This window comes from Pseudomonas sp. LPB0260 (assembly GCF_013388395.1).
On record NZ_CP058247.1, the window covers coordinates 114,458 to 345,143 of the forward strand.

General features: G+C 65.2%; 188 protein-coding genes, 3 tRNA genes and 7 pseudogenes (2 of these 198 cut by a window edge). 107 read left to right on the forward strand and 91 right to left on the reverse strand.

Annotated elements, in window-relative coordinates; all coding sequences use genetic code 11:
• The 6 genes from LPB260_RS00495 to LPB260_RS00520 all read right to left on the reverse strand — a co-directional run.
• A protein-coding gene (locus LPB260_RS00495) for an EAL domain-containing protein (RefSeq protein ID WP_208706701.1) crosses the window boundary here: on the reverse strand, positions 1-1,294 show its 5' end (the start). 1,937 nt of this gene lie to the left of the window's left edge; 1,294 of the gene's 3,231 nt are visible here — the first part of the coding sequence; its start codon is at positions 1,292-1,294; the stop codon falls past the left edge of the window.
• Entirely contained in the window at positions 1,291-1,755 is a 465-nt protein-coding gene (locus LPB260_RS00500; protein ID WP_208706702.1) for a response regulator, read from the reverse strand. Before LPB260_RS00500 ends, LPB260_RS00495 begins: the two co-directional genes overlap by 4 nt.
• A 6-nt stretch (positions 1,756-1,761) precedes the next feature.
• On the reverse strand, positions 1,762-6,405 hold the full coding sequence (locus LPB260_RS00505; RefSeq protein ID WP_256625429.1) for a PAS domain S-box protein: 4,644 nt from the start codon (positions 6,403-6,405) through the stop codon (positions 1,762-1,764).
• 118 nt (positions 6,406-6,523) lie between these two features.
• Complete coding sequence (locus LPB260_RS00510) at positions 6,524-7,054, reverse strand: response regulator (protein WP_208706703.1); 531 nt, start codon at positions 7,052-7,054, stop codon at positions 6,524-6,526.
• A gap of 10 nt (positions 7,055-7,064) precedes the next feature.
• On the reverse strand, positions 7,065-8,402 hold the full coding sequence (locus LPB260_RS00515; RefSeq protein WP_208706704.1) for an HD domain-containing phosphohydrolase: 1,338 nt from the start codon (positions 8,400-8,402) through the stop codon (positions 7,065-7,067).
• The gene (locus tag LPB260_RS00520; RefSeq protein WP_208706705.1) at positions 8,399-9,685 is read right to left on the reverse strand and encodes an ATP-binding protein; all 1,287 of its coding nucleotides are present in this window, start codon (positions 9,683-9,685) and stop codon (positions 8,399-8,401) included. The genes LPB260_RS00515 and LPB260_RS00520 overlap by 4 nt, the downstream gene beginning before the upstream one ends.
• Positions 9,686-9,850: 165 nt before the next feature.
• Here LPB260_RS00520 and LPB260_RS00525 point away from each other — a divergent pair, with 165 nt between their 5' ends.
• The gene (locus LPB260_RS00525) at positions 9,851-10,552 is read left to right on the forward strand and encodes a hypothetical protein (RefSeq protein ID WP_208706706.1); all 702 of its coding nucleotides are present in this window, start codon (positions 9,851-9,853) and stop codon (positions 10,550-10,552) included.
• A gap of 32 nt (positions 10,553-10,584) precedes the next feature.
• Here LPB260_RS00525 and LPB260_RS00530 read toward each other — a convergent pair whose 3' ends face one another.
• The 11 genes from LPB260_RS00530 to ccoN form a co-directional block, all read right to left on the reverse strand.
• On the reverse strand, positions 10,585-11,133 hold the full coding sequence (locus LPB260_RS00530) for an adenine phosphoribosyltransferase (protein WP_208706707.1): 549 nt from the start codon (positions 11,131-11,133) through the stop codon (positions 10,585-10,587).
• 54 nt (positions 11,134-11,187) lie between these two features.
• The gene (gene fnr, locus LPB260_RS00535) at positions 11,188-11,922 is read right to left on the reverse strand and encodes a fumarate/nitrate reduction transcriptional regulator Fnr (RefSeq protein ID WP_208706708.1); all 735 of its coding nucleotides are present in this window, start codon (positions 11,920-11,922) and stop codon (positions 11,188-11,190) included.
• A 217-nt stretch (positions 11,923-12,139) separates the two neighbouring features.
• Positions 12,140-12,823, reverse strand: a complete 684-nt coding sequence (locus LPB260_RS00540) for a sulfite exporter TauE/SafE family protein (protein ID WP_208706709.1) — start codon at positions 12,821-12,823, stop codon at positions 12,140-12,142.
• Positions 12,816-13,040 carry a cbb3-type cytochrome oxidase assembly protein CcoS gene (gene ccoS, locus LPB260_RS00545; RefSeq protein WP_208706710.1) on the reverse strand — a complete coding sequence of 75 codons (225 nt, stop codon included), beginning with the start codon at positions 13,038-13,040 and terminating at the stop codon, positions 12,816-12,818. The genes LPB260_RS00540 and ccoS overlap by 8 nt, the downstream gene beginning before the upstream one ends.
• A 12-nt stretch (positions 13,041-13,052) precedes the next feature.
• Positions 13,053-15,461 (reverse strand): heavy metal translocating P-type ATPase, encoded by a 2,409-nt coding sequence (locus LPB260_RS00550; protein ID WP_208706711.1) that lies wholly within the window; start codon positions 15,459-15,461, stop codon positions 13,053-13,055.
• Between the two features lie 21 nt (positions 15,462-15,482).
• Positions 15,483-15,989, reverse strand: a complete 507-nt coding sequence (locus LPB260_RS00555; RefSeq protein WP_208706712.1) for a FixH family protein — start codon at positions 15,987-15,989, stop codon at positions 15,483-15,485.
• Between the two features lie 18 nt (positions 15,990-16,007).
• The gene (gene ccoG / locus LPB260_RS00560) at positions 16,008-17,420 is read right to left on the reverse strand and encodes a cytochrome c oxidase accessory protein CcoG (RefSeq protein ID WP_208706713.1); all 1,413 of its coding nucleotides are present in this window, start codon (positions 17,418-17,420) and stop codon (positions 16,008-16,010) included.
• A gap of 146 nt (positions 17,421-17,566) precedes the next feature.
• Positions 17,567-18,553: a cytochrome-c oxidase, cbb3-type subunit III gene (ccoP, locus tag LPB260_RS00565; protein ID WP_208706714.1), complete on the reverse strand. Its 987-nt coding sequence runs from the start codon at positions 18,551-18,553 to the stop codon at positions 17,567-17,569.
• On the reverse strand, positions 18,550-18,750 hold the full coding sequence (locus LPB260_RS00570) for a cbb3-type cytochrome c oxidase subunit 3 (RefSeq protein ID WP_208706715.1): 201 nt from the start codon (positions 18,748-18,750) through the stop codon (positions 18,550-18,552). Before LPB260_RS00570 ends, ccoP begins: the two co-directional genes overlap by 4 nt.
• A 6-nt stretch (positions 18,751-18,756) precedes the next feature.
• A complete protein-coding gene (gene ccoO / locus LPB260_RS00575; protein WP_208706716.1) occupies positions 18,757-19,365 on the reverse strand; it encodes a cytochrome-c oxidase, cbb3-type subunit II in 609 nt (202 codons plus the stop codon).
• Positions 19,365-20,807: a cytochrome-c oxidase, cbb3-type subunit I gene (ccoN, locus tag LPB260_RS00580; RefSeq protein WP_208706717.1), complete on the reverse strand. Its 1,443-nt coding sequence runs from the start codon at positions 20,805-20,807 to the stop codon at positions 19,365-19,367. The genes ccoO and ccoN overlap by 1 nt, the downstream gene beginning before the upstream one ends.
• Before the next feature lie 553 nt (positions 20,808-21,360).
• Between ccoN and LPB260_RS00585 the strand changes: the two genes are divergently transcribed.
• On the forward strand, positions 21,361-22,041 hold the full coding sequence (locus tag LPB260_RS00585) for an alpha/beta family hydrolase (protein ID WP_208706718.1): 681 nt from the start codon (positions 21,361-21,363) through the stop codon (positions 22,039-22,041).
• A gap of 44 nt (positions 22,042-22,085) precedes the next feature.
• Here the strand turns inward: LPB260_RS00585 and LPB260_RS00590 are convergent, their stop codons facing one another.
• The 4 genes from LPB260_RS00590 to acnA form a co-directional block, all read right to left on the reverse strand.
• On the reverse strand, positions 22,086-22,529 hold the full coding sequence (locus LPB260_RS00590) for an N-acetyltransferase (RefSeq protein ID WP_208706719.1): 444 nt from the start codon (positions 22,527-22,529) through the stop codon (positions 22,086-22,088).
• A gap of 39 nt (positions 22,530-22,568) precedes the next feature.
• Positions 22,569-23,111 (reverse strand): DinB family protein, encoded by a 543-nt coding sequence (locus LPB260_RS00595; RefSeq protein ID WP_208706720.1) that lies wholly within the window; start codon positions 23,109-23,111, stop codon positions 22,569-22,571.
• Between the two features lie 232 nt (positions 23,112-23,343).
• Entirely contained in the window at positions 23,344-24,909 is a 1,566-nt protein-coding gene (locus tag LPB260_RS00600; protein ID WP_208706721.1) for a PAS domain-containing methyl-accepting chemotaxis protein, read from the reverse strand.
• Positions 24,910-25,061: 152 nt separating this feature from the next.
• On the reverse strand, positions 25,062-27,806 hold the full coding sequence (acnA, locus tag LPB260_RS00605; RefSeq protein ID WP_208706722.1) for an aconitate hydratase AcnA: 2,745 nt from the start codon (positions 27,804-27,806) through the stop codon (positions 25,062-25,064).
• 157 nt (positions 27,807-27,963) lie between these two features.
• Here acnA and rlmM point away from each other — a divergent pair, with 157 nt between their 5' ends.
• The gene (gene rlmM / locus LPB260_RS00610) at positions 27,964-29,019 is read left to right on the forward strand and encodes a 23S rRNA (cytidine(2498)-2'-O)-methyltransferase RlmM (protein WP_208706723.1); all 1,056 of its coding nucleotides are present in this window, start codon (positions 27,964-27,966) and stop codon (positions 29,017-29,019) included.
• A gap of 22 nt (positions 29,020-29,041) precedes the next feature.
• On the opposite strand, the gene LPB260_RS00615 is transcribed toward rlmM, so the two are convergent.
• Positions 29,042-29,227, reverse strand: a complete 186-nt coding sequence (locus tag LPB260_RS00615; RefSeq protein WP_208706724.1) for a hypothetical protein — start codon at positions 29,225-29,227, stop codon at positions 29,042-29,044.
• Positions 29,228-29,401: 174 nt separating this feature from the next.
• Here LPB260_RS00615 and tusA point away from each other — a divergent pair, with 174 nt between their 5' ends.
• Together tusA and LPB260_RS00625 are read left to right on the forward strand one after the other, a co-directional pair.
• Complete coding sequence (gene tusA, locus LPB260_RS00620; RefSeq protein WP_371926153.1) at positions 29,402-29,632, forward strand: sulfurtransferase TusA; 231 nt, start codon at positions 29,402-29,404, stop codon at positions 29,630-29,632.
• The gene (locus LPB260_RS00625; RefSeq protein WP_208706726.1) at positions 29,632-30,084 is read left to right on the forward strand and encodes a gamma-glutamylcyclotransferase family protein; all 453 of its coding nucleotides are present in this window, start codon (positions 29,632-29,634) and stop codon (positions 30,082-30,084) included. The genes tusA and LPB260_RS00625 overlap by 1 nt, the downstream gene beginning before the upstream one ends.
• Here LPB260_RS00625 and LPB260_RS00630 read toward each other — a convergent pair.
• A complete protein-coding gene (locus LPB260_RS00630) occupies positions 30,042-31,124 on the reverse strand; it encodes a DUF3080 family protein (RefSeq protein ID WP_208706727.1) in 1,083 nt (360 codons plus the stop codon). The genes LPB260_RS00625 and LPB260_RS00630 overlap by 43 nt on opposite strands.
• Positions 31,121-32,503, reverse strand: a complete 1,383-nt coding sequence (locus LPB260_RS00635; RefSeq protein WP_208706728.1) for an MATE family efflux transporter — start codon at positions 32,501-32,503, stop codon at positions 31,121-31,123. The genes LPB260_RS00630 and LPB260_RS00635 overlap by 4 nt, the downstream gene beginning before the upstream one ends.
• 156 nt (positions 32,504-32,659) lie before the next feature.
• On the opposite strand from LPB260_RS00635, the gene pdxB reads away from it, so the two are divergent.
• A complete protein-coding gene (gene pdxB / locus LPB260_RS00640) occupies positions 32,660-33,802 on the forward strand; it encodes a 4-phosphoerythronate dehydrogenase PdxB (RefSeq protein WP_208706729.1) in 1,143 nt (380 codons plus the stop codon).
• 63 nt (positions 33,803-33,865) lie between these two features.
• Here pdxB and LPB260_RS00645 read toward each other — a convergent pair whose 3' ends face one another.
• The gene (locus LPB260_RS00645; RefSeq protein WP_208706730.1) at positions 33,866-34,045 is read right to left on the reverse strand and encodes a PA1571 family protein; all 180 of its coding nucleotides are present in this window, start codon (positions 34,043-34,045) and stop codon (positions 33,866-33,868) included.
• Positions 34,046-34,226: 181 nt separating this feature from the next.
• Between LPB260_RS00645 and LPB260_RS00650 the strand changes: the two genes are divergently transcribed.
• From LPB260_RS00650 to LPB260_RS00665, 4 genes are read left to right on the forward strand one after another with little or no spacing between them, the layout of a single operon-like run.
• On the forward strand, positions 34,227-35,348 hold the full coding sequence (locus tag LPB260_RS00650; protein ID WP_208706731.1) for an ATP-NAD kinase family protein: 1,122 nt from the start codon (positions 34,227-34,229) through the stop codon (positions 35,346-35,348).
• 44 nt (positions 35,349-35,392) lie between these two features.
• A complete protein-coding gene (locus LPB260_RS00655) occupies positions 35,393-35,827 on the forward strand; it encodes a thiol-disulfide oxidoreductase DCC family protein (protein ID WP_208706732.1) in 435 nt (144 codons plus the stop codon).
• A complete protein-coding gene (locus tag LPB260_RS00660) occupies positions 35,820-36,236 on the forward strand; it encodes a DoxX-like family protein (RefSeq protein WP_208709987.1) in 417 nt (138 codons plus the stop codon). Before LPB260_RS00655 ends, LPB260_RS00660 begins: the two co-directional genes overlap by 8 nt.
• A 30-nt stretch (positions 36,237-36,266) precedes the next feature.
• A complete protein-coding gene (locus tag LPB260_RS00665) occupies positions 36,267-38,045 on the forward strand; it encodes an ABC transporter transmembrane domain-containing protein (RefSeq protein ID WP_208706733.1) in 1,779 nt (592 codons plus the stop codon).
• A 38-nt stretch (positions 38,046-38,083) separates the two neighbouring features.
• On the opposite strand, the gene rhtA is transcribed toward LPB260_RS00665, so the two are convergent.
• The 3 genes from rhtA to LPB260_RS00680 form a co-directional block, all read right to left on the reverse strand.
• Complete coding sequence (gene rhtA, locus LPB260_RS00670) at positions 38,084-38,971, reverse strand: threonine/homoserine exporter RhtA (protein ID WP_208706734.1); 888 nt, start codon at positions 38,969-38,971, stop codon at positions 38,084-38,086.
• Between the two features lie 75 nt (positions 38,972-39,046).
• On the reverse strand, positions 39,047-39,328 hold the full coding sequence (locus LPB260_RS00675) for a pyrimidine/purine nucleoside phosphorylase (protein ID WP_208706735.1): 282 nt from the start codon (positions 39,326-39,328) through the stop codon (positions 39,047-39,049).
• 81 nt (positions 39,329-39,409) lie between these two features.
• Positions 39,410-39,952 (reverse strand): exonuclease domain-containing protein, encoded by a 543-nt coding sequence (locus LPB260_RS00680; RefSeq protein WP_208706736.1) that lies wholly within the window; start codon positions 39,950-39,952, stop codon positions 39,410-39,412.
• Positions 39,953-40,045: 93 nt separating this feature from the next.
• Between LPB260_RS00680 and LPB260_RS00685 the strand changes: the two genes are divergently transcribed.
• Together LPB260_RS00685 and LPB260_RS00690 are read left to right on the forward strand one after the other, a co-directional pair.
• Complete coding sequence (locus LPB260_RS00685; protein ID WP_208706737.1) at positions 40,046-40,924, forward strand: NAD(P)-dependent oxidoreductase; 879 nt, start codon at positions 40,046-40,048, stop codon at positions 40,922-40,924.
• A 230-nt stretch (positions 40,925-41,154) separates the two neighbouring features.
• The gene (locus LPB260_RS00690) at positions 41,155-41,415 is read left to right on the forward strand and encodes a YkgJ family cysteine cluster protein (protein ID WP_208706738.1); all 261 of its coding nucleotides are present in this window, start codon (positions 41,155-41,157) and stop codon (positions 41,413-41,415) included.
• A 91-nt stretch (positions 41,416-41,506) separates the two neighbouring features.
• Here LPB260_RS00690 and gltA read toward each other — a convergent pair whose 3' ends face one another.
• A complete protein-coding gene (gene gltA / locus LPB260_RS00695) occupies positions 41,507-42,781 on the reverse strand; it encodes a citrate synthase (protein ID WP_208706739.1) in 1,275 nt (424 codons plus the stop codon).
• Between the two features lie 374 nt (positions 42,782-43,155).
• Between gltA and sdhC the strand changes: the two genes are divergently transcribed.
• From sdhC to brnQ, 12 genes and pseudogenes are all read left to right on the forward strand, one after another.
• The gene (sdhC, locus tag LPB260_RS00700) at positions 43,156-43,530 is read left to right on the forward strand and encodes a succinate dehydrogenase, cytochrome b556 subunit (protein WP_208706740.1); all 375 of its coding nucleotides are present in this window, start codon (positions 43,156-43,158) and stop codon (positions 43,528-43,530) included.
• Positions 43,524-43,892: a succinate dehydrogenase, hydrophobic membrane anchor protein gene (gene sdhD / locus LPB260_RS00705; protein ID WP_208706741.1), complete on the forward strand. Its 369-nt coding sequence runs from the start codon at positions 43,524-43,526 to the stop codon at positions 43,890-43,892. The genes sdhC and sdhD overlap by 7 nt, the downstream gene beginning before the upstream one ends.
• A 3-nt stretch (positions 43,893-43,895) precedes the next feature.
• Entirely contained in the window at positions 43,896-45,668 is a 1,773-nt protein-coding gene (sdhA, locus tag LPB260_RS00710; RefSeq protein WP_208706742.1) for a succinate dehydrogenase flavoprotein subunit, read from the forward strand.
• A gap of 11 nt (positions 45,669-45,679) precedes the next feature.
• Positions 45,680-46,387: a succinate dehydrogenase iron-sulfur subunit gene (locus LPB260_RS00715; protein WP_208706743.1), complete on the forward strand. Its 708-nt coding sequence runs from the start codon at positions 45,680-45,682 to the stop codon at positions 46,385-46,387.
• A 251-nt stretch (positions 46,388-46,638) separates the two neighbouring features.
• Complete coding sequence (locus LPB260_RS00720; protein ID WP_208706744.1) at positions 46,639-49,470, forward strand: 2-oxoglutarate dehydrogenase E1 component; 2,832 nt, start codon at positions 46,639-46,641, stop codon at positions 49,468-49,470.
• 72 nt (positions 49,471-49,542) lie between these two features.
• On the forward strand, positions 49,543-50,763 hold the full coding sequence (odhB, locus tag LPB260_RS00725) for a 2-oxoglutarate dehydrogenase complex dihydrolipoyllysine-residue succinyltransferase (protein ID WP_208706745.1): 1,221 nt from the start codon (positions 49,543-49,545) through the stop codon (positions 50,761-50,763).
• 66 nt (positions 50,764-50,829) lie between these two features.
• A complete protein-coding gene (gene lpdA, locus LPB260_RS00730; protein WP_208706746.1) occupies positions 50,830-52,266 on the forward strand; it encodes a dihydrolipoyl dehydrogenase in 1,437 nt (478 codons plus the stop codon).
• A gap of 217 nt (positions 52,267-52,483) precedes the next feature.
• Entirely contained in the window at positions 52,484-53,650 is a 1,167-nt protein-coding gene (gene sucC, locus LPB260_RS00735) for an ADP-forming succinate--CoA ligase subunit beta (RefSeq protein WP_208706747.1), read from the forward strand.
• Positions 53,650-54,537, forward strand: coding sequence for a succinate--CoA ligase subunit alpha (gene sucD / locus LPB260_RS00740; RefSeq protein WP_208706748.1), 888 nt, complete (start codon positions 53,650-53,652; stop codon positions 54,535-54,537). Before sucC ends, sucD begins: the two co-directional genes overlap by 1 nt.
• A gap of 191 nt (positions 54,538-54,728) precedes the next feature.
• Positions 54,729-55,835: pseudogene (locus LPB260_RS29210) on the forward strand (HAMP domain-containing protein); the annotation flags it as partial.
• A 261-nt stretch (positions 55,836-56,096) separates the two neighbouring features.
• A pseudogene (locus LPB260_RS29215) lies at positions 56,097-56,690 on the forward strand (methyl-accepting chemotaxis protein); the annotation flags it as partial.
• Positions 56,691-56,971: 281 nt separating this feature from the next.
• The gene (brnQ, locus tag LPB260_RS00750; protein WP_208706750.1) at positions 56,972-58,285 is read left to right on the forward strand and encodes a branched-chain amino acid transport system II carrier protein; all 1,314 of its coding nucleotides are present in this window, start codon (positions 56,972-56,974) and stop codon (positions 58,283-58,285) included.
• Between the two features lie 91 nt (positions 58,286-58,376).
• On the opposite strand, the gene LPB260_RS29220 is transcribed toward brnQ, so the two are convergent.
• Positions 58,377-59,255: a methyl-accepting chemotaxis protein gene (locus tag LPB260_RS29220; RefSeq protein WP_371926154.1), complete on the reverse strand. Its 879-nt coding sequence runs from the start codon at positions 59,253-59,255 to the stop codon at positions 58,377-58,379.
• Positions 59,247-60,221: pseudogene (locus LPB260_RS29225) on the reverse strand (HAMP domain-containing protein); the annotation flags it as partial. The pseudogene LPB260_RS29225 and the gene LPB260_RS29220, both read right to left, overlap by 9 nt.
• 182 nt (positions 60,222-60,403) lie before the next feature.
• On the opposite strand from LPB260_RS29225, the gene LPB260_RS00760 reads away from it, so the two are divergent.
• Positions 60,404-61,141, forward strand: coding sequence for a DUF599 domain-containing protein (locus LPB260_RS00760; RefSeq protein ID WP_208706752.1), 738 nt, complete (start codon positions 60,404-60,406; stop codon positions 61,139-61,141).
• The gene (locus LPB260_RS00765; protein WP_208706753.1) at positions 61,138-61,527 is read left to right on the forward strand and encodes an MAPEG family protein; all 390 of its coding nucleotides are present in this window, start codon (positions 61,138-61,140) and stop codon (positions 61,525-61,527) included. Before LPB260_RS00760 ends, LPB260_RS00765 begins: the two co-directional genes overlap by 4 nt.
• Before the next feature lie 62 nt (positions 61,528-61,589).
• On the opposite strand, the gene LPB260_RS00770 is transcribed toward LPB260_RS00765, so the two are convergent.
• Positions 61,590-61,859: a hypothetical protein gene (locus LPB260_RS00770; RefSeq protein WP_208706754.1), complete on the reverse strand. Its 270-nt coding sequence runs from the start codon at positions 61,857-61,859 to the stop codon at positions 61,590-61,592.
• Between the two features lie 281 nt (positions 61,860-62,140).
• Here LPB260_RS00770 and LPB260_RS00775 point away from each other — a divergent pair, with 281 nt between their 5' ends.
• The 3 genes from LPB260_RS00775 (at position 62,141) to LPB260_RS00785 (ending at position 66,289) form a co-directional block, all read left to right on the forward strand.
• On the forward strand, positions 62,141-63,397 hold the full coding sequence (locus tag LPB260_RS00775; RefSeq protein WP_208706755.1) for an MFS transporter: 1,257 nt from the start codon (positions 62,141-62,143) through the stop codon (positions 63,395-63,397).
• 99 nt (positions 63,398-63,496) lie between these two features.
• Entirely contained in the window at positions 63,497-65,401 is a 1,905-nt protein-coding gene (gene htpG / locus LPB260_RS00780; protein ID WP_208706756.1) for a molecular chaperone HtpG, read from the forward strand.
• A gap of 102 nt (positions 65,402-65,503) precedes the next feature.
• On the forward strand, positions 65,504-66,289 hold the full coding sequence (locus tag LPB260_RS00785; RefSeq protein WP_208706757.1) for a dienelactone hydrolase family protein: 786 nt from the start codon (positions 65,504-65,506) through the stop codon (positions 66,287-66,289).
• A gap of 57 nt (positions 66,290-66,346) precedes the next feature.
• Here the strand turns inward: LPB260_RS00785 and LPB260_RS00790 are convergent, their stop codons facing one another.
• Positions 66,347-67,207 (reverse strand): pirin family protein, encoded by an 861-nt coding sequence (locus LPB260_RS00790; protein ID WP_208706758.1) that lies wholly within the window; start codon positions 67,205-67,207, stop codon positions 66,347-66,349.
• 223 nt (positions 67,208-67,430) lie between these two features.
• Between LPB260_RS00790 and LPB260_RS00795 the strand changes: the two genes are divergently transcribed.
• The 3 genes from LPB260_RS00795 (at position 67,431) to LPB260_RS00805 (ending at position 70,981) form a co-directional block, all read left to right on the forward strand.
• Positions 67,431-68,453 (forward strand): amidohydrolase family protein, encoded by a 1,023-nt coding sequence (locus tag LPB260_RS00795; protein WP_208706759.1) that lies wholly within the window; start codon positions 67,431-67,433, stop codon positions 68,451-68,453.
• Positions 68,454-68,518: 65 nt separating this feature from the next.
• On the forward strand, positions 68,519-68,983 hold the full coding sequence (locus LPB260_RS00800; protein WP_208706760.1) for a DUF3859 domain-containing protein: 465 nt from the start codon (positions 68,519-68,521) through the stop codon (positions 68,981-68,983).
• A gap of 372 nt (positions 68,984-69,355) precedes the next feature.
• Positions 69,356-70,981: a methyl-accepting chemotaxis protein gene (locus LPB260_RS00805; protein ID WP_208706761.1), complete on the forward strand. Its 1,626-nt coding sequence runs from the start codon at positions 69,356-69,358 to the stop codon at positions 70,979-70,981.
• A 63-nt stretch (positions 70,982-71,044) separates the two neighbouring features.
• On the opposite strand, the gene fabB is transcribed toward LPB260_RS00805, so the two are convergent.
• The 3 genes from fabB to LPB260_RS00820 all read right to left on the reverse strand — a co-directional run bounded on the left by fabB (position 71,045) and on the right by LPB260_RS00820 (position 74,927).
• Positions 71,045-72,265 carry a beta-ketoacyl-ACP synthase I gene (gene fabB, locus LPB260_RS00810; protein ID WP_208706762.1) on the reverse strand — a complete coding sequence of 407 codons (1,221 nt, stop codon included), beginning with the start codon at positions 72,263-72,265 and terminating at the stop codon, positions 71,045-71,047.
• A 12-nt stretch (positions 72,266-72,277) separates the two neighbouring features.
• Positions 72,278-72,793, reverse strand: a complete 516-nt coding sequence (gene fabA, locus LPB260_RS00815; RefSeq protein ID WP_208706763.1) for a 3-hydroxyacyl-[acyl-carrier-protein] dehydratase FabA — start codon at positions 72,791-72,793, stop codon at positions 72,278-72,280.
• Between the two features lie 205 nt (positions 72,794-72,998).
• Positions 72,999-74,927, reverse strand: coding sequence for an ATP-binding protein (locus LPB260_RS00820; protein WP_208706764.1), 1,929 nt, complete (start codon positions 74,925-74,927; stop codon positions 72,999-73,001).
• Positions 74,928-75,328: 401 nt separating this feature from the next.
• On the opposite strand from LPB260_RS00820, the gene LPB260_RS00825 reads away from it, so the two are divergent.
• The 9 genes from LPB260_RS00825 (at position 75,329) to LPB260_RS00865 (ending at position 83,610) form a co-directional block, all read left to right on the forward strand.
• The gene (locus LPB260_RS00825) at positions 75,329-76,351 is read left to right on the forward strand and encodes an NAD(P)H-dependent glycerol-3-phosphate dehydrogenase (RefSeq protein WP_208706765.1); all 1,023 of its coding nucleotides are present in this window, start codon (positions 75,329-75,331) and stop codon (positions 76,349-76,351) included.
• Positions 76,352-76,376: 25 nt separating this feature from the next.
• Entirely contained in the window at positions 76,377-76,724 is a 348-nt protein-coding gene (locus LPB260_RS00830; protein WP_208706766.1) for a DUF4389 domain-containing protein, read from the forward strand.
• Between the two features lie 10 nt (positions 76,725-76,734).
• On the forward strand, positions 76,735-77,199 hold the full coding sequence (gene sixA / locus LPB260_RS00835) for a phosphohistidine phosphatase SixA (protein WP_208706767.1): 465 nt from the start codon (positions 76,735-76,737) through the stop codon (positions 77,197-77,199).
• Between the two features lie 111 nt (positions 77,200-77,310).
• On the forward strand, positions 77,311-78,978 hold the full coding sequence (locus LPB260_RS00840; RefSeq protein ID WP_208706768.1) for an AMP-binding protein: 1,668 nt from the start codon (positions 77,311-77,313) through the stop codon (positions 78,976-78,978).
• A gap of 236 nt (positions 78,979-79,214) precedes the next feature.
• Entirely contained in the window at positions 79,215-80,024 is an 810-nt protein-coding gene (locus LPB260_RS00845; RefSeq protein ID WP_208706769.1) for an alpha/beta fold hydrolase, read from the forward strand.
• The gene (locus LPB260_RS00850) at positions 80,021-80,884 is read left to right on the forward strand and encodes an alpha/beta fold hydrolase (RefSeq protein WP_208706770.1); all 864 of its coding nucleotides are present in this window, start codon (positions 80,021-80,023) and stop codon (positions 80,882-80,884) included. The genes LPB260_RS00845 and LPB260_RS00850 overlap by 4 nt, the downstream gene beginning before the upstream one ends.
• Positions 80,885-80,935: 51 nt before the next feature.
• Positions 80,936-81,598: a glutathione S-transferase family protein gene (locus LPB260_RS00855; protein WP_208706771.1), complete on the forward strand. Its 663-nt coding sequence runs from the start codon at positions 80,936-80,938 to the stop codon at positions 81,596-81,598.
• An 8-nt stretch (positions 81,599-81,606) separates the two neighbouring features.
• Positions 81,607-82,410, forward strand: coding sequence for a DUF4892 domain-containing protein (locus tag LPB260_RS00860; RefSeq protein ID WP_208706772.1), 804 nt, complete (start codon positions 81,607-81,609; stop codon positions 82,408-82,410).
• Positions 82,411-82,536: 126 nt separating this feature from the next.
• Positions 82,537-83,610 (forward strand): AI-2E family transporter, encoded by a 1,074-nt coding sequence (locus tag LPB260_RS00865; RefSeq protein ID WP_208706773.1) that lies wholly within the window; start codon positions 82,537-82,539, stop codon positions 83,608-83,610.
• Between the two features lie 48 nt (positions 83,611-83,658).
• On the opposite strand, the gene LPB260_RS00870 is transcribed toward LPB260_RS00865, so the two are convergent.
• Positions 83,659-84,681 carry a patatin-like phospholipase family protein gene (locus LPB260_RS00870; RefSeq protein WP_208706774.1) on the reverse strand — a complete coding sequence of 341 codons (1,023 nt, stop codon included), beginning with the start codon at positions 84,679-84,681 and terminating at the stop codon, positions 83,659-83,661.
• A gap of 110 nt (positions 84,682-84,791) precedes the next feature.
• Here LPB260_RS00870 and selD point away from each other — a divergent pair, with 110 nt between their 5' ends.
• From selD to LPB260_RS00890, 4 genes are all read left to right on the forward strand, one after another.
• Positions 84,792-85,826, forward strand: a complete 1,035-nt coding sequence (selD, locus tag LPB260_RS00875) for a selenide, water dikinase SelD (RefSeq protein WP_208706775.1) — start codon at positions 84,792-84,794, stop codon at positions 85,824-85,826.
• Positions 85,826-86,926 (forward strand): tRNA 2-selenouridine(34) synthase MnmH, encoded by a 1,101-nt coding sequence (gene mnmH / locus LPB260_RS00880; protein ID WP_208706776.1) that lies wholly within the window; start codon positions 85,826-85,828, stop codon positions 86,924-86,926. The genes selD and mnmH overlap by 1 nt, the downstream gene beginning before the upstream one ends.
• Positions 86,927-87,007: 81 nt before the next feature.
• Positions 87,008-87,286 (forward strand): hypothetical protein, encoded by a 279-nt coding sequence (locus tag LPB260_RS00885; protein ID WP_208706777.1) that lies wholly within the window; start codon positions 87,008-87,010, stop codon positions 87,284-87,286.
• On the forward strand, positions 87,286-87,894 hold the full coding sequence (locus LPB260_RS00890) for a flavin reductase family protein (protein WP_208706778.1): 609 nt from the start codon (positions 87,286-87,288) through the stop codon (positions 87,892-87,894). Before LPB260_RS00885 ends, LPB260_RS00890 begins: the two co-directional genes overlap by 1 nt.
• 14 nt (positions 87,895-87,908) lie before the next feature.
• On the opposite strand, the gene LPB260_RS00895 is transcribed toward LPB260_RS00890, so the two are convergent.
• On the reverse strand, positions 87,909-90,587 hold the full coding sequence (locus tag LPB260_RS00895; RefSeq protein ID WP_208706779.1) for an HAD-IC family P-type ATPase: 2,679 nt from the start codon (positions 90,585-90,587) through the stop codon (positions 87,909-87,911).
• Positions 90,588-91,753: 1,166 nt separating this feature from the next.
• Here LPB260_RS00895 and LPB260_RS29230 point away from each other — a divergent pair.
• From LPB260_RS29230 to LPB260_RS00925, 7 genes and pseudogenes are all read left to right on the forward strand, one after another.
• Positions 91,754-91,984 (forward strand): annotated as a pseudogene (locus LPB260_RS29230) (HAMP domain-containing protein); the annotation flags it as partial.
• 141 nt (positions 91,985-92,125) lie between these two features.
• Positions 92,126-92,839: a methyl-accepting chemotaxis protein gene (locus tag LPB260_RS29235; RefSeq protein WP_371926155.1), complete on the forward strand. Its 714-nt coding sequence runs from the start codon at positions 92,126-92,128 to the stop codon at positions 92,837-92,839.
• A gap of 102 nt (positions 92,840-92,941) precedes the next feature.
• Positions 92,942-93,859, forward strand: a complete 918-nt coding sequence (locus LPB260_RS00905; protein ID WP_208706781.1) for a MoxR family ATPase — start codon at positions 92,942-92,944, stop codon at positions 93,857-93,859.
• A 65-nt stretch (positions 93,860-93,924) separates the two neighbouring features.
• Positions 93,925-94,812 (forward strand): DUF58 domain-containing protein, encoded by an 888-nt coding sequence (locus LPB260_RS00910; protein ID WP_208709989.1) that lies wholly within the window; start codon positions 93,925-93,927, stop codon positions 94,810-94,812.
• Entirely contained in the window at positions 94,809-96,803 is a 1,995-nt protein-coding gene (locus LPB260_RS00915) for a DUF3488 and transglutaminase-like domain-containing protein (protein WP_208706782.1), read from the forward strand. Before LPB260_RS00910 ends, LPB260_RS00915 begins: the two co-directional genes overlap by 4 nt.
• Positions 96,804-96,870: 67 nt before the next feature.
• On the forward strand, positions 96,871-97,641 hold the full coding sequence (locus LPB260_RS00920) for a CHAD domain-containing protein (RefSeq protein ID WP_208706783.1): 771 nt from the start codon (positions 96,871-96,873) through the stop codon (positions 97,639-97,641).
• A 108-nt stretch (positions 97,642-97,749) separates the two neighbouring features.
• Positions 97,750-98,553 (forward strand): acyl-CoA thioesterase II, encoded by an 804-nt coding sequence (locus tag LPB260_RS00925; protein ID WP_208706784.1) that lies wholly within the window; start codon positions 97,750-97,752, stop codon positions 98,551-98,553.
• Between the two features lie 9 nt (positions 98,554-98,562).
• Here LPB260_RS00925 and LPB260_RS00930 read toward each other — a convergent pair whose 3' ends face one another.
• Positions 98,563-99,396, reverse strand: coding sequence for a TatD family hydrolase (locus LPB260_RS00930; RefSeq protein WP_208706785.1), 834 nt, complete (start codon positions 99,394-99,396; stop codon positions 98,563-98,565).
• Between the two features lie 233 nt (positions 99,397-99,629).
• Here LPB260_RS00930 and LPB260_RS00935 point away from each other — a divergent pair, with 233 nt between their 5' ends.
• Together LPB260_RS00935 and LPB260_RS00940 are read left to right on the forward strand one after the other, a co-directional pair.
• Positions 99,630-101,021, forward strand: a complete 1,392-nt coding sequence (locus tag LPB260_RS00935) for a transglycosylase SLT domain-containing protein (protein WP_208706786.1) — start codon at positions 99,630-99,632, stop codon at positions 101,019-101,021.
• 118 nt (positions 101,022-101,139) lie between these two features.
• Positions 101,140-101,574 (forward strand): DoxX family protein, encoded by a 435-nt coding sequence (locus LPB260_RS00940; protein ID WP_208706787.1) that lies wholly within the window; start codon positions 101,140-101,142, stop codon positions 101,572-101,574.
• Between the two features lie 45 nt (positions 101,575-101,619).
• On the opposite strand, the gene LPB260_RS00945 is transcribed toward LPB260_RS00940, so the two are convergent.
• The 3 genes from LPB260_RS00945 to thpR all read right to left on the reverse strand — a co-directional run bounded on the left by LPB260_RS00945 (position 101,620) and on the right by thpR (position 104,421).
• On the reverse strand, positions 101,620-102,654 hold the full coding sequence (locus LPB260_RS00945) for a lipase secretion chaperone (RefSeq protein ID WP_208706788.1): 1,035 nt from the start codon (positions 102,652-102,654) through the stop codon (positions 101,620-101,622).
• A 77-nt stretch (positions 102,655-102,731) separates the two neighbouring features.
• Complete coding sequence (locus LPB260_RS00950) at positions 102,732-103,676, reverse strand: triacylglycerol lipase (RefSeq protein ID WP_208706789.1); 945 nt, start codon at positions 103,674-103,676, stop codon at positions 102,732-102,734.
• 220 nt (positions 103,677-103,896) lie between these two features.
• Positions 103,897-104,421 (reverse strand): RNA 2',3'-cyclic phosphodiesterase, encoded by a 525-nt coding sequence (thpR, locus tag LPB260_RS00955; RefSeq protein WP_208706790.1) that lies wholly within the window; start codon positions 104,419-104,421, stop codon positions 103,897-103,899.
• A gap of 221 nt (positions 104,422-104,642) precedes the next feature.
• On the opposite strand from thpR, the gene LPB260_RS00960 reads away from it, so the two are divergent.
• Positions 104,643-104,951: a class I SAM-dependent methyltransferase gene (locus LPB260_RS00960; RefSeq protein ID WP_208706791.1), complete on the forward strand. Its 309-nt coding sequence runs from the start codon at positions 104,643-104,645 to the stop codon at positions 104,949-104,951.
• 9 nt (positions 104,952-104,960) lie between these two features.
• On the opposite strand, the gene greB is transcribed toward LPB260_RS00960, so the two are convergent.
• Genes greB through LPB260_RS00975 form a run of 3 tightly spaced genes read right to left on the reverse strand, consistent with a single transcriptional unit; the run spans position 104,961 to position 108,680 of the window.
• Positions 104,961-105,458, reverse strand: coding sequence for a transcription elongation factor GreB (gene greB, locus LPB260_RS00965; RefSeq protein ID WP_208706792.1), 498 nt, complete (start codon positions 105,456-105,458; stop codon positions 104,961-104,963).
• 34 nt (positions 105,459-105,492) lie between these two features.
• The gene (locus LPB260_RS00970) at positions 105,493-107,997 is read right to left on the reverse strand and encodes an ABC transporter permease (RefSeq protein WP_208706793.1); all 2,505 of its coding nucleotides are present in this window, start codon (positions 107,995-107,997) and stop codon (positions 105,493-105,495) included.
• Positions 107,997-108,680 carry an ABC transporter ATP-binding protein gene (locus LPB260_RS00975; protein ID WP_208706794.1) on the reverse strand — a complete coding sequence of 228 codons (684 nt, stop codon included), beginning with the start codon at positions 108,678-108,680 and terminating at the stop codon, positions 107,997-107,999. Before LPB260_RS00975 ends, LPB260_RS00970 begins: the two co-directional genes overlap by 1 nt.
• Before the next feature lie 10 nt (positions 108,681-108,690).
• Between LPB260_RS00975 and LPB260_RS00980 the strand changes: the two genes are divergently transcribed.
• The 3 genes from LPB260_RS00980 (at position 108,691) to LPB260_RS00990 (ending at position 110,668) form a co-directional block, all read left to right on the forward strand.
• Positions 108,691-109,296: an arylesterase gene (locus LPB260_RS00980; RefSeq protein ID WP_208706795.1), complete on the forward strand. Its 606-nt coding sequence runs from the start codon at positions 108,691-108,693 to the stop codon at positions 109,294-109,296.
• A 58-nt stretch (positions 109,297-109,354) separates the two neighbouring features.
• Positions 109,355-109,636 (forward strand): hypothetical protein, encoded by a 282-nt coding sequence (locus LPB260_RS00985; protein ID WP_208706796.1) that lies wholly within the window; start codon positions 109,355-109,357, stop codon positions 109,634-109,636.
• A 75-nt stretch (positions 109,637-109,711) separates the two neighbouring features.
• Positions 109,712-110,668: a L,D-transpeptidase family protein gene (locus LPB260_RS00990; protein ID WP_208706797.1), complete on the forward strand. Its 957-nt coding sequence runs from the start codon at positions 109,712-109,714 to the stop codon at positions 110,666-110,668.
• Positions 110,669-110,803: 135 nt separating this feature from the next.
• Here the strand turns inward: LPB260_RS00990 and oprI are convergent, their stop codons facing one another.
• Positions 110,804-111,055: an outer membrane lipoprotei OprI gene (oprI, locus tag LPB260_RS00995; protein WP_003239826.1), complete on the reverse strand. Its 252-nt coding sequence runs from the start codon at positions 111,053-111,055 to the stop codon at positions 110,804-110,806.
• A 577-nt stretch (positions 111,056-111,632) separates the two neighbouring features.
• On the opposite strand from oprI, the gene LPB260_RS01000 reads away from it, so the two are divergent.
• A complete protein-coding gene (locus LPB260_RS01000; protein ID WP_208706798.1) occupies positions 111,633-112,898 on the forward strand; it encodes a hypothetical protein in 1,266 nt (421 codons plus the stop codon).
• Between the two features lie 20 nt (positions 112,899-112,918).
• Positions 112,919-113,200 (forward strand): GNAT family N-acetyltransferase, encoded by a 282-nt coding sequence (locus LPB260_RS01005; protein ID WP_208706799.1) that lies wholly within the window; start codon positions 112,919-112,921, stop codon positions 113,198-113,200.
• A gap of 56 nt (positions 113,201-113,256) precedes the next feature.
• On the opposite strand, the gene LPB260_RS01010 is transcribed toward LPB260_RS01005, so the two are convergent.
• A complete protein-coding gene (locus LPB260_RS01010; protein WP_208706800.1) occupies positions 113,257-114,333 on the reverse strand; it encodes a 3-deoxy-7-phosphoheptulonate synthase in 1,077 nt (358 codons plus the stop codon).
• A 172-nt stretch (positions 114,334-114,505) separates the two neighbouring features.
• The gene (locus tag LPB260_RS01015; RefSeq protein ID WP_208706801.1) at positions 114,506-114,925 is read right to left on the reverse strand and encodes a PilZ domain-containing protein; all 420 of its coding nucleotides are present in this window, start codon (positions 114,923-114,925) and stop codon (positions 114,506-114,508) included.
• Here LPB260_RS01015 and LPB260_RS01020 point away from each other — a divergent pair.
• The 4 genes from LPB260_RS01020 to cysB all read left to right on the forward strand — a co-directional run bounded on the left by LPB260_RS01020 (position 114,924) and on the right by cysB (position 118,087).
• Complete coding sequence (locus LPB260_RS01020; protein WP_208706802.1) at positions 114,924-115,310, forward strand: thioredoxin family protein; 387 nt, start codon at positions 114,924-114,926, stop codon at positions 115,308-115,310. The two genes, LPB260_RS01015 and LPB260_RS01020, sit on opposite strands and share 2 nt — an antisense overlap.
• Before the next feature lie 164 nt (positions 115,311-115,474).
• Complete coding sequence (locus LPB260_RS01025) at positions 115,475-116,380, forward strand: 5'-nucleotidase (RefSeq protein ID WP_208706803.1); 906 nt, start codon at positions 115,475-115,477, stop codon at positions 116,378-116,380.
• Between the two features lie 113 nt (positions 116,381-116,493).
• The gene (locus LPB260_RS01030; protein ID WP_208706804.1) at positions 116,494-116,994 is read left to right on the forward strand and encodes a universal stress protein; all 501 of its coding nucleotides are present in this window, start codon (positions 116,494-116,496) and stop codon (positions 116,992-116,994) included.
• Positions 116,995-117,112: 118 nt separating this feature from the next.
• A complete protein-coding gene (cysB, locus tag LPB260_RS01035; RefSeq protein WP_208706805.1) occupies positions 117,113-118,087 on the forward strand; it encodes an HTH-type transcriptional regulator CysB in 975 nt (324 codons plus the stop codon).
• Between the two features lie 137 nt (positions 118,088-118,224).
• On the opposite strand, the gene LPB260_RS01040 is transcribed toward cysB, so the two are convergent.
• Both LPB260_RS01040 and LPB260_RS01045 read right to left on the reverse strand, forming a co-directional pair.
• Entirely contained in the window at positions 118,225-119,814 is a 1,590-nt protein-coding gene (locus tag LPB260_RS01040) for an ABC-F family ATPase (protein WP_208706806.1), read from the reverse strand.
• Between the two features lie 119 nt (positions 119,815-119,933).
• Entirely contained in the window at positions 119,934-120,212 is a 279-nt protein-coding gene (locus LPB260_RS01045) for a peptidylprolyl isomerase (protein ID WP_208706807.1), read from the reverse strand.
• Positions 120,213-120,376: 164 nt separating this feature from the next.
• Here LPB260_RS01045 and LPB260_RS01050 point away from each other — a divergent pair, with 164 nt between their 5' ends.
• Together LPB260_RS01050 and LPB260_RS01055 are read left to right on the forward strand one after the other, a co-directional pair.
• A complete protein-coding gene (locus LPB260_RS01050; protein WP_371926098.1) occupies positions 120,377-121,576 on the forward strand; it encodes a PilT/PilU family type 4a pilus ATPase in 1,200 nt (399 codons plus the stop codon).
• A gap of 128 nt (positions 121,577-121,704) precedes the next feature.
• Positions 121,705-122,307: a DJ-1/PfpI family protein gene (locus tag LPB260_RS01055; protein WP_208706809.1), complete on the forward strand. Its 603-nt coding sequence runs from the start codon at positions 121,705-121,707 to the stop codon at positions 122,305-122,307.
• An 89-nt stretch (positions 122,308-122,396) separates the two neighbouring features.
• On the opposite strand, the gene LPB260_RS01060 is transcribed toward LPB260_RS01055, so the two are convergent.
• From LPB260_RS01060 to LPB260_RS01110, 11 genes are all read right to left on the reverse strand, one after another.
• On the reverse strand, positions 122,397-122,699 hold the full coding sequence (locus LPB260_RS01060) for a chorismate mutase (RefSeq protein WP_208706810.1): 303 nt from the start codon (positions 122,697-122,699) through the stop codon (positions 122,397-122,399).
• Between the two features lie 77 nt (positions 122,700-122,776).
• Positions 122,777-123,628 carry a GNAT family N-acetyltransferase gene (locus LPB260_RS01065; RefSeq protein WP_208706811.1) on the reverse strand — a complete coding sequence of 284 codons (852 nt, stop codon included), beginning with the start codon at positions 123,626-123,628 and terminating at the stop codon, positions 122,777-122,779.
• 164 nt (positions 123,629-123,792) lie between these two features.
• Positions 123,793-125,748, reverse strand: a complete 1,956-nt coding sequence (locus LPB260_RS01070; RefSeq protein ID WP_208706812.1) for an acetoacetate--CoA ligase — start codon at positions 125,746-125,748, stop codon at positions 123,793-123,795.
• A 222-nt stretch (positions 125,749-125,970) separates the two neighbouring features.
• Positions 125,971-126,873: a hydroxymethylglutaryl-CoA lyase gene (locus LPB260_RS01075; RefSeq protein ID WP_208706813.1), complete on the reverse strand. Its 903-nt coding sequence runs from the start codon at positions 126,871-126,873 to the stop codon at positions 125,971-125,973.
• Positions 126,874-127,012: 139 nt separating this feature from the next.
• Positions 127,013-128,971: an acetyl/propionyl/methylcrotonyl-CoA carboxylase subunit alpha gene (locus LPB260_RS01080; RefSeq protein ID WP_208706814.1), complete on the reverse strand. Its 1,959-nt coding sequence runs from the start codon at positions 128,969-128,971 to the stop codon at positions 127,013-127,015.
• The gene (locus tag LPB260_RS01085; protein ID WP_208706815.1) at positions 128,968-129,768 is read right to left on the reverse strand and encodes a gamma-carboxygeranoyl-CoA hydratase; all 801 of its coding nucleotides are present in this window, start codon (positions 129,766-129,768) and stop codon (positions 128,968-128,970) included. The genes LPB260_RS01080 and LPB260_RS01085 overlap by 4 nt, the downstream gene beginning before the upstream one ends.
• A gap of 63 nt (positions 129,769-129,831) precedes the next feature.
• A complete protein-coding gene (locus LPB260_RS01090; RefSeq protein WP_208706816.1) occupies positions 129,832-131,439 on the reverse strand; it encodes a carboxyl transferase domain-containing protein in 1,608 nt (535 codons plus the stop codon).
• Positions 131,440-131,522: 83 nt separating this feature from the next.
• Complete coding sequence (locus LPB260_RS01095) at positions 131,523-132,686, reverse strand: isovaleryl-CoA dehydrogenase (RefSeq protein WP_208706817.1); 1,164 nt, start codon at positions 132,684-132,686, stop codon at positions 131,523-131,525.
• A gap of 29 nt (positions 132,687-132,715) precedes the next feature.
• Positions 132,716-133,114, reverse strand: a complete 399-nt coding sequence (locus LPB260_RS01100; protein ID WP_208706818.1) for a MerR family DNA-binding transcriptional regulator — start codon at positions 133,112-133,114, stop codon at positions 132,716-132,718.
• 275 nt (positions 133,115-133,389) lie between these two features.
• Positions 133,390-135,105 carry a S8 family peptidase gene (locus LPB260_RS01105; RefSeq protein WP_218281495.1) on the reverse strand — a complete coding sequence of 572 codons (1,716 nt, stop codon included), beginning with the start codon at positions 135,103-135,105 and terminating at the stop codon, positions 133,390-133,392.
• Between the two features lie 517 nt (positions 135,106-135,622).
• Positions 135,623-137,254, reverse strand: a complete 1,632-nt coding sequence (locus LPB260_RS01110) for a S8 family peptidase (RefSeq protein WP_218281496.1) — start codon at positions 137,252-137,254, stop codon at positions 135,623-135,625.
• 650 nt (positions 137,255-137,904) lie between these two features.
• Between LPB260_RS01110 and LPB260_RS01115 the strand changes: the two genes are divergently transcribed.
• The 10 genes from LPB260_RS01115 (at position 137,905) to LPB260_RS01160 (ending at position 150,525) form a co-directional block, all read left to right on the forward strand.
• On the forward strand, positions 137,905-139,584 hold the full coding sequence (locus tag LPB260_RS01115; RefSeq protein WP_208706820.1) for an AMP-binding protein: 1,680 nt from the start codon (positions 137,905-137,907) through the stop codon (positions 139,582-139,584).
• 22 nt (positions 139,585-139,606) lie between these two features.
• Positions 139,607-140,641 carry an AraC family transcriptional regulator gene (locus tag LPB260_RS01120; RefSeq protein ID WP_208706821.1) on the forward strand — a complete coding sequence of 345 codons (1,035 nt, stop codon included), beginning with the start codon at positions 139,607-139,609 and terminating at the stop codon, positions 140,639-140,641.
• 112 nt (positions 140,642-140,753) lie between these two features.
• Positions 140,754-142,403 (forward strand): acyl-CoA synthetase, encoded by a 1,650-nt coding sequence (locus LPB260_RS01125; RefSeq protein WP_208706822.1) that lies wholly within the window; start codon positions 140,754-140,756, stop codon positions 142,401-142,403.
• A 16-nt stretch (positions 142,404-142,419) separates the two neighbouring features.
• Entirely contained in the window at positions 142,420-143,187 is a 768-nt protein-coding gene (locus LPB260_RS01130) for a 3-hydroxyacyl-CoA dehydrogenase (RefSeq protein ID WP_208706823.1), read from the forward strand.
• A gap of 70 nt (positions 143,188-143,257) precedes the next feature.
• Complete coding sequence (locus LPB260_RS01135) at positions 143,258-144,451, forward strand: acetyl-CoA C-acyltransferase (protein WP_208706824.1); 1,194 nt, start codon at positions 143,258-143,260, stop codon at positions 144,449-144,451.
• Between the two features lie 14 nt (positions 144,452-144,465).
• Entirely contained in the window at positions 144,466-145,593 is a 1,128-nt protein-coding gene (locus tag LPB260_RS01140) for an acyl-CoA dehydrogenase family protein (RefSeq protein WP_208706825.1), read from the forward strand.
• A 279-nt stretch (positions 145,594-145,872) separates the two neighbouring features.
• Positions 145,873-146,958 (forward strand): gluconokinase, GntK/IdnK-type, encoded by a 1,086-nt coding sequence (locus LPB260_RS01145; protein WP_208709993.1) that lies wholly within the window; start codon positions 145,873-145,875, stop codon positions 146,956-146,958.
• A gap of 63 nt (positions 146,959-147,021) precedes the next feature.
• On the forward strand, positions 147,022-148,299 hold the full coding sequence (locus LPB260_RS01150) for a TRAP transporter large permease (RefSeq protein WP_208706826.1): 1,278 nt from the start codon (positions 147,022-147,024) through the stop codon (positions 148,297-148,299).
• Between the two features lie 74 nt (positions 148,300-148,373).
• Positions 148,374-149,387, forward strand: coding sequence for a TRAP transporter substrate-binding protein (locus LPB260_RS01155; RefSeq protein ID WP_208706827.1), 1,014 nt, complete (start codon positions 148,374-148,376; stop codon positions 149,385-149,387).
• Positions 149,388-149,505: 118 nt separating this feature from the next.
• Complete coding sequence (locus tag LPB260_RS01160; RefSeq protein ID WP_208706828.1) at positions 149,506-150,525, forward strand: LacI family DNA-binding transcriptional regulator; 1,020 nt, start codon at positions 149,506-149,508, stop codon at positions 150,523-150,525.
• A gap of 13 nt (positions 150,526-150,538) precedes the next feature.
• Here the strand turns inward: LPB260_RS01160 and LPB260_RS01165 are convergent, their stop codons facing one another.
• Both LPB260_RS01165 and LPB260_RS01170 read right to left on the reverse strand, forming a co-directional pair.
• Complete coding sequence (locus LPB260_RS01165; RefSeq protein WP_208706829.1) at positions 150,539-151,333, reverse strand: ABC transporter substrate-binding protein; 795 nt, start codon at positions 151,331-151,333, stop codon at positions 150,539-150,541.
• Positions 151,334-151,437: 104 nt separating this feature from the next.
• Positions 151,438-152,370, reverse strand: coding sequence for a LysR family transcriptional regulator (locus LPB260_RS01170; protein WP_208706830.1), 933 nt, complete (start codon positions 152,368-152,370; stop codon positions 151,438-151,440).
• Positions 152,371-152,527: 157 nt separating this feature from the next.
• On the opposite strand from LPB260_RS01170, the gene LPB260_RS01175 reads away from it, so the two are divergent.
• On the forward strand, positions 152,528-153,757 hold the full coding sequence (locus LPB260_RS01175) for an acyl-CoA dehydrogenase (protein ID WP_208706831.1): 1,230 nt from the start codon (positions 152,528-152,530) through the stop codon (positions 153,755-153,757).
• A gap of 70 nt (positions 153,758-153,827) precedes the next feature.
• Here the strand turns inward: LPB260_RS01175 and LPB260_RS01180 are convergent, their stop codons facing one another.
• The 3 genes from LPB260_RS01180 to xthA form a co-directional block, all read right to left on the reverse strand.
• Positions 153,828-154,835 (reverse strand): TerC family protein, encoded by a 1,008-nt coding sequence (locus tag LPB260_RS01180; protein WP_208706832.1) that lies wholly within the window; start codon positions 154,833-154,835, stop codon positions 153,828-153,830.
• A 150-nt stretch (positions 154,836-154,985) separates the two neighbouring features.
• Positions 154,986-156,368 carry a substrate-binding domain-containing protein gene (locus tag LPB260_RS01185; protein ID WP_208706833.1) on the reverse strand — a complete coding sequence of 461 codons (1,383 nt, stop codon included), beginning with the start codon at positions 156,366-156,368 and terminating at the stop codon, positions 154,986-154,988.
• 153 nt (positions 156,369-156,521) lie between these two features.
• A complete protein-coding gene (xthA, locus tag LPB260_RS01190; RefSeq protein ID WP_208706834.1) occupies positions 156,522-157,334 on the reverse strand; it encodes an exodeoxyribonuclease III in 813 nt (270 codons plus the stop codon).
• 147 nt (positions 157,335-157,481) lie between these two features.
• Between xthA and LPB260_RS01195 the strand changes: the two genes are divergently transcribed.
• The 17 genes from LPB260_RS01195 to LPB260_RS01275 all read left to right on the forward strand — a co-directional run bounded on the left by LPB260_RS01195 (position 157,482) and on the right by LPB260_RS01275 (position 187,377).
• Positions 157,482-158,123 carry a GNAT family N-acetyltransferase gene (locus tag LPB260_RS01195; RefSeq protein WP_208706835.1) on the forward strand — a complete coding sequence of 214 codons (642 nt, stop codon included), beginning with the start codon at positions 157,482-157,484 and terminating at the stop codon, positions 158,121-158,123.
• Between the two features lie 79 nt (positions 158,124-158,202).
• Positions 158,203-159,927, forward strand: coding sequence for an autotransporter assembly complex family protein (locus tag LPB260_RS01200; RefSeq protein ID WP_208709995.1), 1,725 nt, complete (start codon positions 158,203-158,205; stop codon positions 159,925-159,927).
• Positions 159,924-163,592, forward strand: coding sequence for a translocation/assembly module TamB domain-containing protein (locus tag LPB260_RS01205; protein ID WP_208706836.1), 3,669 nt, complete (start codon positions 159,924-159,926; stop codon positions 163,590-163,592). Before LPB260_RS01200 ends, LPB260_RS01205 begins: the two co-directional genes overlap by 4 nt.
• Before the next feature lie 134 nt (positions 163,593-163,726).
• Entirely contained in the window at positions 163,727-164,227 is a 501-nt protein-coding gene (gene tpx / locus LPB260_RS01210) for a thiol peroxidase (protein WP_208706837.1), read from the forward strand.
• Between the two features lie 160 nt (positions 164,228-164,387).
• Positions 164,388-165,599, forward strand: coding sequence for an MdtA/MuxA family multidrug efflux RND transporter periplasmic adaptor subunit (locus LPB260_RS01215; protein ID WP_208706838.1), 1,212 nt, complete (start codon positions 164,388-164,390; stop codon positions 165,597-165,599).
• Positions 165,596-168,694 carry an MdtB/MuxB family multidrug efflux RND transporter permease subunit gene (locus LPB260_RS01220; RefSeq protein WP_208706839.1) on the forward strand — a complete coding sequence of 1,033 codons (3,099 nt, stop codon included), beginning with the start codon at positions 165,596-165,598 and terminating at the stop codon, positions 168,692-168,694. Before LPB260_RS01215 ends, LPB260_RS01220 begins: the two co-directional genes overlap by 4 nt.
• A complete protein-coding gene (locus LPB260_RS01225; RefSeq protein ID WP_208706840.1) occupies positions 168,691-171,798 on the forward strand; it encodes an efflux RND transporter permease subunit in 3,108 nt (1,035 codons plus the stop codon). The genes LPB260_RS01220 and LPB260_RS01225 overlap by 4 nt, the downstream gene beginning before the upstream one ends.
• An 8-nt stretch (positions 171,799-171,806) precedes the next feature.
• Positions 171,807-173,267 carry an efflux transporter outer membrane subunit gene (locus tag LPB260_RS01230; protein WP_208706841.1) on the forward strand — a complete coding sequence of 487 codons (1,461 nt, stop codon included), beginning with the start codon at positions 171,807-171,809 and terminating at the stop codon, positions 173,265-173,267.
• Positions 173,268-173,366: 99 nt separating this feature from the next.
• Positions 173,367-173,846, forward strand: a complete 480-nt coding sequence (locus LPB260_RS01235; protein WP_208706842.1) for a chemotaxis protein CheW — start codon at positions 173,367-173,369, stop codon at positions 173,844-173,846.
• Positions 173,833-175,374, forward strand: coding sequence for a CheR family methyltransferase (locus LPB260_RS01240; protein ID WP_208706843.1), 1,542 nt, complete (start codon positions 173,833-173,835; stop codon positions 175,372-175,374). Before LPB260_RS01235 ends, LPB260_RS01240 begins: the two co-directional genes overlap by 14 nt.
• Entirely contained in the window at positions 175,359-175,967 is a 609-nt protein-coding gene (locus LPB260_RS01245) for a chemotaxis protein CheW (RefSeq protein WP_208706844.1), read from the forward strand. The genes LPB260_RS01240 and LPB260_RS01245 overlap by 16 nt, the downstream gene beginning before the upstream one ends.
• 16 nt (positions 175,968-175,983) lie before the next feature.
• Complete coding sequence (locus LPB260_RS01250; protein ID WP_218281497.1) at positions 175,984-177,618, forward strand: methyl-accepting chemotaxis protein; 1,635 nt, start codon at positions 175,984-175,986, stop codon at positions 177,616-177,618.
• 55 nt (positions 177,619-177,673) lie between these two features.
• Positions 177,674-179,440, forward strand: a complete 1,767-nt coding sequence (locus tag LPB260_RS01255; RefSeq protein ID WP_208706845.1) for a methyl-accepting chemotaxis protein — start codon at positions 177,674-177,676, stop codon at positions 179,438-179,440.
• Positions 179,441-179,447: 7 nt separating this feature from the next.
• On the forward strand, positions 179,448-181,646 hold the full coding sequence (locus LPB260_RS01260; RefSeq protein ID WP_208706846.1) for a response regulator: 2,199 nt from the start codon (positions 179,448-179,450) through the stop codon (positions 181,644-181,646).
• Between the two features lie 12 nt (positions 181,647-181,658).
• Positions 181,659-182,711, forward strand: a complete 1,053-nt coding sequence (locus LPB260_RS01265) for a chemotaxis protein CheB (RefSeq protein WP_208706847.1) — start codon at positions 181,659-181,661, stop codon at positions 182,709-182,711.
• 2 nt (positions 182,712-182,713) lie between these two features.
• Positions 182,714-186,289, forward strand: coding sequence for an EAL domain-containing protein (locus tag LPB260_RS01270; RefSeq protein WP_208706848.1), 3,576 nt, complete (start codon positions 182,714-182,716; stop codon positions 186,287-186,289).
• A 110-nt stretch (positions 186,290-186,399) separates the two neighbouring features.
• Positions 186,400-187,377 carry a cysteine synthase A gene (locus LPB260_RS01275; RefSeq protein ID WP_208706849.1) on the forward strand — a complete coding sequence of 326 codons (978 nt, stop codon included), beginning with the start codon at positions 186,400-186,402 and terminating at the stop codon, positions 187,375-187,377.
• A gap of 27 nt (positions 187,378-187,404) precedes the next feature.
• On the opposite strand, the gene LPB260_RS01280 is transcribed toward LPB260_RS01275, so the two are convergent.
• On the reverse strand, positions 187,405-188,166 hold the full coding sequence (locus LPB260_RS01280) for a Mut7-C RNAse domain-containing protein (protein WP_208706850.1): 762 nt from the start codon (positions 188,164-188,166) through the stop codon (positions 187,405-187,407).
• 327 nt (positions 188,167-188,493) lie between these two features.
• Between LPB260_RS01280 and LPB260_RS01285 the strand changes: the two genes are divergently transcribed.
• Entirely contained in the window at positions 188,494-190,572 is a 2,079-nt protein-coding gene (locus LPB260_RS01285) for a bifunctional diguanylate cyclase/phosphodiesterase (RefSeq protein WP_208706851.1), read from the forward strand.
• 165 nt (positions 190,573-190,737) lie between these two features.
• Positions 190,738-191,472: an SDR family oxidoreductase gene (locus LPB260_RS01290; protein ID WP_208706852.1), complete on the forward strand. Its 735-nt coding sequence runs from the start codon at positions 190,738-190,740 to the stop codon at positions 191,470-191,472.
• Positions 191,473-191,586: 114 nt separating this feature from the next.
• Here the strand turns inward: LPB260_RS01290 and LPB260_RS01295 are convergent, their stop codons facing one another.
• The 4 genes from LPB260_RS01295 to LPB260_RS01310 all read right to left on the reverse strand — a co-directional run bounded on the left by LPB260_RS01295 (position 191,587) and on the right by LPB260_RS01310 (position 198,550).
• Positions 191,587-192,975 carry an efflux transporter outer membrane subunit gene (locus tag LPB260_RS01295; RefSeq protein ID WP_208706853.1) on the reverse strand — a complete coding sequence of 463 codons (1,389 nt, stop codon included), beginning with the start codon at positions 192,973-192,975 and terminating at the stop codon, positions 191,587-191,589.
• Positions 192,972-196,145, reverse strand: coding sequence for an efflux RND transporter permease subunit (locus LPB260_RS01300; protein ID WP_208706854.1), 3,174 nt, complete (start codon positions 196,143-196,145; stop codon positions 192,972-192,974). Before LPB260_RS01300 ends, LPB260_RS01295 begins: the two co-directional genes overlap by 4 nt.
• Positions 196,146-196,236: 91 nt before the next feature.
• Positions 196,237-197,472: a multidrug efflux RND transporter periplasmic adaptor subunit MexE gene (gene mexE / locus LPB260_RS01305; RefSeq protein WP_208706855.1), complete on the reverse strand. Its 1,236-nt coding sequence runs from the start codon at positions 197,470-197,472 to the stop codon at positions 196,237-196,239.
• Between the two features lie 160 nt (positions 197,473-197,632).
• Entirely contained in the window at positions 197,633-198,550 is a 918-nt protein-coding gene (locus LPB260_RS01310) for a LysR family transcriptional regulator (RefSeq protein ID WP_256625431.1), read from the reverse strand.
• A 213-nt stretch (positions 198,551-198,763) separates the two neighbouring features.
• Between LPB260_RS01310 and LPB260_RS01315 the strand changes: the two genes are divergently transcribed.
• Positions 198,764-199,777: a zinc-dependent alcohol dehydrogenase family protein gene (locus LPB260_RS01315; protein WP_208706856.1), complete on the forward strand. Its 1,014-nt coding sequence runs from the start codon at positions 198,764-198,766 to the stop codon at positions 199,775-199,777.
• A 147-nt stretch (positions 199,778-199,924) separates the two neighbouring features.
• A complete protein-coding gene (locus LPB260_RS01320) occupies positions 199,925-200,608 on the forward strand; it encodes a phosphoribosyltransferase (protein ID WP_208706857.1) in 684 nt (227 codons plus the stop codon).
• 142 nt (positions 200,609-200,750) lie between these two features.
• On the opposite strand, the gene LPB260_RS01325 is transcribed toward LPB260_RS01320, so the two are convergent.
• Genes LPB260_RS01325 through gorA form a run of 3 tightly spaced genes read right to left on the reverse strand, consistent with a single transcriptional unit; the run spans position 200,751 to position 203,132 of the window.
• Positions 200,751-201,140 carry a VOC family protein gene (locus tag LPB260_RS01325; RefSeq protein ID WP_208709999.1) on the reverse strand — a complete coding sequence of 130 codons (390 nt, stop codon included), beginning with the start codon at positions 201,138-201,140 and terminating at the stop codon, positions 200,751-200,753.
• A gap of 2 nt (positions 201,141-201,142) precedes the next feature.
• A complete protein-coding gene (locus tag LPB260_RS01330) occupies positions 201,143-201,766 on the reverse strand; it encodes a trimeric intracellular cation channel family protein (RefSeq protein WP_208706858.1) in 624 nt (207 codons plus the stop codon).
• A gap of 7 nt (positions 201,767-201,773) precedes the next feature.
• The gene (gorA, locus tag LPB260_RS01335; RefSeq protein WP_208706859.1) at positions 201,774-203,132 is read right to left on the reverse strand and encodes a glutathione-disulfide reductase; all 1,359 of its coding nucleotides are present in this window, start codon (positions 203,130-203,132) and stop codon (positions 201,774-201,776) included.
• 96 nt (positions 203,133-203,228) lie between these two features.
• Between gorA and LPB260_RS01340 the strand changes: the two genes are divergently transcribed.
• On the forward strand, positions 203,229-203,651 hold the full coding sequence (locus LPB260_RS01340; RefSeq protein ID WP_208706860.1) for a VOC family protein: 423 nt from the start codon (positions 203,229-203,231) through the stop codon (positions 203,649-203,651).
• Between the two features lie 47 nt (positions 203,652-203,698).
• Here LPB260_RS01340 and galU read toward each other — a convergent pair whose 3' ends face one another.
• Positions 203,699-204,538, reverse strand: coding sequence for a UTP--glucose-1-phosphate uridylyltransferase GalU (galU, locus tag LPB260_RS01345; protein ID WP_208706861.1), 840 nt, complete (start codon positions 204,536-204,538; stop codon positions 203,699-203,701).
• 39 nt (positions 204,539-204,577) lie between these two features.
• Entirely contained in the window at positions 204,578-205,939 is a 1,362-nt protein-coding gene (locus tag LPB260_RS01350) for a UDP-glucose/GDP-mannose dehydrogenase family protein (RefSeq protein WP_208706862.1), read from the reverse strand.
• Between the two features lie 297 nt (positions 205,940-206,236).
• On the opposite strand from LPB260_RS01350, the gene LPB260_RS01355 reads away from it, so the two are divergent.
• Entirely contained in the window at positions 206,237-207,472 is a 1,236-nt protein-coding gene (locus LPB260_RS01355; RefSeq protein ID WP_208706863.1) for an HD-GYP domain-containing protein, read from the forward strand.
• Positions 207,473-207,590: 118 nt separating this feature from the next.
• On the opposite strand, the gene LPB260_RS01360 is transcribed toward LPB260_RS01355, so the two are convergent.
• The 6 genes from LPB260_RS01360 to uvrY all read right to left on the reverse strand — a co-directional run bounded on the left by LPB260_RS01360 (position 207,591) and on the right by uvrY (position 211,105).
• Positions 207,591-207,677: transfer RNA gene (locus LPB260_RS01360), tRNA-Leu, on the reverse strand.
• Positions 207,678-207,785: 108 nt separating this feature from the next.
• Positions 207,786-207,859, reverse strand: a tRNA-Cys gene (locus tag LPB260_RS01365).
• A gap of 39 nt (positions 207,860-207,898) precedes the next feature.
• Positions 207,899-207,974, reverse strand: a tRNA-Gly gene (locus LPB260_RS01370).
• Positions 207,975-208,041: 67 nt separating this feature from the next.
• Positions 208,042-208,602, reverse strand: a complete 561-nt coding sequence (gene pgsA / locus LPB260_RS01375) for a CDP-diacylglycerol--glycerol-3-phosphate 3-phosphatidyltransferase (RefSeq protein WP_208706864.1) — start codon at positions 208,600-208,602, stop codon at positions 208,042-208,044.
• Between the two features lie 33 nt (positions 208,603-208,635).
• Positions 208,636-210,459, reverse strand: coding sequence for an excinuclease ABC subunit UvrC (gene uvrC, locus LPB260_RS01380; protein WP_208710001.1), 1,824 nt, complete (start codon positions 210,457-210,459; stop codon positions 208,636-208,638).
• A 1-nt stretch (position 210,460) separates the two neighbouring features.
• The gene (uvrY, locus tag LPB260_RS01385; RefSeq protein ID WP_208706865.1) at positions 210,461-211,105 is read right to left on the reverse strand and encodes a UvrY/SirA/GacA family response regulator transcription factor; all 645 of its coding nucleotides are present in this window, start codon (positions 211,103-211,105) and stop codon (positions 210,461-210,463) included.
• A gap of 11 nt (positions 211,106-211,116) precedes the next feature.
• Between uvrY and LPB260_RS28940 the strand changes: the two genes are divergently transcribed.
• On the forward strand, positions 211,117-211,248 hold the full coding sequence (locus LPB260_RS28940) for a hypothetical protein (RefSeq protein ID WP_256625432.1): 132 nt from the start codon (positions 211,117-211,119) through the stop codon (positions 211,246-211,248).
• A 154-nt stretch (positions 211,249-211,402) separates the two neighbouring features.
• Here the strand turns inward: LPB260_RS28940 and LPB260_RS01390 are convergent, their stop codons facing one another.
• The 3 genes from LPB260_RS01390 to LPB260_RS01400 form a co-directional block, all read right to left on the reverse strand.
• Entirely contained in the window at positions 211,403-213,334 is a 1,932-nt protein-coding gene (locus LPB260_RS01390) for a multicopper oxidase family protein (RefSeq protein ID WP_371926101.1), read from the reverse strand.
• Positions 213,335-213,463: 129 nt separating this feature from the next.
• Positions 213,464-214,129, reverse strand: a complete 666-nt coding sequence (locus LPB260_RS01395) for an SCO family protein (protein WP_208706867.1) — start codon at positions 214,127-214,129, stop codon at positions 213,464-213,466.
• Between the two features lie 23 nt (positions 214,130-214,152).
• Positions 214,153-216,069 (reverse strand): multicopper oxidase family protein, encoded by a 1,917-nt coding sequence (locus LPB260_RS01400; protein WP_256625433.1) that lies wholly within the window; start codon positions 216,067-216,069, stop codon positions 214,153-214,155.
• A 1,343-nt stretch (positions 216,070-217,412) separates the two neighbouring features.
• Between LPB260_RS01400 and LPB260_RS01405 the strand changes: the two genes are divergently transcribed.
• The gene (locus LPB260_RS01405) at positions 217,413-218,621 is read left to right on the forward strand and encodes a site-specific integrase (RefSeq protein WP_208706868.1); all 1,209 of its coding nucleotides are present in this window, start codon (positions 217,413-217,415) and stop codon (positions 218,619-218,621) included.
• 164 nt (positions 218,622-218,785) lie between these two features.
• Here LPB260_RS01405 and LPB260_RS01410 read toward each other — a convergent pair whose 3' ends face one another.
• The gene (locus tag LPB260_RS01410; RefSeq protein ID WP_208706869.1) at positions 218,786-219,472 is read right to left on the reverse strand and encodes a hypothetical protein; all 687 of its coding nucleotides are present in this window, start codon (positions 219,470-219,472) and stop codon (positions 218,786-218,788) included.
• A 1,078-nt stretch (positions 219,473-220,550) separates the two neighbouring features.
• Here LPB260_RS01410 and LPB260_RS01415 point away from each other — a divergent pair.
• A pseudogene (locus tag LPB260_RS01415) lies at positions 220,551-221,186 on the forward strand (ISL3 family transposase); the annotation flags it as partial.
• 134 nt (positions 221,187-221,320) lie between these two features.
• Positions 221,321-222,313, forward strand: a complete 993-nt coding sequence (locus tag LPB260_RS01420) for a hypothetical protein (RefSeq protein ID WP_208706870.1) — start codon at positions 221,321-221,323, stop codon at positions 222,311-222,313.
• A 183-nt stretch (positions 222,314-222,496) separates the two neighbouring features.
• Here LPB260_RS01420 and LPB260_RS28945 read toward each other — a convergent pair whose 3' ends face one another.
• The 5 genes and pseudogenes from LPB260_RS28945 to LPB260_RS01440 all read right to left on the reverse strand — a co-directional run bounded on the left by LPB260_RS28945 (position 222,497) and on the right by LPB260_RS01440 (position 228,197).
• On the reverse strand, positions 222,497-222,688 hold the full coding sequence (locus LPB260_RS28945; protein ID WP_371926156.1) for a hypothetical protein: 192 nt from the start codon (positions 222,686-222,688) through the stop codon (positions 222,497-222,499).
• Positions 222,689-222,785: 97 nt separating this feature from the next.
• A pseudogene (locus LPB260_RS29240) lies at positions 222,786-222,881 on the reverse strand (hypothetical protein); the annotation flags it as partial.
• 60 nt (positions 222,882-222,941) lie between these two features.
• Positions 222,942-225,728 (reverse strand): annotated as a pseudogene (locus LPB260_RS28950) (tetratricopeptide repeat protein); the annotation flags it as partial.
• Complete coding sequence (locus tag LPB260_RS01435; protein WP_208706873.1) at positions 225,725-226,189, reverse strand: glycine zipper domain-containing protein; 465 nt, start codon at positions 226,187-226,189, stop codon at positions 225,725-225,727. The gene LPB260_RS01435 and the pseudogene LPB260_RS28950, both read right to left, overlap by 4 nt.
• Before the next feature lie 474 nt (positions 226,190-226,663).
• A protein-coding gene (locus LPB260_RS01440; protein ID WP_371926102.1) for an IS3 family transposase occupies positions 226,664-228,197 on the reverse strand; the annotation gives its coding sequence in 2 pieces (ribosomal slippage) (positions 226,664-227,711 and positions 227,710-228,197; 1,536 coding nt in all).
• Between the two features lie 287 nt (positions 228,198-228,484).
• On the opposite strand from LPB260_RS01440, the gene LPB260_RS01445 reads away from it, so the two are divergent.
• From LPB260_RS01445 to LPB260_RS01455, 3 genes are all read left to right on the forward strand, one after another.
• On the forward strand, positions 228,485-228,757 hold the full coding sequence (locus LPB260_RS01445; RefSeq protein ID WP_256625435.1) for a hypothetical protein: 273 nt from the start codon (positions 228,485-228,487) through the stop codon (positions 228,755-228,757).
• Positions 228,758-228,848: 91 nt separating this feature from the next.
• Positions 228,849-229,817, forward strand: coding sequence for a DUF932 domain-containing protein (locus tag LPB260_RS01450; RefSeq protein WP_208706874.1), 969 nt, complete (start codon positions 228,849-228,851; stop codon positions 229,815-229,817).
• A gap of 75 nt (positions 229,818-229,892) precedes the next feature.
• A protein-coding gene (locus LPB260_RS01455) for a YqaJ viral recombinase family protein (RefSeq protein WP_208706875.1) crosses the window boundary here: on the forward strand, positions 229,893-230,686 show its 5' portion. It continues 211 nt past the right edge of the window; 794 of the gene's 1,005 nt are visible here — the first part of the coding sequence; it begins with the start codon at positions 229,893-229,895; its stop codon lies beyond the right edge, outside the window.

The window sequence follows — 230,686 nt, forward strand, 5'->3', positions numbered from 1 at the left end:
TATCATCGATGACAGGCTGATCTCGCTCGCTGCCTTGCAGGAAACGGCAGTTCTGGCCAATCACCTCGGCTGCGCTATAGCCGGTGATGCGTTCGAACGCCGGGTTGGCATAGATGATCGGAAGATCGCTGGCCTGGGCATCGCAGATCAGTGCGCCGTTGTAGGTGGCCTCCAGGCTGCGTCGCAGGACCCGCAACTGTTTTTCCGACTCGATCCGCGCGCCGATGTCGCGCAGCGAAAGCAGACGCATCTGCTGACCGTCCCATTCCGATTGCGAGCACTGCACTTCGGCGTCCAGGGTCCTGCCGTCTGCCAGCGGCACGCGGCACTCGCGGAGCTGGCCGGGTGTCACGGCGAGATCGAGATGGTGTTCCTGTAGTTGGGCGAAACTCTCTCCGAGGAGTTGCTCGGCGGCCGGATTGGCGTAGCGCACGATGTTTCCAGCATCCACCACCAGCATGGCATCGCGGCTGTCGGTCAGCAGTTGGCGGAATGCCTGGTCCTTGCGCTGGGCCTGCTCTTGCGAACGGACCTGCTCGGTAACATCCTTCACCAGCGCCAGGTAGGCCGGCAGGCCATTGAAGTCGATCTCGCTCCAGGTGACTTCCACCAGTATCTGCCTGCCGCCCTTGAGGCTATGGACCCAGGGTCTGTCTTCGGCCAGCGGTGAAGCCTCTATGAGCTGTCCAGAGCCGGTGAGCAGGCGGCTGCGCTCATCCGCAGGGCGTATGTCCAGCACGGTCATGCCGGCAAACTCCTCCTGCGAATAGCCATAGACATCGAGCATCTTCTGGTTGACCGCCAGAAACGCCAGGCTTTCCCGGTGGAACACGTACATGGGCTGGGGGTTGGCATCGAACAGCAGCCGATAACGTGATTGGCTGTCGCTGAGCGCGCTGCGCGATTGCGCCCGGCTCAGGGCATAGCGAATGCTGCGGGCCAGGCTACGGCCATCGAACTGGCCCTTGACCAGATAATCCGAGGCGCCCATGTCGATGGCATAGGCATCGAGCTCATCATCGCCCTGGCCGGTGAGGAGAATGAAGGGCGTCTGCACGTTCTCCGCCTGGGCCGCGGCAATCAGGTCCAGGCCGCTCTCGGCGCCGAGGCGGTAATCAACCAGGTAGAGGTCGTGCTCCTGGCGCCGGATGGTGTCCAGCGCCTGCTCATAGTGGCTGACCCAGTCCAACTGGCAGCGCAGCTGCTTGGCATCGCCGAGCAGGTCGCGGGTGATCAGGTAGTCGTCCTCATCATCCTCGATCAGCAACAGGCGCAGGGAGCGTTGATTCGTCATCGGTTCTGATGCACCACCGGCAATTCCGCGAGCTCCAGCCAGTAACGGCCCAGGGTCTGGGCGACATCGCGCAGGCCGGAAAAGCTGGTGGGCTTGGTGAGGTAGGCGTTGGCGCCACTTTCGTAGCTTTCCAGAACATCCTCCCTGCTGCTGGAGGTGCTCAACACCACCACCGGTATGCTGTGCAGGCGTTGGTCCGACTTGATCTCCGCGAGGGCCTCGCGACCGTCCTTGCGTGGCATGTTCAGGTCGAGCAGGAGGAAGCCCGGCAAGGGATATTTCTGTGCGTCCTCATAGGGCGGGCGATGATGCAGGTAATCCATCAGCTGTTCGCCATCGTGAACGAAATGCACCTGATTGTTCACACTGCACTCGCGCAGCGCCTCGGTGAGGAGCAGGCAATCATCCGGGTCGTCGTCGGCGATCAGGATGTGGATGGGCTGCGAGGTCTTGTGGGTCATAAGTGCCTATTCGGTTGACGCAAAGGTGATGCGGAACGTTGTGCCGTGACCGGGCCTGCTGCTGGCGGTGACTGTGGCGCGATGGTGGTCGACGATCTTCTTGACGATCGCCAGGCCGATTCCCGTGCCTGCGTAGGATTGCCGGTCATGCAGGCGCTGGAACGGATTGAAGATCCGGTCCAGGTACTTCTCGTCGAAACCGATTCCTTGGTCTTCCACGCAGAGGGTCCACTCGTTTTTGCCCGATGCCTCGGAATATATACGAATTTTTGGAGGCTGACCGGGGGCGTGAAACTTGGCGGCGTTGCTCAGCAGATTCTGCAGCAACTGGCGAATGTGGGTGGGCTCGCCGATCAGGGCGGGAAGCGGTTTGCGTTCGACCTGGGCGCAGGCGCTGCTCAGGGTCACCTCCATGTCCTGCAGCACTTCATCGAGGATCTTGTCGACATCGAGCCGGACGAAAGGCTGGGCCCGCGAGGTTACCCGCGAATAGCTCAGCAGGTCCTTGATCAGCGCCTGCATGCGCCCGGCGGCTGAACTCATGCGGTGCAGGTAGTCCAGGCACTCGGGCTCGAGATTGGTCGCCCGCGCCTCGAGGCGCTCGGAGAATGCCTGAATCTTGCGCAGCGGTTCCTGCAGGTCGTGCGAGGCGACGAAGGCGAATTCCTGCAGCTCACCGTTGCTGCGTTCGAGCTCCTTCAGCGTGGCCTTGAGCTTCTTCTCCGCGGCCTTGCGCGCGTTGATGTTGCGGCCGGCGAAGTAGACCAGTCGATCATCGCCCAGGGCGGCGCTGAACTGCAGCCAATGCCGCTCACCCTGCAGGTCCTGCACGCGCACCTCCTGATTCTGCAGCGGTTCGCCGCGCGTCACCTGGCGCAGTGATTGCAAAGCCGCTTCGCGATCCTCGGTGACTATCACCTCCAGGCAGGAATGCCCGATCAGGCTCTCTTCCGGATAGCCGAGCATGGCGACGAATGCCGGGTTCAGCTGGATGATCCGCCCCTGCTGGTCGAGCATGCAGTAGAGCTCAGGCGACAGGTGGAAGAACTGGTCGCGCTCGCGCATGGCCTTTTCCGCCAGGGCCTGGGCGCTGATATCGCGGAACGCCATGACCCAGCCGGTGACGTTGGCGCCATCGGTCAGCGGCGCGCAGTCGTAGCGCATATGCGCGGCGCTATTGCCTTTGCCCGGGAGCATGAATTCGCCGTGCCGGGCTGCACTTGAAACGTTCACTTCGCTCAGTGCGTTCGGGTCGATGGGCAGCAGGGTGGTGAGCGCTTGTCCGCGCAGGTCAGCGTTGGCGCGACCCAGCAAGGTCGCCGCCGTAGGATTGGCATAGGTGAGCAGTCCGCGGGCGTCGAAGGCCAGCAGGCCTTCGCCGATGCTGTCGGTAATGGTTGCGGTAAAGTTCAGCTGCTCTTTCAGGCGCTGTTCGCCTGCGATTATCTCGCCCATCAGCCGCTTGTTCTCGAGGGCGACAACGGCCATCTGGGCGAACTGCTCGGCGATGGCCAGGTCGTCGGTATCGAACTCGCCGTGGTACTTGTCCGACAACTGGATAAAGCCCAGCTGCTGGCCGCTGGCACTCTGCAGCGACACCGCCAGCAGCCCGCGAAGCGGTGGGTGAGCCAGTGTCTCGGCAGGTCGTTCGCTCCAGCGGGGATCGGCCAGCAGTTGCGCGTGGCTGAGCTTGAGGGCGTGAGCGAACTCGATGAAGTCGCGCCCCTGGATAAGGGACCCGGGCACGATCGGCCGGTCGGCCCACTCGGCGTACTTGGATGAGACGGCAAGGATGGTCTGCGCTGGCGATACGGTGTCCGCGCCCAGGTTGAACAGCGCCTGATGAGCGCCGATCAGGCTGCGCAGGCGTTCACAGAGCAGGTCGAGCAGCTTTGGATTGTCGAACATGCCGTTGATCTGTACAGCGATGTCGCTGAGCCCGCGCAACAGCATGCCGCGGCGTTGGGAATGCAGCAACGCCGTGCGCAGGTCGCGCTCCAGCTGGTTGCGCGCGCGGACATCCTTGGCAACGGCGAATACGCCGACAATCTGTTCATCCACCCGGATCGGCAGGTAGGTGCATTCCAGCTCCAACGGAAGACCGCTGGGGGTGCGAAACTTGGCTTCGAAACGCTGTGCCTCGCCATTGCGTGCGGTGCGGAAATGCTCGTTCACCCGGTTCGCATCGTCGGGCTGCAGAAAGGCTGCGGCAGGCGTGCCGAGCAATTCCGCTTCCTGCGTGCCAAATAGCTGACAACCGGCGTCGTTTACGCTCTCGATCTGGCCTTGGCGATCGATCGAGAAAACCGCGCTCGGTGTGAGATCGTACAGGGAGCGAAACCTCTGCTCACTGCGCTCCAGGCTCTTGCGGTCTGCCGATCGTTCGCAGGCGATGGTAGCGAGTTGCGCTGCTGTCGAGATCAGCTGAAGGTGTTGGTCATCGGGGGCCATGGGCTGACGGTGGTATAGCGCCAGGCTGCCGAAGACCTGGCCGTTGTCGCCGATCAGCGGAATGGACCAGCAGGCGCGCAAACCGTGGCCGAGGGCGAGCTCGCGGTAGTCCTGCCAGAGCGGGTCGTTGGCGATGTCCTCGACCACCACCATCTGCTTGCGAAACATCGCCGTACCGCAGGAGCCGCAGGTTGGGCCTACCGTGACGCCAGCGGTGCCCTCCATATAGCTCGTAGGCAGGCTCGGGGCGATATTCATGAGCAACTGGCCGCTATCCGGGTCGAAGCGTTGCACCGAGCACAGGGCCGTCGGGTCGCGGCTTTCGCTCATGCGGCAGATGGCGTCGAAAATCTCGGGCAGCGGCTGGTTGGTGGAGATCATGCCGAGAATGTCGCGCTGGTCCTCCAGGTAGGCCTCTGCCTGCACCAGGTGAGTGATGTCGTGGCCCACGCAGAAGAAGCTGTCGGCGCCAGCCGACCAGCTGTGGGACCAGTCGATATAGACGGTATGGCCATCCTTGTGCCGGTACCTGTTGCGAATGCGGTGAATACTCTCGTCTTCCAAAGAGTCGGCAGTGTTCTGCCTGGACAGCGGGCGATCTTCCGGCAGCACCAAGTCCAGGTAGTTCCGGCCTATCAGCTCTTCGCGCGTGTAACCCAGCAGGGAGAACCAGGCTGGGTTGACCTCGGTGAAGTAGCCCTGGGCATCGTGGGAGCAGAGCAGGTCGGTGGAGTGCTGCATGATGCGCTGGTTGAGGCTCTGCAGGGATTCCTGGCGCTGCAGGCTCTTGCCGAGCGCCTGGTTGATCTGCCGCAGTTCCTTGTTGCGCTCACTGCTCAGGCTGGCCAGGCGCAGGCTGTACATCAGAAAAAAACTGATGCACAGGCCGAAAGAGATGATCGAGAGGGTCAGCCATTGACTGAGCGACAGGCTGCGCCTCGGGTTGTTCAGGTAGCTGCTCAGCTGCCATTGCACACCGGAGGGCAAGGTGACGATGCGGGAGCCGAGTGCTAGCGGGTTTGCGCCATCAGGTGCCGAGCGCGCCAGGCGCTGACCGGCTTCCGTAATGCGAAAGTTGAGTTCCTGGGTGCCTGCGCCTAGCAGGGCGTCGAGCTGCAACTCGGCAATCAGCAGCGAGTTCGGCTGTCCCTGAACCGGTAGAGGTCTTACCAGAAATACGGTGGTTCCTAGGGACACGAGCTGCGCGGCATTGACACCGAGGCGATGCTTGTGCAGCCAGGCTCGATGCTCAGGGTTTGCCAGTAGCCCGGCCAGTTGGCCAAGGGATGCAAGATTGCGCTCGAACAGCCATTGCGGTTGCAGCTGGTCGTTGAGCGTGCCGAGCAAAACCAGATAGGGGAAATCACGCAGATATCGGCGACCCTCTCGATCCAGCTCGGCGCGGCCCGGCGACCAGGAGGGCTCCTTCCAGCGGTCGGCAAAGCGCTGCAGCATGGTCCGGTAGTCTTCGAACTCGTTACTGACGCTGAGCTGCAGGTCATTGAGCGCCTGGTCACTTTTCTGCCTGAGGTCTCGGAGGATTTCCGCGCTGAGAAGAAACCACATCAGGCACGTGAGCAGAATGCCGACGCTGCCTGCGACCAGGCTGCGATTGTCCAGCAGTTGTTTGCGCTCGTCGGGCAGCAGGGGCAGCAGCAGCAGGTCCAGGCCCAGCAAGAGGCACAGTAGGCAGTAGAGGGTGTTGGTGTCCGGTTTGTGGCCGAGCCGCGGCCCCTCCAGCTGTGGCCACCACTCGGAGAGCTGTGCGGCGATTGCCAGCAGCATAGTGCCCAGGCCGACCGCGCGGCTGAGCCAGAGTCCTACCTGGCCACCTTTGAGGCTCAGCGGCAGTGCCAGCGCTGCAAGCACGAAAATCAAGGGCAACGCCGTTTGTGTGTTCAGCGCGGCGAGTTCGGTATACGCGGGCTCTGGTAGCAGAGTGTGCGAATAAAAATAGAGGCTGACCGCGATCACCAGGGTCGATGCGCCCAGGACAAGGCGAAAGTGCCCGTGGGTCGCAGCGAGCAGGCCCAGGCCTACTAGCGCCATTGGCAGGGCGCGGTCTGGCAGTAGCACGAGGCTATAGATGTTGAGCCGCTGTTGGCTCAGATAATCCAGGGCACCGCCGGCTCCAAGGAGCAAGAGGGCGATGGCCAGGGTATGCAGGAAAGCCTGGATGAACACATGGCGCGTCTGCATGAACGTTACGTCCGAGAGCCAGTGGCTGGGGTGCCCGCGCAATACCCACACTGATCGCCAGGCGGTCGCGCCGTGCCGATCTGCTGGGAGGAAGTGCCCATCGCCGGATGGGGCCTGATCACAGGTCCTGGTCGTCGATGATTATCGAACCGTCGGCATCGCGCACGACTCGGGTAAGGCCCGGGTTCTCCGTTTCCAGTCGCCACAGTTCCTGTCGCTGCAGGTCCAGGGAGCTCTGCTGCTGGCGCACCTGCTCCAGCAGGCGCTGGTTTTCCTCACGCAGCAGGTGGAGATCGATGGCGCTGCGCAGTGCCACCTCGACTTCGAAATCCTCCCAGGGCTTGGAAATGAAGCGGAAGACCTCCGCCTCGTTGATTGCCTGCATCATCGACTGGCGGTCGCCGAAGCCGGTCAGCATCAGACGCACGGCGTGGGGCTGACGCTGCTTGGCGAACTTCAGGTAGGTAATGCCGTCCAGATTCGGCATCTTGAAGTCGGAAACGATCACCGCGTAATCGTGTTCGGTGAGGGCATCCAGGGCCTCGTATACGTCGCTGAACGGGTGCAGTTCCCAGCCCTGCGGATTCAGCAGGCGTTGCAGCGACTTCAGAATCTGAGGTTCATCGTCCACCAGTTGGATTTTTATCACTATGTGTTTCCTATGCAGTGGCGCTGGCTTCTGGGGCGGGTCGGACGAACAGGGTATAGCGCGCGCCTTCGCTTTCCTCGAAGGCGATGAGTTTGCTGATCAACGGGCGGGTGAGTTGCTTGCCTTCGTTGAGCAGGAGGGTGCCGTTTTCCGAATTGAGGTTGCGTGCCAGGGTCATGCCTGGCTCCAGGCGCCGGGTGTCGAGGATCAGGATGCTGGGGTCGGCCAGCACCAGATCGGGCGCCAGCTCGGTGCACAGGCGAATGAATTCCTCGCACAGCTGCGGATCGTAGAGCTTGCCACTGTACTTCTGGATCAACAACAGCGCGTCATCGCGGCTCAGGCGGCGTTCCAGCATCAGGCCGCATTGCAGTTCGATGAAGTCCACGGCCAGTTTGATCAGACGCGAGCCGAAGGGGATGTCCTTGCCCTTGAGGCGATCGGGGAAGCCGCCGCCGTCCCAGCGCTCCTGATGATGGCGAATCAGCTTGGCGGCGTCCTGCAGCGGCTCGAGGCTCATCAGCAGGCTTTCGCCGAGGGCGGGATACTGCCGATAGCGCTCGCGCTCGTTCTTGTAGAGCAGGTCGGCGGGGCTGTTGAGCAGGCTGTCGCTCCAGGTCAGCTTGCCGACGTTGTAGAGGGCCGCGGCCATGGTCAGGTCACGGCTGAGTACATCGCCCAGGGAGTACTGCTCGGCGTAGGCGCGGACCAGGGCGATGACCTGGCAGTTGGACTGCTTGTCGCGGGGAATGCGCTGGGTCACCAGGCTGGAGAAGACCTCGGTAGCGGTCACGTAGCTACGCTTGAGTTCCTCGTAGGCCATGTCGAGCATGTCGGCGGTCTGCTGTAGTTCCGCGGTGCGGTTCTTGACCCGCTGCTCCAGGCTGGCATTGAGTTCCTGCAGGTGCTGGTTCTGTTCGTGGGTCAGTCGCTCCAGGCGCTCACGCTCGCGTTCGGAGTGCTGGAAGGCCAGCGCCTGGCGGATGATCATGCGCAGCTCATCGTCATCCCAGGGCTTGCTGATGTAGCGGTAGATCTGCCCCTCGTTGATCGCCTTGATCGTGGTGGCGATGTCGGCGTGTCCGGTCAGCAGGATGCGCTGGCAGCCTGGCCAGCGCTTCTGCACCTCGGTCAGCAGGGTGGCACCATCCATGCCTGGCATGCGCGCGTCGGATATCACCAGGTCGACGGGGTGCTGGGCGAGTATCTCCAGCGCCTGTTCGCCGCCGTTGGCGAGCAGCACTTCATAGGGTTCCTGACGCAGCAGGCGGCGCAGGCTCTTGAGGATGTTTTCCTCGTCATCGACGAGGAGCAGGGTGGCACTGCGCGGCGGTAGTGGGTCGGTCATAGGCTTGGATTACCGGAACTGCCTGCTTCGGGTTGACGGATGGGGAGCCAGATGCGGAACCGAGTACCCTGGCCCGGTTCGCTGCTGACCTCGATGCGCCCGTTGTGTTTCTGCAGGATGTTATAGGACAGCGACAAGCCCAGGCCAGTGCCTTTGCCCACCGGCTTGGTGGTGAAGAATGGCTCATAGATGCGATTGAGCAGATGGGGCTCGATGCCCTTGCCGGTGTCCTCCACCTCCAGCCAGACCCAGTCGCCTTCCTGCTGACTGCGCAGGGTGATACGGCCGAACTGTTCGATGGCGTGGGCAGCGTTGACCAACAGGTTCATCAGCACCTGATTGATCTGCGAGGGGATGCATTCGACCTGTGGCAACTCGCCGTATTCCCTGACGATGTCCGCCTTGTACTTCAGCTCGTTGTTGACCACGTTGAGCGTGGTGTCCAGGCCGCGGTGCAAGTCGGCGAGCTGGAACTCGTCCTCCTCGATATGGGAGAAATCCTTGAGCGCGGTGATGATCTTCTTGACCCTGTCGATGCCATCTTCCGACTCGGTGATCAACGCCTCGATATCGCTGCGGATGTAGTCGTATTCCAGGCTGCGCTTGAGTTGGCGCAGTTCATCGAGGCTGGCCGCCCCATCGACGGCGTCGCTGATACGCAGCAAGTCCTGGACGTAGCCGGCGAGGGTCTTGAGGTTGGAGAATACGTAGCCGATCGGGTTATTGATTTCATGGGCCACACCGGCGGCAAGCTGGCCGATGGCGGCGAGTTTCTCCGATTGCAGCAGCTGTGCGTTGGCTTTTTCCAGCTTCTTGATCAGGCGTTCCTGCTCGACCTGCTTGCTGCTAAGGGCGTCCAGGGCTGCGTCCAGCTGTTTGTTGGTGCGCGCGAACTCGGTGGTGTCGTAAAGCAGCAGGCCAAAGCACAGCTGTTCGTCCGAGTCGCGGAACGGGAACAGCAGCGTGCTCTGCAGCATGAGCACCTCCGCCTCCGTGGCGGGCTTGTACGGCAGCTTGATCAGGTAGGGGTTGTCGCGCCACTGGGTGTAGACGTGCTGTCCATGGTCCCGTGCCTGCACCACCATCTGGTCCAGATGAGGCGTGTTGGCCTCGGGGAACACTGCGGTCAGCGGCTGATTGAGTCCCTGTTCGAGCTGCTTGCCGCTACACTGGCTGATAAATGCGTTCCAGTACTGAATACGCAGCTTCGAATCGAGGATGATCACCCCGATCCCGATGTGTTCGACCAATACGCTGGCGAGGTACCGTTGCCTGCCGTCCATCGCAGACTCCCGATCTTGGTTGAGTTGATGTCGATTGATCACTGATTGTTATCTAGGTATCGGTAGGGAGGGGATGACTTGACATATAATTGGCGCCTAGATTATGGCGGCTCGAACGGAAGACCACCATACCTTTTTCATGCTCCCCGACGATCAGGTTAGACCATGGATTTAGAGGCCGCGGATGACTCCGTCATCCACTACCAGTTCCGCTTCGCCGACGGCCGTACCTGGTCGCACCAGGTTGTCCTGCGGCCAGATGACAGTCAGGCCCAGGTCGAGCAGGCGCCTGCATGGACCAAGCTGGAATTCCATCAGTGCAGACATTGCCCGCTGCGCCCCGAGGAGACGCCACACTGTCCATTCGCGCTGGCGTTGGTCGCTCCGGTAGAGCTGCTGGCCCAGTCGCCGTCCTATGAGCGGGTCGAGGTCGAAGTGCACTGGCGCGGCCGGGAAATTCGCCAGCGCACCAGCCTGCAGCGTGCCTTGGGATCGCTGCTCGGGGCCTTGGGGGCGACCTCCGGATGCCCGCATACGCGCATCCTCAAGGCGATGGCCTGGTTCCATCAGCCGTTCAGTGGCACGGACGAAACGCTTTATCGCGTGTTTGGTACCTACCTGCTCGGTCAGTACCTGCGGCAGCAGCGTGGATTGAGCGCGGATTGGTCGATGAGCCAGTTGCGTGAGGTCTATCGCAAGCTACGCCAGGTCAATCTGGGTATGACCGAACGGCTGCGCGCTGCCGCAGTCGAGGACTCGGGGCCCAACGGGATGATCCTGTTGGACCTGTTGGCGGCCGACACCCTGTATTCGCTGGACCAGTATGATGGCGAGCTGGATCGCTTCTTCTCGGCCTATTTCGAGTAACCCTGAAGGGCCCGCAACAGGCCCCATGGGCCTCAGCGCTCGTTCAGGGCGAACGCGGTCAGGGTGAAGGTCGGGATGCCGATATCCTGCAGCTTCTGCGAGCCGCCCAGCTCCGGCAAGTCGATGATCGCGGCCGCCTCATGGATCCTGGCGCCCATCCTGCGCACCAGTTGCGCGGCGGCCAGCAGGGTGCCACCGGTGGCGATCAGGTCGTCGAATATCAGGATGTTGTCGCCCTCGCACAGGCTGTCGGCCTGCACCTCGAGAAAGGCCTCGCCGTACTCGGTCTTGTAGGCTTCGCGCAGCACTTCGCCCGGCAGTTTGCCGTGCTTGCGGAACAGGATCAGCGGTTTGTTGAGCTCATAGGCGATGATCGAACCGATCAGGAAACCACGGGCATCCATGGCGGCGATATGGCTGAACTCGGCTTCGACATAGCGCTGGATGAAGCTGTCGGCGACCATGCGCAAGGCGCGTGGCGACTGGAACAGCGGGGTGATGTCGCGAAACGTCACCCCCGGTTTTGGAAAGTCGGCAACGGGGCGGATCAGGGTCTTGATGCTGAACTCGTCGAAGATCATCGTGGCACTCCTGTGGCGTTGTATGGCGGCCTGACTTGAAGTGTAAATGAACACTCAGCCGTCGAGATTACCGCCGGCAAGAGCACACAGTTCGATGGGGTCGAGAATATGCACTTCCTTGCCGTCGGCTTCGAGCAGCTTATTGCGCTGGAAGCGAGTGAATACCCGCGACACGGTCTCCACCGCCAGACCCAGGTAGTTGCCAATCTCGTTGCGCGACATGGCTAGGCGGAACTGCTGGGCGGAAAAACCGCGGGCGCGAAAGCGCGCTGACAGATTGACCAGGAAAGAGGCGATGCGCTCGTCAGCGGTCTTCTTCGACAGCAGGAGCATCATCTGCTGATCTTCGCGAATCTCCCGGCTCATCACCCTCATCAACTGGCGCCTGAGTTGGGGCAGTTGTGCGGCCAGTTCATCGAGGCGTTCGAAGGGGATCTCGCAGACCGAGGTGGTTTCCAGTGCCTGGGCGGAAACCGGGAAGCTTCCGGTGTCCATGCCGGACAGGCCGACCAGCTCACTGGGCAGGTGAAAGCCGGTTATCTGCTCTTCGCCGCTATTGCTCAGGCTGAAGGTCTTGAGGGCGCCGGAGCGTACGGCGAACACCGAGTCGAAGGCATCGCCCTGGCGGAACAGGAACTCGCCCTTCTTCAGAGGTCGCCCGCGCTTAACGATCTCATCCAGTGCGTCGAGGTCTTCCAGGTCCAGTGACAGAGGCAGGCAGAGGGGCGCCAGACTGCAGTCCTTGCAGTGGGCCTGATGAGCTGCACGGGGTGTGGCACATTGCGACATCGAGGTGGTCCCTGATTAAACACATACTCTATGTGAGGGTAACGCAGCGGGCGGCGATTCAGCCAGCAGTGGCGTGTTCTGGCCTGCCAGTTGAGGGGGTGGTGTGCCGCGCCTCTAAAGGAGCATAGACAGGCGCCGGCGATTCCCAGGACCTTGCCGATACTGAAGGGGAGCCGCTATCCAAGCGCTGTTGTGGTGCGCAGGGCAGCGATTCGATTCAGTGCCCCATCAGCCAGTGCTGGTGCGGGCCGGGCAGGGTCCACAGGCCGAAGAGGATCACCAGCACGCCGCCGGTGGTGCGCACACCCTGTTTGCGCAGCAGGGCAGTGAGGCGCTCCGCTGCCATGCCGGTGGCCAGCAGCACCGGCAGGGTGCCGAGGCCGAAGGTCAGCATCAGCGCCGCGCTGTCCAGGGCGTTGCCCTGGCTCGAGGCCCACAGCAGGGTGCTGTAGACCAGGCCGCAGGGCAGCCAGCCCCACAGCGACCCCAGCACCACGGCCTTGGCCGTGCTGTCGACCGGCATGAAGCGTCGGGTCAGCGGCTGGATATGCCGCCACAGGCCCCGGCCCACGGCTTCGATACGGGTCAATCCGCTCCACCAGCCCGCCAGGTACAGGCCCATGGCGATCAGCAGCAGCGCCGCCAGCACGCGCAGGGCGATGGCTGCCGGGCTGCTGGCCAGGGCCCAGCCGGCCAGGCCGAGCAGCAGGCCGGCGACGCCATAGCTGAGAATTCGTCCGAGGTTGTAGCTCAGCAGCAGGCGAAATCGCTGCGCCCGCCGCTCCGGCGGAATGGCCAGGGTCAATGCGCCCATCAGGCCGCCGCACATGCCCAGGCAATGACCGCCGCCGAGCAGACCGAGGATCAGGGCCGAGAGCAGCAGGGGCACCAGTTCAAGCATCGGGTTTGTCTACCGGGTCCTGCTTGGCCTCCGGCGCTTGTTCGCCTGCCTCCTGCACACCGGCCTGGTGCTTCGGGTCCTCGTCGTCGAACAGGATGCTGTGTGCCGGGCCGTCGAGGTCGTCGTACTGGCCGCTGTCGACCGCCCAGAAGAACAGCCAGATGGCGAACGCCACCAGCAGCAGGGCGACGGGGATGAGGATGTACAGCGCGGACATGAGAACTCCAGCCTACGGATTGGGCATGCGGGTGAGGCGCAGGGCGTTGAGCACCACCAGCAGCGAGCTCAGCGACATGCCGAGGGCCGCCCAGATCGGGGTGATCCAGCCTACGGCGGCGAACGGCAGCACCAGGCCATTGTACAGGCTGGCCCAGGCCAGGTTCTCGATGATGATCCGGCGGGTGCGCCGGGCCAGGGCGAAGGCCTGGACCAGGCTGGTCAGGCGATTGGACAACAGCACGGCGTCGGCGCTGGTCTTGGCCAGGTCGGTGGCGCTGCCCATGGCGATGCTGATGTCGGCGCCGGCCAGTACCGGCACGTCGTTGACGCCGTCGCCGAGCATCAGCACGCGGCGACCCTGCTGATGCAACTGCTTCAGCTCGGCCAGCTTGGCGTCCGGCGTCAGGCCGCCTCTGGCCTGTTCGATGCCCAGCTGCCGCGCCACTTCGCCGACCATTGGCGAGCTGTCGCCGGACAGCAGCAGCACCTGCCAGCCTTGGGCGCGGCAGGCTGCGATGAGTGCCGGCGAGTCGTCGCGCAGGCGGTCGTCGAGTACCAGCCAGGCCAGTGGACCCTGTTCGTCGCCGAGCAGCAGCCATTGCCCATGTCGGCCAGGAATGGCCGGCGCGTTCTGGCCGCTCAGGGCGCTGACGAAGTCCGGCTGGCCGATGCGCAGCTGGCGCCCGCCAACCCAGCCCTGCAGGCCCTGGCCGGGAACGCTGTCGACCCGTTCGGCAGCCTGCGGGGCGCGGCCGAAGGCGCGGGCGATGGGGTGTTCTGAGCGGTTTTCCAGGGCGGCCGCCAGGGCCAGGCAGGCGTCGCTGTCCAGCGTGCCGAGCGGATGGATGGCGCTGAGCGTCAGGCGGCCTTCGGTGAGGGTGCCGGTCTTGTCGAAGATCACCGTGTCGATCTGCTTCAGGCCTTCGAGCACGTGGCCACGGGTGAGCAGCAGGCCGAGCCTGTGCAGGCTGCCGGTGGCCGTGGTCAGTGCGGTCGGGGTGGCCAGGGCCAGGGCGCAGGGGCAGGTGGCGACCAGCAGGGCCAGCACCACCCAGAAGGCGCGCGACGGGTCGATCTGCCACCAGGCCAAACCAACGACAGCGGCGACGACCAGGACGATCAGCAGGAACCACTGCGCCACCCGATCGGCGACCTCTGCCAGGCGCGGCTTCTCGCTCTGGGCGCGCTCCAGCAGGCGGACGATGGCCGACAGCCGGGTGGCGTCGCCGAGCGCCTCGACCTCGACGGTCAGCGGCCCCTCGACATTGAGGGTGCCGGCGGTGACGCTGTCGCCCTCGCGTCGTGGTTGCGGCAGGTACTCGCCGGTCAGCAGCGACTCGTCGACGCTGGACTGGCCGCTGATGATGGTGCCATCGGCCGGCAGCAGGGCGCCGGGCGGTACCAGAACCCGCTCGCCGGTGCGCAGCTCGCTGAGCAGGATGCGCTGGCCGTGGCCCTCGGCGTCCAGGCGCAGGCAGGAGGCCGGCAGCAGGTTGACCAGCTGCGCGGTGGCCGCCGCCGTGCGCTCGCGGGCGCGCCGCTCCAGGTAGCGGCCGGCCAGCAGGAACAGGGCGAACATGCCCACCGCATCGAAGTAAAGCTCGCCCTGGCCGGTCACCGTCGACCAGATGCCGGCGACATAGGCGCCGCCAATGGCCAGGGATACCGAGACATCCATGGTCAGGTGGCGGGTGCGCAGGTCGCGCAGGGCGCCGCGGAAAAACTGGCCGCAGCAATAGAAGACGATCGGCGTGGTGAGGAACAGGCTGACCCAGCGCAGGATCTTGTCCAGTTCCGGGCTCAGGTCGATGTTGAACTCCGGCCAGGTGGCCATGGTGGCCATCATCACCTGAATCCACAGCAACCCGGCGACACCCAGTTGACGCATGGCCCGGCGGTTGTCGCGGGTCAGCTGCGCGGTGGCCGCGTCGGCCTGCCAGGGATGCCCGGCATAGCCGATCTTGCGCAGCTCCTTGAGCAGCGCACTGAGCGGCAGCTGGCTGTCGGCCCAGCGCACCTGCAGGCGCTGATTGGACAGATTGAGGTGCGCCTCGGCGACCGCGGGCAGGGCGCGCAGGTGCTTTTCGATCAGCCAGCCGCAGGCCGCGCAGCTGATGCCTTCGATCAGCAGGCAGGTTTCGCTGAGTTCGCCTTGATGCTCGACGAAGGGCGCCTGCACCTCGGCGCGGTCGTACAGCGCCAGCTCATCCGGCAGGGCCTGGGGCAGCGCCTGGGGATTGGCGGCCGTCTCGCTGCGGTGCTTGTAGTAGTGCTCCAGGCCGCCGGCGACTATGGCCTCGGCCACCGCCTGGCAGCCGGGGCAGCACAGCTCACGGGCTTCGCCCAGTACCTGGGCATGGAAGCGACTGCCTGCCGGTACCGGCAGGCCACAGTGGAAGCAGGGGATCGGGTTCGCCATCGAAGAGGGACGGGCCTGTTATTAGCGTGCGTCGCCGAGACGAATGGTCTTGCCGCTTTCCAGGGTCTCTTCCTCGAACAGGCGCCACTCCCGGCCCCCCTCCTGACCGATCAGCTCGACGAAGCGTCGGCCCTGCACCACGTCCTGCATCTGCCCGGTGTACAGGCCTTGGCCTCGCGGCTGCAGGACGATGCGGCGGTCGCGCTCGGGTTGCGTCGGCGAGATCAGGTTGAGCACCAGTTGCGCGGGGCCGCTGTTGCCCTGCAGTTGCAGCGAGGCGACGCCTGCGTCCTCGTCGATTTCGAGGTGGGCGCTCAGCTGCAGGCGCTGGGCGAACTGCTCGCGCTCCAGGGACTGATTGATGCCTTTGCCGACGTCGTAGTAATCGTCGGAAATAAGGCCCGGGGGATTCTGCGTGGCGATGGTCAGCAGGGCGAACCCCTGGATCACCGAGTAGCCCAGCAGGGCGAGGATGAACCAGGGCCAGAAATGCTTGTACCAGGGTTTGGCCGGGGTTTGTTCGGGCATGGGTGGTTTGCTCATGGGTCAGCGGACGCTCGGGCCGATGAAGCGGCTGTCGGCGTCATTGTGAATGCTTGGCTCGTCGGCGGACTGGATGCGGAAGCGGATCTCGTTGGCGCTGGACGGCAGTTTCTCCGGTTCGATCGACAGCTCGATCGGCAGCGACAGCACTTCCCCGGCCAGCGCCTTGACCTCGCGCTTGCCTTCGTAGACCAGGCCGTCGAGACCATCGGCTTCGATCAGGTAGGTCATGTCGTGTTGGGATTTGTTCATGATCTTCAGGGTGTAGACGTTCTCGATGCGCCCGGCCTCGTTCTCGCGGTACAGCACGCGATCCTTGATCACGTCCAGCTCCACCAGCGGGCGGCTGGACACGGCCCAGGCGAACAGGCCAATCATCGCCAGCAGGGCGACGGCGTAGCCGATCAGGCGCGGTCGGGCCAGCTGGGTCTGCTGGCCGGACAGGTTATGTTCGGTGGTGTAGCTGATCAGCCCCTTGGGGTAGTTCATCTTGTCCATGATGCTGTCGCAGGCGTCGATGCAGGCGGCGCAGCCGATGCATTCGATCTGCAGGCCGTCGCGGATGTCGATGCCGGTGGGGCAGACCTGCACGCACATCTTGCAGTCGATGCAGTCGCCGAGGCCCTCGGCCCTGTAGTCGGCGTCCTTCTTGCGCGGGCCGCGGTGTTCGCCACGGCGTGGGTCGTAGGAGACGATCAGGGTGTCCTGGTCGAACATCACGCTCTGGAAGCGCGCATAGGGGCACATGTAGATGCACACCTGCTCGCGCAGCCAGCCGGCGTTGCCATAGGTGGCGAGGGTGAAGAAACCGACCCAGAACACCGCCCAGCCGCCGGCCTGCAGGGTCAGCAGTTCGGGAATCAGCTCGCGGATCGGCGAGAAGTAGCCGACAAAGGTCAGCGCGGTGGCCAGCGATACTGCGACCCAGATGCCATGCTTGGCGGCCTTGCGCAGGAGCTTCTGGCCGCTCATGGGCGCCTTGTCCAGCTTCATGCGTTGGTTGCGATCACCTTCGGTGATCTTTTCCGCCCACATGAACACCCAGGTGAACACGCTCTGCGGGCAGGTGTAGCCACACCAGACCCGGCCGGCGAACACGGTGATGAAGAACAGGCCGAAGGCGGCGATGATCAGCAGCGCCGAGAGCAGAATGAAGTCCTGCGGCCAGTAGGTGGCGCCGAAGATATGGAACTTGCGCGCCGGCAGGTCCCACCAGACGGCTTGGCGGCCGTCCCAGCTGAGCCAGACGGTGCCGAAATAGAGGATGAACAGCAGGGCGCCACCGAGCATGCGCAGATTGCGGAAGAGGCCGGTGAAGGCGCGGGTGTAGATTTTCTCGCGACTGGCGTACAGATCGACGGATTCGACCTTGGCCGGGGTAGGGGTGACGTCTTTGAGCGGGATCTGTGAACTCATCGGTTGCTACCACAGCGGTGGATTGGCTGCCCCGGGCGGCTGACGCCAGCTGGGGTCATTTCACTCATACGCCATGGTACGCCTGACAAGGCCCTGTTTGGGTGCGACGGGGCGTCGCGCTCAAACAGGGCTTGCAGGGATCGGCTTTACTCCTGCGCAGGCTTCTGCGACAGGCTGTACACATAGGCCGCCAGCAGGTGGACCTTGTCGTTGCCGAGGAAGTCCTTCTGGGCTGGCATGCGGCCATTGCGGCCGTAACGCAGGGTCTGCTGCACCTGGGCGAAGCTGGAGCCGTAGAGCCAGGTCTTGTCGGTCAGGTTCGGCGCGCCCATGGCCTGCTGGCCCTTGCCCTCGGCGCCGTGGCAAACCGCGCAGCTGGCAGCAAAGATTTCCTTGCCGGCAACCGGGTCGGCCTCTATGCCTTCAGGGGTCTTCAGGCCGGACAGGCTGCGTACATACGCCGTGACGTGCTTGATGCCTTCCTCGCCGAGGCTGTCCTTCCACGCGGGCATCGCCGCCTGGCGACCTTCCATGATGGTGGTCTTGATGGTTTCCGGCTCACCGCCGTACAGCCAGTCGCTGTCGGTCAGGTTGGGGAAACCGTAGGCACCCTTGGCGTCAGAACCGTGGCAGACCGAGCAGTTGGAGGCGAACAGGCGGCCACCCATCTTCAGGGCCTGCTCATCCTGGGCGACCTGTTCGATCGGCATGGCCGCGTACTTGGCGAAGATCGGCCCGTACTGGGCGTCGGCCTTGGCCATTTCCTTCTCCCACTGGTGCACGCCAGTCCAGCCGCCGTTGCGCTCGCCGTCGGCGATCTGCACGTTGGCGGCGAACGGGGTCTTGGCCTCGTTGTCGAGGTAGTCGTAACCCGGCAGCAGGCCCTTCCAGTTGCCCAGGCCCGGGTAGAGCACCAGATAGCCGACGGCGAAGATGATGGTGGCCACGAACAGCATGAACCACCACTTGGGCATCGGGTTGTCGAACTCCTCGACGCCGTCGAACACATGGCCGACGGTTTGATCGGTGGATTCCTTGCGCTGGCCCTTGCGGGTGCCGAAGATCAGCAAGGTCATGGCCAAGATGGTGCCGAGTACGAGAATTGTTACGTACCAATTCCAGAACGTGGTCATTGGTTATTGCTCCTGGAAGATTGCTCGTCACGTTCGTCGGGTTTCGGGTCGTCGGCAAAGGGCAGGTTGGCGGCTTCGTCGAAACTCGACTTGCGCTTGCTGCTGTAAGCCCAGAGCACCACGCCGATGAAGGCGATGAACACCACTGCTGTGCCTATGCCGCGGATGGTCCCGATGTCCGTGAGAAAAGAGGGCATCGTGAGTTACCGCTTGCTGCTGATCGAAGTGCCGAGAACCTGCAGGTACGCGATCAGCGCGTCCATCTCGGTCTTGCCCTTCACCGCGTCCTTGGCACCGGCGATGTCTTCGTCGGTGTAGGGGATGCCGAAGCCACGCATGACTTCCATCTTCTTGGCGGTGTCCTTGCCATCGAGCTTGTGCTCGACCAGCCAGGGGTAGGACGGCATCTTCGACTCAGGCACGACGTTGCGCGGGTTGTACAGGTGCGCGCGGTGCCATTCGTCGGAGTAGCGGCCGCCGACTCGGGCAAGGTCCGGGCCGGTACGCTTGGAGCCCCACAGGAAGGGGTGGTCCCAGACGCTCTCACCGGCCACCGAGTAGTGGCCGTAGCGCTCGGTCTCGGCGCGGAACGGACGGATCATCTGCGAGTGGCAGCCGACGCAGCCGTTGGAGATGTACACATCGCGACCTTCCAGCTGCAGCGCGGTGTAGGGCTTGAGGCCCTCGACCGGCTCGTTGGTGACGTCCTGGAAAAACAGCGGGACGATCTGGGTCAGGCCACCGATGCTGACGGCGATGACCATCAGCAGCGCCATCAGACCGATATTCTTCTCGATGATTTCGTGTTTCATCAGTGAGCTACTCCGGCGGGAATCTGCGCGGCCGCTTCGTATTCAGCCGGCTTGGCGGCACGCACGGTGCGGTAGGTGTTGTAGGCCATCAACAGCATGCCGGTGACGAAGAAGGCGCCGCCGATCATGCGAACCACGTAGCCATCGTGGCTGGCAACCACGGACTCGACGAAGGAATAGGTGAGGGTGCCGTCTTCGTTGACCGCACGCCACATCAGGCCCTGGGTGATGCCGTTGACCCACATCGAGGCGATGTACAGCACGGTGCCGATGGTGGCCAGCCAGAAGTGCGCGTTGATCAGGGCGACGCTGTGCATCTGTTCGCGACCGAAGACCTTCGGGATCAGGTGATACAGCGAGCCGATGGAGATCATCGCCACCCAGCCGAGGGCGCCGGCGTGTACGTGGCCGATGGTCCAGTCGGTGTAGTGGGACAGCGCGTTGACGGTCTTGATCGCCATCATCGGGCCTTCGAAGGTGGACATGCCGTAGAACGCCAGGGACACCACCAAAAAGCGCAGGATCGGGTCGGTGCGCAGCTTATGCCAGGCGCCGGACAGGCTCATCATGCCGTTGATCATGCCGCCCCAGCTCGGGGCCAGGAGGATGATCGACATGGCCATGCCGAGGGACTGCGCCCAGTCCGGCAGGGCGGTGTAGTGCAGGTGGTGCGGGCCGGCCCAGATGTACAGGGTGATCAGCGCCCAGAAGTGCACGATGGACAGGCGATAGGAGTAGATCGGACGCTCGGCCTGCTTCGGCACGAAGTAGTACATCATTCCCAGGAAGCCGGTGGTCAGGAAGAAACCAACGGCGTTGTGGCCGTACCACCACTGGATCATCGCGTCGGTCGCACCCGAGTACATCGAGTAGGACTTGAACAGGCTGACCGGCATTTCCATGCTGTTGACGATGTGCAGCATGGCGGTCACCAGGATGAACGCGCCGAAGAACCAGTTGCCGACGTAGATGTGCTTGGTCTTGCGCTTGATGATGGTGCCGAAGAACACCGCCACGTAGCACAGCCATACCACACCCAGGAGGATGTCGATCGGCCACTCCAGCTCAGCGTATTCCTTGGAGCTGGTGTAACCCATGGGCAGGGTGATGACCGCCAGCACGATCACCGCTTGCCAGCCCCAGAAGGTGAATGCGGCCAGACCGTCCGAGACCAGGCGCACTTGGCAGGTACGCTGCACCACGTAGTAGGACGTGGCGAACAGGGCGCAACCGCCGAAGGCGAAGATCACCGCGTTGGTGTGCAGGGGACGCAGACGGCCGAAGCTCGTCCATTCCATGCCCAGGTTGAGTTCCGGCCACACGAGTTGTGCGGCAATGAACACGCCTAGACCCATGCCGATGACCCCCCAGATCACCGTCATAACGGCGAACTGGCGGACCACCTTGTAGTTATAAGCAGTCTGACTGATTGCTGTGCTCATGCTGGGGTTCCACGGTTAATGGAGTTTTTAGGGGACAAAAATCGGCGGCAAGTATGGAGAAAGCAGGTAGCCATTGCAACGACGCAAACCTTTGAGAAATGGGCATTTCGGGCTTTCTGGCGGCATTCGGATGCCGTCTGCCGGTGCCTTGCTTGGGCTTTGAGCGCCTGTCAAGGCAAGGCGCTTGGAAGGGGGTCGCCTAGGCCCATGGCTGCTGGCGACCGGTGCAAGGTTAGTTCAGGGTGGCGCCTTGGCGAGCCCATCTGACGCGCGGTGCGACACAGCGTCGCATTGGCGGTTTTGTCGCGCTGCGGCCGCCGGCACGGGGCGATTCGAGCCTGCGCTGGGTCGCTGTGCTGTCGCGCCAACTATTCGCCGGTGACGCGGGCCGACCGAAGCGGGCGCGGCGGGCATAATGGTCGGCAGATCGGCGATCCGAAGGTGATTGCTGCAATAAATCGTGGCGCTCATGGCTGGGCGTTCATTCACTCTTGGGACATTACGCCGGACCGCAGCTGAGGCTCGGACCGGCGGATAGCGAAGCGAGGCAAGCATGGGCATTGGGCAGGGAACGGGTATTGACGCGGATCAACTGGCTGGGCAAATGGATCGACAGCAGTGGCTGTGGAACCGGCCGGCCGGGCCGAGCAGGGCGACCCTGATTCTCGCCCATGGCGCCGGTGCGCCGATGGACAGTGCCTTCATGGCGACTATGGCCGAGCTGCTGGCGCAACGGGGTGTCGCGGTGCTGCGCTTCGAGTTCGCCTACATGGCGGCGCGCCGGGTCGATGGCAAGCGGCGACCGCCCAATCCCCAGGCCAAGCTGCTGGAACAGTGGCGGGCGGTATACGCCGAGGTGCGGCAACAGCTCGCGGGTCCCTTGGCGATCGGCGGCAAGTCCATGGGCGGGCGCATGGCCAGCCTGTTGGCCGACGAACTCGGCGCCGACGCCCTGGTATGCCTGGGCTATCCCTTCCATGCCATCGGCAAGGCCGACAAGCCGCGGGTCGCCCATCTCGCCGAGCTGCGGACGCCGACCCTGATCGTCCAGGGCGAGCGCGACCCAATGGGTGACGCGCCAACCGTGGCCGGCTATCGATTGGCCGATGCGATCGGCGTCCACTGGCTGGAGTCGGCCGATCACGACCTCAAGCCGCTGAAGCGCTCGGGCTTCAGTCATGAGCAGCATCTACAGGCGGCGGCGGACGCGGTGGCGAAGTTTCTGCTGCCTTGAGGCCTGCAGCGGCTCGCCCCTGGCCGGGATGCAGACGCAGAGGGTCAAGGCGTAGGCGAGGCCAACGGGCGTTCCATCTTGAGCAGATGGCCGTCGCTGCCGACGACGGTGAAACCCAGTCGTTCGTACAAGGTTCTTGCCGGGTTATCCATGAACACCTTCAAACGGACCGTGCACAGCGCGCGAGCACGCGCGATCGCCAGCACCTGTGCCAGGGTCCAGGTGCCGATACCTCTGCCCGTGGACTGCGCGGCTAGCTGGATATCGCGAATGTACAGGTGCGGGCCGTCGCGACTCAGGCTCAGAAAGCCGATGCTCTGGTCCGCCTCGACAATCAGGTAGCTCTCCAGCGTTGGCCAGGATTGGAGGAACCCCGGCTGACTCCACTGAAGGGCGTAACGCCGGTAGTAGCCCTGCATATTGAAGCTTGCCAGGCGCTCGGCGTTTTCGGCGTCCTGGGGGCTAGCCGGCGATAGCCGAAGATTCATCAAGGCACCATGGGACAGGTTGCACAAGGCGCTGAGCCGCTAGGCCTCGGCTTCGTCGGGTATCAGGGCCAGAAGGTCGGTAACCCCGACGTCGAGCCCAGCCTGGAACAGCAGGGTCGTCGCCTGGCCGCGATGATGGGTCTGATGGTTGAAGAAATGCAGCAGCAAGCTGGAGAGCCGTCGCTGCGCCGGTTGTCCCTTCATGTTCTGGTAGCTCAGCACATGGTCCAGGTCGCGCTCCTGCAGGGACGAGACCCACTGGCAGATCAGCGCGTCCAGCCATTGGCGATGCGCACAGAGCTGGTCGAAGTCGTTGAACAGCAGTTGCTCGAGGGAGGCGGGCCGCGGCAGCTCGCAGGCAGGTTGTAGGCTGCGCGCTGATTCGGGATGGCAGGCGAAGCGTTGCAACCAGACCGTGTCGGCCACGACGAGGTGATTCAGCGTGCCCAGAATGGAGCGGAAGAACGCGCCTCTGTCCTGCGCCAACGCCTCGGGCGAGAGTTTCTCGGCAGCTGCATAGAGTTGGCCATTCATCCACTGGTTGTAACGGGCGAGCAGATCGAAGTGCTGTTGCAGGCTCATTGGCGTCCATTCCTCTCGGTGCGCGGATCAGTCAGCCTCCTGGCCGGTCATGCCCGGCGTGCAGGCAGCGGCTCAGTCCTCGGCAGCGGGCAGGGCGAAGTTATACCTGTGTAATGCTCCAGGGAAACAGCCCGATTGCTCGGGCTGCGTAGGCAGGTCAGTCACCACGCGCGGGGAGCGGGTGGGCCCGATTCGCAATGGGCGCGCCGGCGGGAACCGGCGCACCCCGTGCTCAGCGGTTGAAGCGCTCCACCAGGGAGTACTGGCCCTGCGCCGTGGCCGTCAGTTCGCCGCTGAGCTGCACGGTGCTCTGGGCTTCGCCGGCGGTCTGGTCGGCTAGCTGGGCGATGGTGGTGATGTTCTGGTTGATTTCGTCGGCCACGGCGCTCTGCTCCTCGGCCGCCGCGGCGATCTGGTTGGCCATGTCGGCGATATTGGCCACGGCATCGCTGATCCCGGCGAGTGCCTGGTCGGCCTGTCGCACGCGCTCGACGCCATCGTCGGCCTGCTTGCGGCCGATCTCCATGGTCATCACCGCTTCTTCGGCGGTGCGCTGCAGCTTGGCGATCAACTGATGGATCTGCCCGGTGGACTCGGCGGTACGCTGGGCCAGCGAGCGCACCTCGTCCGCCACCACGGCGAAGCCGCGGCCCATCTCGCCGGCACGCGCCGCCTCGATGGCGGCGTTGAGGGCGAGCAGGTTGGTCTGGTCGGCGATGCCCTTGATCACGTCGACCACGCCACCGATCTCGTTGCTGTCCTGGGCCAGGCGGGTGACGGTCTCGCCGGTCTCGCCGACGGACACCGAGAGGCGCTGGATGGCTTCGCGGGTTTCCGCGGCAATGTTGCGTCCCTCGCTGGTCAGGCGGTTGGCTTCCTGGGTGGCGATCGCGGTGCGTGCCACGTTGCTCGCCACTTCCAGGGTGGTGGCGGCCATTTCGTTGATCGCGGTGGCGACCTGCTCGGTCTCCTGGCGCTGGCGATCGAGCCCGGAGGAGCTGTTGCGCGCGAGGGTGTCGGCGCGCCTGGCCTGTTGGGTCAGGTACTCGGCGCTGTCCTGCAGGCGGGTCAGGCAGGTCTTCAGCCTGGCCTCCTGGCTGAGAATGGACATCTCCAGGCGGCCTTGGACGCCGCGGCTGTCGGTGTACATCTGCGCGATCAGCGGGTCGTTGGTGGTCTGTTCGGCTTGTTGCAGCAGGCGCTTCAGGCCGCGCCGCTGCCAGCTGAGGCCAGCCAGGCCGAGTGGTACGGCGAGCAGGGCGGCGAGCAGAAAGCCCCAGCCGGAGTCGAGCCAGGCGCCGAGCAGAAAGCCGAGCTGGCTGATCAGAATGAACGGCAGCCAGTCCTGCAGCACCGGCAGCCAGCTGTCGCTGCCCGACACCGCCGACTTGCCGGCATTGAGCCGCTGGTACAGGGCCTCGGCGCGGCGCACCTGCTCGCTGCTCGGCTTGACCCGCACCGACTCGTAGCCGCTTACCTTGCCGTTCTCCAGGACCGGCGTGACGTAGGCGTTGACCCAGTAGTGGTCGCCGTTCTTGCAGCGGTTCTTGACGATGCCCATCCACGGCCGCCCCTGCTTCAGGGTGTTCCACATGTGCTCGAACACGGCCGCCGGTACATCGGGGTGGCGCACCAGGTTGTGCGGCGCGCGCAGCAGCTCGTCACGGCTGAAGCCGCTGATCTCGACGAAGGCGTCGTTGCAGTAGGTGATCTGGCCCTTGAGGTCAGTGGTGGAAATCAGCCGTTGCTGGGCCGGAAAGCTGCGTTCACGCTGGGTGATCGGTTGATTGTTGCGCATGGCTGATGAGTCCCTGGGGGCGATACCGAATTGTCGGCTGCCGCGAGCGAAAGTTGAGGGCAAGGATACTGGCTGCGCGGCACACCGTTTTGACCTGGATCAGCCATCTGGCGCCCGCGCTGTGGCAGGGCGGGTGCCCTGCCACAGAGGCCTCAGCTAGCGGCGATGAGTTGACGCAGCACGTAGTGCAGAATGCCGCCGGCCTTGAAATACTCGACCTCGTTGACCGTGTCGATGCGGCACAGCACCTCGAAGCGTTCGGCCGATCCATCCTCGCGCTTTATTTCCACCGTGAGGTTCATGTGCGGGTGCAGCTCCACCCCGTCCAGGCCACAGATACTTAGGGTCTCCTTGCCGCTCAGTTGCAGCGTCTTGCGGTCCTGGCCGGCCTTGAACTGCAGGGGCAGCACGCCCATGCCGACCAGGTTGGAGCGGTGAATGCGCTCGAAGCTCTCGGCAATCACCGCCTTGACCCCGAGCAGGTTGGTGCCCTTGGCCGCCCAGTCGCGGGAAGAACCGGTACCGTACTCCTTGCCGGCGACCACCAGAAGCGGCGTACCGGCTTCCTGGTAGCGCATCGCCGCGTCGAAGATCGCCAGCTTTTCGCCACTTGGCACATGCAGAGTGTTGCCACCTTCCTCGCCGCCGAGCATCTCGTTCCTGATGCGGATGTTGGCGAAGGTGCCGCGCATCATCACCTCATGATTCCCGCGCCGCGAACCGTAGGAGTTGAAGTCCCTGGGTTCGACGCCCTGCTCGCGCAGGTAGTGCCCGGCCGGGCTGTCGGCCTTGATGTTGCCGGCCGGGGAGATGTGGTCGGTGGTCACCGAGTCGCCCAGCAGGGCGAGAATCCGCGCCTGATGGATGTCACCGATATGGGGCGGGGAGCCGGCGATGTTCTCGAAGAAGGGCGGATGCTGGATATAGGTGGAGTCGGCCTTCCAGGCGTAGGTGTCGGCGTCGGGCACCTGGATGGCCTGCCACTGCTCATCACCGGCGAAGACTTCGGCGTACTCCTTGTGAAACATGGCCGTATCGACCTTCTGGATGGCCTCGGCGATTTCCTTCTGGCTCGGCCAGATGTCTTTCAGGTACACCGGCTTGCCGTCCTTGCCGTGGCCCAGCGGCTCCTCGCCGATGTGCATGCGCACGCTGCCGGCCAGGGCATAGGCCACCACCAGCGGTGGCGAGGCCAGCCAGTTGGTCTTCACCAGCGGATGCACGCGGCCCTCGAAGTTGCGGTTGCCGGAGAGCACCGACGCCACAGTCAGGTCATTTTCCTGGATGGCCTTCTCGATGGGTTCGAGCAGCGGACCGGAGTTGCCGATGCAGGTGGTGCAGCCATAGCCAACGAGGTCGAAGCCCAGTTCATCCAGGTAGCGGGTGAGGCCCGCTGCCTTGAAGTAATCGGTCACCACCTTGGAGCCAGGGGCCAGCGAGCTTTTGACCCAAGGCTTGCGTTTGAGGCCTTTCTCCACGGCTTTCTTGGCCAGCAGGCCGGCGGCCATCATCACGCTGGGGTTGGAGGTATTGGTGCAGGAGGTGATTGCCGCGATCACCACGGCGCCGTCCTTGAGCTTGTGGGTCTGGCCATCGTGCTGGTAGTCGGCCTCGCCGGCCTGCTCCGCGGCGCCGACCGCGGTACCGCCGCCGCCCTCGTTGAGCAGGCGGTTTTCTTCCTTGGGGCTGGGTTTCATCTGCAGGCCCATGAACTCATCGAAGGCCCGGCTGACCTGGGACAAGGCGACCCGGTCCTGGGGACGCTTGGGCCCGGCCAGGCAAGCCTCGACGCTATCGAGTTCGAGGGCCATGGTGTCGCTGAATACCGGCTCGTGACCGGCCTCGCGCCACAGTCCCTGGGCCTTGCAATAGGCCTCGACCAGTTTGACGCTCTGCTCCGGCCGCCCCGATAGGCGCAGATAGCCCAGGGTGATCTCATCGACCGGGAAGAATCCGCAGGTCGCGCCGTATTCCGGCGCCATGTTGGCGATGGTCGCGCGGTCGGCCAGCGGCAGGTCGGCCAGGCCGTCGCCGTAGAACTCGACGAATTTGCCGACCACGCCCTTGCTGCGCAGCATCTGGGTGACGGTGAGCACCAGGTCGGTGGCGGTAATGCCTTCCTTTAGCTTGCCGGTGAGCTTGAAGCCTATGACCTCCGGGATCAGCATCGACACCGGCTGGCCGAGCATCGCCGCTTCCGCCTCGATGCCGCCGACGCCCCAGCCGAGCACGCCGAGGCCGTTGATCATGGTGGTGTGCGAGTCGGTGCCGACCAGGGTGTCCGGGTAGGCGAAGACCTGGCCGTCCTCTTCCCTGGTCCACACGGTGCGGCCGAGGTATTCCAGGTTGACCTGGTGGCAGATGCCGGTGCCCGGCGGTACCACGCTGAAATTATCGAAGGCGTGCTGGCCCCAGCGCAGGAAGGCGTAGCGCTCGCCATTGCGCTGCATCTCGATGGCCACGTTCTGCTCGAAGGCGGCCTTGGTGGCGAACTTGTCGACCATCACCGAGTGGTCGATGACCAGGTCGACCGGCGACAGCGGGTTGATCTTCTGCGGGTCGCCGCCGGCCTTGGCCATGGCATCGCGCATGGCGGCCAGATCGACCACCGCCGGCACGCCGGTGAAGTCCTGCATCAGCACGCGCGCCGGGCGGTACTGGATTTCGCGCTCCGAGCCGCGGCGCTTGAGCCAGTCGCTCATGGCCTGCAGGTCGTCGCCGCACACGGTAGTGCCGTCCTCCCAGCGCAACAGGTTCTCCAGCAGCACCTTCAGCGACATCGGCAGTTTGTCGATGTTGCCGAGGGACTTGGCGGCCTCCGGCAGGCTGAAGTACTGGTAGGTCTCGCTGCCGACTACGAGGCTGCGGCGACTGTTCAGACTATCTAGGGAAGGCATTGTGCATCTCCTTGGGACTCGCACGGCGCGAGCCGGATTTAACGCAACAGAGTCTTCAAACTAGCTCTGCTTGGCGGGTCTTGCCATCTATCAGGACAGACCGTTGCCACCTGGGGTTCCCGACTCCGTTAGAATGCGCGCCTCGAGGAGAACCCCAATGAATACTTTGTTACTGCACTGCCGTCCCGGTTTCGAGAGCGAGGTCTGCGCGGAAATTTCCGAGCAGGCCGCCGGCCTGCAGGTGGCCGGCTACGCCAAGGCCAGGCCCAGCTCGGCCTATGCCGAGTTCATCTGCAATGACGCCGAAGGGGCCGAGAGGCTGATGCGCGGGGTGCGCTTCAATCAGTTGATCTTCCCGCGCCAGTGGGCGCGCGGGGCCTTCGTCGAGTTGCCGGAGACCGACCGCATCAGTGTCCTGCTGGACCATCTGAGCGAGGCCTCGGTGTTTGGCAGCCTGTGGCTGGAAGTGCTGGATACCAACGAGGGCAAGGAGCTGTCGAATTTCTGCAAGAAGTTCGAGGCGCCGCTGCGCAAGGCCCTGGGCAAGGCCGGCAAGCTGGTCGAAGACCCGCACAAACCGCGCTTGCTGCTGACCTTTCTCAGCGGTCGCCAGGTGTTCCTCGGCCTGGCCGAGGCGCGCAACTCGGCGCAGTGGCCCATGGGCATTCCACGGCTGAAATTCCCCCGCGAGGCGCCGAGCCGTTCGACGCTCAAGCTGGAGGAGGCCTGGCACACCTTTATTCCCCGTGAGCAGTGGGACGAGCGCCTGTCCGGCGACATGACCGGCGTCGACCTCGGCGCCGCCCCGGGGGGCTGGACCTATCAGCTGGTCCGGCGCGGCATGCTGGTGACCGCCATCGACAACGGCCCGATGGCCGAGAGCCTGATGGACACCGGCCTGGTCCAGCACCTGATGGTCGACGGCTTCACCTACAAGCCGCGCCAGACCGTGGACTGGATGGTCTGCGACATCGTCGAGAAGCCCGCGCGTAGCGCCGCCTTGCTGGAGACCTGGGTAGGCGAAGGGCTGTGCCGCGAGGCGGTGGTCAACCTCAAGCTGCCGATGAAGCAGCGCTATGCCGAGGTGCGTCGCCTGCTGCAGCGCCTCGAGGACGCCTTCGCCGCACGCAAGATCAAGGTGTCGATCGCCTGCAAGCAGCTCTACCACGACCGCGAGGAAGTGACCTGCCACCTGCGCCGTCTGGGCAAGTAGAGGATTTTGCTCCGCCGCCGCTTCAGCGGCTCTCTGGTTCGCTTGGCTGTCGCCTGACCCAGTAGCTCTGCTTGTGGCCGTGGGCCTCGAACTCGCGGGCCAAGGCCTCGGCTTCGGCGCGGGTCAGGCTGCGGCGCACGACGAACTCGTTGCCGTTGTCGTCCAGGCGTATCAGGCACCAGATGTGCTGAAGCTCAGGCGTGGGCATGTTCGTGACCTGCGCGGCGGCTCGGGTGAAGGGGCGGAGCCGATCGCCCATGTCACCTGCTGCGCGTCTCCCCGCTAGCGTCGATTTGCACGGCAAAGGTGACCTGGGGGTCAGCTTTGCGCCAGAATAGCAGCCTGTCTCTGGAGTCTGCCGATGTCCCTGCAAACCGATGCCATGCACGATGATCTTCTCGACGCCACGGGCCTGAATTGCCCGGAGCCGGTCATGCTCCTGCACAACAAGGTGCGCGACCTGCCCGCCGGCGGCCTGCTCAAGGTGATCGCCACCGACCCCTCGACCCGTCGCGACATCCCCAAGTTCTGCGTGTTCCTCGGCCACGAGCTGTTGGAACAGGCCGAAGACGCCGGCACCTACCTGTACTGGATTCGCAAGAAGGTCGACTGATGGGCTGGTACTTCGCCTACGGCTCGAACATGAACCCGGCGCGCATGCAGGCACGTGGCCTGAGCGTGCGCGAGGCCATGCCGGGGCGACTGCCGGGCTATGCGCTGTGCTTCAACAAGCGCGCGGTGGACCGCCCCGGTTGCGCCTATGCCAACATCCGTCACCAGCGCGACGGCGTGGTGGAGGGTGTGCTCTATCGCCTGGCCGAGCTGAACGAGATCGCCAAGCTCGAGCCATTCGAGGGCACGCCCATCTACTACAGCCGCGAACGCCTGCCGATCCTCACCGCCCGGGGCGTGCAGCCGGCCTGGGTGTATATCGCCAATCCGGCCTTTCGCCAGGACGGACTGCTACCGGCCAGGGATTACCTGGAACACCTGCTGGCAGGCCGTGAGTACCTTTCGGCGTCCTACTGGTCGCTGCTCGCGGCCTGGCCATCCCAGCCGGCCTGACCCGGGGCCAGGCCGCAGCTCTTCAGTATCTGCTGCCAGGCGCGCACATGGCGCTCGTTGGCCTGTTGGAACCCCTCCCAGAGTGACGCTTCGGGGCCTGCCAGGCTGAGCAGATAACGCCGTGTCGCCGGCGGCGCCTGGGGCGCTGCGCTCAGCCGGCGCAGGCTCTCGCTCCAGCGCTGGCCGCGCTGATGCACCTGGGCCAGGTAGGGTTGCAGGCCACCGGCATAGAACTTGACGAAGATGTTCTGCAAGATGCGTCCGCGCGGCGTCGGCCTCTCCTGCGGGCAGGGCGGTCGGCGCTGTAGGCGGCTTTGCAGCAGCTCGCTGGCCTGGTCCAGGGTGTGCGTGAGACTGGACAGACTGGTGATCAACTGGCCTCCCTGGTCGCTGCTGTGCAGGGCGAAGAACAGCGGGTCGAGTTGCGCCGCCGGCGGCGGCAGGCGCTGCGGCAGCGCTTCGCCGATGGCGGCCAACTGCGTCAGGGCGTCCAGCGCGGCGTCGTCCTCCTGGGGGGATGTGGGCAAGGCCTGGTCGGCAAAACGCAGGTAGCGCTCGACCTCCGAACTGGCGTTCAGCGCGTTCCAGAATACCGCCGGCAGTTGCCGACGTTTCTGCTCGGCCAGGCTCTCCAGGTTGGTGCGCAGTTCGGCGTCTGCGCCTCGCTGTAGCGCGTCGCTGCAGGTCTCCAGGGCCCGCAGCAGGTCGCCCTCGTAGGCCAGGCGACTGCTTGCCTGCAGCTGCTTGCCGAGACTGCTGTTGCGCAGGCTGATCTGCTGCTGCAGGGCGGGGCAACGGCGTACGTCGATCAGCAGGTCGAGCAGGCCGATGCGAATCTCGGGGATGTCGATCAGTCGTTCGCGCCGAGGCGGCATGCGGTAACGCAGCAGTTGCTCGTGCTGAAAGTCTTCGCCGCCGTCGCCCTCGACGGCGTTGTTCAGGCGTTGCAGGTAGTCGGCCTGCAGGGCCAGGCCATCGTCGGCCGGGGCGCAGGCCGCAAGCAACAGTGCGGACAGCACGACCAAGTAGTTGGGGCTCATTGCGCCAGCTTAGTCGCGCGGATGTGTCTGCGCGCGCTGCTTCTCAGGCGGATCGCCAGCATGATCGCCGCGCAGGTCAAGCCGACCACCAGGCCCTGCCAGAGTCCGTGCGGGCCGCTGGGCTCGCCGAGCCAGTCGGTCAGCCCCAGGCTGTAGCCCACCGGCAGGCCGATGCCCCAGTAGGCGAACAGGGTCAGCAGCATGGTCACCCGGGTGTCCTGGTAGCCGCGCAAAGCGCCGGCGGCGGTGACCTGCACCGCGTCGGAAAGCTGGAACAGCGCGGCGTAGACGATCAGCGTGGCGGCCAGGGCGATCACCGCCGGGTCGGGGCTGTAGATCTGCACGATCTGCTCGCGCAGCAGCAGGATCAGGCTGGCGGACAGGCAGGCATAGGCCAGCGCGCTGGCCATGCCGACGCCGGCGGCGAAACGGGCGTCGCGCGGGTCGCGCCGGCCCAGGGCCTGGCCGACTCGCACCGTGACCGCCATGCCCAGGGAGTAGGGGATCATGAACACCATGGAGCTGAAGTTCAGGGCGATCTGGTGGCCCGCCACCACGGTGGCGCCGAGGCCACCGATCAGCAGGGCGATCACCGCGAAGATGCTCGACTCGGCGAACACCGCGATGCCCATCGGCAGGCCGAGCGCCAACAGGCCGCGGATCACCGGCCAGTTGGGGCGCTCGAAGCGTTCGAACAGTAGGCTCGGCTGGTAATAGGGTGCCCACTTCACCCACCAGAGCATGCCCAGCAGCATGAAGACCATCACCAGCGCGGTGGCCCAGCCGCAGCCGACGCCGCCCATGGCGGGCAGGCCCAGCTTGCCGTAGATGAAGATGTAGTTCAGCGGGATGTTCAGCAGCAGGCCGATGAGGCCCAGCACCATGGTCGGACGGGTATGGCCGAGGCCGTCGCTGAAACAGCGCAGCACGTGGAACAGGGCCACCGCGGGAAAGCCGCAGGCCACTGCGCGCAGGTAGCCCATCGAAGGGCCGATCAGGTCCGGGTCGATGTCCATCAGCCGCAGAATGCCCTCGGCGTTCCACAGCAGCGCGGCGGCGCCCATCCCGACGGCCAGCGCCAGCCACAGCGCCTGGCGTACCAGTGGGCCGACGCTGGGCTGCTCACCGGCGCCGAAGCGCTGGGCGACCTTGGGCGTGGTGGCCAGGAGGATGCCGGTCATCAGCAGGAACACCGGTACCCAGATCGAGTTGCCCAGCGCCACCGCGGCCAGGTCGCGCGGGCCGACCCGGCCGGCCATCACGGTATCGACGAAGCCCATCGCGGTATGCGCCAGTTGGGCGATGATGATCGGCGTGGCCAGCAACAGCAGGCTGCGCAGTTCGGTGCGCACGCGCCGCAGGCGCGATTGGGCAGGCATAGGGGGATCCATCGAGGTGCTGGGAAAACCGCGCAGTCTACCCGTTGACGCTTGGGTCAGGAAACGCAGTGACGGCCTGATTCGACGGAACAGTCGCGGGGCGACGCTGGCGGCCCGGCTGCCTTAGAATGAGGGCCTGAACTGTGGAGCCCTGCCATGCGAATTGTCGCGGACGAGAACATTCCCCTGCTCGATGAGTTCTTCGCCGGTTTCGGCGAGATCCATCGCTTCCCTGGCCGCGCCATCGACCGCGCCGCCCTGGCCGATGCCGAGTTGCTGCTGGTGCGTTCGGTTACCCGGGTCGACCGGGCCCTGGTCGAAGGCAGCGCGTTGCGCTTCGTCGGCACCTGCACCATCGGCACCGACCACCTCGATCTGGACTACCTGCAGCAGGCCGGTATCGGCTGGGCCAGCGCGCCGGGCTGCAACGCGCGCGGGGTGGTCGACTACGTGCTCGGCAGCCTGCTGGCGTTGGCCGAGCGCCAGGGCGCGGACCTCTCCGCGCGCACCTATGGGGTGGTTGGCGCCGGCCAGGTCGGCGCGCGCCTGATCGAGGTGCTGCGTGGGCTGGGCTGGCGTGTGCTGGTCTGCGACCCGCCAAGGCAGGCCGCCGAAGGCGGCGACTACGTCGACCTGGACCAACTGATCCAAGCGTGCGACGTCATCAGCCTGCATACGCCATTGGCGCGCGAGGGTGAGCATCCGACCCATCACCTGTTCGATGCAGCGCGGCTGGCGAACCTCAAATCCGGCTGCTGGTTGATCAACGCCAGTCGGGGGGCGGTGGTGGACAACGCGGCGCTGCGCCAACTGCTGCCGGGGCGCGGCGATCTGCAGGTGGTGCTGGATGTCTGGGAGGGGGAGCCGCAGGTGGATGTCGAGCTGGCCGCGTTGTGCCAGATCGCCACTCCGCACATTGCCGGCTACAGCCTGGACGGCAAGCTGCGCGGCACTGCGCAGGTCTATCAGGCCGTCTGCCGGTATCTGGGGCGTGCGCCGGAACAGGCGCTGGATGAGCTGATGCCGGCGCCCTGGCTCTCGGAATTGCATCTGGACGGCGCGGCTGAACCTGCCTGGGCGTTGGCCAGCCTGTGTCGTGCGGTGTACGACCCACGTCGCGACGATGCCGACTTTCGCCGCAGCCTGGAGGGCGACCAAGCCAGTCGGCGGGCGGCGTTCGATGCCTTGCGCAAGTACTATCCGATGCGTCGGGAGATCGACGGCCTGCGGGTCGCCGTGCAGGGCGAGGCGCCGCGTCTGGTGCAACTGGTCAAGGCCCTGGGCGCCACCTTGTGCTAGTGGCCGCCCATCCGCGGGAAAGAAAAAGCCCAGGCGGGGCCTGGGCTTTGGAAGAGGGGCGGATTACTTCGCCGGGCCGTCGGGTACCACGAATTCCTTGTCCAGCTCTTCGCAGGCCTGCTGGATCATGCCTTCGGTGATCGGTACTTCATGGCCTTCGGCATCAATGATCGCACCGCCGACCGGCTGTTGCGCTTCGGCCTGATCGTTCGGGTGCTCGGAGCTCTGCTTGGGCGAATTCATGTCGTGTCTCCTCATCGGTGGGTGCATGCAGTCTAAGCGATCAACGTGAACGCGCAGTGACAGGCTGGGACGACGGTAATCCGTCGCGAGTTACAATTGTGCAATGAGCAAGCACCTGCTGTGCCAGAAAAAACATAAGCAGTTTACCCCTTCGCCGCAGCGAAGGTCTAACGAGGTGGTTATGTCACGGTTTCACCTGGGATTGATCATCAACCCGCTGGCCGGACTCGGCGGCCCCGCAGGGCTCAAGGGCAGCGACGGCGTCGCCGAACAGGCCCTGGCCCTGGGCAGCGAGCCGAAGGCGGCGCAGCGTACGCGCACGGCACTGGAGTTCCTGTTGCCGGTGCGCGAGCGTCTGGAGTTCCTGACCTTTCCCGGCGCTATGGGCGCCGATCTGCTGGCCGAGATGGGTTTCATCCATCATGTACTTGGCGAGCCGGGCGCCGGGGCGACCAGCGCGGATGACACGCGGCGGGCGGTCGCGGCCCTGCAGGATGCCGGGGTTGCCTTGATCCTCTTCGCCGGAGGCGACGGCACGGCCCGCGACGTCTGCGCCGCGGTGCGCGAAGGCCAACCGGTGCTGGGCATTCCGGCCGGGGTGAAGATCCACTCCGGGGTCTATGCGATCAGCCCGCGGGCGGCCGGCGAACTGACCCGGCGCCTGGTCGAGGGCGGCCTGGTCCGCCTGGCCAGCGGCGAGGTGCGCGATATCGACGAGGCGGCGCTGCGCGACGGGCGGGTGGCGGCACGCTGGTATGGCGAGCTGTGCGTGCCGGAGGAGGGTGGCTTCGTGCAGCAGGTCAAGCAAGCCGGGATGGAGTCCGAGGAGCTGGTCCTGAGCGACCTGGCGGCCTGGCTGGAGGACAGCTGGGAGCCCGGCGTGCGCTACGTGTTCGGCCCCGGCTCGACCCTGCACGGCCTGGCGCAGAACCTGGGCTTGCAGACCACGCTGCTGGGCGTCGACGTAATAGAGGATGGCCAGGTGGTGGCCCGGGATGTCAGCGAGGCGCAGCTCCATGAGCTGGTGGCCGGGCATCCGGCGCGCCTGCTGGTCACCGCCATCGGCGGCCAGGGGCATATCCTCGGCCGCGGCAACCAGCAGATCAGCCCACGGGTGCTGCGCGCCGTCGGTCTGGAGCACCTGCGTGTGGTGGCGACCAAGCGCAAGCTCGGCACCCTGCAGGGGCGGCCGTTGCTGGTCGACACCGGTGATGTCGAGCTGGACGATGCCTTTCCCGACGTGGTGCGGGTCTGGGCGGGCTACAAGGAAGAGCTGCTGTATCCGCTGAGCAGCGGGGTTTAAGCTGAACTGCATGCGGGGCAAGAATGGCCAGCCGGAGGGCTCCGATGGGTGTTGATAAGCTTCCTCCTTTTATTCAGCCGGGCGAACGCGTGGTGCTGTTCGATGGGGTGTGCAGGCTGTGCAATGCCTGGGCGAAGTTCCTGATTCGCCATGATCGGCGACGGCTGTTCCGCCTGGCCTCGGTGCAGTCGGCCGAGGGCCAGGCAATTCTCGCCTGGTTCGCGCTGCCGCTTGAGCGCTTCGACACCATGGCCTATGTCGAAGGCGACGCGTTGTTCGTGCGCTCCGGCGCGGTATTGCGCATCCTGGCTCAGCTCGATTGGCCCTGGCGCGGCTTCGGCCTGCTGCGTATCTGTCCGCGACCTGTTCGCGACTGGTTGTACGACCGCATCGCCCTGAACCGCTACCGCCTATTTGGCCGCTACGACAGCTGCCTGCTGCCAGACCCCGACCATGCGCGGCGCTTCCTCGATGGTTGAGCGGCGGCTGCAGTCGATCGCCCTGGTGTCGCGCCTGGCCCTGGGGTTGGTGTTTATCTGGCATGGCCTGGTGCCGAAAATCCTCTGGCTGAGCGTGGACGAGGTGGCGATGATCCAGGCCCACGGGCTGCCGGCTGCCGAATGGGTGGCGCAGGCAGCAGGGCTGGCCGAGATTCTGCTAGGGCTCTTGTTGGTGCTGCTGCGGGGCCATCGCTGGCCGCTGCTCCTGGCCGGATTGCTATTGATCGGCCTGCTGGTCGATGTGGCGCTGTTCAGTCCCCATCTTCTGTTGCAGGCCTTCAACCCGGTCTCTACCAACCTTGCCGCCCTGGCGCTGTGCCTGTCGGCCTGGCTGGCCGAAGCCAAGCCAGCCGAGGTCAGGCCGCCCAGTAGAATGCAATCCCATTGACCCGGGCCTGGCGCCCTTGTGCGAGCCGTCATGATCGCGATCCTCTCTTCCCGCCAGCGTGATGCCCTGCGCATGGCCTGGCGCTTCGTCGCGCCCTATCGCTGGCGAGTAGCGGGCGCGCTGCTGGCGTTGCTGTTCACTGCCGCCATCACCCTGTCGATGGGGCAGGGCATCAAGCTGCTGGTGGACCAGGGTCTGGCGACTCAATCGCCGCAGGCCCTGGGGCGCTCGATCGGCTTGTTCTTCGTGCTGGTGGTGGCTCTGGCGATCGGCACCTTCACCCGCTTCTATCTGGTGTCCTGGATTGGCGAGCGCTTCGTCGCCGATATCCGCAAGCGCGTGTTCAATCACCTGATCGGCCTGCATCCAGGCTTCTACGAAAGCAACCGCAGCTCGGAGATCCAGTCGCGCCTGACTGCCGATACCACCCTGCTGCAGTCGGTGATCGGTTCTTCCCTGTCCATGGCCCTGCGCAACGCGATCATGCTGGTCGGCGGCGTGGCCCTGCTGATCGTCACCAATCCCAAGCTCAGCGGCATCGTCCTGCTGGCCCTGCCACTGGTGGTGGCGCCCATCCTGATCTTCGGTCGGCGCGTGCGCCAGCTGTCGCGCCAGAGCCAGGACCGGGTGGCCGATGTCGGCAGCTATGTCGGCGAGGTGCTCGGGCAGATCAAGACCGTGCAGGCCTATAACCACCAGGCCGAGGATCGCCGCCGCTTCGCGATTGCGGCGGAGGCCGCCTTCGATACGGCGCGCCGGCGCATCGCCCAGCGCGCCTGGCTGGTGACCCTGGTCATAGTGCTAGTGCTCGGCGCCGTCGGGGTGATGCTCTGGGTCGGCGGCATGGACGTGATCGCCGGGCGCATTTCCGGCGGCGAGCTGGCGGCCTTCGTCTTCTACAGCCTGATCGTCGGCTCGGCCTTCGGCACACTCAGCGAGGTGATCGGTGAGTTGCAGCGCGCAGCCGGGGCGGCCGAGCGCATCGCCGAGCTGCTGCAGGCCCGCAACGAGATCAGCGCACCGGCAACCGGCGGCATGCCGTTGACGCAGCCCGTGCAGGGGCGGATCGAGCTGCAGGGGCTGCGCTTCGCCTACCCGTCGCGGCCAGCCAGCTTTGCCGTCGATGGCATCAGCCTGAGTATTGCGCCTGGCGAGACCCTGGCCCTGGTCGGGCCGTCCGGTGCCGGCAAGTCGACCATGTTCGACCTGCTGCTGCGTTTCTTCGACCCCCAGGAGGGGCGCATCCTCATCGACGGACAGGCCATCGAGCGGCTCGACCCCGCTGAGCTGCGCCGCTGCTTCGCCCTGGTGTCGCAGAATCCGGCGCTGTTCTACGGCACGGTCGAGGACAACATCCGCTACGGCAAGGCCGACGCCGGCCATGGCGAGGTGGAGGCCGCTGCGCGGGCTGCCAATGCCCATGAATTCATCATGAAGCTGCCGGGCGGCTACCAGACCCATCTGGGCGACGCGGGTCTGGGGTTGTCTGGCGGCCAGCGCCAACGCCTGGCGATCGCCAGGGCGCTATTGGTCGACGCACCGATCCTGCTGCTGGATGAGGCCACCAGCGCCCTCGACGCCGAGAGCGAGCACCTGGTCCAGCAGGCCTTGCCGCGCCTGATGGCCGGGCGTACCACCCTGGTGATCGCCCACCGCCTGGCGACGGTCACGAGTGCCGATCGCATCGCGGTGATCGACCAGGGCAGGCTGGTGGCTGTCGGTCGGCACGCGGAGCTGGTGGCCAGTGACCCGTTGTATGCGCGGCTGGCGGCGCTGCAGTTCAATGAGGGTAGTGTCGAGTCGCACTGACTCGACAGGCTCCGCTGTCTCCTCGCCGGCCAGCCGGCTCAAGGCGCCGGGTTTTCGATGGGCTTGGTGTGGGGCTTGATCGTCGCGGAGGCGCCAGCCGAGGCCAGGATGATGGCGCCGACGGCCAGCCACTGGGTCGTGGTCAGTTGCTCGTTGAGGATCAACAGCGCAGAGAGCGCGGCGATGGCCGGCTCCATGCTCATCAGGGTGCTGAAGGTGCGCACCGGGAGTCGGGTCAGGGCGAACATCTCCAGGCTGTAGGGCAGGGCGGATGACATCACCGCCACGGCAAGGGCCAGAGGCAGCAGCTGCACGGAGAACAGGCTGCTGCCGGCCTGCCACACACCCACGGGCAATATCAGCAAGGCAGCGATCAGGGTGCCGAGGGCCACGGTTTGTGAGCCGTGCTCGGCGCCGGCTTTCTTGCCGAAGACGATGTACAGGGCCCAGCACAGCCCGGCCGCCAATGCCAGGGCCATCCCCATGGGGTCCAGGCGCGAATCACTCTGATGGCTTGGCAGGAGTAGCCAGAGGCCGAAGATCGCCAGGGCGACCCAGGCGAAATCGAGCAGGCGCCGCGAGGACAGCAAGGCCAGAGCCAGTGGGCCGGTGAACTCGAGCGCCACTGCAACGCCCAGGGGGATGCTGTTCAGCGATTTATAGAACAGCAGGTTCATGCAACCCAGCGAGAGCCCATAGGCCAGCAGTGAGCGGCACGAGCGCCAGGTCAAGCGTGCGCGCCAAGGACGCATGAACAGGCAGAGGATCAGCGCCGCAAAACCGAGGCGAAGTGCAGTAGTGCCTTCGGCGCCGACCAGGGGAAACAGTCCCTTGGCCAGGGAGGCGCCACTCTGCAGGGAAGTCATCGCCAGCAGTAGCAGCGCGATGGGCAGAAGGACCGAGGCGGCGTGAGACGAGCGAGGCATTGCGAGCATCCTGGCGGGAACTATATGGCAATAAAAAACCGGCCACCTGGGCCGGTTTCTTTCGGGCCGCGGAGCTTAGCGATATTCGCAGAGGTAGGCCGTCTCAATAGCGACCTGCAACTGGAACTTGCTGTTGGCCGGCACGGTGAACTGGCTACCGGCGGCGAAGGTTTCCCAGCTGTCGCTGCCCGGAAGCTTGACCGTCAGGGCGCCGCTGATCACGTGCATGACCTCCAGCTGGTTGGTGCCGAATTCGTACTCCCCCGGCGCCATCACGCCAATCGAGGCAGGGCCTTCGGCCATGTCGAAAGCGATGGATTTGACGGTGCCGTCGAAGTATTCGTTGACCTTGAACATCTGCAGTTCCTCGTAAAGGGGTGGAAAAAAGGCCGCCAGTATGCCCAACGCCCGGCGGGGCGTCACCCGCTTTGCGCCGGTCTACGACGGCAGGATCAGCGGCAGCAGGCGGGCGGTATTGCGCGCATCGTTGAGGGCCCGATGTTGCTGGCCGCTGAACTGCAGGCCGGCCAGCTGCAGGGCGCGGTTAAGCCCTACCGGCCTGGGCAGCTGGCGGGCTTCGGCAAAGTGGCGCTTGAGGTTGAGGTGGGGGATCTGGGTCAGCAGGCTGGTCAGTTGCAGGCGTTGCCAGTCCTGTTCCAGCTGGCGCCGGTCGTACTCGCCCCAGCTGGCCCAGCCGCGAAGATGCGCCTGGTGCCCGCTCAGCCAGCGTTCGAACTGTGGCCAGACGGCGCTCAGCGTTGAGGCCGCACTGACCTTGTCCTGATCGATATGGGTGAGGTCGCAACAGAAGGCGGTGAGCTGGGGGCGGCGCAGCGGTCGCACGAAACGTTGAAAATGGTCCACTTCATGGCCGCTGGCGCTGACCAGGCTGGCGCCGATCTCGATGATTTCCATTTCTTCCAGTGGCCAGCCACCCTCTTCGGTGGTGGCCTCCAGGTCGATTACCAGCCAGTGTCCCATAAGCCCTCCTTTGCGTTAGGGGCAGTATGCAAGGCTTTCCTGGCCTGGCAAGCCCCGTGATAGGCTTGCCGCTCCTGTGTTTCGGAGGTGTTTATGGCGAAGGTTGCCTTTATCGGCTTGGGCGTAATGGGCTACCCGATGGCGGGACATCTGGCGCGCGCTGGGCATCAGGTGTGCGTGTATAACCGCACCGCGGCCAAGGCGGCCCAGTGGCTGAGCGAGTTTACCGGCAGTAGCGCCGCGACCCCGCGTGAGGCGGCGCAGGGAGCGGACTTCGTGATGGTTTGCGTGGGCAACGACGATGACCTGCGCGGCGTGGCGCTAGGGGGCGACGGTGCCTTCGCCGGCATGTCGGCAGGCGCCGTGCTGGTCGATCACACCACCGCGTCGGCCAACGTCGCCCGTGAACTGGCGGCTGAGGCGCTCGAGCGCGGGCTGGGTTTCCTCGATGCGCCGGTGTCCGGGGGGCAGGCGGGTGCGCAGAACGGCGTGTTGACGGTGATGGTCGGTGGCGACGAGCAGGTCTACGCGCGCGCCGAGCCTGTGCTCCAGGCCTATGCGCGCATGGTGCGCTTGATGGGCGCCGCCGGTAGCGGCCAGTTGACCAAGATGGTCAACCAGATCTGCATCGGCGGGCTGGTCCAGGGGTTGTCCGAAGCCCTGCACTTCGCCCAGCGCGCCGGCCTCGACGCGCACGGCGCGATGGAGGTGATCAGCAAGGGCGCCGCGCAATCCTGGCAACTGGAAAACCGGCACAAGACCATGCTGGCCGGCGAGTTCGACTTCGGTTTCGCCGTCGACTGGATGCGCAAGGACCTGTCGATCCTGCTCGAAGAGGCCCGCCGCAATGGGGCGCAGCTGCCGGTCACTGCGCTGGTCGATCAGTTCTACGCCGACGTCCAGGCGATGGGTGGCGGTCGCTGGGACACCTCCAGCCTGATCGCTCGCCTGCAGACGCCCAAGCGTCCTTGAGCCAGGGACCGGCTGCTGCGCGGTGAGCCTGGTGGCCGGCTTGCCGGCTCTCTTCTGTGTCGGCCATTACCCCCAGGGACTGCCCGAACGCCGGGCGCATGACCGATCGCCGCTGCCGATGGTCGGCGCAGCGGGCGCAATGCCCTTCGAGGGTGCTGCTAAGTCGGATGGGAATTGGCTAGAATCCGCGACCTTTCCGACTTCCTGAGTTAACCGAGGATCATGTCGTCATGAATTGCCGTCCTGGCTGTGGCGCCTGTTGCATCGCCCCTTCGATCAGTTCCCCCATACCCGGCATGCCGAAAGGCAAGGCAGCTGGAGAGCGCTGCGTGCAGCTCTCGCTCGACAATTATTGCGGTTTGTTCGGCAAGCCGGAGCGACCGGCCGTGTGCTCGGCGTTCCAGGCGGATGTCGAGGTCTGCGGAGCGACGCGCGAGGAGGCCATTCGGCTGCTTGGCTGGCTAGAGCAGAGCACGGCCCTGGCCGGCTGATCGGAGCGAGGCGGTCAGGTCGCGGTACGTGGACGCGGAATGCAAAAAAGGCTGCCAGTGGCAGCCTTTTTCGTAGGACGAGCCGACGCGCTTAGCGCGGCAGGTCGCGCTGCGGGTGGCCGGTGTACAGCTGGCGCGGGCGGCCGATCTTGTACGGGCTGGAGAGCATTTCCTTCCAGTGCGAGATCCAGCCGACGGTCCGCGCCAGGGCGAAGATCACGGTGAACATGCTGGTCGGAATGCCGATGGCCTTGAGGATGATGCCCGAGTAGAAGTCGACGTTCGGGTAGAGGTTACGCTCCTTGAAGTAAGGATCGTTACGCGCAATTTCCTCCAGCTTCATCGCCAGCTCCAGCTGCGGATCATTGTTGATCCCCAGTTCGGCCAGGACTTCGTCGCAGGTCTGCTTCATCACCTTGGCGCGCGGGTCGAAGTTCTTGTACACGCGATGGCCGAAGCCCATCAGCTTGAACGGATCGTTCTTATCCTTGGCCTTGGCGATATAGGCATCGATGTTTTCCACGCTGCCGATCTCGTCCAGCATGCTCAGCACCGCCTCGTTGGCGCCGCCGTGTGCCGGGCCCCACAGCGCGGCGATGCCGGCGGCGATACAGGCGAACGGGTTGGCGCCGGAAGAGCCGGCGAGGCGAACGGTGGAGGTCGAGGCGTTCTGCTCATGGTCGGCATGGAGGATGAAGATCTTGTCCATCGCCTTGGCCAACACCGGGCTGATCGGTTTGATCTCGCACGGGGTGTTGAACATCATGTGCAGGAAGTTTTCCGCATAGTTCAGGTCGTTGCGCGGGTACATCATGGGCTGGCCCATGGAGTACTTGTAGACCATCGCCGCCAGGGTCGGCATCTTGGCGATCAGGCGCATCGCGGAGATGTCGCGATGCTGCGGGTTATTGATGTCCAGGGAGTCGTGGTAGAAGGCCGAGAGCGCGCCCACCACGCCGCACATGATGGCCATCGGGTGAGCATCGCGACGGAAACCGTTGAAGAAGGTCTTCAGCTGCTCGTGAACCATGGTGTGGTTCTTGATGGAGCTGACGAAGCTGGCCTTCTGCTCGGCGTTCGGCAGCTCGCCGTTGAGCAGCAGGTAGCAGGTTTCCAGGTAGTCGGAGTTGTCGGCCAGTTGCTCGATGGGGTAGCCGCGGTGCAGCAGAACGCCCTGATCGCCGTCGATATAGGTGATCTTCGACTCGCACGAGGCGGTGGACATAAAGCCAGGATCAAAAGTGAAACGGCCCGTGGCGGTTAAGCCCCGTACGTCAATTACATCGGGACCAACGGTGCCGGTTAAAACGGGCAGCTCGACGGGGGCAGCGCCCTCGATGATCAACTGCGCTTTTTTGTCAGCCATGGGTGGCCTCCTAGTTATGCTTGAAATCATCTGACAGCCCCCCACGCAGGGCCCGCACCACTATAGTGAGATAAATCCGAAAGTCAATTTGGGTAAACCCACGCGCCAGAAGGGTTTTCCGGCGGTTTTCTGGGTCGGGGAGCGGCTCTTCGCATCCTCTATATAAGGTGCGCAAAAGGTTCGCAATCGGCTCTTCGTTCAAGGCCTTCACGTTGTCATTAGTAACCTAACTGTCTATACTCTGCGCCCGACCGCCGGGGGCTTCGCGCCCTGTCTGAAGTGGTCGTCACTCCTTGGGTGATGGGTACCTGACCAGTGCACTTCCCGACAACTTTGCCCTGCTAGTTAGGGGCTCTCAGTGTGATAAAAAAGCCGTGAATAGCCAACGACCTGTAAACCTAGACCTTAGGACTATCAAACTCCCAGTCACCGCTTACACGTCCATTCTCCACCGTATCTCCGGTGTCATCCTCTTCGTCGGTATCGCCGTACTGCTGTTCGGCCTCGACAAGTCGCTGGCTTCCGAAGAGGGCTTCGCCCAGGTGAAGGAATGCCTGACCAGTCCGCTGGCCAAGTTCGTGATTTGGGGATTGTTGTCCGCTCTGCTGTACCACCTGGTGGCCGGCGTACGCCACTTGATCATGGACATGGGCATCGGTGAGACGCTGGAAGGCGGCAAGCTGGGCTCGCAAATCGTCATCGCCGTTTCGGTGATCGTGATCCTGCTGCTGGGGGTGTGGATATGGTAACTAATGTCACTAGTTTTGCTCGTTCGGGCCTTGCCGATTGGATGGTTCAACGAGTTTCTGCGGTCGTTCTCGCGGCTTACACGCTGTTTTTGCTGGGTTATGTAGTGCTTAACCCAGGCATGGGCTACGCCGAATGGCAGGGCCTGTTCTCCAATGACGCTGTACGCATCTTCAGTCTGCTGGCGCTGGTTGCGCTCTGCGCCCATGCATGGGTCGGCATGTGGACGATCTCCACTGACTACCTGACGCCGATGGCGCTGGGCAAGTCGGCGACTGCCGTGCGTTTTCTCTTCCAGGCCGCGTGTGGCATTGCCATCTTCGTGTTTCTCGCCTGGGGCGTGCAGATTCTTTGGGGTATCTGATTCATGACTAGCATTCGTACTCTTTCTTATGACGCCATCATCGTAGGTGGCGGCGGCGCGGGCATGCGCGCGGCCCTGCAGCTGGCCCAGGGTGGTCACAAGACCGCCGTGGTCACCAAGGTGTTCCCGACTCGTTCGCACACCGTCTCCGCCCAGGGTGGCATCACCTGCGCCATCGCCTCCGCCGACCCGAATGACGATTGGCGCTGGCACATGTACGACACCGTCAAGGGCTCCGACTATATCGGTGACCAAGACGCCATCGAGTACATGTGTTCCGTCGGCCCGGAAGCCGTGTTCGAGCTGGAGCACATGGGCCTGCCGTTCTCCCGTACCGAGCAGGGTCGCATCTATCAGCGCCCGTTCGGCGGTCAGTCCAAGGGTCCAGACAATCCGACCCAGGCTGCGCGTACCTGCGCTGCTGCCGACCGTACCGGTCATGCGCTGCTGCACACCCTGTACCAGGCCAACCTTAAGGCTGGCACCTCGTTCCTCAACGAGTGGTACGCGGTCGACCTGGTAAAGAACCAGGATGGCGCCGTGGTTGGCGTCATTGCCATCTGCCTGGAAACCGGCGAAACCGTCTATATCCGCTCCAAGGCCGTGGTTCTGGCCACTGGCGGTGCCGGTCGCATCTACGCCTCGACCACCAACGCCCTGATCAACACCGGTGACGGTATCGGCATGGCCCTGCGTGCCGGTGTACCGGTGCAGGACATCGAGATGTGGCAGTTCCACCCGACCGGTATCGCCGGCGCCGGCGTGCTGGTAACCGAGGGTTGCCGTGGTGAAGGTGGCTACCTGATCAACAAGCACGGCGAGCGCTTCATGGAGCGCTATGCACCGAACGCCAAGGACCTCGCCGGTCGCGACGTGGTCGCGCGCTCGATGGTCAAGGAAATCATCGCCGGTAACGGCTGTGGTCCGGAAGGCGATCATGTGATGCTGAAGCTCGATCACCTGGGCGAGGAGGTGCTGCACAGCCGCCTGCCGGGTATCTGTGAGCTGTCGAAGACCTTCGCCCATGTCGATCCGGTCGTCGCGCCGGTTCCGGTCGTGCCGACCTGCCACTACATGATGGGTGGCGTGGCCACCAATATTCATGGTCAGGCCATCACCCAGGATGCCAACGGCAACGACAAGATCATCGACGGTCTGTTCGCCGTGGGCGAAGTGGCTTGCGTATCTGTGCATGGCGCCAACCGCCTGGGCGGCAACTCGCTGCTCGACCTGGTGGTGTTTGGTCGGGCCGCCGGCCTGCACCTGGAGAAAGCGCTGAAAGAAGGTGTCGAAGTTCGTGGCGCCTCGCAGACCGACATCGAGCAATCGCTCAAGCGTCTGTCCGGGGTCAACGAGCGTACCACCGGCGAAGACGTGGCCCCGCTGCGTAAAGAGCTGCAGAACTGCATGCAGAACTACTTCGGTGTATTCCGTACCGGCGAATACATGCAGAAGGGCATCCAGCAGCTGGCCGACCTGCGCGAGCGCATCGCCAACGTCAAGATCGCGGACAAGAGCCAGGCGTTCAACACTGCACGTATCGAGGCCCTGGAGCTGCAAAACCTGCTCGAGGTGGCCGAGGCGACTGCGGTGGCTGCCGAGACCCGTAAGGAATCTCGTGGCGCCCATGCCCGCGAAGACTTCGAAGAGCGCGATGACGAGAACTGGCTGTGCCACTCCCTGTACTTCCCGGGAGAGAAGCGCGTGAGCAAGCGCGCCGTCAACTTCGCGCCGAAGACCGTGCCGGCGTTTGAACCCAAGGTTCGGACTTATTAAGGGTGGCTGATATGTTGCAAGTCAGTGTTTATCGCTACAACCCGGAGCAGGACGCTGCGCCGTTCATGCAGGACTTCCAGGTCGACACCGGCGGCAAGGACATCATGGTCCTCGACGTGTTGGCGTTGATCAAGGAGCAGGACGAGGGCTTTTCCTATCGTCGTTCCTGCCGTGAGGGCGTGTGCGGCTCCGATGGTATGAACATCAACGGCAAGAACGGTCTGGCCTGTATCACGCCGATTTCGGCCGCCGGCCTCAAGGGCGGCAAGCTGGTGATTCGCCCCTTGCCTGGCCTGCCGGTCATCCGTGACCTGGTCGTCGATATGAGCATCTTCTACAAGCAGTACGAGAAGGTGCAGCCGTTCCTGCAGAACGACACGCCGGCGCCGGCGATCGAGCGCCTGCAGTCGCCGGAAGAGCGCGAGAAGCTCGATGGTCTGTACGAGTGCATCCTCTGTGCCTGCTGCTCGACCAGCTGCCCGTCGTTCTGGTGGAACCCGGACAAGTTCCTCGGCCCTGCCGCGCTGCTGCAAGCCTATCGCTTCCTGGCTGACAGCCGCGACACCAAGACCGAAGAGCGTCTGGCTTCGCTGGACGATCCGTTCAGCGTGTTCCGTTGCCGCGGCATCATGAACTGCGTGAACGTCTGCCCGAAGGGTCTCAACCCGACCAAGGCGATCGGCCACGTACGCAATATGCTGCTGCAGAGCGGTACCTGATTCTCAGTTGTTCGCAAGACCCGTTACACCTGCGGCGCCGGCCTCAACCCGGCGCTGCAGTTTGAGCCAGAGCCACAGCTCACAAAGCCGTGGTTCTTATTTGAAAAAATGACGACCAGCAGGGGCATCCGGGCTGGTACCCGGACTATCTGCGGGATCCGTGGTGGCTTTACCGAAGTCGCTGCTTCAGGACTTCAAAAGCCAATGCGGTTTCCACGCCGGTGGTGTCCCCTTACTGAGGGTGACCAAGCATGCAAGAAAGCGTGATGCAGCGCATGTGGGACAGTGCCCACCTATCTGGTGGCAACGCTGCCTATGTGGAAGAGCTCTACGAGCTCTACCTGCACGATCCCAACGCTGTGCCAGAAGAGTGGCGCACCTACTTCCAGAAGTTGCCTAGCGACGGCAGCGCCGCTACAGACGTATCGCACTCGACGATTCGCGACCATTTCGTCCTGCTCGCCAAGAATCAGCGTCGCGCCCAACCGGTTTCCGCCGGCAGCGTGAGCAGCGAGCACGAAAAGAAGCAGGTCGAAGTGCTGCGGATGATTCAGGCCTACCGCATGCGTGGCCACCAGGCCGCCAAGCTGGACCCGCTTGGGCTCTGGCAGCGTCCGGTACCCGCTGATCTGGCGATCACTCACTATGGCCTGACCGACGCCGACCTGGACACCACCTTCCGCACCGGTGGTCTGTTCATCGGCAAGGAAGAGGCTACTCTGCGCGAAATTCGCGATGCTTTGCAGCAGACATATTGCCGCACCATCGGCGCCGAGTTCACCCACATCGTCGATTCCGAGCAGCGCAGCTGGTTCCAGCAGCGCCTGGAAAGCGTGCGCGGCCGTCCGCAGTTCTCCGCCGAGGTGCAGAGCCACCTGCTCGAGCGTCTGACTGCGGCCGAAGGTTTGGAGAAGTACCTGGGCACCAAGTACCCGGGCACCAAGCGTTTCGGCCTGGAAGGTGGCGAGAGCCTGATCCCGTTGCTCGATGAAGTGATCCAGCGTTCCGGCTCCTATGGCACCAAGGAAATCGTCATCGGCATGGCCCACCGTGGCCGCCTGAACGTACTGGTCAATACCTTTGGCAAGAACCCGCGCGAACTGTTCGACGAGTTCGAAGGCAAGAAGGTCGAGGGTCTCAGCTCGGGCGACGTGAAGTACCACCAGGGCTTCTCCTCCAACGTCATGACCGCCGGTGGCGAAGTCCACCTGGCGCTGGCGTTCAACCCGTCGCACCTGGAGATCGTCTCCCCGGTGGTCGAGGGCTCGGTGCGGGCGCGCCAGGACCGTCGTAGCGACGTGTCCGGCGACAAGGTACTGCCGATCTCGATCCACGGCGACGCCGCGTTCGCCGGTCAGGGCGTGGTCATGGAAACCTTCCAGATGTCGCAGACCCGCGGCTTCAAGACGGGCGGTACCATCCATATCGTGATCAACAACCAGGTCGGCTTCACCACCAGCCGTGCAGAAGACTCGCGCTCCACCGAGTACTGCACCGACGTGGCGAAGATGATCCAGGCGCCGATCTTCCATGTGAATGGCGATGACCCGGAGGCCGTGCTGTTCGTCACCCAGCTGGCCGTCGACTATCGCATGCAGTATAAGCGCGACGTGGTCATCGACCTGGTCTGCTACCGCCGCCGCGGCCACAACGAGGCCGACGAGCCGAGTGGCACCCAGCCGCTGATGTACCAGCAGATCTCCAAGCAGCGGACCACCCGCGAGCTGTACGCCGAGTCGCTGACCAACGCGGTCAGTCATTCCGCGGACGAGGTGCAGGCCAAGATCGATGACTACCGTACTGCGCTGGACAATGGCCAGCACGTGGTCAAGAGCCTGGTCAAGGAGCCGAACAAGGAGCTGTTCGTCGACTGGCGTCCGTACCTGGGCCATGCCTGGACCGCGCGTCACGACACGCGCTTCGACCTGAAGACCCTGCAGGACCTGTCCAACAAGCTGCTGGAAATCCCGGAAGGCTTCGTGGTCCAGCGTCAGGTCGCGAAGATTCTCGAGGATCGCCAGAAGATGGGCGCCGGTGCGCTGCCGATCAACTGGGGCTACGCCGAAACCATGGCTTACGCCACCCTGTTGTTCGAAGGCCATCCGATTCGCATGACCGGCCAGGACATCGGTCGCGGCACCTTCTCGCACCGCCACGCGGCGCTGCACAACCAGAAGGACGCCAGCACCTACCTGCCGCTGCAGAACCTCTACCAGGGTCAGCCGCGCTTCGACCTGTACGACTCCTTCCTCTCGGAAGAAGCGGTGCTGGCCTTCGAATACGGCTATGCCACCACCCAGCCCAACGCCTTGGTGATCTGGGAAGCGCAGTTCGGCGATTTCGCCAACGGTGCCCAGGTGGTATTCGACCAGTTCATTTCCAGTGGCGAGCACAAGTGGGGCCGACTCTGCGGCCTGACCATGCTGCTGCCGCACGGTTATGAAGGGCAGGGGCCGGAGCACTCGTCCGCGCGCCTGGAGCGCTTCCTGCAGTTGAGCGCCGAGCACAACATGCAAGTCTGCGTGCCGACCACTCCGGCGCAGATCTACCATCTGCTGCGCCGTCAGGTGATCCGCCCGCTGCGCAAGCCGTTGGTCGTATTGACGCCGAAGTCGCTGCTGCGCCACAAATTGGCCATCTCGACCTTGGAAGACCTGGCCGAAGGTTCGTTCCAGACGGTGATTCCGGAACTCGACACGCTGGATCCGAAGAAAGTCGAGCGCATGATCCTGTGCAGCGGCAAGGTCTACTACGACTTGCTGGAGAAGCGCCGGGCCGAAGAGCGCCAGGACATCGCCATCGTGCGTATCGAGCAGCTCTATCCGTTCCCGGAAGACGATCTGGCCGAGGTGCTGGCGCCGTACAAGAACCTCAAGCACATCGTCTGGTGTCAGGAAGAGCCGATGAACCAGGGCGCTTGGTACTGCAGTCAGCATCACATGCGCCGTGTCGCCACCGCGCACAAGAAGACGCTGTTCCTTGAGTACGCCGGTCGCGATGCCTCTGCTGCGCCGGCTTGCGGTTACGCCTCGATGCACGCCGAGCAGCAGGCAAAACTGCTGCAAGACGCTTTTACCGTTTAACGCCTTCGCCCGAAAGAGGCGGCCCACCACGGCCGCCTCGCTGAAGAAACCGAATTAAAGGAACCACACATAATGGCTATCGAGATCAAAGCGCCTACCTTTCCGGAGTCGGTTGCCGACGGCACCGTTGCGACCTGGCACAAGAAGCCTGGGGACGCGGTCAAGCGCGATGAGCTGATCGTTGACATCGAAACCGACAAGGTTGTGATGGAAGTGCTGGCCGAGGCCGATGGTGTCCTCGCCGAAATCGTCAAGAACGAAGGCGACACCGTGCTCAGCGGTGAGCTGCTGGGTAAATTGAACGAAGGCGCTGCCGCCGCGGCCCCGAGCAAGTCGGCCGCCGAAGCGCCGACCGCCCAGGAGTCCGCCCCGGCCGCCGGCGGCGACGAGCAGATCCTGTCCCCGGCCGCGCGCAAGCTGGCCGAAGAGAACGGCATCGACCCGAACAGCATCAGCGGTTCGGGCAAGGGTGGCCGGGTGACCAAGGAAGACGTGGTCGCCGCAGTCGAAGCGAAGAAGAAGGCCCCGGTTGCAGCGCCGGCCGCCAAGCCTGCCGCCCAGGCCGCCGCGCCGAAGCTGGAAGCCGGCGACCGCGTCGAGAAGCGCGTGCCGATGACTCGCCTGCGCGCCAAGGTCGCCGAGCGTCTGGTCGAGGCGCAGTCCTCCATGGCCATGCTGACCACGTTCAACGAAGTCAACATGAAGCCGATCATGGAGCTGCGCTCCAAGTACAAGGACCTGTTCGAGAAGAAGCACGACGGCGTGCGCCTGGGCTTCATGTCCTTCTTCGTCAAGGCCGCCACCGAGGCGCTGAAGCGTCAGCCGGGCGTGAACGCCTCGATCGACGGCAGCGACATCGTCTACCACGGCTACCAGGATATCGGCGTGGCCGTGTCCAGCGACCGTGGCCTGGTGGTTCCGGTGCTGCGCAACGCCGAGCACATGAGCCTGGCCGAGATCGAAGGCACCATCGCCGCGTTCGGCAAGAAGGCCAAAGACGGCAAGCTGACCATCGAAGACATGACCGGCGGCACCTTCACCATTTCCAACGGTGGGGTGTTCGGCTCGCTGCTGTCGACGCCGATCGTCAACCCGCCACAGACCGCGATCCTGGGCATGCACAAGATCCAGGAGCGGCCGATGGCGGTCAATGGCCAGGTGGTGATCCTGCCGATGATGTACCTGGCGCTGTCCTACGACCACCGCCTGATCGATGGTAAGGAAGCCGTGACCTTCCTGGTTACCATGAAAGACCTGCTGGAAGACCCGGCTCGTCTGTTGTTGGATATCTAATCCGTTTGTCCTGAGCGCGACGGCCCCCACAAGGGGCCGTTGTCTTCATCCGAGAAGGAATGAGTTATGACCCAGAAATTCGACGTGGTAGTCATCGGTGCCGGCCCTGGTGGCTATGTTGCAGCCATCAAAGCAGCCCAGCTCGGTCTGAAGACCGCCTGCATCGAGAAGTACCAGGATAAAGAGGGCAAGATCGCCCTCGGCGGTACTTGCCTGAACGTCGGTTGCATTCCGTCCAAGGCCCTGCTGGACAGCTCCTGGAAGTACCACGAGGCGAAGGAAGGCTTCGCCGTCCACGGCATCGAGGCCAAGGGCGTGAGCATCGACGTACCGGCGATGATCGGTCGTAAGAGCAACATCGTTAAGAATCTCACCGGCGGCGTCAGCACCCTGTTCAAGGCCAACGGTGTGACCCTGCTGGAAGGCCACGGCAAGCTGCTGGCCGGCAAGCAGGTCGAAGTCACCGCGCTGGACGGCACCACCCAGGTGGTCGAGGCGGCGAACGTGATCCTGGCTTCCGGCTCCAAGCCGGTAGACATCCCGCCGGCCCCAGTCGATCAGGACGTGATCGTCGACTCCACCGGCGCCCTGGAATTCCAGAGCGTACCGAAGAAGCTGGGCGTGATTGGCGCCGGCGTGATCGGCCTGGAGCTGGGCTCGGTATGGGCGCGTCTGGGCGCGGAAGTCACCGTGATCGAGGCGCTGGACAAGTTCCTCCCGGCGGCCGATGAGCAGATCGCCAAGGAAGCCATGAAGACCCTGACCAAGCAGGGTCTGAAGATCCGCCTGGGCGCTCGTGTGACTGGCTCCGAAGTGAAGAAGAAGCAGGTCACCGTGACCTTCACCGACGCCGACGGCGAGCAGCAGATGACCTTCGACAAGCTGATCGTCGCGGTCGGCCGTCGTCCGGTGACCACCGACCTGTTGGCTGCCGACAGCGGCGTCGACATGGACGAGCGTGGCTTCATCTACGTCGACGACCAGTGCGCCACCAGCGTGCCGGGCGTCTACGCCATCGGTGACGTGGTGCGCGGCGCGATGCTGGCGCACAAGGCCTCGGAAGAGGGCGTGATGGTCGCCGAGCGCATCGCCGGCCACAAGGCGCAGATGAACTATGATCTGATTCCGTCGGTCATCTATACCCACCCGGAGATCGCGTGGGTCGGCAAGACCGAGCAGCAGCTCAAGGGTGAGGGTGTTGAAGTCAAGGTCGGCACCTTCCCGTTCGCAGCCAGCGGCCGGGCCATGGCGGCCAACGACACCGGCGGTATGGTCAAGGTCATTGCCGACGCCAAGAGCGACCGCGTGCTGGGCGTCCACGTGATCGGCCCAAGCGCTGCCGAGCTGGTTCAGCAGGGCGCGATCGGCATGGAGTTCGGCACCAGTGCCGAAGACCTGGGCATGATGGTGTTCTCGCACCCGACCCTGTCCGAGGCGCTGCATGAAGCAGCCCTGGCAGTGAACGGCGGCGCCATTCACATCGCCAACCGCAAGAAGCGCTGAGTCACGGGCGTATCGTCGCCGCGTCAGCTGGCCCCCTCAAGGGTGGGCAGTCGACGCCGGCGACAGCAGGACAATAAGAACCACGGCGATCTGCCCGCGTCGGCCCAGGTTTGGCGCGGAACGTACGTCGGACTGCTCTCGATGGCAGTCACAGGTGGCGCGGCACCATAAGTGCAGCGCCGAATGCGCAATACCCAAACGAAGACGGTAGACAAGCATGAATCTCCATGAGTATCAGGGTAAGCAGCTGTTCGCTGAATACGGCCTGCCCGTATCCAAGGGCTTCGCCGTAGACACCCCGGAAGAAGCGGCAGCAGCCTGCGAGAAAATTGGTGGCAGTGAGTGGGTCGTTAAGGCTCAAGTGCATGCCGGTGGCCGCGGTAAAGCGGGCGGCGTGAAGCTGGTCAAGAGCAAGGAAGACGCCAAGGCCTTCGCCGCCAACTGGCTGGGCAAGCGCCTGGTGACCTACCAGACTGACGCCAACGGTCAGCCGGTCAGCAAGATCCTGGTCGAGTCCTGCACCGACATCGCCAAGGAACTATACCTGGGCGCGGTCGTCGATCGCTCCAGCCGTCGTATCGTGTTCATGGCTTCCACCGAAGGCGGCGTGGACATCGAGAAAGTGGCCCACGACACCCCTGAGAAGATCCTCAAGGCCACCATCGACCCGCTGGTCGGCGCTCAGCCGTTCCAGGGCCGCGAGCTGGCCTTCCAGCTGGGCCTGCAGGGCGACCAGATCAAGCAGTTCACCCACATCTTCGTTGGCCTGGCCAAGCTGTTCCAGGACTACGACCTGGCCCTGCTGGAAGTCAACCCGCTGGTGATCAAGGCCGATGGCAACCTGCATTGCCTGGACGCCAAGATCAACATCGACAGCAACGCCATGTACCGTCAGCCGAAGCTGCGCGCCATGCACGATCCGTCCCAGGACGATCCGCGTGAAGCCCACGCCGCCAAGTTCGAACTGAACTACGTGGCCCTGGAAGGCAACATCGGTTGCATGGTCAACGGCGCTGGCCTGGCCATGGGCACCATGGACATCGTCAACCTGCACGGCGGTCAGCCGGCCAACTTCCTCGACGTAGGCGGCGGCGCGACCAAAGAGCGCGTGACCGAAGCGTTCAAGATCATCCTCTCCGACGACAACGTCAAAGCTGTTCTGGTGAACATCTTCGGCGGCATCGTGCGCTGCGACATGATTGCCGAAGGCATCATCGGTGCAGTCAAAGAAGTCGGCGTCAAGATCCCGGTAGTGGTTCGCCTCGAAGGCAACAACGCCGAGCTGGGCGCCAAGGTCCTGGCGGAAAGTGGCCTGAACATCATCGCGGCAACCAGCCTGACCGACGCTGCTCAGCAAGTCGTCAAAGCTGCGGAGGGCAAGTAATGAGCGTCCTGATCAATAAAGACACCAAAGTAATCTGCCAGGGCTTCACTGGTTCGCAGGGTACTTTCCACTCCGAACAGGCCATCGCCTACGGCACCCAGATGGTTGGCGGCGTGACTCCGGGCAAGGGCGGCACCACCCACCTCGGCCTGCCGGTGTTCAACACCGTCAAGGAAGCGGTCGCCCAGACTGGCGCCACCGCCAGCGTGATCTACGTACCGGCTCCGTTCTGCAAGGACTCGATCCTCGAAGCGGCCATGGGCGGCATCAAGCTGATCGTCTGCATCACCGAAGGCATCGCGACCATCGACATGCTGGAAGCCAAGGTCAAGTGCGACGAACTGGGCGTGGTCCTGATCGGCCCGAACTGCCCAGGCGTGATCACTCCGGGCGAGTGCAAGATCGGCATCATGCCGGGTCACATCCACCTGCCGGGCAAGGTCGGTATCGTCTCGCGTTCCGGCACCCTGACCTATGAAGCCGTGAAGCAGACCACCGACGCCGGCTTCGGCCAGTCGACCTGCGTGGGCATCGGTGGCGACCCGATCCCGGGCTCGAACTTCATCGATATCCTCAAGCTGTTCCAGGAAGACCCGAAGACCGAAGCGATCGTGATGATCGGTGAAATCGGCGGTTCGGCCGAGGAAGAAGCCGCGGCCTTCATCAAGGCCAACGTGACCAAGCCGGTGGTGTCCTACATCGCTGGTGTTACCGCTCCGGCGGGCAAGCGCATGGGCCACGCCGGTGCGATCATCTCCGGCGGCAAGGGCACTGCGGACGAGAAGTTCGCCGCCCTGCAGGACGCGGGTGTGAAGACCGTGCGTTCGCTGGCCGATATCGGCAAGGCCCTGGCCGAGCTGACCGGTTGGGAAGTCAAGAAGGCCTGAGGCTGACTTGATCGACAAAAGGCCACCTTCGGGTGGCCTTTTGTTTTTTAGGCTCCTGCAGGTCGTTCTGCAGAAATCCGCCAGGCGGCAGGCGCTATAGACTCAAGCGATGGGCTACTGCAGCCGATAAGCCGCATAGGCGCGGATGTGGCGCCCATGGCCCTACTCCTGTCGCCTGAGGATGCCTGCTTATGCGTTGGTTTGCCGATCTGCGGATTGCCTACAAGATGGCCATAGTGCCGGCCGTGCTCTGCATCTTGCTGGTTGTGCTCGGCGTCGTTTCGTCGCTGTCGCTGCGCAGCATTGCCGATCGGGTCGGGGTGGTCACCCGCGACCTGGGGCCAAGCATGGACCAGGTGGCTCAGGTCACCGACAGCATGGCGCGCCTGCAACTGGCGCTGAGCCAATATGCCCGCAGCGGCGAGGCAAGCGCCGCACAGCAGTTCAACCAGCTCGATGCGCACCTCGCGCAGGCTCTGCAGCACGCCGGCGAGCGTCTGCAGGACCCGGCGCAGAGCCAATTGCTGGCGCAGATCGAAAGCCTGCGCGAGCAGTACAGCCGGTTGTTTCGTGAGCAACTGGTTCCCCTCAGCCAGCAGCGTCAGGCCCTGGTCAGCGGCGAGCTGAGTCAGCATGGGCCGGCGATCGAGAAGGTCCTGTCGGCGGTACTCGCCGATGCCCAGATGAGCTTCAATCTGGATGCAGTGTTCTATTCCAGCGCCGGCATGCGCAACCTGCTGCTCGGTAGCCAGTACCTGTACCAGTTCCTCCAGGAGAATCAGGCCGAGCAGGCCAAGGCCTTCGCCCGCGAGCTGGCCAATGCGCAGAGCATGATTGGGGTGCTGCGTGACCGCGGCGGCAGCGAGCGCCTGACCGCGCAGTTGAATCAGGCCCTGGCCAGCCTGGAGCTGTACAAGGCCGCCGCCGGCAAGGTCGTCGAGCTGATCGATGCGCGCAACGCGACCCTGGCGCAGATGGACCGTATCGACCCGCAGATCGCCGACCTGGCCAAGCGCTTGCAACAAAGCCTGATGGATGCCATGCAGCAAGCGGGTAGCGCCGCCGACAGCACCGTGTCGCAGGTCAGCCGCCTGCTCTGGGTGGTGGTACTGGCGGCGGTGATGTTCGGGGTGCTGGTGGCCTACGGCGTGGCATCCGCTTTGCTGCGCACGCTGCGCCAGATCAACCTGATGCTGCAGGATATGGCGGAAGGCGAGGGCGACCTGACCAAGCGCCTGCCCGTCCTCGGCAGGGATGACCTCGGTCAGCTGGCTGTCAGCTTCAATACCTTCGTCGAGAAGATTCGCGCTACCGTGGCCGAGGTCGCCCAGGCTGCCCGTACCCTGGAGGGCGCCGGCGAGGATCTGCAGGTAGCGGCGCAGCGGGCCCATCAGAACGTCGAGCTGCAGCGTCTGGAGAGTGCCCAGGTGGCCTCGGCCATGACCGAGATGGCCGCAAGCGCCCAGCAGATGGCGCACAGCGCCGCTCACGGGCAACGGTTGTCGGATGAAGCGCGTCGCGCCGCCGACGAGGGACTCGACCGGGTGCAGGGCAATCGGCAGGCCATGCACAGCCTGACGGACAAGGTCGGGCGGTTGGCCGAGGTGATCGAGGCGCTGAGCACCGACAGTGAGCGGATCGGCTCGGTGCTCGCGGTGATTCGCGCCATTGCCGAACAGACCAATCTGCTGGCCCTCAACGCCGCCATCGAGGCCGCGCGGGCCGGTGATCAGGGCCGCGGCTTCGCCGTGGTCGCCGACGAGGTGCGCAGCCTGGCGCAGCGCACCCAGGTCTCCACCGAAGAGATTCAGGTCATCATCCAGTCCCTGCAGAGTCGCAGCCAGTCGTCCATCGAGATGATGGGGGAGAGCCGACATGCGGTCGACCTGGCCCGCGACAGTGTCGAACAGGCCAGCACTTCGCTGCAGCGTATCACCGGGGCCGTGGACACCATCGACCAGAATATCCAGCAGATGGCCGAGGCGGCGACCGAGCAGGCCAGCGTGGCGGAGCAGGTGGGCGCAGGCGTGGTGCGTACCAACGGCATCAGCGAGGATACCCATGCCACGGTGGAGCAGACCCGCGCGGCGGCGCAGAGCATTCGCACGCTGGAGAATCGACTGAGCCGCCTGATCGAGCAGTTCCAGACCTGATCCCCCCAGCGCTGGCAACGCTGCTCGCTGGCAGGGTGCTTGCTCTTGGCGCACCCAAGACCAAAGCCTTATAGGAATGCGACATTGGCTTGCGACGGATCGACTTCGCGATCGGCGTCGGTCGCGTGCCCGTGGCCGTTGCATTAGGGTGCGCCGCCCCCCGGCCTCACAAGGGCCGGGTGGCGCGTCACAGCCCACGTCGACCAGACAGGCATCCTTCCCTTCACCACGGGGAACCTTTGCACCCCCTCAAGAATTCCTGCTTTGGTATTGCTTCTTCCATGAATGCGTTGAAAACACCCGATATTCTCGCTCTCGGCTTCATGACCTTTGCGCTGTTCCTCGGCGCGGGCAACATCATCTTCCCGCCCAGCGCCGGCATGGCCGCGGGAGAGAATCTCCACTCGGCCGCCCTCGGCTTTCTCCTCACCGCTGTGGGCTTGCCACTGCTGACCATCGTGGCCCTGGCCCGGGTCGGTGGGGGCATGGCCGAGCTGACGGCACCGTTGGGCCGCCGCGCCGGCGCCTGCTTCGCCGTTGCCGTGTACCTGGCCATTGGCCCGCTGTTCGCCACGCCACGCACCGCCGTGGTGTCGTTCGAAATGGGCGTAGCCCCGTTCACCGGTAACGACGGCACGCCGCTGCTGCTTTACACCCTGGCGTACTTCGCCGCCGTGCTGTTCCTCGCGCTGAACCCCGGACGCCTGGTGGACCGCATCGGCAAGTTCATCACCCCGGTACTGCTGGCGGGGCTGTTGGTGCTCGGCGGGGCGGCGCTCTTCGCCCCGGCCGGCGCTGTGGGGGAAACGACCGAGGCCTACCAGGCCGCGCCCTTCGTCCAGGGTTTCCTGCAGGGTTACCTGACCATGGATACCCTCGGCGCCCTGGTCTTCGGTATCGTCATCGCCATGGCGATCCGTGACCGCGGCGTGAGCGAGCGCGGGCTGATCACCCGCTACTCGGTGATCGCCGGCCTGATTGCCGCCCTGGGGCTGTCGCTGGTTTACCTGGCTCTGTTCTACCTCGGTGCGACCAGCCAGGGCATCGCCGGCGAGGCGCAGAACGGCGTGCAGATACTCACGGCCTACGTGCAGCACACATTCGGAACCACCGGCAGTCTGTTGCTCGCGCTGGTTATCACCCTGGCGTGCCTGACCACGGCGGTCGGTCTGCTGGCGGCCTGTGGCGAGTTCTTCAGCGAGCTGCTGCCGGTTTCCTACCGTGTGGTCGTGGTGACCTTCGGGCTGTTCAGCCTGGTGGTGGCCAACCAGGGGCTGACCCAGCTGATCAGCGTCTCGGTGCCGGTGCTGGTCGGTCTCTACCCGCTGGCCATCGTCCTGGTCGCCCTGAGCCTGCTCGATAGCCTGTGGTTGTCGTCGCGGCGGGTCTTCGTTCCGGTCATGTCGGTGACCCTGGTACTGGGTCTGTTCGACGGTATCGCCGCGGCAGGCTTCAAGCAGTGGGTGCCGGCGCTGATCGGCGAGCTGCCATTGGCCGAGCACGGGCTGGGCTGGCTGGTTCCAGTCCTCGTGACGCTGTTGCTGGTCACAGTGCTCGACCGCACGCTGGGGGCGCCACAGCGCGTCCCGGCCTGAGGCCAGGCGCCGATCTGTCGCGGGCCGCTTGCGGACCTGGGTAGGAATGAAAGACCCGGCCACTGCGCCGGGTCTGCCAAGTCGTCCCCCGTCAGCGGCCGCTTCCCCCGAGGTTGAAGTGGCGGACCTGCTGGCTCAGTTGTTCGGCGAGTTGCGCCAGGCTCTGGCTGGCTTCGGTGACCTGGGTCGAGCCTTCGGCATTGCCGCTGGCCAGGTCGCGGATCATCTGCACGCGCTGGCTGATGTCCTGGGCCACCGCAGCCTGCTGCTCGGCTGCGCTGGCGATCTGTACGGCCATTTCGTTGATCTCGCGATTGGCATCGCTGATGGTTTCCAGGGCATCTCCGGCCGCTAGTACCCGATTCGCCCCGGATTCGGCCTGCCCCTGGCTCTGGCTCATCGCCCCCGCCGCCTTCTGGGCACCGAGCTGTAGGCGTTCGATCATTTCCTGGATCTCCATGGTGGAGTCCTGGGTGCGCTTGGCCAGCGAGCGCACCTCGTCGGCGACCACGGCGAAGCCGCGGCCCTGATCGCCGGCCCGCGCCGCCTCAATGGCGGCATTGAGGGCGAGCAGGTTGGTCTGATCGGCGATGCTGCGAATCACATCGAGGATGCTACCGATGTCCGCCGTGTCCTGCGCCAGCGCCTGCACGGCCGCCGCCGCGGCGCCGATATCCCGGGACAGGGTCTGGCTCGACTCGACCATCTGCCCGACCAGTTGATGGCCGACATTGGCCGCCTGATCGGCGCGCTTCGCCGCTTCCGCGGTCTGGCTCGAGTGCCGGGCGACTTCCTGCACCGTGGCCGCCATCTCGGTCATGGCGGCGGCCACTTCGATGGTGTGCAGTTCCTGCTGCTTGAGGTTGTGCTGGGTCGAGGCGGTGGTGCTGGTCAGCTGCGAGGCGGACACGCTGAGCTGGCTGCTTGAGCTCAGTACATTGCTGACGATCTCCCGTAGTTTGCTCACCATCTGCCCGAACGAATGCGACAGAACGCCGAACTCTCCGCCGCCTTGGCCTTCGAGGTCGGTACCCAGCTCGCCGGCGGCGACTTTGCGGGCTTCGTCGCTCAGGCGCTGCAGGGCCGCGCCGACCTTGCGCCGTATCGCCAGGATGCCGACTGCGGAGATCAGGATCAGCAGGGCAACGACCAGGCTGACGGCCATCATGTAGCGCTCGCTGATATCACTGTACTTCGCCACGGCATCGCCGGTGCGGCGGTCGAGCAGGGCGTAGAAGGCATCGACCGGCTGCATGATCTTGGCCTTTTCCCGGTGATAGTCCGGGTCGTGCATCAGCCGACTGGCCAGTGCCAGATCGGGCTCACCTTGCCGCGTGAAGCCGCCCTGGCCATCGGCGAAGCGGCCCTTCACCGCGTTCATCGCTTGCGTCTCGATCAGTACCAGGGTGTCCGAATTGGCCTGGGCTTCTTCCAGCTTGTCCAGTTCGGCCTCGGTGAAACCCTGGCGCTGCATCAGCTCGAGCAACGGAACCCGCTGGCCATCTGGCCTCGGCGCGGGCTGGCCGGCGGCGATGAAGTCCCAGTACAGGCGCTCGTATTGCTGCGGGCGGGGCAGTTTGCCGTTGCGAATGTCCAGCACCTGCCAGTACTGCCGTTCGTAGGCCGGATCGCCGCTTACCGCATAGGTACGCGCCAGGCGGGTAAGGTCATCGGAACTCTGCCTCAGCTCGTCCGCCAGCAGGTAGGACTGATAGCGGTTGGCCTGGCTCGCGGTGAGTCGCGCCTGATTGCTGATCATCAGGTACACCAGAATCGCCAGCAGACCTGTGCAGAGGATGATGGCGGAGAAAATAAGGGAAAACAGGCGCTGTACGGACATGACGGCTCTCCTTAGCAGTCGAGGACTTGGACTTCCTGTCAGAGCGAGGCTGATATCGCTGGACGAAGCGGGGCTGGTCGCGGAATAAAAGCGCATCTCGCCAGTTCAACGACCCTTAGAGACTTGTTCAGGAATGGAGACTTTGCAAACCGTGCCGCACATTTCTGCCGTGCTCGACGGCCTGGGAGTGCCGTTGCAGAGACCTTACTTCGAAATAAGCATAAAGAGGCGATACTAATATTGGCTGGCTATAATCGCGGTTCCAAGTGGGGGACTTAATGAGCATTATCGATAACAACGCCTGGCAGCAGTTCCTGGCGATCATCTGGTTTTTGCTGTGCTGGGGGGGCTACACCCGTTATGCCCAGGCCAAAGGGCTGACCACACCCTGCCTGGCGAGCGTCCTGCACCTGTACCGGGAGGACTGGATGCGCCGTATGTTGCTACGCGACAACCGCATCGCCGATGCCAATGTGATCGGCAATCTGGAGCGCAATGCCTCGTTCTTCGCTTCCAGCACCCTGATCATTCTCGCCGGCATTCTGACTGTACTCGGTGCGTCCGACCGCGCGGTTTCGCTGCTTGCCGATCTGCCTTTCGTACAAACGCCCAGCCGGGAGATGTCCGAGGTCAAGTTGCTGTGCCTGGCCGTGGTGTTCGTCTATGCCTTCTTCACCTTCAGCTGGTGCATGCGTCAGTACAACTTCGGCGCGGTGTTGGTGGGCTCGGCACCGATGGTCGGCGAGCGTCACGTCACCGAGCAGGAGCGCAACGCCTTCGCCGTGCGCACTGCGCGGGTGATTTCGATGGCAGCGAACCAGTTCAACCAGGGACTGCGCGCCTATTACTTCGGCATGGCGATCCTCGCCTGGTTCATCAACCCCTGGTTCTTCATGCTGGTGACCGGCGGGGTAGTAGTGGTGCTGTATCGTCGGGAGTTTCACTCTGACGTGCTGGAGGTGATGGTCTACACACAGACGCCGACACTCGAGTCGGCCAAGGAGAAAAGTGAATGAGTTTGCCCTTCTGGTGCGTCTTCATCAGTGCGCTGCTGATCTTCCTGGCCAAGGCGCCCGTCGCCAGGGCCATGCAGCAGGAGAGCGGCACCTATGACAACCGCCACCCACGCAGCCAGCAGGCGCGCCTCAAGGGATTCGGCGCGCGCGCCCTGGCCGCGCACCTGAACAGCTTCGAGGCGTTTCCGCTGTTTGCCGTCGGTGTGCTCATGGCCCATGTCACCGGCAGCCACGGCGTTCTGGTCGATGGCCTGGCGGTGACCTTCGTGGTCGCGCGGGTCCTGTACCTGCTGTGCTACTGGGCCGATCTTCACTGGCAGCGCAGCGTGGTATGGGCGGTGGGACTGCTCTGCAGCCTGATGCTGATGCTGACCCCGGCACTTTGAGGCCACCAGCACGAAAAAGGCCCGCAGATAGCGGGCCTTTGCGTGGCGTCACGGCGAACGGCTTACTGGCCGTCGACCGCTTCCTTGGCGGCTTCGCCTGCCTCCTTCATCGCCTCGGCGGCATCATCGGCGGCTTCCTCGATTTTCTCGCCGGTGGTTGGCTCGGTACCCATGATTTCGTCGGCCTTCTGTTCGGCCGCCTCGCTCATGGACTCGGCCGCGTCGGACAACGACTCCTTGGCGCTCTCCATCTTGCTTTCGGGGCTGTCCTCGCAGGCGGCGAGGGCGAGGGCGGCAGCGAGCAGCAGGGCGTAAGTAAAGGTCTTCTGCACGGTCGGTACTCCTTGTGGTGTTCGTGGTTGCAGGATTCAGCCTGGCATGGGCTGTTTGAACAACTGAACGCCAGCAAAGTTCCCCGGGGCGGCGGCAGGGTCCCACTCTTGCCTCGAGCGGCCCGGCTGCTTGGCACGCCATTAGGCGAAAATCATCGACTTCTCGATGGATTAGTCGAGTGTCGAGCATTATCGTGACGCCTATGTTTTCCGCCGGCCAGAGCGGGTGCGCTTCGTCACCCCCGTCGGCTGCGACTGCCCAGTAATCTAAGGACGTTTGAATGGATGCGTTGCTGATCCTCGGTGGCCTCTTGTTGATCCTGGCCGGCCTGGTCTGGCTGGTGATGCGCGCCTTCGGCACTAGCCTGCTGTGGGGCTGCGCCGCCTTGTTGCCGCCGCTGACCCTGTTGTTCGTGCTGCGCCATTGGCGACGCGCGCGCCAAGCCCTGGGCCTCAGCGCCCTGGGGTTCATTCCGCTGGTGGTCGGCCTGACGCTGCTCGCCAGTCAGGACAGTGAACGCATGGCGGCCATTCTCAGTCTGCGCTGGCTGGAGTCCGAGTCACGCCCCGCAAGCGAACTCAGTATCGAGCTGAATGGCGTGCTGAACGGTCAGCCATTCGCACCCCAGCACGGCGAACTGATCGATGGCGTGCTCAGGCTTCGCGAGGGCCAGGACTTTTTCGCCCACCGCGAGTTGTCGATTCGCCTGGTGCAGCGGGTTGGGGATGGGCTGCGCGTCGATGTGTTGCCCACGGACGAAGGTGTGTTGCCCGAGGTCGAACTCAGCTGGCTGCTGCCGGAGCAGGAGCTGCCCGAGGCCCGTCGCCTGAACCGTGGCTACAGCCTGCATCTGGACCTGCAACCGCAGCCGCCGAACAAGCTGGTCGGCGACTTCCACCTGGTACTGCCGGCGCGTTTCAAGACCACGCTGAGCGGCAAGGTAGAACTGTTCAGCGATGGCCTGCGTTACCGCGATGGCAAGGTCGACCGCCAAGTGGATTCCAGCGACACCCTGGCCTTCGTCATCGAGGACTATCTGCAGCGGCGCTTCGCCACTCGCCAGGTGCAGTTGCAGCCGCTGCCGCCCCAGGTATTGCCGGCGCAGAGCCTGGAACTGACGGTCGAGGCACGCATCGATGGCCAGGAGCAGCGTCTGCCCATCCTGTTGAGAAAAACCGATGTGCGCGGCTGGGCGGTGCAGGCGGATCAGTTTCCGCCTCTGCCGGAAGTGGCCCGCGAGCCGACCGACCTTCAGGCCAGTGCGCCTGCGGCGGCGCCTCAGCCCGAGAAGAAGGTCAGTCGCCCGCTGGATCGCCGCCTGCGCTTCAGCCTCGAGGGTTTGCTGCGCAGCCCCAGTCGCTACCAGAACCTGGCGATGCGCGTGGCCACCGAGCGTGGCAACACGGCAGAAGGGCGCTTCCAGGGCATCGATCAGCAGGGGCGCATCGTCCTGCAGCAGCGTCTCGGTGGCACCGGCCAGGCCAGTTTCCGCCTGCGCCCGGAGGAGGTCAGCCGTATCGAATTGCTCGAACCCTGATCGAGCAATCGGCTAAACACTTGAAATCCAAGTCGAAGCCCCCATCTGCATGACATCCGCCGCGCTGCGGCTTAGTCATCAATGTGGAGTTAGACGACCATGAGTGTGGAAACTCAAAAAGAAACCCTGGGCTTCCAGACCGAGGTGAAGCAACTGCTTCACCTGATGATCCATTCGCTGTATTCGAACAAGGAGATCTTCCTGCGTGAGCTGATCTCCAATGCGTCGGATGCGGTCGACAAGCTGCGGTTCGAGGCGCTGGCCAAGCCGGAGCTGCTCGAGGGCGGCGCCGAACTGAAGATCCGCGTCAGCTTCGACAAGGACGCCAGGACCGTCACCCTGGAAGACAACGGCATCGGCATGAGCCGCGACGAGGCGGTGACCCACCTCGGCACCATCGCCAAGTCCGGCACCTCCGACTTTCTGAAGAACCTGTCCGGTGACCAGAAGAAGGATTCGCACCTGATCGGCCAGTTCGGCGTCGGCTTCTACTCGGCCTTCATCGTCGCCGACAAGGTCGAGGTATTCACCCGTCGCGCCGGCCTGTCGGCCGCCGAAGGGGTGCACTGGGAATCCCATGGCGAGGGCGAGTTCAGCGTCGCCAGCATCGACAAGGCCGAGCGCGGCACCCGTATCGTCCTGCACCTGAAGAAGGGCGAGGAAGAGTTCGCCGACGGCTGGCGCCTGCGCAACATCATCAAGAAGTATTCCGACCACATCGCCCTGCCGATCGAGCTGCCGAAGGAGTTCCACGGCGAGGAGAAGGACAAGCCGGCCGAGCCTGAGTGGGAAACCGTCAACCGTGCCAGCGCCCTGTGGACCCGTCCGCGCACCGAGGTCAAGGATGAGGAATACCAGGAGTTCTACAAGCACGTCGCCCACGATTTCGAGAACCCGCTGTCCTGGAGCCACAACAAGGTCGAGGGCAAGCTGGAGTACACCTCGCTGCTCTACGTGCCGGGCCGTGCACCCTTCGACCTGTACCAGCGCGACGCCTCCAAGGGGCTCAAGCTCTACGTTCAGCGTGTGTTCATCATGGACCAGGCCGACGAGTTCCTGCCGCTGTACCTGCGCTTCATCAAGGGCGTGGTCGACTCCAATGACCTGTCGCTGAACATCTCCCGGGAGATCCTGCAGAAGGATCCGATCATCGATTCGATGAAGTCGGCGCTGACCAAACGTGTGCTGGACATGCTCGAGAAGCTGGCGAAGAACGAACCCGAGCAGTACAAGGCGTTCTGGAAGAACTTCGGCCAGGTGCTCAAGGAAGGCCCGGCGGAAGACTTCGCCAACAAGGAGAAGATCGCCGGCCTGCTGCGCTTCGCCTCCACCCATGAGGCCGGCGGCGAGCAGAGCGTATCCCTGGCCGATTACCTGGGCCGCATGAAGGAGGGCCAGGACAAGTTCTACTACCTGACCGGCGAATCCTACGCTCAGGTGAAGAACAGCCCGCACCTGGAAGTCTTCCGCAAGAAGGGTATCGAGGTGCTGCTGCTCACCGACCGCATCGACGAGTGGCTGATGAGCTACCTGACCGAGTTCGACGGCAAGCACTTCGTCGACGTGGCCCGCGGCAACCTGGACCTGGGCAAGCTGGACTCCGAAGAGGACAAGAAGGCCCAGGAAGAAGTCGCCAAGGCCAAGGAAGGACTGGTCGAGCGACTCAAGGCGGCCCTGGGCGAGCAGGTGGCCGAGGTGCGGGTGTCCCATCGCCTCACCGATTCGCCGGCGATCCTGGCGATCGGCGAGCAGGACCTGGGCCTGCAGATGCGCCAGATCCTCGAGGCCAGCGGGCAGAAGGTGCCGGAGTCCAAGCCGATCTTCGAGTTTAACCCGGGTCATCCGCTGATCGAGCGTCTGGATGCCGAGCCGGACGAGGACCGCTTCGGCGACCTCTCGCACATCCTCTTCGACCAGGCCGCGCTGGCGGCCGGCGACAGCCTGAAGGATCCGGCGGCCTATGTGCAGCGCCTGAACAAGCTGTTGGTCGAACTTTCGGCCTGACCAGCCTGCTGACGAAAGGAGCCCGCGCAAGCGGGCTTTTTTCTGGGCCGCGCTGCGCGACGCGCTACTGTTGATAGAGAGTCATGCAACAGGAGCAGGATCATGAGCAGATCACTGATGGCCCTTGGCTTGTGCGCGCTGGTGGGGGCGGTGCAGGCTGAAGTGGTGGTCAAACCGGTGCCCTACGAAATCGATGGGGTCGCCTTCGAGGGCCGCCTGGTCTATGACGATACGGTCAGCGGCACACGCCCGGGCTTGCTGATGGTGCCGGACTGGCTGGGTATGACGGCAAACTCGGAGAAACAGGCGGCGCTGGTTGCCGGCGACAAGTACGTGGTGTTCATGGCCGACATGTACGGCAAGGCGGTGCGTCCAAGCAATGCCGAGGAGGCCGGAGCCGCCGCTGGAGCGGTGCGCGCCGACCGGGCGCTGATGCGCAAGCGCGCTCAGGCGGCGCTCGAGGTTTTCAGGACCCAGGGTCGCGATACCGGGCTGGATACGGGCAGGCTGGGCGCCATCGGTTTCTGTTTCGGCGGCGGCACAGTGCTGGAACTGGCGCGCTCAGGGGCGCCGTTGCAGGGATTCGTGTCCTTCCACGGCAACCTGGATACGCCCAATCCGGCCGATGCGCAGAACATCAAGGCGCCGGTGCTGGTGCTGCACGGGGCCGAGGATCCCTCGGTGCCACCGGCCCAGGTCGGCGGCTTCATGGCCGAAATGAAGGCGGCGCAGGTCGACTGGCAACTGATCAGCTATGGCGGCGCGGTGCATTCGTTCACCAATCCCCAGGCCAACAATCCGGGGCGTAACCAATACCACCCGCAGGTAGCGGCACGGGCCTATCGCGCCATGAACGATCTGTTCGATGAGGTATTTGCCGCACCCTGAGCATGCCCGCCCTTCGCACTCTTGCTGGCCAACTGCTGGCCGCTCTCGGGGCGCTGCTCAGCCGGGCAGCTCGATGCGCGTAGTTTCCCCGGGAACCCGGGGCCAGTCGTGGTTCTTCCAGCGCTCGCGCGCGGCGTCGATCAGTGCCGGGTCGCTGGCGACGAAGTTCCAGACCATGCGCCGAGGGCCCAGTGGCGCGCCGCCAATCAGCACCAGGTGGCATTCGCTGCAGGCACTGAGGGTGAAAGGCGCGCCCTCGGGCAGCACCGCCATGCCGCGCAATGGCAGCGGCTGATCATCCAGCAGGGCTTCGCCGTCGATCAGGTAGAGTGCGCGTTCGCGGTGCTCGACCGGAATAGCCAGGCTGGCCCCGGCGGTCAGCTTCAGCTCGGCGTACAGGGTCGGCGAGCGCACCGGCACCGGCGATTCCAGGCAGAAGCCGCTGCCGGCGATCAGGCAGATATCCACCCCCAGGGCGCTGCTACGTGGCAGATGCTCGGCGATGTAATGGCCATAGCTCGCCGGCCCCTGCTCGTCGGCGCTGGGCAGCGCCAGCCACACTTGCAGACCGTGCAGGCGCGAGCCGCGCCGGCGCAGTGGCGGCGGAGTACGCTCGACGTGCGCGACCCCCTGTCCCGCATTCATCCAGCTAACCTCTCCCGGCATCACCAGCTGGTCCGAGCCGAGGCTGTCTTTGTGCTGCAGCTGCCCCTCGAGCAGGTAGGTGAGGGTGCAGAGGCCGATGTGCGGGTGTTGCCTGATGTCCAGGCCACTGCCGGCCGGATAGTCATGTTCCAGTATGTGGTCGAAGAATACGAAGGGGCCGACGCTACGGCACTGGGCCGAAGGCAGTGGGCGGAGGATCGGCTGGCCCTCGATCACCTCCTGGCGCGGGCGCAGCAGCAGCACTCGGCTCATTGCTGGGCCTCCGACATATCGCCGTGCAGCCTGTGCGGGCCGATGCCGACACGTTGCAGCTGGGTCTCTTCGTTGCTGATGCTGTTCATGCGTACTCCCGGTTCCGCAACCCCTTGGGCCTTACAGACCAGCAGCCTAGCCCATGTCGTCGGCGTCGGGATGCTGCTGAACTTGCCGGGCGCTGCGGCAGTCTATCTGCCCATAACAGGATGAGGATGCCGTATTGATCTTGCTGCGACTGACGCTCGCGCTGCTGTTGGGGGCGACCACGGCATGCGCCTTGGCCCGTGACTACCGCTACAGCGATGCACACCTGCACTACGTCGACTTCTTCCAGGAAAGCGCCGGAATGGACAAGTTGCTGGCGGCGATGGCCGCTGCCCAGGTTGAGCATGTCATGCTCGCCGGCATTCCGGTGGCGAAAAAGTGGCATGAAGACGAACCCAAGCGCCCGCGCTACTACGCCGGGGACGATGCCGGTGTGTACTGGTACAGCGCTACCGATACGCTGATTGCCCATGCCTACAAACAGTTGCCGGCTGAACAGCGCGAGCGGTTTCATCCGTTTCTGTCGGGCTTCAATCCCAACGACAAGAACGCCGATGCGCATATCCGCCGCATGCTCGAGCTGGACCCCGGCCTGTGGCAAGGCATCGGCGAGGTGTTCACCCGCCACGATGACCTTACCGCGCTGATGCAGGGCGATGTGCCGCGGGCCAACAACGAGGCGATGGCGCGGGTCTATCACCTGGCCGCCGAATACGATCTGCCGGTGTTGCTGCATGCCAACATCACTTCCAAACGCGAGCGTAACCCGCTGTATCTGGCGGAAATCGAAGAGCCGCTGCGCAACCACCCCCATGTACGTTTCATCTGGGCCCATGCCGGCACCAGCGCGGAAATTCACCGTCATCAAACCAAGCTGGATTTCCTCTTGCCGACTGTGCGGCGCATGCTGGAGGAGTACCCCAACCTGTATATCGACCTGTCTTGGAGCGTGCTCAAGCCGTACCTGCTGGATAAGCAGGGCAGGCCCGACCCCGAATGGGTGCAATTGGTCAGCCGCTATCCCGCGCGCTTCATGCTCGGCTCCGATGTGGTGGGCCGGTTCGACAGCCTGGGCGACTTTCTCCGCGGCTTCGACCCCTTTCTCGACGCCTTGCCGGAGGATGTGGCGCAGCGGGTGGCGCGCGACAACTTTCTGGCCGTGCTGCCGCGGCGAGTCAAGGCGGCAGCGCGCCGGTAGAGCCGTCATCAAGCTGTCACTCGGCTGTCATAGGCTCGCGCCATCTCGAACAAGGAGCGCGCGTTATGCAATACCCCCGATTCAGTGCACTGATCGCACTCATGCTGCTGGCAGGCTGGGTTCAGGCCGAGGTTCGCGTCGAAGGCGAGGTGGAACATGGCATCTTCGTCAGCGAGTATGAGGATTTCCAACCAGGCGAGCGGGTGCTGACTCGCCACCGGCAACCGATCGAGCGCAGCGAAGTGATACCGGCGAAGCTCGGTACCAAATTCGGCCTGCGCTACAGCCTCGCCGGCAAGACTGCAGGGGGCGCGCCATTGACCCTGTTGTATCTCACTCCTGGAGTGACGACCCCGGATGGAGCCCGCCACGACAAGTTCGTGGTGGTGCAGAAGCTGGTTCCGGAGGCCGCTCAGGACACCATGGCCTTCGAGTTCAGCGAGCCCTATGAGGTTGTCCCTGGAGAGTGGCATTTCCTGGTGTTCCAGGATGACCGCAAACTCGCCGAACAGCGATTTGTGGTGCGCTAGATACCAGGTTTATGAAAAGGCCGGCCTTTGCGTCGGCTTTTTTGTTGCTGGCATTGCTCGCTGTCCGGAAAAGCATGGTTGGTGCCATCGTTTCGCGCTCGGGAGCCGATGCTGGCGAAGCGGTAGGCAGGCGAGGGGGCGATTCGGGTCTTCTGGTTGCATCGCGGCGGATCGCCCCGGGAATTCTGGGCAGACCTACTAGACTGCACGGTTTCGGACCCCGACTACGCACGGAAATACCGATAAACGAGCGGAGCGCGGGCTTAAGGTTCTTTTCAGTGGGCCGATAAACAGCATGCGGTGGGCCAGTGCCCGCCAGGCAAGCATGATCGATCCTTGGCCCGCAGACGGCCATGCTATAGGAATACTCGAATGTCCCTGAGAAATCTCAATATCGCGCCGCGCTCTGCGCTGGGTTTCGGCTTGATTGGCCTGATTGTGCTGCTGTTGGGGGTGTTTGCCCTTGGTCAGATGTCCGCCATGCGCAAGGAAGCCAACGAGGTAGATCGAAACTGGCTGCCGAGCATTATTGCCCTGAGTGAGCTGAACCAGACCATCTTGCGTGTGCGGGTGCTGACTTACCGCCTGGCGGTGGTGACCGACAGCGGTTTGCTGCAGGAAACCCAGGCAAAGCTGGCTCAACTGCTGGACGATGTACGCACCCTGGATAACACCTTCGCCAAGTACCTGACCACGGCCGAAGAACGGGCCGCCTACCAGCGCTTCAAGGCGGAGCAGTCACAGTACCTGCAGTACCAGGGCGAAGTGGCTCGGCTGGTGTCGCAGGGCCAGCGCGAACAGGCCATGGTGGCGCTCAACGGTAATATCAACCTGCATGCCGACGGCATGACCAAGGCATTGGTCGAGCTGATGGGGATCAATCGCGACGAGGCGGGTGAAGCAGCCCAGCGCGCCGAATCGGCCTACGACCAGGCCTTCGACTGGGTGGTCATTACCATCATCGCCGCGGGCCTGCTGACTGCATTGCTGGCCACGCTGTTTACCCGCAGCATCGTCGCCCCTCTGGAACTTGCGGTCCGCGCGGCGGAGTACGTGGCTGCAGGCGATCTGACCAAGCCGATCGAGATCGAGGGAAGCGATGAGCCCGCGCGGTTGCTGCAGGCCTTGAAACGCATGCAGGGCAGCCTGCGCGACACCATTCAGCGTATCGCCGACTCCTCGAATCAACTGGCATCCGCGGCCGAAGAACTGAACGCGGTGACCGAAGACTCCACCCGTGGCCTGCACGCCCAGAGCAATGAAATCGAACAGGCCGCGACCGCGGTAAACGAAATGACCGTGGCGGTCGAGGAAGTGGCGCAGAACGCCGTGAGTACCTCCCAGGCGTCCGGCGAGTCCGACAAGACGGCCCGGCTCGGTCGCCAGCAGGTTCTGCAAACCGTCGACTCGATCAGCCAGTTGGCCGGCGATGTTACCCATACCGCCAGCCAGGTCGAACAGCTGGCAGGTAAAGTCCGGGGCATCAGCCAGGTACTGGATGTGATTCGATCGATTGCCGAGCAGACCAACCTGCTGGCGCTCAACGCGGCGATCGAGGCCGCCCGGGCGGGTGATGCCGGTCGCGGTTTCGCGGTGGTGGCCGATGAGGTGCGTGCCTTGGCCCATCGCACCCAGCAGTCGACCCAGGAGATCGAGCAGATGATCGGCGGCATTCAGCAGGGCACCGATCAGGCGGTCGATGCCATGCAGCAGAGCAATCAACGCGCGCGCTCGACCCTGGAGGTCGCTCAGTCGGCCGGCGAGGCGCTGGATCGGATTACCTCGTCGATTACCCAGATCAACGAGCGAAACCTGGTCATAGCCAGTGCCGCCGAAGAGCAGGCGCAGGTCGCGCGCGAAGTCGATCGCAACCTGGTGAACATTCGTGACCTGGCGCTGCAGACCTCAGCCGGCGCCAACCAGACCAGCGCGGCGAGCCAGGAGCTCTCGCGGCTGGCCGTCGACCTCAATGGCATGGTCGCACGCTTCACCGTATGAAGTGATGAACCATGAAAAACGGCGCCCTAGGGCGCCGTTTTCAATTGCGAGCAAGCAAGCTGCTTACTTGCCGGTCCAGCGCTTGAGCACCAGGGTGGCATTGGTGCCGCCGAAGCCGAAGCTGTTGCTCATGACGGTGTCGATCTTGGCGTTCTCCACGGTCTTGAGTTGAACCGGCAGGTCGGCGATCTCGGGATCAAGCTCCTCGATATTGGCCGAGCCGGCGATGAAGTTGCCTTCCATCATCAGCATGCAGTAGATCGCTTCCTGGACGCCGGCAGCACCCAGGGAGTGGCCGCTGAGGCTCTTGGTCGAGCTGATGGCCGGTGCCTTGTCGCCGAACACTTCACGTACGGCGCGGCTTTCCGCGACGTCGCCGACCGGAGTCGAGGTGCCGTGGGTGTTCAGGTAGTCGATCGGCGTGTCGACGGTGGCCAGGGCCTGCTGCATGCAACGTACCGCGCCTTCACCACTCGGCGCGACCATGTCGTAGCCGTCGGAGGTGGCGCCGTAGCCAACGATTTCCGCGTAGATCTTGGCGCCGCGCTTGAGCGCATGCTCCAGCTCCTCGACCACCACCATGCCGCCGCCGCCGGCGATGACGAAACCGTCACGCTTGGCGTCGTAGGCGCGAGAGGCCTTCTCCGGGCTCTCGTTGTACTGGGTGGAGAGGGCGCCCATGGCGTCGAACAGGAAGCTCTGGCTCCAGTGCTCTTCTTCGCCGCCGCCGGCGAAGACCATGTCCTGCTTGCCCAACTGGATCTGCTCCATGGCGGTGCCGATGCAATGGGCGCTGGTGGCGCAGGCCGAGGAGATCGAGTAGTTCACGCCCTTGATCTTGAAGGGGGTCGCCAGGCAGGCGGAAACGGTGCTGCCCATGGTACGCGGCACGCGATACGGGCCGACGCGCTTGACGCCCTTTTCGCGCAGGATGTCCATGGCTTCCATCTGGTTGAAGGTGGAGGCACCGCCGGAGCCGGCGACCAGGCCGACGCGCGGGTCGGAAATTTCTTCGGCGCTGAGGCCCGCGTCGGCGATGGCCTGCTGCATCGACAGGTAGGCGAATGCGGCAGCGTCGCCCATGAAGCGGTAGACCTTGCGGTCGATCAGCTCTTCCAGGTTCAGGTCGACGGAGCCGGACACCTGGCTGCGCAGGCCCTTCTCGGCGTATTCCGGATTGAAACGAATACCGCCACGGCCTGCACGCAGGTTGGCGGAGACGGTTTCTTTGTCATTGCCCAGGCAGGAAACGATGCCCAGACCGGTAATCACGACGCGACGCATGGAGAGAATCCTTTAGAAACTGTCGGTAGAGGTGAACAGGCCGACGCGCAAGCCTTCGGCACTGTAGATCTCGCGGCCATCGACACTGACGCTGCCATCGGCGATGGCCAGGATCAGCGAGCGGGTGATGGTGCGTTTGATCTGAATGTTATAGGTGACCTTCTTGGCGGTCGGCAGGACCTGGCCGAAGAACTTCACTTCGCCCGAGCCGAGGGCGCGGCCACGGCCGGGGTTGCCCTGCCAGCCGAGGAAGAAGCCGACCAGCTGCCACATGGCGTCGAGGCCCAGGCAGCCCGGCATCACCGGGTCGCCTTCGAAATGGCAACCGAAGAACCACAGGTCCGGGGTGATATCGAGCTCGGCGACGATTTCGCCCTTGCCGTACTTACCGCCCGTGTCGCTGATGTGAGTGATGCGATCGATCATCAGCATGTTCGGCGCGGGCAGTTGCGCATTACCTGGGCCGAACAGTTCGCCGCGGCTGCAGCGCAACAGATCTTCCCGGGTGAAGGCGTTTTGTTTGGTCATGCGAGCTCCTCAATAATCCCCACGCGCCAAGGCTGGGCAAGTCGTCCTGGCTGGCCGCGCACCGGTGTGCGCCTGCCAGCAGCCTAGTCATAGACTGTTGCGATGTGCGGAAAGTCACAGCGCGTCGAGTACAGTTGTACTCTGCTCCTGACTCCTTGTCACAGACGCCAAGCCTGCGCGCCGGTGACCGGGAGCCAATCGCAGTTTAACAGCCCTGGCCTGAGGCCGAAGCCTGAGCGGGCAGCCAGCGCTGCAAAATTCGCTGCAGGTCGGCCCGTTTGAAGGGTTTTGCCAGGTAATCGTCCATGCCACAGTCGAGGCATGCATCCCGGTCGCCCTGCAGGGCATTGGCGGTGAGGGCGATGATCGGCATGCTGCCGTGCCCGTCGAGCCGGCGAATCTGCCGAGTGGCTTCGTAGCCGTCCATGATCGGCAGGCGGCAGTCCATCAGAATCGCCGCGTAGCATTGTTGCTCGGCGCTGTGCACGGCCCGGGCGCCATCGCCGACCAGGTCGACCTCGTAGCCAAGGCTGCGCAGCATGGCTTCGATCACCGTCTGATTGACCGGGTTGTCCTCGACCAGCAGCACTTTCTGCCCCTGGCCATGCTGGCCCTCGAGCTCTGCGCTCGAGGTACGGGGCCGGGACTGCAGCGAGAAGGGCAGTGGCACCTCCAGAATGAAGGTCGAGCCCTGGCCCTCACGGCTTTCCGCGCGCAGGATGCCGCCCATGCGCTCGGCCAGGGTGCGCGCGATCGGCAGGCCGAGCCCGGTGCCGCCATAGCGTCGGGAAATGGAGCTGTCGGCTTGCTGGAAGGCGTCGAACATCTGTTCCAGGCGTTCTGCCGAGATGCCGATGCCACTGTCGTGCACCGCGCAGCTGAACCAGAGCACCTGGTTGTCCAGGGCCTGCCAGCGGGTTTCCAGGCGCACGCTGCCTTGTTCGGTGAACTTCAGCGCGTTGCCGATGAGGTTGACCAGGATCTGCCGGATGCGCGTCGGATCGCCCTGGACCTCGAGTTGCTCCAGTCCGTCCTGGGTATCCAGTTCGAGGCTCAGGCCGCGCTGCTGAGCGCCATGCTGGAACACCAGCGCCGAGCCCTGGATCAGTTCCAGCAGGTTGAAGGAAATGCACTCAAGCTCCAGGGCGCCGCGCTCGATGCGCGAGAAGTCGAGGATGTCGTTGATGACCTTGAGCAGGTGCTCGGTGGATTCGCTGGCCAGCGCGGCGTATTCCGCCTGTTCCCCCGTCAGCTCGGTGGTCTCCAGTAGCTGCAGCATGCCCAGCACGCCATTCATCGGGGTGCGCAGCTCATGGCTCATCATGGCCAGGAAGTCGGACTTGGCACGGTTGGCCAGCTCCGCCTCCTCGCGTGCCTTGACCAGCAGGGCCATGGCCTGCTCTTGCTCCTGGCTGGCGAGTTGCAGTTCGCCGGCCAGGTTGTTGATGTGCTGGGCCAGTACCCCCAGTTCGCCTGTCTCCAGTTCTGGCAGGCGGGTTTGATATTCGCCCGCCTGAATCGCCGTGACCGCCTTGCCCATGGCGCCCAGGGGCTTGGAAATGCGCCTCGCCAGTCGGCGCGCGAGAAGGAAGGTCAGCAGCAGGGCAAACAGCGCCAGGACCGCGGCCTTGAGCAGCAGAGCCTGCTGACGGTCATTGAGCGCATCGCCCGACATGCCCACCACGACGTAGCCGAGCTGGTTGTCGGGCAAGGTAGCCGTGAGCCCGGGGGGCTGCTGCGGGGCGGTGTCAGCCAGGCCGGCCTGTTGTAGCCGAATCGGCGCCTGGAAGACCTCCACCCGGGCGCTGGATTGCTCGAGGCCGCTGGGTTGTTCCACATAGACCAGGATGTTGTCGTCGCGGTCGCGCACCTCGAGGAAACGCACATGCGGAGTGCTGAGGGTGGCTTGCAGCAGCGTATCCAGTACCTGCAGATTGCCCGAAGCCACGCCGTACTCACTGGCTGGCGCCAGCTGATTGGCGATCAGCTGGCCGGTGTGGTTGAGCTCCAGGCGCAGGTCCTGGAGGCGCTCGAACGTAAAAAAGCCGGTCAGTAGCAGGGTCAGCAATAACGCCGGACCCACGCTGATCAATTGTGTGCGGGTATGAATGTCCCAGCCGCGACCCTTGCTCACGGGCTGTCTCCTTCAACCAATGAATGCTTAGGGCGGCGAGCTTCGGCGGCGCTTCTGGCCTGCGCGCCGGGCACTTGAGATTTCGTTGCCAGGCTGCCACTTGCCGAGCCACACCAGGCGCGCAGCCGGACGAGTCGGCTCGATCCGGCGCGCTTAGCGGCTGAATCATGCGCCCGAGGGCAGGAAACGCTTGGGAATCGGGCTGCCACGCAACGGCCTTGTTCGCGTCGAAAGTGCGCATGTTAACCGAGCTGAACGCCTTTGCCAGTCGCCTGGTGCATGTCGAACGAGATTTTTGGGGCACGGCGCATTGACCGTAAACGCGGCGAAAAGCTGGCCGGCCAACCTGTGCCCCGTATAATGCCTGCAGATTGCCACCCATGACCCACTACGGACTCGTTATGACTGAGCAGCACCCCATTGCCGTGCTCGGCGGCGGCAGCTTCGGCACCGCGCTGGCAAACCTGCTGGCGGAGAACGGCCGGCACGTCTTGCATTGGATGCGTGACCCAGAGCAGGTCGAGGCCATCCTGACCACCCGGGAGAACCCGCGTTACCTCAAAGGGGTCACGATTCACCCCGAGGTAGAGCCTCTCTGCGACCTCGCCGCGGCGCTCGGCGCCTGCCAGCTGGTCTTCGTGGCGCTGCCCTCCAGCGCCTTGCGTCAGGCCTTGCAGCCGGTGGCCGAGCAACTGGCCGGCAAGCTGTTGATCAGCACCACCAAGGGCATCGAAGCGCGCAGCTTCAAATTGATGAGCCAGATTCTCGAAGAGATCGCCCCACAGGCACGCATCGGCGTGCTGTCCGGGCCGAACCTGGCCAAGGAAGTGGCCGAGCACGCACTGACCGCGACGGTAATCGCCAGCGAGGACGAGGCGCTCTGCCAGCAGGTGCAGGCCGCCCTGCATGGCCGCACCTTCCGCGTCTACGCCAGCGGCGATCGTTTCGGCGTGGAGCTTGGCGGCGCCTTGAAGAATGTCTACGCCATCATGGCCGGCATGGCAGCGGCCCTGGGCATGGGCGAGAACACCAGGAGCATGCTGATCACCCGCGCCCTGGCGGAAATGACTCGTTTCGCCGTGCACCTGGGGGCCAACCCGATGACTTTCCTTGGCCTGGCCGGGGTGGGCGATCTGATCGTGACTTGCTCCTCGCCGAAGAGCCGCAACTACCAGGTCGGTTTCGCCCTGGGCGAAGGCCTCAGCCTGGACGATGCGGTTGAGCGCCTCGGCGAGGTGGCCGAGGGCGTCAACACGATCAAGGTGCTCAAGGCCAAGGCCGAGGAGTTGCAGGTGTACATGCCGCTGGTTGCCGGTCTGCATGCCATCCTGTTCGAGGGGCGTACGCTGGGGCAGGTGATCGAGCTGCTGATGCTGGCCGAGCCGAAGACCGACGTCGATTTCATTTCCACCACGGGCTTCTAGGCCCGCATTTCTCAGGGAGATTGCCATGAGCGAAGAGAGTAAAGAGCTGGAGCGCGAGTCCATCCTGTTGCGGATTCTCTGGATGGTGTTGTTCACCATTGTCTGGCAACTGGCCGAACTGGTGCTCGGGGCCGTGGTCCTGCTGCAGCTGGGCTACCGGCTGTTCTACGGCGCGCCGAGTGCCAGCCTGCTCGGCTTCGGCGACAGCCTCAGCCAGTATCTGGCGCAGATCGGCCGCTTCGGCACCTTCAACAGCGATGACAAGCCGTGGCCGTTCTCCGATTGGCCGACCCCGCGCGCCCCGCAGGGTGAGGCGCCGCATTCGGTGCCGCCGGCGCCACACCCGGCGCGCGACGAAGAACCGAAGCTGTGAGCGCGCGCCGATGAGGCTGTGGCTGCTGCGCCATGGCGAGGCCCAGCCCCAGGCCGCCAGCGATGCCGAGCGCGCCCTGACCGCCCGTGGCCGTGACGAGGTCACCCAGGTGGCGGTGCAGTTGCAGGCGCGCCCGCTGACGATGATCCTCGTCAGCCCATACGTGCGCGCCCAGCAGACGGCCGCCCTGGTGGTCGAAGCGCTGGCGTTCGGCGGGCCCGTACAAACGGTGCCGTGGCTGACCCCCGAAAGCGACCCTCGCGAGGTGCTGCGGCGCCTGGACAGGTACGAGAGCGGCGAACTGCTGCTGGTCAGCCATCAGCCGCTGGTCGGCGCACTGGCGGGGTTGATGATCCACGGTCATCGGCAGCAGCCGCTGGCCATGCACACCGCCAGCCTGGCCGAGCTGGACGGCGATCTGCTGGCTGCCGGAACCATGAGCCTGCTGGCGCTGGTGCACCCGCGGCACGGCTGAAGGCGCGCCGCGGCGATACATTTCTTAACTTGCGACTCCCGTTTTTGCGTGGAATAGTCCAACCAAGCAATTGCTTGGTTGGCTCCACAACAACAACGAAGGAGTGGCCCCATGGACGATGCGATCCGCTTGCCCCTCGCGCGGTTCTACCAGCGCGAGGCCCGTCATCCGCACAAGCCCTATCTGGTGCAGCCTCTGCCGGGCGGCCGGTTGCAGGAGCTGAGCTGGGCGGAGGTGGGCGAGCAGGCGCGGCGGGCCGCCAGCTGGCTGCGCAGTCGCGAGCTCGCTCAAGGCAGTCGTATCGCCATCCTCTCGAAGAACTGCGCGCACTGGATCGTCTGCGACCTGGCGATCTGGATGGCCGGGCACGTCTCGGTGCCGCTCTATCCCAATCTCACCGCCGACTCGGTGCGCCAGGTGCTGGCGCATGCCGAGGCGGCGCTGCTGTTCGTCGGCAAGCTGGACGACTGGCCGGGCATGGCGCCTGGCGTGCCGGAGGGGCTGGTCACGGTAGCGCTGCCGCTGCACGCCGAAGGCGAGTTCGCCTACCAGTGGGATGACCTGCAGCGTTGCGCGCCGATCCGTGACGACCCGCAGCCGGCAGCCGCTCGGCTCGCCACCATCATCTACACATCGGGCACCACCGGGGCGCCGAAGGGCGTGATGCACAGCTTCGGCAATCTCGGTTTCGCCGCCAGCCACGCGATCGAACTGTTCGCCGTCGGCGAGGCGGACCGGCTGCTGTCCTATCTGCCACTCAGTCATGTGGCCGAGCGCATGTTTGTCGAGCTGGCCTCTCTCTATGCCGGGCAGACGGTGTATTTCGCAGAGAGCCTGGATACCTTTCTCGTCGATATCCGGCGCGCCCGGCCCACGGTGATATTCGGTGTGCCGCGCATCTGGACCAAGTTGCAGATGGGGGTCTTCAACAGGACCTCGGCGAAACGGCTCGATCTGCTGCTGAAGCTGCCGCTGATCGGTCCTATGGTCGGCCGCAAGGTGCGCGCGGGGCTCGGGCTGGATGCGGTGCGCTACGCGCTGTCCGGCGCCGCGCCGGTGCCCGAGGCCTTGCTCGCCTGGTACCAGCGCCTGGGGCTGGAGGTCCTGGAAGTCTATGGCATGACCGAAAACTGCGGCTATTCCCATGTCTGTCGCCCCGGCTGCTACCGCGCAGGCTGGATCGGCCAGAGCAACCCCGGTGTCGAGGTGCGCGTGGCCGCGGAGGGTGAAGTGCAGGTGCGCAGCGGCGCCACCATGCAGGGCTATTACAAGGAGCCGGAGAAGACCGCCGAGGTGCTGACTGCCGACGGTTTTCTGCGCACCGGCGACAAGGGCGAGCAGGATGCGTACGGCAACCTGCGCCTGACCGGGCGGATCAAGGAGATCTTCAAGACCAGCAAGGGTAAGTACGTCGCCCCGGCGCCCATCGAGAACCGCCTGGCCGTGCACTCGCGCATCGAGCAGGTGTGCGTGGTGGGCGATGGCCTGCCCCAGCCGTTGGCCCTGTGCGTGCTCTCCGAGGCTGGCCGCCAGGAGGCGGCCAACGGCGCCAGGGGCACCCTGGAGAACAGCCTCCAGGCGCTGCTCGAGGAGGTCAATGGCAGCCTCGACCAGCATGAGCGGCTGCAGGGACTGGTGCTGGTCAAGGACGCCTGGTCCGTGGACAACGGCTTTCTCACGCCGACCTTGAAGATAAAGCGCGGCGCCGTCGAGGGCGCCTATGCGACGCAATTTGTCGAGTGGGGTGGGCGCGACGAGCGGGTAGTGTGGCAGCAGTGAGGCACACCCGGCAGGTAGCGCCGGAAGCGTCCGCAGGGTTCGTCCCGGGCGCGCTTCAGTTCCCTGTGGTGAACAATTGAGCACGCGCCGGCGCGGGGAGGGCGCTGTCGCCGAGCGCGGTGGCCGGCCTCCCTTGAAGTTTGACCGGAGTGTCGCCGTTCACTGGCTGATTTGTCGTTGCCGTTACCGCCGCGCTGCCGGACAATTTCCCCGTCTACCTGCAGAAGCCTGCCGCCATGCCCCAACCCGTATTCTTCGCCCATGCCAACGGTTTCCCTTCGGCCACCTACGGCAAGCTGTTCGCCGCACTCGCGCCGGACTACGAGGTCCGGCACCTGGAGCAGCACGGGCATGACCCACGCTTCCCGGTCAATGACAACTGGAGCAACCTGGTCGACGAGTTGATCCATCACCTCGAGGCGAGCGGTTCGCCGGCCTGGGGCGTGGGCCATTCGCTCGGCGGGGTGCTGCATTACCACGCCGCGCTGCAGCGTCCGGATCTCTATCGCGGGGTGGTGATGCTCGATTCGCCGTTGCTGACTCGCGCCGACCAGGTCGTCATTCGCGCGGCCAAGCGCTTCGGCTTCATCGATCGCATCACCCCGGCCGGACGAACCCTGGGGCGCCGCGAAGAGTTCGCCGACCTCGACGAGGCGCGCGGCTACTTCGCCGGAAAGTCGCTGTTTCGCAGCTTCGATCCGGAATGCCTGGATGCCTATGTGCGCCATGGCCTGCACGGCAACGGCGACAAGCTGCGCCTGCGCTTCGATCCAGCCACCGAGATCAGCATCTATCGCAGCGTGCCGCACACCAGCCCTGGGCGAGCGCAGCAGATGCAGGTACCGCTGGCGATGGTGCGCGGCCGTCACAGTCGCGTAGTGCTGCCGCATCACGCGCGGCTGGTGCGGCGGATGCCAAAGGGCGAGCAACTGACCCTGCCCGGCGGGCATATGTTTCCCCTGGAGCGCCCCCAGGAGACAGCAGCGTTGCTCAGGTCACTGTTCGCACGCTGGGCCGGCGAGACTTGCCGGGAGCAGTCGGCATGAGCCCGGCATTCGAGGAAGTGCGCCTGCGCCTGCCGCATATCGAACTCGCCGCGCACCTGTACGGCCCCGCGGACGGTCTGCCGGTCATCGCCCTGCATGGCTGGTTGGACAACGCCGCCAGCTTTGCCCGCCTGGCGCCCAAACTGTCGGGGCTGCGCATCGTCGCCCTGGACTTCGCCGGGCACGGCCACTCCGATCATCGTCCCGCAGGCGCCAGCTACGCGATCTGGGACTACGTGCAGGATGTCCTGGAGGTTGCCGAGCAGTTCGGCTGGCAGCGCTTCTCCCTGCTCGGCCACTCCATGGGGGCGATCGTCTCGGTGCTGCTGGCTGGTGCATTGCCGGAGCGGGTCGAGCGTCTGGCCTTGATCGACGGCCTGATTCCCTACACCGGCGAGGCCGAGGACGCGCCCCAGCGCCTGGGAGAGGCGCTCAAGGCGCAGATGGCCCTGACCGGAAAGCGCAAGCCGGTCTATGCCGAGTTCTCCCGCGCGGTGGAGGCGCGCATGCGCGGGGTGGGCGCGGTCAGTCGTGAGGCCGCCGAGCTGCTGGCGCAACGTGGCTTGATGCCGGTGCCCGGTGGCTATACTTGGCGTACCGATAGCCGCCTGACCTTGCCCTCGCCGCTGCGCCTGACTCGAGCCCACGTCATGGCGTTCATCCAGCGCCTGCAGTGCCCGGTCAATCTGGTGCTGGCGGAGCAGGGCCTGTTGGCGGCACATCCGCAGCTCGCCGAGCTGCTGGGCGAACGGCCCATCACCCTGAGCCGGTTGCCGGGTGGACATCACTTGCACCTGGATGACGAGGAGGGCGCAGCCCTCGTAGCAGACTGTTTCAAAGGATTCTTGCGCTCGCCTTGACTTGCCGAAGGCAACTGGGGAAAGGTGTGGCCGATTGCCATGGAGATTCGCATGATCGACCTTTACACCGCTGCCACCCCCAATGGCCACAAAGTGTCCATCGCCCTGGAGGAGCTGCAGCTGCCCTACAGTGTGCACACACTGAGTTTCGACAAGCGGGAACAGAAAGCCCCCGAGTTTCTCAAGATCAACCCCAATGGCCGCATCCCGGCCATCGTCGACCGTGGCAATGACGATTTCGCCGTATTCGAGTCCGGGGCGATCCTCGTCTACCTGGCCGAGCGCAGCGGACAGCTGCTACCCCAGGACGCCAAGGGACGCTCCGTCGTACTGCAGTGGCTGATGTTCCAGATGGGCGGCATCGGCCCGATGCAAGGGCAGGCGAACGTGTTCTTCCGTTATTTTCCTGAGAAGCTGCGAGGCGCCATCGACCGCTATCAACACGAGACCCGGCGACTCTACGAGGTGCTCGATGGCCGCCTGGGCGAGGCCGAGTTCTTGGCCGGCGACTACAGCATCGCCGACATCGCCAGCTTTCCCTGGGTGCGTAGCCATGAGTGGTCGGGGGTATCGGTCGAAGGCCTGCCCCACCTGCAGCGCTGGCTCACGGCGCTGGAAAACCGGCCGGCGGTGCAGCGCGGCCTGCTGGTGCCGCGCCGCGACCTCGATGAGGCCGCCACCGTGAAATCCGCCCAGTCGATGCTGATCCGATGAGGGCGGCCATGCGCAGTCTCAGTTTGCTCGCCGCGCTCTTGGTCAGCATGCCGGCTTGGGCGGCAGATCCGCCCGGCAGTCGTGATCTGGAGGTCCTGCCGCGCTTTCCCGGCGCGCGGATCGTCGCCTTCGCCGAGACCGGCGAGGAGGAACGGGTCTACCCGCAAGGGGCAATCCGTCGCATCAGTGGCAAGTTGCGCTACGAGCAGGAGGTACAGGCCAAGGGCCAGCTCACCTCGGTGACCTACGAGCTGCCCCGCACCCATACCGCCGACGAGGTGTTCACCGCCGCCCGTGAAGCCCTGCAGGCTCAGGACGCCGAATTGCTCTACTGGTGCCAGGGGCGCGAGTGCGGTGCGAGCAACCTCTGGGCCAATGCGGTGTTCGGTCGCGCCAAGCTGTATGGCTCCGACGATCAGCAGGCCTATGTGCTGATGCGCCTGGCCGAACCGCGTCAGGACAGTCTTGTCGCGCTCTACAGCATTACTCGGGGCAATCGCCGTGCCTACCTGCACGCCGAGTTGCTGAGCGCGGATGCAGGGCTGGCCGAGGTGCTCCCAACCCCCGCGACCCTGTTGCGTCAGTTGCGCAGCAGCGGCGAGCTGCGCCTGGCCCGGCAGGCCGAGCCGAGCCCGGCCTGGTCCCGTCTGCTGGCGCGCAGCCTCAACCTCGACAGCACCTTGCGGGTCAGCCTGAGCGGCGCCCAGGCCGAAGCCTGGCGCGAGGCCCTGGTCGAGCAGCGGGTGCGCGCGGCGCGCCTGGAACTCGGCGACGGCGAGGTGCCCGGGCTGCGCATCACCGTGCTGCGCTAGGGCGCAGGCTTGAGCGCGCCGGCTTGCCGGCGCCCGAGCCTGCCGGCATGCTCTCTCCTTTAGCCGTCCAGCGCTGCCTAGGCCCGCGTCGGGCGGCGTCCTTCGATTGCTTGCGGAGCCTCGCGAATGCTCAATAACGACCGCCTGCTGGTGCAGATCCTGCTCCTCGGGCTTCTCGGCGCCAGCCTGTGGGTGCTCGCCCCGTTCTGGTCGGCGCTGTTCTGGGCGGCGGTGCTGGCCTTTGCCAGTTGGCCGCTGATGCGCCTGCTGACCCACTGGCTGAAAGGCCGGCAGGCCGCGGCGGCCGGCTTGCTGACGTTCGGCTGGGTGGTCCTGGTGGCCGTGCCTCTGATACTGCTGGGTTTCAACCTGGCCGACCACGTGCGTGACGCCACCGCCCTGATCAAGGGGCTGCAGGTCGAAGGCCTGCCGCCGCCTCCCGGCTGGCTGGGCGGCTTGCCGCTGGTGGGGGAGGCGCTGCTGTCGGCCTGGCAGACCGTCGATCAGCAGGGCTCGGCGTTCTTCGCCACCCTGCGGCCTTACCTCGGCCAGGTCGGCAACTGGCTGCTGGCGCGCAGCGCGCAGATCGGCGCTGGCGTGCTGGAGCTGGCCCTGAGCCTGCTGCTGGTGTTCTTCTTCTACCGCGATGGCCCGCGCCTGGCGGCCTTCGTCCACAGCCTGCTCGACCGCCTGATCGGTGTGCGCGCGGATCACTACCTGGAGCTGGTCGCGGGAACGGTGCAGCGGGTGGTCAACGGGGTCATCGGCACCGCGGCCGCCCAGAGCCTGCTGGCGATGATCGGCTTCTACATCGCCGGCGTGCCCGGGGCGCTGCTGCTGGGCATCGTCACCTTCGTCCTCAGCCTGATCCCGATGGGCCCGCCGCTGGTCTGGGTGCCCGCAACGGCCTGGCTGGCCAGCCAGGGCGACTATGGTTTCGCGATTTTCCTCGGCATCTGGGGCTTCTTCGTGATCAGCGGCGTGGACAATATCCTCAAACCCTACCTGATCAGCCGCGGCGGCAATCTGCCGCTGGTGGTGGTGCTGCTGGGCGTGTTCGGCGGCATCCTCGCCTTCGGCTTCATGGGCCTGTTTCTCGGCCCGACGGTGCTGGCCGTGGCCTACAGCCTGCTCAGCGACTGGGTGGCGAACAAGGCGCCGCCGCCTGGCGAGGGGCCGCCGGCCGGTCTCAACCTCTAGCGCCAGTGCATGGCGCGCGGCGCATCCGTTCGACGGTGCGCCGCGCCCTCAGTTGTCGCCGCGTTCGTACTTGTCCAGCGCCTCGCGGGCGATCATCTGCCCGAGCATGACCAGCTCCGGGGCCTTGTAGAACTCGAAGAAGCGGCAGGCGCGGCGGGGTACGTTGATCAGGATGTCCGGCGGGTAGCCGGCGATCTTGTACTGCGCCAGGGAGGTCTGCATCACCTCGAAACTCTGGTTGATCAACTCCAGCAGGGACGCCGGTCCGCTCATGTCGGCGACCCGCGAGCCGCTGGCGGACTTGGTCGCGGCGGCGCTTTCCGGCTCTTCGGCGGGTTTCCGGGGCGCGTCCGGACTGACGGCCGCGGCGCTCTGCGGGTCGTCCAGCAGCAGCAGCTCATCGCCGTCCTCGCCATCCTTGCGGCGGAAGGAGGGCAGGCGTGAGCCCAGCGAGGTCATCATCTGGTCGAAGCGGCCCTTGAGCGCCAGTGGCCGTTCGATGACCGGCAGTTCGTAGTGCTTCTGGTTGGTCGAGTTGAGGTTGACCGCGACGATCAGGTCGCAATGGCTGGACACCACCGGCACGATCGGCAGCGGGTTGAGCAGGCCGCCGTCGACCAGCATGCGCTTGCCCTGGACCACCGGAGTGAAGAGGCTGGGAATCGCCGCCGAGGCACGCATAGCCTGGTGCAGGCAGCCCTCCTGGAACCAGATCTCCTGCTGATTGGTCAGGTCGGTGGCCACCGCGGTGAAGGGGATCGGCAATTCCTCGATATTGATCTCGCCGACGATATCCCGGATCTGGCCGAAGACCCTTTCGCCGCGAATCGCGCCGAGGCGGAAGCTGACATCGAGCAGGCGCAGCACGTCCAGGTAGTCCAGGCTCTGGGTCCATTCGCGATATTCCTTGAGCTTGCCGGCCGCGTAGATGCCGCCGACCACGGCGCCCATGGAGCAGCCGGCGATGCAGGCGATCTCGTAGCCGCGCGCTTCCAGTTCCTCGATCACCCCGATGTGCGCGTAACCCCGCGCACCACCGGCCCCCAACACCAGCGCTACTCGCTTAGTCATCTCGCTCCCCCCGTAACGCTTTGTTTTATCAACATACTCGCGCCAATCGTCGCCGCCAAGGTGGCATTTGCTAGAATGCCGCCGCCTGTCGACCCGATTAGTGAGATGTGATGAGCGCGCCCATTCGTTTGACCCAGTACAGCCACGGTGCCGGCTGCGGCTGCAAGATTTCCCCCAAGGTCCTGGAAGTGATACTCGCCGGCAGCGGCGCGCAGAACCTCGATCCGCGCCTCTGGGTCGGCAATGCCTCGCGTGACGATGCCGCGGTGTACGCCATCGACGAGGAGCGCGGCGTGGTCTCCACCACCGACTTCTTCATGCCGATCGTCGACGATCCCTATGATTTCGGCCGGATCGCCGCGACCAACGCGATCAGCGACATCTATGCCATGGGCGGCGACCCGCTGATGGCCATCGCCATCCTCGGCTGGCCGGTCAACGTGCTGGCCCCGGAAGTGGCCCGTGAGGTGATCCGCGGCGGGCGCGCGGTGTGCGACGAGGCGGGCATCCCCCTGGCCGGCGGCCATTCGATCGATGCGCCGGAGCCGATCTTCGGCCTGGCGGTCACCGGCCTGGTGCAGAAGGCGCACATGAAGCGCAACGACACCGCCCGCGCCGGCTGCAAGTTGTACCTGAGCAAGCCGCTGGGCATCGGCATCCTCACCACGGCGGAGAAGAAGGCCAAGCTGCGCGCCGAGGACGTCGGCCTGGCGCGCGACTGGATGTGCACCCTGAACAAGCCAGGCAGCCGGTTCGGCAAGCTCGTCGGCGTCAGCGCCATGACCGACGTCACCGGCTTTGGCCTGCTCGGCCACCTGGTCGAGATGGCCGACGGCAGTGGCCTGACCGCGCGCATCGAGTTCGCCAAGGTGCCGCGCCTGGAGGGCGTCGACTACTACCTGGAGCAAGGCTGCGTGCCCGGCGGCACCCTGCGCAACTTCGACAGCTACGGCGACAAGATCGCGCCGATGGCCGAGCCGCACAAACTGCTGCTGTGCGACCCGCAGACCAGTGGCGGCCTGCTGATCGCGGTCACGCCCGAGGGCGAGGCGGAGTTTCGCGCGGTCGCCGCAGAGCTGGGCCTGGCGCTGGAGCCGATCGGCGAGTTGCTCGAGCGCCAGCAGCACGCGGTCGAGGTGCTGTGATGCGTGACAATACCAGCGACTATCGCCAGCTGTTTCTCGATGGGACGCCGATGATGGACGCCCGGGCGCCGGTGGAGTTCGCCAAGGGCGCGTTCCCCGGGGTGGTCAATCTGCCGCTGATGGACGATGTCGAGCGGCAGAAGGTCGGTACCTGCTACAAGCAGCAGGGCCAGAATGCGGCCATCGAACTGGGCCACCAGCTGGTCAGCGGCTCGCTCAAGGCCGAGCGCGTCGCCGCCTGGGCGGCCTTCGCCACGGCCAATCCGAACGGCTATCTGTACTGCTTTCGTGGCGGCCTGCGCTCGCAGATCGTCCAGCAATGGCTCAAGAGCGAGGCGGGCATCGACTACCCGCGGGTAATCGGCGGCTACAAGGCGATGCGCAGTTTTCTCATCGGTACCACCGAACAGGCGCTGGCCGAGTGCCAGTTCGTCCTGGTCGGCGGCATGACCGGCACCGGCAAGACCGAGGTGATCGCCCAGCTGGACAACAGCCTCGATCTGGAAGGCCACGCCAACCACCGGGGCTCAAGTTTCGGCAAGCGCGCCACCGGGCAGCCGGGGCAGATCGATTTCGAGAACGCGCTGGCCATCGACATCCTGCGCAAGCGCGCGGCGGGCCGGCAGCAGTTCGTCCTCGAGGACGAGGGACGGCTGATCGGCCGTTGCTCGCTGCCGCTGGAGCTGTACCAGGGCATGCAGGACTTTCCGCTGGTGTGGCTGGAGGACAGCCTGGCCGGGCGTACCGAACGCATCCTCAAGGACTACGTGACCGACCTGTGCGCCGAGTTCGTCGCCCAGTTAGGCCCTGAGGCCGGCTTCACGGCCTTCGCCGAGCGCCTGCAGCAGAGCCTGGCGAATATCCTCAAGCGTCTGGGCGGCGAGCGTTACCAGCGTCTGGCGGCGATCATGGATCAGGCCCTGGTGGAGCAGCAGCGCAGTGGCGCGGTCGACCTGCACCGTGGCTGGATCGAGGCGCTGCTGGTGGAGTACTACGACCCGATGTATGCATACCAGCGTGAAAACAAGGCCGGGCGCATCGAGTTCGTCGGCGAGCAGGCGGCGGTGCTGGAGTATCTGCGGCAACGGGCCAATCCGTAGGGCAGGGCACTTTTGCCGCAGCTTGCCGTCATAATCGAATCAATTGCGTCGTGATCGTTTTCGTCTAAGGGAGTCTGCGAAATGAAAGCCTGGATCTGTTTACCGATGATTGCCCTGGTACTGGCCGGTTGCGCCGGCAAGACCGCCTATCGCGACAGCTGCGCCAGTCAGCTGGACGCCGCCTGGCGTGAGCTGGACCTGGCCAAGGCCGAAGGCTTTGCCGGGACCGTCAGTTACTCCAAGGCCCTGTCGCTGCTGACCGCGGCCAAGACCCAGCAGCAGTTCGAGGCCTACGAAGGCTGTACCAGCAAGTCGGAACGGGCGCGCTTCTATATCCGCGAGTCGCGGGCGGGACGCTGATGCTCATCGATTTCGCCGACCTGACGCCGCTGGAGGCCTACCGCTGGCTGGCCTCGACCGTGACGCCACGGCCGATCGCCTGGGTCTCCAGCCTGTCCGCCGAGGGCGTCAGCAACCTGGCCCCCTTCAGTTTCTTCCAGGTGATCAGCGACCAGCCGCCGACCCTGATGGTCAACGTCGGCAGTCGTGACGACGGCAGCCTGAAGGACACCCTGCGCAACGTGCAGGCCACCGGCGAGCTGGTCATCCAGCTGGTGTCCTTCGCCCAGGCCGAGGCGATGAACGCCAGCGCGGCGATGCTGGCCCACGGGGTCAGCGAGTTCGAGCATTGCGGCATCGCCAGCGAGCCTTCGCTGAAGGTCAGGCCGCCGCGGGTGGCCGGCGCGGTGGTGACCTTCGAATGCGCCCTGGCCGAGGCCATGCCGTATCCGCGCGAGCGGCCCAACTGCCACCTGGTCTTCGCCCGGGTGTTGCTGGCGCACGTCGATGACGCCGTGCTCAACAGCCAGGGGCGGGTGGATGCGGGCAAGCTGGACCTGGTCGGCCGCCTCGGCGGCGCGTCCTACACCCGCACGCGCGAGTTGTTCGAGCTGCAGCGCCCTTCCTGAACGTTTGCATCGGCTCAGTTGGCGAGCCGGCGCAGCAGCTTCTTTTCCAGTTCGACCAACCCGCAGACCAGCATCGCCACCAGCAGACAGGCGGCCCAGGCCAGCGGCGGCAGCGCCGCAGTGGCGAACAGCTGTTGCAGGCCGGACCAGTAGGTGAAGGCCAGCTGCAGGCCGATCAGCAGCAGCACCATGCTCCAGATCATCGGGTTGTCTCGCAGGCCGAAGCGCGGCGGGCCCAGCAGTCGGCGGCTGCTGAACAGATAGCCGATCTCGCAGGCCACCAGGCCGTTGACCGCCAGGGTACGGCTGGCCTCGAGGCCCAGACCCAGCTGCCCGGCGCTGAAGAACAGGCCCAGGCAGGCGAAAGTCATCAACAGGGCGATGAACAGTACCCGCCAGAGCAGCCGACGACTCAGCAGGGGCGCGCGCGGGTCCCGCGGCGCACGCCGCATCAGGTCCTCCTCGGCCGGCTCGAAGGCCAGCGCCAGGGCCAGGGTGACGGCGGTGATCATGTTGACCCAGAGGATCTGCAAGGGCGTGATGGGCAGGGTCAGGCCCATGGCGATGGCGCTGAGCAGCACCAGGGCCTCGCCGCCGTTGGTGGGCAGGATGAACAGGATGGTCTTCTTCAGGTTGTCGTAAACGGTGCGACCTTCCTCGATGGCGTGGGTGATGGTGGCGAAGTTGTCATCGGCCAGCACCATCTGCGCGGCTTCCTTGGCCGCCTCGGTGCCCTTGATGCCCATGGCCACGCCGATATCGGCGCGCTTGAGCGCGGGCGCGTCATTGACCCCGTCGCCGGTCATCGCCACCCGCGCCCCACCGGCTTGCAGGCGCTGCACCAGGCGCAGCTTGTGTGCCGGGCTGGTACGGGCGAACACCGTGGTCTGCGCCAGTCGTGCGTCCAGTTCGGCATCGCTCAAGCGATCGAGTTCGGCACCGGTCAGCGGGGCGCCGCCGCCCAGGCCGAGTTTCTCGGCGATGGCGCGGGCGGTGCCGGCATGGTCACCGGTGATCATCTTCACCGCGATGCCGGCGCGCCGGCATTCGGCGACGGCCTCGATGGCCTCCTCGCGGGGCGGATCGAGCATGCCGACCAGGCCCAGCAGGATGAAATCGCCTTCCAGGTCCGCATAGGTCAGTTCCTGCTGGGGGCCCGGCAGGGTACGCAGGGCCAGGCCAAGCATGCGCAGCCCTTCGCCTGCGCCTTGTTCGAGTACCGCGTGCCAGTGGCGCTGGTCCAGGGGTTGGTCGCGACCCTCGAGCCACTGTCGGTTGCACACTTCCAGCAGGCGTTCCGGCGCTCCCACCAGGTAGATCAGCCCGTGCCCGCCATGGTCATGGTGCAGGCTGGCGGTGCAGCGTCGCTCGCTGTTGAAGGGGATCATGTCGGCCCGCGGCAGGTTGCCCAGTTCCTCGTCACGCTGCAGGCCCAGCTTGCCGGCCAGGGTCAGCAAGGCCGCCTCGGTCGGGTCGCCGCTGATCTGCCAGCTGTGCTCGCGCAGAGCGAGGCTGGCGTCATTGGCCAGCAGGCCGGCGCGCGCCAGCTCGCGCAGGTCGGCGCTATCCGCTGCCTGGCCGTTGCCGTCGACCCGGACGCTGCCCTCGGGGGCGTAGCCGAGGCCGCCGACGCGATAGTGGTGGCTGCTGGTGAATACCTGCTGCACGGTCATTTCGTTGCGGGTCAGGGTGCCGGTCTTGTCCGAGCAGATCACGCTCACCGAGCCGAGACTCTCCACCGCCGGCAGGTGGCGAATGATGGCCTGGCGTCCGGCCATGCGTCGCATGCCGAGGGCCAGGATGATCGTCAGCACCGCGGGCAGGCCCTCCGGGATGGCCGCCACCGCCAGGCCGACCGCGGCCATCAGCATGTCTCTGGGGCTGTAGCCGTGCAGTTGAACGCCGAAGGCGAAGGTGACGAGCGCCAGCAGGAGGATGAGCAGGGTCAGGTGCCGGGCGAAGCGCGCCATGTCGGCCAGCAAGGGCGTCTGCAGCCTGATGACCGCGCCGAGCATGCGGCTGATCTTGCCCAGTTCGGTGCGCCCGGCGGTCGCCACCACCACGCCGCAGCCGTTGCCGGCGATGACCAGCGTGCCGGAATAGGCCATGCAGCGCCTGTCGCCCAGGCTGGCGTCTGGCTTGACCGCTTCGATCTGCTTGTGCGTCGGCACGGATTCACCGGTCAGCGCCGCTTCATCGATGCGCAGGTCGCGCGCCGCCAGCAGGCGCAAGTCGGCCGGCACGCGGTCGCCCGCCTCCAGCAGCACCAGATCGCCGGCGACCAGTTGCGCCGCCGGCAGCTGTTGCATCACCCCGTCGCGGCGCACGCGGCTCTGCAGGCTGACCAGTGCGGAAATCGCCCGCATGGCCTGCTGCGCCTTGCCTTCCTGGATGAAGCCGACGATTGCGTTGACCAGCACCACGGCGAAGATCACCGCGCTGTCGAGCCATTCGCCGATCACCAGGGTCAGCAGCGCGGCCAGCAGCAGCACATAGATCAGCAGGTTGTGGAACTGCATGGCCAGGCGCTTCAGTGGCCCGTCCAGGGCCGGCTCGGGAAGGCTGTTGGGGCCATTGGCGTCCAGCCGCCGTTGCGCCTCGGCGGCACTGAGCCCGTCGTCGCCGACCTCCAGTTGCTGCAGGCTGTACTCTGTCGGGCGTGCGTGCCAGTCCCGGTCGCGCGATGGCGTCATGGCAATCTCCTGATCGTGCCCTTAAGCCTAGGCCGTCGTGCGACGGCAAGCCTTGGCCTGGATCAAGGCCCGCCGCATTCCGCGCATTCCGGCGTATCTTCGGTGGCCTGCCGACGGGCGCCGCGTCAATCGAACAGCGGTACGCAAAGCGACCAGGGCATAACAAAAGCGACCGGGGTTGAAGAGCACTGCTTGTTGTCGCTAATGCTTGCTCCTATGTTGCCGACACAGAGCCAAACGACCCGAGATCGTTAAACCGTCATCCTGTTGGAAAGAAGGGGAAAACTATGTGGACTGCCCTGCAGCGGCGCGTTGCCAGTCTGAGCACGGCGAAGAAACTGGCCCTGGGCTTCGGCGTGGTGCTCTCGCTCACCCTGTTGGTCGCGGCGACCGGGTTCTCCGCGCTGCGCGATGTCTCGATGCGCTCGGATCTGCTCGAGCGCATGAGCACCATCGGCACCGAAGTGCAGCGCATGCGTCGCAGCGAACAGCAATTCGCCCTGACCGGCGATGTGCAGCACGCCACGCGCCTGCATGAGCAGGCCCAGGCGATCCTCGCCAGCAGTACGGCCCTGCAGCCCGAGCTGCCGTTGGAGGAGCGCCAGCTGCTGGCAGAGGCCGACGGCGCCATCGGCGAGTACGAGGCGGCCTTCAAGCGCTATGTCGAACTGACCGACAACATGCGCCTGTCCCTCGACGGCGCCAACTGGCTGGTGGTCAGCGCAGCCAACAGCCTGGACCTGCTCAAGGACGGCCTGGCCGAGGACGGTATCGACCTGCTCAAGAGCAGCCAGGGTCTGGAGGGCGACGAGTCGGTGGTGCAGGCCGGGCAGATCAGCAAGATTCACCAACTGCTGCTGCAGGCACTCGACCAGGCGCGGGTGCGCCTGGAAGAAAGCCGCAGCTCCGGCGAGGCGGCGCAGACCGCCATCCAGGAGGCCCTGGACGCGCAATCCCTGGCCGGCGAGCTGCGCGACGCCATGGCCGACCCGGGCTACGCGGCGGTGCTGGCCGAGGTCATCGGCAACGTCAACTCCTTCAATGACCGGCTCAAGGAGTACACCGGCCATCTGCAGGCGCAGAAGCAGGAGTATGCACGCCTGGTGGAGCAGGCCGAGCGCATCCTCGCGCTGGTCGATCAGGCCCATGACCATCAGAAGGAAGGCATGCAGACGCAGTTGCAGGCCAGCACTTGGCTGATCTTCGTGGCGGCGGCGGCGGCGCTGCTGATCGGCCTGGTGGCGACCTTCGTCATCAGCCTGTTGATCGTTCGCCCGCTCAAGCAGGTGATACTGCAGGCCCAGCAGATCGCCGGGGGGGATCTGCGCGCGCGCATCGAGGTGACCCGCAGCGACGAGGTCGGCCAGCTGCTCGGCGCCATGCAGGGCATGTCGAACAACCTGCGCGAGATGGTCGGCCGGCTGCAGGACGGGGTGACGCAGATTTCCACATCGGCCCAGTCGCTGTCGGCGAGCACCGAGCAGACCCGCCGCGGGGTGAATGGGCAGAAGGAAGAAACCGACCAGGTGGCCACTGCCATGAGCGAGATGACCGCCACGGTGCATGAGGTGGCGCGCAATGCCGAGGCCGCCGCGGCGTCCACTGCCCAGGCCGACACCCGGGTCAATAGCGGGGTCCAGGTGGTGCACCAGACCCTGAAGCGCATCGAGGAGCTGGCCGCGGCGATGAACACCACCACCCAGAGCATCGAGCGCCTCAGCCAGGACACCCAGAGCATCGACTCGATGCTGGACGTGATCAAGAGCGTCGCCGAGCAGACCAACCTGCTCGCCCTCAACGCCGCCATCGAGGCCGCACGCGCAGGCGAGCAGGGGCGTGGCTTCGCCGTGGTGGCCGACGAGGTGCGCGCCCTGGCGCGGCGTACCCAGGAGTCGACCACGGAAATCGAAGGGCTGATCGCCACCCTGCGCGAAGGCACCCGGCGCACTGTCACGGACATGCGCCAAAGCGGTGCGCTGGTGGAGCAGGTGGTGCAGGATGCCAACCAGACCGAGGGGGCGTTGGCCGCGATCGCCGAAGCGGTGACGCAGATCTTCGAGATGAACCAGCAGATCGCCGCGGCGGCCGAGGAGCAGACCGCGGTGGCCGAGGAGATCAATCGCAGCGTCACCTCCATTCGCGATATCGCCGACCAGTCCGCCGCGGCCATGGACGAGTCGGCCAACTCGAGCATCCAGCTGGCCGAACTGGGGCTTGAACTGCAGGGCATGGCGGGGCACTTCCGCCTGTAACGAGGCGCGATTCGCGCACAGATTGGTGAGCAAAGGTTACAAGGCGCTTTGCCCAGGACGCGCCGGCCAGTAGCATCGAAGCACTTGCCTGGGGAGTGATGGATGCGTACGAAACTGGATGCCTGCCTGCACGCGGTGAATCAGGTGGTATTGGGCAAGGAGACCCAGGTGCGCCTGGCGCTGGCCTGCCTGCTGGCTCGCGGCCACCTGCTGATCGAAGACCTGCCGGGGATGGGCAAGACCACCCTCAGCCATGCCCTGGCCAAGGTGTTGGGCCTGAGCTTCCAGCGCATCCAGTTCACCTCGGACCTGCTGCCCGGCGACATCCTCGGCACCTCGGTGTTCGACCGCGACACCGGGCAGTTCGTCTTCCATCCCGGGCCGATCTTTGCCGAGCTGCTGCTCGCCGACGAAATCAACCGCGCCACGCCGAAGAGCCAGAGCGCGCTGCTGGAAGCCATGGAGGAGGGCCAGGTGACCATCGAGGGCGCCACGCGGCCATTGCCCGAGCCCTTTTTCGTCATCGCCACGCAGAACCCGGTGAGCCAGGGCGGCACCTTCGCCCTGCCGGAATCCCAGCTCGACCGCTTCCTCATGCGCCTGTCGCTCGGTTACCCGGCCAAGGCCGCCGAGAAGGTCCTGCTCCTGGGCGATCCACGGCGCGCGCTGTTGCCGCGCCTGCAACCGTTGCTCGATCACGCCGGCCTGGCGGCGATCCAAGCCGAGGTGCCGAACGTGCGGGCCAGCGATGCCCTGGTCGATTACGTCTTGCGCCTGGTCGAGGCCACCCGCAGCCAGCCGCAGTTCGCCTGGGGCCTGTCACCACGCGCCAGCCTGGCCCTGCTGGCGGCGGCCCGCGCCTGGGCCCTGCTGGATGGCCGTGACTATGTGATCCCCGAGGACGTGCAGGCGGTGTTGCCCTCGGTGGTGGGGCACCGCTTGCGCGAGCGCGCCGACCCGACCGGGCACGGCGGAGGTGCCCTGGTGCAGTGGCTGCTGCGTGAGGTGCCGGCACTTTGATCGGGCTGTTCAAGCCCTACTGGAGCCGCTGGCTGGCGCGGCGCATCCCGGCGGCCAGCAGCGTCATGCTCGATCAGCAGAAGATCTTCATCCTGCCGACACGTATCGGTGTCACCTATGTGCTGGTCCTGGTGTTGATGCTGCTGGCGGCGATCAACTACCAGAACAGCCTGGCCTACGGCCTGACCTTCCTGCTTGCGGCGGTGTTCTTCGTCGCCATCCTGCATACCTACCGCAACCTCGCCGGGCTGGTCGTCAACGCCGGCGGGGCCGCTGCGGTATTCGTCGGCGAGCAGGCGGGCTTTCGCGTGCGCCTGGAGAGCCGGCGCCGGGCGCACCAGGCCATCGGCCTGGGCTGGGGCAAGCACGACCTGCAACTGCTCGACGTGCCGGCCCAGGGCAGTAGCGAATGCGAGCTGAGCCTGGCGACGCAGCGGCGCGGTTGGCTGCGGCCTGAGCGCCTGCGGGTCGAGAGCCGTTTCCCGCTGGGCATCCTGGTGGCCTGGAGCTGGCTCGACCTGGATCAGGCGTCGCTGGTCTACCCGCGCCCGTTGCAAGGCGAGCTGCCGCTCTCGCCCGACGGCGCCGACGAGCAGCAGGAACAGGGCCGGCACGCGCAGGGCTATGGCTGCGACGATTTCCAGGGGCTGAAGGACTATCAGCCCGGCGATTCCAAGCAGCGCCTGCACTGGAAGGCCTATTCGCGCGGCCTGGGCCTGCTGGTCAAGGATTTCTCGACCCTGAGCGGGCGCGACCCGCAGCTCGATTTCCAGGCCCTGGACGGGGACGTCGAGTCGCGCCTGTCGTTGCTCTGCCATTGGGTGCTGGAGCTGTCCGCTCGGCAGCAACCCTTTGCCCTGCGCCTGCCGGGCCGGGCCCTTGCTCCCGACAGCGGCGAGCCCCATCGCGAGGCCTGCCTGCGGGCCCTGGCGCTGTTCGGAGCGCCGCGGTGAGCGCGCAACCGGCCATCCCGCGCGTCAGCCTGAGCTGGCTGCTGGTCGCCCAGGTGTTGGTGATCGTGCCGCACCTGGGCCATCTGCCGCTGTGGGTCAGCGTTCTGTGGCTCGGCTGCGCCGCCTGGCGCATCCAGATCTTCCGCATGCGCGCGGGGTATCCCAACGCCTGGGTCAAGGCACTGCTGATGCTGCTGGTGGCCGCCGGCGTGTGGTTCTCCCGGGGCAGCCTGGTCGGCCTGGATGCCGCGGTGGTGTTGCTGATTGCCGCCTTCATCCTCAAGCTGCTGGAGATGCGCACGCGGCGCGACGCCCTGGTGCTGATCTTCCTCGGCTTCTTCGCCGTGGTCACCGCCTACCTGTTCGATGACGGCATGCTCGCCGCGCTGTTCAGCCTGCTGCCGGTCACCGCCTTGCTCGCCGCCCTGATCGGCTTGCAGCAGAGCGCCCTGGCCACCCAGCCCTGGCCGACCGCCCGGCTGGCGGCGAGCCTGCTGCTGCAGGCGCTGCCGCTGATGCTGCTGCTGTTCATCTTCTTCCCCAGGCTGGGGCCGCTATGGTCCCTGCCGATGCCTAGCGACAAGAGCGTCAGCGGCCTGTCCGACAGCATGGCGCCGGCGGATATCGCCGAGCTGAGTCGTTCGGGCGCCCTGGCCTTTCGCGCCAGCTTCGAGGGCGAGGTGCCGCCACGCAGTCAGCTGTACTGGCGTGCGCTGACCTTCGAACGCTTCGACGGCCGCCGCTGGTCGCAGTCCGCTGCGCTGCCGCCCGCTGCACCGGCATGGGAGAAACGCGGCGAGCCACTGCGCTACGAGATCGTCATGCAGCCCAGCGCCCAGTCCTGGCTGTTCGCCCTGGATGTTGCCGAGACCACCCTGCAAGATACGCGGCAGCTGGCCGACTTCCGCCTGCAACGCCAGCAACCGGTCGAGCGCAGCCTGCTGTACAGGGTGACCTCCTGGCCGGAGGCCTTGCGCGAGCCGGACGGCCTCGGCAGCGAGATGAGCCTGGCTCGCGCCCTGCAACTGCCCCCGGACGGGGACCCGCGCAGCCGCGCCTGGGCCCTCCAGCTCAAACGCGATCATCCTCAGCCCGAGCGCCTGGTACAGGCGTTGCTCGCCCACTTCAATCGGCAGCCCTATGTCTACACCCTGCGGCCGCCGACACTGGGCGCCAACAGCGTCGATGAGTTTATCTTCGACAGTCGCCGTGGCTTCTGCGCCCACTACGCGGGCGCCATGACCTTCGTCCTGCGGGCGGCCGGCATCCCGGCGCGGGTGGTGGCCGGTTACCAGGGCGGTGAGTACAACCCGAGCGGGCGCTACGTGCAGGTGCGCCAGTTCGATGCCCATGCCTGGGTCGAATACTGGCGTCCGGGGGCTGGCTGGGCGAGCGTCGATCCGACCTTCCAGGTGGCGCCGGAGCGCATCGAGCAGGGGCTGGAGGCGGCGCTGGCCGAGGAGCAGAGCTTTCTCGAGGGTTCGCCATTCTCGCCGCTGCGCTATCGCCAGTTGGCCTGGCTGAACAAGTTGCGCCTGGGCTGGGACGGCCTCAACTATGGCTGGCAACGCTGGGTCCTCGGCTACCAGGGCGCCCAACAGCTGCAACTGCTGCAGCGCTGGTTCGGCAACCTCGACAGTGGGCTGTTGGCGCTGAGCCTGGGTGGCGGCGGGGGCCTGTTGCTGGGGCTGCTGGCGCTTGGGCTGTTCAAGCCCTGGCGCCGCGAGCGTGACCCCCAACGCCTCGCCTTCCTGCGCTTCGAACGCCTGCTGGCCCGCCATGGCGTGCAGCGGCAGGCGGGCGAGGGGCCTCGCGCTTACGCCCAGCGCGCGGCGCAGGCCTTGCCCCGACAGGCTGGGGCCATCGACGCCTTTGCCTGCGCCTTCGAGGCGCAGCGTTATGGCCGTGAGGATGGGTCGCCGGCGTTGCTGCGTCGGCGCCTGAGCGAGCTCAGGCGCGCATTGCCTTGGCGTTTCACGCGCCGGCGCTGAGCGTGGCGACGTCGGGTGAGGGCGGGAAGCGCGCTACTCTGCAGGCAGGGCAGAGCGAGGAGTGTTGATGGCAGCCGTTGTCGATAAGGTACTCGAGCAGGTGCTGACGCAGCAGGTCAGGCTCTATGCATGCCGCGAGCGCCTGGTCGCCGCCACCGACCCCGAGGCGCTGCACGACCTGCGCATCGCCCTGCGCCGGTTGCGCAGCCTGTTGCGTCCGCTGCGCGGCCTGTCGGCCATCGATAGATTGCAGGCAAGCGCGGTGGCGCTCGCTCGCCTGAGTGGGCCGCTGCGCGATCTGGAAGTGCTGCTCGGGCATCTGCGAGACCTCGAAAAGGCGGACGCCCTGGCGCGCCGCCTGCCGCAGCTGCGGCGGGGCTACGTGGCGTTGCTGGAAAGCCGTGAGCTGCAGGCGCTGTTCGATGCCCTGGACGACTGGCCGCAGCAATGGCACCGGGCCCAGGCCGACAAGCAGCTCAAGGGCGTCGAACGGCAGGTACGGCGCCGCCTGACCAAGCAGCGGCGCTTGCTCGGCGCCACCCTGGCGGATGTACGGCATGATCGTCATCGCCTGCGCCTGCTGATCAAGCAGGTGCGCTACGCTGCCGAGGCCTATCCCGGGCTGGGTGGCGTATCGGCCGAAGCCCGCGCGCACCTGAAACAGGCACAGGCGGCCCTGGGCGACTGGCACGATCGCCTGCAGTGGCTGCTGCGGGCCGAGCAGGAGCCAGATCTGGCGCCTTGCGTGGCCATCTGGCGCGCCGAACTGGACAGGGCCGAACGCTCCGCGGATCAGGCGCTGCTGCAATTGCAGGCGGACTTCCCCGCGCCCGCCTAGGGCTCGCGCATATCCCGCGGTATTTGGCCGAAGCGCCCTAGCGCTGCCCTATCAGCCGGGCCAGGCTATCCCCTAAGATCACCCCAGTATCGTTATCCCGAGGTGGTCATGACCTTTTCCGAGTTGCTCCAGGCCGTTCGTACCAACCCCGAAACGCTGCAGATTCCCGCAGCCTGGGCTCAAGGGCGGGCCAGTTTTGGCGGCCTGGTGGCGGCGCTGGTGTATGAGGCCATGCGTGCCCGGGTACCGGACGGACGGCCGGTGCGCTCCCTGGCCGTCACCTTCGTCGGTCCGGTGGAGCCCGAGGTGCCGGTCAGTTTTCAGGTCGAGGTGCTGCGCGGAGGCAAGGCGGTCAGCCAGGTGCTGGGGCGTGCGGTGCAGAACGGCCAGGTGGTCACCCTGATCCAGGGCAGCTTCGGCGCCGCGCGGGAGTCGGCCGTCGCCGTCACCGCCGAGGCGGCGCCACAGATCAAGCCGGTAGAGGAATGCCAGGAGCTGCCCTATATCCGCAACGTGACCCCGGAGTTCACCCGTTTCCTGGCCATGCGCTGGGGCATCGGTGGTATGCCGTTCACCAATAATCCGTCGCGGCAGATGGGCGGCTGGGTCCGCCTGCGCCCAGCGGTCGAGGGTGAGGTGCAGGCGCTGGACGAGGCGCACCTACTGGCCTTGGTCGACGCCTGGCCTCCGGCCGTACTGTCGCACCTGCGGGCGCCAGCGCCGGGTAGTTCACTGACCTGGACCATCGAGTTCATCCAGCCGCTGGCGGCGCTGACAACTCTCGACTGGTGTCGCTACCGCGCGCACATCGAGCACGCCCGCGACGGCTACGGCCACATAGCCGCGGGCCTGTGGGGGCCCGACGGCGAGTTGCTGGCGATCAGCCGGCAGACCGTGACGGTATTCGGCTAGTCGCCCGGTTCACCAGGCAGGCTGATCCGCGCCGACCTCGGCAACGCTCGGCAGGTTGAAGAAGTGCCGGGCGCAGGCGGTGCTGTGGGCCGCGAGGCTCTCCAGCGTTTCGCCCCGGTGCAGAGCCACCTCACGCAGCACTTCGACCAGCAGGGCCGGCTCGTTGCGCCCGCTCTTGGGCTTGGGCCGCAGGCTGCGTGGCAGCAGGAAGGGCGAGTCGCTTTCCAGCATCAGCCGGCCGACCGGGATCTCCCGCACCAGTGGGTGCAGGTGGCTGCCGCGGCGTTCATCGCAGATCCACCCGGTGATGCCGATATGCAGGTCCAGGTCCAGGTAGTTGAACAGCGCACGCTTCTCCCCCGTGAAGCAGTGCACCACCGCGGCCGGCAGGCGATCCCGGTAGTCGCGCAGGATCTCCAGCAGGCGCTGGTCGGCATCGCGCTCATGCAGGAAGACCGGCATCTGCAGGGCGGCGGCCAGGGCCAGCTGTTCTTCCAGGGCCTTCTCCTGCTGCGGGCGCGGCGAGAAGTCGCGATTGAAATCGAGCCCGCATTCGCCAACCGCGCGCACCCGTGGCTCGGCCAGCAGGGCCTTCAGCCGCGCGGCGCTGTCGCTGTTCCAGCTCTTGGCGTCGTGGGGATGGACGCCGGCAGTGCTGAACAGGCGCTCGCCGGAATCGTCCAGCTCATGGCACAGCTCGGCGGCCTGCTCGCTCTCGTCCAGGCTGGTGCCGGTCACCAGCATCTGGCAAACGCCGGCGGCGAATGCGCGCTCGAGCAGGGCTTGGTGCTGGTCTGCAAAGCTTGGGTGGGTCAGATTGACGCCGATGTCGATGAGCTGCATGGTGCTACCTGGCGGCCGGAGGGGCCAGCATAGCAGAGCTTTTTGCCTAACCATAAATTGATCAAATTCAAATACTTGGGCGGCTATCTTGAGACTGGGTGACAGGCTGCTCTGGCTTCCAGGCGCGCGCTGTGCGAACCTCCGCGCGCCGCGCACTCCGGGAACTTGCACGGCACTGCCGCACTCTCACTCGGCCTGCTCTTGCAGCGAGTCGACCCTGTCTTGGAGCCGCGATGTCGCGAGTGTTACTGGTGCTTTGCCTCCTGCTAGTGCTACCGCTGGCGGCGATGGCGCGTGTGGCGGGTCCGCAGGAAGTGGTGCGCCCGGCACTCACGCGCGATCTGGCGGGCATCCGCAGCAGTGGCGAGCTGCGCGTGCTGGTCAACCAGAGCCGCAACAGCTCGGGGGAGATCAAGGGACAGAGCATCGGCGTGGAGTACCATCGCCTGCGCGCCTTCGAGCAGTATCTCAACAGGACGGGGCGCACCGGTGCGGCGCTCAAGCTGAAGATAATTCCCAAGGCCAAGGACCAGCTGCTCGCCGCCCTGCGGCGCGGAGAGGGCGATCTGGTGGCGCCCGGCGAACTGCTCGGCATGGGCGCCGGTCGCGATATCCGCGCCAGTACCGCCATTCGCAGCGACGTCCCGCTGATCATCGTGGCCCGGCAGGGCGATCGCCGCTACCAGAGCCTGGAACAGATGTCCGGCCGCAGCCTGGCGCTGCCGGCCGGCAGCGCCGCAGGCGAGGCGATACGGCGGCTCAACAAGCAGCTGCTGCAGGACAAACGGCCGCCGATCATCATCGAGTGGGTCGATCCGAGCCTGGCCGTCGAGGACGTGCTGGAGATGGTCCAGGCCGGCATCTTCAGCGTCACCGCGGTCGAACAGCCGATTGCCGAGCGCTGGGCCAAGGTCCTGCCGAAGTTGCGCCTGGAGCGCCATCTGGTGCTGGCCAGCGACGGTGACCTGCGCTGGTTCATGCGCAGGGACGCACCCGCGCTGGCGGCGAGCATCGACCGCTTCCTCAAGAGCTATCGCAGTCCCGACGACCAAGACGCCTCCTTTCAGCGCATCTACCGACGCCTGTACAAGGTGCATTACCCCCTGGGGCGCGCCGAACGCCAACGCCTGGAGAAGTTGCGTCCGGTGCTCCAGCGCCATGCCGGCGAACAGAAGTTCGACTGGCTGGCGCTCGCCGCACTGGCATTCAAGGAGTCGACCCTCAACCCGAACGCGCGCGGTGCGGGCGGCGCCACCGGCCTGATGCAGATCACCCCGGCCGCGGCCCGCAGCGTCGGGGTCGGTAATATCGTGGCGCTGGAGAATAACGTGCAGGCCAGCGCGCGCTACCTGGCGATGATCCGCCGCAACTACTTCGCCAGTGCCCAGCTCAACGAGCGCGAACGTATGGCCTTCGTGTTGGCCGGCTACAACCTGGGGCCGCAGCGGGTGCAGAGCATGCGCGCCGAGGCGCGGCGGCGTGGCCTCAACCCCAATCAGTGGTTCTTCCAGGTCGAGCGAATCGCCATGGAGCAGGTCGGCATGGGCGTGGTCAGCTACGTCAACAGCGTCAACAAGTACTACCTAGCCTATGACCGCGAGCGTTATCTGCTTGAGCCGCACTAGCTAGTATTGAGCACATACATCCAAATATATGATGATTTCTAGCGAATAAATCCGCTTTTTATATCTATAAATTAGTTTAGTCTGTGCGCATCACCACCCTACAACAGGAATGCTGCACATGAACGCTCTGATCAAATCTGTGGTTGCTACGCAAGCGGGCTATGGCCTGACCGTTTTGCGCGTCATCGCCGGGCTGACCTTCGCCGCCCACGGTGCGCAGAAGCTGTTCGGCTGGTTTGGCGGCTACGGCCTGGACGGTGTCGCACAGTGGATGGAAAGCATTGGCCTGGCGCCGGGTTATCTGATGGCTCTGCTGGCCGGCAGCGCCGAGTTCTTCGGCGGCCTGGCGCTGATCTTCGGGCTGTTGGCCCGGCCGGCGGCGGCCGTGCTGGCGGTGACCATGCTGGTGGCGATCGTCAGCGTGCATCTGGCCAACGGCTTCTTCATGGCCAACAACGGTTATGAATTCGGCTTGGCGCTGCTGGCGATCAGCGTGGCGGTATTGGTCGAAGGCGCAGGCAAGCTGTCTTTGGACAAGCGCCTCGCCAACTAGAACCGAGCACCCCGGAAGGCCCGCCAAGCGCGGGCCTTCCGCGTTTCAGGGGGCTGCCTGGCTGCGCACCTGGGCCAGCTGCTCGGCGGCGTCCAGGCGCAGGCGTTCGCGTTCATCGAAGCGCTCGCCGGCCAGGCGCTCGATGGCCGCAGCCTTGTCGGCGGGGCTGAGGCCGCGACTGGCTTCGATCCTGGCTTTGGCCTGCTGGTAGTCGGCCAGCCGCCGCCCCCAGGCCTGGCGCTGCTGATCTAGGGCTTCGAGGCGCTGGGTCGCTTCGGCGCCAACCATCTGCAGGCGCAACTGGCGCACCTGCTCGGGGCTGGCACCGTCGGCCTGCAGCTTGGTCGTTCGCCGGCGCAGCTCGTGCTGCAGTTGTGGCAGGAGGCTGGCCTGCAGCTCAGGCGGCAGGCTTTCGCGCAACTGATCGACCGCGCGGGCCTTGGCGTCGTCGTCCAGATCGCTGTCCTGTTGGATCGCCAAGCGTTGCAGGCTAAAGCGGTTGTAGGCCTCTTCGTCGGCAAAGAATGCCTGGCGTGCGTCACCGCTGAACAGGCGGGCGCGCAACGCCTGAACGGCCGCCTCGCGCTGGCGCAGGGCATCGAGATTGGCCAGCTGCGGCCAGTCGCGCTCCAGCAACACCAGTACGCGCTTGTAGTCCAGGTATTGGGTGAGCAGCGCCAGCGCCTGCCCCCGCGCTGGTTCCTGCAGCTGGCTGCGGATGTGGGCCTGTAGGCGTTCGACGCTGACCCGCACGGGTTCCTCGCCTATAGCGGCGAGGAAATAATCGAATATTCGCCGGATGTCCTGGCTGACGATCAGCTGGCCCGTCTCGTCGACACGAAACAGGCCGTCCACCTGGGTGCCGGCGAAGGAGCCGGGCAGCGCGATCATCCTGTCGTGCTTGGCGCTGGCGTCGACTGCCGGGACGGGGCGTGAAGGCTCGCTGGGGGCCTCCGGCGTGATGCTCTGGCTTGCCGCCTGGGGGGCGAGTTGGGCAGGCGTATGCGCCAGGTCCAGGTAAAGAAAGGCGGCGAAACAGGTCAGGACAACCAGGGGTGAGAACAACAACAGTTTTTTCACGGATTGATTCACCGGACAGCGTTGATCAGGCGCTCTAGGGAGCGCAGAGGTGGGGCCCTGCGGGCCCCGGTAGAGGGTCAGAGTCCGTCGTTTTTCAGGCGATTGGCATGCTGCCGATAGACAGTCACCGGATCGGTTTCGAACCAGCTGGTCAGGCCGAAGGTCTGGTTGACCTCGTCGAGGTGGTTCATCCGGTAGTTGTCACGGATCACCTTGCCCAGGTGCGAGCTGCAGCGCCCGACCAGCCCGTCGTTGGCTTCGCCGTTGAACGTCAGGGAGGTGGCACCGAGCAGCGCGTCGCTCGGATCGAGCAAGTGGGTCAGCGGGCTGGTGCCGCTCCAGGAGTAGTAGCGCACGCCATTGACGCTATAAGCGCCTTCGCCGCAGGCCGTGGTCGGCAACCCTTGCGGGTACTTGGCGTTGAAGCGAGCCGCACCTGCACTATTGAGCGACTCGAGGGCGCCAAGGGCATTCTGCGGATTGCTGCTGGAACTGCCGGAGAGGAAGTTGATCAGGCTGCCGAGGCCGTTGACGATGCCGGCCAGCAGCGTTTCGCCGGCCGAGCCCGGGGGAACCTGGCGGATGAAGTCGGCGGTGGCCGATCCCTTGTGGGGAGCGCCGACACTGGTCGCGGAGGCAACCAGCTGGGGGCGGACGGCGGCGACATAGCGGATGGTCGGGCCGCCGTGGCTGTGGCCGATCAGGTTGACCTTGGGTTTGCCGCTGATGGCGACTATTTCCTCCACCTGGGCCAGCAGCTCTTCGCCGCGGGCCTCGGTGGTGTTCAGTTGGCTGACTTCGGCCACGTAGACCTTGGCGCCATCGCTGCGCAGGGCGCTGGGAATGCCGTACCAGTAATCGACACCGAGGATGCTGTCGAAACCGAGCATGCCATGGGCCAGGACGATGGGGTATTTGGTCTGGGTGTAGCCGGTGGAGCCGAACCAACCGGCGTGGGTTTGCGCGGAGGCCAGGAGTCCGGCACCGAGGCAGAGGGCTAGCAGGGTCTTATTGTTATTCATGGGCGCTCTCGTAATGGGTTGTATCGGGTGTCAGGCGCGTTTCTGGCGCTGCTGGCGCCCATCCACGGCCCCTGCAACGCGGCACTGACAGGCGCAGGAAGCGTGCCAGCTTCGCCTTGAAGGGGACCGGGCGGCTCTGGAGTAGGTACTGGCGTGCTATTTGTGTTGAGGGATGCCGTTCTGCCCGGCACTGTCGCTGTTACGGGGCGAAACGCCTTTATTAGTCGTTTCGCAACAGTGGCCACTGCTGGAGCTGCTGGTAGACGCTGCCGCTCGGCCCCGTTTCGGAGGCGAACAGGGCGAAATGATCGACCGGCCAATCGAAAGTTGGGCGAGCCTTCGGCCGACGGGTGCTGCAGCGGCGCAGCAGGGTCAGGTGGGCGAGAAAGGGTCGAGCCTCCAAGCCGAATCCGCCCCCAAGCAGCGCTTCGTGCAGCTGCTCGACCAGCTCCAGCAGGGCGGCAGGCGGTTGACTTGGGGCCAGGTAGAGCAAACCGTTGCGCCGGTGCACCAGTCGGTCCAGTTGCAACTCGAAAGCCCTACTCTGCACGGTCGCGGCGAGGCCTTTCAGCTCCGCCAAACGACTGCCGGGCTGCTGGCCGAGGAAGGCCAGGGTCAGGTGCAGGTTGGCCGGGGGCACCGGCCGGCCCGGCAGGTGGAGCCCGTCGTGCCAGAGGCCAATGCGCTCGGCCAGGCCCGGTGGGCAGGACAGGGCGAAGAATAGGCGCAGGGTATCGTCGTGCATGGCGTGGCTTCGGCTGCGAGGTGGCAGTTGACAGTATTGCGCAGGCTTCTCTAGGATGCCGACTGCGCCGATTTAAACAGCTACTTGCGGGGCGCCGAGTTACCTGCCGAAGGCCGGGCTCTGAGAGGGTTTCTACGAAGCTCTCGAAATACCGCTAAAGCGCTGGTTCGGTGTCGCCTCTCACCGCTGCCCAGCGGGATTCCTGAGGCGGAGACGCGAGCATGACCTGTCCCCAACCGCTGATTCGATTGGCCCCGATAACCACGGGCCTGACCTTGCGCAACGCCAAGATCCTCCTTGGCGGCAGCCATCAGCCGACCCTGTTGCGCTACCTCGACGGCTGGCCGAAACGCTGGGGCGGATCGCCGACCTTCCTGATCCAGTTCACTCACGATGGGGAATCCCTGGCGCGATTTGCCAGCGACAGCTTCGATCTGGCGGTAGTGCAGGCGCCGAGCGCCGCTCAGCTGGAGGACGCGGTGCGCGAGCTGACCCGGGTCGCCCGCCAAGGCTTGATCACACGGCGTTAAGACCCCGACTCAGGGGTAGTCGATGGCGACCACATACCAGGTCTTTTCCCCGGTCGGCGTCTGTACCCGTACTTCGGCATCCAGGCTCTTGCCAATCAGGGCGCGGGCCAGGGGCGAGTCGATGCTGATCAGGTTCAGCTTCAGATCGAGCTCGTCCGGCCCGACGATGCGGTAGCGAGCCTCCTGGCCATCCTCATCCTCGAGGGTGACCCAGGCGCCGAAGTAGACCTTGTCCGGATCGCTGGGGCGTACGCTGACCACCTTGAGGCTTTCCAGGCGCTTGGTGAGAAAGCGCACGCGGCTGTCGATCTCACGCAGCATCTTCTTGCCGTAGGTGTATTCGGCGTTTTCCGAGCGATCGCCCTGGGCGGCCGCCTCGCTGACAGATTGAGTGACCTGGGGCCGGCGCACGTGCCACAGCTCATGCAGTTCGGCGCGCAGGCGCGCTTCGCCTTCGGGGGTGATCAGTGGGGTGCCGGCGGAACGGGGTGGACGATAACGACTCATGGGACTGCTTTGGCGATGGCAAGCCGCGATCTTATCAGCCCTCGCGCAGCACCGTCAGCGGGCTGACGTTCAACGCCCGGCGAGTGCCGATAACGCCGGCGCCGCCCACCAGCAGGGCGCCGATCAGCGGCAGGATCAGCAGCCAGGGGTGCGGCTGCCAGTTCAGGTCGAAGGCGTAGCGATACAGCAGGAAACTGATCAGCTCGCAGCCGAGCGCGGCCAGCAGGCCGCTGGCCGTCCCGAGCAGGGCGAACTCGCTGCGCCGGGCGCTGACCAGCAGGCGGCGCTCGGCGCCCAGGGCGCGCAGCAGTGCGCCCTGGCGAATGCGCTCGTCCAGCGTCGCCTGCAGGCCGGCGAACAGGACTGCGAGCCCGGCGGCGAGGACGAACAACAGCACATACTCGACGGCCAGGGTGACCTGGGCGACGATGCTGCGCAGCTGCGCCAGCAGGGCGTCGACCTGCAGCAGGGTGACGGCGGGGAAGGCGCGCGCGAGCTCGACCAGTTGGCGTTCCTGCCGCGGCGGCAGGTAGAAGCTGGTGAGGTAGGTGACCGGCAGATCCTGCAGGGTGTCGGGCTCGAAGATCATGTAGAAGTTGGGGCGGAAATTGTTCCAGTCCACTTCCCGTAGGCTGCTGACGCGGGCGTCGCGGCTGAGTCCGCCGACACTGAAGCTCAGGCGATCGCCGAGTTTGATCTGCAGACTCTCGGCCAGCTTTGATTCCACCGAGACGCCAGGTAGTTCGCCATCCTTGGTGGTGCTCCACCAGCTGCCGGCCAGCAGCTGATTGTCCGCGGGCAGCTCGCTGGCCCAGGTCAGGCTCAGGTCGCGGCGGATGGCGCGCTCGCCCTGACTGTCCTTGCTGACGACCTGACGCACCGGCTCGCCATTGATCTTGACCAGGCGCCCAGGAACGACCGGGTAGAGCGGCACGGGTTCCGGCGACAGTTTGGCCAGGCGGGCGGCGAAGGCGTCCTTTTCGGCAGGCAGCACGTTCAGGGCGAAATGATTGGGTGCCTTGGCGGGTAATTGTTCCTGCCAGGTGTCGAGCAGCTCGCCGCGCAACAGGGCGATCAGCGCCATGGCCAGGATGATCAGGCCGAAGGCCAGGGACTGTCCGACTGCGGCCAGCGGGTGGCGCAACAGCTGGCCGAGGCCGAGGCGCCAGGGCAGGGCGGCGCGCGACAGCAGTCGGCGCAGCGCCTGCAGGCCGAACAGCAGCAGGGCGCCAAGCAGCAGGGTGGCCAGCAGGCCGCCACCGAGCAGGGCCAGGGTCAACTTCAGGTCCAGGCTCAGGCGCCACATGATCAGTCCCAGTGCCAGCAGCGCGGCTCCATAGACCAGCCAGGAGCTGAGTGGAACCGGCAACAGGTCACGGCGCAGCACCCGTAACGGCGGTACCCGCCCGAGTGCGGCCAGCGGCGGCAAGGCAAAGCCGGCGAGGGCGACCAGTCCCGTGGCCATGCCGGCCAGGGCGGGGCCTGGCCCACCTGCGGGCAGATCGGCGGGAAGCAGACCCTGCAACAGATAGAACAGGCCATGCTGACCGAGCCAGCCCAGCAGGGCGCCGCTCAGGCTGGCGGCCAGACCCAGCATCGCCAGCTGCAGGCTGAACAGTCCCAGCGCCTGCCGGCGTGACAGGCCGAGGCAGCGCAGCAGGGCACTGGCATCGAAACGCCGGGCAGCGAAGCGCGCGGCTGACAGCGCTACCGCGACACCGGCCAGGAGAACCGCAGCCAAACTGGCCAGGTTCAGGTAGCGCTCGGCGCGCTCCAGGGCACCGCCGACCTGGCGGCTGCCGTCACGCGCATCCTCCAGGCGCTGGTTGGCGGCCAGGCTGGCCTCGACCGCCTGCCGGTAGGCGCTGAGCGCCTCGGGCGAGCCGCGCCACTGCTCGCGGTACCTGACCCGGCTGCCCGGCTGCACCACTTCGGTGGCTGCCAGATCGTCCAGGTGCATCAACACGTGCGGGGTCAGGCTATAGAAATCTCCGGCCTCATCCGGCAGGTAGGTCAGCACACGGCTCAGGCGCAGGCTGGTCGAGCCGAGCTCGATACGCTCGCCGACCTGCAGGTTGAGGGCCGTCAGCACCCGCGCCTCGGCCCAGGCCTCGCCAGGCCCCGGCCCGGCGCCGGGCTGCTCCGCGCCATAGGCGGCCGCCGCGCTCCTCAATTGACCGCGCAGCGGGTAATTGCCGTCGACCGCCTTGACGCTGACCAGCTGGATCGCTTCGTCGCTGGCGATCACGCTGGAAAACTCGACCAGCCGGGCGTGCTCCAGGCCCAGGCGTTTGCCCGCCTCGATCTGCGCGGGGGCGGCCGGCGAGCTGCCGGTCAGCAAGAGATCGGCGCCGAGGAACTCACTGGCGCGGCGCAGCATGCCGTCGTTCAGTCGTGCGCTGAAATAACCGATCGCCGTGCTGGCCGTGACAGCCACCAGCAGGGCAAAGAACAGCACGCGCAGCTCACCGGCGCGGGCATCGCGCACAAGCTGGCGAGTTGCCAGCCCCAGCAGGCGGGCGAAAGGCAGTCCAGTCATCAGGGTTCCACGTGATCGATCAGCCGACCGCCTTCCAGGCGGATAAGGCGCTGACATCGGTGGGCCAGGCGCTCGTCATGGGTGACCAGCACCAGGGTCGCGCCGCGTTCCCGGTTCAACTCGAACAGCAGCTCGCTGATGCGCTCGCCGGTGTGGCTGTCGAGGTTGCCGGTCGGCTCGTCGGCGAATAGCACCGCCGGCTCGGCGACGAAGGCGCGGGCGATGGCGACGCGCTGTTGTTCGCCACCGGACAGCTGGCGCGGGTAGTGGGTAAGGCGCTGGCCCAGGCCGACTCGGTCGAGCAGGGCGCGGGCGCGCTCGCGGGCATCGTGCCGGCCTTCAAGCTCCAGCGGCAGCATCACATTCTCCAGGGCGTTGAGGCTGTCGAGCAGCTGGAACGACTGGAAGACGAAACCGACGTGTTCGGCACGCACGCGCGCGCGCTGGTCTTCATCGAGGCGGCCGAGGTCGTTGCCCGCGAGGGTGACCTCGCCATCGCTCGGCAAGTCCAGGCCAGCGAGCAGGCCGAGCAGGGTCGACTTGCCTGAGCCGGAGCTGCCGACGATGGCCAGGCTGTCGCCCGAATTCAATTCGAGGGAAAGACCGTGGAGTATGGTCAACTCGCCTTCCGTGCTGGGAACCACTTTGCTAAGGTTCCGCGCGGTGAGAATGCTCGAGGTCATGGAGAATCCGATGCGTAGAGGGTTGGTTGTCGCCGTTTTCGCTCTGCTGCTATCGGTGCAGACCGCCGTGGCCGATACCGTGCTGGTGGTCGGCGATAGTATCAGCGCAGCTTTCGGCCTGGATACCCGCCAGGGCTGGGTCGCACTCCTCGAGCAACGCCTGGCCGCACAGGGCTACCCGCACCGGGTGGTGAACGCCTCGATCAGCGGCGACACCAGCGCAGGCGGCGCCGCTCGGCTTCCTGCGCTGCTTGCCGAGCATCGACCGAGCCTGGTGGTACTCGAACTGGGGGGCAATGATGGCCTGCGCGGACAGCCCCTGGCGCAACTGCAACAGAATCTTTCGGCGATGGTCGATCAGGCGCGGGGTAGCGGCGCTCGGGTGCTGCTCTTGGGTATGCGCCTGCCTCCTAATTACGGTGCGCGCTACACCCGGGGGTTTGCCGAGGTGTTCACCGCGCTGGCCGAGGAGAAGCAGGTCGCCCTGGTGCCGTTCTTCCTCGAGGGCGTTGGTGGCGCCCCAGGCATGATGCAGGACGACGGTATCCACCCCACGGCCGCCGCCCAGCCGGTCCTTCTGGAAAATATCTGGCCGCGCCTGCAGCCGCTGTTGTGACAGGCTTTTCTGCACTCAACCTTTCGGCTAATGTGGCGCCCCCGCCCTGGAGCCCTCGATGCCGCGTCCTGCCTGGTCATTGCATGCCTATCAACTGATCGAGCCGGACGAACAGCTGGATCTGTTCGCCTGTCGGGAGGTACGCCTGCACCTGGTCGCGCGCCAGCTGGAGCTGGGCGAGTACGCCGATCGAACCCTGTGCGGCGGCCTGCTGCCCGCGCAACCGCGCTGGCGCGGGCTGGCCAAGCAGATGCTGCGCGACGCGCGCCTGTGCCCGGGATGCCGCGCCACCTTCGAGGCACAGCGCCGTGGCCTTAGACCCGATTGGCCGCTACGTTGAGTACTCCCGGATAGCCTGCGGGCGGTGTACAATCGCCTATTGAACTTGTCAGCCATTCTCGCCAAGGATTACCGGATGTTGTCGCGCATTCCTGCCGTCGCCCGCTCCCTGCCTCTCGCCGCATTGTTTGCCGCGGGCTCCGTCTTTGCCCTGGAGTTGCCTTTGCCGCCGCCCGGCGAGGACATCATTGGCCAGGTACAGGTGGTCAAAGCCAAATACGAAGACACCTTCGCCGATCTCGGTGTGGCCAACGACCTGGGCTACCTGGAGATGATCGCCGCCAACCCGGGCGTGGATGCCTGGCTGCCGGGCGAGGGGACCGAGATCATCCTGCCCACACGCTTTATCCTGCCGCCGGGTCCGCGCGAGGGCATAGTGATCAACCTGGCGGAGTACCGCATGTACTACTTCCCGAAGGGGCAGAACGTCGTGCATACCTATCCGCTTGGGATCGGGCGCGAGGGCTGGAGTTCGCCAGTGACCGACACCAAGATCACGGGCAAGACCCCGAATCCGGGCTGGACCCCACCCAAGTCGATTCTCGAGGAGCATGCCGCCAACGGCGATCCATTGCCGTCCTATGTACCGCCGGGCCCCAACAACCCGCTGGGTCCGTACAAAATGACATTGTCCGTGCCGGGTTACCTGATCCATGGCACCAACAAGAAATTCGGCATCGGCATGCGTGTCAGCCATGGCTGCTTCCGCATGCTCAACCAGAATGTGCTGCAGCTGGCCGATATGGTGCCGGTCGGAACGCCGGTGCGCATCCTCAACGAGCCGTACAAGTTCGGCCGCAGCAACGGCAAGATTTACCTCGAGGCGCATACGCCTCTTGAGGATGCGGGTGCAACGTCGGTGGTCGATAAGCACACTGCCGTGATCAACGCACTGCTCAAGCGCGAAGAGCTGGGCGATCTGCGCCTGGACTGGAAGATGGTGCGCGAAGTAGTTGCGGCCGAAGATGGTCTGCCGGTGGAAATAGCCGAGCCCGATACGACGCTGGTCAGCAGCGCTAGTTTGGCGTACTGAGTCGCCGACTGATGATAGAACCCGCCCTGCGCGAGCAGCGGCGGGTTTTTTATTGCCATTTGAATGACACTTTCCGCAGGCAATAAAAAAGCCGACTCAGAAACCTGAGTCGGCTCTAACAGCCGTTGCGGGCTATTACTTGCGGCTGGCTTTTTCCAGCATGCGCAGAGCGCGCTCATTGGCTTCGTCAGCGGTCTGCTGAGCCTTCTGAGCAGCGGCCAGAGCCTCGTCAGCCTTGCGATAGGCTTCGTCGGCACGGGCTTGAGCGCGAGCGGCTGCGTCTTCGGTAGCGGTCAGGCGCGCTTCAGTTTCTTTGGACATGCTGCTGCAACCGGTAGCCAGAACTGCGGCCAGGGCCAGAGCAGAGAATTTCAGAACGTTGTTCATCGTGTTCCCCTTAAGGTGGAGTTTTCCATAAAAGCAATTTCCCAATGGTGGGAAATTAGCCGGCGTACATACTACCTATAACCGGCAGTAAGTAAACGGAGCGCAGGTGGGCGCAGCGCATTTTTTTCACCATCTTGTGGCGTGCGACTATAAGTGGTGCCGTTTTGTATAAAAAACATACAGCTCGTCGAGGCTCTCCCTGTACTGCCCGGTAATCGCAAGAAGTCAGGATCGCGCAGCCGGCGCGGCCAAGTAACCGCAATTTAAGTTTCCCGCCTGCCGGCGTTTCCGGGCAGACCGCGGCGCGCCGGGGACAGCAGGCATGAAGGTTTATTGGTGCGGATCATCCGTTAGCGACGCGCTGGCATCACTGGTGCTTCTTGCAAGCGGCAGGCCGGTAGGGTGTGTTGCGTCTATTGTTTCCGGAGCGCCGCACTGATCTGCCAGGGAGCACGTGTCGCGGGGCCAGTCCTGAGGAGGCTAAGCCATTGATTCAGCATGGCCGATCCCGAGGTGGCCTGATAAGCTCCGGCAATCTGTAATTCGGAGTTACCTGTCTCGGGCCAAGGATGCATGCATGTCGAAGTTGATTAAATGGAGTTTGTTGGCGGTACTGGCGATTGCAGTGCTGATCAAGCTGTCCCTGTGGTTGTCGGTGCGTTCGGTCATGGACGATTTCGCCCAACGACTCTCGCCAGTCATGGATATTCGCTACGGCGGAATTACCTCGTCCTTCGATGGACGGGTAGGCTTGAGCAACGTGCAGATTCGCGTGCCTGCAATGGGCGATAGCCTGCAGGTGGCTCATGCCGAGCTCAAGTTCGAGGGGCTAGGCGAGCTGCTGCGCTTCAAGGAGCGCCTGGCCGAAGGCAAGTTTCCCGAGCAGATGGCCGTAAACCTCGAGCGCTTGAGTCTGAATGTGCACGGCCCGTTCATGCGCCAGCTCTATGCGGCGCCGGCCGAGCGCAGCCTGTTCACGGCAATGAGCGAGGTCGCTTGCGGCAAGGTTCGTAACATAGGTGCGGACGAGTTGCTGGATATGGGCTATCGCACCTTCGAGACCGACGGCCAGTTTTCCTACCGATTTCAGCCTGGCGCGCAGACGCTCAGTTTCAGCCTGACTTCCGATACCCGCGACATGGGCGAGTTGCGTGTTGCCTTGTCGGTCATGAATATGCCGGACAATCCTGGGGATCTGCGCGTCAATCCACCCCGCGTACAGCGGGTGAGTGTCGAGTTCAACGACAACCAGTACCAGCGCAAGGTACAGGACTATTGCGCCGCCAAGCTCGGGATGGATAGAGAGGCCTATTTGACGGCCTCAGTCGAGCAATTCCAGAGAGTGCTGCGTAGCCAGCGCATTGCGCTTGACCAGCCGCTACTGGATGCCTATGCCGACTACCTGGACGATCCGCAGTCGCTGCGGGTCGAGCTCGAGCCCACCGAAGGCATGGTCTGGGATGGCCTGCAGTTCTTCGATCCCAAGGATGTATTGGCGATGCTGCGACCGGTGGTCCTGGTCAATCGCCGGGCGGTGCAGCCGCTTGGGTTTTCCTGGGTCGATCCTGCTTCGCGACCTGCACCCGCTGCGCAAGAGCCAGAGGCCGAGCAGCGAGTCGGCTCTGTGGCGGACGGCGCGCGCACCGGCTTCGTCAGCGTGTCCAGTCTGGCCAATCATGTTGGTAAGCGTTTGCGTTTTGTTACCTACGATGGCATGTATTATCAGGGTATCCTGACGCGGGTTGCCAACAACAAGGCCTATCTCCGCCTGCAGGCGGGCAACGGTACGGCACAAATGTCGCTACGCCTGGAAAAAATCGATAAGGTTCGGGTGCAGTTCTAGGGTCCACGAGAGGAGTAGCAATGAGCGAGGCGTTGTCCATTCACCATGACCAGAGAGGTCATCAATTCGAGACCATAGTGGATGGGGATCGTGCCTACCTGGCGTATATGGACCTGGGCAAGCAAACCTTGGACATTTACCGGACCTTCGTGCCGAACTCGCTGCGAGGTCGCGGCATCGCCGCGGCACTGACAGAGCACGCCCTGCAGTACGCCGAGCGCACTGGCTATACGGTGATTCCCTCGTGCTCCTATGTCGAGCGCTATATCGAGCGACGCCAGCGCCTCACCGCCAAGAGTTGAGGGGGCGGGGCAAATAAAAAAAGCCGGGCAATGCCCGGCTTTTTAGTGCCGCCTGATCAGGCGCGATGCCGCTTTGGCAGCACATCCTTGAGCTTGGCATGCATGCCGCGCAGGGTCTTTTCGGTGCTGTCCCAATCGATGCACGCATCGGTAATGGAGACGCCGTACTTGAGCTGGGCCAGGTCCTTGGGGATCGACTGGTTGCCCCAGCCCAGGTGACTTTCCACCATCAGGCCGACGATCGATTGGTTGCCCTCGAGGATCTGATTGGCCACGTTGTCCATTACCAGGGGTTGCAGCGCCGGATCCTTGTTGGAGTTGGCGTGGCTGCAGTCGACCATGATATTCGGGCGGATGCCGGCCTTGGTCAACTCCTGCTCACACACGGCGACACTGACCGAATCGTAGTTCGGCTTGCCGTTGCCGCCGCGCAGTACCACGTGGCCATAGGCGTTGCCCTTGGTGGTGACGATGGATACGCCCCCTTCCTGATTGATACCGAGGAAGCGGTGCGGGCTGGAAACCGACTGCAGGGCGTTGATCGCGACGGTCAGGCCACCATCGGTGCCGTTCTTGAAGCCCACAGCGGAGGACAGGCCGGAGGCCATTTCCCGATGGGTCTGGGACTCGGTGGTACGAGCGCCGATGGCCGACCAGCTGATCAAGTCCTGAAGATACTGCGGGGAGATCGGGTCGAGCGCTTCGGTAGCGGTCGGCAGGCCCATCTCGGCCAGATCGCGCAACAGTTGACGGCCGATATGCAAGCCATCCTGAATCTTGAACGAGTCGTCCAGGTAAGGGTCGTTGATCAGCCCCTTCCAGCCGACGGTGGTGCGTGGCTTCTCGAAATACACGCGCATCACCAAATAGAGACTGTCCGACACTTCGGCGGCCAGCACCTTCAGCCGCTCGGCATATTCATGGGCGGCCTTGATGTCATGGATCGAGCAGGGGCCCACCACCACGAACAGGCGATGATCCTTGCCGTCGAGGATATCGCGAATCACCTGGCGACCCTTCGCGACAGTGCGCAGCGCGGAATCGGTCAGGGGAATTTCCCGCTTGAGCTGCGCAGGGGTGATCAGGGTCTCGTTGGAGGCAACGTTAAGGTCGTCGATCGGTAAATCAGCCATCGTGCTTTTCATCAGGTCAGGGTCGTCAGGTCACGGGTGCCGGCCGCCAGCGATCCCCGTGTGGCGGAGCACAGCAGTATGAGCACAGCGGGGAAGCTGAACCTTAGCGCGATAAGGGTCGGCGAGACAATGGGGCGAAGGGCGTTACTCGGCTCGCAGAGGGTAGGAATGGCTAAGTGAGGCTGGCGTCGGAGAATTCGCCGGCATGCTGGGCGATCCATTCCCCGGCGACGCTCTCGATCTGCAATTGCTGGCCGAGCTCCCGCTCACGTTGCCGGCGATAGTGCTCGATCTGGCAGACCTGCTCGACCATGCGGGCACGGAACAGCGTGTCCTCATCGGTAAATGCGATACCCACCAGATAGTCTTCGTCGAGCTTGTGACACCAGGCCACCACGCCCTCGTAGCGCGCCTGCTCGCCAAGTAGTGGGATACGCAGCTCAACTGCCGTGCCGCGGCGAAAACCGCGGCTGGAGTTGCACGCCACGCCGCCCAGGCTGATATTGTTCAGGCGCTGGCCGGGCAAGGCTTTCTGTTTGCGGAGCACGAGCTCCACGGGCATATCACTGGGATGACGCAAGAAACGACGCATGACTACCGACCCCCAATGCCATCAAATTGACATCGTTAATCACAGTATAGTGAACGAACTGCAATTGACCGATTTAGATGCGGATCGCCAACTGCTCGATCTGCCCGGTACCTCGTTGCTCATATTCACAAGCACGGGTTGTGCCAGCTGCCGCTGGGCGCGTCGGGAGTTGCCGCTGCAGCCGCTGCCTGTGGCGCGCCTGGCCTGGATTGATGCCGCCGACAATGCAGGATTGGTGGCGCGCTACGAGGTCTTCCACCTGCCGGCCCTGTTCGTGGTGCGCGATGGTCAATTTTTCGGCGCGCTGCAGAGCCGTCTGCGCACCGACGATCTACTCGACGCCCTGGCTGAGGCCCTCAGGCGTCCCGCGGACGATCTTCCTTGACTACAGCCCGCCAGGGTCCGCGTATATGCTGACAGTCGCGCATCGAGCCAGGTGTTGTCCCTGGCCGCCGCCGGGAGAGCGGGCGTCCACCGCCGCGGCTTCGCACCCCGTACCAAGTCCTGTGCTTTCTCGCTCAGGCCGACCACTAGAACGTTGAGGTGTGCATGAGCAAGGGAATGGGCGACAAACTGGTGCTGGCGATCTCCTCGAGCGCGCTGTTCGACTTGCGCGAGAGTCACCAGGTGTACGAAAGCCAGGGCGTGGAAGCCTATCGCCAGTACCAGATCGAGCACGAGGACGAGATCCTGCTCCCCGGCGATGCCTTTCCCCTGGTCGAGAAATTACTCGGCTTGAATCTCGCCCTGGGGCAGTCCCGGGTCGAGGTGATCCTGGTCTCGCGCAACAGCGCCGATACCGGCTTGCGTGCATTCAACTCGATCCAGCACTACGGACTGGGCATCTCCCGCGCCGCCTTCGTCGGCGGGCGCAGTCCCGACCCGTACCTGGCGGCCTTTGGCTGTCAGCTGTTCCTCTCGACCCACGCCGAGGACGTACGCAACGCGCTACGCTCGGGGTTTGGCGCGGCGACCATCCTCTCCGGTGGCGCCCGCCGGGCGGCGAGCAACGAGTTGCGCATCGCCTTCGACGGCGATGCCGTGCTGTTTTCTGACGAGTCGGAGCGGGTCTACCAGCAAGGCGGGCTGGAAGCCTTCCAGAGCCATGAACGCGACGCCGCGCGCCGGCTATTGGGCGGCGGCCCCTTCAAACCCTTCCTCGCCGCGCTGCATCTCTTGCAGCAAGAGTTTCCCGAGGAGTCCTGCCCGATTCGTACGGCGCTGGTTACCGCCCGTTCGGCGCCGGCCCATGAGCGAGTCATTCGCACCCTGCGCGAGTGGAACATCCGCCTGGATGAGTCCTACTTCCTGGGTGGGCTGGAGAAGGCGGCGATCCTCGAGGCTTTCGCCGCCGACGTGTTCTTCGACGACCAGCCCGGCCACTGCGAGAAGGCCCGTGAGGTGGTAGCCACAGGCCATGTCCCCCATGGCGTGAGCAACGAGCTGCAGCCCTAGTCGATCCCCCGTGCATATATCCATTCGTCCTAAATGGCCCCGCCTTAGTTGACTTGCGGAGCGCGCTGCTAAGCTCAGAAAAGGCCCGCCGCGCCGGCAGTCGAGGAGGCCGCATGATTCGCTCGATTCTTTATGCCACCGATCTTGGTCTTTACGCCCCATATGTCCTCCAGCACGCACTGGCGCTGACGCGTGCCTTCAACGCCGGTCTTTATGTGGTGCATGCGGTAGAGCCGTTGGGGCTATTTGCCGAGTCGGTGCTGCAGACCTATCTGGATGAGGATCGGCTCAAGGAGTTGCGCAGCAAGGGTCTGGACACGGTAATGGCGAGTATCGAGCAGCGTGTGCTGGAAGGATTTCGCGACGAACTCGGCGAGGCCCAGCATGAGCTTGACGTTATTCGCGCCGTGCGGGTGGTGCAGGGCGACCCACCGTTGGTCATTCTCGAGGAGGCGCAGAGGCTCGGCGTCGACCTGCTGGTGGTCGGCAGTCACAGCCATGGCACCGAGTTGGAAATACCGCTGGGGCGCACGGCTGCGCGCCTGCTGCAGTTGTCGGAAGTGCCGGTGTATCTGGTGCCGATGCTGCAGCACCGCGGACGGGGCGAAGCATGAAACGAAGAATCGGCAGCAGTTAAAAATAAACAGTCTAGATTTAACGTCTAAGCCACTAATATGGTTATATAAAGTTGCCGGCAAGTGCACGGCTGCCTACCTGCTCTGAGGGTTTTCTATGAAGCTTCAGCAATTGCGCTACATCTGGGAAGTCGCGCATCACGACCTCAACGTTTCGGCCACAGCGCAGAGCCTCTATACCTCCCAGCCGGGGATCAGCAAGCAGATCCGTCTGCTCGAAGACGAACTCGGCGTGGAAGTGTTCGCCCGCAGCGGCAAGCACCTGACCCGCGTCACCCCGGCCGGCGAGCGGATCATCACCACCGCCGGTGAAATTCTGCGCAAGGTCGAGAGCATCAAGCAGATCGCCCAGGAGTTCTCCAACGAGAAGAAGGGCACGCTGTCCATCGCCACCACCCACACGCAGGCACGCTACGCCTTGCCCACGGTGATCAGCAGTTTCATCAAGCAGTATCCCGACGTCGCCTTGCACATGCACCAGGGCACACCGATGCAGATTGCCGAGATGGCGGCCGATGGCACCGTGGACTTCGCCATCGCCACCGAGGGCCTGGAGCTGTTCAACGACCTGGTGATGATGCCTTGCTACCGCTGGAATCGCTGTGTGGTGGTGCCCCAGGGGCATCCGCTGGCCAAGCTGCCGAAGCTGACCCTGGAGGCCCTGGCCGAGCATTCGATCGTCACCTACGTGTTCGGCTTCACCGGCCGCTCCAAGCTGGACGAGGCGTTCAGCCACCGCGGTCTGACGCCGAAGGTGGTGTTCACCGCGGCCGATGCCGACGTGATCAAGACCTACGTGCGCCTCGGCCTGGGCGTGGGCATCCTGGCCAAGATGGCGGTGGACCCCAAACTCGACCCGGACCTGGTGGTGCTCGATGCCAGCGACCTGTTCGAGGCCAGCGTGACCAAGATCGGCTTCCGCCGCGGCACCTTCCTGCGTGGGTTCATGTGCGACTTCATCGAGACATTCGCCCCGCACCTGACGCGCGACGTGCTGGCCAAGGCCGTGCACTGTCATAACAAGTCCGAGCTGGAGGAACTGTTCCACGATGTCGAACTGCCGACCTACTAATCAAGGCGAATGACTGGTCGGCCGCGTGCCTGAGTTCATTCAGCTGGATTCATCGGCGACATAACAAATGCCCGTATCTTGCGATACGGGCATTTTCTTGAGCGGGGGGCTTGCCCCCAGGGGGGCACCAGCCGCGATCAGACCAGCACGCCCTGGCTGCGCAGGTAGTCGTCGTAGGTGCCGCTGAAGTCGACCACACCGCTGTCGCTCAGTTCGATGATGCGGGTGGCCAGGGAGGAAACGAACTCGCGGTCGTGGCTGACGAAGATCAGCGTGCCGGGATAGTTCTCCAGGGCCAGGTTGAGCGCCTCGATGGACTCCATGTCGAGGTGGTTGGTCGGTTCGTCCATCACCAGCACGTTGGGCTTCTGCAGGATCAGCTTGCCGAACAGCATGCGGCCCTGCTCGCCACCGGAAATCACCTTCACCGACTTGAGAATCTCATCGTTGGAGAACAGCATGCGGCCAAGGGTACCGCGCACCAGCTGCTCGCCGCCCTGGGTCCACTGACCCATCCAGTCGAACAGGTTGCAGTCGTCGGCGAATTCATGGGCATGGTCCTGGGCGTAGTAGCCCAGCTCGGCGCTGTCGGTCCATTTCACGGTGCCGGCATCCGGGGTCAGCTCGCCGACCAGGGTGCGCAGCAGGGTGGTCTTGCCGATACCGTTGGGGCCGATGATGGCCACGCGCTCGCCGGCCTCGACCTGGAAGCTGAAGCCCTTGAACAGCGGCTTGCCGTCGAAGCCCTTGGCCATGTTTTCCACGGTCACGGCCTGGCGGTGCAGCTTCTTGGTCTGCTCGAAGCGGATGAACGGGCTGACCCGGCTGGACGGTTTGACTTCGGCCAGCTGAATCTTGTCGATCTGCTTGGCCCGCGAGGTGGCCTGCTTGGCCTTGGAGGCGTTGGCCGAGAAGCGGCTGACGAAGGTCTGCAGCTCGGCGATCTGTGCCTTCTTCTTGGCGTTATCGGCCAGCAGCTGCTCGCGCGACTGGGTCGCCGCGGTCATGTACTCGTCATAGTTGCCCGGGAACAGGCGCAGTTCGCCGTAGTCCAGGTCGGCCATGTGGGTGCACACGCTGTTGAGGAAGTGACGATCGTGGGAAATGATGATCATGGTGCTGTTGCGCGCGGTCAGCACGTTTTCCAGCCAGCGGATGGTGTTGATGTCCAGGTGGTTGGTCGGCTCGTCGAGCAGCAGCACGTCCGGGTCGGAAAACAGCGCCTGGGCCAGCAGCACGCGCAGCTTCCAGCCGGGCGCTACCTCGCTCATCGGGCCGAAGTGCTGGTGCAGCGGGATACCCAGGCCGAGTAGCAACTCGCCGGCGCGGGATTCGGCCGTGTAGCCGTCCAGCTCGGCGAATTCGGTTTCCAGCTCGGCCACCGCCATGCCTTCTTCTTCCGTCATTTCCGCCAGCGAGTAGATGCGGTCGCGCTCGGCCTTGATGCGCCACAGCTCGTGGTGGCCCATGATCACCGTGTCGATCACGTTGAACTCTTCGTAGGCGAACTGATCCTGGCGCAGCTTGCCGAGGCGCACATTGGGCTCGAGCATCACCTGGCCGGCCGACGGCTCGAGGTCGCCGCCGAGGATCTTCATGAAGGTCGACTTACCGCAGCCATTGGCGCCGATCAGGCCGTAGCGGTTGCCGTTGCCGAACTTGACGGAAACGTTCTCGAACAGCGGCTTGGCGCCGAACTGCATGGTGATATTGGCGGTAGAAATCACGAATCTTGATCCAGAAAGCGGGCGCACGTGCGCGAAAGGGGCGCGATTGTAGCGGTTTAGCCCGCACAAGGGCAGGGCCAGGGATGGGCGGCGCGGTGTTCGCGGCGACGGCGGTACGCTCAGTCGCGGAAGAACACCTGCACCAGGTGATAGCCGAACTGGCTTTTCACCGGCCCATGGACCTCGCGCAATGGCTTCTTGAAGATGACCTGATCGATCACCCGCACCATCTGCCCCGGGCGTACTTCGCCAAGGTCGCCGCCACGCTTGCCGGACGGGCAGGTGGAGTGCTTGCGCGCCAGCACATCGAAAGCCTCGCCGGCGGCAATGCGCTTCTTCAGGGAGGCCGCCTCCGCTTCGGTCTTGACCAGGATGTGGCGGGCCATTGCCTTTGCCATGACGGGTTCCTCATTTTGGCTGGCCGTGTATTGTGCCAGTAATTGCCGCGCCAGCAGAATGACGTCAGCTTCAAGACTTCTGTTTCGCCGGGAGTGATGGCCGAATTTGGCCTAACGTATTAATTCCATCCAACGGAAGCCCCGCCCCCATGGATCTTCACTCGATGCTCAAAGTCCTGGCCAGCCAGGATGGTTCCGACCTCTATCTGTCGACCGGCGCGCCGCCCTGCGCCAAGTTCAACGGCGTGCTCAAGGCCCTCAGCCAGGAGCCGCTGAAGGCCGGGGAGGTGGCGCAGATCGCCCAGTCGATCATGGATGTGGCGCAGCGCGAAGACTTCGAGCGCGAGCTGGAGATGAACCTGGCCATCTCCCTGGGCGGCATCGGTCGCTTCCGGATCAACATCTTCAAGCAGCGTAACGAGGTGTCCATCGTCGCCCGTAACATCAAGATGGAGATCCCCAAGTTCGAGGACCTGAAGCTGCCCGAGGTGCTGCTCAAGACGGTGATGGAGAAGCGAGGCCTGGTGCTGTTCGTCGGCGGCACCGGCTCGGGCAAGTCGACCTCCCTGGCGGCGCTCATCGACTACCGCAACCGCAACAGCGGCGGCCACATCATCACCATCGAGGACCCGGTGGAATACGTGCACCGGCACAAGAAGTCGATCATCAACCAGCGTGAAGTCGGCGTGGACACCCGCAGCTTCCACGCGGCCCTGAAGAACACCCTGCGCCAGGCGCCGGACGTGATCCTGATCGGCGAGATCCGCGATCGCGAGACCATGGAGCACGCCCTGGCCTTTGCCGATACCGGCCACCTGGCGATCTCCACCCTGCACGCCAACAACGCCAACCAGGCGCTGGATCGGATCATCAACTTCTTCCCCGAGGAGCGCCGCCCGCAGTTGCTCAATGATCTGGGCAACAACCTCAAGGCCTTCGTTTCCCAGCGCCTGGTGAAGACCAGCGACGGCAAGCGCCGCGCGGCCGTGGAAGTGCTGCTGGGCACGCCGACCGTGCGCGACCTGATCAAGCGTAACGAGCTTTCCGAGATCAAGGAGATCATGGAAAAGTCGAAGAACCTCGGCATGCAGACCTTCGATCAGGCGCTGATCGACTTGGTCCATGAGGGTGCCATCGACGAGGATGAGGCGGTGAAGAACGCCGACTCGGCGAACAACGTGCGCCTCAAACTGAAGCTCTACCGTGACAGTCCTGAGGCAGCGGCCCCGGCGCCCGCCGTTGCCGAAGCAGCGGCCGCCGCGGAGACCAAGGCGGCAGAGGCGGGCGACTGGGCGCTCGAGTTGAAGCTGGAAGAGATCGAAGAGGAACAGCCGTCAGAAGACCCGGGGCGCTCGGGCATCTAGTACCACGCCGCTGCCCGGGACCCTGCTGTGCGGGGAAAATTCAGCGCAACTGTAGGTAACGCCGGGCGCCGCGACGGCTTATGTTGCATTTCCGCGCCGATGGCGCTGTGCCGAACGGGAGCGATGATATGCAGATTGCCGTACTTACATTCGAGGGCTTCAACGAACTGGACTCCTTTATCGCTGCGGGTCTGCTCAATCGCTTGAGTGCGCGCGGCTGGCAGGCGCAGATCACCTGTCCAGGCGAGCAGGCCACCTCGATGAACGGGGTGCAGGTGCGGGCCCAGCAGGCCCTGGAGTTCGCCAACCAGGCGGATGTCGTGCTGTTTGGCAGCGGCATCCAGACCCGGGCGATTGCCGAGGACCGGACGATTCTCGAGCGCTTGCAACTCGACCCCAGCCGCCAGTTGATCGGTGCGCAGTGCTCGGGCGCCTTGCTGATGGCCAAGCTGGGGCTGCTGGATAACCTGCCGGCCTGCACCGACCTGACCAGCAAACCCTGGGTGGTGGAGGCGGGCGTACAGGTGCTGGATCAACCCTTCTTTGCCCAGGGGCATCTGGCGACCGCTGGCGGCTGCCTGTCGGCGCCCTATCTGGCCGCCTGGGTCATTGCCAAGCTGGCCGGCGAAGAAGCTTGTGCCGAGGCGCTGCATTACGTAGCGCCAGTCGGCGAGAAACAGCGCTTCGTCGAGCGGGCGCTGGCGGTGGTGCGTCCGTATCTGCAGGGGTAGCTGACGGTGCTGCTGCGAACTGGATTCGCGGCAACCCTTGTGAGTGAAGTCCTGCTCCGTCGTTTGTTGCCGGGCACGACCGGGTTGGCTCAGGGACGCTGAGCGGTCAGCGCCGAATGCTCGGAGAGTTCAAGCTGGATAAAGGCGTTGATCATCGCCCGGTATACCGCTTCACTGACGTCCGGGTTGGCGCCCAGTTCCTCGGCCAGCCTGCGTACGCCAGCGATGACCTGTTCGACCCGCTGCCCATCACGGACCTCTTCGGTATTGCGCTTGAAGCCCGCGGCATGGCTGACGAATCTGCCGCGCTCGGCCAGCAGGGTGACCAGTTGGCGGTCGATTCGGTCGATATTGGCCCGCACTTGGGCGAGCGATTGGCATTGAGCGTCCATGTTCCGGTGTTCTCCTGATGGTGATTCGCCTGGCGATCCGGCCCACGGCACGCAAGACGGATCGGCCGCCGCCCAGCCTAGCCGAGCTCAAAGGTGGTAACGCCGAACAAGCGCTCCAATGGCAAGGCGGGGGCCTGGCCTCGATACATGCGCGCGGTCTCGAATACGACGCTCATGGCGTGGCGCTGCGCCATGTCGAGGGCGGGGCGATTGACCGCCGGAACATCCAGGAAGATGGGTTCACCCGCTGGGGCCGCGCCCTTGAGCGCGACGAACAGGCACTCGGCCAGGGCCGGGCTATCGGCGAACAGCGGGCCTACCTTGTAGCCCTCGCGGCAGGGGCGCAGCACGCCGTAGCCGGCCAGTCTGTCGTCCTGGCGAATAGCCAATGCCTGGTGCTCGGGTTGACTGATCCAGCAGCGAAGAAAGGCCGCGCGCCCCTCGGGAAAGTAGGGCTGATCATAGGCGAGCAACTCGTCGAAGGGCAGGGCGGCCAAGAGCACGGTCGGCGCTGCTGGCTGCCGGTCACCAGCAGCGTGGCCGCGGAAGCGGATATTGCGATGGGCCAGGGTGAATCCCGACTTGGCATAGTTGCCCTGCTGCGCAACGACGCCGTCCAGGCCGATGGTGCGCCCCGCGAGATAGGCCAGGCCGGCATTCCAGATCTGCATTCCGTAGCCGCGGCCGCGGTATTCGGGCTTGACGATGTAGAAGCCGAGGAAACCGAAGCGTTCGCCGTATTTCACCACCGAAAGCACCGAGATCGGTTGATCATCGAGCAAGCCGATCAGGAAACCGCCCGGGTCGGCGGCGTGGAAGCAATCTGCATCGTGGCGGCCGGGGTTCCAGCCTTCCGCCGCGGCCCAGGCGACGGCGATGTCCAGTTCCGCTCGGCGCATGGTCCTGATGAGGTAGCGAGGCTTCTGCATGCGTCTGGCCCAGCAATCAGCGGCAAAGCTGCCTGTAGCTCGACGCTAGGCGATCTTTGCAACGCTGTCTATTGCTGGGCCTGGGCAGCGGACTGGCGGCATGACCTCGGCGTCGACGACAACAAGCACGGGCGAGCCGGGCTCCCTGTCGCAGGCCGGGTCGCTCAGCCGCGCAGTTCGGGCAGGTCCCGGTACAGTTCCAGCGCCTGCGGGTTGGCCAGGGCATCGGTGTTCTTCACCGGCTTGCCGTGCACCACGTTGCGCACCGCCAGTTCGACGATCTTGCCGCTGATGGTGCGCGGTATGTCGGCCACGGCGATGATCTTGGCCGGCACATGACGTGGCGTGGTGTTGGCGCGGATCACCTGGCGGATGCGTGCCTGCAGCTCGTCGCTCAGCGACACGCCTTCACGCAGGCGCACGAACAGCACCACGCGCACGTCGTCGTCCCATTCCTGGCCGATGGCGATGGATTCCAGCACCTCTTCGACCTTCTCCACCTGGCGGTAGATCTCGGCCGTGCCGATGCGCACGCCGCCCGGATTGAGCACCGCGTCGGAGCGGCCGTGGATCACCAGGCCACCGTGCTCGGTCTCCTCTGCGTAGTCGCCGTGGGCCCAGATGCCGGGGAAGGTCTCGAAGTAGGCGGCGCGGAACTTGGCGCCGTCTGCGTCGTTCCAGAAGCCCACCGGCATGGAGGTGAAGTGCCGGGCGCAGACCAGCTCGCCCTTTTCACCGAGGATCGGCTGGCCGGCGTCGTTCCACACCTGCACATCCATGCCCAGGCCCTTGCACTGCAACTCGCCGCGCCACACCGGCAATACCGGGTTGCCGAGGGCGAAGCAGGAGACGATGTCGGTGCCGCCGGAGATCGATGACAGGCACAGGTCCTGTTTGATCTCGCGGTAGACGTACTCGAAGCTCTCGTGGGACAGCGGCGAGCCGGTCGAGAGGATGGCCTTGAGGCGGCGCAGCCGGTGGCTGCTGCCCGGCCGGGCGCCGGCCTTCTCCAGGGCCGCGAGGTACTTGGCGCTGGTGCCGAAGATGCTGATGTCCTCCGCGTCGATCAGGTCGATCAGGCGTTCGGCGCCCGGGTGGAAGGGCGAGCCGTCGAACAGCACCAGGGTGGCGCCCAGGGCCAGGCCGGAAACCAGCCAGTTCCACATCATCCAGCCGCAGGTGGTGTAGTAGAACAGGCAGTCATCGTCGTGCAGGTCGGTGTGCAGCCCCAGCTCCTTGACGTGCTGCAGCAGCACGCCGCCGGTGCCGTGGACGATGCACTTGGGCACGCCGGTGGTGCCGCTGGAGTAGAGGATGTACAGCGGATGATCGAAGGGCACCGGGGTGAAGCGCGGCTCGCCGCCGGCCTGGTAGAAGTCGTCCCACAGGGCCACCTTGGCGCCGGTGGTGAAGTCCTCGACCTTGGCCTGCTGCCGCGAGTAGGGCACGACGATCAGCTGCTGCAGCGACGGCAGGCGCTCGAGTATCTCGTTGAGCTTGCCGGTCAGGTCGAGGTTCTTGCCGGCGTAACGGTAGCCGGCGGCGGCGATCAGCACCTTGGGCTCGATCTGGCCGAAGCGGTCGATCACCCCCTGGGTGCCAAAGTCCGGCGAACAGCTCGACCAGGTAGCGCCCAGGCTGGTGGCGGCGAGCATGCCGACCACCGTCTGCCAGGTGTTGGGCATAAAGGCCGCGACCCGGTCGCCGACGCCAACCCCGGCGGCCTCGAGGCTTCGCTGCAGGCCGGCGACATGGGCGGCCAACTCAAGGTAGCTCAGTTGCTCGCGGGAGCCGTCCTCGCCGATGGCGACCAGCGCCGGCTGGGCATCGCGGCGACGCAGCAGGTGCTCGGCGAAGTTCAGCGTGGCTCCGGGAAACCAGTGGGCGCTGGGCATGGCCGGGCCTTCCTGCAGCACGGCGTGGGGCTGCTGGCTGAAGCGAATCTCGAAGAAGTCGACGATGGCCTGCCAGAAGGCTTCGCGCTGCTCGACGCTCCAGGCATGCAGCGCCGGGTAGTCGGCGAGCTCGAGGCCGTGGCGCTGGTTGACGAAGCGGCGGAAGGCGTCCATCCGGGTGGCGGCAATGCGCTCGGCCGAAGGGGCCCACAGGGGTTGTTGCATGACGACTCCTCATCTTCATTCGTGTTGTGCCAGGCCATCGAACCTGACCGATGGCACGCTAGCCTAGCGCTCGCCGCGGGCCTTGAACGGCAGCGACCCTTTTTGCGAGGCTGCCGACCTGGGCCCCGCTGTAGAGCCTTTGCACCGGGCGGATTGCCTCTGCGCCGTGTCAGGCGCTGGCGCTTTACAGTCCGTAAAGCATGGCTGACACCTCTGGCCTGATCAGGCGCCGCCCAGGCGTGCCCTGGCCACCCGTGAACCGTTTTCCCTTCCGAGTACCGTGCAGATGCGCTGGCCGGCGGCGATCAGCCTGTCCAGATCGACGTCGGTGGCGATGCCCAGGCCGTCGAGCAGGTAGAGCACATCCTCGCTGGCGACATTGCCGCTGGCGCCCTTGGCGTAGGGGCAACCGCCGAGACCCGCGACCGAGCTGTCGAACACGCTGACGCCCTCCAGCAGGCTGGCATAGATGTTCGCCAGGGCCTGGCCGTAGGTGTCGTGGAAGTGACCGGCCAGGCGGTCACGGGGAATATCCCGGCCAACCACCTCGATCAGGCGGCGGGTATCGCCGGCGGTACCGGTGCCGATGGTGTCGCCCAAGGACACCTCGTAGCAGCCCATGGCAAACAGATCACTGGCCACGCGGGCGACCTGCTCGGGGGCGATGAAACCGTCATAGGGGCAGCCGAGCACGCAGGAGACATAGCCACGCACGCGGACGCCGTGCTGCTGGGCCGCCTCCAGCAGCGGCAGGAAGCGCTGCAGACTCTCGCCGATCGAGCAGTTGATGTTCTTCTGCGAGAAGGACTCGCTCGCCGCGGCGAACACCGCCACCTCCTTGACCCCGGCCTCCAGGGCCGCTTCGAAGCCCTTCATGTTGGGCGTCAGCGCGGCATAGGTGACACCCGGGCGCTGCTGGATGCCGGCGAACACCTCTCGGCTTCCGGCCATCTGCGGCACCCACTTGGGCGAGACGAAGCTTCCGACCTCGATATAACCCAGGCCGGCGGCGGACAGGTCGTCGACCAGGCGCACCTTGTCGGCGATGCTGATCGGCTGCTTCTCGTTCTGCAGACCGTCGCGGGGGCCGACTTCGACCAGGCGGACGTGGGTAGGCAGACTCATCGGGATTCCTCCGTGGGGTGCGCTACGCGCACCGCTTCTTTCCTCATGGTGCGCATGGCGCACCCTACAGGCTCAAGGGAGCCCCCGTAGGGTGCGCTACGCGCACCGCTTTCTTTCCTCATGGTGCGCATGGCGCACCCTACGGGCTCTGTTCTTCCAACTCCACCAGCAGGGTGCCTTCGGCTACCATCTGGCCTTCGCCGCAATACAACGCCTTGACCGTACCGGCGTGGGGCGCGCGGATGCTGTGCTCCATCTTCATGGCCTCCAGTACCACCAGGGCCGCACCGGCCTCGACGACCTGGCCGGCCTCGACCAGCACCCGCACGATGCTGCCGTTCATCGGTGCGGTCAGGCCACCATGCTGGCTGTGGCTGGCTTCGACTTCGGCGATCGGATCGACGCGGCTGACGGTGCGCAGCTCGCCATGAAATTCCAGGTACAGGGTGTCGCCACGACGAATTGCCAGGTGACTGCGGCGCTGGCCATCCCGTTCGACCACCAGCTGCTCGCCGCGCAGTTGCGCCGCAGACGGCGCGCTGTGGCGCAGGCGCACCACCTGGCGTTCGCCGCCGCAGGCCAGGTGCAGGTCGGTTTCCGCCGGCAGGCCGGCGCGCCAGCCACTGGTGGCGCTCCAGGGCGAGTGATAGTCCTCGTGCTTGCGCCGCACCGGCTCGCTTTGGCTGAAGGCTTCGGCCGCCAGTTGCCAGAATTCGGCGGGCAGGGCGCCGGCCTCGGGTAGCAGCTGCTGCTGGTGGCGGGGGATAAAGCCGGTATCCAGCTCGGCGTCGGCGAAGGCCGGATGGGCCAACACGCGGCGCAGGAAGGCCAGGTTGGTCCTGACCCCGCCGACGGCGGTCTCGTCGAGCATCGCCAGCAGGCGCAGGCGCGCCTCCTCGCGGTTGTCGCCCCAGGCGATCAGCTTGCCGAGCATGGGGTCGTAGAAGGGCGACACCTCATCGCCTTCGGCCACGCCGCTGTCGACCCTGCGGCCCTCGCCGGCACTGGCTTCACGGTACAGCGCCAGGGTGCCGGTGGAGGGCAGGAAGTCGTGGTCCGGGTCCTCGGCGTACAGGCGCACCTCGATGGCGTGACCGATCAGCGGCACCTGCTCCTGGCTCAGCGGCAGCGCTTCGCCGCGGGCCACGCGGATCTGCCAGGCGACCAGATCGAGGCCGGTGATGGCCTCGGTCACCGGGTGCTCCACTTGGAGTCTTGTATTCATCTCCATGAAGAAGAAATCGCCGCGCTCGTCCAGCAGGAACTCCACGGTGCCGGCGCCGACATAGCCGATGGCCTGGGCGGCCTTGACCGCCGCCTCGCCCATTGCGCGGCGCAGCTCGGGTGACAGCCCCGGGGCCGGGGCCTCCTCGACCACCTTCTGGTGGCGGCGCTGGATCGAGCAGTCGCGCTCGTTGAGGTACAGGCAGTGGCCGTGCCGGTCGGCGAACACCTGGATCTCCACGTGGCGCGGCTTGAGCACGTACTTCTCCACCAGCATGCGCGCGTCGCCGAACGACGATTGTGCCTCGCGCTGGGCGCTGGCCAGGGCCTCGGCCAAATCGGCCTCGCGCTCGACCACCTTCATGCCCTTGCCGCCACCGCCGGCGGCGGCCTTGAGCAGCACCGGATAGCCGATCACCTCGGCGGCGGCGCGGAAGGTCTCCAGGTCCTGGGCCTCGCCGTGGTAGCCGGGCACCAGCGGCACGCCGGCGGCCTCCATCAGGGCCTTGGCGGCGGACTTGCTGCCCATGGCGTCGATGGCGGAGGCGGGCGGGCCGAGGAAGAGCAGGCCGGCCTGCTCGATGGCGCGGGCGAAGCCGGCGTTCTCCGAGAGGAAGCCGTAGCCCGGGTGGATGGCCTGGGCGCCGCTGGCCTTGGCCGCCGCTATCAGGGCGTCGATGCGCAGGTAGCTGTCGGCGGGCTTGGCGCCGCCCAGGTCGATGGCGATGTCCGCCTCGCGCACGTGGCGGGCTTCACGGTCGATGGCGCTGTGCACCGCCACGGTCTTGATGCCCATGGCTTTGGCGGTGCGCATCACCCGGCAGGCGATCTCGCCGCGGTTGGCCACCAGCAGGGTGTCGATATGGCTGCTCATGCTTGTTGCTCCTGCCAGCTGGGTTGGCGTTTGTCGAGGAAGGCACGCAGCCCCTCCTGGCCCTCGGCGCTGACGCGGATGCGGGCGATGGCGTTCTCGGTGTAGCGGCGCAGTGCCGGGGTCAGCGTGCCGCTGCCCACTTCGCGCAGCAGGCCCTTGGTCGCCTGCATGGCCTGGGGGCTGTTCTGCAGCAGGTTGCCGACCCAGTCGGCGCAGGCCTGCTCCAGTTCCCCGGCCGCATAGCACTCGGCCAGCAGCCCCAGCTCGCGGGCCCGCTCGCCGCCGAAACGCTCGGCGGTCAGGGCGTAGCGCCGCGCGGCGCGTTCGCCGATGGCCTGTACCACGAAGGGGCTGATCACCGCCGGGGCCAGGCCGATGCGCACCTCGGACAGGCTGAACAGCGCGTCCGTGGCGCCGATGGCCATGTCGCAGCAACTCACCAGGCCGACGGCACCGCCGAAGGCCGCGCCCTGGACCACCGCCAGGGTGGGGATGGGTAGCTTGTGCAGGTTGTACATCAGCTCGGCCAGTTCGCGGGCATCATTGAGGTTGGCGTTATAGTCGAGCGCTGCCGACTCCTGCATCCAGGCCAGGTCGGCACCAGCGGAGAAGTGCTTGCCGCGGCCGCGCAGCAGCAGAAAGCGCAGGCTCTTGTCGGCCTGCACCGCATCCAGGGCGAGGATCAGTTCGCGGATCATCTGCGCGTTGAAGGCGTTGTTCTTCTCCGGGCGGTTGAGCCACAGGGTGGCGACGCCGCGCGGGTCTGTTTCCAGTTGTACGGTAGTGAAATCGGTCATGGTCGGCTCGGTAGGGTGCGCCATGCGCACCGATACGTTGATCACTGGTGCGCACGGCGCACCCTACATACGAAACACGCCGAACTGGCTCGGCTCGATCGGCGCGTTGAGCGCGGCGGACAACGCCAGGCCGAGCACCTCGCGGGTCTGCGCCGGGTCGATGACGCCGTCGTCCCACAGCCGCGCGCTGGAGTAGTAGGGGTGGCCCTGGCGCTCGTACTGCTCGAGGATCGGCTGCTTGAGCTTGGCCTCGTCCTCGGCGGAGAAGGCGTGGCCGGCGCGCGCTGCCTGTTCGTGCTTGACCTGCACCAGCACGCCGGCGGCCTGTTCGGCGCCCATCACGCCGATTCGCGCATTCGGCCACATCCACAGGAAGCGCGGGTCGTAGGCGCGCCCGCACATGCCGTAGTTACCGGCGCCGAAGCTGCCGCCGATGATCACGGTGAACTTCGGCACCTTGGCGCAGGCCACCGCGTTGACCAGCTTGGCGCCATGTTTCGCAATCCCTCCCGCTTCATATTTCTGCCCGACCATAAAACCGGTGATGTTCTGCAGGAACAGCAGGGGAATGCCGCGCTGGCAGGCCAACTCGATGAAATGCGCGCCTTTTTGCGCCGATTCGGCGAACAAAATCCCATTGTTGGCGAGGATCGCCACCGGGTAGCCGTGCAGGTGGGCGAAGCCGCAGACCAGGGTGGCGCCGAACAGCGCCTTGAACTCGTCGAACAGCGAGCCGTCGACCAGCCGCGCGATCACCTCGCGCACGTCGAAGGGCTGCTTGGCGTCCGCCGGAATGATTCCGTACAGCTCCTCGGCGTCGTACAGCGGGGCGATCGGCTCGCGGTTGTTGAGCACGCCCTGCTTGCGCCAGTTGAGGTTGGCGATGCTGCGCCGGGCCAGGGCCAGGGCGTGCTCGTCGTTGTCGGCATAGTGGTCGGCCACACCGCTGGTCTTGCAGTGCACGTCGGCGCCGCCGAGGTCCTCGGCGCTGACCACCTCGCCGGTGGCGGCCTTCACCAACGGCGGGCCGGCGAGGAAGATGGTGGCCTGGTTGCGCACCATGATGGCCTCGTCGGCCATGGCCGGCACGTAGGCGCCGCCGGCGGTGCAGGAGCCCATGACCACGGCGATCTGCGGGATGCCCATGGCGGACATGTTGGCCTGGTTGAAGAAGATCCGCCCGAAGTGCTCGCGGTCGGGGAACACCTCGTCCTGACGCGGCAGGTTGGCGCCGCCGGAGTCCACCAGGTAGATGCAGGGCAGGCGGTTCTGCTGGGCGATGGCCTGGGCGCGCAGGTGCTTCTTCACGGTCAGCGGGTAGTAGCTGCCGCCCTTCACCGTGGCGTCGTTGGCCACGATCATGCACTCGACGCCTTCGACCCGGCCGATGCCGGCGATCACGCCGGCGGCCGGCACGTCCTCGCCGTACACCTCGTGGGCGGCCAGTTGGCCGATCTCGAGGAAGGGCGAACCGAGGTCGAGCAGGCGGTTGATGCGCTCGCGCGGCAGCAACTTGCCGCGCGAGGTATGGCGGTGCTGGGCCTTCTCGCCGCCGCCTTCGTGGATGCGCGCCAGCAGGCTGCGCAGGGCGCTCACCTGCTCGAGCATCGCCGCGCTGTTGGCGGCGAACTCCGGTGAACGGGTATTGATCTGGCTATGCAGGATGGTCATGTGCGCTTCCTGTAGGGTGCGCCGTGCGCACCGTTGCCCTGGTTGCGGTGCGCGCGGCCTCGCGGCCGCGCACACCCTACGGGTCACTTGGTCTCGTTGAACAGCTCGCGGCCGATCAGCATGCGGCGGATCTCGCTGGTGCCGGCGCCGATCTCGTAGAGCTTGGCGTCGCGCAGCAGGCGGCCGGTGGGGAACTCGTTGATGTAGCCGTTGCCGCCGAGGATCTGGATCGCCTCCAGGGCCATCTGGGTGGCGCGCTCGGCGCTGTAGAGGATCACCCCGGCGGCATCCTTGCGGGTGGTCTCGCCGCGGTCGCAGGCCTGGGCCACGGCATAGAGGTAGGCGCGGCTGGCGTTGAGCTGGGTGTACATGTCGGCGACCTTGCCCTGGATCAGCTGGAACTCGCCGATGCTCTGGCCGAACTGCTTGCGGTCGTGGATATAGGGCACCACCACGTCCAGGCAGGCCTGCATGATGCCGATCGGACCGCCGGCCAGGACCACGCGCTCGTAGTCCAGGCCGCTCATCAGCACCTTCACGCCGCCATTCTCCACGCCGAGGATGTTCTCCTCCGGCACCTCGACGTCATCGAAGAACAGCTCGCAGGTGTTGGAGCCGCGCATGCCCAGCTTGTCGAACTTGTTGCCGCGGGAAAAACCCTTCCAGTCGCGCTCGACGATGAAGGCGGTGATGCCGTGGGCGCCCTTGTCCAGGTCGGTCTTGGCGTAGATCACGTAGGTGTTGGCGTCCGGACCGTTGGTGATCCAGGTCTTGCTGCCGTTGAGCACGAAGCGGTCACCACGGCGCTCGGCGCGCAGTTTCATCGACACCACGTCGGAACCGGCGTTGGGTTCGCTCATGGCCAGGGCGCCGACGTGCTCGCCGCTGATCAGCTTGGGCAGGTATTTCGCCTTCTGCTCGGCGCTGCCATTGCGGTTGATCTGGTTGACGCACAGGTTGGAGTGGGCGCCGTAGGACAGGCCGACCGAGGCCGAGGCGCGGCTGATCTCCTCGATTGCCACCACGTGAGCCAGGTACCCCAGCCCCGCGCCACCGTACTCCTCGGACACGGTGACGCCGAGCAGGCCCATGTCACCGAACTTCTTCCACATGTCCGCGGGGAACAGGTTGTCGCTGTCGATGGCGGCGGCGCGCGGCGCCAGTTCGGCGGCGACGAAGGCCTGGACCTGCTCGCGCAGCATGTCGATGGTTTCGCCGAGGGCGAAGTTGAGGGACGGATAGCTCATGGTTCCACCTGTAATTGTTAGCTTTAAGTTCAGGAGTTAACGCTTTGTTTTTTATCTGTTTCAGCCAGCGCGATAAGACAGCGCTCCTCGGCTGTATCCAATTCCAGCTGCATTTGTTGAATATCCAGCAGCTGCTGCTGCAGCTGGGCACGGCGCTCGGCGATCTTGTCCATGAAGGTCTCCAGCTGCTTGCGATTGCCGTGGCTCGGGTCGTACAGCTCGATCAGTTCCTTGCACTCGGCCAGGGAGAAACCGATGCGCTTGCCACGCAGGATCAGCTTGAGGGTGACCTTGTCCTTGGCACTGTAGATGCGCTCCTGGCCACGCCGCTCGGGGCTGAGCATGCCTTGCTCCTCGTAGAAGCGAATGGCGCGGGTGGTGATGTCCAGCTCGCGGGCCAGGTCGGAGATGCTGTAGGGCGCTGCCATGACGGGGTCTCGGTGTTTTACCTTTACGTTAACGTAAAGCTGGCGGCGAATTTAGTCAACGGCGAGATCGACGAAAGACCGTCTTTGTTCTGCGCACGCTTGCAGTGGGGAGAAATGGCGGCGGATCGAGCCGGTGCCGGCGCGCGGCTGGCCGGCTGCGCTCACCACACGGGGCAGTCAAGCGCCGCCGAGAGGAGATAGACAAAACCAGGGCAAAGGCCCTGGTTCTGGCCGAGGTCCGTCCAGCATATGCGACGGAGAAATGCGCGGTTGTATCAGTAACTCGCCTTCAGGCTGACGCCGGAGTAGCTCGCGGAGCCGCTCACCACCACGTAGTAAGTGCCGGCCTGCGGGTTATTGAACGTGCAGCTTTCGTTGTTGTTGCTGCGCCGTGGGCGGCAGTCGTAGCTGGTTGCGGTCGGTTCGGCGCCGAATCGCACGTAGAGGTCGGCATTGCCGGAACCGCCGTACATGGAAACCAGCAGACGACTGACCCCGGCCGGTACCGTGATGCGGTAGCTCTTCATCGAGCGCCTGCTGCCCGACAAGCCCGTGATCGGCGTGCCGTTGAACAGGGTGTCCTGGTTGACGACAGGTGGGCCGGCCTGCCTATCAAGGGCCGCCCGCGCATCCACCAGTCCACTGCCGCAGCCTTCGGCGCAGGCGACCGGCAATGCCCGGGCGCTACTCTTGAGGTTGCTTTCCACCTGCGCCGGCAACTGCGGTGACGCCGCTTGCATCAGCGCGACCACCCCGGCGACATGGGGCGCGGCCATGGAGGTGCCGCTGTAGTACGCATAAGAGGCGCTGCCCGGCGTGGTGGTGCCGCTATTGAGGGTGGAGAGGATGCTCGAGCCGGGGGCGGCGATATCCACCACCGCACCGTAGTTGGAGAAGCTCGCCCGTGCTCCGCTGCGGGTGGTCGCGGCCACGGTGATGACGTTGTTGCAGTTGGCGGGGGTAAAGTTGGCCGCATCCAGATTGCTGTTGCCTGCCGCCACCACCACCGTGGTGCCGCGGCCGACCGCGCTGTTGATGGCGTTCTGCGTGGTCAGGCTGCAGCTGCCTGTGCCGCCGAGGCTCATGTTGATGACCTGGGCCGGGGTGCTGGTGATAGGAATGCCGCTGACGCTGCCGCCGGAGGCCCAGATGATGCCGTCGGCGATATCCGAGGTGTAGCCACCGCAGGTGCCGAGCACCCGTACCGGCATGATCTTGGCGTTATAGGCCACACCGGCTACGCCTTCCGTGTTGTTGGTGAGGGCCGCTACCGTGCCGGCGACGTGGGTGCCATGCCAGCTGGAGTTGCGCGGAGTACCGCACTGGCCGCTGGTCCAGTCGCCCGGATCGCTGGGGTCGGCATCCCGGCCGTTGCCGTCGTTGGCGACAGCGGGGTCGGCGATCATGTCGTAGCCGGCGACCAGGTTACCGATCAGGTCCGGGTGACCGGTGATACCGGTGTCCAGCACGGCGACCACCGCGCCACTGCCGGTGGAGCGATCCCAGGCGGTCGGCAGGTTGATGCCGCCGGTGGGCTCGTAATAGTGCCACTGCTCGTTGTAGCGCGAATCGTTCGGGGTGAAGACCGGCTGCAGCAGCGCATCCACTTCGACGTATTCGACGTTGGGGTTGGCTGCCAGCTCCTGCAGCAGTGCGGCGGCCTCCGCGCGAGCGAGCTTGCGCGCCGACCTGATGACATCGGCACCAACCGCGGTGCGCCGCACATGGGCGACAGTCACGCCGCGCCGCTGACCGGCCTGACTCAGCGCCTGGGCGCGCAGGCTGCTGTTGGCCAGTTCGCTGCTGCCGCTGCGGTACTTGACGATGAAACGGTCGTAGCTCTTGCCTTCCTTGAGCATGCTGGTGTTGATGCGCGCGCCGCCAGTATCCGGCGCGGAGTAGGCCATGGGCGCGGCGATGGCCAGCGCGCAGGCGACTGCCAGCGCATGGGCACGCAGCGGCCGATTGGTACGAGTATGAGTAGAAGACACGTTTGCAACCCCCGATGATATGGGAACCGGGCCGCCAAGCACGGCCCAGCTAAAGGGAACTACTGCAGAGTGCTTCCAGCGCTTGCAGGCCTGCCCGGCTCGCGGTTGGGCGATACCGGACGCTGGCGAAATCCAGGGTCCAGCTCCTTGCTGGCGGACTGCTCGTCCTTGTGCGGGCATGACGGTTTCCGGCCGTCACGATCCTTCCACCTCCGGTCCTGCGCCCATCATCAGGGCGCGGCCGCTCGGCGCCGTCTACTCGACCGGGTGTGTGCCCGGACAAGCAATCGCGGATGCGGCGAACTATGGAAGTGCTCGGGCTATCGGCATAGCGGCGGATATCTGGACTGCGATTGCCTTCACATTGCGACGAACGGCCGCTGACCAACGGTATCGGCGCGTGGCGGGCCCATGCGAACCGCCGTTGGCACATGAACAAGCGGGAGCTGGCAGGCGGCCGGACGTGCTGAAAAAAGCCCCCGCGCTGGGCGGGGGCAAAGCTCGCCGTCGAAGGGGACTAGTAGCGGGCCACCAGGCTGGCACCGGAGTAGCTGGTGTAGCCGCGCACCATCACGTGGTAGGTGCCCGCCTGCGGGTTGCTGAAGCTGCAGGCCTCGTTATTGCCGTCGAGGTAGGGGCGGCAGTCGTAGCTGCTGGTGGTAGGGGCCGAACCGAAGCGCACATAGAGATCGGCATCGCCACTGCCGCCGGACAGGGTGAAGCTCAGGCTGCTGACGCCGGCCGGTACCGTGATGCTGTAGGTCTTGCTGGACCCCTTGCTGCCGGACAGACCGCTGATCGGCTGGCCATTGAATAGGCTGTCCTGGTTGACCGGCGGGCTGCCGAGTTGGACATCGACCGCGGCGCGGGCATCGACGATGCCCGTGCCGCAACCTTCGCTGCAGGTGCCGGGCAATGGTCGGGTGCTGCTCTTCAGATTGCTTTCCACCTGCGCCGGGGTCTTCGGCGTAGCCGCCTGCATCAGGGCGACCACCCCGGCGACGTGTGGCGCGGCCATGGACGTGCCGTTGTAGGCGGCATAGCTGGCGCTGCCCGGTGTGGTGGAGCCGCTGTTGAGGGTGGAGAGGATGCCCGAGCCCGGGGCGGCGACATCGACCACCGAGCCGTAGTTGGAAAAGCTCGACCTGGAGCCGCTGCGGGTGGTGGCCGCAACCGTGATGACGTTGTTGCAGTTGGCCGGATTGAAGTTGGCGGCATTGGCGTTGCTGTTGCCCGCCGCCACCACCACCGTGCTGCCGCGGCCGACCGCGCTGTTGATGGCGTTCTGCGTGGTCATGCTGCAACTGCCGCTGCCACCCAGGCTCATGTTGATCACCTTGGCCGGGGTGCTGGTCGTCGGTACACCGCTGACGCTGCCACCGGAGGCCCAGACGATGCCATCGGCGATGTCCGAGGTGTAGCCTCCGCAGGTGCCGAGCACCCGCACCGGCATGATCTTGGCGTTGTACGCCACCCCGGCCACCCCCAGGCCGTTGTTGGTGACCGCGGCCACGGTGCCGGCCACGTGGGTGCCGTGCCAGCTGGAATCGCTGGGCGTACCGCATTGGCCGGTGGTCCAGTCGCCCGGATCGCTCGGGTCGGCATCGCGGCCGTTGCCGTCGTTGGCGACCGTGGTATCGGAGATCATGTCGTAGCCGGCGATCACGTTGGCGTTGAGGTCAGGGTGATTGGTGATGCCGGTGTCCAGCACCGCGACCACCACGCCACTGCCGGTGGAGCGGTCCCAGGCGGTGGGAGCGTTGATCCCGGCGGTGGCCTCGAAGTAGTGCCATTGCTCGTTGTAGCGCGAGTCGTTCGGGGTCAGGACCGGCTTGAGCAGGGCATCGACCTCGACGTACTCGACGTTGGGGTTGGCGGCGATCTGCTGCATCAGGGCTTCGGCGCCGGCGCGGTCGAGCTTGCGCGCCGACTTGATCACGTCGGCGCCGACCGCGGTGCGCCGCAGGTGGCCGACGCCCAGGCCCTGCAGCATGCCGGCCTCGTTAAGCGCCTGGGTCCGCATGCTGCTGCTGGCCAGCTCGCTGCTGCCGCTGCGGTACTTGACGATGAAGCGGTCGTAGCTCTGGCCGTCCTTGAGCATGCTGGTGTTGATACGGGCAGCGCCGGTATCCGGTGCGGCGACGGCCATGGGTGCTGCCATCACCAGTGCGCAAGCGGTAGCCAGCGCATGATTGCGAAATGCACGGGTAGTGCGAGTGCGGATAGGAGTCACGTTTGCATATCCCCTGTAGTGAGGTGGGTAACGCGGCCGCGGATTACGACCGTGTTGGTTCCTGACCAAATAGGGATGTTCTGCAGCGTGCTTGTGGCGCCTGCAGAGTCCGGTTCGGCTCCTGCCGTGACCAGACTCTCGCGAATGCGAGGGCTCTCGCCCTCGTCTGCGGACTGCACATCCCTGTGTACGCCCGAGGTTTGTTGTCGCCTCGTGGTCCTTTCACTTCCTGGTGTTGCTGGTGTTGCCATACTCAGTTGCCTGGTACCACCAGACCCGCGTCGATTGTCTTGTCCAACTGGCTTGGAAAGGCGCGCGATGCAGGCTTGAAGCACTATGGTCCCAGTTGCGCTGATCAGCATAGCCCCGATTCATTGGAGTGCTAGCGTGGTCACGCTCTGGTTGCGTAAGCGTCAGAGTAGTGGTCGCTCTTCATGCGGCATTCGACAAAAAGATTATGGACAGGCAGCAGTGGCTTGCTTACGTTAACGTCAACGTAAATTTGCGGCGACGACAAAACCGTCTGCGGCTAGCCAGAATCCATGACAACTACAAGAAGGGAAGCTATGAACCATCTCAGCTACACCCGCGGCCCCCAGGACAAGCCGCTGCTGACCATGACCATAGGCCAGGCCTTCGATGCCACGGTGGCGCGCTTCGCCGAGAGCGAAGCCCTGGTAGTGCGTCACCAGCGCCTGCGTTACAGCTGGGCCGAGTTGGCCGAGCAGGTCGAATGCTGCGCCAGTGCCCTGCTGGCACTGGGCGTGCAGCAGGGCGAACGAGTGGGTATCTGGGCGCCCAACTGCGCCGAGTGGTGCATCACCCAGTTCGCCACGGCCAAGGTCGGGGCGGTTCTGGTCAACATCAACCCAGCCTACCGCGGCAGCGAGCTGGAGTACGCCCTGAAGCAGTCCGGTTGCGCCTGGCTGATCTGCGCCGACGCCTTCAAGACCTCCGACTACCACGCCATGCTGGTGGCGCTGCTACCGGAACTGGCCAGCAGCCAGCCGGGTACCCTGCGCAGCGCAAGGCTGCCGCGGCTGCGCGGGGTGATCAGCCTGGCGCGCCAGGCGCCGGCGGGTTTCCTCTGCTGGCATGAGCTGGCGGGCCTGGCCGCGGAGGTCGCCCCAGAACAGCTGGCCGAGCGCCAGGCGCTGCTGCAGTTCGATGAGCCGATCAATATCCAGTACACCTCCGGCACCACCGGCTCGCCCAAGGGCGCGACCCTGAGCCACTACAACATCCTCAACAACGGCTACATGGTCGGCGAGAGTCTGGGCCTGAGTGAACGGGACCGCCTGGTGATCCCGGTGCCGCTGTATCACTGTTTCGGCATGGTGATGGGCAACCTCGGCTGCCTGACCCATGGCAGCACCATGATCTACCCGGCGCCGAGCTTCGAGCCCGAGGCCACCCTGCTGGCGGTGGCCGAGGAACGTGCCACCATCCTGTACGGGGTGCCGACCATGTTCATCGCCGCGCTGGATCATCCACGCCGCGCGGAGTTCGACCTGTCCAGCCTGCGTAGCGGGATCATGGCCGGCGCCACCTGCCCGATCGAGGTGATGCGCCGGGTGATCGACGATCTGCACATGGGCGAGGTGCAGATCGCCTACGGCATGACCGAGACCAGCCCGGTGTCGCTGCAGACCGCCGCCGACGACGAGCTGGAGCTGCGGGTGACCAGCGTCGGCCGCACCCAGCCGCAGCTGGAGAGCAAGATAGTCGACGCCGAGGGGCGCATCCTGCCCCGGGGCGAGACCGGCGAGCTGTGCACCCGCGGCTACAGCGTGATGCTTGGCTATTGGGACAACCCCCAGGCTACGGCCGAGGCCATAGATCCGGGGCGCTGGATGCACAGCGGCGATCTGGCAGTGATGGACGAGCAGGGCTACGTGCGAATCGTCGGGCGCAGCAAGGACATGATCATTCGCGGCGGCGAAAACATCTATCCGCGAGAGGTCGAGGAGTTCCTCTTCAGCCATCCGGCGGTGGCGGACGTGCAGGTGATCGGTGTGCCGGACGAGAAGTACGGCGAGGAGATCGCCGCCTGGGTCCAGCTGCACCCCGGCCATGTCTGCGATGCGGAGGCCCTGCGGGCCTACTGCAAGGCCAATATCGCCCACTTCAAAGTGCCGCGCTATTTCAAGTTCGTCGATGCCTTCCCCATGACGGTGACCGGAAAGGTGCAGAAGTTCCGCATGCGCGAGCAGATGCTGGCGGAACTGGGGCAGGCGGCGCCCTGATGCGGCAGGGCGCGGGGGCAGCATGACCGACGCAACGGTCGAGAAGGGCACCATCTCCGTCAGGCTGGTGGGTGAGGCCCTGCGCGAATGGCAGGCGCGGGGCCTGGACGCCGGTGGTTTGCTGGTCGGGGCCGGCATCGCGGCAGAACTGCTCGGCAAGGGTAACGCGCGGGTGCCCGCCCAGGCTTATGCACGGCTGTGGCGGGCGCTGGCACAGGCGATGGATGACGAGTTCTTCGGCATGAACCCGCGGCGGATGAAGGTCGGTAGTTTCGCTTTCATGGCCAAGGCAGCGTTGCGCGAGCCGACCCTCGGAACGGCCCTGGACAGCGCCCTGGCCTTCCTGCGGTTGGTCTTAGAGGGTTTTGCCCCGCGTCTGGAACGCCAGGGCGGAATGGCGGCCATCGTCATCGAGGAGGCGCCGGGGCAGGGCAGCCGGGCCTTCGCCTGTTTCACCCTGTGGATGATCGTGCATGGCCTGGCCTGCTGGCTGGCCGGAAGGCGCATCCCGATCCTGGCGGCCGAGCTGCGTTGTTCGGCGCCGGACTATATCGGCGACTACCGGGTGATGTTCACCACTAACCTGCGCTTCGGTCGGCCCCACAGCCGCCTGCTGTTCAACGCCGAATGCCTGGCGCAACCGGTGCGCCGCAGCGAGCGCGAGCTCAGGCGTTTCCTCGCCGGGGCGCCGGCCAATATCCTGGTGCGCTACCGTGACCCGCAGAGTCACGGCGCGCGAATCAAGGCCTACCTGCGCGACCTCAAGGCCGAACGCTGGCCGGATTTCGAGGCATTGTCCGCCCATTTCTACATGGCGCCCTCGACCCTGAGGCGCAAGCTGGCACTAGAGGGCCAGTCCTACCAGGGGCTCAAGGACCATGTACGCCGTGACCTGGCCATCGCCCGCCTGGACGGCGGCGCCGGCAACTTTGCCGAGCTGGCTTTCGAGCTCGGGTTCGCCGATGCCAGTGCCTTCTACAAGGCGTTCAAGAAATGGACCGGCACCACACCGGGGCAGTATCGCGCGCTGATGCACCCGGAGGCGCCCTCGGCCTGAGCCGGGTTGTCCAAACCGCTCAGTCAGGTTGACGCCTGTCGACATTGCCGCCAGGGCGCGCGCCTCCGACTATTGGCGGTACTCCAAAGAACAACAACCGGGAGTTACCCCGATGCGCGATTACCTGACCGCCGCCCGCGAGTTCGATTATCCGACTGCCGTAGCCACGACCCTCTCGGGGTCGCTGGATGCACTCAATGCCTGCGTCGAATGCTGTGACCGGCATGCCGTGCCCGGGCGCATCGCCCTGTTCTGGGAGGGCCGCGAGGGTGACAGCGCGCGCTACAGTTTCTGCGAATTGAAAGAGCAAGCCGCGCGCTTCGCCAACTTCCTCCAGGCCCAAGGCGTGCGCCCCGGCGACTGCGTGGCCGGGTTGTTGCCGCGTACCGTCGAGCTGCTGATCACGGTGCTCGGTACCTGGCGCCTGGGCGCGGTGTATCAGCCGTTGTTCACCGCCTTCGGGCCCAAGGCCATCGAACACCGGGTGCAGAGTTCCGGCGCCAGACTGGTGGTGACCGACGCGGCCAACCGCGCCAAGCTCGATGAGGTGCAGGGCGTGCCAATGATCGTCACGGTCGCCGGCGCTCGGGATCAGGACATCCAGAGCGGCGAGTTCAGCTTCTGGGAGGAGCTGGAGCGCCATTCGAGCGAATTCGAACCGGTCATGCGCAGCGCCGAAGACCCCTTCCTGATGATGTTCACCTCCGGCACCACCGGCCTGGCCAAGCCCGTGCCGGTGCCGCTCAAGGCGATCCTGGCGTTCGTCGGCTATCTGCGCGACGCCGTGGACCTGCGCGAGGACGATGCGTTCTGGAACCTGGCCGATCCGGGCTGGGCCTATGGCCTGTACTACGCGGTGACCGGCCCCTTGGCCATGGGCCACGCCACGACCTTCTACGAAGGTTCGTTCAGCGTGGAGAGCACCTGCCGGATCATCCGCAAGTACGGCATCACCAATCTGGCAGGCTCACCCACAGCCTATCGCCTGCTGCTGGCGGCCAAGGAACAGGTCGAAGCGCAACTCAAGGGCCGCCTGCGTGCGGTAAGCAGCGCAGGCGAGCCCTTGACCCCGGAGGTGATCCGCTGGTTCGAAGGCGGCCTGGGCACCACCATCCATGACCACTACGGCCAGACCGAACTGGGCATGGTGCTGTGCAACCATCATGCACTGGCCCACCCGGTGCGCGTCGGCGCCGCCGGCTTCGCCATACCCGGCCATCGGGTGGTGGTGCTGGACGAGCAGCAGCGCGAACTGCCGGCAGGGCAGCCCGGCATCCTCGCCGTCGACCGGCCGCGCTCGCCACTGTTCTGGTTTCCGGGTTACCAGGGCCTGCCGACCAAGGCCTTCGTCGGCGACTACTACCTGAGCGGCGACACCGTGGAGCTGAACGAGGACGGTAGCATCAGTTTCGTCGGCCGTAGCGATGACGTGATCACCACCTCCGGCTACCGGGTCGGCCCCTTCGATGTGGAGAGCGCGCTGATCGAGCACCCGGCGGTGATCGAGGCTGCCGTGATCGGCAAGCCGGACCCGGAACGCACCGAGCTGGTCAAGGCCTTCGTCGTGCTGCACGGCCAGTACCGCGCCGAGGCTGCACTGGCCGAAGAACTGCAGCAGCATGTGCGCAGACGCCTGTCGGCCCATGCCTACCCCCGTGAGGTGGCGTTCGTCGACGAACTGCCGAAGACCCCCAGCGGCAAGATCCAGCGCTTTCTCCTGCGCAACCAGGAGATCGCCAAGGCCCAGGCGGCCGCCCATTGAATAAGGAGTCGAAAGCATGCGTATCGAAGACCGAGTGTTTCTGCTGACTGGCGCCAGCTCCGGGCTGGGCCTGGCCACCGCCCGTGAGCTGGTGGCCCAGGGCGGCAAGGTCGTCCTCGCCGACATCAACGCTGAGGCCGGCGCGGCGCGGGCCGAGGAACTGGGCGGCAATGCCCGCTTCGTGCCGACCGATATCACCCGCGAGGACGACGGCCGTCGCGCAGTGGCCGCCGCCGTCGAGGCCTTCGGTGGCCTGCACGGGCTGGTCAACTGCGCCGGCATCGCCCCGGCGGAGAAGGTCCTGGGACGCAACGGCGCCCACGGCCTGGAGAGCTTCAATCGGGTCATTCAGGTCAACCTGGTCGGCAGTTTCAACATGCTGCGCCTGGCCGCCGAGGCCATGGCCCGGGGCGAGGTGAACGAGGAGGGCGAGCGCGGGGTGATCGTCAACACCGCCTCGGTGGCCGCCTTCGACGGGCAGATGGGCCAGGCCGCCTATGCCGCCTCCAAGGGCGGGGTGGCGGCCATGACGCTGCCGGCGGCGCGGGATCTGGCGCGCTCGGGGATCCGCGTGATGTGCATCGCCCCGGGCATCTTCGAGACGCCGATGATGGCCGGCATGCCCCAGGAGGTGCGCGACTCCCTGGCCGCCAACGTGCCGTTCCCGCCACGCCTGGGCCGCCCGGACGAGTACGCCGCGCTGGTGTGTCACATCATCGAGAACTCCATGCTCAACGGCGAGGTCATCCGCCTGGATGGCGCCCTGCGCATGGCGGCCAAGTAACGTTGTCAAAAGAATGGGCAGCGCGGATCCCATCCGGGCCGCCCGGAATCGGCTTAAGAGGTACAGCGACATGAACAGGCAATCCGATCCGGTGGTAATCGTCAGCGCCGCGCGCACGCCAATGGGCGGCTTTCTCGGCGAGCTCAAGGAGGTCAGCGCCGCCGAGCTGGGCGCCGCGGCGATCTGCGCCAGCCTGGAACGCGCCGGGCTGGCGGCCGATGCCGTGCAGGAAGTGATCATGGGCTGCGTGCTGCAGGCCGGCCAGGGCCAGGCGCCGGCGCGCCAGGCGGCCCTCGGTGCGGGCCTGGACCAGGGCACGCCGTGCTCGACGGTGAACAAGATGTGCGGTTCGGGCATGAAGGCGGCGATGCTCGGCCATGACCTGTTGCTGGCCGGCAGTGCCGAAGTGGTGGTCGTCGGCGGCATGGAGAGCATGTCGAACGCCCCCTACCTGCTGGAGCGGGCGCGCGGCGGCTACCGCATGGGCCACGGCCGGGTGCTCGACCACATGTTCCTCGATGGCCTGGAGGACGCCTACGACAAGGGCCGCCTGATGGGCACCTTCGCCGAGGACTGCGCCGAGGCCTACGGCTTCAGCCGCGAGCAGCAGGATGCCTTCGCCATCGCCTCGCTGACCCGCGCGCAGAAGGCCATGAGCGAAGGGCGCTTCAAGGACGAGATTGTCGCAGTGGAGGCCAGGGTAGGGCGCGAACTGCGCAGCATCGTCAGCGACGAGCAGCCGCCCAAGGCTCGCCCGGACAAGATCCCCAGCCTCAAGCCGGCCTTCCGCGAGGGCGGCACGGTGACGGCGGCCAACGCCAGCTCGATCTCCGATGGCGCCGCGGCGCTGCTGCTGATGCGCCTGTCCGAGGCGCAGAAACGCGGCCTCACGCCGCTGGCGGCGATCCGTGGCCACGCCAGCTTCGCCCATGCGCCCAAGCTGTTCGCCACCGCCCCGGTCGGCGCCCTGCAGCGCCTGATGAACCGCACCGGCTGGACGCTGGCCGAAGTCGACCTGTTCGAGATCAACGAGGCCTTCGCCGTGGTGCCGATGGCGGCCATGCACGACCTGGACATTCCCCACGACAAGCTCAATGTGCATGGCGGCGCCTGCGCCCTCGGCCACCCGATTGGCGCCTCCGGGGCGCGGGTGCTGGTGACCCTGCTCAACGCCCTGCGCCAGCACGACCTCAAGCGCGGCGTCGCCTCGCTGTGCATCGGCGGTGGCGAGGCCACGGCCATGGCCATCGAACTGCTGAACTGAACCGGGAGAGCCCCATGATTCCTGCTGAACAAGAGCTGCTGATCCGCGACATGGCCCGCCAGTTCGCCCAGGAGCGGCTCAAGCCGTTCGCCGCCGAATGGGATCGGGAGCACCGTTTCCCGGCCGAGGCCCTGAAGGAAATGGGCGAGCTGGGCTTCATGGGCATGCTGGTCCCGGAGGAGTGGGGCGGTGCCCAGACCGGCCATCTGGCCTACGCCATGGCCCTGGAGGAAATCGCCGCCGGCGACGGTGCCTGCTCGACCATCATGAGCGTGCACAACTCGGTGGGCTGCATGCCGATCCTCAAATTCGGCAGCGAGGCGCAGAAGCAGCGCTTCCTCCGGCCCCTGGCCGAAGGCAGGATGCTCGGCGCCTTCGCCCTCACCGAGCCCCAGGCCGGCTCCGACGCCAGCAGCCTGAAGACCCGCGCCCGGCGCGACGGCGACCACTACGTGCTCAATGGCAGCAAGCAGTTCATCACCTCCGGCAGCCATGCCGGCATGGTCATCGTGTTTGCCGTGACCGATCCGCAAGCGGGCAAGAAGGGCATCAGCGCCTTTATCGTGCCCACCGACACCCCCGGCTACTCGGTGGTGCGGGTCGAAGAGAAGCTCGGCCAGCACGCCTCGGACACCTGCCAGATCCAGTTCGACGACCTGCGCATTCCCGTCAGCCTGCGCCTGGGCGAGGAGGGCGAGGGCTACCGCATCGCCCTGTCCAACCTCGAGGGCGGGCGCATCGGCATCGCGTCCCAGGCCGTGGGCATGGCCCGCGCGGCCTTCGAGGCCGCGCGCGACTATGCCCACGAACGCGAGGCCTTCGGCAAGCCGATCATCGAACACCAGGCGGTGGCCTTTCGCCTGGCCGACATGGCCACCGAGATCGCCGTGGCACGGCAGATGGTCCACCACGCAGCCAGCCTGCGCGAGGCCGGCCTGGCCTGCCTGAACGAGGCCTCGATGGCCAAGCTGTTCGCCTCGGAGATGGCCGAGCGGGTCTGCTCGGCAGCCATCCAGACCCTCGGCGGCTACGGCTACCTCAAGGACTTCCCGGTCGAGCGCATCTACCGCGACGTGCGCGTGTGCCAGATCTACGAAGGCACCAGCGACGTCCAGCGCCTGGTCATCGCGCGCAGCCTCTGAGGCTTCGCTTAGGGCGCGCGCTGACAGGGCTGGTGCGCATAGCGCACCCTACGATGAGCCGGACTCACTCCGGTCCGGCGCTCCCTCCTGCTTGGCCAGAGTAGGGTGCGCCGCGCGCACCTGGGCGATATCAGGTCAAAATCAAGGTTGTCGAACGATCCTGATAGCGCTAACATCCGGCCAAACAAAACGACGCCACACCGATGGCGCCCCGGAGAATCCATGACTACTTGCCTCCCTGCCCATGGCCTCGTGCCGGCTGACCGCACCCTGGTGGTGATGGGCGTCAGCGGTTCGGGCAAGAGCGACATCAGCCAGGCCGTCGCCACCGCACTTGGCTGGCGGCACATCGAGGCCGATCGCTTCCACCCCCGCGAAAACGTCGAGCGCATGAGCGCCGGCATCCCCCTGAGCGACGCCGACCGGGTGCACTGGCTGGACGCGCTGATCGCCGAGATGCAGGCCGCCCAGGCCGCTGGCGAGGGCTTCGTGCTGGCCTGCTCGGCGCTCAAGCTCAGCTACCGTGAGCGCCTGCGCGCCGCCGTACCGGGCCTGCGTTTCGCCCACCTGCATATCGATCACACCACCGCCCTGCAGCGCGTGGGGGGGCGTCCCGGTCACTTCATGCCGACCTCCCTGGTCGACAGCCAGTTCGCCACCCTGGAAGCGCCGGACGGCGAGCCAGGTGTGTTGACCGTCGACGGCACCCAGAGCCGCGCCGACGTGGTTGAGCAGGTATGCACCTGGGTGCGCCAAAGCTCCACGGAGGCGGAAATGGCCGAACGGGTGGACCTTTCCGCGCAGGAATTTGATAGCGCTATCAATGGCGGCGGCGTACACCTGACGGGCACGCCGATCTACCGGGGTGGCCTGGCGCGCCTGTTCGACCGCCTGACCGATGGCCTGATGGCCGTGTTGATGGGCTTCATGGTGCTGGTGGTGTTCAGCAACGTGGTGCTGCGCTATGCCTTCGACTCCGGCTGGTCCGGCGCCGAGGAGTTGTCGCGCCTGGCCTTCGTCTGGCTGGTGTTCGTCGGAGTGGCCTCGAGCATGCGCCGCGGCGAGCTGATGAGCTTTTCCATGATTCGCGACCGCTTTCCCAAGGCCGCGCGATTGCTGGTCGACTCGGCCAGCTGGCTGCTGGTGGCCGCCGCCAGCGCCCTGGCGAGCTGGGGCGCCTGGCAGCAGTTGCAGTTCGGCTGGAGCATCAACAGCCCGGTGGTCGGCTACCCCCTGGCCCTGGCGATGCTGCCGGTGCTGGCCTGCATGGCGGTATTGACGCTGCTGGCCCTGGTGCAGCTGGTCAACCTCTGGCGCAGCCCCGATGAAGCGGCCTCCTCGCTGGCCAATGTGACGGTCGACTGAGCCGGCCATGAGCCACGAATCTTCCCATAACAAGACCGGGCACCGCCCACCGAGGACCCACCGATGACAGTCGCGGTTTTCCTATCCTCCCTGCTGGGCTTCATGGCCTTCGGCATGCCCATCGCCTTCGCCCTGATCCTCACCGGCGCGGTGCTGATGTGGTATCTGGAGTTCTGGGACGTGCAGCTGCTGGCGCAGAACCTGCTGGCCGGCGCCGACAGTTTCCCGTTGCTGGCCGTGCCGTTCTTCATCCTCGCCGGCGAGCTGATGAACGCCGGCGGCATCTCCAAGCGCATCATCGCCATGGCCCAGGCCTTCGTCGGCCACAAGCGCGGCGGCCTGGGCTTCGTCGCCATCGCCGCGGCGGTGCTGCTGGCCAGCATGTCCGGTTCGGCCCTGGCCGATACCGCGGCGTTGGCCACCCTGTTGCTGCCGATGATGCGTCAGCGCGGCTACCCGCTGCATGCCTCGGCCGGCCTGGTGGCCGCCGGCGGCATCATCGCGCCGATCATTCCGCCGTCGATGCCCTTCGTCATCTATGGCGTGGTCACCAACACCTCGATCAGCCAGCTGTTCATGGCCGGCCTGGTGCCGGGGCTGATCATGGGCGGCGGGCTGATTCTCGCCTGGACCCTGATCGCCCGCGGCTTCACCGAACCGACCCCGCCCAAGGCCAGCCGGGCCGAACGCCGCGCGGCCCTGCTCGACGGCGCCTCGGCGCTGATGCTGCCGGTGATCATCGTCGGCGGCCTGCGCTTCGGCATCTTCACCCCGACCGAGGCGGCGGTGGTCGCGGCAGTCTATGCCCTGGGCGTGTCGACCCTGCTGTACCGCGAGCTGAACTGGAGCGCCCTGGTCGAGGCGATGACCCGCGCCAGCCGTACCACCGCCTCGGTGATGTTCCTCTGCGCGGCGGCGACGGTGTCGGCCTACATGGTCACCCTGGCCCAGCTGCCGGACGAGATCGGCGCCATGCTCGGCCCGCTGGCCGACCATCCGCAGCTGCTGGTGGCGGCGATCATGCTGCTGATGATCGCCGTGGGCATGGTTCTGGACCTCACCCCGACCATCCTCATCCTCGCCCCGGTGCTGGCGCCGATCGCGGTCAAGGCCGGCGTCGACCCGGTGTATTTCGGCGTGATGTTCGTGCTGATCGGCTCCATCGGCCTGATCACCCCGCCGGTGGGCACGGTGCTCAACGTAGTCGGCGGCATCGGTCGCCTACGCATGGACGTGCTGGTGCGCGGGGTGATGCCGTTCTTCCTGATCTACCTGGCGATAGTCGTGCTGCTGATCGCCGTGCCTGAAATCGTCACGGTGCCGCTGGCATGGCTGCGCTGAGGCATCTTGCGCAACCCACCCGGGGCCTCCGGTCCCAACCCGTACGCATCCACAACAACAAAGGTACTAGCCCCATGAAACGCTTCCTGATCGCCGGCCTCGCTGCCGCCACCCTGCTTAGCCCGCTGGCCACGCTTACCGCCCAGGCCGACGAGATTCGCTCGCGGATGATCCGCTTCGGTTATGGCCTCAACGAGGACAGCAACCAGGGCCGCGCCGCCAAGCTGCTGGCCGAGGAAGTGGCCAAAGCCTCCGACGGCAAGCTCAAGGTCCGCACCTTCGGCTCCGCCAGCCTCGGCGCCGACAACCAGATGCAGAACGCCCTGATCGGCGGCGCCCAGGAGATGATGGTCGGCTCCACCGCGACCCTGGTCGGCATCAGCAAGGAAATGGCGGTGTGGGATACGCCTTTCCTGTTCAGCAGCGAGCAACAGGCCGACGCCGTGCTCGATGGCCCGATCGGCCGCCAGGTCATGGACAAGCTGGAAGCGCAGGGCCTGGTAGGCCTGGTGTACTGGGAGAACGGTTTCCGCAACATGACCAACAACGTCCGTCCGATCGCCAAGGTCGAGGACTTCTCCGGCATCAAGCTGCGTGTCATGCCCAACCCGGTCTACCTCGAGACCTTCAAGCTGATGGGCGCCAACGCCGTGCCGCTGCCGTTCTCCGAGCTGTTCACCGCGCTCGAGACCAAGGCCGTGGATGGCCAGGAAAACCCCTTCAACACCATCCTCTCGTCGAAGTTCTACGAGGTGCAGAAGTACCTGACCGTGACCAATCACGTGTACAGCCCATGGATCGTCACCGCCTCCAAGCGCTGGTGGGACGGCCTGTCGCAGCGCGAGCAGGCGATCATCCTGCAGGCGGCGATCAAGGCCCGTGACTTCGAGCGCCAGGACACCCGCGCCGAGGCCGCCAAGGCCCTGGCCCAGCTCAAGGCCAACGGCATGCAGGTCAACGAGATCAGTGCCGAGCAGGTCCAGTTGATGCGCGAAATCGCCCAGCCGGCGATCCAGCAGGTGGTCGACACCGTCGGCCAGGAGCTGTTCGACCAGGTCCAGGCCGAGGCTGCCAAGGCCGCTCACTGATGAGTTTTCGCGGGTTACGCCGGGTTTGCCGGTGGTTGCATGCTGCCGGCCCAGGGCGGCGTATCCCGCGCTTTTTTTCAGCTGGTAGAATCGCCGGCTTCTTGTCCAGGGAACTGTCATGAGCCAGCGTCGACGTCGCACCGCCGAACGCGTCACCCTGTCCGATGTGGCCAAGGCCGCCGGCTGCTCGCTGATGTCCGCCTCAAGGGCGCTGTCGCAGCCGGACATGGTCTCCGATGCCCTGCGCGAGCAGGTGATGCGGGCGGTCAAGGAGCTCGGTTACGTGCCCCATTCGGCGGCGCGGGCGCTGGCCAGCTCACGCTCGAATCTGGTCGCGGTGATCATTCCCTCGCTGTCCAACTCGGTGTTCGTCGACACCGCCGAGGCGATCCAGCGGGCGCTGATGCCCGCCGGCTTCGAGGTGATGCTCGGCGTCAGCCACTACCGCGCGGAAGAGGACGAGCGCCTGCTGCGCGCCTACCTGGCGCACCAGCCGGCCGGCCTGCTGCTCACCGGTTTCGAGCGCAGCGATGCGGCGCGAGAGATTCTCGGCGGCTACCGCGGGCCGATCGTCAGCATGATGGAACTGAGCGACGCACCGGACGACTACTGCGTCGGCTTCTCCCAGCAGGAGGCGGGGGCGGCCATGACCCGGGCCCTGATTGCGCGTGGCTACCGGCAGATCGCCTTCGCCGCGGCGCAGCTCGATCCGCGCACCTTGCAGCGCGCCGAAGGCTATCGGCAGGCGTTGCGCGAAGCCGGGCGCCATGACCCGACGCTGGAATTGCTGACCCCCGAACTGTCGTCCATCGGCCTGGGCGCCAGCCTGCTCGACCGCCTGCTGGAACAGTGGCCGCAGATCGATGCGGTGTTCTTCAACAACGACGACCTGGCCCTCGGTGCCCTGTTTCGCGCCCGGCAACTGAACCTGGCGGTACCCCAGCGCCTGGCCATCGCCGGTTTCAACGACCTGCCGGCCGCGGCCTGGGTGCACCCGGCGCTGACCACGGTACGCACCACCCGTGGCAAGGTCGGCGAACTGGCCGCGCAGATGCTGTTGACCCTGATGCGCGGCGAGCAGCCACCCAGCCAGCGAATCGATGTCGGCTTCGAAGTGGTGCTGCGCGACAGCGCCTGAACCCGGCTGCGACCTAGAGCGGCACCGATTCGCCGGCAGGGGCGGCCGACTCCTGCGCCACGGGGCGGGAGGAGCGTTCGAGCAGCCGTGGAATCTCGCCGCTGTCATAGCCCTGCTGAATCACCGCGTTGAACGCCTCGAGAAATTCACCCATGGCCATGCTCTTGTGAAAGCCCAGGTAGTTGGCGTCGCGTTTGAGTGGCTGCGGCAAGGCCAGCAGTTCGCCGGCCCGCTTGCGCAGTACCAGGTCCTGGCCGATGGCCCACTGCAGGCTGGCCAGCCCGGGATTGATCAACGCCGCATCGATTCGCCCGGCCAGCAGTTTCTTCAAGCGCGGCACAGGTCCGTTGTCCTCGATCACCTCGAAGGCCCCGCGGCGGCGAGCCTGCTCGAAATCCTCGCCGAAACTACCACCGGCGCCGAGGCCGACGCGGCGACCCGCCAGGTCGTCCAGGCCGGCGAAGTCGAAGGCCCGGTCCCGGCGCACCACCACCAGCACTTCGTCGTAGAACAGCGGTATCGAATAGTCGAAGATCTGCTGGCGTTCGGCGGTCCAGCTCAGGCCGACGATGCCGGCCTGGTGCTCCCGGGCCATCCAGTAGGCCCGCGCCCAGGGATACAGGTGCAGGGTCAGCTGGTGCTGGGGCAGGGAGGCATCGGCGTAGCTGAGGATATCCACCAGCAGGCCGCTGGGCTGGTCGTTCTGCGCGTAGATCTTGGGAGCACCGTAGTTGTTGCCGACGATGAGCACCTCGCGGGCCTCGGCGGTGCCGAGCAACAAGCAGTAAACCAACAGCAGAGTGCGCATCGAACCTTCCCAAGCAAAGCGCCAGCAAGTCCCCGCACCTTAAGTCATGCCCCGGCGCCTGCCAAGGCGCGTCCGCACGAATGGTCCCATGGCCTGTAGCCAGTTCATGGCGCGGCGGTTTCGAGCTTCCGTTCCTGGGTGGCGACCTGCTGGCAGATTTCGATGATCTGTTCGCGCATCCAGCGGTTGGCGGGGTCCTGGTCGGTGCTTTCATGCCAGTACAGGTGGGTTTCCAGGGTCGGCACGCCGTTGACCGGCAGCTCGACATGGTGCAGCGCGTTGCGCCGGGCGAAGCGCTCGGGCACGGTCATTACCATGTCGGTGCCCTGCATCACGGTGGTGGCCATCAGGTAGTGCTGGGAGCGCAACGCAATCTTGCGCTGGATGCCCAGCTTGCCGAGGGCCAGGTCGACATGGCCGAGGCCGCTGCGGCGGCTGGAAATATGGATGTGGGTCAGGCCCAGGTATTCGTCCAGGCTGATCCTGTCCTTGGCCAGCGGATGGCCGGGACGCATGGCGCAGACGTAGCGGTCCTCCAGCAACTTGACGTGGCGCACCTGCGGGTCGGTATTGAGCGGTGCATCGACGGCGAAATCCAGGCGCCCGGCGGCCAGTTCCTTGGTGGTTTCCCGGCGCTTGGCCAGCATGCTCTCGATCACCAGTTGCGGCGCCAGGCGGCGCAGGCGCTGGAACAGCGCTGGCAGGATCACCGCCTCGGTCAGGTCGGTCATGCTGATGCGGTAGGTCTTGCTCGCCTGGGCCGGATTGAAGGTACGGCTCTCCTGCACCGAGATGCGCAGCTGCTGCAGGGCGCTGCGCACCGGGCCGATGATGTTCTGCGCCATGGGCGTGGGCACCATGCCCTGGGCGGTACGCACGAACAGCGGGTCGTTGAAGGTCTCGCGCAGGCGGGCCAGGGCGTTGGACACGGCCGGCTGGGTGATGCCGACGATCTGCCCGGCACGGGTCAGGTTGGCCTCGGAATAGATGGCATCGAAGACGACGAACAGGTTGAGATCAACTTTGTTGAGATTCATTCCTTGCAGGCTCCGAGGGTTATCCATGGGGGTGGATCATATATCGGTGATGAATGTTTATACACGATGAAAATAGGTTAGATAAATCCATAACCCTGCTCTAGCATCTTTTTCACGTCGTCGAGACTTCATTCAATTCCCGCAAAAAGGTAGCCCCATGGATTTCGCCTACTCCCCCAAGGTTCAGGAACTGCGTGAGCGCGTGAGCGCATTCATGGAGGCCCATGTGTATCCGGCCGAGGCCGTGTTCGAGCAGCAGGTGGCCGAAGGCGACCGCTGGCAGCCGACCGCGATCATGGAGGAGTTGAAAGCCAAGGCCAGGGCCGAGGGGCTGTGGAACCTGTTCCTGCCTGACTCGGAGCTGGGCGCCGGCCTGAGCAACACCGAGTACGCGCCCCTGGCCGAGATCATGGGCAGCTCGCTGATCGGCCCCGAGCCGTTCAACTGCGCCGCGCCGGACACCGGCAACATGGAGGTGCTGGTGCGCTACGGCAGCGAGGCGCAGAAGCGCCAGTGGCTCGAGCCATTGCTCAGCGGCGAGATCCGCTCGGCCTTCGCCATGACCGAGCCGGGCGTGGCGTCCAGCGACGCCACCAACATGGAGGCCAGCGCCGTGCGCCAGGGCGACGAGTGGCTGATCAACGGCCGCAAGTGGTGGACCTCCGGGGCCTGCGACCCGCGCTGCAAGGTGATGATCTTCATGGGCCTGACCAACCCGGATGCGCCGCGTCACCAGCAGCACTCGATGATCCTGGTGCCGATGGACGCCCCCGGAGTCAAGGTGCTGCGCCCGCTGCCGGTGTTCGGCTACGACGACGCGCCCCACGGCCACGCCGAGGTGCTGTTCGACAACGTGCGGGTGCCCTATGAGAACGTCATCCTCGGCGAGGGTCGCGGTTTCGAGATCGCCCAGGGCCGCCTAGGTCCGGGCCGTATCCACCATTGCATGCGCTCGATCGGCATGGCCGAACGCGCCCTCAAGCTGATGTGCGAGCGCGCCGTCGACCGCACCGCCTTCGGCAAACCGCTGGCGCGCCTGGGCGGCAATATCGACCTGATCGCCGACTCGCGCATGGAAATCAACATGGCTCGCCTGCTGACCCTCAATGCGGCCTACATGATGGACACCGTCGGCAACAAGATCGCCGCCAGCGAGATCGCCCAGATCAAGGTGGTGGCGCCCAACGTCGCGCTCAAGGTGATCGACCGCGCCATCCAGATCCACGGCGGCGCCGGGGTGTCCAACGACTTCCCCCTGGCCTACTGGTACGCCATGCAGCGCACCCTGCGCCTGGCCGACGGCCCGGACGAGGTGCACCGCGCGGCGATCGGCAAGTTCGAGATCGGCAAGTACATGTCCCGCGAGGCGATGCAGGCCAGTCGCTGAGCCTGTTTCGCCGCGTCCCCCAAGGCCCGCATGGGCGGGCCTTGCGGTCGCATCCATCGGCGAATCAAGGTCAGCGCTGGCTGTGCTGTCGATCGAGCCTGGCCCGCTCACGGGTCCCGAGCAGGGAGACCAGGACGCCGCCGGCCAGCAGTCCCAGCGTCACGCAAAGAGACAGCAGGGCGGGCACCTCGAACAGATCGTGCAGGAGGATCTTGCCGCCGATGTACATCAACACCAGGGACAGGGCGTACTTGAGGTAGATGAAGCGGTGCATCAGCGCCGCCAGGGCGAAGTACAGCGAGCGCAGGCCGAGGATGGCGAAGATGTTCGAGGTGTAGACGATGAACGGATCCTGGGAAATGGCCAGCACCGCCGGCACGCTGTCCACCGCAAACACCAGGTCGGCCAGCTCGATCAGTACCAGTGCCAGCAGCAGCGGGGTGGCATAGAGCAGTGGCCTGCCGCTGGCCGGGTCGGACAAGCGGACCCAGAAGCGGCCACCGTGGAAGTCATCGCTGACCCGAACATGCCGGCGCAGGAAACGCACCAGGGGGTTCTGCTCCAGGTTCGGGTGCTGCTCGGGTTGCTGCTGACCACGCAGCATCTTGAAACCGCTGAGCAGCAAGAACGCGCCGAACAGGTAGAGCACCCAATCGAAGCGCTGCACCAGCGCCGTGCCCAGGCCGATCATGATGGCCCGCAGCACGATCACCCCGATGATGCCCCAGAACAGCACGCGGTGCTGGTAGCGGCGCGGCACGCCGAAGTAGCCGAGGATCATCGCCATGACAAAGACGTTGTCCATGGACAGCGACTGCTCGACGAGAAAGCCCGTGTAGTACTCCAGTGCCTTGGTGGCGCCCAACTGCAGCCAGATCCAGGCACCGAAGGCCAGGCCGATGCTGAAGTAGCCGCTGTACAGCAGCAGGCTCTCGCGCATCTCGATCACATGCTGATCGCGGTGCAGCACGCCGAGGTCGAGGATCAGCAGGCCGAGGATAAGCACCAGGAAGGCCAGCCAGAACCAACCCGGGGTGCCGAACAGCGGGGTATTGAAAAAAGCCAGTAGAGCGTCCACAAGCCCTCCCTGAATGTCTGCCTGAGTGAAAATCGACTCAGTGACTCCGACATCGCGGTGAGGGCTCACCGCCAGAGGGGCCCGGCGTCACGCAACTATCAGGCTAGCGCTGGCGGCGGTTGCTGCCAAGCCCCGACAGCCTGGCGCTGGTCAATAGACCCAGACTTCGACCCGGCGATTCTTGATTCGTCCCTCATCGCCATCGTTGGCCGCCACCGGCAGTTCGTCGCCGAGGCCGATGATATCGCGGAAGATCACCCCCTGTTTCGCCAGGTCACGCCGCACCGCCATGGCCCGCAGTTTGGACAGCAGCTCGGCGCGCGCGGGGTCGGCCTTGGCGTCGCCGAAGCCGACCAGCACCACCTGGCGCTGCAGCTTGCCCTGGCTTTTCAGGTAGTCGAGCAGTCGCTCGAGGTCGCGTTGGGCCTTGTTGTCGAGCGTGGCGCTGCCCTCGGCGAAGCGAAAGTTCACCGACAGCCGCTTGGCGTCCCGGGCCAGGGCCTGATAGGCGCTGGGCATGGCCTGGTCGGGCGTAACCCGCACGGCTTGCACGGTCTGCGCGATGAAGCCGTTCTGCGCCACTATGGCCTGCCCGCGCGGGCTATGGGCGAAGCGGACCAGTGCCTTGGCCCAGGGGTTCTGCAGGTCCGGCTGGTTGTACAGGAACAGCCGCCGCGACAGCGGGTAGTCCTCGGTGGCGATCAGCGTCTCGCTTGGCGGCATGGCGTGCGAGTCGCCCGCGGCGATCGCCAGGGCCTTGGCCTGGCGGATATAGGGCAGGCCGATGAAGCCGATGCCCTGGGGATCCTGGCTGACCAGATCGGACAGCTGCTCACTGGACTCGAAGCGCTGGGCGTTGGCCGCCAGGGCTTTGCCGTTCGCTGCCAGGACCAGCTCCTTGAAGGTATCGTAGGTGCCGGAGTTGTCGTCGCGCGCATACAGGTTGATCCGCCCGCGCCCGCCACCGAGCTGTGCCCAGTCGTCGATCTCGCCGGCGAATACCCGGGCCAGCTGGTCGGTGCGCAGGGCCGCGATCGGGTTGCTCGGATGCAGGATGATCGCCAGCCCGTCGATGGCGATGATCTGCTCGGCGGCGTGGCTCTTGAGGTTGCCCAGCGCTGCCAGGGCGCTGACTTCGCTGTCCTTGATCGGCCGCGACGAGGCCGCGAGGTCGGCGCTGCCATCGTGCAAGGCGACGAAACCGGTACTGGAGCCGTGGGCAGCCACTTCGATGGTCACCAGGCGGCCATCGCCCGCTCGGCCGCTGATCGACTGTTCGTTCGGTACCGGCCCGGGGCGCACTTCGATCGCGCTCAGGCCCTGCTGCTCGAGCAGCCCCTTGGCCAGCGCCGGGGCGAGTTTCGCGCCGATGGTATTGGAACCCTGGATGCGCAGTACGCTGCGCTCATCCGCCGGGAGCGGCAGGGCGGCGAAGGCCCAGGCGGGCAGCAGGCAGCAGGCGAAGCCGAGCCACAGCCAGGTTGCGACTCGACTGCGGGGTTGACGGGAGCGGGCAGGCTGGGCGCGCGGCATGCGACAGACACCTTGTATGGGTGGATGAGGATGCCGCGACGATAAGACAGAAAGATGACTGTAATGTGACAGTCGAGTGAGAGGCGGGCGCTCTGGACCGGGGCTTGCGGCCGGGCAGCAGTTATCCGGCCGCGAGTCTGAGTCGGCGGCGAATCAGCTCAGCTCCAGCCAGATCGGCGCATGGTCGGAGGGTTTTTCCATGCCGCGCAGCTGGTAATCGATGCCGGCGTCCTTGATCCGCGCCTGCAGGCCCAGGGAGGCGAAAATCACATCGATGCGCAGGCCGCGCTTGGGCTCATCCTCGAAGCCGCGGCTGCGGTAGTCGAACCAGCTGAAACGGTCGTCCACGCTCGGATGGAGCTGGCGGAAACTGTCAACCAGGCCCCAGTTCTTCAGTTCGGCCAGCCATTCGCGCTCCTCCGGCAGGAAGCTGCACTTGCCGGTCTTCAGCCAGCGCAGGCGGTTCGGCTCGCCGATGCCGATGTCGCAGTCCTGCGGGGAAATATTGATGTCACCCATCACCACCAGCGGTTGCTGCGGCTGGAACTGGCTGCGCAGCAGCTGCTGCAGATCGGCGTAGAAGCGCTGCTTGGCCGGGAACTTGAGCGGGTGGTCGCGATTCTCGCCCTGGGGGAAGTAGCCGTTCATCACGGTCACCGGGTTGCCCTGGGCATCGGCGTAGGTACCGTAGATGAAGCGCCGCTGGGCATCCTCGGGGTCATCGGGAAAGCCCTTGTGCAGGGCCAGCGGCGCCTGACGCGAGAGCATGGCGACGCCATAGTGGCCCTTCTGCCCGTGGTAGTGGACGTGGTAGCCAAGCTGGCGGATCTCGGCCTCGGGAAATTGCTCGTCGGCGACCTTGGTCTCCTGCAGGCCGATCACGTCCGGCTGGTGCTTGTCGATCAACGCCGCCAGCTGATGGGGGCGCGCACGCAGTCCGTTGATATTGAAGGAAACTATCTTCATGGGCGGCAGGTCCTGGGGCTTCTGGCTGGAAAGCCGGGGATGCTAGCCGATCCACCCGGCCGGCGGCCAGTCGCCTGGCAGGCACCCGGTAGCGGTGCTACCGTGGGCCTAGACCACGATAACCCAATAACAACAGAGGCCGCGCCTATGTCCAATAGCCCTGCGGAGATTCGCCAGCTCGATGGCGGCTACGCGCGTGAAGCGCGCTCGCTGCTGTATCAGGCCTATCGTCACGAGCCGACCTTCGCCTACCTGTTCGAGGCCGGGCGCAGCGGTTATGACCAGCGGGTACGGGCCACGGTGCGCGAACTGGTCCTGCAGCACTTTCGCGAGGAGCTGCCGGCGCTGGGCCTGTTGATCGATGACCGGCTGGTCGGCATGGCGCTGATCGCACCGCCGCAGCGGCGCATGGACATTACCGAGAGCTGGGCCTGGCGCATGCGCATGCTGCTGACCGCGGGCTTTCGCTGCACCCGGCGCTATCTGGAATACCATGAGGCCGTGCTGGCCTGCCTGCCGCCCGGCGCCTACCACCTGCTGCCGCTGCTCGGCGTGCACCCGGAATTCCAGGGCCAGCACCTCGGCGAGCAGCTGCTCGAGGCCGTGCACAACTGGTGCGCCGAGGACGGCAGCTCCCGTGGCGTGGTACTGGACACCGGCGACGAACACTACCTGGAGTTCTACAAGCGCCAGGGCTACCAGGAGGTCGGCCAGGTGGCGGTCGGGCCGATAGTCGAGCACGTGTTCTTCCATGCCAATCCGCAGCCGGCGGTCAAGGCCAGCGCCTGAACAGCTGACCGCGAAAGCGGCTCGATAGCCGGGGCCGCAGGCTCTGGCCAGGGCCTTCCGTGCTAGCATCGCAGCCATGATCACCCTCACCAGACTCTGCGCCGGCCTGGCGCTGTTGCTGCTCAGTGCGTCCATCCTCGCCGAGGCGCGTTTGGAGGTACGGGTGCAGCCGCCGAACAAGGCGCTGCGCAGCAATATCGAAGGCCATATCGGCAGCCTCGGCGAGCGTGACGCGGAATCCTTGCAGCGCTTTCGCCGGGTGGCCGAGACCCAGACCCGCAAGGCCGTCCAGGCGCTGGGGTACTACCAGGCGCAGATCGCCAGCGAGGTGGTCCCCGGAGAGCCGAACCGCCTGATCATCACCGTGCAGCCTGGCGAACCGGTGCGCCTGCGTCAGGTCACCGTGCGGGTCGAGGGGCCGGCCAGCGAACTGAAGGCCTTTGGCCTGCCCAGCGACGCCCGCTTGCGCAGCGGCGCGGTGCTCAATCATGGTCGCTACGACGCCGCCAAGCGGCATATCCAGAACCAGGCCTCGCGCTACGGCTTCTTTTCCGGGAGCTTCAGCGCCCAGAGCCTGCGTATCGACCCGCGCGCCGGAGTCGCCGACATCGAGCTGGTCTACGCCAGCGGCCCACGCTACCAGTTGGGCTCGGTGAGTTTCAGCGGCGACGCGCCGTTCGACCGCGAGCTGCTCGAGCGCATGCTGCCGTTCGAGTCCGGCAGCCCCTACGATTCCGAACTGATCGCCGAGCTGTACCAGGCGATGCGTGCCAGCGGCTATTTCGAGTCGGTGCGGGTCGACGCCAACCCGGCCAGCGCCGAGGGCCAATCGATTCCGGTCGACGTCCAACTGCAGGTGCGCAAGCCGCGCAGCCTGGGCCTCGGCCTGGGCGTGTCCACCGACGTCGGCGTGCGCGGGCGCGCCAACTGGACGCGCCACTGGGCCAACGCCAAGGGCCACAGCTACGGCGCCGAGATGGAGCTGTCGCAGCCACGGCAGAACGTCGGCCTGTGGTACGACGTACCGCGCGATCCGCCGCTGACCGACAAACTACGTTACGCCGGTGGCTACCAGTACGAGGAGTTGGCCGACACCGACAGCCTCAGCCGGCTGCTGAAGGTCGGCCCGGAATGGCACAGCCGGCTGGACAGCGGCTGGCAGCGGGTGATCTCGCTGAAATGGCAGCACGAGGAATTTCGCCTGGGCGATGACGCCGGACTCAGTACCCTGCTGCTGCCCGGCATCAGCTTCTCCTACCTGCACAGCGACAACCAGCTGGACCCCAACCAGGGTTATCGCCTGCAGTTCGACCTGGCCGCGGCCAAAGAGGGCCTGTTGTCGGATGCCGACGTGGTGCACGGCACCGCGCTGCTCAAGGGCCTTACCACCCTGGCGGACAGACACCGTCTGCTCGGCCGGGTGCACTTCGGCGCTACCGAATCCGGCGGATTCAAGGCGGTGCCACCGTCGCTGCGCTTCTTCGCCGGTGGCGACCAGAGCGTGCGCGGCTACGACTACCAGAGCCTGTCACCGGAGAACGCCGAGGGCGACAAGATCGGCGGCCGCTACCTGTTCGCCGCCAGCGCCGAGTATCAATACAGCCTGACCGAGCGCTGGCGCCTGGCGACCTTCATCGACCAGGGCAACAGCTTCAACTCATTGGACTTCTCCGGCCTCAAGAGCGCAGTGGGCTTCGGCCTGCGCTGGGTATCGCCGGTCGGCCCGCTGCGCCTCGACCTGGCCCACCCGCTGGATGACCAGGGCGGCGTGCGCCTGCACTTCTCCATGGGCCCGGAACTATGAAGCCAGCTCTGCGCTACAGCCTGTACGGCCTGCTCGGGGGCATCGGCCTGACGCTGCTGGCGCTGCTCTGGGTGCTCGCCAGCCAGGCCGGCAGCCGCTGGGCCCTGGCCCAGGTGCCGGGGCTGCAGGTCGAGGGATTCGAAGGTCGCCTAGGCGGTAGGTGGCAGGCCGAGAGCCTGGGTTGGCAGCAGGACGACAGCCGCCTGCAGGTGTCCAGGCCGCTGCTGGCGTGGTCGCCGGGCTGCCTGTGGCGTCTGACCCTGTGTATCGAGCACCTGCAGGCCGAGCGCATCGAGCTGTCGCGGCCGCCGAGCGAGGAGGGCGCCACCCGGTCCCCTGGCCTGCCCGAACTCGAGCTGCCGCTGGCCGTGCAGGTGGCCGAACTGCGTATCGGCAGCCTGCAGATCGACGGAGTCGAGCAGCTGCAAGGCCTGCAGCTGACGGCGCACTGGCTGGCCGATGGCCTGCAGATCGACCTGCTGCGGGTGCAACGGGGCGAGCTGCTGCTCGAGCTGCAGGGCCGCCTGCAGCCCCGCGGCGCCTGGCCGCTCAGCGCCAGCGGGCGGCTGCGACTGCCGGCCCCCGAACAACGCGAATGGTCACTGGCCCTGCAGGTGGAGGGCGATCTGCTCGACCGGCTGGGCCTGAGCGCCGACAGCGCCGGCTATCTGCAGGGGCGCCTGAGCGGCGAGGTGCAGCCCCTGGCGGAGAACCTGCCGGCGACCCTGCAGCTGGTCGCCGATGGCTTCGTGGCCAGCGCCGAACTGCCGCAAACCCTGCGCTTGGACAAGCTCACGCTGAAGGCTGGCGGCGACCTGGCGGCCGGCTACCGGGTCGAAGGCAGCGCCGAGCTGCCGGGCGAGGGCGGCCCCCTGGCGCTGGCGCTGAGCGGACGGGTGGATGGCAACGGCGCCGAGGTGGCGAACCTGAGCCTCAGCGCCGACCCCGAGCGGCGCCTGCAGCTGAGCGGTCGGCTGGACTGGCAAGAGGCTTTGAGCATCGACAGCCGCTTCGACTGGCAGGACTTCCCCTGGCGTCGCCTGCTGCCCCAGGTCGAGGAGCCGCCGGTGAGCCTGCGCCAGCTGCAGGGTGAACTGGCCTACCAGGGCGGCAACTACCTCGGCCATTTCACCGCGCAATTGCAGGGGCCGGCCGGGCCTTTCAGCCTGCAGAGCCCGCTCAGTGGCGATACGCGACAGCTGTTCCTGCCCGATCTGCTGCTGCAGGCCGGCCAGGGCCAGGCCGGCGGCCAGCTCACCCTGGGCTTCGCCGAAGGCCTGAGCTGGGAGGCCCGGCTGCAGCTGAGCGATCTGGACCCGGCCTACTGGCTGGCCGAGCTGCCCGGACAGCTGGCCGGTGCGCTGCACAGCAACGGCAGGCTGCAGGACGGACGCCTGAGCCTGGAGGCGGACCTCGACCTGGCCGGGCGCCTACGTGGCCAGCCGGCGCGCCTGCAAGCCCAGGGCCGCGGCGCCGGCGCACAGTGGTCGCTGCCCCAGATCGACCTGCGCCTGGGCGACAACCGGATCCACGGCAGCGCCGAGCTGCAGGAGCGTCTCAGCGGGCAACTGCAACTGGCGCTGCCGCAACTGGCCCAGCTGTGGCCGCGGCTGCGCGGGCAACTGCAAGGCCAACTGGCGCTGGCCGGCAGCCTGCAGGCGCCCCAGGGGCAGCTGCAGGCGGAGGGCTGGCAGCTGGCCTTCGCCGATCAGCGCCTGCAGCAGCTACAACTGGATGCCCGACTCGATGCCGCGCAGCGGGCGCGCATCGAGCTGCAAGCCGACGGCATCGCCCTTGGCGAGACCGACTTCGGGCGCTTGAGCGCCACTGCCCAAGGCGACCCGCGACGCCAACAACTGGAGCTGCAACTCGACGGACCGCTGCTGCAGAGTGCCCTGGCCGTGGCCGGCGAGTTGAAGAACGGCAACTGGCGGGGTCAATTGCGCAGCGGCGAAGTGCGCAGCGGCGGCCAGGACTGGCGCCTGCAGCAGCCGGCCAGCCTGGTGCGCCAGGCCAACGGCCGCATCGAACTGGGCGCGCACTGTTGGCGCTCCGGCGACGCCAGCCTGTGCGGCGAGGCGCAACGGCTGCTGCCCGAGCCGAAGATCCGCTATCGCCTGGCCGACTTCCCCCTGGCCAGCCTGAGTCCCTGGCTGCCCAAGGACCTCGACTGGCAGGGTCAACTGGATGCCGAGATCGCCCTGGACCTGCCGGCGGCCGGGCCGCGCGGCCGGGTCAGCGTGGATGCCGGCCGCGGCAGCTGGCGCATTCGCGATCAGCAGCAGTGGCTGAGCTTCGCCTACGACGAACTGCGCCTGGACAGCCAGCTGAGCCCCGCGAGCATCGACACCCGCCTCGAATTGCGCGGGCCGAAGCTCGGCCAGCTGTCGCTACAGGCGCTGATCGACCCGCGCCCGGCGAGCAAGCCGCTGTCCGGCAGCTTCGATCTGCGCGGGCTTGACTTGGCATTGGCGCGGCCCTTCGTGCCACGGGTCGAGCAGCTGAGCGGACGCCTGGAGGGCAGCGGCACCCTGGGCGGCCTGCTATTGGCGCCCAAGGTCGACGGCCGCCTGCAGCTCAGCGACGGCGAGATCAGCGGCGGAGCGTTGCCGACCAACGTGCGCGACCTGCAGCTGCAGGCGCGGATCGCCGGCGAGCGCCTGCAACTCGACGGCGGCTGGCGCAGCGGCGAGCAGGGCCGCGGCGAGCTCGGTGGCGAACTGACCTGGGACGATGGCCTGCGCGGGCAACTGCAGGTGCGCGGCACGCGCCTGCCGGTCAGCGTCGAGCCCTATGCCGAGCTGGAAGTCGAGCCGGACCTGCGCCTGCGCCTGGACGCCGAGCAGCTGTCCCTGGCCGGCCGGGTGGCGATCCCGCGCGGGCAGATCCAGATCCGAGAACTGCCGCCATCCACGGTGCAGGTATCCGATGACGCGGTGATCGTCGGCGAGGACAGGCCGTCCCGCCGGGCACCCGCCATAGCCATGGATATCGACGTCGAGGTCGGCCAGGAGCGCCTGAGTTTCCAGGGCTTCGGCCTCAAGGCCGACCTGGCGGGGCGCGTGCATGTGGGCGACGACCTCGACACCCGCGGCGAGCTAAACCTTAACAACGGGCGCTTCCGCGCCTATGGCCAACGCCTGACCATCCGCCGCGCCCGGCTGCTGTTCGCCGGGCCGATCGACCAGCCGTTCCTCGATATCGAGGCGATCCGTCGGGTCGACCAAGTGGTCGCCGGCCTGCGCCTGAGCGGTCGCGCCGACCAGCCCAGCAGCGAGGTGTTCTCCGAGCCGGCGATGAGCCAGGAGCAGGCACTGTCCTACCTGGTGCTCGGCCGACCGCAGGGCCAGGGCACCGGCGACAACAACCTGCTGGCCCAGGCGGCCCTGGCCATGGGCCTGGCCAGCAGCGCGTCGCTGACCGGCAGCCTGGCCAAGAGCCTGGGCATCGAGGATTTCCAGTTGGACAGCGAGGGCAGCGGGGTGACCACCAGCGTGGTGGCCAGCGGCAACCTGTCCGAGCGCCTGAGCCTGCGTTACGGCGTCGGCGTGTTCGAGCCGGCCAATACCCTGGCGCTGCGTTACCAGCTGAGCAAACGGCTCTACCTGGAGGCCGCCAGCGGCCTGGCCAGCTCCCTGGACCTGTTCTACCGCCGCGACTTCTAGGCTTGCCGCTCGGGTCGATAGGGGTCAAGCTGGGCTGGGAGCGGTATCAGCTCCTCGATCGGTCCGCGCAGCCGCAAGCCGGTCAAGCGCTCGGCACGGCATCCGCCCTTAAACATTGCAGAAGGATTACCCACATGGCGCAAGTCACCCTCAAAGGCAACCCGGTTCACGTCGACGGCCAGCTGCCGCAAGCCGGCCAGCAAGCACCGGCCTTCACCCTGGTCGGCAACGGCCTGGCCGACGTCAGCCTGGCCAGCCTGGCCGGCAAGCGCAAGGTGCTGAACATCTTCCCCAGCGTCGACACGCCGACCTGCGCCACCTCGGTGCGCAAGTTCAACGCCGAAGCCAGCAAGCTGGCCAACACCGTCGTGCTCTGCGTGTCTGCCGACCTGCCGTTCGCCCAGGCGCGCTTCTGCGGCGCCGAAGGCCTGGAGAACGTGATCAACCTGTCGACCATGCGCGGTGCCGAGTTCCTCAAGAACTACGGCGTGGCCATCGCCGACGGCCCGCTGGCCGGGGTTGCCGCCCGCGCCGTGGTGGTGCTGGACGAGAACGACAAGGTCCTGCACAGCGAGCTGGTCGCCGAAATCGCCGAGGAGCCGAACTACGAGGCGGCCATGGCGGTGCTCAAGTAACGCCCGGCAGCTTCAACCCAACGGCTTACCTCGGTAAGCCGTTTTTGTTGAGGGGCCAGGGAGTTGCCAAGGTAAGGCGCAGGTAAATAGGCGGTAAAGAGGCTTTGCTTCGCTGCTGCGCCTGCTTATCGTTCGGGCTCGCCAAGGAAGTGACCCCAGCATGCCCGAGACCTCCGCAACCTCCCGCTCCCCGCGCCACCCGCTCCGGTGGCCGATCGGCCTGCTCCTGCTGGCCGCCATCCTTGTCCTCATCTGGTGGTTCTGGCCGGCCAAGCCCGAGCCTCGCGGCGCCGGCCATTGGCGCGACGGTGGTCCGGTGCCGGTACGCATCGCCCAGGTCCGGCGCGGCGACTTTCCGATTCTGCTCAAGGCCCTGGGCACGGTGACGGCCTACAACCGGGTCGAGGTACGGGCGCGGGTCGCCGGCGAGCTGCTCGAGTTGCGCTTCGACGAGGGCCAGCGGGTCAAGGCCGGCGAGCTGCTCGCGCTGATCGATCCGCGCCCCTACGAGGTCGCCCTGCAGCAGGCCCTGGGCGTGCAGCAGCAGAACCAGGCGCAGCTGCGCAACGCCGAGATCGACCTGGCCCGCTACCGCGGCCTGTACGCCGAGGACTCCATCGCCAAGCAGACCCTAGATACCCAGCAGGCACTGGTCGATCAGTACCGCGGCATCCTCAGGAGCAACCAGGCGGCCGTCGCCGAAGCGCGCCTGAACCTCGACTTCACCCAGGTCCGCGCGCCCATCGACGGGCGCCTGGGCCTGCGCCAGGTGGACGCCGGCAACCTGCTCGGCTCGAACGACGCCCTGCCGCTGGTGGTGATCACCCAGACCCAGCCGATCTCGTTGCTGTTCACCCTGCCGGAGGCCCAATTGCCTGCCGTGCTGCGCCAGCATCGCAGCGGCCAAGCGCTGCGGGTCGAGGCCTGGGACCGCAGCGAGCGGGTCAAGCTGGCGGACGGCGAGCTGGACAGCCTGGACAACCTGATCGACACCGCCACCGGCACGCTGAAGCTCAAGGCGCGCTTCGCCAACGCCGAGGAAAGCCTGTTTCCCAACCAGTTCGTCAACGTGCGCCTGCATGTGGAGACCCGCGAGCAGGTCCTGCTGATCCCCGCGGCGGCGCTGCAGCACGGCGCGCGCGGGACCTTCGTCTATGTGGTCGATGAGCAGGACAAGGTGCACGTCCGGGCGGTGGTCGCCGGGCCCAGCGATGGCCAGCTGACGCTGATCGAGGAGGGCGTCGAGGCCGGCGAGCGCCTGGTGCTGGAAGGCACCGACCGCCTGCGTGACGGCAGCCCGGTCGAGGTACTTGAGGAGCAGCCGGCAGCGGCCGGCGGGCAGGGCACAGCCGCGGCGCGGCAAGACGTATGAACGCCTCGCGCCTGTTCATCCTGCGCCCGGTCGCCACCACCCTGATCATGCTGGCGATCTTCCTCAGCGGCCTGATCGCCTACCGCCTGCTGCCGGTCTCGGCCCTGCCGGAGGTGGACTACCCGACCATCCGCGTGCTGACGCTCTATCCCGGGGCCAGCCCCGAGGTGATGGGCAGCGCCGTGACCGCGCCGCTGGAGCGCCAGTTCGGCCAGATGGCCGGTTTGCAGCAGCTGTCCTCGAGCAGTTCCGGCGGCGCCTCGGTGATCACCCTGCGCTTCAACCTCGACGTTGCGCTGGACGTCGCCGAGCAGGAAGTGCAGGCGGCGATCAACGGCGCCAGCAACCTGCTGCCGGCCGACCTGCCGGCGCCGCCGGTGTACAACAAGGTCAACCCGGCCGACTCACCGGTGCTGACCCTGGCGGTCAGCTCCACGAGCTTGCCGCTGCCCCAGGTGTTCGACCTGGTCGACACCCGCCTGGCGCCGAAACTGGCGCAGACCAGCGGCGTCGGCCTGGTCACCCTGGCCGGCGGCCAGCGCCCGGCGGTGCGCATTCGCGTCAACCCCGAGGCCCTGGCCGCGTATGGCCTGAACGTGGCCGACGTGCGCGCGCTGATCGGCGCCAGCAACGTCAACCAGCCCAAGGGCAACTTCGACGGACCGACCCGGGTTTCCCAGCTGGACGCCAACGACCAGCTGAGGTCCGCCTCGGAATACGCCGAGCTGATCCTCAGCTACCAGAACGGCGCGGCGCTGCGCCTGGGCGATGTCGCCGAGGTGGTCGATGGCGTCGAGAACCAGCGCCTGGCGGCCTGGGCCGACCGCAACGCCGCGGTGCTGGTGAATATCCAGCGCCAACCCGGCGCCAATGTGATCGAGGTGGTCGAGCGCGTGCAGGCGCTGCTGCCGAGCCTCACCGCGGGGCTGCCGGCCAGCGTCGAAGTCAGGGTGCTCAGCGACCGCACCCAGACCATCCGCGCCGCGGTGCGCGACGTGCAGTTCGAGCTGCTGCTGGCGGTCGCCCTGGTGGTGCTGGTGACCTTCCTGTTCCTGCGCAAGCTGGCGGCCACGGTGATTCCGTCGATCGTCGTGCCGCTGTCGCTGGTCGGCACCTTCGGCCTGATGTACCTGGCCGGCTTCACCCTCAACAACCTGACCCTGATGGCCCTGACCATCGCCACCGGCTTCGTGGTGGACGACGCCATCGTCATGCTGGAGAACATCGCCCGCCACCTGGAGGCCGGCGAGACGCCACTCAATGCCGCGCTCAAGGGCGCCCGGCAGATCGGCTTCACCCTGGTCTCGCTGACCCTGTCGCTGATCGCGGTGCTGATCCCGCTGCTGTTCATGGCCGACGTGGTGGGGCGGCTGTTCCGCGAGTTCGCCATCACCCTGGCGGTGGCCATCCTGATTTCCCTGGCGATCTCCCTGAGCCTGACGCCGATGATGTGCGCACGCCTGCTCAAGCACGAGCCAGCGGCCGAGCAGGGGCGCTTCTACCGGGCCAGCGGGGCGTGGATCGACGCCCTGATCGCCCGCTACGGCCTGGCCTTGCAGTGGGTGCTCGGGCGCCAGGCGCTGACCCTGCTGGTGGCCGTGGCCACCCTGGGCCTGACCGTGGTGCTGTACCTGGCCGTGCCCAAGGGCTTCTTCCCGGTGCAGGACACCGGGCTGATCCAGGGCATCTCCGAGGCGCCGCAGGCGATTTCCTTTGGCGCCATGAGCGAGCGCCAGCAACGCCTGGCCGAGGTGATCCTGCGCGACCCGGCGGTGGCCAGCCTGGCGTCCCATATCGGCGTCGACGGCGACAACCCGACGCTCAACAGCGGCCGCCTGCTGATCAACCTCAAGCCCCATGCCCAGCGCGATGTCAGCGCCAGCCAGGTGATCGAGCGGCTGCGCCCGCAGCTGGCCCGCCTCAGCGGCATCGAGCTGTACCTGCAGCCGGTGCAGGACCTGAGCATCGAGGACAAGGTCAGCCGCACCCAGTACCAGTTCAGCCTGGAGTCGCCGGACCAGGCACTGCTGGAGCAGTGGACGAGCACCCTGGTCGACGCCTTGCGCCAGCAGCCGCAGCTCGCGGACGTCGCCAGCGACCTGCAGAGCCGCGGCCTGCAGGTCTACCTGACGATCGACCGCGATACTGCCGGGCGCCTCGGGGTGAGCATCGCCGACATCGATGCGGCGCTGTATGACGCCTTCGGCCAACGGCAGATCTCCACCATCTACACCCAGGCCAGCCAGTACCGCGTGGTGCTCGAGAGTCAGGACGGCGGGCGCCTGGGGCCGGCGGCGCTGGACCAGATCCATGTCGCCGGGGCAGACGGCCAGCAGATCGCGCTGACCGCCCTGGTGCGGGTCGAGGAGCGCGCCACCAGCCTGCTGGTCAACCGAATCGGCCAGTTCCCGGCGGCGACCCTGTCGTTCAACCTGGGCGAAGGCGTGGCCTTGGGCGAGGCGGTGGCGGTCATCGAGCGGGTGCAGCAGCAGATCGGCCTGCCGGCCGGGGTGCAGAGCCGCTTCCAGGGCGCCGCCCAGGCCTTCCGCGCCTCGCTGTCGAGCACCCTGCTGCTGATCCTGGCGGCCATCGTCACCATGTACATCGTGCTCGGCGTGCTCTACGAGAGCTATATCCACCCGATCACCATCCTCTCGACCCTGCCCTCGGCCGGCGTCGGCGCCTTGCTCGCGCTGCTGCTGACCGGCAACGACCTGGGGCTGATCGCGGTCATCGGCATCATCCTGCTGATCGGCATCGTCAAGAAGAACGCCATCATGATGATCGACTTCGCCCTGGAAGCCGAACGCCAGCAGGGCATGGCGCCCGAGGCGGCGATCTACCAGGCCGCGCTGCTGCGTTTCCGGCCGATCCTGATGACCACCCTGGCGGCGCTGTTCGGCGCCATCCCGCTGATGCTGGCCAGCGGCTCCGGCGCCGAGCTGCGCCAGCCCCTGGGCCTGGTGATGGTCGGCGGCCTGCTGCTCAGCCAGTTGCTCACGCTGTTCACCACGCCGGTGATCTACCTGTACTTCGATCGCCTGGCGCGGCGCCTGAGCGGTCGCAGTGCGGCGGGGCTGGCGGTGGAGCCATGAACCTCTCGGCGCCGTTCATCCGCCGGCCGGTGGCGACCCTGCTGCTGAGCCTGGCCATCGTCCTGCTCGGCGCCGTGAGCTTCGGCCTGCTGTCGGTGGCGCCGCTGCCGCAGATGGATTTTCCCACCATCACCGTGCAGGCCAGCCTGCCGGGGGCCAGCCCTCAGGTCATGGCCGCCACGGTGGCCACGCCGCTGGAGCGCTCGCTCGGCACCATCGCCGGGATCAGCCAGATGAACAGTCGCAGCAGCCAGGGCAGCACGCGGATCATGATCCAGTTCGACCTGGACCGGGACATCAACGCCGCCGCCCGCGAGGTGCAGGCGGCGATCAATGCCGCCCGCGAGCTGCTGCCCAGCGGCATGCGCAGCATGCCCAGCTACCGCAAGCTCAACCCCTCCCAGGCGCCGATCATGGTCCTGGCCCTGACCTCGGAGGTGCTGAGCAAGGGCCAGCTGTACGACGTCGCCGCGACCCTGCTGGCGCAGAAGCTGTCCCAGGTCGGCGGCGTCGGCGAGGTGCAGGTCGGCGGCAGCTCGCTGCCGGCGGTGCGCGTGGCCCTCGAGCCGCGCCTGCTGGAGCAGCATGGCATCGCCCTGGACGAGGTGCGCCAGGCGATCGCCGCGGCCAACGTCAAACGGCCCAAGGGTGCCCTGGAGGACGCCGAGCGCCACTGGCAGATCCAGGCCAGCGACCAGCTGGAGACGGCCGCCGACTTCGCGCCGCTGATCATCCGCCAGCAGGATGGCGCGATTCTGCGCCTGGGCGACGTGGCGAACCTCAGCGACGGGGTCGAAGACCGCTACAACAGCGGTTTCTACAACGACGCCAGCGCCGTGCTGCTGGTGATCAACCGGCAGAGCGGGGCGAATATCCTCGAAACCATCGCCGCCATCCGCGCCGAGCTGCCGGCGCTGCGCGCGGTGATGCCGGCCAGCGTCGAGCTGCAGGTGGCCATGGATCGCTCGCCGGTGATCCGCGCCACCCTGCACGAGGCCGAGCGCACCCTGCTGATCGCCGTGGCCCTGGTGATCCTGGTGGTATTCGTCTTCCTCGGTCGCTGGCGCGCGGCGCTGATCCCGGCGCTGGCGGTGCCGGTGTCGCTGGTCGGCACCTTCGCCGCCATGTACCTGCTGGGCTTCTCCCTGAACAACCTGTCGCTGATGGCGCTGATCATCGCCACCGGCCTGGTGGTGGACGATGCGATCGTGGTGCTGGAGAACATCTCCCGGCATATCGAGGCGGGCGAGACGCCCCTGGCCGCGGCCTTCAAGGGCGCGCGCGAGGTGGGCTTCACCCTGCTGGCGATGAACCTGTCGCTGGTCGCGGTGTTCATCTCCATCCTGTTCATGGGCGGCCTGGTCGAGCGGCTGTTCCGCGAGTTTTCCCTGACCCTGGCGGTGGCCATGGTGATCTCCCTCCTGGTGTCCCTGACCCTGACGCCCATGCTCTGCGCGCGTTGGCTCAAGGCCGAGGGGCACGCCCGCCCGGCGAACGCGCTGCAGCGCCTCGGCGCCCGGCTGCAGGCGCGCCTGCTGGCCTGTTACCGCTCCAGCCTGGACTGGGCCCTGCGCCATTCGCTGCTGACGCTGCTGAGCCTGCTGGCGACCATCGCGCTGAATGTCTTCCTGTTCTTCAGCGTGCCCAAGACCCTGCTGCCGCAGCAGGACAGCGGCCAGCTGATCGGCTTCATCCGCGGCGACGACGGCCTGTCGTTCCAGGTCATGCAGCCGAAGATGGAAACCTACCGGCGCGCCCTGCTGGCCGACCCGGCGGTGGACAGCGTGGCCGGCTTCATCGGTGGCAACAGCGGCATCAACAATGCCTTCATCATCGTGCGGCTCAAGCCCATCGGCGAACGCCGGCTGTCCGCCCAGGCGGTGATCAACCGCCTGCGCCAGGAGTTGCCGAAGGTCGCCGGCGGCCGGCTGTTCCTGATCCCCGACCAGGACCTGCAGTTCGGCGGGCGCGAGGGGCGCAGCTCGGAGAACGAGTACCAGCTGCTGTCCGCCGACCTGGATCTGCTGCGCGCCTGGCTGCCCAAGGTGCGCGACGCCCTGCGGGCGCTGCCCGAACTGACCGACATCGACGCCCAGGAAGGCGAGGGCGCCCAGCAGATCCGCCTGGTCGTCGACCGCGCCGCGGCCAAGCGCCTGGGGGTGGACATGAGCCTGGTCACGGCGCTGCTCAACAACGCCTTCAGCCAGCGTCAGGTGTCGACCATCTACGCCAACCTCAATCAGTACAGCGTGGTGCTGGAGATCAACCCGCAGTACGCCCGGCACCCCGAGGCCCTCGACCAGATTCAGGTGATTACCGGCGCCGGCGCGCGGGTGCCGCTGTCGAGCTTCGCCCACTGGGAGCGCAGCATCGAGGAGGACCGGGTCAACCACCAGGGCCAGTTCGCCGCCGAGAACATCGGCTTCTCCCTGGCCGAAGGGGTGAGCCTGGAGCAGGCCAGCGCCGCCATCGCGCGCAGCGTGGCGCGGCTCAACCTGCCGAGCGAGGTGCAGGGCGTGCTCGGCGGCACGGGTGCGGCCTTCCAGCAGACCCAGCAGAACCAGCCGTGGATGATCCTGCTAGCACTGGCGGTGGTGTACATCGTGCTGGGCGTGCTCTACGAGAGCTACGTCCACCCGCTGACCATCCTTTCGACCCTGCCGTCGGCCGGGGTCGGTGCGCTGCTGGCGTTGCAGCTGGTCGGCGGCGAGTTCAGCCTGATCTCGCTGCTGGGCCTGTTCCTGCTGATCGGCATCGTCAAGAAGAACGCCATCCTGATGATCGACCTGGCCCTGCAACTGGAGCGCAGCGAAGGGCTCAGCCCGCAGGAGTCGATCCGTCGCGCCTGCCTGCTGCGCTTCAGGCCGATCATCATGACCACCCTGGCGGCGCTGCTCGGTGCCTTGCCGCTGCTGCTGAGCGGCACCGAGGGCGCGGAGATGCGCCAGCCCCTGGGCATCACCATCGTCGGCGGGCTGATCCTCAGCCAGCTGCTGACCCTCTATACCACCCCGGTGGTCTACCTCTATCTCGATCGCCTGCGTCACCGCGTCAACCGCTGGCGCGGCGTGCGCAGCGATGCTGCCCTGGAAACCCCGCTATGAGTGCTTCGATGCCCGGCAAAGCCCCCCTGACCGCGATCGTCCTGAGCCTGCTGCTGGCCGGCTGTACCCTCGGCCCGGACTACCAGCGCCCGCCACTGGCCACGCCGGCGCAGTTCAAGCAGATCGACGGCTGGACCCTGGCCGCCCCCGGCGATGCCCTGGCCCGTGGCAACTGGTGGACGCTCTATGGGGACGAGGCACTCAACCGCCTGGTCGATCGCCTGAACCTGTCCAACCAGAACCTCGCCGCCGCCGAGGCCCAGTATCGCCAGGCCCGAGCGCTGGCCCGCGGTACCCGGGCGGCGCTCTATCCCAGCCTGTCCGGCAGCGCCGCTGTCAGCCGGGGCGGGCAGGGCGCCGGGCAATCGCTCGGCGCAGGCGGGTCGGCGGCTGCCGGCGTTGTCGACAGCTACCAGTTGAGCCTAAACGCCGCCTGGGAGCTGGATGTCTGGGGCAAGTTGCGCCGCGCCCTGCAGGTTAGCCAGGCCGCGTACCAGGCCAGCGCCGCCGACCTCGCCGCCCTGCGCCTCAGCCAGCAGGCCGAGCTGGTGCAGAACTACCTGCAGCTGCGCGTGCTGGACGAACAGCAACGCCTGCTGGAAGCCACGGTCGGCGCCTACGCCCGTTCGCTGAAGCTCACCGAGAACCAGTACCGCGCCGGCATCGTGTCCAGGTCGGACGTCAGCCAGGCGCTGACCCAGCTCAGGAGCACCGAGGCCCAGGCCCTCGACCTGCAATGGCAGCGCGCCCAGCTGGAGCACGCCATCGCCGTGCTGGTCGGCGTGCCACCGAGCGAGCTGCAGATCGCCAAGCAAACGCGACTGCCGGCGCTGCCGCAGATACCGGTGGCGCTGCCCTCGCAACTGCTCGAACGCCGCCCCGACATCGCCGCGGCCGAGCGCCGGGTGATGGCCGCCAATGCCGAAATCGGTGTGGCCGAGGCGGCCTGGTATCCGGACCTGACCCTCTCGGCCAGCGGCGGCTACCGTGGCAGTAGCTTCGCCGACTGGGTCAGCCTGCCCAACCGTTTCTGGTCGCTCGGCCCCGAGCTGGCCCTGCGCCTGCTCGACGGCGGCGCCCGGCGCGCCGAGCTGGAGCGCAGCGAGGCCGCTTACGAGCAGACCGTCGCCGACTACCGCCAGACCGTGCTCAGCGGTTTCCGCGAAGTCGAGGACCAGCTGGTGCAACTGCGCGTGCTGGAGCAGGAAGCGCGGGTGCAGCAGGACGCCCTGGATGCCGCCCGCGAGGCGCTACGGCTGATCGAGAACCAGTACAAGGCCGGCACGGTCGATTTCACCAGTGTGGTCAACGTGCAGACCACTGCCTTGGACAACGAACGCAGCAGCCTGACGCTGCTTGGCAGCCGGCTGGACGCCAGCGTGCGATTGATCGCCGCCCTCGGCGGCGGCTGGCAGACGCCGCCCGCTTCCAAGATGGAAGAGGCCCGTGATAGTGTCGGCGAACGCTAGCATTTTGCTATCAATTGCTTGTTCCAGACGACTGGACGCCGGTTCTCCCTGAGCTAGGGTAGAGGGTGAGCAATAGCGTGTGGTGACAGGGACGGATCTATGGACAGATACCTGGTGTTGCCGTTCTGGTTGTCGGGTCAGCACTTGGCGGTTGCCCTCGATCAGGTGGTTCGAGTGCTGCCGGCACTGCAGAGCACCCCCTTGCCCGGGGCGCCCGAGACTATCTGCGGGCTGGCGAACGTGCGCGGCAAATTGCTTCCGGTGGTGGACCTGGCCCGCCGCTTCGGCTGGAAAACCCCTGAACTCACCCTCTGGCAACCCTTCATCTGGCTGACCAGCAGTACACGCGAGCTGCTGCTGCCGGTCGACCAGGTCGAAGCGGTACTGGCCTGCAGCGCCGAGGACTTTACCGCGACGCCCGATCCGCGAGTGCCTTCCAGCCTGCTGCGCGGCGTGGTGCGCAGCAGCGACGGGCTGTTGCTGATCCAGGATGTCGAACTGCTGCTCAGTGATGCTGACGAGCAGCGCCTCGACGCGCTGCTGGCAACCCAGGAGGGACGCCTCGATGCTGCGCGCTGAACCCAGCTGTTCGCCGCGGCTGTTGAAAGCCCTGAGCCACAAGGTCCTGCAGCATCTCGGCCTGGACTTCGCCGGCGCCAGGCAGACGGACCTGTTGCGCCGCCTGCAGCTTTTGGCCCTGGAGCGGGAAGTAACGGATTTCGACAAGTGGTTGCAGGCGCTGGCCTTTGCCGACTGGAACAGTGCGCAAGAGCAGGGCTTGATCGCCGCGTTCACCGTCGGCGAAACCTATTTTCGCCGCGATTCCGAAGCCTTCGACTGGCTCGCCGCGCATCACCTGGCGCCGTTGCTGGCGCGCCGTCGCCGCGAGGGCCGCCGGAGCCTTCGGCTGTGGAGCGCCGGCTGCTGCACCGGCGAGGAAGCCTACGGGCTGCTGTTCCTGATCGACGAGCTGCTGGCAGGCGAGCGCGAGCAGTGGAATATCGAGCTGGTTGCCAGCGACATCAATGCGGCATTCATCGCCCGGGCGGAGCAGGGGCTCTACGGCAAGAACGCCTTTCGCGTCGATGAAGAGGGCTTCCGCCAACGCCACTTCCAGGCCGAGGGCCGGCAATGGCGGGTACGCCCGGCCTGGCGCGGACGTATTCGCTTCGTCCAGTACAACCTGGCCGACAACCAGCTGCCGCCGGCGCTTGCCAGCGCCGACCTGATTCTCTGCCGCAACGTGCTGATGTACTTTTCCCCGGCTCGGGCGCAGGCGGCGCTGCGTCGCCTGCTCGCCAGCCTGAGCCCGGACGGCGTGCTGCTGCTGAGCGCCGTGGAGGCCGGGCTGGCGACCCAGGCCGGCCTGCAGGGGCGCTGGGCCGGCTGCAACTATGCCGTGGACGTGCGCGTCCCCTCGTCGGTGGACAGCGTACCGTTCCCGACAGCGTTACCGTCACCGCTGGCCTCACTGCCAGTGCCGCGTCGTGCCGAACGCCCCAGCTCGAGTGCTCCGCAACCCGGCCCGATCACAGCGACCGCGGCGCCCGGCCCGAATCCCGCCGAGCGCGAGCGGCGCAACAGTGAAGACTACTGGCAGCGGGCCACCCAGGCCCAGGCCGCCGGCCAGCACGAGCAGGCCCGCGAGGCCCTGCTGGCCTACCTGGGTTGTGCCACGCCGGGCCGCGCGCAACAGCACCGGGCCTGCCTGGCCATGGCGCGCAGCTGGGCCGATCAGCAGCATGTCGAGCAGGCGAGGGAGTGGCTGCAGCGCGCTCTGGCACTGGATTGCGCCGCCCCGGCGGCGTATTGGCTGGAGGCGCTACTGGCTCAGCAGGCCGGCGATAACCGGGCCGCATTGGCAGCCTTGCACAAAGCGCTGTACCTGGACCCCGAATTTATCCTTGGCTATTTCCTGCGCGCCCGCCTGCTGCACGGCGAGGGCCAGCGCCGCGCGGGCGACAAGGCCTTGCAAGTATGCCGGCAACTGCTCCTGACCCAGGACGGCGGCGCACTGGTGGCCCATGGCGACGGCATCAGTTGTGCGCAGTTACTGCGTCTGTGCGATCAACTGCAACAGGAAGCGCATATATGTCCGAGTCTCTGAAGGCAGATCAACGCTGGGCGCAGATCCGCCGGCGCCTCGCCGAGTTCGAGCAGCGCCTGGCCGCCGGTTTCGGCGTGGATGCCGAGGAGCGTGACGCCCGCCTGTTGGCGCGCACCCGGCAGTGGGCGGAAAGCGAGCGTCAGGAGCAGGTCGAAGAGTGGCTGGAAGTGCTGACCTTCAGCATCAGTGGCGAGCAGTATGCCATCGAGAGCGAATATGTCGCCGAGGTGCTGCCGCTGGCCCAGTACACGCCCTTGCCGGGCGTTCCGCCGTTCGTGCTGGGCATCGTCAACGTGCGTGGCCACATCGTTTCGCTGCTCGACCTGCGGGTGCTGTTCGAGCTGCCGATCGGTGGCCTGTCAGACAAGAATTTCATGGCGGTGCTGCGCAGCCGGGAGATGGAGTTCGGCCTGCTGATCGACCGGGTCCAGGGCATCGGGCGAATCCGTCGAGACGGACTGCAGAAGAGCGTGGCCAATCTTGCCGGGGTGCGCGCGGCCTACCTGCTGGGGGTCACCGCCGAACAATGCACGGTACTGGATGGGACGCGCCTGCTGAACGACACGAGTTTGCAGGTCAAGGTCGAGGAATAGGGCAATGGAGGCGGCGATGGGCAGGGTTCTCAATCTGGGTATCGGCAGCAAACTGATCGCGGCCTTCGCCGCGCTGATCACCGGTTTCGGTGTCCTGCTGTTCAGCAGCCTGGAGCGCTTCGCCAGCCTGCAGGGCATCGAGGAGCAGCAGTTCCAGCAACACTACGCGCGGCTCTCCGATGTCAAGGAGCTACGCCTGAACATCTCGGCCCAGCGCACCGACCTGATGCAGGTGATCAGCCAGCAGGCACAGGCCGACCTGCAGAGCATCGAGGACGGCATCCGCCGGCGCACGATGGAGAATGACCGCCTGGTCAGGCGCCTGCAGCAGGCGGCGAGCGAGGACGAGGAATTTGCCAGTGCGCTGGAGGACATGCTGGCGGTGCGCGTCGCCCTGATGCAGACCCGCGCCGAGCAACTGGAACTCATCCACGCCGGCGCGTTCGAGCAGGCCCGCCAGTTGAACAGCGGGGTGCAACTCGAGCGCATGAACCGGATTCATGAGCTCGGCGTACAGCTGTCCGAACTCACCGACAAGCGCGTCGCGGCGGCCCTGGAGCGTTCGCGCCAGGCGCTGGAGGCCCAGCGCGAGCGGGTATTCAACTTGAGCCTGCTGCTGGTCGGCATCAGTGCCGGGCTGGCCTGGTTGCTCAGCCGCCATATCGCCAGGCCGCTGTCACGCCTGACCGGCTGGGCCGAGCGCATCGGCCGGGGCGAGATTCCCCAGGGCATCGTCGGCAGCGCCCGCCAGGATGAAGTGGGGCGCCTGTCCCAGGCGTTCGTCGACATGAGCCAGTACCTGCGCGAACTGGTGCAGGAGATGAACGAGGGCATCACGGTGCTGGCGTCTTCCAGCGAGGAGATCCTCGCCGCCACCAGCCAGGTGGCCACCAGCACCCAGGAGACCGCCACCGCGATCAGCGAGATCGTCACCACGGTGGAGGAGGTCAAGCAGACCGCCGAACTGGCCGGCAGCAAGTCGCAGACCGTGGCCGAAAGCACCGAGCGCACCCGCCAGGTGGCGCTGAACGGCCGTGAGGCGGTGGAGGAAGCGCTCAAGGGCATGGGCCTGATCCGCGAGCAGATGCAGGCGGTGGCGGAAAGCATCATGCACCTGGGCGAGCAGAGCCAGACCATCGGCGAGATCGTCGCCTCGGTGGGCGACCTGGCCGAGCAATCCAACCTGCTCGGGGTCAATGCCTCGATCGAGGCGATGAAGGCGGGCGAGGCGGGCAAGGGCTTCTCGGTGGTGGCCCAGGAGGTCAAGGCCCTGGCCGACCAGTCCAAGCAGGCCACCGCCCAGGTGCGGGGCATACTCGGCGAGATCCAGAAGGCCATGACCAAGGCGGTACTGCTGGCCGAGCAGGGCAGCAAGACCGTGGAGTCCGGCTTCGAGCGCGCCCAGTCCAGTGGCGATGCGATTCGCGCCCTGAGCAGCAACATCGAGGCCTCGAGCGAGGTGGCGTTGCAGATCGCCGCCACCAGCCAGCAGCAGATGATCGGCATGGACCAGATCGCCACGGCCATGGCCAGCATTCGCCAGGCCAGCCAGGACAACGTCGGCGGCACCCAGCAGGTCGACCTGGCAGCGCGCAACCTGCACCAGCTGGGCATGAAACTCAAGACCCTGGCCAGCCGCTTCAAGCTGTGAGCCGAGGCGCGCCCTTGAGCAGTGAATCAGTCCCCCGGGACAAGGAGATACAAGCATGTTCAGAAGCATTGCCAACCTGAGCATCGGCAGCAAGCTGGTGCTGGTCTTCGCGGCGCTGATCCTCGGGTTCGCCGCGCTTCTGCTCACCTCGCTGCAACGCTTCGCCAGCCTCCAGGACAACCAGGCCGCCTTGTTCCAGCGCAGCTTCGAGCGGGTGTCCAAGGTCAAGGAGCTGCGCGTCAACATCATCACCCAGCGCGCCGAACTGCTCCAGGCGATGGCCGACGCCCACGGTGAGACCGGTACTCGGCTGGCACAGAGCGAAGGCGAAATCGCGGAGTTGTCCAAGGCCAATGATCGTCTGTTCGACGAACTGCTCGCCGGCCTGGGCGATGAAAGCGACACAGGTCGGCTGCTCAACCAGCTGATCGATGTGCGCAACGCGTTCGTGCAGACCCGTGACCAGCAATTGCTGCCACTTATTCGCGCCGGACAGGTGCAGCAGGCAGAAGCGTTGGCCCTGGGGATTCAGTTGCAACGCATGGAGCAGATCAACGACCTCGGGCAGCGTTTGGCCGAGCTGACCGAGCAGAAGGTGCTGCAGACCCTGGCCCAGGCCCAGGCACATGTCGAGCGCCAGCGCCTGGAGCAGCTGCTGTTGGGGCTGCTGATGCTGCTGTTCGGCATTGTCATGGCCTGGCAGCTCAGCCGGCATATCGCCCAGCCCCTGGCGCACCTGACCCTGATGGCCGAGCGCATCAGCCGTGGCGAAATCCCCCGGGAGCTGCGCAGCGAGACCCGTCGTGACGAGGTCGGCCGCCTGGCCCAGGCCTTCAGCCAGATGAGCCAGTACCTGCTGGCCCTGGCCGCCAAGGCCGAATACCTGGCCCAGGGCCACCTCGGCCAGGACAGCCAGCCGGTGTCCGACCAGGATGTGCTGGGCACCGCCTTCGCCACCATGCTGGCGAACCTGCGCAACCTGGTCGGTGAGCTCAACGAAGGCATTGCGGTGCTGGCCTCCTCCAGCGAGGAGGTGCTGGCAGCCACCAGCCAGGTCGCCACCAATACCCAGGAGACCGCTACCGCCATCAGCGAGATCGTCACCACGGTGGACGAGGTCAAGCAGACCGCGGTGCTGGCCAGTAGCAAGGCGCAGTCGGTGGCCGACAGCACCGCGCGTACCCGCGAGGTGGCCCAGGGCGGCCGGCAGGCGGTGGAGGAGGCGCTCAAGGGCATGGGCCTGATCCGCGAGCAGATGCAGGCGGTGGCGGAAAGCATCATGCGCCTGGGCGAGCAGAGCCAGACCATCGGCGAGATCGTCGCCTCGGTCAGCGACCTGGCCGAACAGTCCAACCTGCTCGGGGTCAATGCCTCGATCGAGGCGATGCGCGCCGGCGAGACCGGCAAGGGGTTCTCGGTGGTGGCCCAGGAGGTCAAGGCCCTGGCCGACCAGTCCAAGCAGGCCACCGCCCAGGTGCGCGGCATACTCGGCGAAATCCAGAAGGCCATGACCAAGGCGGTGCTGCTGGCCGAGCAGGGCAGCAAGACGGTGGAATCCGGCTACGAGCGGGCACAGAGCAGCGGCGAGGCGATCCGCGCCCTTGACAGCAGCATTGTCGAATCCAACGAAATGGCCTTGCAGATCGCCGCTACCAGCCAGCAGCAGATGGTCGGCATGGACCAGGTAGCCAATGCCATGACCAGCATACGCGAGGCCAGCCAGAGCAACGTCAGCGGTACCCGGCAGATGGACCAGGCCACGCGCAACCTGCACGAACTGGGCCTCAAACTCCAGGGCCTGGCGGCCCAGTTCAAGTTGTGAGCCGCCCATGAGCCTGGATCGCAAGGCGCTGCAGGAACGCTTGCTCGACAGCTTCCGGATCGAGGCCGGAGAGCGCCTGGCCGTGCTCGCCGACACCCTGGCCAACTGGCGTCAGGCGGGGGCCAGCGGCGACTCCATCGAGTCGCTGTTCCGCGAGGTGCACAGCCTCAAAGGCGCCGCCAGAGCCGTGGGCCTGGCGCCCATCGAGCGACTCTGCCATGCCTGGGAGAGTCTGCTGAGCGCCGCACGTGGTGGATTGCTTGAGTTGACGGCGGAGCGAGTCGAACTGTGCCGGCATGCCCTGCGCCTGGTGCAGCAGTTGCACCTCGGCGAGAGTGTCGAGGCGGGCGCGCCCGAGCAGTGTTGCGAGCGCCTGGAAAGCGCCGCGAGCGGCGAGGCGGTCAGCCTTCCGGCGGCTGTCCCAGCCGCCGTGGCGCAGCCGCAGGAGCCGGGAACGGTGAGGGTTTCGGCGCGGCGCCTGGACAACCTGCTGTTCCACAGCGAGAGCCTGTTGCAGCTCAAGCTCGAGGCCCAGGCCCATGCCCGCCGCCTGCGCGAACACGCCGCCGCCTTCGAGCCGCAGCGCGGCAGGCGCCTGCTCGGTGCCGGCCACCTGAAGCGCCTGCACGCCCAGCTCGACGAGCTGCCGCTGGCCAGCCGCGACGCCCTCAAGGGCGTGCTCGACTACCTGAACTGGAGCCAGGCCCAGCTCGATCAGCTGCACTTCGAGGCGATCCACCTGGCCAAGGCCGGGCAGCACCTGGCGCAAGGCCTGAGCCAGCTGTCCGAGGCCCAGGTCGGCGAGCTGCAGGCGGTACTGCTGCTGGCCGGCAGCACGCTGGTGGAGGGCCTGCCGGCCATGGTCCAGGACCTGGCCAGCCAGTCCGGCAAACGCGTCGAGCTGCAGGTACGCGGCACCGACCTGCAGGTCGACAAGCGCATCCTCGACGAACTGCGCACGGTGCTCACCCACCTGCTGCGCAACGCCGTGGACCACGGCCTGGAGTCTCCCCAGCGGCGCGAGGCCAGCGGCAAGCCGGCGGTCGGGCAGATTCAGGTGGAGCTGCTGCAGGAGTCGGCGGATCGCTTCGAGCTGCGCGTGCAGGACGACGGCGGCGGCATCTCGGCGGCTCCGCTGAAGGCCAAGGCCGTCGCCGCCGGGCTGCTCACCCCGGAACAGGCCCAGGCACTGAGCGAGGCGGAAAGCCAGCGGCTGATCTTTCGCTCCGGGCTGTCGACCAGCGCGCTGATCACCGACCTGTCCGGGCGCGGCCTGGGCATGGCCATCGTCCAGGAGGTGGTCGAGCGCCTGGGCGGGCGCATCGAGCTGCAATCCAGCCCCGGCCAGGGCACCTGCTTCCACCTGCACCTGCCGCTGAGCCTGTCGACCTTCCGCGCGGTGATCGTGCGCAACGCCGAACGCACCTTCGCCATACCGGCGCTGGCGGTCGAGCGCTGCCTGCGCCTGCCGGCCGGTGCGCTGAAGAACCTGGAGAACCGCCCCTCGCTGGCCCTCGACGGGCGCGTCCTACCGGTCTGGGCCCTGGCCGACGTGTTGGGCCTGAGCGGCTCGGCGGGCAGCGACGACGACCTGACCCTGCTGGTGCTCAAGGTGCACGGCGAGCCCTTCGTGTTGTTGGTCGACGAGCTGCTCGGCGACCAGGAGATCACCGTGAAGAACCTCGGCAAGCAGTTGCTGCGGGTGCGCAACCTGCTGGGCGCGACCCTGCTCGGCGACGGCCAGCTGGTGCCCATCCTGCATCCGGGCGACCTCTACCGCAGCGCCCTGAACGTCGGTGCCGGCAGCCTGCAGCGCAGCGAGGCGGAGGCGCCCGGCGCCACGGCGCAGCGCCTGCTGATCGCCGAGGACTCGTTCACCTCGCGCGGCCTGCTCAAGGCCATCCTCGAGGGGGCCGGCTACCAGGTCACCACCGCCAATGACGGGCTGGAGGCCTGGAACGCCCTGAAGCAGGGCGCGTTCGACCTGCTGGTGTCGGACGTGGAGATGCCGCGCATGGACGGCTTCACCCTCACCGCGCGGATTCGCGGCGACCGTGAGCTGGCGGAACTGCCGGTGGTGCTGGTGACGGCGCTGCACTCGGCCGAGGACCGCGCCCGCGGCCTCGAGGTCGGGGCCAGCGCCTACCTGGTGAAAAGCGGCTTCGAGCAGGACAGCCTGCTCGACGCGATTCGTCGTCTGATCTGATTGGGAGCTGTCATGCGCGTACTGATTGTCGACGATTCGCCGGTGCTGCGGGTGCTGCTGCGCACGGTGCTGGAGAGTGAGGGTTTCGAGGTGCGCGAGGCCGACAGTGGCGAGCAGGCCTTGCGCCTGCTGGAAGGCTATCAACCGGACATCATCACCATGGATGTGCATATGCCGGGCATGGATGGCTATGAAGCCACCGCGCGGATACTGGAAAAGTACGCACTGCCGGTGGTGGTATTGACCGCCAGCGCCAACCTGTACGGCGCCGCCACGGCCATGCATGCGCTGGAAGCCGGCGCCCTGGCCGTGCTGGAGAAGCCCCGCGGGCCTGGGGCGGCGAACTTCGAGGAGCGGGTCGAGGAACTGCTGGGCACCCTGCGCAACATGGCACAGGTCAAGATCGTACGCCGTCCCCGCTCGTTGAAGAAGGGGCCGGCGCCAGCGGAAGGCAGCCCGCTATACACCGGGCGCCCACGCTTGGTGGCCATTGCCGCCTCCGCCGGTGGTCCGGTGGCGCTGAAGGAGCTGCTGTCACGCCTGAAGGCCCAGCAGCCCTGGCCGATGCTGCTGGCCCAGCACATCGCGGCCGGATTCGTGGCCAGCTTCCGCGACTGGCTGGCGAGCATCTGCACCATCTCCGTGGTCATCGCCGAACACGGCCAGGCGCTGCAACCGGGGGTCCTGTACCTGTCGCCGGATGGCAAGCAGTTGGGGGTCGGCGCCGATCTGCGGGCTCAGCTACGGAGCAGGAATGGCGAGGCGTACTGCCCTTCGGCCGACCATCTGTTTCGCAGCGTTGCGCTGTCCCTCGGCAATCAGGCGATTGCCGTGCAGCTGTCTGGAATGGGCCGTGACGGCGCCGAGGGGCTGCTCGACCTGCATCGCCTCGGCGCTCTCACAGTCGTTCAGGAGCCGGCCAGCGCGGTGATCGATGCCATGCCGCTGGCGGCGATCAGATTGCATGCGGCGCGCCAGGTGCTGCCGCCCGAGGCGATTGCCACCCTGCTCAATACGATTGCCTCGCGCGGTGCTACCTGCAGCACCCTGCCGGGAGGAGAGTAACCATGTTCACGGATGCTGAAATTCTCATCGTCGAGGACAGCCCGACCCAGGCCGCCGAACTGCAGTTCCTGCTCGAGGCGGCCGGTTGCCAGACGCGCATCGCGCGCAACGGCGTAGAAGGCTTGGCCTGCCTGGCCGAACGACTGCCGACCATCGTCATCAGCGATATCGTCATGCCGGAGATGGACGGCTACGAGCTGTGCCGCCAGCTCAAGGGCGATCCACGCACGTCGAGCATTCCGGTGATCCTGGTCACCAGCCTCGCCGACGCCCGGGACGTGGTGCATGGCCTGGCGTGCGGCGCCGACAACTTCATCGTCAAGCCCTACGACGAGAAGTACCTGATGTCGCGCATTCGCTATTTCATGGTCAATCTGGAGCTGCGCAGCAACGAGCGGGTGCAGATGGGCGTGGAAGTGGTGCTGGAGGGCGAGCGCCATTTCATCACCGCCAGCCGCCAGCAGATCCTCGACCTGCTGATCTCCACCTATGAGCAGGGCGTAAGGCTCAACCACGAGCTATTGGCCAAGCATGACGAGCTGACCCGCAGCAACTCGCTGCTCAACTGCCTGTTCCAGTTCACCAGCGGTCTGACCGACGCCAATAGTCAGCGTCACGTCATCGACGCTGCCTTGGGGCGCATCCTCGAATTCCCCAACGCGGTCGGTGCCTGGCTGCTACTTGCCGACGGTGCAGAGCAGGTTGGCACCCTGCGCGTGGCGGACGCCCGGGGCCGCGATGGCGACTACAGCCTGGAGCGCCTGACGGCCTGCTCCACGGACTGCCCGTGCCGGCATGCCTGGCTGAGCGACCAGCTCAGCGTGCCGAGCAATATCGCCGGCTGTCCGGCCCTGGCGCAGATGGCCGAGCACAGTCACGCCAGCATCCCGCTGCAGCTCGGCGGCGAGACCATCGGCATGCTCAATGTGGTGCGTAACAAGGGCCAATCCTGGCCGGAGGATGCACTCGTCGCACTGGCCTCCATCGGTCGCCAGTTGGCCATGGCGCTCGGCCGGGTACGGCTGTTCGAGAGCCTGGAGCAGCTGGTGGAGCAGCGCACCCGGGCCCTGGGACAGAGCGAGGCGCTGCTGCGCAAGATTCTCGACAACCTGCCGGTCGGCGTGTCGGTTGCCGACAGCAAGGGCCGCCTGATTCTCAGCAACCCGGAGAACGGCCTGATCTGGGCCGGGCCGCAGCCGGCGGAGCTGGACGAATACTCACGCTACCGGGGCGCCTGGACGGAGCATGGCGAGCCCCTGGATGCGCCAGATTGGCCATTGGCCCGGGCCGTTCGCGAGGGCAAGGTGATGCGCAATGAGATCATCGATATCCAGGCCTTCGATGACTCGCACAAGACCACGCTCAATTCCGCAGTGCCCTATCTGGACGAACACGGCGTGGTGCAAGGCGCCATCGCGGTGATCCAGGACATCAGCGAACAGCGCCAGCGCGATCTGGAAATACGCATCCGCACGCGGGCCATGGAGGCCAGCGTCAATGCCATCGTGATCACCGACAACCAGCGCGAAGATCAGCCGATCGTCTACGTCAACCCGGCCTTCGAACGCATCACCGGTTACCGCAGCGAGGAAGTGCTCGGGCGCAACTGCCGCTTCCTGCAGGGCACCGACCGCGAGCAACCGGAGCTGGACAGCATCCGCCGGGCCCTGGGTGCCGAGGAGGAGGGCAGGGCCGTCCTGCGCAACTACCGCAAGGACGGCTCGGCCTTCTGGAACGAACTGCGCCTCGCCCCGGTGGTGAACGATCGCGACAAGATCAGCCACTTCGTCGGCATCCTCCACGACATCACCGAGGCCAAGGGCTATCAGGAGGAACTGGAGCACCAGGCCAACCACGACAGCCTGACCGGCCTGCCCAATCGCAACCTGCTCAACGACCGCATCCTCCAGGCCATAGCCTTCGCCAGCCGCAACGAGGGCCTGTTCACCCTGGCCTTCATGGACCTGGACAACTTCAAGGTGGTCAACGACAGCCTCGGCCACAACGCCGGTGACCAACTGTTGATGCAGGTCGCCGAGCGCCTCAAGGCCTGCGCCCGGGAGATCGACACCGTGGCGCGCCTCGGCGGTGACGAGTTCGTCATCCTGCTGGCCGATGGCGGTCAGATGACCAAGCGCCTCGGCGGCCTGGAGCGCTTCAAGCAGAGCGTCGCCGCGCCCCTGATACTCGACGGCCAGGAAGTGGTGGTCAGCTGCAGCATCGGCTTCTGCTGCTTCCCCGAGGACGGTCGTGATATCAGCACCCTGTTGCGCAACGCCGATACCGCCATGTACCAGGCCAAGCACCAGGGACGTAACCGCATCTGCGCCTTCACCCCGCAGATGAACGAGCAGATGCAGCGGCGCCTGCTGCTCGAGCGCGAGATGCGCCATGCCCTGCAGCACAACGAGTTCCAGGTGGTCTACCAGCCGCAGCTGGACCTGCACAACGGGCGCCTGTGCGGCTTCGAGGCTCTGGTGCGCTGGAGCCAGGGCGGCAAGACGGTGATGCCTGACGAATTCATCCCCCTGGCCGAGGAGACCGGGCTGATAGTCGGCATCGATTTCCATGTCTTCGACGCCGTCTGCCGACAGTTGCAGGACTGGAAGTACCTGCTGCTCAACGGCAGTATCGCGGTGAACTTCTCCGCCATCAGCTTCATGGCGCCCGACTTCGTCGAGCGCATCCAGGCCATCCTGCGCCAGCATGAGGTGGCGCCATCGATGGTCAAGCTGGAAGTCACCGAGTCCATGCTGATGACCAACGCCGATGAGGTGCTGGCCCGCATGCGCGCGCTGATCGACGTGGGCATTCGCTTCTCGATCGACGATTTCGGCACCGGTTATTCGTCGCTGGGCTACCTCAAGCGGTTTCCCTTCAGCGAACTGAAGATCGACCGCAGCTTCGTCACCGACGTGCACCTGGACCCGGACAGCGCCTCCCTGGCGCGCTCGATGATCTCCATCGGCCATAACCTGGGCATCAAGGTGATCGCCGAGGGCGTGGAGAACGCCGAGCAACTGGGCTTTCTGCGTGCCGCCGGCTGTGACGAGTTGCAGGGCTACTACTACTCGCCGCCGCTGCCACCCCAGGCCTGCATGCAGTTCCTCGACGAAGATGGCGAACTGCAGCTGCCGCCCCTCATGGCCGGCGAGCCAGTGTCCTACCTGTTGCTGATCGACGACGAGCCCGGCGTCCTCAATTCGCTGCGCCGCGAGCTACGCCAGGAGAACTACCAGATACTGGTTGCCGGCAACAGCGTGGAAGCCTTGAACCTGCTGGCGACCCATCCGGTGGATGTGGTGCTGACCGACCTGCGCCTGCCCGACATGAACGGCGTGGAGTTCCTCAGGCGAATCAGGATGATCTATCCGGAAATCATCCGCATGGTGCTCAGCGGTTCCACCGAAGTGCGCAATATCCTCAAGTCGGTCAACGAAGGGGTGATCTACCGCTTCATCACCAAGCCCTGGGACGCCGACGATCTGCGCAGCCAGCTGCGCGACGCCTTCGCCCAGCGGCAACTGGTACAGGAAAACCAGCGCATGCGCGAACAGCTGATGACGCTCAAGCGCTGAGGCGGGCCGGCGTTCGGCCCGCCCGGCATTGCTTCGGCACTCCTGCCCGGCCTGCAAGCGGCCGTATAGCCCACTAGACTGAGAGGGTTACAGCTGGCTGGAGGTGCACCATGAACCTGCGCGAGGGTTTTATCGGTGCGATCGGCAATACACCGCTGATCCGGCTTGCCCGGCTCAGTGAAGAAACCGGTTGCGAGATACTGGCCAAGGCCGAGTTTCTCAACCCCGGCGGTTCGGTAAAGGATCGCGCCGCCCTGGGCATCATCGAGGACGCCGAGCGTAGCGGCCGACTGCGCAGCGGCGGCACCGTGGTCGAGGGGACCGCCGGCAACACCGGCATCGGCCTGGCGCACATCTGCGCGGTGCGCGGCTATCGCTGCATCATCGTGATACCCGACAACCAATCCCCGGAAAAGCTGGAGCTGTTGCGCCACCTGGGCGCCGAGGTGCGCCCGGTGCCGCCCAAGCCCTACAGCGACCCGCACAACTACCAGAAGATCGCCGGGCGCTTGGCCGCGGAACTGCCCGGGGCGATCTGGGCCAACCAGTTCGACAACACCGCCAACCGCGAGGTGCACTACCGCACCACGGGCCCTGAGATCTGGCGCGACACCGAAGGACGGGTCGATGCCTTCGTCTGCGCCACCGGCACCGGCGGCACCCTCGCGGGCGTGTCGCGCTATCTGAAGGAACGCAACCCGGCGGTACGCATCGTTCTCGCCGACCCCATGGGCAGCGCGCTCTACCACTGGGTACTGGATGGCGAGCTGCTGGCCGAGGGCAGCTCCATCACCGAGGGCATCGGCACCAGCCGGGTGACGGCCAACCTCAAGGACACCCAGATCGACTCGGCGCTGCAGATCGACGACCAGCAGTGCGTCAACATGGTCTACCGCCTGCTGCGTGAGGAGGGGTTGTTCGTCGGCAGCTCCAGCGGCATCAACCTCTGTGCGGCGGTCCGCCTGGCCAGCGATCTGGGCCCCGGGCATACCCTGGTGACCCTGCTGTGCGACCGCGGCAGCCTGTACGCCAGGCGCCTGTTCAATCCCGCCTGGTTGCGGGAAAAAGGCCTGCGTGTGCCGGATTGAGCGCGCCGGGATGCGCGCAAGGTTGCCCTAGCGGGGCGCTGGATCGCTGCCTGGCTCCAGCAGTGGCGCCAGCAGGGCGCACATGTTGCGCCAATGGCTGCCCTCCCAATACAGGCGGCGGCAGCCGGCACAGTGCATGAAGCGCGAGTAGCTGTAGCCGATGCGACTGGGCAGCCGTTCGCGGGCCTCTTCGAGATCGCTCGGCTGCAGCGGCAGGTTGCAATGCAGGCACAGGCTGAACGGCTTGAAGCTGCGCGCCAGGTCCAGTCGCTCGACCAACTCGCGCAGCTGCCGGGCCGGTTTCAGCGCGTGCACGTAACAACCGTGGCTGATCACGCTGCGCTTGAGCAGCTCGCGGTCACGGGTCAGCACGATGCGGCCTTGCTGCGCCGCCAGCTCGGCGATGGCCGCGTCCTCGAAGTGATTGTCGTAGAGCGTGTCGAAGCCCAGCATGCGGAGCAGGCGGGCCAGTCCGCCGAGATGGGCGTCGGCGACGAAGCGCAGCACCCGCAGCGGCCGATCACGGACCTTGAGCAGCGGGCTGATGTCCAGACGCTCGAACTTCGGATAGACCGCCACCCGGTCGCCGTCCAGCAGCATTCGCTCGAAGCCGACCGACTCGCCGTTGAGCAGTACCAGCTCGACCTCGGTATGGGGCACGCCGAGGGCCTCGATCATGTGCTTGACCGTCGCCGCCTGCGCACAATCGCACTCGAACGCCCTGCGCCGCCGCGCAGGCGCCAGGAAGTCGTTGAGCTCCTCATAGAAGCGAAAAGTGGCACTAACCATGCCTACAAGCTTAGCCCGACTGCGGACTCGCTCCCGACGCTGCGCGGCACCCGGGGCAGGTGCCCGCGCCGCCGGCAGGCTGCTATAGATAGGGAATCACTCCAGCTTTGTTCAGCAAGTGGCTGTTCCGTTTCAAATTTTGGGTAACGGCTCACAGCTTTATTGGTTAAGATCCCCGGCACTTGTCGCGGAAATGTAGCTGCAAGTGGCCTGCATGAAGCCGGTGCTCCCAGTCGGGATGCGCTCGCCTCGCCAGGGCGCCGGCTCCACTCCAGAACTTAACCCTCTGTTCCCGGGCTGTCGCCCGGCGGCGTATAGAGCGTTGCCATGCTGATTGCGAGCTACGATTTTTCCCTGGTGCTGACATCCCTGGCGGTGGCCATGCTGGCCTCCTATACCGCCCTCGACCTGGCCGGGCGTATCGCCACGGCCAAGGGCCTGGCGCTGCCCCTGTGGATCGCCGGCGGCGCGTTGGCCATGGGCATCGGCATCTGGTCGATGCATTTTATCGGCATGCTCGCCATGAGCCTGCCGATCCCCCTCGGCTACGACCTCGTCATCACCCTGTTGTCGCTGGCCATGGCCGTGCTCGCCTCGGGATTCGCCCTGTGGCTGGTGAGCCAGCCACAGATGCCACGCTGGCACTGGCTGCTCGGCTCGCTGGTCATGGGGGCGGGCATCAGCGCCATGCACTACGTGGGCATGCAGGCCCTGCGCATGCAGCCGGGCATCGATTACGACCCCGTGCTGTTTGGCCTGTCCCTGCTCATCGCCGTCGCCGCTTCTGCGGCCTCGCTGTGGATCGCCTTTCGCCTGCGCCTGCCCGGACCATCGGTGCGCCTGGCAAGGGCCGCGGCGGCCCTGGTCATGGGCGGCGCCATAGTCGGCATGCATTTCACCGGCATGGCCGCGGCCAACTTCCCGCTCGACAGCTTCTGCCTGGCCGCCGGCACTGGCCTGGACAGCGCCTGGCTGGCGGGCCTGGTCGGTATCGCGACGCTGACGGTGCTGGTGATTGCCCTGCTGACCTCGCTGCTCGATGCGCGCATGCAGGCGCAAGTCGCCAGGCTGAGCGAGTCCTTGGCCCTGGCCAACCGCGAACTGACCCAGTTGGCGCTGCATGACCCGCTGACCAAGCTGCCCAACCGTCTGCTGCTGGAAGACCGAATCGGCCAGAGTATCCACAAGATGGAACGCAGAGGTGGCCATTTTGCGCTGATGTTCATGGACCTGGATGGCTTCAAGCCGGTCAACGACGCCTTTGGCCATCACCTCGGCGACATGCTGCTGTGCGCGGTGGGCGAGCGCCTGCGCCAGCGCCTGCGGGCGCAGGACACCCTGGCGCGGGTCGGCGGCGATGAGTTCGTGCTGCTGGCGGAGCTGCGCGAGGCAGACGATGCGGTGAGCCTCGCCGAGCAGATCGTCCAGCTGATCAGCCAGCCCTTCACCATTGGCGAACACGAGCTGCGCGTCTCCACCAGCGTCGGCATTGCCCTCTATCCCGGCGATGGCGAGGATCAGCAAGCCCTGCTGCGCAATGCCGATGCGGCCATGTACCACGCCAAGGGAGCGGGGAAGAACGGCTACAGCTTCTTCGAGGCGTCGATGAACGCCAATGCGCGCAAGCAATTGCAGCTGCTGCATGACCTGCGCATGGCCCTGGAGCGCGATGAGTTCCGCCTCTACTACCAGCCCAAGTTCGATGCCCGAAACGGCCGACCGACCGGTGCCGAAGCCCTGTTGCGCTGGCAGCACCCCGAGCGCGGCATCGTCTCGCCGGCCGAGTTCATCGAACTGGCGGAGAAGACCGGGATGATCATCCCCATCGGCGAGTGGGTGCTCGACCAAGCCTGCCGGCAGATGCGCCAATGGTACGAACAGGGTCACCGCGACTGGCGCGTGGCGGTGAACCTGTCGGCGCTGCAGTTCTGCCATGCCGGCCTGATCGACAGTGTCGCCAAGGCGCTGCGGCAGCATGCGCTGCCGGCCAACTGCCTGACCCTGGAGATTACCGAGACCACCGCGATGAGCGATGCCGACGCGACCCTGCAGGTGCTCAATCGCCTGGCCGAGATGGGTGTCGACCTGTCCATCGACGACTTCGGCACCGGCTACTCCAGCCTGCTCTACCTCAAGCGCCTGCCCGCCAACGAGCTGAAGATCGACCGCGGCTTCGTCAGCGATCTGGTGCATGACAGCGACGATGCGGCGATCATCTCCGCCATTGTCGCCCTGGGCCAGGCGCTGAACCTGCGCATCGTCGCGGAGGGCGTGGAAACCCAGCAGCAGAAAAGCTTTCTCACCGAGCTGGGCTGCAACTCGCTGCAGGGCTTTCTGCTCGGCCATCCGCTGCCGGCTGACCAGTTCATCCAGGCCCTGGCCGGCGGCGCGACGGTCACCGCCTAGCCCGCCCGCCCCCTGGCAAAGGCGGAGATTCCACTAGGCGCCGGGCCCGCCGAGGGATGACTGGTCGGACACGATCGGCCAAAGGCGGCTATACCACTGCTAAAGACGTGCACGGCGTTCGCCGGATCCGCGGTGGATGCTTGAGCCGCACGCTCGGGAGTGCCCATGCCGAAAGTAGCCATAGTCACAGGCGCCTCGCGGGGAATAGGGGCAGCCATTGCCAAACGCCTGGCCGCCGACGGCATCCGCGTGGTGGTGAACTACACCTCGCGGCCGGCCGACGCCGAGCAGGTGGTCCGCGACATCGCCCGCGCCGGCGGCCAGGCCTATGCGGTGCTGGCCGACGTCAGCGACCCGGTCGCGGTCGAAGCATTGTTCGACCAGGCTGAGGTGGAGTTCGGCGCCGTCGACATCCTGATCAACAACGCCGGGATCATCCAGCCCGGCATGGTCAATCTCGCCGACAGCGACGATGGGCTGTACCAGCGGCTGTTCGCGATCAACACCAAAGGCACCTTCAACACCCTGCGCCTGGCGGCGACGCGTCTGCGCGAAGGCGGGCGGATCGTCAACTTCTCCTCCAGCGCGGTGGCCCTGGCGCTGCCGGGCTATTCGCTGTTCGCCGCCTCCAAGGCCGCGGTGGAATGCCTGACCCGGGTATTCGCCAAGGAGCTGCGCGGGCGCAGCATCTGCGTCAACGCCATCGCCCCGGGGCCGACTGCAACCGACCTGTTCCTCAGTGGCAAACGGGTGGAACTGGTCGAGCGGCTGGCCAAGCAGGCGCCCCTGGAGCGCCTCGGCAGCCCCGCGGATATCGCCAATGTCGTGGCCTTTCTGGTCAGCGAGGAGGGCGACTGGGTCAACGGCCAGGTGATAGGGGTCAACGGCGGCCTGATCTAGCCGTGCACGGTCGGCGCGCACCTTGGCGCGAGCAAAAAAATGCCCCAGGGTCAGGAGCGACAACCTGGGGCGAAGAGGGTTGGCGAGCAACACCAACCTGGGAGTGAGCAAGGATCAGGCCTGGGGTTGCCAGCCGCCGCCGAGGGCCTTGTAGATGGCCACGATGCCGCGGTACAGCTCGACCTCCGCCTGGGCCTGGGCATCTTCGGCGGCCAGGCGCTCACGCTCGGCATCCAGCAGCACGAGGAAGTCCACCGTGCCTTCGCGGTAGCGGATGGCCGCCTGTTCGGCGGCGGCGCGACTGGCCTCGGACTGGCGCAGCAGGGCGATTAGCTGCTGCTGGGTCTTGGCGTAGTCGCTGAAGGCGTTCTCGGTTTCCTCCAGGGCCAGCAGCACCTGCTGTTCATAGCTCGCCAGCGCGCCCTCGGCGTCAGCCTCGGCGCCGCGCAGGCGGGCGCGCACGCTGCCCAGGTCGAAGGCCGCCCAGCTGATGCTCGGCGCCAGGCCCCAGGCCCGGGCCGCCGAGGCGCCCAGCTGCGAACCCCGACCGGCGGTGAAGCCGAGGAAACCGCTCAGACTGACCCGCGGGAACAACTCGGCGGTGGTCACGCCAATGGTCGCGCTGGCGGCCGCCACGCGGCGCTCCGCCGCACGTACGTCGGGCCGCCTGCGCAGCAACTCGGCTGGGTCGCCGACCGGCAGGGCCTTGGCGATGGCCGGCAGCGGCCGCGCAGACAGATCCACGCGCAGTTGCTCCGGGCGCTGGCCGAGCAGGGTGGCGATACGGTTGCGCGCGCGCAGCTGTTTGCCCTGCAATTGCGGCAGGCTGGCCTCGACGGCGGCCAGACGGGCTTCACTGCGCAACACATCCAGCTCGCTGCCGACGCCGGCATCGCGCAGTTGCTCGACGATGCCCCGCGACTCCCGCTGATTGTCCAGGTTTTCCCGGGCGATGGCTTCACGCAGCTGGGCGCCGCGCAGCCTGCCGTAGGCCTCCACCAGCTCGGCGATCAGGCTGACCTGCAGCTGGAAATAGTCCGCCTCGACGACCTCGATCTGCGCCTCGCTGGCCTCCAGCTGACGCTGAATGCGGCCAAACAGGTCCAGCTCCCAGGCCATGTCCAGGCCCAGGTCGTAGCGTTCGCTGCTCAGCCGCCGCTCACTCACCCCGGGTTGTTGCGCCTTGCCCAGTGCGCTGCTGGCACGCCCGGTGACGGTCGGCAGGCGGTCGTTGGCGACATCGTCGCGAATGGCCCGGGCCGCGCGCAGGCGGGCGAAGGCGACGCGCAACTCGCGGTTCTCCCGCAGCGATTGCCGGACCAGCTGATTCAGGGTCGGATCGTCGAACTGCTGCCACCAGAGCGCCTCGAAACGCGAGCGATCGTAGTCCTGGTGCTCGGCGCCGAGCACGCGCGCCGCCGGCGTGTCCGGCGCCCGATAGTCCGGGCCGACGGCGCAGGCGCTCAATGCCAGGGCGAGCAGGGCAGGGGTCAGGGCCTTCATGCCTGCACCTCCTGCAAACGCTTGGCCTGCCTGGCCTCGCGGCCCTCGACGAAGGCGCGAATCAGCACATAGAACACCGGCGTCAGCAGCAGGCCGAAGAAGGTCACCCCGAGCATCCCACTGAACACCGCCACCCCCATGGCGTGGCGCATCTCGGCGCCGGCGCCGGAGGACAGCACCAGGGGCACCACGCCCATGATGAAGGCGAAGCTGGTCATCAGGATCGGCCGCAGGCGCAGACGGCAGGCCTCCAGCACCGCCGCGACGCGGTCCAGGCCTTCTTCCTGTTTCTCCTTGGCAAACTCGACGATCAGGATGGCGTTCTTGCAGGCCAGGCCCACCAGCACGATCAGGCCGATCTGGGTGAAGATGTTGTTGTCACCGCCGCTGAGAATCACCCCGGTGATGGCCGACAGCAGGGTCATCGGCACGATCAGTATCACCGCCAGCGGCAGGCTCCAGCTCTCGTACTGGGCGGCCAGCACCAGGAAGGCCAGCAGTACGCAGAGCGGGAAGACGAACAGCGCGGTGTAACCGGCGAGGATCTGCTGATAGGTCAGCTCGGTCCACTCGAAGTTCATGCCGTTGGGCAGCTCCTCCTTGAGCAGTTTGGCCATGGCCGCTTCGGCCTGTCCGGAGCTGTAGCCGGGCGCCGCGCCACCGTTGATCTCGGCGGTGAGGAAGCCGTTGTAGTGCATCACCCGGTCAGGACCGGCGCTGCCCGAGACCTTGACGAAGGTCGACAGCGGCACCATCTCGCCGCGCTTATTGCGCACCTTGAGCTGGCCGATCTGCTCCGGCTCAAGACGAAATTTCTGCTCGGCCTGGACGTTGACCTGGTAGGTGCGGCCGAAGCGGTTGAAATCGTTGGCATACAACGAACCGAGATAGACCTGCATGGTGTCGAAGATGTCCTCCACGGCCACCCCGTGGCTCATGGCCTTTTCCCGGTCGATGTCGGCATCTACCTGGGGCACGTTGACCGTGTAGCTGGTGAACAGTCCGGCCAGTTCCGGCACCTCGCGGCTCTTGGCGATGACGTTCTGCACCTGCTTGTACAGCTCCTCGTAGCCGAGGTTGCCGCGGTCCTGCACCTGCACGCGGAAACCGCCGATGGTGCCCAGGCCCTGCACGGGCGGCGGCGGGAAGATGGCGATGAAGGCGTCCTGGATCTCGGCGAACTGACCGTTGAGCTGGCCGGCGATGGCGCCGGCGCTCATGGACGGGTCCGTGCGCTGATCGAACGGCTTGAGCGGGGTGAAGACGATGCCGCTGTTGGGGCTGTTGGTGAAGCCGTTGATCGACAGTCCCGGAAAGGCCACGGTGTTCTCCACCCCGGGGTGCTCGCCGGCGATCTCCGACATGCGCTTGATCACGGCCTCGGTGCGGTCCAGCGTCGCGGCGTCCGGCAGCTGGGCGAAGGCCACCAGGTACTGTTTGTCCTGGGGCGGCACGAAGCCGCTCGGGGTGTTGGCAAAGCCCAGGTAGGTCAGGCCCATGAGCCCGCCATACACCAGCAGGGCGATCGAACTGCCGCGCAGCACGCGCTGCACGGTGCGGCCATAGCCGCGACTGGCGCGCTCGAACAGGCGATTGAAGGGCGCGAACAGCCAGCCGCCGAACAGCTTGTCGAGTAGGCGGGAGAAGGCGTCCTTGGGCGCGTCGTGGCGGCGCAGCAGGGCGGCGGCCAGGGCCGGCGACAGGGTCAGGGAGTTGAACGCGCTGATCACCGTGGAGATCGCGATAGTCAGGGCGAACTGCTGGTAGAACTGGCCGGTGAGACCTGAGATGAAGGCGGTCGGCACGAACACCGCGCAGAGCACCAGGGCGGTGGCGACGATCGGCCCGGTGACTTCCTTCATCGCCTGGCGGGTGGCCTCGACCGGGGACTTGCCCAGGCCGATATTGCGCTCGACGTTCTCCACCACCACGATGGCGTCGTCCACCACGATGCCGATGGCCAGCACCAGGCCGAACAGCGACAGGGCGTTGAGCGAGAAGCCCAGCAGGTGCATCACCGCGAAGGTGCCGATCAGCGACACCGGTACCGCGACCAGGGGAATGATCGAGGCGCGCCAGGTCTGCAGGAACAGGATCACCACCAGCACCACCAGGACGATAGCCTCGAGCAGGGTGTGCACCACAGCCTCGATCGAGCCACGGACGAAGATGGTCGGGTCGTAGACGATCTCGTAGTCCACGCCCTGGGGAAAGCTCTGCTTCAGTTCGGCCATGCGCGCGCGCACGGCGTCGGAAATCGCGATGGCATTGGAGCCGGGGCGCTGGAACACCGGGATGGCCACCGCCGGCTTGTTGTTGAGCAGTGAACGCAGGGCGTACTGGCTGGAACCCAGCTCGATGCGGGCGATGTCCTTCAGGCGGGTGATCTCGCCGTTGTCGCCGGCACGCACGATGATGTTCTCGAACTCCTCCTCGCTGACCAGGCGGCCCTGGGTGTTGATCGACAGCTGGAAGCTGTTGTCGCCGGCAGACGGCGGCGCACCCAGGGCGCCTGCGGCCACCTGGCGGTTCTGCTGGCGAATCGCGGTGACCACGTCGCTGGCCGTGAGATTGCGCGATGCCACCTTGTTCGGGTCGAGCCAGACCCGCAGCGAATAGTTGCCCAGGCCGAACAGCTGCACGTCGCCGATGCCGTCCAGGCGCGCCAGTTCATCCTTGACGTTGAGCGCGGCGTAGTTGGACAGATAGAGCATGTCGTAGCGGTCGTCCGGCGAGGTCAGGTGGACCACCATGGTCAGGTCTGGGGAGGCCTTGTCGACCGTCACGCCGAGGCGCTGCACCTCGCTGGGCAGGGTCGGCATGGTGCGGGTGACGCGGTTCTGCACCTGCACCTGGGCGCTGTCGAGCTCGGTACCCAGGGCGAAGGTGATGGTCAGGGTCAGCTTGCCGTCGGCGGTCGCCTGGGACGACATGTAGAGCATGTCCTCGACGCCGGTGATTGCCTGCTCCAGGGGCGAGGCGACGGTTTCGCCGATCACCTTGGGGTTGGCACCGGGGAAGTTGGCACGCACCACCACGGTCGGCGGCACCACTTCCGGGTACTCGCTGATCGGCAGCTGGAACAGCGAGATGGCGCCGCCGATCAGGATCAGCAGCGACAGCACGGCGGCGAAGATCGGTCGCTGAATGAAGAATTGCGAGAAGTTCATCGGTAGTCCTTGGGCACCGCTGCACGCGGCCTAGAAGGCCCCGCACACGCTACGGTCTGGGGTGGGGTGCGCCGGGCGCACCCATGCGTGGTCAGCCGCGGGGTATGCCGGGCTTGCTGTGCTGTTCGGCAACGCGGGGTGAGTTGTGGCTTTCAACCGCCTGGCGCAGACGGGCGAGGTTGGCCAGGGTCTGCTCATCGGCCATGGGCACCGCCTGCGGCTCGACCGGCGAGCCGGGCAGGACCCGCTGCAGGCCGTTGACCACGATCCGTTCGCCCTTGACCAGGCCGCTGCGCACGATGCGCAGGCCGGCGACCTTGGGCCCCAGTTCGACGGCGCGGTAGCTCACCCGGTTGTCCTCGCCGAGCACCAGGACAAACTTGTTGCCCAGGTCGGTGCCCACCGCCACGTCCTGGATCAGGGCGGCGGCGTAGGTGCTGCTGCCAACCAGCTTGAGGCGGGCGTAAAGGCCGGGGGTGAAACGACCCTCGCTGTTGTCGAACACCGCGCGGCCGCGGATGGTGCCGGTCTGCGGGTTGACCTGGTTGTCGAGGAAGTCCAGCCGGCCCAGGTGCGGGTGGCCTTCTTCGTCGCTCAGGCCTAGATAGACCGGGCTGGCCGCGCGGACATCGGTCCGCCCCTGGCGCGCCAGTTCGAGGTATTTGAGAAACACCCGCTCATCGGCATCGAAATAGGCGTAGACCCGGTCGGTGCTGACCACCGAGGTCAGCAGCGTCTGCCCGGCGCCGACCAGGTTGCCGGCCGTGACCCGGGCGCGGCTGACACGGCCATCGATCGGCGCGGTGACGCGGGTGAAGCTGAGGTTGAGGCGGGCGTTGTCCAGTTCGGCCTGGATGCCGGCCACAGCGGCCAGTGCCTCTTGGGCTGCACTGGCGCGGGCATCGGCCAGCTCGGCGGAAATCGCATTACTCTTGCGCAGGCGCTCGCCGCGGCGCGCCTCACTGGCGGCCCGGGCCTGGGCGGCGCGGGCCTGCTGGAGCTGGGCCTCGAGACGCTTGACCTCGGCCTGAAAGGGGCGTGGATCGATCTGGAACAGCAGGTCGCCGCGCTTGACCAGGCCACCCTCGTCGAAGGCCACCCGATCGATAAAGCCGGACACCCGCGGTCGGATTTCCACCGACTCTGGGGCCTCGAGACGCCCGGTGAATTCATCCCACTCGTTGAGCGGTTGCTCGATGACCGTCGCCACGCTGACGTTTGGGGCCGGCATCTGCTGCTGGCTCTGCGGGGCCTCGCCGCAGGCGCCGAGGGCCACCAGCGCAGCGAGTGCCAGGGGCAGGCGCCAGAGGGTGTTGGGCTGTTCCATGTGATTGTCCGCCACTTACTTTTATGGATGGGCGGAGTCTGCATCGCAAGCGGGTGGCGCACGAATCGAACGGCGCGAAGGTGGGTATCACTGGCAGTGATGAGTGCGCTGCTGGTATCGATTGCGCCGATAGTGCCCGAGACAGGGCGGCCCGGACGGGTCAGTCCAGGCTGTCCGGGTCGCCGACGAACATCTGGATGCGCGAGCGCAGCCAGCGCTCGGCCGGATCATTGTCCTGCGCCCCGCGCCAGGCCATATGCAGTTCGAAGGTCTGGGCGTCCACGGGCAGGTCCTCGGTGCGCAGGCCGCCGGCGGCGGTCAGGGCGGCGGCCGTGTAATCCGGCACCGTGGCGACAATGTCGGTGCCGCTAAGCAGGGGACCCAGGCCATTGAATTGCGGCACGGCCAGGACCACACGGCGCTGGCGGCCGATCTTTTCCAGTTCCCGGTCGATAAAACCGCCGAGGTCGCCGGCAAAGGACACCAGAGCGTGGGGCCGCGCGCAAAAGTCGTCCAGGCTCAGGGGCCCGGGCACGCTGTCGGCACGCAACAGTTTGGGTTTGCTACGCCGCATCACCTTGCGTTTGGCGTTGGCCGGCAGTTCCTCGGTGTAGCTGACACCCACCGAAATTTCTCCGGAGGCCAGCAGCGCGGGCATCAGCAGGTAGTTGGTACGGCGAATCACCAGCACCACCCCCGGCGCCTCGGCGCGAAGGCGCTTGATCAGCGGGGGCAGGAGACCGAATTCGACGTCATCGGAAAGGCCGATGCGAAACACAGCCTTGCTGGTCGCCGGGTCGAACTCGGCGGCGCGGCTGACCGCGGTGGAGATCGAGTCCAGCGCCGGAACCAGCAGGGCGAAGATTTCCTCGGCCCGTGCAGTGGGCTCCATGCTGCGCCCGGTACGCACGAACAGCGGATCGTCGAACAGGCCGCGCAGCCGGGAGAGGGCGGCGCTGATCGCCGGCTGGCCGAGAAACAGCTTCTCGGCCGCACGGGTCACGCTGCGCTCATGCATCAGCGTTTCAAAGACGATCAACAAGTTGAGATCGACTCGGCGCAAATCGTTGCGGTTCATCCGGTGTCCATTCTGGAGTGAGGGGCTCGAAGGCGGCCTGGTTCAGGCTAATGCGAACGGGCGCCACGAGGCAACAGACATGTTCCCGACAATGATAGTTGTCGGCCTTTCCATCATCGACAGACATGGTCAATATCACTCCCAGCCGCTGGCTTTGCGCACAAAGCCCGGATAAAGTCCATGGCCATAAGGGGTCAACCGGCGAGGTTTGCGATGTCCCGCATCATCCGTTTCCATCAGTTCGGCGAGGCCGACGTCCTCAAGATCGAAGAGCGCCCGCGCCCAATGCCGGCTGCCGGCGAGGTGCTGCTGCGTGTCGAGGCACTTGGGGTCAGCTGGTACGACGTGCTCTGGCGGCAGAACCTCGGCGACACACCGGCCCAGCTTCCCGCCGGGCTCGGCCACGAATTGGCCGGTGAGGTCATAGCCGTAGGCGAGGGCGTCGAGGACCTGGCGGTGGGTGACAAGGTCGCCAGCTTCCCGGGGCACAGCGCCAATCGCTATCCCTGTTGTGCCGAGGAAGTGGTGCTGCCGCGTCGCTCGCTGACCCGCTATCCCGAGCAACTGACCGCGCAACAGGCCAGCGTGCACTACCTACCCTCGATGGTCGGCTGGTTCGGCCTGGTCGAACTGGCCCGCCTCAAACCCGGTGAAACCGTACTGGTCACCGCCGCCAGTCGCTGCTGGGGGCCCTATATCGTGCAGCTGAGCAAGGCGCTGGGGGCCAAGGTGATCGCCGCGACGGCAGACAGCGAGGACCGCGAGCTGCTGCGCGAACTGGGCGCAGACCAGGTGATCCTCACCGAGGAACAGGATCTGGTCAGCCGGGTCAACAAACTGACCAACGAGCGCGGCGTCGATATCGTCATGGATTGCCTCGGTGGGCCACAGATGTGCCTGCTCGGCGATGCCCTGGCGCCCCGCGGGCGCCTGGTGCTCTATGGCCTGCAGGGCGGTAACGAAACCCCATTCCCGGCTTGCGCGGCATTCCAGAAGAACATCCAGTTCTTCGTCCACTGCATCGGTAACTTCACCGGCAAGGAAGAGCTGGGCATTCCCCAGGACGAGGAAGCGGTGGCCAAGGCGCTGCAAGGCATCAACCAGCTCACGTGCGACGGGCTGCTGCACCCGCTGATCAAGCAGGTATTCGCCTTCGACAAGGTGGTCGAAGCCCATCGGCTGATGGAAACCTGCCCGACTCGTGGACGCGTGGTGCTGCAGGTTTAGCCCGGCGCGCGAGGGCACAGGACCAGCTGTTTCCCCCCTCAGAGACATCCAGCAATCCGGCCCGCCAGCGTCCGCTGGTCACGGCCCTGAATCGGCCCTGAGCAGCGGGTGCATAGTGGGAGATGCACTGTTGCGAAGGGCAGACAGATGACACCGGCAGCCTCCATTGCGATACCCATTCCCGACCGAGTCGCCGCAGGCCAAGCCCTGGCGCAGCGGCTATCGGCCTATCGGCGGCGCTCCGATGTCATAGTCCTGGCCTTGCCCCGAGGCGGCGTACCGGTGGCCTACCAGATCGCCGACGCCCTGGAAGTGCGCCTGGACCTGATGCTGGTCCGCAAACTGGGCGTGCCGGGCCATGCCGAACTGGCCATGGGCGCCATCGCCAGTGGCGGGGTGCGGGTGATGAACCCCGACGTGCTGGCGTATGCCCGTGTCGACCAGGCCAGCATCGACGCCGTCGCCGCAGCGGAAACCACGGAGCTGCAGCGCCGCACCCGTGTCTATCGCGGCGAACGCCAGCCGCCATTGCTGCGCGAGCAACAGGTGATACTGGTCGACGATGGCGTGGCCACAGGCGCGACCATGCAGGCCGCGGTGCGCGCGGTGCGTCAGCAGGCCCCCGCGCGCATCATAGTCGCCGTCCCGGTTGCCGCCCCGGAAAGTGCAGAGCTACTGCGCACCCAGGTCGATGAACTGGTTTGCCCCTTCATGCCGGCTATGCTGATGGCCATCGGCCAGTGGTATGTGGACTTTGGCCAAACGCCAGATCAGGAAGTGATCGACCTGCTGTCGCGGGCCTGGCAGCGCGAAGATGTGCGGCCGTGCTGATTCTTTTTTATCTGTGTTTGTGCAGATCTAACTGATCTCGACACCGACAGTAGCCGTGAGCCTCGCACTCTTCTTTAGTTCTGACCCTTCGCATAATGTATATTATGTTAAATACTATATATATCTGCCGACATTACGATCCTTAGTCAGCGTGTCGCGGATAGCCCCCGATCTCGATCAGGTTGCCGTCAGGGTCGCGAAAGTACACCGATTCGATAGGCCCAAGCGCACCGGTGCGCATGACCGGCCCTTCTTCCACTGGCACGCCCTGCTCGGCCAGATGCGCCAGGATCCGCTCGGTCGTCCAGTTGCTGACCAGGCACAGATCGATCGCGCCAGGCTGCGGTCGCAGGGCCTTGGGTTCGAACTCCTGGCCGGCCTGGTGCAGGTTGAACTTCTGTTGACCGAATACCAAGGCGCTGCGCCCGCCGGCGAAGCGCTCGTGGCGCATGCCTAATACCCGCTGGTAGAAGGCAACGGTTGCGTCGATGTTGGCAACTGTCAGTACCAGATGATCCAGTCGCTCGATCATGCTCAATCTCGATCCAGCAGATGAAAACGCGGCAGCGAGAAACGCCAGCGGATCGCCGCCATGCGAATGCCCAGGACGGTGAGCATGGCGATTCCGGTGTCCAACCAGTGCGGGGTATTGAGCAGGCGCAAGGCAATGAACATCAGCGCCCCGGCGATGCAGGCGGTGGCGTAGATTTCCTTCTTGAAGATCAGCGGTATCTCGTTGCAGATGACATCGCGCATCACACCGCCTGCCACCCCTGTCATCACCCCCATGATCACCGCGGTGCTTAAAGGCACCTGATGCTGCATGGCCACCTCGGTGCCGATCACGGTGAATACCGCCAGGCCGAAGGCGTCGGCGATCAGCAAGCCGGTTTCATGGATCGGCCGGGTCAGGCGCACCCAGAGCACGGTGCCGACTGCCGCCAGGGTGGCCACGGCGATGTAGGTGTCGTCGCGAATCCAGCTGACCGGATGATTGTCCAGGATCAGGTCGCGCAGCGTGCCTCCGCCCAGGGCGGTAATCACGGCAATGACCAGTACGCCAAACAGGTCCATGGACTTGCGCCCGGCCATCAATGCCCCGGTGATGGCGAACACCGCCACGCCGAACAGGTCGGCCAGATAGAATAATTGCGCCATGCTGGCCTCAGGATGCGACTGGGGTGCGCATGGTAACAAACTCCTCGGCGGCAGTCGGATGGATGCCTATGGTGTCGTCGAACACCTGCTTGGTTGCTCCGGCCTTCAGGGCAACGGCCAATCCCTGAACGATCTCCCCCGCCTCCGGCCCCACCATGTGGCAGCCCAGCACCCTGTCGGTGTCGGCGTCCACCACCAGTTTCATCAACGTGCGCTCCTGGTTTTCGGTAAGCGTCAGCTTCATGGGGCGGAACCTGCTCTCGTAGATCTTCAGCCGGTGTCCTGCCGCCCTCGCCTGCTCTTCGCTCAGGCCAACGGTGCCGATATTCGGCAGGCTGAACACCGCTGTCGGTATCGTCTGATAGTCGACGCCGCGGTATTCCTCCGGCTTGAACAACCGCCGGGCCACGGCCATTCCTTCGGCCAGGGCGACTGGGGTCAGCTGTACGCGGCCGATCACATCGCCGATTGCCAGAATCGACGGTGCGCGGGTCTGGAAGTGCTCATCGACCTGGATGAAGCCCTTCTCGTCCAGCATCACGCCGGTGTTCTCCAGGCCAAGATCGTCCAGCATCGGCCGCCGGCCGGTGGCATAGAACACGCAGTCGGTTTCCAGCACGCGGCCATCCTGCAGGGTTGCGAGCAAGCTGCCGTCCGCCTGCCTGTCGATCCGGCTGATATCGCTGTTGAACTGCAGGTCCAGGCCGCGCTTGCTCAGCTCTTCGCGCAGATGTCGGCGAACGGCGCCGTCGAAGCCCCGGAGAAACAACTCGCCGCGATACAGCAGCGAGGTGTCGGCACCCAGGCCATGGAAGATCGAAGCGAACTCCACGGCGATATAGCCGCCGCCGACCACCAGCACGCGCTTGGGCAGTTGCTCGAGAAAGAACGCTTGGTTGGAGTTGATCGCATGCTCACAGCCGGGAAACTCGGGGATATAAGGCCAGCCGCCGGTAGCGATGAGAATGTGTTTGGCGCTGTAGCGTTGGCCGTTCAGTTCCAGGCTGTGGTCGTCGAGCAGGCGCGCATGGCCTTCGAGCAGGGTCACGCCACTGTTGACCAGCAGATTGCGATAGATGCCGTTGAGACGCTCGATCTCCCGGTTCTTGTTGGCTATCAACGTCGGCCAATCGAACCGAGTACCGTCGTGGGACCAGCCAAAGCCGCTGGCCTGCTCGAAGTCCTCGGCGAAATGGGCGCCATACACCAGCAGCTTCTTCGGTACGCAGCCGACGTTGACGCAGGTTCCACCCAGATAGCGACTTTCCGCTACCGCCACGCGAGCGCCGTAGCCGGCGGCAAAACGGGCAGCGCGCACGCCGCCGGATCCGGCACCGATCACAAACAGGTCGAAGTCGTAGGTCATGCTCAGCCTCCTTAGCAATTCGCCAGCATACCCCAAGCGCCGCATAATCCTCAGCCTGAGGCCTATCCTTTAACAGTGCTCGACGGGAGAACAGCCATGCGCCCCACCCTCACCCACCTGGCCTTGCACGTTCCGGACCTGGATGCCTGCGTAACCTTCTACGCCGAGTTCTGTGGCATGCGCGTCATCCATGAGCGCGCAGGCAAGGGCTCGCGGATCGTGTGGATGGCCGAGCCGGGCAAGGAACACAGCTTTATCTTCGTGATCATGCCGGGCGGCGTGGACCGTCAGCTGGCTGCCGACGATTACAGTCACTTCGGTTTCGCCCTGGATAGCCGCGAACAGGTCGACGCCGTCGCCGCGAAGGCCCAGGCTGCCGGCTGCCTGATCTGGGCGCCACGTGACGAGCCCTACCCGGTCGGCTACTACTGCGGCCTGCGCGATCCCGCCGGGAACTACGTGGAGTTCAGCTACGGCCAGCCTTTGGGGCCTGGCTCGGAAGCAATGCCGATCCCCTGAATGCAAGAGAGCCACCCTGAGGTGGCTCTCTTAACGTTGCGGCCGACTCAGTAGGCCCTGCCGGTCTTGTAGAGGTGCTCGAAACAGAAGTTGGTAGCGTCGATATAGCCTTCCGCACCGCCACAGTCGAAGCGCTGCCCCTTGAATTTATAGGCCAGCACGCAGCCGTCCTGGGCCTGCTTCATCAGTGCGTCGGTAATCTGGATCTCACCGCCCTTGCCCGGCGGGGTACTTTCGATGATGTCGAAGATATCCGGGGTGAGGATGTAGCGGCCGATGATCGCAAAGTTCGAAGGTGCATCTTCCGGCTTGGGCTTTTCGACCATGTTGTTCACCCGGTAGATGTCATCGCGGATCATTTCACCGGCGATGACCCCATATTTATGGGTCTCTTCCGGCGGTACTTCCTGAATCGCGACGATGGAACAGCGGAACTGGTTGTACAGCTTGACCATCTGGGTCAGGACCCCGTCGCCGTCCAGGTTCAGGCACAGGTCATCGGCCAGCACCACGGCAAAGGGTTCATCGCCGATCAGCGGCCGGCCGCTGAGAATGGCGTGGCCCAGGCCCTTCATTTCCACTTGGCGGGTATAGGAGAAGGTGCACTCATCAATCAGGCGCCGAATGCCGACCAGGTACTTTTCCTTGTCGGTATCGCGTATCTGGTGCTCCAGCTCGTAACTGATATCGAAGTGATCCTCCAGCGAGCGCTTGCCTCGGCCGGTGACCATGGCAATTTCGGTCAGCCCAGCACCGAGGGCCTCCTCGACGCCATACTGGATCAGCGGCTTGTTCACCACCGGCAGCATTTCCTTGGGCATTGCCTTGGTTGCAGGCAGAAAGCGCGTGCCGTAACCGGCGGCTGGGAACAAGCATTTCTTAATCATGGGACTCCTTAGCGAGCAATAGAATGCCGGGGCAGTCTATCAGGCTGCGCTGACCATACAACGCCCCAGGGCCGGCCTGCCGATGCCGCGGTAGAGGAACCCCAGCTCGGCAAGCTGCTTGCCGTCGTAGATATTGCGGCCATCGAACAGCACCGGCATACGCATCAGGCTGCGGATCTGCGCGAAGTCCGGCTGGCGGAACTGCTTCCACTCCGTCACCAGCACCAGGGCGTCCGCGCCCTCGACGACGCTGTATGGCGACTCGCTCAGGCGCAGCTGTCCGCTCTGAAGAGCTTGTTCGTAGCGCGCGGCGACCCCAGCGGTAGCAACCGGGTCGCATGCCTGCACGGTGGCGCCGGCGGCGAGCAGCGCTTCGAGCAGCACCAGACTCGGCGCCTCACGCAGGTCGTCGGTGCCCGGCTTGAACGCAAGCCCCCAGAGCGCCACCACGCGCCCCTGCAGGTGACCGCTGAAATGCTCGCGCAATACCTGAAACAGCCAGGTTTTCTGCAACGCATTGCGCGCCTCGACCGCCCGCAGGATGCCGGGTTCGATACCCTCCTGTTCAGCCGTGCGGATCAGCGCGCGGACATCCTTGGGAAAGCAGGAGCCACCATAGCCGCAGCCAGCGTAGATGAAGTGAGTGCCGATACGCTTGTCGCTGCCAATGCCCCGGCGAACCTGTTCGATATCCACACCCAGGCGCGCGCAGAGCCCGGCCATTTCGTTGATAAAGGAAATCTTGGTGGCAAGAAAGGCGTTCGCCGCATACTTGCTGAACTCTGCCTCGCGCGCACTCATACACAGCAGGCGCTCATGATTGCGCAAGAACGGCACGTAGAGGCGGCGCAGCAGTTCGGCGCTCGCGACGTCATCGCAGCCGATGATCACCCGGTCCGGACGCATGAAATCGTCGACCGCCGAACCTTCCTTGAGAAACTCCGGGTTGCTTGCCACTGGAACCTGAAAGCACTTGTTGCGCTTGCCTAGACGAACGTTGATCCGCTGCGCCACCCGCTCGGCCGTGCCGACTGGCACCGTCGATTTATCGACTACCAGGCAAGGTCTCGCCAAAGTGTCGCCGAGCTCGTCGGCCACCGCCAATACTTGGGACAGGTCGACCGAGCCATCCTCCGCGCTCGGTGTTCCCACCGCGATGAAGACCACCTCGGCATGCGCCGTGCCCTCCGCCAGGTCCTGGCTGAAACTCAACTGCCCACTGGCCAGGTGGGCCAGCAGCAGGGGCTGCAGCCCTGGCTCGTAGATCGTCGCCTCACCGCGCCTAAGACGCGCGATACGAAATGGGTCGCGCTCGACACAGATCACCCGACAGCCCATTTCCGCGAAACATGCCGCCGTAACCAGACCGACATAGCCAGCCCCGATAACGCAGATCTTCATCGCCGCCCCCCCCGAAGTGCACTGCAGCGATTGCAACCGACGGTCGTGGCAAACATATGTCCTCTTGATGACGGGGCGGTGAAGGGCAAGCTGCCGGGAGCCCCGGACAACGAAAGCCGAACAGCAGGTCGGGCGTGGCAGCCACACAGCCTGGCAAACGCACACTTTCACCAGTATTCGACGAATGCCGGGGGTAGCAACTGGCCAACAACGGCTATAGTCATAGGCCAATGGCCCTGGCCTATAATGCACATTGGCCAATAGCCAGTATCGCAGTCTGTCTTCTGGAGAGGTGTCATGGATACACGTTCGCTGCCACATACGATCGAGGTAGCGGTTGATGATCTGAGTATCGGCATGTATGTCGCCAAACTGGATCGCCCCTGGACAGAAACCCCCTTCCTTTTCCAAGGTTTTCTTATTCGCGAACAGCAGGAGTTACACCTGCTTCGAGAGCATTGCCAGTCTGTCTGGGTCGACGCCAAACAGTCGACCGGCGTAAGCGCGCAACAACTGGGCCAAGCCCCTGACCGCGCAACTCGCGAGGCGGCAATCGCCAAGGTCAAGTTCGACAATCGCATGCAGCAGGCGCTTCCCATCTGGCAGGCTGCGCGCGAATCCTCCCTGCGCATCCTCAATGCAGTCAAGTTCGGTCAGAGCCTGGATGTCGCGACCGTCAAGGAAGTGGTGAAGGAATGTGTCGACCATATCCTCGAGAGCCCCTCCGCGATGCTTTGGCTCGCGCGCATCAAGGACAGCGATGAATACACCGCCGAACACTGCCTGCGTGTCGGCATCCTCTCCATTGCCCTGGGCCGCGAGCTGGGCCTCATGCCACTGGAACTCGAACAAGTTGGTATCTGCGGCATGCTCCACGACGTAGGCAAGCTCAAGGTACCGGATGAAATCCTGAACAAGCCTGGCCGGCTGACCGAGGACGAGTTCAACGTCATGAAGTTGCACTCGATCGAGGGGCGCAAACTATTGCTTGCCAACGGTCAGGTTCCTGCGGCGGCAGTAGATGTTGCCTACGCCCACCATGAACGCATGGACGGTGGCGGCTATCCTCGAGGCTTGAAGGCTAACCAGATTCCCTACTTCGCCAAGATCATTGCCGTGGTCGACGCTTACGACGCCATCAACAGCGACCGGGTCTACAGCAAGGGCCGATCGACAATGGAGGCACTGCGCATCCTCTTCGACGAGGTAAATACGCAGTTCGACGAAGAAGTTGTACTCGCCTTTATCCGCATGATCGGGATATTCCCGCCAGGCGAGATTGTGGAGTTGACCAATGGCGAAGTCGCGATCATCACCGCTTGCTCGCCGGACCATAAGCTAAAGCCGCGCCTGCTGCTGGTACTCGACAGTGACAAGCAACCCTGCAAGCCCAAGATCATTGACCTGATCAGGAACCCTACCGACCAGAACGGTCTGCCTTACCGTGTGGGCGAAGTTCACCCGACCGGAGCCTTTGGCATCGATATCGAAGCCTATCGCCGCGAAGGTCTCATCATTCCAGGGCACCTTTGAGGTAGCGCCTATGGCGACCTTTCTCAAAGACGGGGAAGTGAGGGCACAAAAAAACCGGCTATTAATGCCGGTTTTTTGTGAGCTGCAGCCAGACGAAAATCGTCTGAAACCGCATCAATGGTGCCCCGAGCCGGAATCGAACCGGCAAGACCTTGCGGTCGGCAGATTTTAAGTCTGCTGTGTTTACCAATTTCACCATCGGGGCGCTTTAGCGTGCGTGAGGCCGGACTATATACAGCAGTCACCGACCTCGCAAGTTTTCAGAGTCCATTAAAAAAGCCCCGTAAATCTCTGATCTACGGGGCTTTTTAATTGGAGGCTGAGGTCGGAATCGAACCGGCGTTCACGGATTTGCAATCCGGTGCATAACCACTCTGCTACTCAGCCTTGAAACCAAACGGGCCGTCGTAAACGGCCCGTTGAAACTGGAGCGGGAAACGAGACTCGAACTCGCGACCCCGACCTTGGCAAGGTCGTGCTCTACCAACTGAGCTATTCCCGCTTGTCTTGGTGACGGGCGCCATTCTATAGGTTCATGACGCCCCGTCAACCCCTTGATTCAAAAAAGTTTATTTCTTTTCAGCGGTGGTGCTGAGGTGCGGCCAGGCAGCCAGCAGATACTGCAGCATCGACCACAGCGTCAGCACCGCCGCGATGACCAGCAGCACATAACCGAGCACGACCCAGAGGGTAAACGACGGCGGATTGGCCAAGAGGATAATCAACGCCACCATCTGTGCCGCGGTCTTCCACTTGGCCAGGCTCGACACCGCTACATGTGCGCGGGCCCCCAGTTCGGCCATCCACTCACGCAGGGCCGACACGACGATTTCCCGTCCGATGATGATGGCGGCCGGCAGAGTCAGCCACAGGTTGGCGTGCTCGGCCACCAGCAGGACCAGAGCAACAGCCACCATCAGCTTATCGGCGACCGGATCGAGGAAGGCGCCAAAGGGGGTACTCTGCTCCCAGCGACGCGCGAGGTAGCCATCGAGCCAATCGGTAACCGCGGCGCAGGCGAACACCCCGCTGGCGGCCCAATAGCTCCACGAAAAAGGCAGGTAGAACAACAGTATGAAGATCGGGATCAGCAGAACGCGGAGCACGGTAAGCAGGTTGGGGATATTCATCGGCACAACTGGGCTGCGAGGTGAGTCGGCATTCTACTCGCTGTGCAATGCGGCATAAATCGACTCGGCGAGCTTTTTGCTGATCCCCGGCGCCTTGGCGATCTCCTCGGCGCTGGCGCGGGTCAACTCCTGCAGGCCGCCAAAGTGATTGAGCAGCTCGCGCCGGCGCTTCGGTCCCACCCCGGCGACCTGCTCCAGGCTCGAAGTGCGTCGGGCCTTGCCGCGCCGGGCCCGGTGCCCGGTTATGGCGAAGCGATGGGACTCGTCGCGTATCTGCTGGATCAGGTGCAATGCCGGCGAATTGCCTGGCAGGGTGAACTCATGAGCCGCATCGTTCAGGTAGAGGGTTTCCAGGCCGGGCTTGCGGGTCGCGCCCTTGGCCACGCCGAGAAGGATCAAGTCGGGAACCGCCAGCTCCTCCAACACCTCCCGAGCCATGGCCAGCTGCCCCTTGCCGCCGTCGACCAGGAGGATATCCGGCAGCTTGCCCTCGCCGTCCTTGACCCTGCTGAAGCGCCGGGTCAGCGCCTGATGCATGGCGGCATAATCGTCGCCGGCGGTGACACCTTCGATGTTGTAGCGGCGATAGTCCGACTTCAACGGACCTTCGGGGCCGAAGACCACACAGGACGCCACCGTGGCCTCGCCACTGGAGTGGCTGATATCGAAACACTCCAGGCGCTGCGGCAGTTCATCCATGTCCAGCGCTTCGGCCAAGGCCTCGAAACGCGCGGCCACGTGCTGGCGACTGGCCAGGCGTGCGCCGAGGGCCTGCTCGGCGTTGGTCACAGCCAGTTGTTGCCAGCGTGCACGGGTACCACGCACACGATGGCTGATGCTCAGCTCGCGGCCACGGGCTTCGGCAATAGCGGCGATCAGCGTGGGAAAGTCTTCGTGCAGGGCGTTGACGATCAGCTCGCCGGGCAGGTCGCGCTCCTGACTGCCCAGGTAGTACTGGGCGAGGAAGGCCAGCAGCACCTCGCTGCCCTCCTCCTCGATCGCTACTTGGGGAAAGAAATTCTTGCTGCCGAGCACCCGTCCGCCGCGCACGCTGATCAGGTGCACGCAGGCACCGCCGGGGTTGACCATGGCGGCGACTATATCCACATCGCCACTGCCGCCCTCCATGCTCTGCTGGTCCTGCACGCGACGCAGCAGGGCGATCTGGTCGCGCAGCTCGGCAGCGCGCTCGAAGTCGAGCGCCATCGCGGCCTGCTGCATGTTCGCGGACAGTTCATCGCTCAAGGCGTTGCTGCGGCCCTCGAGAAACATCACCGAGTGGCGCACGTCCTCGGCGTATTCCGCCGGCTCGACCAACCCCACACAGGGTCCCTTGCAGCGTTTGATCTGGTACTGCAGGCAGGGACGCGTGCGGTTCTTGAAGTAGCTGTCCTCGCACTGGCGCACCAGAAAGGCCTTCTGCAGCAGGCCAAGACTCTCGCGAATCGCCCCGGCGCTGGGATAAGGGCCGAAATAGCGCCCCTTGAGCTTCTTCGCGCCGCGATGAATGCCCAGGCGCGGAAACTCGCCGTCGGAGAGGAACACGTAAGGGTAGGACTTATCGTCGCGCAGCAGGATGTTGTAGGGCGGCCGCCACTCCTTGATCAGCGTCTGCTCGAGCAGCAGCGCCTCGGTCTCGTTGGCGGTGATGGTGGTTTCGACCTGGGCGATCTTGCCGACCAGCGCCGCGGTCTTCGGCGCCAGGCCGCTCTTGCGGAAGTAACTGGCCAGGCGCTTCTTCAGATTCTTCGCCTTGCCGACGTAGAGCAGCTTGGCGTCCGCGTCGAACATGCGGTAGACGCCGGGCCGACCGCTGCAAGTGGCGAGAAAGGCGCTGGCGTCGAATTCCGCGGTCATCTCAACTGACGGCATCGACCATGCCGTGGCGCACCGCCAGCAAGGCCAGCTCGACATCGCTGGTTATCGCCAGCTTCTCGAAGATGCGGTAGCGGTAGGTGTTCACCGTCTTCGGCGACAGGCACAGCTTGTCGGAGATGCTCTGGACCTTCTGGCAACCGGCGATCATCAGGGCGATCTGGATCTCGCGCTCGGACAGCAGGTCGAATGGCGAGGCATTGCCCTGTGGCTGGAAGGGTTTCAAGGCCAGTTGCTGGGCTATCTGCGGGCTGATATAGCGCTGGCCGGCGAAAACCTGGCGGATGGCCTGAACCATCTCGGCCAGGCCGGCGCCCTTGGTCAGGTAGCCGGCCGCACCCGCCTGCAGCAAGCGAGTGGGAAACGGATCGTCCTCGCAGGCAGTGACTGCCACCACTTTCAGGTCGGGGTGACTGCGCAGCAACTTGCGGGTTGCCTCAAGGCCACCGATGCCGGGCATCTTGACGTCCATCAGGACGACATCGGGCTTGAGCTCCCGAGTCTTCTGCAGGGATTCCTCGCCAGATTCGGCCTGACCGACGACTTGCAGGCCGTCGATGTCCGCCAGCATGCGCGTGATGCCTGTTCGAACCAGATCGTGGTCATCGACCACCAGCACCCTAATCAAGCGGACTCCCCATGCGCAGCAATCTGCAGTCTGAATTGGTGTTATTTTTCGCCGCTCACCATACCAAAAAAGCGGCTGACAGACCTAGTTTGGTGCAGCGCAGTCAAATAGCAACCGTCAAAAAACTGCTTGCCATCTGGTGACCCGCTCAACCGCGAACACATGCTCCCTGTGCCCCGTCCTGAGGCGTCTACATACGTATTGCCGGGCGAACACACCAGTCTTGAACAGGCCTGCGAGGGGTGATTGATACGGTCTACCGCACGAAGCAGGCTTCATGGCAACTTTCGCCCGCAGCTAGCGTCCCTGGCTTTTCTTCTTTCTCCGCGGCCCGACATCCTCCGCCCCCGGCGCATTGGGCACTACATCCCAACGCACCATCATCGCGTGATCTTCGTGGACCAGGTTGTGACAGTGCATCACGTACTTGCCGACGAAATCGCGAAACCGCAGCAGTACCTTGAGCCTGGAATTGGGCCTCAACACGAATACGTCCTTGCGCCCCTGTTCATGGGGCGGCACTGGCACTTCATCGTCATCGTCGGTACCGCCTTCGAACTTGGCAATGATGCGTGCTTCCTCTAAATGAATGTGAATGGGATGGGACCAGCCCCCCGACTTGTTGACCAAATCCCAGACCTCCAGCGCCCCCTGGGGAATGTCAGCCCTGCTGCGATCAGGATCGAAGAACTTGTTATTCACCGCCCACATGCCGTTGCGGCGGTCGAACTCCCAGCGGCGGACCGGTGCCCTGGCGATTTCATCGCTATCCAGCGCTGGCAATTCGCGCAGCACGGCTGGCACCCGGCTCAGGTCTTGACTCGGCGGATAGCGGTCGACGACCAGTTTCAGTATTCGCAGGCCCGGCGCTTCCAATTCCTCCGTCCTGCGAGTGCTGCTCTGGCTCAACCGGTTGACCAGGTACAGCTCGGTACCGATCGGATACCGGGAGAAGTCCACGACGATATCGCCCCGCTCGGCCACGCTGAGACGCAGCCGATGCTGGTTGAACAACGGCGCCGGGAGCAGATTGCCGTCGTTGGCGATATAGGTGAAGGTTTGCACCACATCGCCGGCATCGACCAGGTAGAACTCATAGACGCGGCTTGGGCCGCCATTGAGCAGGCGCAGGCGGTATTTGCGCGCGGCCACTCGCAGCACCGGTTCGACACGACCGTTGACCGTGACCTTGTCACCCAGCACGCCTTCCGGATCGACCTGATCCCAGTACAGGATGCCGTCGCGATCGAACAGCCGGTCGGAGAAGTCCAGCGGGTAGTCATAGGGGTAGCTGGGCAAGCGCAAGGCACTGGGATTGGGGTCCAGTTCGTTGCCGGAGTCGATATGGTCGAACAGCAGGTAGAAACCGGACAGCCCGCGCACCAGGTTCGGCGCGGTGAAGTCCATGGTGTGATCATGGTAGAACAGCGTGCCCAGGGCTTCGCGCGGGTCACCTATGCCATTGTTCTGTTCGTCGTAACCAGCATAGATGTTGGGATAGAAGTGATCGATGAAATCGCCGGGTGAGGCCAGGGTCGGCCCGGCCTTGAAGGCACTGTAATAGTCGCCTGGGAATCCGTCGCTCTCCGAGGCCGTGTGCGCATTGTGCAGATGAGTGGAAATCTCCGGCGTACCAAACCCTTTGTGCTCCCGCGGCAAGCGGTTGCGGATACGCAGGATGGTAGGCTGCCCGTAGCGTGCGACTATGGTCGGGCCCGGTGAAGTGGCGGCCTGGCCGTCGAAGGCGAAGCCCCAGATACGCTGGGGCGGGTAGGCCGGGTTGAACACCCAGGCGGTATTTTCCTCGGCGCTGATCTCGTAGTGAACCGGCGGGAACTCGCGGCCACGCAGATAAAGCACATCCCAGCGCTGGTGCGCCGCGCGCCCGGCTTCACCTGCAGCGCTATTGGCTTGCCGCATCGGTGGGGGATCGAGAGGCACAGGCGGCAAGGGCGTGTACGCCAACGGCAACTCGACCTGCCAGGGCGTGGACGGCGGGCTCTTGTCCGGCCTGTCGCCGAGCCCTCCGCGCCTGCCTTCGGACTTCTGCTGCCCGTCGCTTCTTCCGCTGTTGTCCGAACTGCCTGTCAACAGGGGAGCCACCAGCGCTGCGCCGGCGCCCTTGAGGAAGCGGCGCCGGGCACCCTTGGCGACTCGGGTAGTCGCGGGCAGCGGCGCTTCATCGCAGTCCCTCCCCGCGGCCTCCTGCCCTTCGCCGCCGTCGGTCACGTTGGATTTCATGCCTCTTGCCCTCTAACGAGGCCCAAGCACTTCCCTGCGACGATATTCAGAGCCCACTGCTTAACGATTCCTCCCTCCCTGAACACAGCAAGAGAAGGCATTCACCTCAGTCGCCTACTAGCCCAGGCGAGAGGCGCCCTCATGCCCCTGGTAGGCGGTGTGCACCATGCCCCCATCGACATGGTTGATGGTGGTGATGATGCGTTCCGGGTTGGCCAGGGCCGGCGCCATGGTCCAGCGCTGCTTGCGGTCGTTGCCTACGCGCAGCATGCCGGTGTGGGTGGCCAGGTTGCGATCCACTTCCGGGTCGGGGTCATAGAAGCCCAGGCCATAGCGCAATCGCTCGATATCGGCGGGTTCACCAGTGAGGAACTTCCACCCCGGCAGCAGCCGCTGCTGCCTGACGTACTCCTGCAGCTGCTCGGGCCTGTCGAGCGCAGGCTGCAGGGTGATCGAGTACATGAACACATCCTTGCCCAGGCGCTCGCCCAGCAGCTCCTGCACTCGGCGCAGGTTGGACGTCATGGTCGGGCAGGCGCCCGAGCAGTCGACGTACATCATGTTGATGGTGACGATCTTGCCACGTACCAGGTCGTCATAGAATCGAACCTGTTCGCCCTCGTGGGTATAGAGCGGGACGTTGGGGAAGTAGCTGTCGTCGGCACTGTCGGCCTCGCCGGCGACATCGATGATGCTCTCCGCCTCAGCCGGGAAGCGCTGCCAGAGCAAGCCGCCCAAGGCTACCGCCCCCATGCCGGCCAGTACTTTTCTTCGCGTGTTCATGGCATTTCCTCCAGTCTCGGCGACTAGTCGTCTTCCTTGATGTCCCAGCGCAGCATCATGGCGTGATCCTCATGGATCAGGTTGTGGCAGTGCATCACGTACTTGCCGACATAATCGCGGAAGCGCAGGAACACCCGGATACTCGACATGCCCTCGAGTACGTAGACGTCCTTGCGCCCCTGCATATGCGGCGGCACCGGAACCGCAACGCCGTCCTTGGTCATGCTGAGGATGCGCCCCTCCTCGAAGTGAATGTGGATGGGGTGATCCCAGCCGTTGTCGATGTTCACCAGTTCCCAGACCTCGGCGCTTCCCTTCGGAATGACGGCCCGCGGCTGATTGGGATCGAAGAACCGGTCGTTGATCGCCCACATGCCGTTCTTGCGCTCGAACACCCAGCGACGCACCGGCGCGGCGGCGATCTCCGCGGGATCCAGCGGCCGCAGCTCACGCAGCACATTAGGAACCTGACTCAGATCCTGTTCGACCGGCTCACGATCGACAATGAACTTGAGCACAGGGGTGGCGGCGCCTAGCCCATCGGCCCGGCGAGTCTCGGTCTGCTGCAAACGGTTGGACAGGAACAGCTCGGTGCCGACCGAATACCGCGAGAAATCGATGACAATGTCGGCCCGCTCGGCCACGGCAAAACGCACGCTGACTTGATTCCTCAGCGGCGCGGGGAGCAGGTTGCCGTCATTGGCGATGTAGTCGAAGGTCTGCGACACCCCGTTGGCGCGGGTCAGGAACAACTGATAGATACGACTCGGGCCAATATCCAGCAGACGGAAACGGTACTTGCGCCGCGCCACCCGCAGCACCGGCTCGATCTTGCCGTTGACCGCGATCTTGTCACCCAGGGTGCCATCCGGGCCCACCTGGTCGTAGACCAGCATGCCGTTGGCGTCGAAACGACGGTCGCCAAAGCTCAGCGGGTAATCATAGGGATAGCTCGGCAGGCGCAGGGCCCTCGGGTCTGGGTCGCGCTCGTTCCCCGAATCGATATGATCGTAGAGCAGGTAGAAACCTGCCATGCCGCGGTAAAGGTTAGGCGCGGTGAAGTCGAAGGTGTGATCGTGATACCACAGGGTGCCCAAGGCATTGCGCTCGTCACCGATGCCGTTCTGCATCTCGTCGTAACCGGCGTAGATGTTGGAATAGAAGTGGTCCTTGAACTGGCCCGGCGCAGCCAGGGTAGGCCCGGCCTTGAGCGGACTGAAATAGTCGCCGGGGAAGCCATCACTCTCCGAGCCAACGTGCGCATTGTGCAGGTGCATGGAGATTTCCGGCGAGCCGAAGCCGACGTGGTTCTGCGGCAGGTTGTTGTGGAACCGCACCACCACCGGCTGGCCATAGCGGGCCAAGATGGTCGGTCCCGGAGTTGTGGCCTTGCCTGAGTCGCCGGTGAAACCCCAAATGCGCTGCTTCGGGTAGGCCGGGTTGAACTCCCAGTCCTCGTTCTCCTCCACGCTCAACTCGAAATGAGCAGGTGGATATTGCCGCGGGCTTGCATACAACTCTGCCCAGCGCTGATGGTGGCTACGTCCACATTCGCCGCTAGTCTCTTGCGAGGCGCCGGTGGGCACCGGGTCATCGAGGGTTACCGGCTGCAGAATAGGTGGCTCCTCCGGTAGCTCCTCGACCCAGGGAATGCTTGGCGGGCTGGGCGGTAGGGCTACTGGTCCAGGCTCGGGCTCCGGCTCAGGCTCTGGTTCCGGATCGCGCCCCCGGCGCCTACGCCGGGCCTCGCTAGCAGCGGAAGCGAACATCAACGGCGCGGCCATCGCCGCCGCCGTGAGTTTGAGGAAGGAGCGCCTGAGTTTGCCATCTGACAACTCGTCAGGAAGATCAGGTAGGGGCTCCCAACCTTCAGAGCGAATGGAAATCTTCCATGCTCCCGCTTCCAGCCTGTCCACGCTGTCGAGCATTCGGGTCTTCATGGCTTGGTCCTCATCAGCATTTCCAGCACCGCCACCCCAAATCGAGGCAGCATGAAACACCCCTCCGCCTGACTGCAGAACATGGATGTTTATTGCTTGATTGAGTGGCCACACCAGCCTCAATCGCGACAGTTGTTTACAGCTTGCCGCGAAACTGCGGGGCATAGGAGTGGCACAGCAGCCGCCTGGGGCTACGGATTACAACCGAGGTGGGCCATGCAGACGAACCGACAGGATGAATTCACGAAGAGATTGCCTGCTGTCTAGGATATGTAGAACCCCGCCCATGACAATCTCCCAACACATTATCCCGTGGCTATTTCGCGCCCTCTCCTTCGCGAAGCACCTGACACATCATCCCTTCCTCATTGCTAACTAAAGGATCACGGCCGAACCTTGTCAAGGAATCGACACTATCCCCTAGCAATAACATGAACAATCTGTAAATTGCTGTTTTTACTGGATTTACTGACTCTTCAGAAAATCAAGACTTGCATCTAGAAGTGAAACCAGTAACAAACAGCACTCGGATGATGGATTTGCTTGGGCGCGCAGCCCGACAGCCCTACCACCAAAGATCGCCGAGCCGTCGCTGCCCCCCCATCCCGGCAGGCTCAGAAACTGGAGTCGGGCCCAGATCCGCGTCCGACAGCCTTTGCCGCAGCGCGAAGTACGGTTCGCCGCACCTTTACCCATCTTTTACAGCCCGCTGACCTTTCCTTACGCCATACGGCGGTTCCATGAATGCCGGCACACCCCTAAAGCTAAAGAAGGAGTTATCCAAATGCTCACTCGCGTTGCACTACTGAGCCTGGCTATGGCGCTGCTGATCCTGGGTGGCTGCACATATCACGGTCACAGTCACCCAAGCGCAGCCCCGTATGGCGGTGCTCATGCAAGACACCACGTCGCCCATCACCACGGGAACACCCATCACAAGCACGCCATCACCCACCACCGCAGACACCATCGGCACCCGCATCGCTAAGGGGCAACTCTGTCGAAAGGACAATGACGCGGCATTTGCCGCGATCCACCAAGGGAGCGGCTCGCAGGAATTTGCACGGTCTGCGGATGCATCAGGGTGGAAGGGGCCCCAGGGTATCGCAGAAACGAAAAACCCCTGAGCCACAAGGCATCAGGGGTTCTCGATAATTTGGCGGAAGCGGTGTCCGCCAACTTATCGTCCACGATATTCTCCTAGCATCTCGCAAGACCTAGATAATACGGGGCTTTCAGCCTACCATCCGTCCATCAACGTCCGTCAAGGCTTTGTAAAAGCCAGATCCAGGGTGTGGACTCAGGTGTGGACTCAGAAGTGTGGACTGGAGGAGTTTAGTGTTGTGGGCAAGCTGACAGCAAAAACCACCGAGAAGCTCGCAAAGGAAGGTACTGCTGGATTGACCGGCGATGGCGAGGGCCTTTACCTAAAAGTCAGCGCAGGTGGAACGGGAGCCAGCTGGGTCTTCCGCTACAAGATCGATAGCAAGAGTCGCTACATGGGGCTTGGAAAGTACCCGGAGACAAGCCTGAGTGAGGCACGTGAGAAGGCTGCAGATGCTCGCAAACTCTCGAAGTCGGGTACGGACCCACTCGCCGTTCGCGACAGCGAGCGAGAAGCGAAGCGGTTACAGCAGCAAGCCGAACTCGCGAAAGCAACGCCATTCAAGATGATCGCCGCCTCCTACATTGCAGCACACCGTAGCGGGTGGAAAAACGCGAAGCACGCCCAGCAATGGGAGAACACCCTTGCCACCTATGCCGAGCCGATCATCGGCCACCTCCCCGCATCCGAGATCACTACCGCGCATGTCCTGGAAATCCTGCAACCGATCTGGGCGGAAAAAAACGAGACCGCCAATCGACTGCGAAATCGCATTGAACTCGTGCTCGATGCCGCCAAGGCCCGCGGACTGCGGGACGGAGAAAACCCGGCACGGTGGCGTGGGCACTTGGACAAATTACTGCCGAAACGCTCCAAGTTGCGCTCAATAGCGCACCACAACGCCCTGCCCTGGCCCGAATTGCCAGCATTCATGGCCGACCTGGCTCAGCATGATGAGCTGACCTACAAGGCGATGCGCCTAACCATCCTAACTGCCTGCCGCACCTCAGAAATACTCGGTGCCACCTGGGCGGAAATAGATCAAGGAAAGCGCATGTGGACCATTCCCGCTGCCCGCATGAAAGCCCAGAAAGAACACCGCATTCCTCTATCAGAAGCAGCTTTGGAGGTGCTTGCCAGCCTACCGCGCATAAAGAGCAGCCCTTACCTGTTCCCCGGTGCGCGCCAAGGCAAACACCTGTCCAATATGGCCATGCTGATGGGCTTACGCAGGATGGGACGAGAAGATCTGACCATGCACGGTTTCCGCAGCACGTTCCGCGACTGGGCAGCTGAGCAGACCAACTATCCGCGCGAGGTTTGCGAGATGGCCCTCGCCCACAAGGTCGCAGACGGAACCGAGGCGGCATACTGGCGAGGCGATGCCCTCGAGAAACGTCGCGCGCTGATGGCGGACTGGGCGGTGTTCTGTACGAGCAAAAAATGACCATCGACAGTCAATCTCAAAGCAGCCAGTAGCAACAGGCAAAAACCGGCCAAGAGCTGCCCATCAGCATCAATACCGTGGTCTGTTCCTGACTGTTTCCGCACCTTACTGGAAAGGTCAGGTGTTGCACTCCGTTTCTGCAGTCTCCCCTGTACTGCTCCCGTTTACCCTGATCGTAACCGCATAGAAATTTGCCTTACTCTTAAAGCCTCATCAGAGTTGCTGGGACATGCATTAACTGCGTCATAACCTAAATACTTTGCTGACGAGTTGGGGTATATAGCAATCAGCGCACTGACCTGGCTAGGCGCTTTCTTGTACCAAAACTGATAAACACTTAATTTATTATTTTCAGCACGATAAACGCAATTTACAATTTTCTGCCCTGCAGCAGCAACCTGATTAAAAACAGACATATACTGAACACGATCTTGCCCTGCGGAGGGAGGAGGAGAACCAACGACCCCAAGATACATGTCATATACTTGGTACTCTAATAAACCACCAGAATACATCTGTGTAGCTCTTTTCGTTTTTTCGTGAGCGGGGTGGATGGAGTTTTGTTCATTATTTTGGGATTCATTGTTGCGCTCAGAGAAATACCCAAATGCGATAATCGCAATAATCAACCAAAATAGTCCTAAGTTTTTTTTGCGAACATGCCTAATGCCTCTCTGCTTTTTATTTATCTCCAGCATTTCGCGGTTGTAACGATCGGCATCTGCCAACTGAGAACGCAGCAATCTATCTTGGTACTCTCGATCCTCTTTTCCCCTCCTTGCTGCGTCGGAGTCAGTGTGCCCACCAAAAAAACCTCTGTCGTAGTTCGAGCCGTCATCGTTATTGCGCATCAAACACGTCCTCACAAAGCCCACGCTGCGATAAACACAGCCGGTGCAATACGCCTGATACGCGCAGCTGAGTCTATAGGCACCCGTACTCGGCTACTTTGCTAACTTACCCTTTACTCGTTGACGGAGGGGTGTTCCTTCCGACCGCCCCCCAAAGCGTTCCCAGTTGTGCTCGGCCAGTTCTCACCTGGCTCTGGGTGACTCTACGGTCCGCGTCCGCTGCCACTACTACTGCCTTTGCCACTACCACTACCACTACCACTACCACTAGAATGTCGTAGCCTCCGCCACTCTTGGCCATAAACAAACCTCCAAGGTTTGCTGGTGCAGAAGGTTCAGCGTAGTCCCTTGAGCAATAGATACAGAACCAGTCGTCGCAAAATTTGATATGACCTTCATAACAACCTGCCGCCGCTCCCGCCCGCCCTACGCCTGCAGTTGCTCTTACTGAAACACGGCCCGAGGCGCAGTGGTCAAAACCTTGATGTTTGATATGTTTTGGCTGGAGATCGATTACGATGCGATCCATCCAGTCTGGTACAGACTGTCCGCTCTTGGCCGATTCTGTTTAAAAAAGTCGCGCTCTGAGAGAGCTGCTTTTCGGCTGCTCAGAAATCGCTCGATTTTGGTGTCGCCACATAAAAACCAAGACAGCACCGCCTTCTTTAGCGAACCAGATTTCAACGTCGTTAACGCTCTTTCGTGGGCAAAAGTCGGGGCGGGACTTTTTCAACAGAATCGGCCGACTCCGGCCTGATGTGACGGGCTCGAAGCGGCCAGGAGCCCCCCCTGCGACAGCGCGCGGTTTCCGCTTCTCTAAGAAAACTCTGAAAAAGCCCGCTTTTTACGAAATGGCAGGCCAGTAAGCCGCATGGTTTCTGGCGTGCATTTTTCAGGCGTCCATATAAGGCATATCCCTATGCAAGGTACGCTCCGAGGCTCTCTGGCCCACGCAATAGTTGCGAGTTGTGCTGCGCATCTACCTGGGAGAACGGGAAATGTAGTTAATGAACAGTTGGAACAGATCGGCATTACTGGAGATCTGGAGGCGCTGGTAGATGTTGTGCTTACGGCCATACGCCCGTTCTTCGAGCTGCTCGGCGAGCGCTGCCAGCAGGTCGAGGTGGTGGCGATGGACATGAACACCGCCTTCGACCTGGAGGTGAAGCGGCACTGCCCGCAGGCCGAGGTGGTGTACGACCTGTTTCACGTGGTGGCGCGCTACGGCCGCGAGGTGATCGACCGTACCCGCGTGGATCAGGCCAATCTGCTGCGCCATGACAAGCCGGCGCGACAAGTGGTGAAGCGCAGCCGCTGGTTGCTGCTGCGCAATCGGGCCAACCTCAAGGCCGAGCAGGCGGTGCAGTTGCAGGAGCTGCTGGAGGCCAATCAGTCACTGGCCACCGCCTACCTGCTCAAGGATGCGCTCAAGGACATCTGGTACGTGCCAAGCGTCTGGGAGGGCTGGCAACGCTGGCGGGACTGGCAACGGCACGCCCGCGACAGCGGCCTGGCACCGCTGCAGCGCTTCGCCAAGAACCTCAGGCGCTACCTCCGCGGTATCCTCGCCAGCGCCCGCTTCCCGATGCACACCAGCGTGCTGTAGGGCGTGAACAACCGCATCAAGGTGATCAAGCGCATGGCCTATGGCTTCCGCGACTCGGACTACTTCTTCTTGAAAATCAAGGCTGCCTTCCCCGGGAAAGTGCGATGAACCTTTTTTCTGGGCTAGCATTACCTGAACCTGCCAACGAGCATTGCGCTATTACCTCCGCTGTGACATGTCGACGCCGATCCGAACCTGGCGCAGCCCCGGGCAGCACACCACATACGTGAAAGGAGGCGGTCATGACCACCCGGTTCTTGTCAGCTTTTCTGCTTATGTTCTCCGTTGATCTAATGGCAGCCGAAGTGTGGATCGGACGCCCATCGTCCAGCTACTACTTCGGCCAAAACCTCGGCCAGGTTATGGCTTCACAGCAGAATGCAGCCCGCTCTAAAGGCGAAGCCCAGGCACGAATTGCCCAGGCACGCCAGGCGTTCTTCGCGGCAAAACCTAATACGCCTGAGAATGAAGCGGCAGGCCGGAACTTCGCTGACGCGCTGTTCGGGAAAGACATCTTCTACCTCTCGCTTTACGTGGCAGAGGGCGTCAACGAGAAATCTGCGCGCCGTGTCCATGGACTGGACCTGTTCACTGGCGGTCCGCTTGACGGAGGGATTCCTTCCGATGGCTGGTTTGCCTTCGCCACATGGGTTGATGGTGTGCGCGCCTCTCTTGGGGCCCCCACAAACGGCCAGCTCTTGATCGTCAGTTCTCCGGATAAACTGCTGCAGGCATTGCGGGACAACCAGAAGCTGTACGAAAAATATCGCATCAAGCGAGACCGGCAAGAACTCAATCATGGCAAAAGTCAAGATGAGGCTGATCGCTGGGCAGAGTATGCCCGCGCCAAGGAAGAGGCTGCCAAGGCCCGCGCGCCGGATGGTGGCGCGCCTTTGCACAAAAGTGAGATCAAACCCTTCGCGCCTGAAGTGCAATTCGCAAAGTCCTACTACCTGGCATCCTCGGAATTACGCACCCTTCTCGCTCAGTCGGCCTCGAGCGGCCAGCGCATGCTGCACTGCTCTTACGGGCCGCTAGTAACCTGGGAGGGAAAGCGCGGCTTCGACGAGTACATCTTCTGGTATGAGCAACGACCACTGACCTTCATGGACATCGTGAGGGCTGATAACAAAAAGATTCTGATGTTCGTATCGAACGATGCTATTCGAGAATGCCCGCCCACAGATAAAAGCGCCAAGGAACAGCGTATGGCCTCTCGTCTAGACGCCAACTAGTGAGGCCAAATTCACCAAACTATTTGTGCTTGCCGAAGCCAGGATCATGGTCCAGCTTGCACGAATCCCTATTCCGCTCATATAGGCAAAACCGATGAAAGGAAACTCGCAGGGTTCCATGGAACGAAGCCAACCATGGCATCCACCATAGTGCAAAATGCAAAAGGAATCGCAGCCTCCGCTTCACTCTCCCACACCGGCCAGCATCTGCAGTCTCTCCTTAGCTTTGGCATGCCCCTGATCGGCGGCCAGGCGATACCAGTACGCCGCCGTTTGCAGATCTTTCGCCACTCCGAGGCCATTGGCATACCTGGCGCCCAGGTTGAACTGCGCATTGGCATTTCCCTGCTCGGCCGCCTTGCGGTACCAGGCCACCGCTTGCCGATCATCCTTTGGCACGCCTCGGCCGTTGGCATTCATGACCCCGAGATTGAACTGCGCATTGGCATTTCCCTGCTCGGCCGCGAGGCGGTACCACGCCGCCGCCGAAGATCAGGCGCTTGTCGCCGGACAGGCGGTAATAGTCGAGCAGGTAGTTGCAGTCTTCCACGCAGTAGTCCTGCGGCACGCCTCGACCGAGGTCGTACATGACCCCGAGCTTGAACTGCGCATTGGCATTTCCCTTCTCGGCCGCGAGGCGGTACCACTTCATCGCTTCCTTGTGGTCCTGCGGCACGCCTTCGCCTTTGGAATACATGTTGCCCAGGTTGAACTGCGCAGCGGCACCGCCCTGCTCGGCCGCCTTGCGGTACCAGGCCACCGCCTGTACCAAGTCCCGCTCAACGCCCCGCCCGAAGTTGTACATGACGCCCGTGTAGAACTGCGCGAGGGCATCGCCCTGCTCGGCCGCCTTGCGGTACCAGATCGCTGCCTGGCGCTCATCCTTCGGGATGCCATCCCCCTTGGACTGCATTTCCGCCAGGCGCTTCTGCCATTTGACAGACTGCTCTGCAGCCTTGCTGTACCACAGAACTGCCAGCTGCAGATCCTTGGCCACGCCACGACCCGCTGCATACCGATCGCCCAGGCCCCACTGCGCGCCAACGTCGCCTTGTTCGGCCGCCAGACGGTACCAGTGGAATGCCTTCTGTTCGTCCTTCGCCACGCCGTCGCCGCTGTCGTACTTCATGGCCAGGCGTATCTGCCAAAAGGCGTCGCTCTGTTCGGCCGATTTGACGTACCAGGCCTCTGCCTGCCCCTCATCCTTGGGTACGCCACGCCCCTCGGCATACATGTTGCCCAGGCTCCTGAGCGCTGACGCATTTCCCTGCTCTGCTGCCTTGCGGTACCAGATCAGCGCCTGCTGGTCGTCTTGCCTGATGCCGTCGCCTTTGGCGTATCTGTAGCCCAGATTCCACTGGATGGAAGCATCGCCTTGTTCGGCGGCCCGGCGGTACCAGACCTCCGCCTGCTGCGGATCCTTGGCAACACCTTCGCCTTTGGCAAACCGGTCGCCCAGGCTCTCCATGTAGTAATCGCCACCCTCTTCGGCTGCCCGGGTGAACCAGGCCAGTGCCTGCTGCGGGTCCTTTTCCACACCGTTGCCGGCGGCATACATTTCGCCAAGATTTACCAAGGCTGGGGAACTACCCATCTCCGCCGCCTGGCGAAACAGGGCCAGGGCCTGCGGGTAGTCGCGAGGGACGGCGCCACGGCCACTGGCGAAGCGTTCCCCGACTTCATTCGCTTCACTGCCCCCCTGCTCAAGGGCCCTCTGGTACCAGGCGATGGCCTGCTGCGCGTCCTTCTCCACTCCTCTACCGTCGGCATACATGTCACCCAGCGCCAGTTGCGCTTCGGTGTCGCCCTGGTCGGCAGCCTTGCGATACCAGTACAGGGCCTGCTGCAGATCCTCGCGAATGGCTTCACCGTCTGCGTATTTTTCCGCCAGTTGCACTTGCCAGTAGGCACCACCCTGCTGGGCCGCCTTGCGGTACCACTGCTCCGCCTGCTGCGCATCCTTGCTGACACCCAGACCTTTGGTGTAGCGGTCGCCCATGAAGTCTAGCGCCAGCGCTGATCCCGACTCGACTGACTTACGGTACCAGGCCCGGGCCAGCTGTTCGTCCTGCGCCACGCCCTGCCCTTTGGCATATCGGTCACCCAGGCTGAACTGAGCCTGTACATGCCCCTGCCCGGCCGACTTACGATGCCAGGTCAGTGCCTGCCGCTCGTCCCGCGCTCCCCCCTGGCCCTGCTCGTACATCAACGCGAGGGAATACTGCGCGTATGCATCGCCTTGCTCGGCAGCTTTCTGGTACCACAGTCTGGCTTGCGCATTGTCCTGAATGACTCTCATGCCATTGGCGTACATGTATCCCAGCCGATTCTGAGCCTCGGGCTGACCCAACTCAACCGCCTTGAGATACCAGGCCAATGCCTGTGCGTCATCCTTCAACACGCCGTTGCCATCGGCATACATCCACCCTAATAAGAACCTGCCCTGGTAACTGCCTAGTTCTGCAGACTGGCGGTACCACTTCAGCGCCTGCTGGTAGTCTTGAGCGACACCCAGGCCCAACGCGTACATACGCCCGAGATTAGCTTGCGAGTCTGCATACCCCAATTCGGCCGCCTTGCGAAACCAGACAAGCGCCTGATGGTTGTCCTTTGCGACCCCATTGCCGCGGTAGTACATTTCGCCCAGATTGTTTAGGCCGCTGGCATTATTCTGTTCAGCCGCCTTGCGATACCAGGCCAGCGCCTGCTGGTCGTCCTTCAATACACCCCGTCCATCCCGATAAAAGGTACCCAACTTATCCTGTGCCACCGCATCGCCCTGCTCGGCGGCCTTGCGCATTGCCTCGAACTCCGCCGGATAGTGCTGGACGGGGTCATCCGCATCGTCCGGTGGAGCAAGGACGACGACTGGCGCCGCCGGCGCAACGGCCGCCGCACTTGTCTGCGGACTCTGGGTTGGCTTGGCGGCCACCGGCGGCGGAGGTACGACCTGGTCGGTTGGAGTTACAATAGGCGCAGGAGTGGGTGCGGATTTCGCCAGGTTGGGCGCCTTCGCCGGAGGCTGCGCTGGCTCCTTGGTGGTTTGCTGCTGCTTCGCCGGCTTGGACTGAACCATCACCCAGCCGTCGGCCTTGCGTGCGGTGGCCACATAGACCTTCCCTCCATCGACCAGCGCCACCAGGCTGATGGCGTAGGCCTGCGGGCATTCCATTTCCGCTATCACCCTGGCCCAACCCATGGCCTTGCGTACCGCGCCGCCATCTTGCAGATCACTTTTCTGCCGGGCGTAGATCCGCAGCGGCAGGGTGCCGGAACAATACTTTGGGTCGAGGTCGATGCTGACGCGCATACCGGGATAGCCGGGCAGCGAAAGGGTCTGCTGGTTGGCTGATACCACGCCAGCTGCGAACAAGGGGAGCAACGCCAGCATCCAGGTCGATCGTTTCGGCGTCATACCGCCTCCCAGCCGTTCGGCCCCTTGCACACAGTCACGTCTTCGCTTTCGTTGCGCCCATCGGGCAACTCGACCGACTGCCTGACGGTACGGCAGTTGCTGGCCGTGGTCGGCGTACTCGTCGGGGCGTTCGCTACCGGTGTGGTGCGGATGGTGGTTCCAGTGTCGGGATTGCGCACTTCCTGCGGGCGTCCGCTTTCGGCGGTCTGCACGGTAGCCGTAGCCATCCGCTGCTGGTCCTGGTCATCAAGATAACGGCCGATGCCATAGCCGACCAGCGCACCGACCGCCGTGCCGATGGCGATGCTCGCAGCGCGGTTGGAATCCTTGGACAACTTGGCGCCGGTCAGGGCGCCCAGCCCGCCACCAATGAGTACGCCGATATTCTGTTTGTTGCCCGTCGAGCTACAAGCGACAAGAAGCGTACACATGAGGACAAGACAAAGGTACCGGGTAGTCATACGGGTCTCCCAGGGCGTTTCTAGCGCCAGCACTTGTTGAAGTTCACGCGTGCATCCTGAGAAACGGACGGACAAGGGACAACAAGTGACCCGAACCAGAAGAAAGCTACGTAACCGCTCCGCTCAATGCCCTGACACGCCGAGAACGCGGAAACCCACTGCCGTAACTTCGAATTCAGAACACCGAACCTTCACTGCGATCCTCAAAGCAGGCTCAGGCGAAACCACACACATTCAGAAGAATAGATGTGATTTCGCAGGGTTCAATTTGCCATCATGAGAACAGCCAGCGGCATGACGAATGGCACCCAGGATGCCTGGCCGCAGTTTTGTCGAATCCTACCGCTCGCAGGTAGAGCAAAGCAGAACGCTGCCCCTCCATCTATCCGGGCTGACTGCCATGGGTTCTATTGCGTGAAATCTGGAGTAATTTTCAGCGCTCGCAACGTCTCAGATTTCAATCTCCGGCGATTTTCAAGGTAGTTGTCGCGTGAGCGTGTCACGCTCCGGGTTCAGGCACACGATCGGTGCCAGCGACCAATCCCTGATGTTGCCACTCCAGCGCTCCGGATGCAGTGCGCGCGCCGCCTCGTACAGCCCGATACGCTTGTGCAGCAGCTCTTCTGCCTGGCCAGCATGCCGCTGCGCCGGCGTCACAAACTTCAGCGCGCTATGGCGATGTTCCTGGTTGTACCAGTCCACGAAGCGGTTCACCCAGTTCCTGGCCTGCGCCAGCGTATCGAAGGGCCGCTCCGGCCACAGTGGGCAGTACTTGGCCATGCGGAACTGGGCCTCGGCATAGGCGTTGTCATTGCTCACCCGGGGTAGGCTGAACGAGGGCATCACCCCCAGGTTCTGCATGGCCGCCAGCATGGTCGAGCCCTTCATCGCGCTGCCGTTGTCCGAGTGCAGTACCAGCGGCTGGCCGGCCCGCCGTTCACGCAGACAGGCCTGGCGCAGCAGTTGGGCGGTCTGCTCGGCGCTTTCCCTGGCATGCACCTCGTTGGCCACCAGCTTGCGGCTGTAGATGTCCTTGATGTACCAGTAGAAGTAGCTGCCCTTGACCGTGGTGGGCAGCCAGGTGATCTCCCAGCACCACAGCTGGTTCGGGCCATTGGCGACATGGGTCGTCAGCGCTCGCTTCACCGGTGGGCGGATACGGCCGCGCGGGTGCTGCTGCTCGGCCTCCCTCAGCACCCGGTAGAAGGTCGACTCCGAGGCCAGCCAGGTGCCCCGATCGGCCAGCCGCGCCACGATCTGATGGGGTGGCTGGCTGGCAAACTCGGGCTGGTTGGCGACTTCCAGCACGCGGCGGCGCTCTTCCTGACCCAGCTTGTTGGCCGGTGCCGCTCGTGGTGTCGAAGGGCGCCGATCCTCCGGGCAGTGCCGCCAGCGCTGCAGACTGCGCAACGACAGGCCCAGTTCGGCAAAGGCCTGCGCTCGCCGAGCTCCCGCCACCATGGCTTCTTCGATCAACTGCAGGGTTTTGCGGCGATCCGGGGCGCTGATCATGCGTCCTCGTCCTTTCCCCAGAGCGCCTCGGCTTTTTTCGAAACACCAGTAGGGCAGCAGCTTCTGCCAGCGCCGCGTCCTTGCGCCGCAGCTCTCGATCCAGCTGCTTGATGCGCGTCTTCGCGACCTTGTCCTCTTCGCGTTCGCGTCGGGCCTTGACTGGCTGAGCCGGACTGTTGGCCTGCTCGCAGGCTTCACGCCAAGCCTTGACCTGCTCGACATACAGGCCTTTGCGCCGGCAATACTCGGCAAGCTCCGCCTCGTTGAGACTGGTGCTTTCCAGCACCACCCGAAACTTGTCCTGGCTCGACCACTGATCGGCCTGCTTTCCCTCTCCCGGCACCACTGCCCCCGCTGCTCTGGCCTGTTTGTGCCAAGCATACAGCGTGGCATCGGTAGTGCCTGTCGCTTCCTCCAACTCCGGCACTGTCCGGTTCCGCGGCGGCATCATCTGCCGCACCACCCACTCACGATGCTCTATCGGATAACGCGCCACACAGCTCTCACTTCCGCCCACCGACCAAGACTCATCGAATCAACTCACACGACAACTATCCTGACGCGGCGGGTCTCTTCCGACGACTTTCTCGGACTGAAGTTGCAAAAGGGCTTTTTCATGTATCGGTCGGCTGCTGCCGTTGGAGCGGACCGCCCGAACAATTGCGATTAGGAAAAATTTCAATCCTACATCACTGCTATAACGTCCCCACCATGGAGCATCAGACCATGTCATTGCAGTGCCCTCGCTGTTACTCCCCCAAAGTCGCTTCCTTCCATCACGCCATGAAAGTCGGCGCTGCCATCGGCACCGTGGGCGGCGTTGCGCGTGGCGTCAGCGCTGCCCTGGCCGGAGCCCAGGCCGGGGCAGTTCTCGGTACGTTCGCCGGGCCTGTCGGCATCTCCCTCGGCTCCGTGTCGGGCGCCATTCTCGGCGGTCTGGCCGGCGGCGTGGGCGGCTGCGTGCTCGGCGCTCAACTGGGCGAGTCGCTCGACCGTCACGTCCTGTTCCACAACCTCTGCCTGCTCTGCGGTCACCGCTTCAATCTGCCGGCCTGATCGGCCCCTCTCCTCCATCCACTCGCTCGTCCGGTCGGTGCCGCGCCTCGCGCAGCGCTTTATGCCGGCTGCACCCAAAGGAATCGTTCACATGGCACATCTCATCGAAACCATGGCCTACGCTGGCGCCGCTCCCTGGCACGGCCTGGGCAATCAACTCACCCAGAAACAACCCATCGAAGTCTGGCAACGCGAAGCCGGCATGGACTGGCAGATCTTGGAAAGCCCCGTGCACTTCAAATCGGATGCCGTCGGCCACCTTGGCGCCATCCACTCATTCCCCGAACAGAAGGTGCTGTTCCGCTCCGACACCAAGGCCCCGCTGTCGGTGGTCTCCAAGCGCTACCACACCGTGCAGCCGCGCGAAGTGCTGGAGTTCTACCGGGATCTGACCGAGGTCTCCGGCTACGAGCTGGAAACCGCCGGAGTGCTCAAGGGCGGCCGCAAGTTCTGGGCGCTGGCGCGTACCGGGCAAGGCGCCGCACTCAAGGGCCACGACCAGGTCAACGGTTACCTGCTGCTGGCCACCTCCTGCGACGGCACCCTGGCCACCACGGCCACGCCGACCACCGTGCGTGTGGTGTGCAACAACACCCTGACCATCGCCCTGGACGGCACCAGCAAAGCAATCAAGGTACCGCACAACACTCGCTTCGATCCGAAGGCGGTGAAGCAACAACTCGGCATCGCCGTCTCGCAATGGGACGACTTCATGTACCGCATGCGCGCCCTGGCCGAGCGCAAGGTGCAGTGGCACGAAGCGCTGGGGTTCTTCATGAACGTGATGTGCGAAACCAGTCCGACCGCCGCCCTGCCGGAGCAACTGCCCAACGAGCGCGCCCTGCGCAAGGTCCAGGAGCTGTATGAAGGCCTCGGTCGCGGCAGCCAGCTGGACTCGGCGCGCGGCACCGCCTGGGGCCTGCTCAACGCCGTGACCGAGTATGTCGACCACGAACGTCGGGCGCGCAGCAACGAGTACCGCATGGACTCGGCTTGGTTCGGCCAGGGCGCACAGATCAAGCAACGCGCTCTGGATAACGCGCTGCGGCTCGCCGCTTAACCCTCCCTCACATCCACCCTCGCGCCCGGTCAGCCTCGTGCTGGTCGGGCGTCTTTATGTCCGCAGGTGAATACGATGAAAGCAACCACATTGAACGGCAGCACCCACAAGAAGCACCCGGCCCTGCGCCTGGTCAGCACCAAGGAACTGCCCCGCGAGGACTGGCTGCAGATCCGCAAACAAGGCATCGGTAGTTCGGATGCCGCCGCAGCCGTAGGCCTGAATCCCTACAAGTCGCAGCTGGAGCTGTGGCTGGAAAAGACCGGTCGCGACTCTGGGCTGCCGAAGGCCGAGCCCCAGGATGAGGAAAGCCCGCTGTACTGGGGCAACGTGCTGGAGCCCATCGTGGCCCAGCACTACAGCAAACGCACCAAGAACAGGGTTCGGCGTATCAACGCCGTGCTGCAGCATCCAGATCCTGAGCTGCCCTGGATGCTGGCCAACCTCGACCGCGAGGTGATCGGGGCCGACGATGTGCAGATCCTCGAATGCAAGACCGCCGGCATAAACGGCGCACGCCTCTGGAAGGAAGGCGTGCCCGAGTATGTGCAGCTACAAGTGATGCACCAGCTCGCCGTCACCGGCAAACAGGCGGCAGATGTGGCCGTGCTGCTCGGTGGCCAGACGCTCGAGATCCACCGCATCGAGCGGGACGAGCCAATGATCGCGCGCCTGATCGAGCTGGAGCGCAGGTTCTGGCAGTACGTGGAAACCGACACGCCACCGCCGGCCGATGGCACGGACTCCGCCGAAGCGGCCCTGCGCTGCCTCTATCCGGAGGACAACGGCCAGGTCGTCGACTTCAGCGGCCATGCCGGACTGACCGCTGCCTTCATCGAACTCAAGGCCGTGCGCCAGTCGATCTCCGA

Coding starts and splice junctions, on each gene's coding strand:
- LPB260_RS00500 (WP_208706702.1), bottom strand. CDS start 1,755: ATGACCCACAAGACCTCGCAGCCCATCCACATCCTGATCGCCGACGAC.
- LPB260_RS00505 (WP_256625429.1), bottom strand. CDS start 6,405: ATGCAGACGCGCCATGTGTTCATCCAGGCTTTCCTGCATACCCTGGCC.
- LPB260_RS00515 (WP_208706704.1), bottom strand. CDS start 8,402: ATGACCGACCCACTACCGCCGCGCAGTGCCACCCTGCTCCTCGTCGAT.
- LPB260_RS00520 (WP_208706705.1), bottom strand. CDS start 9,685: ATGGACGGCAGGCAACGGTACCTCGCCAGCGTATTGGTCGAACACATC.
- LPB260_RS00525 (WP_208706706.1), top strand. CDS start 9,851: ATGGATTTAGAGGCCGCGGATGACTCCGTCATCCACTACCAGTTCCGC.
- LPB260_RS00530 (WP_208706707.1), bottom strand. CDS start 11,133: ATGATCTTCGACGAGTTCAGCATCAAGACCCTGATCCGCCCCGTTGCC.
- fnr (WP_208706708.1), bottom strand. CDS start 11,922: ATGTCGCAATGTGCCACACCCCGTGCAGCTCATCAGGCCCACTGCAAG.
- LPB260_RS00540 (WP_208706709.1), bottom strand. CDS start 12,823: ATGCTTGAACTGGTGCCCCTGCTGCTCTCGGCCCTGATCCTCGGTCTG.
- ccoS (WP_208706710.1), bottom strand. CDS start 13,040: ATGTCCGCGCTGTACATCCTCATCCCCGTCGCCCTGCTGCTGGTGGCG.
- LPB260_RS00550 (WP_208706711.1), bottom strand. CDS start 15,461: ATGGCGAACCCGATCCCCTGCTTCCACTGTGGCCTGCCGGTACCGGCA.
- LPB260_RS00555 (WP_208706712.1), bottom strand. CDS start 15,989: ATGCCCGAACAAACCCCGGCCAAACCCTGGTACAAGCATTTCTGGCCC.
- ccoG (WP_208706713.1), bottom strand. CDS start 17,420: ATGAGTTCACAGATCCCGCTCAAAGACGTCACCCCTACCCCGGCCAAG.
- ccoP (WP_208706714.1), bottom strand. CDS start 18,553: ATGACCACGTTCTGGAATTGGTACGTAACAATTCTCGTACTCGGCACC.
- LPB260_RS00570 (WP_208706715.1), bottom strand. CDS start 18,750: ATGCCCTCTTTTCTCACGGACATCGGGACCATCCGCGGCATAGGCACA.
- ccoO (WP_208706716.1), bottom strand. CDS start 19,365: ATGAAACACGAAATCATCGAGAAGAATATCGGTCTGATGGCGCTGCTG.
- ccoN (WP_208706717.1), bottom strand. CDS start 20,807: ATGAGCACAGCAATCAGTCAGACTGCTTATAACTACAAGGTGGTCCGC.
- LPB260_RS00585 (WP_208706718.1), top strand. CDS start 21,361: ATGGGCATTGGGCAGGGAACGGGTATTGACGCGGATCAACTGGCTGGG.
- LPB260_RS00590 (WP_208706719.1), bottom strand. CDS start 22,529: ATGAATCTTCGGCTATCGCCGGCTAGCCCCCAGGACGCCGAAAACGCC.
- LPB260_RS00595 (WP_208706720.1), bottom strand. CDS start 23,111: ATGAGCCTGCAACAGCACTTCGATCTGCTCGCCCGTTACAACCAGTGG.
- LPB260_RS00600 (WP_208706721.1), bottom strand. CDS start 24,909: ATGCGCAACAATCAACCGATCACCCAGCGTGAACGCAGCTTTCCGGCC.
- acnA (WP_208706722.1), bottom strand. CDS start 27,806: ATGCCTTCCCTAGATAGTCTGAACAGTCGCCGCAGCCTCGTAGTCGGC.
- rlmM (WP_208706723.1), top strand. CDS start 27,964: ATGAATACTTTGTTACTGCACTGCCGTCCCGGTTTCGAGAGCGAGGTC.
- LPB260_RS00615 (WP_208706724.1), bottom strand. CDS start 29,227: ATGCCCACGCCTGAGCTTCAGCACATCTGGTGCCTGATACGCCTGGAC.
- tusA (WP_371926153.1), top strand. CDS start 29,402: ATGCACGATGATCTTCTCGACGCCACGGGCCTGAATTGCCCGGAGCCG.
- LPB260_RS00625 (WP_208706726.1), top strand. CDS start 29,632: ATGGGCTGGTACTTCGCCTACGGCTCGAACATGAACCCGGCGCGCATG.
- LPB260_RS00630 (WP_208706727.1), bottom strand. CDS start 31,124: ATGAGCCCCAACTACTTGGTCGTGCTGTCCGCACTGTTGCTTGCGGCC.
- LPB260_RS00635 (WP_208706728.1), bottom strand. CDS start 32,503: ATGCCTGCCCAATCGCGCCTGCGGCGCGTGCGCACCGAACTGCGCAGC.
- pdxB (WP_208706729.1), top strand. CDS start 32,660: ATGCGAATTGTCGCGGACGAGAACATTCCCCTGCTCGATGAGTTCTTC.
- LPB260_RS00645 (WP_208706730.1), bottom strand. CDS start 34,045: ATGAATTCGCCCAAGCAGAGCTCCGAGCACCCGAACGATCAGGCCGAA.
- LPB260_RS00650 (WP_208706731.1), top strand. CDS start 34,227: ATGTCACGGTTTCACCTGGGATTGATCATCAACCCGCTGGCCGGACTC.
- LPB260_RS00655 (WP_208706732.1), top strand. CDS start 35,393: ATGGGTGTTGATAAGCTTCCTCCTTTTATTCAGCCGGGCGAACGCGTG.
- LPB260_RS00660 (WP_208709987.1), top strand. CDS start 35,820: ATGGTTGAGCGGCGGCTGCAGTCGATCGCCCTGGTGTCGCGCCTGGCC.
- LPB260_RS00665 (WP_208706733.1), top strand. CDS start 36,267: ATGATCGCGATCCTCTCTTCCCGCCAGCGTGATGCCCTGCGCATGGCC.
- rhtA (WP_208706734.1), bottom strand. CDS start 38,971: ATGCCTCGCTCGTCTCACGCCGCCTCGGTCCTTCTGCCCATCGCGCTG.
- LPB260_RS00675 (WP_208706735.1), bottom strand. CDS start 39,328: ATGTTCAAGGTCAACGAATACTTCGACGGCACCGTCAAATCCATCGCT.
- LPB260_RS00680 (WP_208706736.1), bottom strand. CDS start 39,952: ATGGGACACTGGCTGGTAATCGACCTGGAGGCCACCACCGAAGAGGGT.
- LPB260_RS00685 (WP_208706737.1), top strand. CDS start 40,046: ATGGCGAAGGTTGCCTTTATCGGCTTGGGCGTAATGGGCTACCCGATG.
- LPB260_RS00690 (WP_208706738.1), top strand. CDS start 41,155: ATGAATTGCCGTCCTGGCTGTGGCGCCTGTTGCATCGCCCCTTCGATC.
- gltA (WP_208706739.1), bottom strand. CDS start 42,781: ATGGCTGACAAAAAAGCGCAGTTGATCATCGAGGGCGCTGCCCCCGTC.
- sdhD (WP_208706741.1), top strand. CDS start 43,524: ATGGTAACTAATGTCACTAGTTTTGCTCGTTCGGGCCTTGCCGATTGG.
- sdhA (WP_208706742.1), top strand. CDS start 43,896: ATGACTAGCATTCGTACTCTTTCTTATGACGCCATCATCGTAGGTGGC.
- LPB260_RS00715 (WP_208706743.1), top strand. CDS start 45,680: ATGTTGCAAGTCAGTGTTTATCGCTACAACCCGGAGCAGGACGCTGCG.
- LPB260_RS00720 (WP_208706744.1), top strand. CDS start 46,639: ATGCAAGAAAGCGTGATGCAGCGCATGTGGGACAGTGCCCACCTATCT.
- odhB (WP_208706745.1), top strand. CDS start 49,543: ATGGCTATCGAGATCAAAGCGCCTACCTTTCCGGAGTCGGTTGCCGAC.
- lpdA (WP_208706746.1), top strand. CDS start 50,830: ATGACCCAGAAATTCGACGTGGTAGTCATCGGTGCCGGCCCTGGTGGC.
- sucC (WP_208706747.1), top strand. CDS start 52,484: ATGAATCTCCATGAGTATCAGGGTAAGCAGCTGTTCGCTGAATACGGC.
- sucD (WP_208706748.1), top strand. CDS start 53,650: ATGAGCGTCCTGATCAATAAAGACACCAAAGTAATCTGCCAGGGCTTC.
- brnQ (WP_208706750.1), top strand. CDS start 56,972: ATGAATGCGTTGAAAACACCCGATATTCTCGCTCTCGGCTTCATGACC.
- LPB260_RS29220 (WP_371926154.1), bottom strand. CDS start 59,255: ATGGTGAGCAAACTACGGGAGATCGTCAGCAATGTACTGAGCTCAAGC.
- LPB260_RS00760 (WP_208706752.1), top strand. CDS start 60,404: ATGAGCATTATCGATAACAACGCCTGGCAGCAGTTCCTGGCGATCATC.
- LPB260_RS00765 (WP_208706753.1), top strand. CDS start 61,138: ATGAGTTTGCCCTTCTGGTGCGTCTTCATCAGTGCGCTGCTGATCTTC.
- LPB260_RS00775 (WP_208706755.1), top strand. CDS start 62,141: ATGGATGCGTTGCTGATCCTCGGTGGCCTCTTGTTGATCCTGGCCGGC.
- htpG (WP_208706756.1), top strand. CDS start 63,497: ATGAGTGTGGAAACTCAAAAAGAAACCCTGGGCTTCCAGACCGAGGTG.
- LPB260_RS00785 (WP_208706757.1), top strand. CDS start 65,504: ATGAGCAGATCACTGATGGCCCTTGGCTTGTGCGCGCTGGTGGGGGCG.
- LPB260_RS00790 (WP_208706758.1), bottom strand. CDS start 67,207: ATGAGCCGAGTGCTGCTGCTGCGCCCGCGCCAGGAGGTGATCGAGGGC.
- LPB260_RS00800 (WP_208706760.1), top strand. CDS start 68,519: ATGCAATACCCCCGATTCAGTGCACTGATCGCACTCATGCTGCTGGCA.
- LPB260_RS00805 (WP_208706761.1), top strand. CDS start 69,356: ATGTCCCTGAGAAATCTCAATATCGCGCCGCGCTCTGCGCTGGGTTTC.
- fabB (WP_208706762.1), bottom strand. CDS start 72,265: ATGCGTCGCGTCGTGATTACCGGTCTGGGCATCGTTTCCTGCCTGGGC.
- fabA (WP_208706763.1), bottom strand. CDS start 72,793: ATGACCAAACAAAACGCCTTCACCCGGGAAGATCTGTTGCGCTGCAGC.
- LPB260_RS00825 (WP_208706765.1), top strand. CDS start 75,329: ATGACTGAGCAGCACCCCATTGCCGTGCTCGGCGGCGGCAGCTTCGGC.
- LPB260_RS00830 (WP_208706766.1), top strand. CDS start 76,377: ATGAGCGAAGAGAGTAAAGAGCTGGAGCGCGAGTCCATCCTGTTGCGG.
- sixA (WP_208706767.1), top strand. CDS start 76,735: ATGAGGCTGTGGCTGCTGCGCCATGGCGAGGCCCAGCCCCAGGCCGCC.
- LPB260_RS00840 (WP_208706768.1), top strand. CDS start 77,311: ATGGACGATGCGATCCGCTTGCCCCTCGCGCGGTTCTACCAGCGCGAG.
- LPB260_RS00845 (WP_208706769.1), top strand. CDS start 79,215: ATGCCCCAACCCGTATTCTTCGCCCATGCCAACGGTTTCCCTTCGGCC.
- LPB260_RS00850 (WP_208706770.1), top strand. CDS start 80,021: ATGAGCCCGGCATTCGAGGAAGTGCGCCTGCGCCTGCCGCATATCGAA.
- LPB260_RS00855 (WP_208706771.1), top strand. CDS start 80,936: ATGATCGACCTTTACACCGCTGCCACCCCCAATGGCCACAAAGTGTCC.
- LPB260_RS00860 (WP_208706772.1), top strand. CDS start 81,607: ATGCGCAGTCTCAGTTTGCTCGCCGCGCTCTTGGTCAGCATGCCGGCT.
- LPB260_RS00865 (WP_208706773.1), top strand. CDS start 82,537: ATGCTCAATAACGACCGCCTGCTGGTGCAGATCCTGCTCCTCGGGCTT.
- LPB260_RS00870 (WP_208706774.1), bottom strand. CDS start 84,681: ATGACTAAGCGAGTAGCGCTGGTGTTGGGGGCCGGTGGTGCGCGGGGT.
- selD (WP_208706775.1), top strand. CDS start 84,792: ATGAGCGCGCCCATTCGTTTGACCCAGTACAGCCACGGTGCCGGCTGC.
- mnmH (WP_208706776.1), top strand. CDS start 85,826: ATGCGTGACAATACCAGCGACTATCGCCAGCTGTTTCTCGATGGGACG.
- LPB260_RS00885 (WP_208706777.1), top strand. CDS start 87,008: ATGAAAGCCTGGATCTGTTTACCGATGATTGCCCTGGTACTGGCCGGT.
- LPB260_RS00890 (WP_208706778.1), top strand. CDS start 87,286: ATGCTCATCGATTTCGCCGACCTGACGCCGCTGGAGGCCTACCGCTGG.
- LPB260_RS00895 (WP_208706779.1), bottom strand. CDS start 90,587: ATGACGCCATCGCGCGACCGGGACTGGCACGCACGCCCGACAGAGTAC.
- LPB260_RS29235 (WP_371926155.1), top strand. CDS start 92,126: ATGAGCGAGATGACCGCCACGGTGCATGAGGTGGCGCGCAATGCCGAG.
- LPB260_RS00905 (WP_208706781.1), top strand. CDS start 92,942: ATGCGTACGAAACTGGATGCCTGCCTGCACGCGGTGAATCAGGTGGTA.
- LPB260_RS00910 (WP_208709989.1), top strand. CDS start 93,925: ATGCTCGATCAGCAGAAGATCTTCATCCTGCCGACACGTATCGGTGTC.
- LPB260_RS00920 (WP_208706783.1), top strand. CDS start 96,871: ATGGCAGCCGTTGTCGATAAGGTACTCGAGCAGGTGCTGACGCAGCAG.
- LPB260_RS00925 (WP_208706784.1), top strand. CDS start 97,750: ATGACCTTTTCCGAGTTGCTCCAGGCCGTTCGTACCAACCCCGAAACG.
- LPB260_RS00930 (WP_208706785.1), bottom strand. CDS start 99,396: ATGCAGCTCATCGACATCGGCGTCAATCTGACCCACCCAAGCTTTGCA.
- LPB260_RS00935 (WP_208706786.1), top strand. CDS start 99,630: ATGTCGCGAGTGTTACTGGTGCTTTGCCTCCTGCTAGTGCTACCGCTG.
- LPB260_RS00940 (WP_208706787.1), top strand. CDS start 101,140: ATGAACGCTCTGATCAAATCTGTGGTTGCTACGCAAGCGGGCTATGGC.
- LPB260_RS00950 (WP_208706789.1), bottom strand. CDS start 103,676: ATGAATAACAATAAGACCCTGCTAGCCCTCTGCCTCGGTGCCGGACTC.
- thpR (WP_208706790.1), bottom strand. CDS start 104,421: ATGCACGACGATACCCTGCGCCTATTCTTCGCCCTGTCCTGCCCACCG.
- LPB260_RS00960 (WP_208706791.1), top strand. CDS start 104,643: ATGACCTGTCCCCAACCGCTGATTCGATTGGCCCCGATAACCACGGGC.
- greB (WP_208706792.1), bottom strand. CDS start 105,458: ATGAGTCGTTATCGTCCACCCCGTTCCGCCGGCACCCCACTGATCACC.
- LPB260_RS00970 (WP_208706793.1), bottom strand. CDS start 107,997: ATGACTGGACTGCCTTTCGCCCGCCTGCTGGGGCTGGCAACTCGCCAG.
- LPB260_RS00975 (WP_208706794.1), bottom strand. CDS start 108,680: ATGACCTCGAGCATTCTCACCGCGCGGAACCTTAGCAAAGTGGTTCCC.
- LPB260_RS00980 (WP_208706795.1), top strand. CDS start 108,691: ATGCGTAGAGGGTTGGTTGTCGCCGTTTTCGCTCTGCTGCTATCGGTG.
- LPB260_RS00985 (WP_208706796.1), top strand. CDS start 109,355: ATGCCGCGTCCTGCCTGGTCATTGCATGCCTATCAACTGATCGAGCCG.
- LPB260_RS00990 (WP_208706797.1), top strand. CDS start 109,712: ATGTTGTCGCGCATTCCTGCCGTCGCCCGCTCCCTGCCTCTCGCCGCA.
- oprI (WP_003239826.1), bottom strand. CDS start 111,055: ATGAACAACGTTCTGAAATTCTCTGCTCTGGCCCTGGCCGCAGTTCTG.
- LPB260_RS01000 (WP_208706798.1), top strand. CDS start 111,633: ATGTCGAAGTTGATTAAATGGAGTTTGTTGGCGGTACTGGCGATTGCA.
- LPB260_RS01005 (WP_208706799.1), top strand. CDS start 112,919: ATGAGCGAGGCGTTGTCCATTCACCATGACCAGAGAGGTCATCAATTC.
- LPB260_RS01010 (WP_208706800.1), bottom strand. CDS start 114,333: ATGGCTGATTTACCGATCGACGACCTTAACGTTGCCTCCAACGAGACC.
- LPB260_RS01020 (WP_208706802.1), top strand. CDS start 114,924: ATGACTACCGACCCCCAATGCCATCAAATTGACATCGTTAATCACAGT.
- LPB260_RS01015 (WP_208706801.1), bottom strand. CDS start 114,925: ATGCGTCGTTTCTTGCGTCATCCCAGTGATATGCCCGTGGAGCTCGTG.
- LPB260_RS01025 (WP_208706803.1), top strand. CDS start 115,475: ATGAGCAAGGGAATGGGCGACAAACTGGTGCTGGCGATCTCCTCGAGC.
- LPB260_RS01030 (WP_208706804.1), top strand. CDS start 116,494: ATGATTCGCTCGATTCTTTATGCCACCGATCTTGGTCTTTACGCCCCA.
- cysB (WP_208706805.1), top strand. CDS start 117,113: ATGAAGCTTCAGCAATTGCGCTACATCTGGGAAGTCGCGCATCACGAC.
- LPB260_RS01045 (WP_208706807.1), bottom strand. CDS start 120,212: ATGGCAAAGGCAATGGCCCGCCACATCCTGGTCAAGACCGAAGCGGAG.
- LPB260_RS01050 (WP_371926098.1), top strand. CDS start 120,377: ATGCTCAAAGTCCTGGCCAGCCAGGATGGTTCCGACCTCTATCTGTCG.
- LPB260_RS01055 (WP_208706809.1), top strand. CDS start 121,705: ATGCAGATTGCCGTACTTACATTCGAGGGCTTCAACGAACTGGACTCC.
- LPB260_RS01060 (WP_208706810.1), bottom strand. CDS start 122,699: ATGGACGCTCAATGCCAATCGCTCGCCCAAGTGCGGGCCAATATCGAC.
- LPB260_RS01065 (WP_208706811.1), bottom strand. CDS start 123,628: ATGCAGAAGCCTCGCTACCTCATCAGGACCATGCGCCGAGCGGAACTG.
- LPB260_RS01070 (WP_208706812.1), bottom strand. CDS start 125,748: ATGCAACAACCCCTGTGGGCCCCTTCGGCCGAGCGCATTGCCGCCACC.
- LPB260_RS01075 (WP_208706813.1), bottom strand. CDS start 126,873: ATGAGTCTGCCTACCCACGTCCGCCTGGTCGAAGTCGGCCCCCGCGAC.
- LPB260_RS01080 (WP_208706814.1), bottom strand. CDS start 128,971: ATGAGCAGCCATATCGACACCCTGCTGGTGGCCAACCGCGGCGAGATC.
- LPB260_RS01085 (WP_208706815.1), bottom strand. CDS start 129,768: ATGACCGATTTCACTACCGTACAACTGGAAACAGACCCGCGCGGCGTC.
- LPB260_RS01090 (WP_208706816.1), bottom strand. CDS start 131,439: ATGACCATCCTGCATAGCCAGATCAATACCCGTTCACCGGAGTTCGCC.
- LPB260_RS01095 (WP_208706817.1), bottom strand. CDS start 132,686: ATGAGCTATCCGTCCCTCAACTTCGCCCTCGGCGAAACCATCGACATG.
- LPB260_RS01100 (WP_208706818.1), bottom strand. CDS start 133,114: ATGGCAGCGCCCTACAGCATCTCCGACCTGGCCCGCGAGCTGGACATC.
- LPB260_RS01110 (WP_218281496.1), bottom strand. CDS start 137,254: ATGGCCGTCGCCGCACCGGATACCGGCGCTGCCCGTATCAACACCAGC.
- LPB260_RS01115 (WP_208706820.1), top strand. CDS start 137,905: ATGAACCATCTCAGCTACACCCGCGGCCCCCAGGACAAGCCGCTGCTG.
- LPB260_RS01120 (WP_208706821.1), top strand. CDS start 139,607: ATGACCGACGCAACGGTCGAGAAGGGCACCATCTCCGTCAGGCTGGTG.
- LPB260_RS01125 (WP_208706822.1), top strand. CDS start 140,754: ATGCGCGATTACCTGACCGCCGCCCGCGAGTTCGATTATCCGACTGCC.
- LPB260_RS01130 (WP_208706823.1), top strand. CDS start 142,420: ATGCGTATCGAAGACCGAGTGTTTCTGCTGACTGGCGCCAGCTCCGGG.
- LPB260_RS01135 (WP_208706824.1), top strand. CDS start 143,258: ATGAACAGGCAATCCGATCCGGTGGTAATCGTCAGCGCCGCGCGCACG.
- LPB260_RS01140 (WP_208706825.1), top strand. CDS start 144,466: ATGATTCCTGCTGAACAAGAGCTGCTGATCCGCGACATGGCCCGCCAG.
- LPB260_RS01145 (WP_208709993.1), top strand. CDS start 145,873: ATGGGCGTCAGCGGTTCGGGCAAGAGCGACATCAGCCAGGCCGTCGCC.
- LPB260_RS01150 (WP_208706826.1), top strand. CDS start 147,022: ATGACAGTCGCGGTTTTCCTATCCTCCCTGCTGGGCTTCATGGCCTTC.
- LPB260_RS01155 (WP_208706827.1), top strand. CDS start 148,374: ATGAAACGCTTCCTGATCGCCGGCCTCGCTGCCGCCACCCTGCTTAGC.
- LPB260_RS01160 (WP_208706828.1), top strand. CDS start 149,506: ATGAGCCAGCGTCGACGTCGCACCGCCGAACGCGTCACCCTGTCCGAT.
- LPB260_RS01165 (WP_208706829.1), bottom strand. CDS start 151,333: ATGCGCACTCTGCTGTTGGTTTACTGCTTGTTGCTCGGCACCGCCGAG.
- LPB260_RS01170 (WP_208706830.1), bottom strand. CDS start 152,370: ATGAATCTCAACAAAGTTGATCTCAACCTGTTCGTCGTCTTCGATGCC.
- LPB260_RS01175 (WP_208706831.1), top strand. CDS start 152,528: ATGGATTTCGCCTACTCCCCCAAGGTTCAGGAACTGCGTGAGCGCGTG.
- LPB260_RS01185 (WP_208706833.1), bottom strand. CDS start 156,368: ATGCCGCGCGCCCAGCCTGCCCGCTCCCGTCAACCCCGCAGTCGAGTC.
- xthA (WP_208706834.1), bottom strand. CDS start 157,334: ATGAAGATAGTTTCCTTCAATATCAACGGACTGCGTGCGCGCCCCCAT.
- LPB260_RS01195 (WP_208706835.1), top strand. CDS start 157,482: ATGTCCAATAGCCCTGCGGAGATTCGCCAGCTCGATGGCGGCTACGCG.
- LPB260_RS01205 (WP_208706836.1), top strand. CDS start 159,924: ATGAAGCCAGCTCTGCGCTACAGCCTGTACGGCCTGCTCGGGGGCATC.
- tpx (WP_208706837.1), top strand. CDS start 163,727: ATGGCGCAAGTCACCCTCAAAGGCAACCCGGTTCACGTCGACGGCCAG.
- LPB260_RS01215 (WP_208706838.1), top strand. CDS start 164,388: ATGCCCGAGACCTCCGCAACCTCCCGCTCCCCGCGCCACCCGCTCCGG.
- LPB260_RS01220 (WP_208706839.1), top strand. CDS start 165,596: ATGAACGCCTCGCGCCTGTTCATCCTGCGCCCGGTCGCCACCACCCTG.
- LPB260_RS01225 (WP_208706840.1), top strand. CDS start 168,691: ATGAACCTCTCGGCGCCGTTCATCCGCCGGCCGGTGGCGACCCTGCTG.
- LPB260_RS01230 (WP_208706841.1), top strand. CDS start 171,807: ATGCCCGGCAAAGCCCCCCTGACCGCGATCGTCCTGAGCCTGCTGCTG.
- LPB260_RS01235 (WP_208706842.1), top strand. CDS start 173,367: ATGGACAGATACCTGGTGTTGCCGTTCTGGTTGTCGGGTCAGCACTTG.
- LPB260_RS01240 (WP_208706843.1), top strand. CDS start 173,833: ATGCTGCGCGCTGAACCCAGCTGTTCGCCGCGGCTGTTGAAAGCCCTG.
- LPB260_RS01245 (WP_208706844.1), top strand. CDS start 175,359: ATGTCCGAGTCTCTGAAGGCAGATCAACGCTGGGCGCAGATCCGCCGG.
- LPB260_RS01250 (WP_218281497.1), top strand. CDS start 175,984: ATGGGCAGGGTTCTCAATCTGGGTATCGGCAGCAAACTGATCGCGGCC.
- LPB260_RS01255 (WP_208706845.1), top strand. CDS start 177,674: ATGTTCAGAAGCATTGCCAACCTGAGCATCGGCAGCAAGCTGGTGCTG.
- LPB260_RS01260 (WP_208706846.1), top strand. CDS start 179,448: ATGAGCCTGGATCGCAAGGCGCTGCAGGAACGCTTGCTCGACAGCTTC.
- LPB260_RS01265 (WP_208706847.1), top strand. CDS start 181,659: ATGCGCGTACTGATTGTCGACGATTCGCCGGTGCTGCGGGTGCTGCTG.
- LPB260_RS01270 (WP_208706848.1), top strand. CDS start 182,714: ATGTTCACGGATGCTGAAATTCTCATCGTCGAGGACAGCCCGACCCAG.
- LPB260_RS01275 (WP_208706849.1), top strand. CDS start 186,400: ATGAACCTGCGCGAGGGTTTTATCGGTGCGATCGGCAATACACCGCTG.
- LPB260_RS01280 (WP_208706850.1), bottom strand. CDS start 188,166: ATGGTTAGTGCCACTTTTCGCTTCTATGAGGAGCTCAACGACTTCCTG.
- LPB260_RS01285 (WP_208706851.1), top strand. CDS start 188,494: ATGCTGATTGCGAGCTACGATTTTTCCCTGGTGCTGACATCCCTGGCG.
- LPB260_RS01290 (WP_208706852.1), top strand. CDS start 190,738: ATGCCGAAAGTAGCCATAGTCACAGGCGCCTCGCGGGGAATAGGGGCA.
- LPB260_RS01295 (WP_208706853.1), bottom strand. CDS start 192,975: ATGAAGGCCCTGACCCCTGCCCTGCTCGCCCTGGCATTGAGCGCCTGC.
- LPB260_RS01300 (WP_208706854.1), bottom strand. CDS start 196,145: ATGAACTTCTCGCAATTCTTCATTCAGCGACCGATCTTCGCCGCCGTG.
- mexE (WP_208706855.1), bottom strand. CDS start 197,472: ATGGAACAGCCCAACACCCTCTGGCGCCTGCCCCTGGCACTCGCTGCG.
- LPB260_RS01310 (WP_256625431.1), bottom strand. CDS start 198,550: ATGAACCGCAACGATTTGCGCCGAGTCGATCTCAACTTGTTGATCGTC.
- LPB260_RS01315 (WP_208706856.1), top strand. CDS start 198,764: ATGTCCCGCATCATCCGTTTCCATCAGTTCGGCGAGGCCGACGTCCTC.
- LPB260_RS01320 (WP_208706857.1), top strand. CDS start 199,925: ATGACACCGGCAGCCTCCATTGCGATACCCATTCCCGACCGAGTCGCC.
- LPB260_RS01325 (WP_208709999.1), bottom strand. CDS start 201,140: ATGATCGAGCGACTGGATCATCTGGTACTGACAGTTGCCAACATCGAC.
- LPB260_RS01330 (WP_208706858.1), bottom strand. CDS start 201,766: ATGGCGCAATTATTCTATCTGGCCGACCTGTTCGGCGTGGCGGTGTTC.
- gorA (WP_208706859.1), bottom strand. CDS start 203,132: ATGACCTACGACTTCGACCTGTTTGTGATCGGTGCCGGATCCGGCGGC.
- LPB260_RS01340 (WP_208706860.1), top strand. CDS start 203,229: ATGCGCCCCACCCTCACCCACCTGGCCTTGCACGTTCCGGACCTGGAT.
- galU (WP_208706861.1), bottom strand. CDS start 204,538: ATGATTAAGAAATGCTTGTTCCCAGCCGCCGGTTACGGCACGCGCTTT.
- LPB260_RS01350 (WP_208706862.1), bottom strand. CDS start 205,939: ATGAAGATCTGCGTTATCGGGGCTGGCTATGTCGGTCTGGTTACGGCG.
- LPB260_RS01355 (WP_208706863.1), top strand. CDS start 206,237: ATGGATACACGTTCGCTGCCACATACGATCGAGGTAGCGGTTGATGAT.
- pgsA (WP_208706864.1), bottom strand. CDS start 208,602: ATGAATATCCCCAACCTGCTTACCGTGCTCCGCGTTCTGCTGATCCCG.
- uvrC (WP_208710001.1), bottom strand. CDS start 210,459: ATGACCGCGGAATTCGACGCCAGCGCCTTTCTCGCCACTTGCAGCGGT.
- LPB260_RS28940 (WP_256625432.1), top strand. CDS start 211,117: ATGCGCAGCAATCTGCAGTCTGAATTGGTGTTATTTTTCGCCGCTCAC.
- LPB260_RS01395 (WP_208706867.1), bottom strand. CDS start 214,129: ATGAACACGCGAAGAAAAGTACTGGCCGGCATGGGGGCGGTAGCCTTG.
- LPB260_RS01400 (WP_256625433.1), bottom strand. CDS start 216,069: ATGAAGACCCGAATGCTCGACAGCGTGGACAGGCTGGAAGCGGGAGCA.
- LPB260_RS01410 (WP_208706869.1), bottom strand. CDS start 219,472: ATGCGCAATAACGATGACGGCTCGAACTACGACAGAGGTTTTTTTGGT.
- LPB260_RS01420 (WP_208706870.1), top strand. CDS start 221,321: ATGACCACCCGGTTCTTGTCAGCTTTTCTGCTTATGTTCTCCGTTGAT.
- LPB260_RS01435 (WP_208706873.1), bottom strand. CDS start 226,189: ATGACTACCCGGTACCTTTGTCTTGTCCTCATGTGTACGCTTCTTGTC.
- LPB260_RS01445 (WP_256625435.1), top strand. CDS start 228,485: ATGAAAGTCGGCGCTGCCATCGGCACCGTGGGCGGCGTTGCGCGTGGC.
- LPB260_RS01450 (WP_208706874.1), top strand. CDS start 228,849: ATGGCACATCTCATCGAAACCATGGCCTACGCTGGCGCCGCTCCCTGG.